The 223,350-nt window shown below is 67.2% G+C and carries 212 protein-coding genes, 3 tRNA genes and 1 pseudogene (2 of these 216 only partly in view); 112 read left to right on the plus strand and 104 right to left on the minus strand.

Features of this window, described 5'->3' with window-relative positions; genetic code table 11:
• The 5 genes in view from EU805_RS08195 to EU805_RS08215 are tightly spaced (each overlapping or abutting the next) and all read left to right on the plus strand, a layout consistent with a single transcriptional unit that may run on beyond the window.
• Positions 1 to 923, plus strand: the 3' portion of a protein-coding gene (locus tag EU805_RS08195) for an ABC transporter permease (RefSeq protein ID WP_129763486.1). Its footprint begins 103 nt before the window's first position; 923 of the gene's 1,026 nt are visible here — the last part of the coding sequence; the start codon falls outside the window, past its left edge; the stop codon is at positions 921 to 923.
• Entirely contained in the window at positions 923 to 1,825 is a 903-nt protein-coding gene (gene nikC, locus EU805_RS08200) for a nickel transporter permease (RefSeq protein WP_129763487.1), read from the plus strand. The genes EU805_RS08195 and nikC overlap by 1 nt, the downstream gene beginning before the upstream one ends.
• On the plus strand, positions 1,822 to 2,664 hold the full coding sequence (locus EU805_RS08205) for an ABC transporter ATP-binding protein (protein ID WP_129763488.1): 843 nt from the start codon (positions 1,822 to 1,824) through the stop codon (positions 2,662 to 2,664). Before nikC ends, EU805_RS08205 begins: the two co-directional genes overlap by 4 nt.
• Positions 2,661 to 3,452, plus strand: coding sequence for an ABC transporter ATP-binding protein (locus tag EU805_RS08210; protein WP_129763489.1), 792 nt, complete (start codon positions 2,661 to 2,663; stop codon positions 3,450 to 3,452). Before EU805_RS08205 ends, EU805_RS08210 begins: the two co-directional genes overlap by 4 nt.
• The gene (locus EU805_RS08215) at positions 3,449 to 3,949 is read left to right on the plus strand and encodes a GAF domain-containing protein (protein WP_129763490.1); all 501 of its coding nucleotides are present in this window, start codon (positions 3,449 to 3,451) and stop codon (positions 3,947 to 3,949) included. Before EU805_RS08210 ends, EU805_RS08215 begins: the two co-directional genes overlap by 4 nt.
• Before the next feature lie 79 nt (positions 3,950 to 4,028).
• On the opposite strand, the gene ccoS is transcribed toward EU805_RS08215, so the two are convergent.
• The 10 genes from ccoS to EU805_RS08265 form a co-directional block, all read right to left on the minus strand.
• Complete coding sequence (ccoS, locus tag EU805_RS08220) at positions 4,029 to 4,226, minus strand: cbb3-type cytochrome oxidase assembly protein CcoS (RefSeq protein WP_129763491.1); 198 nt, start codon at positions 4,224 to 4,226, stop codon at positions 4,029 to 4,031.
• Complete coding sequence (locus tag EU805_RS08225; protein WP_129763492.1) at positions 4,223 to 6,331, minus strand: heavy metal translocating P-type ATPase; 2,109 nt, start codon at positions 6,329 to 6,331, stop codon at positions 4,223 to 4,225. Before EU805_RS08225 ends, ccoS begins: the two co-directional genes overlap by 4 nt.
• Positions 6,328 to 6,804, minus strand: coding sequence for a FixH family protein (locus EU805_RS08230; RefSeq protein WP_129763493.1), 477 nt, complete (start codon positions 6,802 to 6,804; stop codon positions 6,328 to 6,330). Before EU805_RS08230 ends, EU805_RS08225 begins: the two co-directional genes overlap by 4 nt.
• Positions 6,801 to 8,393: a cytochrome c oxidase accessory protein CcoG gene (gene ccoG, locus EU805_RS08235; protein ID WP_129763494.1), complete on the minus strand. Its 1,593-nt coding sequence runs from the start codon at positions 8,391 to 8,393 to the stop codon at positions 6,801 to 6,803. The genes EU805_RS08230 and ccoG overlap by 4 nt, the downstream gene beginning before the upstream one ends.
• Before the next feature lie 86 nt (positions 8,394 to 8,479).
• Complete coding sequence (gene ccoP, locus EU805_RS08240; RefSeq protein WP_129763495.1) at positions 8,480 to 9,478, minus strand: cytochrome-c oxidase, cbb3-type subunit III; 999 nt, start codon at positions 9,476 to 9,478, stop codon at positions 8,480 to 8,482.
• Positions 9,479 to 9,597: 119 nt separating this feature from the next.
• Positions 9,598 to 9,780: a cbb3-type cytochrome c oxidase subunit 3 gene (locus EU805_RS08245; protein WP_129763496.1), complete on the minus strand. Its 183-nt coding sequence runs from the start codon at positions 9,778 to 9,780 to the stop codon at positions 9,598 to 9,600.
• A gap of 10 nt (positions 9,781 to 9,790) precedes the next feature.
• Entirely contained in the window at positions 9,791 to 10,627 is an 837-nt protein-coding gene (gene ccoO, locus EU805_RS08250; protein WP_129763497.1) for a cytochrome-c oxidase, cbb3-type subunit II, read from the minus strand.
• Between the two features lie 4 nt (positions 10,628 to 10,631).
• A complete protein-coding gene (gene ccoN, locus EU805_RS08255; RefSeq protein WP_129763498.1) occupies positions 10,632 to 12,242 on the minus strand; it encodes a cytochrome-c oxidase, cbb3-type subunit I in 1,611 nt (536 codons plus the stop codon).
• A gap of 87 nt (positions 12,243 to 12,329) precedes the next feature.
• The gene (gene fnrL / locus EU805_RS08260) at positions 12,330 to 13,088 is read right to left on the minus strand and encodes a transcriptional regulator FnrL (RefSeq protein ID WP_305000490.1); all 759 of its coding nucleotides are present in this window, start codon (positions 13,086 to 13,088) and stop codon (positions 12,330 to 12,332) included.
• Between the two features lie 260 nt (positions 13,089 to 13,348).
• Positions 13,349 to 13,660, minus strand: a complete 312-nt coding sequence (locus tag EU805_RS08265; protein ID WP_129763499.1) for a DUF2218 domain-containing protein — start codon at positions 13,658 to 13,660, stop codon at positions 13,349 to 13,351.
• A 98-nt stretch (positions 13,661 to 13,758) separates the two neighbouring features.
• Between EU805_RS08265 and EU805_RS08270 the strand changes: the two genes are divergently transcribed.
• The 9 genes from EU805_RS08270 to EU805_RS08310 all read left to right on the plus strand — a co-directional run bounded on the left by EU805_RS08270 (position 13,759) and on the right by EU805_RS08310 (position 23,040).
• Positions 13,759 to 14,661, plus strand: coding sequence for a siderophore ABC transporter substrate-binding protein (locus EU805_RS08270; RefSeq protein WP_129763500.1), 903 nt, complete (start codon positions 13,759 to 13,761; stop codon positions 14,659 to 14,661).
• Positions 14,662 to 14,664: 3 nt separating this feature from the next.
• Positions 14,665 to 15,609, plus strand: a complete 945-nt coding sequence (locus EU805_RS08275; protein WP_129763501.1) for an ABC transporter permease — start codon at positions 14,665 to 14,667, stop codon at positions 15,607 to 15,609.
• The gene (locus EU805_RS08280) at positions 15,602 to 16,546 is read left to right on the plus strand and encodes an iron chelate uptake ABC transporter family permease subunit (protein ID WP_129763502.1); all 945 of its coding nucleotides are present in this window, start codon (positions 15,602 to 15,604) and stop codon (positions 16,544 to 16,546) included. Before EU805_RS08275 ends, EU805_RS08280 begins: the two co-directional genes overlap by 8 nt.
• Positions 16,543 to 17,304 (plus strand): ATP-binding cassette domain-containing protein, encoded by a 762-nt coding sequence (locus tag EU805_RS08285; protein ID WP_129763503.1) that lies wholly within the window; start codon positions 16,543 to 16,545, stop codon positions 17,302 to 17,304. The genes EU805_RS08280 and EU805_RS08285 overlap by 4 nt, the downstream gene beginning before the upstream one ends.
• Before the next feature lie 357 nt (positions 17,305 to 17,661).
• A complete protein-coding gene (locus tag EU805_RS08290) occupies positions 17,662 to 18,132 on the plus strand; it encodes a hypothetical protein (RefSeq protein ID WP_129763504.1) in 471 nt (156 codons plus the stop codon).
• 12 nt (positions 18,133 to 18,144) lie between these two features.
• Positions 18,145 to 19,407: an imelysin family protein gene (locus EU805_RS08295; RefSeq protein ID WP_129763505.1), complete on the plus strand. Its 1,263-nt coding sequence runs from the start codon at positions 18,145 to 18,147 to the stop codon at positions 19,405 to 19,407.
• A 56-nt stretch (positions 19,408 to 19,463) separates the two neighbouring features.
• Positions 19,464 to 21,035, plus strand: coding sequence for a di-heme oxidoredictase family protein (locus tag EU805_RS08300; protein ID WP_129763506.1), 1,572 nt, complete (start codon positions 19,464 to 19,466; stop codon positions 21,033 to 21,035).
• Positions 21,032 to 21,976, plus strand: a complete 945-nt coding sequence (locus EU805_RS08305; protein ID WP_129763507.1) for an imelysin family protein — start codon at positions 21,032 to 21,034, stop codon at positions 21,974 to 21,976. Before EU805_RS08300 ends, EU805_RS08305 begins: the two co-directional genes overlap by 4 nt.
• Entirely contained in the window at positions 21,976 to 23,040 is a 1,065-nt protein-coding gene (locus EU805_RS08310) for a DUF1513 domain-containing protein (RefSeq protein ID WP_129763508.1), read from the plus strand. The genes EU805_RS08305 and EU805_RS08310 overlap by 1 nt, the downstream gene beginning before the upstream one ends.
• A 24-nt stretch (positions 23,041 to 23,064) precedes the next feature.
• Here the strand turns inward: EU805_RS08310 and glgB are convergent, their stop codons facing one another.
• The 6 genes from glgB to EU805_RS08340 form a co-directional block, all read right to left on the minus strand.
• Entirely contained in the window at positions 23,065 to 25,275 is a 2,211-nt protein-coding gene (gene glgB, locus EU805_RS08315) for a 1,4-alpha-glucan branching protein GlgB (protein ID WP_129763509.1), read from the minus strand.
• Positions 25,276 to 25,278: 3 nt separating this feature from the next.
• Entirely contained in the window at positions 25,279 to 28,566 is a 3,288-nt protein-coding gene (treS, locus tag EU805_RS08320; RefSeq protein WP_129763510.1) for a maltose alpha-D-glucosyltransferase, read from the minus strand.
• Positions 28,563 to 30,533, minus strand: coding sequence for an alpha-1,4-glucan--maltose-1-phosphate maltosyltransferase (locus EU805_RS08325; protein WP_129763511.1), 1,971 nt, complete (start codon positions 30,531 to 30,533; stop codon positions 28,563 to 28,565). Before EU805_RS08325 ends, treS begins: the two co-directional genes overlap by 4 nt.
• 188 nt (positions 30,534 to 30,721) lie before the next feature.
• Positions 30,722 to 32,887, minus strand: coding sequence for a xanthine dehydrogenase family protein molybdopterin-binding subunit (locus EU805_RS08330; protein ID WP_129763512.1), 2,166 nt, complete (start codon positions 32,885 to 32,887; stop codon positions 30,722 to 30,724).
• Positions 32,884 to 33,894, minus strand: coding sequence for a xanthine dehydrogenase family protein subunit M (locus tag EU805_RS08335; protein WP_129763513.1), 1,011 nt, complete (start codon positions 33,892 to 33,894; stop codon positions 32,884 to 32,886). The genes EU805_RS08330 and EU805_RS08335 overlap by 4 nt, the downstream gene beginning before the upstream one ends.
• On the minus strand, positions 33,894 to 34,523 hold the full coding sequence (locus EU805_RS08340; protein WP_129763514.1) for a (2Fe-2S)-binding protein: 630 nt from the start codon (positions 34,521 to 34,523) through the stop codon (positions 33,894 to 33,896). The genes EU805_RS08335 and EU805_RS08340 overlap by 1 nt, the downstream gene beginning before the upstream one ends.
• Positions 34,524 to 34,790: 267 nt before the next feature.
• On the opposite strand from EU805_RS08340, the gene EU805_RS08345 reads away from it, so the two are divergent.
• From EU805_RS08345 to EU805_RS08365, 5 genes are all read left to right on the plus strand, one after another.
• The gene (locus EU805_RS08345) at positions 34,791 to 36,221 is read left to right on the plus strand and encodes an amidase (RefSeq protein ID WP_129763515.1); all 1,431 of its coding nucleotides are present in this window, start codon (positions 34,791 to 34,793) and stop codon (positions 36,219 to 36,221) included.
• Between the two features lie 73 nt (positions 36,222 to 36,294).
• On the plus strand, positions 36,295 to 37,374 hold the full coding sequence (locus EU805_RS08350) for an ABC transporter ATP-binding protein (RefSeq protein WP_129763516.1): 1,080 nt from the start codon (positions 36,295 to 36,297) through the stop codon (positions 37,372 to 37,374).
• The gene (locus tag EU805_RS08355; protein WP_129763517.1) at positions 37,371 to 38,276 is read left to right on the plus strand and encodes an ABC transporter permease; all 906 of its coding nucleotides are present in this window, start codon (positions 37,371 to 37,373) and stop codon (positions 38,274 to 38,276) included. Before EU805_RS08350 ends, EU805_RS08355 begins: the two co-directional genes overlap by 4 nt.
• Entirely contained in the window at positions 38,269 to 39,072 is an 804-nt protein-coding gene (locus EU805_RS08360; RefSeq protein ID WP_129763518.1) for an ABC transporter permease, read from the plus strand. Before EU805_RS08355 ends, EU805_RS08360 begins: the two co-directional genes overlap by 8 nt.
• A 29-nt stretch (positions 39,073 to 39,101) precedes the next feature.
• Entirely contained in the window at positions 39,102 to 40,118 is a 1,017-nt protein-coding gene (locus EU805_RS08365) for an extracellular solute-binding protein (RefSeq protein WP_129763519.1), read from the plus strand.
• A gap of 102 nt (positions 40,119 to 40,220) precedes the next feature.
• Here the strand turns inward: EU805_RS08365 and EU805_RS08370 are convergent, their stop codons facing one another.
• Together EU805_RS08370 and EU805_RS08375 are read right to left on the minus strand one after the other, a co-directional pair.
• The gene (locus EU805_RS08370; RefSeq protein WP_129763520.1) at positions 40,221 to 41,573 is read right to left on the minus strand and encodes an aminotransferase class III-fold pyridoxal phosphate-dependent enzyme; all 1,353 of its coding nucleotides are present in this window, start codon (positions 41,571 to 41,573) and stop codon (positions 40,221 to 40,223) included.
• A gap of 1 nt (position 41,574) precedes the next feature.
• Positions 41,575 to 42,384, minus strand: coding sequence for an IclR family transcriptional regulator (locus EU805_RS08375; RefSeq protein ID WP_129763521.1), 810 nt, complete (start codon positions 42,382 to 42,384; stop codon positions 41,575 to 41,577).
• A 131-nt stretch (positions 42,385 to 42,515) separates the two neighbouring features.
• Between EU805_RS08375 and EU805_RS08380 the strand changes: the two genes are divergently transcribed.
• The 6 genes from EU805_RS08380 to EU805_RS08405 are packed head-to-tail and all read left to right on the plus strand — an operon-like array spanning position 42,516 to position 48,950.
• Positions 42,516 to 43,454: a tripartite tricarboxylate transporter substrate-binding protein gene (locus EU805_RS08380; protein WP_129763522.1), complete on the plus strand. Its 939-nt coding sequence runs from the start codon at positions 42,516 to 42,518 to the stop codon at positions 43,452 to 43,454.
• Positions 43,455 to 43,512: 58 nt separating this feature from the next.
• On the plus strand, positions 43,513 to 44,049 hold the full coding sequence (locus EU805_RS08385) for a tripartite tricarboxylate transporter TctB family protein (RefSeq protein ID WP_129763523.1): 537 nt from the start codon (positions 43,513 to 43,515) through the stop codon (positions 44,047 to 44,049).
• Positions 44,050 to 44,061: 12 nt separating this feature from the next.
• Positions 44,062 to 45,585, plus strand: coding sequence for a tripartite tricarboxylate transporter permease (locus tag EU805_RS08390; protein ID WP_129763524.1), 1,524 nt, complete (start codon positions 44,062 to 44,064; stop codon positions 45,583 to 45,585).
• A 4-nt stretch (positions 45,586 to 45,589) separates the two neighbouring features.
• The gene (locus EU805_RS08395) at positions 45,590 to 47,074 is read left to right on the plus strand and encodes an aldehyde dehydrogenase family protein (protein WP_129763525.1); all 1,485 of its coding nucleotides are present in this window, start codon (positions 45,590 to 45,592) and stop codon (positions 47,072 to 47,074) included.
• A complete protein-coding gene (locus EU805_RS08400; RefSeq protein WP_129763526.1) occupies positions 47,071 to 48,309 on the plus strand; it encodes a Tm-1-like ATP-binding domain-containing protein in 1,239 nt (412 codons plus the stop codon). Before EU805_RS08395 ends, EU805_RS08400 begins: the two co-directional genes overlap by 4 nt.
• Positions 48,306 to 48,950, plus strand: a complete 645-nt coding sequence (locus tag EU805_RS08405) for an HAD-IA family hydrolase (protein WP_129763527.1) — start codon at positions 48,306 to 48,308, stop codon at positions 48,948 to 48,950. Before EU805_RS08400 ends, EU805_RS08405 begins: the two co-directional genes overlap by 4 nt.
• A gap of 34 nt (positions 48,951 to 48,984) precedes the next feature.
• Here EU805_RS08405 and EU805_RS08410 read toward each other — a convergent pair whose 3' ends face one another.
• The 4 genes from EU805_RS08410 to hpaR form a co-directional block, all read right to left on the minus strand.
• The gene (locus EU805_RS08410; RefSeq protein WP_129763528.1) at positions 48,985 to 50,175 is read right to left on the minus strand and encodes a cytochrome P450; all 1,191 of its coding nucleotides are present in this window, start codon (positions 50,173 to 50,175) and stop codon (positions 48,985 to 48,987) included.
• Positions 50,176 to 50,239: 64 nt separating this feature from the next.
• Positions 50,240 to 51,184 (minus strand): phosphotransferase enzyme family protein, encoded by a 945-nt coding sequence (locus EU805_RS08415; RefSeq protein ID WP_129763529.1) that lies wholly within the window; start codon positions 51,182 to 51,184, stop codon positions 50,240 to 50,242.
• Positions 51,181 to 52,467, minus strand: coding sequence for an aspartate aminotransferase family protein (locus EU805_RS08420; protein ID WP_129763530.1), 1,287 nt, complete (start codon positions 52,465 to 52,467; stop codon positions 51,181 to 51,183). The genes EU805_RS08415 and EU805_RS08420 overlap by 4 nt, the downstream gene beginning before the upstream one ends.
• 237 nt (positions 52,468 to 52,704) lie before the next feature.
• The gene (gene hpaR / locus EU805_RS08425) at positions 52,705 to 53,181 is read right to left on the minus strand and encodes a homoprotocatechuate degradation operon regulator HpaR (RefSeq protein ID WP_129763531.1); all 477 of its coding nucleotides are present in this window, start codon (positions 53,179 to 53,181) and stop codon (positions 52,705 to 52,707) included.
• Positions 53,182 to 53,279: 98 nt separating this feature from the next.
• Here hpaR and EU805_RS08430 point away from each other — a divergent pair, with 98 nt between their 5' ends.
• The 7 genes from EU805_RS08430 to EU805_RS08460 are packed head-to-tail and all read left to right on the plus strand — an operon-like array spanning position 53,280 to position 60,030.
• Positions 53,280 to 53,669 (plus strand): 5-carboxymethyl-2-hydroxymuconate Delta-isomerase, encoded by a 390-nt coding sequence (locus tag EU805_RS08430; protein WP_129763532.1) that lies wholly within the window; start codon positions 53,280 to 53,282, stop codon positions 53,667 to 53,669.
• An 8-nt stretch (positions 53,670 to 53,677) separates the two neighbouring features.
• Complete coding sequence (gene hpaE / locus EU805_RS08435; protein WP_129763533.1) at positions 53,678 to 55,189, plus strand: 5-carboxymethyl-2-hydroxymuconate semialdehyde dehydrogenase; 1,512 nt, start codon at positions 53,678 to 53,680, stop codon at positions 55,187 to 55,189.
• Positions 55,189 to 56,172: a 3,4-dihydroxyphenylacetate 2,3-dioxygenase gene (gene hpaD / locus EU805_RS08440; RefSeq protein WP_129763534.1), complete on the plus strand. Its 984-nt coding sequence runs from the start codon at positions 55,189 to 55,191 to the stop codon at positions 56,170 to 56,172. Before hpaE ends, hpaD begins: the two co-directional genes overlap by 1 nt.
• A gap of 26 nt (positions 56,173 to 56,198) precedes the next feature.
• A complete protein-coding gene (locus EU805_RS08445; protein WP_129763535.1) occupies positions 56,199 to 57,596 on the plus strand; it encodes a pyridoxal-dependent decarboxylase in 1,398 nt (465 codons plus the stop codon).
• A complete protein-coding gene (locus tag EU805_RS08450; RefSeq protein WP_129763536.1) occupies positions 57,593 to 58,447 on the plus strand; it encodes a fumarylacetoacetate hydrolase family protein in 855 nt (284 codons plus the stop codon). Before EU805_RS08445 ends, EU805_RS08450 begins: the two co-directional genes overlap by 4 nt.
• A complete protein-coding gene (gene hpaH / locus EU805_RS08455) occupies positions 58,444 to 59,244 on the plus strand; it encodes a 2-oxo-hept-4-ene-1,7-dioate hydratase (RefSeq protein ID WP_129763537.1) in 801 nt (266 codons plus the stop codon). Before EU805_RS08450 ends, hpaH begins: the two co-directional genes overlap by 4 nt.
• A gap of 9 nt (positions 59,245 to 59,253) precedes the next feature.
• Positions 59,254 to 60,030, plus strand: coding sequence for an aldolase/citrate lyase family protein (locus tag EU805_RS08460; protein ID WP_129763538.1), 777 nt, complete (start codon positions 59,254 to 59,256; stop codon positions 60,028 to 60,030).
• 82 nt (positions 60,031 to 60,112) lie between these two features.
• On the opposite strand, the gene EU805_RS08465 is transcribed toward EU805_RS08460, so the two are convergent.
• Genes EU805_RS08465 through EU805_RS08500 form a run of 8 tightly spaced genes read right to left on the minus strand, consistent with a single transcriptional unit; the run spans position 60,113 to position 67,698 of the window.
• Positions 60,113 to 61,234, minus strand: a complete 1,122-nt coding sequence (locus EU805_RS08465) for a hypothetical protein (protein ID WP_129763539.1) — start codon at positions 61,232 to 61,234, stop codon at positions 60,113 to 60,115.
• Between the two features lie 39 nt (positions 61,235 to 61,273).
• Positions 61,274 to 61,705: a DUF3237 domain-containing protein gene (locus EU805_RS08470; RefSeq protein WP_129763540.1), complete on the minus strand. Its 432-nt coding sequence runs from the start codon at positions 61,703 to 61,705 to the stop codon at positions 61,274 to 61,276.
• The gene (locus EU805_RS08475; protein ID WP_129763541.1) at positions 61,702 to 63,183 is read right to left on the minus strand and encodes an amidase family protein; all 1,482 of its coding nucleotides are present in this window, start codon (positions 63,181 to 63,183) and stop codon (positions 61,702 to 61,704) included. Before EU805_RS08475 ends, EU805_RS08470 begins: the two co-directional genes overlap by 4 nt.
• A complete protein-coding gene (locus tag EU805_RS08480; RefSeq protein WP_129763542.1) occupies positions 63,180 to 64,136 on the minus strand; it encodes a branched-chain amino acid ABC transporter permease in 957 nt (318 codons plus the stop codon). The genes EU805_RS08475 and EU805_RS08480 overlap by 4 nt, the downstream gene beginning before the upstream one ends.
• Positions 64,133 to 64,996, minus strand: coding sequence for a branched-chain amino acid ABC transporter permease (locus EU805_RS08485; RefSeq protein ID WP_129763543.1), 864 nt, complete (start codon positions 64,994 to 64,996; stop codon positions 64,133 to 64,135). Before EU805_RS08485 ends, EU805_RS08480 begins: the two co-directional genes overlap by 4 nt.
• Entirely contained in the window at positions 64,993 to 65,694 is a 702-nt protein-coding gene (locus EU805_RS08490) for an ABC transporter ATP-binding protein (protein ID WP_129763544.1), read from the minus strand. Before EU805_RS08490 ends, EU805_RS08485 begins: the two co-directional genes overlap by 4 nt.
• Entirely contained in the window at positions 65,681 to 66,412 is a 732-nt protein-coding gene (locus EU805_RS08495; RefSeq protein ID WP_165351915.1) for an ABC transporter ATP-binding protein, read from the minus strand. The genes EU805_RS08490 and EU805_RS08495 overlap by 14 nt, the downstream gene beginning before the upstream one ends.
• Before the next feature lie 5 nt (positions 66,413 to 66,417).
• Entirely contained in the window at positions 66,418 to 67,698 is a 1,281-nt protein-coding gene (locus tag EU805_RS08500; RefSeq protein WP_129763546.1) for an ABC transporter substrate-binding protein, read from the minus strand.
• 163 nt (positions 67,699 to 67,861) lie between these two features.
• On the opposite strand from EU805_RS08500, the gene EU805_RS08505 reads away from it, so the two are divergent.
• On the plus strand, positions 67,862 to 68,572 hold the full coding sequence (locus EU805_RS08505; protein WP_165351916.1) for a TetR/AcrR family transcriptional regulator: 711 nt from the start codon (positions 67,862 to 67,864) through the stop codon (positions 68,570 to 68,572).
• 16 nt (positions 68,573 to 68,588) lie between these two features.
• On the opposite strand, the gene maiA is transcribed toward EU805_RS08505, so the two are convergent.
• From maiA to hmgA, 6 genes are all read right to left on the minus strand, one after another.
• A complete protein-coding gene (maiA, locus tag EU805_RS08510) occupies positions 68,589 to 69,218 on the minus strand; it encodes a maleylacetoacetate isomerase (RefSeq protein WP_129763732.1) in 630 nt (209 codons plus the stop codon).
• Entirely contained in the window at positions 69,208 to 69,411 is a 204-nt protein-coding gene (locus EU805_RS08515) for a DUF2783 domain-containing protein (RefSeq protein ID WP_129763548.1), read from the minus strand. The genes maiA and EU805_RS08515 overlap by 11 nt, the downstream gene beginning before the upstream one ends.
• Entirely contained in the window at positions 69,411 to 71,009 is a 1,599-nt protein-coding gene (locus tag EU805_RS08520) for an FAD-dependent monooxygenase (protein ID WP_129763549.1), read from the minus strand. The genes EU805_RS08515 and EU805_RS08520 overlap by 1 nt, the downstream gene beginning before the upstream one ends.
• A 27-nt stretch (positions 71,010 to 71,036) precedes the next feature.
• Positions 71,037 to 71,987: an MBL fold metallo-hydrolase gene (locus EU805_RS08525; protein ID WP_129763550.1), complete on the minus strand. Its 951-nt coding sequence runs from the start codon at positions 71,985 to 71,987 to the stop codon at positions 71,037 to 71,039.
• Between the two features lie 70 nt (positions 71,988 to 72,057).
• Positions 72,058 to 73,314, minus strand: coding sequence for a fumarylacetoacetase (gene fahA, locus EU805_RS08530; RefSeq protein WP_129763551.1), 1,257 nt, complete (start codon positions 73,312 to 73,314; stop codon positions 72,058 to 72,060).
• On the minus strand, positions 73,311 to 74,678 hold the full coding sequence (gene hmgA, locus EU805_RS08535; RefSeq protein WP_129763552.1) for a homogentisate 1,2-dioxygenase: 1,368 nt from the start codon (positions 74,676 to 74,678) through the stop codon (positions 73,311 to 73,313). The genes fahA and hmgA overlap by 4 nt, the downstream gene beginning before the upstream one ends.
• 125 nt (positions 74,679 to 74,803) lie before the next feature.
• Here hmgA and EU805_RS08540 point away from each other — a divergent pair, with 125 nt between their 5' ends.
• Complete coding sequence (locus EU805_RS08540) at positions 74,804 to 75,268, plus strand: MarR family winged helix-turn-helix transcriptional regulator (protein ID WP_129763553.1); 465 nt, start codon at positions 74,804 to 74,806, stop codon at positions 75,266 to 75,268.
• 30 nt (positions 75,269 to 75,298) lie between these two features.
• On the opposite strand, the gene EU805_RS08545 is transcribed toward EU805_RS08540, so the two are convergent.
• The 8 genes from EU805_RS08545 to EU805_RS08580 form a co-directional block, all read right to left on the minus strand.
• The gene (locus EU805_RS08545) at positions 75,299 to 76,477 is read right to left on the minus strand and encodes an alpha-hydroxy acid oxidase (RefSeq protein WP_129763554.1); all 1,179 of its coding nucleotides are present in this window, start codon (positions 76,475 to 76,477) and stop codon (positions 75,299 to 75,301) included.
• Positions 76,474 to 77,826 (minus strand): FGGY-family carbohydrate kinase, encoded by a 1,353-nt coding sequence (locus EU805_RS08550; protein ID WP_129763555.1) that lies wholly within the window; start codon positions 77,824 to 77,826, stop codon positions 76,474 to 76,476. Before EU805_RS08550 ends, EU805_RS08545 begins: the two co-directional genes overlap by 4 nt.
• Positions 77,823 to 78,137, minus strand: a complete 315-nt coding sequence (gene rhaM / locus EU805_RS08555) for an L-rhamnose mutarotase (RefSeq protein ID WP_129763733.1) — start codon at positions 78,135 to 78,137, stop codon at positions 77,823 to 77,825. The genes EU805_RS08550 and rhaM overlap by 4 nt, the downstream gene beginning before the upstream one ends.
• Positions 78,137 to 79,132, minus strand: a complete 996-nt coding sequence (locus EU805_RS08560; RefSeq protein WP_129763556.1) for an ABC transporter permease — start codon at positions 79,130 to 79,132, stop codon at positions 78,137 to 78,139. The genes rhaM and EU805_RS08560 overlap by 1 nt, the downstream gene beginning before the upstream one ends.
• Positions 79,129 to 80,112 carry an ABC transporter permease gene (locus EU805_RS08565; RefSeq protein ID WP_207208089.1) on the minus strand — a complete coding sequence of 328 codons (984 nt, stop codon included), beginning with the start codon at positions 80,110 to 80,112 and terminating at the stop codon, positions 79,129 to 79,131. The genes EU805_RS08560 and EU805_RS08565 overlap by 4 nt, the downstream gene beginning before the upstream one ends.
• A 2-nt stretch (positions 80,113 to 80,114) precedes the next feature.
• A complete protein-coding gene (locus EU805_RS08570; RefSeq protein WP_129763557.1) occupies positions 80,115 to 81,629 on the minus strand; it encodes a sugar ABC transporter ATP-binding protein in 1,515 nt (504 codons plus the stop codon).
• Between the two features lie 102 nt (positions 81,630 to 81,731).
• Entirely contained in the window at positions 81,732 to 82,733 is a 1,002-nt protein-coding gene (rhaS, locus tag EU805_RS08575) for a rhamnose ABC transporter substrate-binding protein (RefSeq protein WP_129763558.1), read from the minus strand.
• 23 nt (positions 82,734 to 82,756) lie between these two features.
• A complete protein-coding gene (locus EU805_RS08580) occupies positions 82,757 to 83,569 on the minus strand; it encodes a DeoR/GlpR family DNA-binding transcription regulator (RefSeq protein WP_129763559.1) in 813 nt (270 codons plus the stop codon).
• Between the two features lie 186 nt (positions 83,570 to 83,755).
• Here EU805_RS08580 and EU805_RS08585 point away from each other — a divergent pair, with 186 nt between their 5' ends.
• Both EU805_RS08585 and EU805_RS08590 read left to right on the plus strand, forming a co-directional pair.
• Positions 83,756 to 85,855, plus strand: a complete 2,100-nt coding sequence (locus tag EU805_RS08585) for a bifunctional rhamnulose-1-phosphate aldolase/short-chain dehydrogenase (RefSeq protein WP_129763560.1) — start codon at positions 83,756 to 83,758, stop codon at positions 85,853 to 85,855.
• Positions 85,856 to 85,876: 21 nt separating this feature from the next.
• Positions 85,877 to 87,115 carry an L-rhamnose isomerase gene (locus EU805_RS08590; protein WP_129763561.1) on the plus strand — a complete coding sequence of 413 codons (1,239 nt, stop codon included), beginning with the start codon at positions 85,877 to 85,879 and terminating at the stop codon, positions 87,113 to 87,115.
• A gap of 281 nt (positions 87,116 to 87,396) precedes the next feature.
• Here EU805_RS08590 and EU805_RS08595 read toward each other — a convergent pair whose 3' ends face one another.
• On the minus strand, positions 87,397 to 90,840 hold the full coding sequence (locus tag EU805_RS08595) for a pyruvate carboxylase (protein ID WP_129763562.1): 3,444 nt from the start codon (positions 90,838 to 90,840) through the stop codon (positions 87,397 to 87,399).
• Positions 90,841 to 90,904: 64 nt separating this feature from the next.
• Positions 90,905 to 92,038: an alpha-hydroxy acid oxidase gene (locus EU805_RS08600; protein ID WP_129763563.1), complete on the minus strand. Its 1,134-nt coding sequence runs from the start codon at positions 92,036 to 92,038 to the stop codon at positions 90,905 to 90,907.
• A 154-nt stretch (positions 92,039 to 92,192) separates the two neighbouring features.
• Here EU805_RS08600 and EU805_RS08605 point away from each other — a divergent pair, with 154 nt between their 5' ends.
• Entirely contained in the window at positions 92,193 to 94,589 is a 2,397-nt protein-coding gene (locus tag EU805_RS08605) for an ATP-dependent helicase (protein ID WP_129763564.1), read from the plus strand.
• A gap of 598 nt (positions 94,590 to 95,187) precedes the next feature.
• Here the strand turns inward: EU805_RS08605 and EU805_RS08610 are convergent.
• Positions 95,188 to 95,388 (minus strand): DUF1127 domain-containing protein, encoded by a 201-nt coding sequence (locus EU805_RS08610; RefSeq protein WP_129763565.1) that lies wholly within the window; start codon positions 95,386 to 95,388, stop codon positions 95,188 to 95,190.
• Positions 95,389 to 95,653: 265 nt separating this feature from the next.
• On the opposite strand from EU805_RS08610, the gene EU805_RS08615 reads away from it, so the two are divergent.
• The 9 genes from EU805_RS08615 (at position 95,654) to murD (ending at position 106,520) form a co-directional block, all read left to right on the plus strand.
• Positions 95,654 to 96,727, plus strand: a complete 1,074-nt coding sequence (locus tag EU805_RS08615; RefSeq protein WP_129763566.1) for an Mrp/NBP35 family ATP-binding protein — start codon at positions 95,654 to 95,656, stop codon at positions 96,725 to 96,727.
• Positions 96,728 to 97,491: 764 nt separating this feature from the next.
• Positions 97,492 to 97,986 carry a division/cell wall cluster transcriptional repressor MraZ gene (locus EU805_RS08620; protein ID WP_129763567.1) on the plus strand — a complete coding sequence of 165 codons (495 nt, stop codon included), beginning with the start codon at positions 97,492 to 97,494 and terminating at the stop codon, positions 97,984 to 97,986.
• A 4-nt stretch (positions 97,987 to 97,990) separates the two neighbouring features.
• Complete coding sequence (gene rsmH, locus EU805_RS08625) at positions 97,991 to 98,956, plus strand: 16S rRNA (cytosine(1402)-N(4))-methyltransferase RsmH (protein ID WP_129763568.1); 966 nt, start codon at positions 97,991 to 97,993, stop codon at positions 98,954 to 98,956.
• Positions 98,953 to 99,315: a cell division protein FtsL gene (locus tag EU805_RS08630; RefSeq protein ID WP_165351918.1), complete on the plus strand. Its 363-nt coding sequence runs from the start codon at positions 98,953 to 98,955 to the stop codon at positions 99,313 to 99,315. Before rsmH ends, EU805_RS08630 begins: the two co-directional genes overlap by 4 nt.
• Positions 99,312 to 101,090 (plus strand): penicillin-binding protein 2, encoded by a 1,779-nt coding sequence (locus EU805_RS08635; protein ID WP_129763569.1) that lies wholly within the window; start codon positions 99,312 to 99,314, stop codon positions 101,088 to 101,090. Before EU805_RS08630 ends, EU805_RS08635 begins: the two co-directional genes overlap by 4 nt.
• Positions 101,091 to 101,109: 19 nt before the next feature.
• On the plus strand, positions 101,110 to 102,603 hold the full coding sequence (locus EU805_RS08640; protein ID WP_129763570.1) for a UDP-N-acetylmuramoyl-L-alanyl-D-glutamate--2,6-diaminopimelate ligase: 1,494 nt from the start codon (positions 101,110 to 101,112) through the stop codon (positions 102,601 to 102,603).
• A complete protein-coding gene (gene murF, locus EU805_RS08645) occupies positions 102,600 to 104,012 on the plus strand; it encodes a UDP-N-acetylmuramoyl-tripeptide--D-alanyl-D-alanine ligase (RefSeq protein WP_129763571.1) in 1,413 nt (470 codons plus the stop codon). The genes EU805_RS08640 and murF overlap by 4 nt, the downstream gene beginning before the upstream one ends.
• Positions 104,013 to 104,038: 26 nt before the next feature.
• Entirely contained in the window at positions 104,039 to 105,121 is a 1,083-nt protein-coding gene (mraY, locus tag EU805_RS08650) for a phospho-N-acetylmuramoyl-pentapeptide-transferase (RefSeq protein ID WP_129763572.1), read from the plus strand.
• Between the two features lies 1 nt (position 105,122).
• Positions 105,123 to 106,520 (plus strand): UDP-N-acetylmuramoyl-L-alanine--D-glutamate ligase, encoded by a 1,398-nt coding sequence (gene murD / locus EU805_RS08655; RefSeq protein ID WP_129763573.1) that lies wholly within the window; start codon positions 105,123 to 105,125, stop codon positions 106,518 to 106,520.
• Positions 106,521 to 106,633: 113 nt separating this feature from the next.
• Here the strand turns inward: murD and EU805_RS08660 are convergent, their stop codons facing one another.
• On the minus strand, positions 106,634 to 107,806 hold the full coding sequence (locus EU805_RS08660; RefSeq protein WP_129763574.1) for an NAD(P)/FAD-dependent oxidoreductase: 1,173 nt from the start codon (positions 107,804 to 107,806) through the stop codon (positions 106,634 to 106,636).
• A 153-nt stretch (positions 107,807 to 107,959) separates the two neighbouring features.
• Here EU805_RS08660 and ftsW point away from each other — a divergent pair, with 153 nt between their 5' ends.
• The 12 genes from ftsW (at position 107,960) to recN (ending at position 121,590) form a co-directional block, all read left to right on the plus strand.
• Positions 107,960 to 109,129, plus strand: coding sequence for a putative lipid II flippase FtsW (gene ftsW, locus EU805_RS08665; RefSeq protein ID WP_129763575.1), 1,170 nt, complete (start codon positions 107,960 to 107,962; stop codon positions 109,127 to 109,129).
• Positions 109,126 to 110,214, plus strand: a complete 1,089-nt coding sequence (gene murG / locus EU805_RS08670; protein ID WP_129763576.1) for an undecaprenyldiphospho-muramoylpentapeptide beta-N-acetylglucosaminyltransferase — start codon at positions 109,126 to 109,128, stop codon at positions 110,212 to 110,214. Before ftsW ends, murG begins: the two co-directional genes overlap by 4 nt.
• On the plus strand, positions 110,214 to 111,629 hold the full coding sequence (murC, locus tag EU805_RS08675) for a UDP-N-acetylmuramate--L-alanine ligase (protein WP_129763577.1): 1,416 nt from the start codon (positions 110,214 to 110,216) through the stop codon (positions 111,627 to 111,629). Before murG ends, murC begins: the two co-directional genes overlap by 1 nt.
• A gap of 4 nt (positions 111,630 to 111,633) precedes the next feature.
• Complete coding sequence (locus tag EU805_RS08680) at positions 111,634 to 111,894, plus strand: DUF2484 family protein (RefSeq protein ID WP_129763578.1); 261 nt, start codon at positions 111,634 to 111,636, stop codon at positions 111,892 to 111,894.
• On the plus strand, positions 111,891 to 112,832 hold the full coding sequence (murB, locus tag EU805_RS08685) for a UDP-N-acetylmuramate dehydrogenase (protein ID WP_370318187.1): 942 nt from the start codon (positions 111,891 to 111,893) through the stop codon (positions 112,830 to 112,832). Before EU805_RS08680 ends, murB begins: the two co-directional genes overlap by 4 nt.
• A gap of 117 nt (positions 112,833 to 112,949) precedes the next feature.
• On the plus strand, positions 112,950 to 113,828 hold the full coding sequence (locus tag EU805_RS08690; protein WP_242494110.1) for a D-alanine--D-alanine ligase: 879 nt from the start codon (positions 112,950 to 112,952) through the stop codon (positions 113,826 to 113,828).
• The gene (locus tag EU805_RS08695; protein ID WP_129763737.1) at positions 113,825 to 114,697 is read left to right on the plus strand and encodes a cell division protein FtsQ/DivIB; all 873 of its coding nucleotides are present in this window, start codon (positions 113,825 to 113,827) and stop codon (positions 114,695 to 114,697) included. Before EU805_RS08690 ends, EU805_RS08695 begins: the two co-directional genes overlap by 4 nt.
• Complete coding sequence (gene ftsA, locus EU805_RS08700; protein WP_129763580.1) at positions 114,697 to 116,031, plus strand: cell division protein FtsA; 1,335 nt, start codon at positions 114,697 to 114,699, stop codon at positions 116,029 to 116,031. Before EU805_RS08695 ends, ftsA begins: the two co-directional genes overlap by 1 nt.
• Positions 116,032 to 116,208: 177 nt before the next feature.
• Positions 116,209 to 117,846 carry a cell division protein FtsZ gene (ftsZ, locus tag EU805_RS08705; protein ID WP_129763581.1) on the plus strand — a complete coding sequence of 546 codons (1,638 nt, stop codon included), beginning with the start codon at positions 116,209 to 116,211 and terminating at the stop codon, positions 117,844 to 117,846.
• Positions 117,847 to 118,033: 187 nt separating this feature from the next.
• Complete coding sequence (lpxC, locus tag EU805_RS08710) at positions 118,034 to 118,951, plus strand: UDP-3-O-acyl-N-acetylglucosamine deacetylase (RefSeq protein ID WP_129763582.1); 918 nt, start codon at positions 118,034 to 118,036, stop codon at positions 118,949 to 118,951.
• Positions 118,952 to 119,076: 125 nt separating this feature from the next.
• Positions 119,077 to 119,919, plus strand: a complete 843-nt coding sequence (locus EU805_RS08715; RefSeq protein WP_129763583.1) for an outer membrane protein assembly factor BamD — start codon at positions 119,077 to 119,079, stop codon at positions 119,917 to 119,919.
• An 18-nt stretch (positions 119,920 to 119,937) separates the two neighbouring features.
• Positions 119,938 to 121,590, plus strand: a complete 1,653-nt coding sequence (gene recN, locus EU805_RS08720) for a DNA repair protein RecN (RefSeq protein ID WP_129763584.1) — start codon at positions 119,938 to 119,940, stop codon at positions 121,588 to 121,590.
• Between the two features lie 202 nt (positions 121,591 to 121,792).
• Here recN and EU805_RS08725 read toward each other — a convergent pair whose 3' ends face one another.
• Positions 121,793 to 123,172, minus strand: coding sequence for an FAD-binding oxidoreductase (locus tag EU805_RS08725; protein ID WP_129763585.1), 1,380 nt, complete (start codon positions 123,170 to 123,172; stop codon positions 121,793 to 121,795).
• Between the two features lie 89 nt (positions 123,173 to 123,261).
• Between EU805_RS08725 and EU805_RS08730 the strand changes: the two genes are divergently transcribed.
• The gene (locus EU805_RS08730; protein ID WP_129763738.1) at positions 123,262 to 124,941 is read left to right on the plus strand and encodes a chloride channel protein; all 1,680 of its coding nucleotides are present in this window, start codon (positions 123,262 to 123,264) and stop codon (positions 124,939 to 124,941) included.
• 7 nt (positions 124,942 to 124,948) lie between these two features.
• Here the strand turns inward: EU805_RS08730 and EU805_RS08735 are convergent, their stop codons facing one another.
• The 5 genes from EU805_RS08735 to cobS all read right to left on the minus strand — a co-directional run bounded on the left by EU805_RS08735 (position 124,949) and on the right by cobS (position 130,368).
• Positions 124,949 to 125,293, minus strand: coding sequence for a DUF427 domain-containing protein (locus tag EU805_RS08735; RefSeq protein ID WP_129763586.1), 345 nt, complete (start codon positions 125,291 to 125,293; stop codon positions 124,949 to 124,951).
• A 33-nt stretch (positions 125,294 to 125,326) separates the two neighbouring features.
• The gene (locus EU805_RS08740) at positions 125,327 to 127,117 is read right to left on the minus strand and encodes an aminopeptidase P family protein (protein WP_129763587.1); all 1,791 of its coding nucleotides are present in this window, start codon (positions 127,115 to 127,117) and stop codon (positions 125,327 to 125,329) included.
• Positions 127,118 to 127,185: 68 nt separating this feature from the next.
• A complete protein-coding gene (cobT, locus tag EU805_RS08745) occupies positions 127,186 to 129,063 on the minus strand; it encodes a cobaltochelatase subunit CobT (protein WP_129763588.1) in 1,878 nt (625 codons plus the stop codon).
• 13 nt (positions 129,064 to 129,076) lie between these two features.
• Complete coding sequence (locus EU805_RS08750; RefSeq protein ID WP_129763589.1) at positions 129,077 to 129,385, minus strand: hypothetical protein; 309 nt, start codon at positions 129,383 to 129,385, stop codon at positions 129,077 to 129,079.
• The gene (cobS, locus tag EU805_RS08755) at positions 129,382 to 130,368 is read right to left on the minus strand and encodes a cobaltochelatase subunit CobS (protein WP_129763590.1); all 987 of its coding nucleotides are present in this window, start codon (positions 130,366 to 130,368) and stop codon (positions 129,382 to 129,384) included. The genes EU805_RS08750 and cobS overlap by 4 nt, the downstream gene beginning before the upstream one ends.
• 172 nt (positions 130,369 to 130,540) lie before the next feature.
• On the opposite strand from cobS, the gene EU805_RS08760 reads away from it, so the two are divergent.
• The 4 genes from EU805_RS08760 to EU805_RS08775 all read left to right on the plus strand — a co-directional run bounded on the left by EU805_RS08760 (position 130,541) and on the right by EU805_RS08775 (position 133,065).
• Entirely contained in the window at positions 130,541 to 131,092 is a 552-nt protein-coding gene (locus EU805_RS08760) for a sigma-70 family RNA polymerase sigma factor (protein WP_129763591.1), read from the plus strand.
• A complete protein-coding gene (locus tag EU805_RS08765; protein WP_129763592.1) occupies positions 131,082 to 131,807 on the plus strand; it encodes an anti-sigma factor domain-containing protein in 726 nt (241 codons plus the stop codon). Before EU805_RS08760 ends, EU805_RS08765 begins: the two co-directional genes overlap by 11 nt.
• 113 nt (positions 131,808 to 131,920) lie before the next feature.
• Positions 131,921 to 132,379 (plus strand): peptide-methionine (R)-S-oxide reductase MsrB, encoded by a 459-nt coding sequence (msrB, locus tag EU805_RS08770; RefSeq protein WP_129763593.1) that lies wholly within the window; start codon positions 131,921 to 131,923, stop codon positions 132,377 to 132,379.
• 197 nt (positions 132,380 to 132,576) lie between these two features.
• Complete coding sequence (locus EU805_RS08775; protein WP_129763594.1) at positions 132,577 to 133,065, plus strand: hypothetical protein; 489 nt, start codon at positions 132,577 to 132,579, stop codon at positions 133,063 to 133,065.
• Positions 133,066 to 133,152: 87 nt separating this feature from the next.
• Here the strand turns inward: EU805_RS08775 and EU805_RS08780 are convergent, their stop codons facing one another.
• Positions 133,153 to 133,797 carry a J domain-containing protein gene (locus EU805_RS08780; protein WP_129763595.1) on the minus strand — a complete coding sequence of 215 codons (645 nt, stop codon included), beginning with the start codon at positions 133,795 to 133,797 and terminating at the stop codon, positions 133,153 to 133,155.
• Positions 133,798 to 133,869: 72 nt separating this feature from the next.
• Between EU805_RS08780 and EU805_RS08785 the strand changes: the two genes are divergently transcribed.
• On the plus strand, positions 133,870 to 134,124 hold the full coding sequence (locus EU805_RS08785) for a BolA family transcriptional regulator (RefSeq protein ID WP_129763596.1): 255 nt from the start codon (positions 133,870 to 133,872) through the stop codon (positions 134,122 to 134,124).
• Positions 134,125 to 134,157: 33 nt separating this feature from the next.
• On the opposite strand, the gene EU805_RS08790 is transcribed toward EU805_RS08785, so the two are convergent.
• Complete coding sequence (locus EU805_RS08790; protein ID WP_129763597.1) at positions 134,158 to 134,595, minus strand: DUF4177 domain-containing protein; 438 nt, start codon at positions 134,593 to 134,595, stop codon at positions 134,158 to 134,160.
• A gap of 37 nt (positions 134,596 to 134,632) precedes the next feature.
• Positions 134,633 to 136,144, minus strand: coding sequence for an Asp-tRNA(Asn)/Glu-tRNA(Gln) amidotransferase subunit GatB (gene gatB / locus EU805_RS08795; RefSeq protein ID WP_129763598.1), 1,512 nt, complete (start codon positions 136,142 to 136,144; stop codon positions 134,633 to 134,635).
• A 99-nt stretch (positions 136,145 to 136,243) separates the two neighbouring features.
• Here gatB and EU805_RS08800 point away from each other — a divergent pair, with 99 nt between their 5' ends.
• On the plus strand, positions 136,244 to 136,804 hold the full coding sequence (locus EU805_RS08800; protein WP_129763599.1) for a type 1 glutamine amidotransferase domain-containing protein: 561 nt from the start codon (positions 136,244 to 136,246) through the stop codon (positions 136,802 to 136,804).
• A 105-nt stretch (positions 136,805 to 136,909) separates the two neighbouring features.
• Positions 136,910 to 137,800 carry a transglycosylase SLT domain-containing protein gene (locus tag EU805_RS08805; protein ID WP_242494099.1) on the plus strand — a complete coding sequence of 297 codons (891 nt, stop codon included), beginning with the start codon at positions 136,910 to 136,912 and terminating at the stop codon, positions 137,798 to 137,800.
• A gap of 3 nt (positions 137,801 to 137,803) precedes the next feature.
• Here EU805_RS08805 and EU805_RS08810 read toward each other — a convergent pair whose 3' ends face one another.
• A complete protein-coding gene (locus tag EU805_RS08810) occupies positions 137,804 to 138,667 on the minus strand; it encodes a 1-acyl-sn-glycerol-3-phosphate acyltransferase (RefSeq protein WP_129763740.1) in 864 nt (287 codons plus the stop codon).
• Positions 138,668 to 138,735: 68 nt separating this feature from the next.
• Positions 138,736 to 141,285, minus strand: coding sequence for an aminopeptidase N (pepN, locus tag EU805_RS08815; RefSeq protein ID WP_129763600.1), 2,550 nt, complete (start codon positions 141,283 to 141,285; stop codon positions 138,736 to 138,738).
• 109 nt (positions 141,286 to 141,394) lie between these two features.
• Between pepN and EU805_RS08820 the strand changes: the two genes are divergently transcribed.
• From EU805_RS08820 to EU805_RS08845, 6 genes are all read left to right on the plus strand, one after another.
• Positions 141,395 to 141,616 carry a hypothetical protein gene (locus EU805_RS08820; protein ID WP_129763601.1) on the plus strand — a complete coding sequence of 74 codons (222 nt, stop codon included), beginning with the start codon at positions 141,395 to 141,397 and terminating at the stop codon, positions 141,614 to 141,616.
• 11 nt (positions 141,617 to 141,627) lie between these two features.
• Positions 141,628 to 141,783, plus strand: coding sequence for a DUF2256 domain-containing protein (locus EU805_RS08825; protein ID WP_129763741.1), 156 nt, complete (start codon positions 141,628 to 141,630; stop codon positions 141,781 to 141,783).
• Positions 141,780 to 143,912: a malate synthase G gene (locus EU805_RS08830; protein WP_129763602.1), complete on the plus strand. Its 2,133-nt coding sequence runs from the start codon at positions 141,780 to 141,782 to the stop codon at positions 143,910 to 143,912. The genes EU805_RS08825 and EU805_RS08830 overlap by 4 nt, the downstream gene beginning before the upstream one ends.
• Entirely contained in the window at positions 143,909 to 144,751 is an 843-nt protein-coding gene (locus EU805_RS08835) for a GIY-YIG nuclease family protein (RefSeq protein ID WP_129763603.1), read from the plus strand. Before EU805_RS08830 ends, EU805_RS08835 begins: the two co-directional genes overlap by 4 nt.
• Before the next feature lie 15 nt (positions 144,752 to 144,766).
• Complete coding sequence (locus tag EU805_RS08840) at positions 144,767 to 145,192, plus strand: heme-binding protein (protein WP_129763604.1); 426 nt, start codon at positions 144,767 to 144,769, stop codon at positions 145,190 to 145,192.
• Between the two features lie 67 nt (positions 145,193 to 145,259).
• Complete coding sequence (locus EU805_RS08845) at positions 145,260 to 146,036, plus strand: gamma-glutamyl-gamma-aminobutyrate hydrolase family protein (RefSeq protein WP_129763605.1); 777 nt, start codon at positions 145,260 to 145,262, stop codon at positions 146,034 to 146,036.
• A 69-nt stretch (positions 146,037 to 146,105) separates the two neighbouring features.
• Here the strand turns inward: EU805_RS08845 and EU805_RS17885 are convergent, their stop codons facing one another.
• On the minus strand, positions 146,106 to 149,774 hold the full coding sequence (locus EU805_RS17885) for a Hint domain-containing protein (protein WP_305000491.1): 3,669 nt from the start codon (positions 149,772 to 149,774) through the stop codon (positions 146,106 to 146,108).
• 290 nt (positions 149,775 to 150,064) lie between these two features.
• Between EU805_RS17885 and EU805_RS08875 the strand changes: the two genes are divergently transcribed.
• The 5 genes and pseudogenes from EU805_RS08875 to EU805_RS08895 all read left to right on the plus strand — a co-directional run bounded on the left by EU805_RS08875 (position 150,065) and on the right by EU805_RS08895 (position 153,358).
• Positions 150,065 to 150,685 carry an ATP-dependent Clp protease proteolytic subunit gene (locus EU805_RS08875; protein WP_129763606.1) on the plus strand — a complete coding sequence of 207 codons (621 nt, stop codon included), beginning with the start codon at positions 150,065 to 150,067 and terminating at the stop codon, positions 150,683 to 150,685.
• A gap of 156 nt (positions 150,686 to 150,841) precedes the next feature.
• The gene (gene clpX / locus EU805_RS08880; protein WP_129763607.1) at positions 150,842 to 152,107 is read left to right on the plus strand and encodes an ATP-dependent Clp protease ATP-binding subunit ClpX; all 1,266 of its coding nucleotides are present in this window, start codon (positions 150,842 to 150,844) and stop codon (positions 152,105 to 152,107) included.
• 70 nt (positions 152,108 to 152,177) lie between these two features.
• Positions 152,178 to 152,562 (plus strand): annotated as a pseudogene (locus tag EU805_RS08885) (RidA family protein).
• 62 nt (positions 152,563 to 152,624) lie between these two features.
• The gene (locus EU805_RS08890; protein ID WP_129763608.1) at positions 152,625 to 153,008 is read left to right on the plus strand and encodes an NADH:ubiquinone oxidoreductase subunit NDUFA12; all 384 of its coding nucleotides are present in this window, start codon (positions 152,625 to 152,627) and stop codon (positions 153,006 to 153,008) included.
• Positions 153,005 to 153,358 carry a DUF2155 domain-containing protein gene (locus EU805_RS08895; RefSeq protein WP_129763609.1) on the plus strand — a complete coding sequence of 118 codons (354 nt, stop codon included), beginning with the start codon at positions 153,005 to 153,007 and terminating at the stop codon, positions 153,356 to 153,358. The genes EU805_RS08890 and EU805_RS08895 overlap by 4 nt, the downstream gene beginning before the upstream one ends.
• Here EU805_RS08895 and aat read toward each other — a convergent pair.
• The 8 genes from aat to EU805_RS08935 form a co-directional block, all read right to left on the minus strand.
• Positions 153,322 to 153,963 (minus strand): leucyl/phenylalanyl-tRNA--protein transferase, encoded by a 642-nt coding sequence (gene aat / locus EU805_RS08900; RefSeq protein ID WP_129763610.1) that lies wholly within the window; start codon positions 153,961 to 153,963, stop codon positions 153,322 to 153,324. The two genes, EU805_RS08895 and aat, sit on opposite strands and share 37 nt — an antisense overlap.
• 7 nt (positions 153,964 to 153,970) lie before the next feature.
• A complete protein-coding gene (gene accC / locus EU805_RS08905; protein WP_129763611.1) occupies positions 153,971 to 155,317 on the minus strand; it encodes an acetyl-CoA carboxylase biotin carboxylase subunit in 1,347 nt (448 codons plus the stop codon).
• Between the two features lie 12 nt (positions 155,318 to 155,329).
• A complete protein-coding gene (accB, locus tag EU805_RS08910; RefSeq protein WP_129763612.1) occupies positions 155,330 to 155,827 on the minus strand; it encodes an acetyl-CoA carboxylase biotin carboxyl carrier protein in 498 nt (165 codons plus the stop codon).
• Positions 155,828 to 156,142: 315 nt separating this feature from the next.
• Complete coding sequence (locus EU805_RS08915) at positions 156,143 to 156,892, minus strand: ABC transporter ATP-binding protein (protein WP_129763613.1); 750 nt, start codon at positions 156,890 to 156,892, stop codon at positions 156,143 to 156,145.
• A 71-nt stretch (positions 156,893 to 156,963) separates the two neighbouring features.
• Positions 156,964 to 157,722, minus strand: a complete 759-nt coding sequence (locus tag EU805_RS08920; protein ID WP_129763614.1) for an ABC transporter ATP-binding protein — start codon at positions 157,720 to 157,722, stop codon at positions 156,964 to 156,966.
• 4 nt (positions 157,723 to 157,726) lie between these two features.
• Positions 157,727 to 158,938, minus strand: a complete 1,212-nt coding sequence (locus EU805_RS08925; RefSeq protein WP_129763615.1) for a branched-chain amino acid ABC transporter permease — start codon at positions 158,936 to 158,938, stop codon at positions 157,727 to 157,729.
• 4 nt (positions 158,939 to 158,942) lie between these two features.
• Positions 158,943 to 159,974 (minus strand): branched-chain amino acid ABC transporter permease, encoded by a 1,032-nt coding sequence (locus EU805_RS08930; RefSeq protein WP_129763616.1) that lies wholly within the window; start codon positions 159,972 to 159,974, stop codon positions 158,943 to 158,945.
• Between the two features lie 97 nt (positions 159,975 to 160,071).
• A complete protein-coding gene (locus EU805_RS08935; RefSeq protein WP_129763617.1) occupies positions 160,072 to 161,427 on the minus strand; it encodes a substrate-binding protein in 1,356 nt (451 codons plus the stop codon).
• A gap of 187 nt (positions 161,428 to 161,614) precedes the next feature.
• On the opposite strand from EU805_RS08935, the gene EU805_RS08940 reads away from it, so the two are divergent.
• The 5 genes from EU805_RS08940 (at position 161,615) to EU805_RS08960 (ending at position 167,527) form a co-directional block, all read left to right on the plus strand.
• Positions 161,615 to 162,901, plus strand: a complete 1,287-nt coding sequence (locus tag EU805_RS08940; protein ID WP_129763618.1) for a helix-turn-helix domain-containing protein — start codon at positions 161,615 to 161,617, stop codon at positions 162,899 to 162,901.
• A gap of 91 nt (positions 162,902 to 162,992) precedes the next feature.
• Entirely contained in the window at positions 162,993 to 163,361 is a 369-nt protein-coding gene (locus EU805_RS08945; RefSeq protein ID WP_129763619.1) for a response regulator transcription factor, read from the plus strand.
• On the plus strand, positions 163,358 to 163,768 hold the full coding sequence (locus tag EU805_RS08950) for a hypothetical protein (RefSeq protein WP_242494100.1): 411 nt from the start codon (positions 163,358 to 163,360) through the stop codon (positions 163,766 to 163,768). Before EU805_RS08945 ends, EU805_RS08950 begins: the two co-directional genes overlap by 4 nt.
• A complete protein-coding gene (locus tag EU805_RS08955) occupies positions 163,765 to 166,476 on the plus strand; it encodes an ATP-binding protein (RefSeq protein WP_129763620.1) in 2,712 nt (903 codons plus the stop codon). The genes EU805_RS08950 and EU805_RS08955 overlap by 4 nt, the downstream gene beginning before the upstream one ends.
• A 49-nt stretch (positions 166,477 to 166,525) precedes the next feature.
• Entirely contained in the window at positions 166,526 to 167,527 is a 1,002-nt protein-coding gene (locus tag EU805_RS08960; protein WP_129763621.1) for a FliM/FliN family flagellar motor switch protein, read from the plus strand.
• Between the two features lie 64 nt (positions 167,528 to 167,591).
• Here the strand turns inward: EU805_RS08960 and EU805_RS08965 are convergent, their stop codons facing one another.
• Positions 167,592 to 168,005: a TIGR01244 family sulfur transferase gene (locus EU805_RS08965; protein WP_129763622.1), complete on the minus strand. Its 414-nt coding sequence runs from the start codon at positions 168,003 to 168,005 to the stop codon at positions 167,592 to 167,594.
• A gap of 244 nt (positions 168,006 to 168,249) precedes the next feature.
• A complete protein-coding gene (locus EU805_RS08970) occupies positions 168,250 to 169,500 on the minus strand; it encodes a sodium:proton antiporter (RefSeq protein ID WP_129763623.1) in 1,251 nt (416 codons plus the stop codon).
• A gap of 353 nt (positions 169,501 to 169,853) precedes the next feature.
• On the opposite strand from EU805_RS08970, the gene EU805_RS08975 reads away from it, so the two are divergent.
• The 3 genes from EU805_RS08975 to EU805_RS08985 all read left to right on the plus strand — a co-directional run bounded on the left by EU805_RS08975 (position 169,854) and on the right by EU805_RS08985 (position 171,879).
• On the plus strand, positions 169,854 to 170,204 hold the full coding sequence (locus EU805_RS08975; protein WP_129763624.1) for a hypothetical protein: 351 nt from the start codon (positions 169,854 to 169,856) through the stop codon (positions 170,202 to 170,204).
• Between the two features lie 92 nt (positions 170,205 to 170,296).
• Complete coding sequence (locus EU805_RS08980) at positions 170,297 to 171,280, plus strand: DUF1775 domain-containing protein (protein ID WP_129763625.1); 984 nt, start codon at positions 170,297 to 170,299, stop codon at positions 171,278 to 171,280.
• Positions 171,280 to 171,879 (plus strand): SCO family protein, encoded by a 600-nt coding sequence (locus EU805_RS08985; RefSeq protein WP_129763626.1) that lies wholly within the window; start codon positions 171,280 to 171,282, stop codon positions 171,877 to 171,879. Before EU805_RS08980 ends, EU805_RS08985 begins: the two co-directional genes overlap by 1 nt.
• 56 nt (positions 171,880 to 171,935) lie before the next feature.
• Here EU805_RS08985 and EU805_RS08990 read toward each other — a convergent pair whose 3' ends face one another.
• The 3 genes from EU805_RS08990 to EU805_RS09000 all read right to left on the minus strand — a co-directional run bounded on the left by EU805_RS08990 (position 171,936) and on the right by EU805_RS09000 (position 174,080).
• The gene (locus EU805_RS08990; protein ID WP_242494101.1) at positions 171,936 to 173,264 is read right to left on the minus strand and encodes an AarF/ABC1/UbiB kinase family protein; all 1,329 of its coding nucleotides are present in this window, start codon (positions 173,262 to 173,264) and stop codon (positions 171,936 to 171,938) included.
• Positions 173,261 to 173,734: a DUF427 domain-containing protein gene (locus tag EU805_RS08995; RefSeq protein ID WP_129763627.1), complete on the minus strand. Its 474-nt coding sequence runs from the start codon at positions 173,732 to 173,734 to the stop codon at positions 173,261 to 173,263. The genes EU805_RS08990 and EU805_RS08995 overlap by 4 nt, the downstream gene beginning before the upstream one ends.
• Positions 173,735 to 174,005: 271 nt before the next feature.
• Positions 174,006 to 174,080 (minus strand) — tRNA-Thr (locus EU805_RS09000).
• A gap of 85 nt (positions 174,081 to 174,165) precedes the next feature.
• Between EU805_RS09000 and EU805_RS17435 the strand changes: the two genes are divergently transcribed.
• From EU805_RS17435 to EU805_RS09025, 6 genes are all read left to right on the plus strand, one after another.
• Positions 174,166 to 174,312 (plus strand): hypothetical protein, encoded by a 147-nt coding sequence (locus tag EU805_RS17435; RefSeq protein WP_165351920.1) that lies wholly within the window; start codon positions 174,166 to 174,168, stop codon positions 174,310 to 174,312.
• A 72-nt stretch (positions 174,313 to 174,384) separates the two neighbouring features.
• Complete coding sequence (murA, locus tag EU805_RS09005) at positions 174,385 to 175,653, plus strand: UDP-N-acetylglucosamine 1-carboxyvinyltransferase (RefSeq protein ID WP_129763628.1); 1,269 nt, start codon at positions 174,385 to 174,387, stop codon at positions 175,651 to 175,653.
• Positions 175,650 to 176,114: a DUF2948 family protein gene (locus EU805_RS09010; RefSeq protein WP_129763629.1), complete on the plus strand. Its 465-nt coding sequence runs from the start codon at positions 175,650 to 175,652 to the stop codon at positions 176,112 to 176,114. Before murA ends, EU805_RS09010 begins: the two co-directional genes overlap by 4 nt.
• A 72-nt stretch (positions 176,115 to 176,186) precedes the next feature.
• Positions 176,187 to 177,488, plus strand: a complete 1,302-nt coding sequence (gene hisD / locus EU805_RS09015) for a histidinol dehydrogenase (RefSeq protein ID WP_129763630.1) — start codon at positions 176,187 to 176,189, stop codon at positions 177,486 to 177,488.
• Positions 177,485 to 177,964, plus strand: coding sequence for a UPF0262 family protein (locus EU805_RS09020; protein ID WP_129763631.1), 480 nt, complete (start codon positions 177,485 to 177,487; stop codon positions 177,962 to 177,964). Before hisD ends, EU805_RS09020 begins: the two co-directional genes overlap by 4 nt.
• Positions 177,957 to 178,430, plus strand: a complete 474-nt coding sequence (locus tag EU805_RS09025; protein ID WP_255465876.1) for a low molecular weight phosphatase family protein — start codon at positions 177,957 to 177,959, stop codon at positions 178,428 to 178,430. Before EU805_RS09020 ends, EU805_RS09025 begins: the two co-directional genes overlap by 8 nt.
• A gap of 154 nt (positions 178,431 to 178,584) precedes the next feature.
• On the opposite strand, the gene EU805_RS09030 is transcribed toward EU805_RS09025, so the two are convergent.
• Positions 178,585 to 180,189 carry a PRC-barrel domain-containing protein gene (locus EU805_RS09030; protein WP_165351921.1) on the minus strand — a complete coding sequence of 535 codons (1,605 nt, stop codon included), beginning with the start codon at positions 180,187 to 180,189 and terminating at the stop codon, positions 178,585 to 178,587.
• A 256-nt stretch (positions 180,190 to 180,445) separates the two neighbouring features.
• Between EU805_RS09030 and infA the strand changes: the two genes are divergently transcribed.
• From infA to EU805_RS09055, 5 genes are all read left to right on the plus strand, one after another.
• Positions 180,446 to 180,664, plus strand: a complete 219-nt coding sequence (gene infA / locus EU805_RS09035) for a translation initiation factor IF-1 (protein WP_056038395.1) — start codon at positions 180,446 to 180,448, stop codon at positions 180,662 to 180,664.
• 9 nt (positions 180,665 to 180,673) lie between these two features.
• Positions 180,674 to 181,261 (plus strand): nucleoside triphosphate pyrophosphatase, encoded by a 588-nt coding sequence (locus EU805_RS09040; protein ID WP_129763633.1) that lies wholly within the window; start codon positions 180,674 to 180,676, stop codon positions 181,259 to 181,261.
• On the plus strand, positions 181,258 to 182,274 hold the full coding sequence (locus tag EU805_RS09045) for a ribonuclease E/G (RefSeq protein WP_129763634.1): 1,017 nt from the start codon (positions 181,258 to 181,260) through the stop codon (positions 182,272 to 182,274). Before EU805_RS09040 ends, EU805_RS09045 begins: the two co-directional genes overlap by 4 nt.
• Complete coding sequence (locus tag EU805_RS09050) at positions 182,271 to 182,456, plus strand: DNA gyrase inhibitor YacG (protein WP_129763635.1); 186 nt, start codon at positions 182,271 to 182,273, stop codon at positions 182,454 to 182,456. The genes EU805_RS09045 and EU805_RS09050 overlap by 4 nt, the downstream gene beginning before the upstream one ends.
• Before the next feature lie 78 nt (positions 182,457 to 182,534).
• Positions 182,535 to 182,609: transfer RNA gene (locus EU805_RS09055), tRNA-Phe, on the plus strand.
• Positions 182,610 to 182,661: 52 nt separating this feature from the next.
• Here the strand turns inward: EU805_RS09055 and EU805_RS09060 are convergent.
• The 4 genes from EU805_RS09060 to EU805_RS09075 all read right to left on the minus strand — a co-directional run bounded on the left by EU805_RS09060 (position 182,662) and on the right by EU805_RS09075 (position 185,083).
• Entirely contained in the window at positions 182,662 to 183,753 is a 1,092-nt protein-coding gene (locus EU805_RS09060; RefSeq protein WP_129763636.1) for a tyrosine-type recombinase/integrase, read from the minus strand.
• Positions 183,753 to 183,989, minus strand: a complete 237-nt coding sequence (locus EU805_RS09065; RefSeq protein WP_207208091.1) for a hypothetical protein — start codon at positions 183,987 to 183,989, stop codon at positions 183,753 to 183,755. The genes EU805_RS09060 and EU805_RS09065 overlap by 1 nt, the downstream gene beginning before the upstream one ends.
• A 76-nt stretch (positions 183,990 to 184,065) precedes the next feature.
• Positions 184,066 to 184,542 (minus strand): hypothetical protein, encoded by a 477-nt coding sequence (locus EU805_RS09070; protein ID WP_129763637.1) that lies wholly within the window; start codon positions 184,540 to 184,542, stop codon positions 184,066 to 184,068.
• A gap of 109 nt (positions 184,543 to 184,651) precedes the next feature.
• Complete coding sequence (locus EU805_RS09075) at positions 184,652 to 185,083, minus strand: hypothetical protein (RefSeq protein ID WP_129763638.1); 432 nt, start codon at positions 185,081 to 185,083, stop codon at positions 184,652 to 184,654.
• A 367-nt stretch (positions 185,084 to 185,450) separates the two neighbouring features.
• On the opposite strand from EU805_RS09075, the gene EU805_RS09080 reads away from it, so the two are divergent.
• Positions 185,451 to 185,675 (plus strand): hypothetical protein, encoded by a 225-nt coding sequence (locus EU805_RS09080; protein ID WP_129763639.1) that lies wholly within the window; start codon positions 185,451 to 185,453, stop codon positions 185,673 to 185,675.
• A gap of 121 nt (positions 185,676 to 185,796) precedes the next feature.
• On the opposite strand, the gene EU805_RS09085 is transcribed toward EU805_RS09080, so the two are convergent.
• The 8 genes from EU805_RS09085 to EU805_RS09120 form a co-directional block, all read right to left on the minus strand.
• Positions 185,797 to 186,876 (minus strand): phage portal protein, encoded by a 1,080-nt coding sequence (locus tag EU805_RS09085; protein ID WP_129763640.1) that lies wholly within the window; start codon positions 186,874 to 186,876, stop codon positions 185,797 to 185,799.
• Positions 186,877 to 186,880: 4 nt separating this feature from the next.
• Entirely contained in the window at positions 186,881 to 187,432 is a 552-nt protein-coding gene (locus tag EU805_RS09090) for an HK97 family phage prohead protease (protein WP_129763641.1), read from the minus strand.
• Positions 187,432 to 188,667 (minus strand): phage major capsid protein, encoded by a 1,236-nt coding sequence (locus tag EU805_RS09095; protein ID WP_129763642.1) that lies wholly within the window; start codon positions 188,665 to 188,667, stop codon positions 187,432 to 187,434. The genes EU805_RS09090 and EU805_RS09095 overlap by 1 nt, the downstream gene beginning before the upstream one ends.
• A 9-nt stretch (positions 188,668 to 188,676) precedes the next feature.
• On the minus strand, positions 188,677 to 188,937 hold the full coding sequence (locus tag EU805_RS09100) for an HNH endonuclease (RefSeq protein WP_370318188.1): 261 nt from the start codon (positions 188,935 to 188,937) through the stop codon (positions 188,677 to 188,679).
• A gap of 62 nt (positions 188,938 to 188,999) precedes the next feature.
• A complete protein-coding gene (locus EU805_RS09105) occupies positions 189,000 to 190,727 on the minus strand; it encodes a terminase large subunit domain-containing protein (protein WP_242494102.1) in 1,728 nt (575 codons plus the stop codon).
• Between the two features lie 292 nt (positions 190,728 to 191,019).
• Positions 191,020 to 191,247 (minus strand): hypothetical protein, encoded by a 228-nt coding sequence (locus EU805_RS09110; protein ID WP_129763644.1) that lies wholly within the window; start codon positions 191,245 to 191,247, stop codon positions 191,020 to 191,022.
• On the minus strand, positions 191,244 to 191,792 hold the full coding sequence (locus EU805_RS09115; protein ID WP_129763645.1) for a hypothetical protein: 549 nt from the start codon (positions 191,790 to 191,792) through the stop codon (positions 191,244 to 191,246). Before EU805_RS09115 ends, EU805_RS09110 begins: the two co-directional genes overlap by 4 nt.
• Positions 191,789 to 192,022 carry a hypothetical protein gene (locus tag EU805_RS09120; protein WP_129763646.1) on the minus strand — a complete coding sequence of 78 codons (234 nt, stop codon included), beginning with the start codon at positions 192,020 to 192,022 and terminating at the stop codon, positions 191,789 to 191,791. Before EU805_RS09120 ends, EU805_RS09115 begins: the two co-directional genes overlap by 4 nt.
• 560 nt (positions 192,023 to 192,582) lie before the next feature.
• Here EU805_RS09120 and EU805_RS09125 point away from each other — a divergent pair.
• From EU805_RS09125 to EU805_RS17690, 3 genes are read left to right on the plus strand one after another with little or no spacing between them, the layout of a single operon-like run.
• The gene (locus EU805_RS09125; RefSeq protein ID WP_129763647.1) at positions 192,583 to 193,458 is read left to right on the plus strand and encodes an ABC transporter permease; all 876 of its coding nucleotides are present in this window, start codon (positions 192,583 to 192,585) and stop codon (positions 193,456 to 193,458) included.
• Positions 193,455 to 194,255 (plus strand): ABC transporter permease, encoded by an 801-nt coding sequence (locus EU805_RS09130; protein ID WP_129763648.1) that lies wholly within the window; start codon positions 193,455 to 193,457, stop codon positions 194,253 to 194,255. Before EU805_RS09125 ends, EU805_RS09130 begins: the two co-directional genes overlap by 4 nt.
• A complete protein-coding gene (locus EU805_RS17690) occupies positions 194,252 to 195,481 on the plus strand; it encodes an ABC transporter ATP-binding protein (protein ID WP_242494103.1) in 1,230 nt (409 codons plus the stop codon). The genes EU805_RS09130 and EU805_RS17690 overlap by 4 nt, the downstream gene beginning before the upstream one ends.
• A gap of 154 nt (positions 195,482 to 195,635) precedes the next feature.
• Here EU805_RS17690 and EU805_RS09140 read toward each other — a convergent pair whose 3' ends face one another.
• The 7 genes from EU805_RS09140 to mnmA form a co-directional block, all read right to left on the minus strand.
• Positions 195,636 to 196,250, minus strand: coding sequence for a TetR/AcrR family transcriptional regulator (locus tag EU805_RS09140; RefSeq protein ID WP_129763649.1), 615 nt, complete (start codon positions 196,248 to 196,250; stop codon positions 195,636 to 195,638).
• Positions 196,243 to 197,121 (minus strand): polyphosphate kinase 2, encoded by an 879-nt coding sequence (gene ppk2, locus EU805_RS09145; protein ID WP_129763650.1) that lies wholly within the window; start codon positions 197,119 to 197,121, stop codon positions 196,243 to 196,245. Before ppk2 ends, EU805_RS09140 begins: the two co-directional genes overlap by 8 nt.
• A 42-nt stretch (positions 197,122 to 197,163) precedes the next feature.
• Positions 197,164 to 198,165, minus strand: a complete 1,002-nt coding sequence (locus tag EU805_RS09150) for an alpha/beta fold hydrolase (RefSeq protein WP_129763651.1) — start codon at positions 198,163 to 198,165, stop codon at positions 197,164 to 197,166.
• Positions 198,149 to 199,072, minus strand: a complete 924-nt coding sequence (metA, locus tag EU805_RS09155; protein WP_129763652.1) for a homoserine O-succinyltransferase — start codon at positions 199,070 to 199,072, stop codon at positions 198,149 to 198,151. The genes EU805_RS09150 and metA overlap by 17 nt, the downstream gene beginning before the upstream one ends.
• A 30-nt stretch (positions 199,073 to 199,102) precedes the next feature.
• Complete coding sequence (locus tag EU805_RS09160) at positions 199,103 to 199,975, minus strand: ATPase (RefSeq protein ID WP_129763653.1); 873 nt, start codon at positions 199,973 to 199,975, stop codon at positions 199,103 to 199,105.
• A 119-nt stretch (positions 199,976 to 200,094) separates the two neighbouring features.
• Positions 200,095 to 201,705 carry a sorbosone dehydrogenase family protein gene (locus EU805_RS09165; RefSeq protein WP_165351922.1) on the minus strand — a complete coding sequence of 537 codons (1,611 nt, stop codon included), beginning with the start codon at positions 201,703 to 201,705 and terminating at the stop codon, positions 200,095 to 200,097.
• Positions 201,706 to 201,862: 157 nt separating this feature from the next.
• The gene (gene mnmA, locus EU805_RS09170) at positions 201,863 to 203,002 is read right to left on the minus strand and encodes a tRNA 2-thiouridine(34) synthase MnmA (protein WP_129763655.1); all 1,140 of its coding nucleotides are present in this window, start codon (positions 203,000 to 203,002) and stop codon (positions 201,863 to 201,865) included.
• Between the two features lie 116 nt (positions 203,003 to 203,118).
• On the opposite strand from mnmA, the gene EU805_RS09175 reads away from it, so the two are divergent.
• The 5 genes from EU805_RS09175 (at position 203,119) to EU805_RS17845 (ending at position 208,938) form a co-directional block, all read left to right on the plus strand.
• The gene (locus EU805_RS09175) at positions 203,119 to 203,406 is read left to right on the plus strand and encodes a DUF1153 domain-containing protein (RefSeq protein WP_129763656.1); all 288 of its coding nucleotides are present in this window, start codon (positions 203,119 to 203,121) and stop codon (positions 203,404 to 203,406) included.
• Between the two features lie 78 nt (positions 203,407 to 203,484).
• Positions 203,485 to 204,198: a response regulator transcription factor CtrA gene (gene ctrA / locus EU805_RS09180; protein ID WP_129763657.1), complete on the plus strand. Its 714-nt coding sequence runs from the start codon at positions 203,485 to 203,487 to the stop codon at positions 204,196 to 204,198.
• Between the two features lie 156 nt (positions 204,199 to 204,354).
• Complete coding sequence (gene ligA / locus EU805_RS09185; protein WP_129763747.1) at positions 204,355 to 206,625, plus strand: NAD-dependent DNA ligase LigA; 2,271 nt, start codon at positions 204,355 to 204,357, stop codon at positions 206,623 to 206,625.
• Positions 206,622 to 208,712: an ATP-dependent DNA helicase RecG gene (recG, locus tag EU805_RS09190; protein ID WP_129763658.1), complete on the plus strand. Its 2,091-nt coding sequence runs from the start codon at positions 206,622 to 206,624 to the stop codon at positions 208,710 to 208,712. Before ligA ends, recG begins: the two co-directional genes overlap by 4 nt.
• A gap of 103 nt (positions 208,713 to 208,815) precedes the next feature.
• Positions 208,816 to 208,938, plus strand: a complete 123-nt coding sequence (locus tag EU805_RS17845; protein ID WP_255465877.1) for a hypothetical protein — start codon at positions 208,816 to 208,818, stop codon at positions 208,936 to 208,938.
• Positions 208,939 to 209,090: 152 nt separating this feature from the next.
• Here EU805_RS17845 and EU805_RS09195 read toward each other — a convergent pair whose 3' ends face one another.
• Positions 209,091 to 209,540 carry an iron-sulfur cluster assembly scaffold protein gene (locus EU805_RS09195; protein ID WP_129763659.1) on the minus strand — a complete coding sequence of 150 codons (450 nt, stop codon included), beginning with the start codon at positions 209,538 to 209,540 and terminating at the stop codon, positions 209,091 to 209,093.
• 65 nt (positions 209,541 to 209,605) lie between these two features.
• On the opposite strand from EU805_RS09195, the gene hisI reads away from it, so the two are divergent.
• The gene (gene hisI, locus EU805_RS09200; protein ID WP_129763660.1) at positions 209,606 to 209,956 is read left to right on the plus strand and encodes a phosphoribosyl-AMP cyclohydrolase; all 351 of its coding nucleotides are present in this window, start codon (positions 209,606 to 209,608) and stop codon (positions 209,954 to 209,956) included.
• Between the two features lie 77 nt (positions 209,957 to 210,033).
• Here the strand turns inward: hisI and gluQRS are convergent, their stop codons facing one another.
• The 7 genes from gluQRS to EU805_RS09235 all read right to left on the minus strand — a co-directional run bounded on the left by gluQRS (position 210,034) and on the right by EU805_RS09235 (position 217,902).
• Positions 210,034 to 210,819, minus strand: coding sequence for a tRNA glutamyl-Q(34) synthetase GluQRS (gluQRS, locus tag EU805_RS09205; RefSeq protein WP_129763661.1), 786 nt, complete (start codon positions 210,817 to 210,819; stop codon positions 210,034 to 210,036).
• On the minus strand, positions 210,816 to 212,177 hold the full coding sequence (gene trmFO, locus EU805_RS09210) for a methylenetetrahydrofolate--tRNA-(uracil(54)-C(5))-methyltransferase (FADH(2)-oxidizing) TrmFO (RefSeq protein WP_129763748.1): 1,362 nt from the start codon (positions 212,175 to 212,177) through the stop codon (positions 210,816 to 210,818). The genes gluQRS and trmFO overlap by 4 nt, the downstream gene beginning before the upstream one ends.
• Before the next feature lie 39 nt (positions 212,178 to 212,216).
• A complete protein-coding gene (locus EU805_RS09215) occupies positions 212,217 to 212,918 on the minus strand; it encodes a hypothetical protein (protein ID WP_129763662.1) in 702 nt (233 codons plus the stop codon).
• A gap of 98 nt (positions 212,919 to 213,016) precedes the next feature.
• The gene (gene gyrA / locus EU805_RS09220) at positions 213,017 to 215,767 is read right to left on the minus strand and encodes a DNA gyrase subunit A (protein ID WP_129763663.1); all 2,751 of its coding nucleotides are present in this window, start codon (positions 215,765 to 215,767) and stop codon (positions 213,017 to 213,019) included.
• A 169-nt stretch (positions 215,768 to 215,936) separates the two neighbouring features.
• The gene (gene rocF, locus EU805_RS09225) at positions 215,937 to 216,860 is read right to left on the minus strand and encodes an arginase (protein ID WP_129763664.1); all 924 of its coding nucleotides are present in this window, start codon (positions 216,858 to 216,860) and stop codon (positions 215,937 to 215,939) included.
• Positions 216,857 to 217,324: a disulfide bond formation protein B gene (locus tag EU805_RS09230; RefSeq protein ID WP_129763665.1), complete on the minus strand. Its 468-nt coding sequence runs from the start codon at positions 217,322 to 217,324 to the stop codon at positions 216,857 to 216,859. Before EU805_RS09230 ends, rocF begins: the two co-directional genes overlap by 4 nt.
• Positions 217,324 to 217,902 (minus strand): YqaA family protein, encoded by a 579-nt coding sequence (locus EU805_RS09235; RefSeq protein ID WP_129763666.1) that lies wholly within the window; start codon positions 217,900 to 217,902, stop codon positions 217,324 to 217,326. Before EU805_RS09235 ends, EU805_RS09230 begins: the two co-directional genes overlap by 1 nt.
• A 115-nt stretch (positions 217,903 to 218,017) precedes the next feature.
• Between EU805_RS09235 and EU805_RS09240 the strand changes: the two genes are divergently transcribed.
• Both EU805_RS09240 and EU805_RS09245 read left to right on the plus strand, forming a co-directional pair.
• On the plus strand, positions 218,018 to 218,860 hold the full coding sequence (locus tag EU805_RS09240; RefSeq protein WP_129763667.1) for a neutral zinc metallopeptidase: 843 nt from the start codon (positions 218,018 to 218,020) through the stop codon (positions 218,858 to 218,860).
• A 112-nt stretch (positions 218,861 to 218,972) separates the two neighbouring features.
• Positions 218,973 to 219,058 (plus strand) — tRNA-Leu (locus EU805_RS09245).
• A 4-nt stretch (positions 219,059 to 219,062) separates the two neighbouring features.
• On the opposite strand, the gene EU805_RS09250 is transcribed toward EU805_RS09245, so the two are convergent.
• The gene (locus tag EU805_RS09250) at positions 219,063 to 219,644 is read right to left on the minus strand and encodes an NTP transferase domain-containing protein (RefSeq protein ID WP_129763668.1); all 582 of its coding nucleotides are present in this window, start codon (positions 219,642 to 219,644) and stop codon (positions 219,063 to 219,065) included.
• A gap of 76 nt (positions 219,645 to 219,720) precedes the next feature.
• A complete protein-coding gene (locus tag EU805_RS09255; protein ID WP_129763669.1) occupies positions 219,721 to 220,365 on the minus strand; it encodes a YafY family protein in 645 nt (214 codons plus the stop codon).
• Positions 220,366 to 220,542: 177 nt separating this feature from the next.
• On the opposite strand from EU805_RS09255, the gene EU805_RS09260 reads away from it, so the two are divergent.
• Genes EU805_RS09260 through EU805_RS09275 form a run of 4 tightly spaced genes read left to right on the plus strand, consistent with a single transcriptional unit; the run spans position 220,543 to position 223,012 of the window.
• Positions 220,543 to 220,767, plus strand: a complete 225-nt coding sequence (locus tag EU805_RS09260; RefSeq protein ID WP_129763670.1) for a twin-arginine translocase TatA/TatE family subunit — start codon at positions 220,543 to 220,545, stop codon at positions 220,765 to 220,767.
• A 24-nt stretch (positions 220,768 to 220,791) separates the two neighbouring features.
• The gene (locus tag EU805_RS09265) at positions 220,792 to 221,316 is read left to right on the plus strand and encodes a twin-arginine translocase TatA/TatE family subunit (protein WP_129763671.1); all 525 of its coding nucleotides are present in this window, start codon (positions 220,792 to 220,794) and stop codon (positions 221,314 to 221,316) included.
• Entirely contained in the window at positions 221,313 to 222,176 is an 864-nt protein-coding gene (gene tatC / locus EU805_RS09270; RefSeq protein WP_129763672.1) for a twin-arginine translocase subunit TatC, read from the plus strand. The genes EU805_RS09265 and tatC overlap by 4 nt, the downstream gene beginning before the upstream one ends.
• A complete protein-coding gene (locus EU805_RS09275; protein ID WP_129763673.1) occupies positions 222,173 to 223,012 on the plus strand; it encodes an ATP-binding protein in 840 nt (279 codons plus the stop codon). Before tatC ends, EU805_RS09275 begins: the two co-directional genes overlap by 4 nt.
• A gap of 99 nt (positions 223,013 to 223,111) precedes the next feature.
• On the opposite strand, the gene EU805_RS09280 is transcribed toward EU805_RS09275, so the two are convergent.
• On the minus strand, positions 223,112 to 223,350 hold the 3' end of the coding sequence (locus EU805_RS09280) for a peptidoglycan DD-metalloendopeptidase family protein (protein ID WP_129763674.1). 988 nt of this gene lie beyond the right edge of the window; only the last 239 of its 1,227 coding nucleotides appear in the window; the start codon falls outside the window, past its right edge — the gene reads right to left on this strand; its stop codon occupies positions 223,112 to 223,114.

Here is a 223,350-nt window from a genome sequence, read left to right on the forward strand (position 1 = left end):
GCGTGGTGCCCATCGACCCCGTCCTTTCGGTGGTCGGGGATCGCGCGACACAGGCCCAATACGATGCCGCTCGCGTGGCCATGGGGCTCGACCGGCCGCTGATCGTGCAGTTCTTCGACTACGTCTGGTCGGTGATGCAGGGCGACCTGGGCCGCTCGATCTCGACCAATCGCCCCGTGGCCGAGGATCTGTTGCGGGTGTTCCCCGCGACGCTGGAGATGGCCACGCTGGGCATCCTCATCGGGATCGTGCTGGGCGTGCCGGCGGGGGTCTGGGCCGCGACGCGGCGCGGAGAATGGGTAGACCAGGTGATGCGCGTCTTCGCGCTGCTGGGCTATTCGGTGCCGGCCTTCTGGCTGGGCCTCGTGGGCCTTGCCTTCTTCTACGCGGGCCTTGGCTGGGTCGCGGGGCCGGGGCGGCTCGACATCTTCTACCAGGGGCTGGTGCCGGCGCGCACGAACGTCATGCTGATCGACGCCGCCCTGGCGGGTGACTGGGACGTCTTTCGAAACGCGCTGTCGCACCTCGTGCTGCCGGCCACGATCCTGGGCTTCTTCTCGCTCGCCTTCATCGCGCGGATGACACGCAGCTTCATGCTGGATCAGTTGAGCCAGGAGTTCGTCACCACCGCGCGGGTGAAGGGCGTCCCCGAATGGCGGGTGATCTGGGTGCATGCCTTCAAGCCGATCCGCGTGCCGCTGATCACCGTGATCGGCCTGTCCTACGCCGCACTGCTCGAAGGCTCCGTCATGATCGAGACGGTCTTCAGCTGGCCCGGCATCGGCAACTACCTCACCGTCGCTTTGCTCAACGCCGACATGAACGCCGTGCTGGGGGCCACGCTGGTCATCGGCGCGGTCTTCATCCTGATCAACAAGATATCCGACGTGCTCTACCGCGTCCTCGACCCCAGGAGCCGCTGATGCTGACCCGAGACTGGCTTCTGGACGACAGCCCCGCCACGCTCATGCAGGCCAACCTGGGCCGCGCCTGGCGGATGACGACGGCGCTGCTGCGCAATCCGCTGGCGGTGGCGGGGCTGCTGATCGTGCTGCTGCTGCTCGCGACCGCGCTCTTCGCGCCTTGGATCGCACCGGAAAGCCCCGTGGGACAGAACCTGTCCGCGCGCCTGCTGCCGCCATCCGCCGCGCATTGGATGGGCACCGACGAGCTGGGACGCGACATCTTCAGCCGCGTCGTCTATGGCGCACGCATCACGCTGCTGATCGTGGCACTGGTGGCCGTGATCTCGGCCCCGCTGGGTCTGATCATCGGGGCGGTGGCCGGCTATTTCGGCGGCTGGATCGACCGGATCCTCATGGGATTGACGGACGTCTTTCTCTCGCTGCCCAAGCTCATCCTGGCGCTGGCCTTCGTCGCCGCACTCGGCCCGGGGATCGAGAATGCGATCATCGCCATCGCGATCACCGCCTGGCCCGCCTATGCGCGCATTGCCCGGGCCGAGACGCTGACCTTCCGCAATTCGGAATACATCCAGGCCGTCCGCCTCGTCGGCGGCTCGCACGGGCGGATCATCTTCCGCCACGTGCTGCCGCTGTGCACGTCGTCGATGATCGTCCGGGTCACGCTGGACATGGCGGGCATCATCCTGACCGCCGCGGGACTGGGCTTTCTGGGCCTGGGCGCGCAACCGCCGCTGCCCGAATGGGGGGCGATGATCTCCCGCGGGCGGACGTTCATCCTCGACCAATGGTGGGTCGCGACGATGCCGGGCTTTGCGATCATCCTCGTTTCCCTGGGATTCTGTTTCCTGGGCGACGGCTTGCGCGACGTGCTGGACCCCAAGCAGGGAGGCGAGAAATGACCCGCGCACCGCTTCTGGAGATCGAGGACCTGCGCGTCAGCTTCGCCACCCCCACGGGGCCGGTGGAGGTCGTGAAGGGCCTGTCCCTGACGCTGGGACGCGAGGAACGGCTGGGCATCGTGGGCGAAAGCGGATCCGGCAAGTCGATGACCGGCCGTTCGATCCTGCGCCTGATCCGCGCGCCCGGACGTCAGACAGCGAAGACCCTGCGCTTCGACGGTCTCGACCTCATGGCACAGGGGAACCGCCAGATGCGCGCGATCCGCGGGGCGCGGATCTCGATGATCATGCAGGATCCGAAGTTCTCGCTCCACCCGGTGATGACCATCGGCCAGCAGATCGCCGAGGCGCTTCGGGTGCACGAGAAACTGCCCCGGCGCGACCTGAACGCCCGGGTAATCGAGATGCTGACGAGCGTGCGCATCAACGACCCCGAGCGGGTGGCGAAGATGTATCCGCACGAGGTTTCGGGCGGCATGGGCCAGCGGGTGATGATCGCCATGATGCTGATCCCGCGGCCGCAGCTTCTGATCGCGGACGAGCCGACCTCGGCACTGGACGTCTCGGTGCAGGCGCAGGTTCTGGACCTGATCCAGGAACTGGTGACCGGCAACGGCATGGGCCTGATCCTGATCAGCCACGACCTGAACCTCGTGTCGCGCTACTGCGACCGCATCGTGGTGATGAACGGCGGCGAGGTGGTCGAGACCTGCGCGGCGCGCGATCTGCACGAGGCGACCCATCCCTACACCCGCGGACTGCTGGCGGCGCAGCCCCGGATGCAGGAAACCCGCGCGACGCTGCCGGTGCTGGACCGGACCGAAGGAGCGGGCACATGAGCACACCGGCCATCTCTTTGCAGGATCTCGACATCTCCTACGGCGACACGAAGGTGGTGCGGGGCGCGACCTTCGACGTCGCCCGCGGCGAGAGCTTCGCCTTGGTCGGCGAAAGCGGGTCCGGCAAATCGACCGTCCTGAAGGCGATCGCGGGGCTCGCGCCCGAGTGGACCGGGGAGATCTCCGTGCTGGGCAAACCGCGTGGGCATGGAACCGACCGGGCCTTTTCGGAGGTCTGCCAGATGGTCTTCCAGGATCCCTATGCCTCCTTGCACCCGCGCAAGACCGTCGACACCGTCCTGAGCGAGCCGCTGGCGATCCACGGGATCGGCAACCGCGGCGCGCGGGTGGTCGAGATGCTGGGGGCCGTGGGCCTCGACCGCCGGTTCCGCTTCCGCTTTCCGCACCAGCTCTCCGGCGGACAGCGCCAGCGCGTCGCCATCGCCCGCGCCCTGATGCTGGAGCCGCAGGTGATGCTGCTGGACGAGCCCACCTCGGCACTCGACGTGTCGGTTCAGGCCGAGATCCTGAACCTGCTGAAACGATTGCGCCGCGAGCAGGGGCTGACCTACCTGATGGTCACCCACAACCTGCCGGTGGTCAGCTTCATGTGCGACCGCATGGCGGTGATGAACAAGGGCCGCATCGTCGAGATCGCCCCGAAGACAGCCCTCTATGACGGCAGTTTCGCCGATCCCTACACACGCGACCTCTACGCCGCCTCCGGCGGGAACCCCGATGCCGATCCCGCCGTGGCGGCTGCACTGAAGACCAAGGACACTGCATGACCGATAGAACCGCCACGCTCGCCGATTTCAACGCGGCCCTGTCCTCCGCCACGACCGAGAAGGGTGCCTTCGACGCGCTGTGCGCTCTGGTGAAAGCCACGGTTGGCGCGAAGCTGTTCACCGTGATGACAGCCGATACCCATGCCATGGTGGCCCGCCGCGCCTATACCGACGACGCCGAGCACTACCCGACGTCCGGCGAGAAGCCGATCGAACCGAACCGCTGGTTCGAGCAGGTGCTGACACGGCAGGAACCTTTCGTATCCAACACCTTGGCCGACATCGACACGGTCTTTCCCGACGCCGAACTCATCGGCAAGCTGGGCTGTGGATCGGTCGTGAACCTGCCGCTCATCCTGGGCGGGCGCGTGATCGCCACCATGAACATCCTGCACGAGGAGGGGTACTACACCCCCGCACGCGTGGCCCTTATCCACGATCATTTGCGCCTGCCGGCCACGGCTGCCTGCGCCGTGGCCATGGTCCTGCGCGGCTGATCTCTATCGCAGCGCAATTCGTGCGCTGGGGAACGAGCGGAGGACCGGTCTTGCTCGCGACAAGTCGGTGGGCAGACGCTCAGATGCGGGGCCGGTGCGTTTCGTCTTCGTCCTCCGGGCCCGGATCGGGGGGCGGCGCCTCGTCATCCAGCAGGATGCGGGCCGCGTCCCCTTCGAGGTCCTCGTACTGGCCGTGCCGCAGGGTCCACAGGCAGGCCGCAAGGCCTGCCGCGCCCAGGGCGATCGACACGGGGATGAGGACGACCAGCACGTTCATCGCCGCACCGCGTTCAGCACGACCACGATGGACGACGACGACATGATCACCGCGGCCATGAGCGGCGTGGCCAGCCCCGCGATGGCGACGGGGATCGCGATCGCGTTGTAGGCGGCTGCGAACCACAGGTTCTGGTAGATCCGCCGCCGCGCGCGGCGCGCCAGCCGCAGCGAGTCCGACACGGCCCCCAGATCGGCGCCCAGCATCACGCCGTCTGCCGCCACCCGTGCGGCGTCGAGCGCGGTCGATGGCGCGAGCGAGGCATGGGCACCCGCCAGCGCCGCGACGTCGTTCAGGCCGTCGCCCACCATCAGGATGCGCGCGCCTCGTTCCGACAGGGCGCGCACGAGCTTCGTCTTCCCGTCGGGCCGGATCCCGGAATGAACCCTTTCGATGCCCAGGCGCGCCGCGAGGTCGGCGGCCCGCGCGGGCGTGTCGCCGGTCACCATCTCGACGGTGATCCCGCGCCGCTTGAGTTCGGTGATGACCGCGGCCGCCCCCGGTCGCACGGTTTCGTCGAAGGTCAATGGAAAGCGCTCGGCGCCGATGTCCAGAACCGCCCCGTCCGGCCCACGTCCCAACCGCACGGGCGCCCCGTTCCAAAGCGCGCGAACCCCGTCACCGGCCTTGTCCCGCACCTGCGTCAGCCGCGCGGGACGGTGGTCCGACAGGGCCGCCGCCAACGCGCGGGAGGTCGGGTGATCCGATGCCAGCGCCAGCGCCAGCGCGACGGACGCCGCCGCAGGATCCAGCGGGGGCAGGCGGGCGACACCATCGGTCAGCGTCCCGGTCTTGTCGAAGAGCACCGTGTCGACTTCGGCCAGACGCTCCAAGGCTGTCGGCGACTTCAGCAGCACGCCCTGCCGGAACAGGCGCCCGGTCATCGCGGCGGTCACCGCCGGGATTGCAAGCGCCAGGGCGCAGGGACAGGTGATGATCAGCGTCGCTGTCGCCACGGCGATCGCCTGGTGCAGGTCCTGCGTCGCGATCCACCAACCCGCAAAAGCGATTGCGGCCAGACCATGCACGACCGGCGCGTAAAGTCGCGCGGCCCGGTCCGCGATCCCGCTGTAGCGATGACGCCCGGTCTCGGCGATTTCCACCAGGGCGGCGAGGCGGCGCAGGGTGCTGTCCTCGGCACGCGCGGTGACCTGCAGCCGCAGTGGCGCGCCCATTACAAGCTCGCCCGCGCAGAGGGGATCGCCCGCCGCGATCTCCACCGGGGTGGATTCCCCGGTCAGGGCGGAGCGATCGAGCGTGGCGGGGCCTTCGGCGATTCCGTCCACGGGCAGGCGCGCGCCTGCCGCCAGGGCAATCCGGTCGCCCGCGTTCAAACGCGCCACGTCGACGGTCTCGCGCCCCTCCGCCGTCAGCCGCGTGGCGCGCGGCAGTTCCAGCGCCGTCAGTTCCGCGGCGGCGGAGCGGGCAGAGGCCCGCGCGCGGTGATCGAGGTAACGTCCGACCAGCAAAAAGAAGGTCAGCGACAGGGCCGCGTCGAACCAGGTGTGCGCGCCTTGCGAGAAGGCGGTCTCGACCAGAGAGGTGCCGGCCGCCAGCGTGATCGCCAGCGCGATGGGCACGTCCATGTTCAGCCGCCCCGCCCGCAAGGCGTTGGCGGCGGAGGCAAAGAAGGGCACCGCCGAGAAGGCGAGGGCGGGCAGGGCGATGCTCGCCGCGATCCAGTGGAACAAGCCGCGCGTGGCATCCCCCGCGCCGGACCAGACCGCCACCGAAAGCGCCATGACGTTCATCATCGCGAAACCCGCGATCGCCGCACGGGCCAGCAACTGCCGCCCTTCCGCGTCGCCCGCGGGGCCGAGCGCCGTGGTGTCGAGTTCCTGCGCGTCGTAACCGGCACCGGCCAGCGCATCGAGTGCCGCGCCGATGTCGTGGCCGGGGGCGAGCACGACGCGCACCCGTTTGGCGCCGAGGTTGACCCGCGCCGAGACGACGGAGGGCAGGGCCGCCAGGGTGCGCTCGACGCCCGCGATGCAATGCGCGCAGTGGATGCCGGGCAGGGCGAGGTGAACCGGCTCTCCGGCGGCGGGGGCACCGCTGGCGATCGGGGCCGCGCCGACGCAGCCCGGGCAGGCCGCGACACTCATCCCGGCGCCCTCAAAGCGATGCGGCGCCGGAAGATGGTCCCGTCGTCGCTGCGCAGCGTGATCCGCAGGTTCCAGTTGCCCGGGCCGATCGAGACGGGGGCGACCCAGGCGGTTCCGTCCCAGTGGAAGGCGGGCGTGGTGTCATCCGCCACCGTGGTCGCCCGTCCGAGCGTGGCCTTCAGGATCTCGGGGCGCACCGGCTCGCCCTGCGGCCCGGTCACGGCCAGGTGCAGCGCGTCCACCCAAAGCGTCGTGTCCACGTCCCACCCCAGCGCGTCCTGTGCGGCGCGGTCGACATCGAAGGTCTGCGAGGCGACGTAGCTCGACTCGGTCTCCTTGCCGGGGAAGGTGCGCACGGCGCCCACGGCCAGCACCATGTTGACGGTGATGATGATCGAGAAGCCGCCGACGAACATGGCCGCCACGTGCCATCCCTTGAGCGGCCGCCCCGTCTGCGTGTCCATGGCGCTCATTTCGGCTCTCCCGTTCCATTGAAGATCGTGTCGTCGTGGGCCCGTTCGCCCGAGATCGTGTCGCGGACCCAGATGCGCAGGTCGGTATGGGCGGCACCGGCGGCGACCGCGCCTGGGGCCGCGGTCACGTAGACCCGTTGCAGGCGCGTGCTGTCGGCCGGCACGGTCACGCGCGCGTCGTCAGCGCCTTCCAGCGCGAGCCGAAGCGGGGTGCCCTGCGCCAGCGACAGGGCGAAGGGACGCGCGTCCCCGTGTTTGTTGCGCAGGCGAATGTCGTAGGCGTTGCGGGTCGACCCGTCCGACAGCGTCACGAAGGTCGGGTTGCGCACCGGGGCCACGGTCATGTCGATCTCGGGCCGGATGAAGAGGGCCACGACGAGTGCGACGCCGATGGCGGCCCAAGCGGCCGTATAGACCAGCGTGCGGGGGCGGAAGACGTGCCGCCACAGGGGCTTGGGCTGCCAGTGGGGACGCGCGGCGCCCGCGACCTCTCCCGCCGGGTGTTCGGCCAGGCCTGCGACCTCTGCGGTGGCGCCGGGCACCACGGGGGGCTCGTCGTCCAGGGCAAGGTAGTCGATCAGCCCGCGGGGGCGGCCAAGCTTGGCCATCACGTCGTCGCATGCGTCGATGCATAGGGCACAGGTGATGCACTCCATCTGCTGGCCTTCGCGGATGTCGATGCCCATGGGGCAGACGGCGACGCAGGCGTGACAGTCGACGCAATCGCCCAAGGTCGCGCCGTCGCGCGACAGGCGCGGGGCGGCCAGATCCTTGCCCGCGGCGGCCCCGTATCGCGCCACGGCGTCGCCGCCGCCAACCGCCTGTGCTGCGGCCTGGCGGCGTTTCACGCCGCCCTTGCCCCGCGGTTCGCCGCGCCAGTCGCGGTAGCCGACGGTCAAGGTGCCGGGGTCGATCATCGCGCCCTGGATGCGTGGCCAGGGGCACATGTAAATGCAGATCTGTTCGCGCAGGAAGCCGCCGAAGAGGAAAGTCGTGGCAGTGAGGATGCCGATGGTCGCGTAGGCCACCGGGGCCGCCTGCAAGTGGACCAGATCACGCAACAGCGTCGGCGCATCTGCGAAGTAGAACACCCAGGCCCCGCCGGTCGCGACCGAGATCAGCAGCCAGACCGCCCATTTCGTCAGGCGCAGTCGCGCCTTGCGCAGGCTCATGGGGGCGCGGTGCAGGCGCAGGCGCGCGTTCCGGTCGCCCTCGATCCAGCGCTCGACGGTCAGGAAGAGGTCGGTCCAGACGGTCTGCGGGCAGGCGTAGCCGCACCAGACGCGACCCAGCGCCGAGGTGAAGAGGAACAACCCCAGTCCCGCCATGATCAGAAGGCCCGCGACGAAGTAGAATTCGTGCGGCCAGATCTCGATCCAGAAGAAATGGAAGCGGCGGTTGGCAAGATCCACCAGAACCGCCTGATCGGGCAGGGCGGGGCCACGGTCCCAGCGGATCCACGGCACGATGTAGTAGATCCCCAACGTCAGGATCAGGATCGCCCATTTCAGACGCCGGAAGAAGCCGCTCACCCGTCGCGGAAAGATCGGTTCGCGCGCGGCGAAGAGCGGAGTGGCATCACTTGGCATGGAAGGCGTTCTGCTTTGGAAACCGATGCCCCCGCCCTAGACGGATCGGGCGGGGGGCGCCTTGATCTGCATCAACGCGGCGCCGATCACTCGACCGGCTGAACGTCCGGCTCACCGGTTTGCGAGGGCGTCTCCTCGGCCCCGGCGGGAAAGCTCGCGTCGGGCACCGTGGCCGCCTCGGTGGCCTGGGCGTCGGTCACCTCCTCCGCGACCTGGCGTTCGCCGCCGCCCAGGCCGTGGACATAGGCCGCCACCGCACGCACTTCGGCCTCGCCTAGGCGGTCGCCCCAGGGGGGCATCACGCCGTGGCGTGGGGCCCGCATCTGGCGCACGATGTCCTCGTGCAGGCCGCCCCGCAGCCAGATCGCGTCGGCGAGGTTGGGCGCCCCCAAGGTCCGATCGCCGCGCCCGTCGCCGCCGTGGCAGGCCGCGCAGTTGTCCGCGAAGATCCGGGCCCCCGCCTGTGCCGCCTCGGCGTCGTGATCGAGGCCCGACAGGCTGCGCACGTAATCCGCGGTGGCCGAAATCTCTTCCCGTTCGAGCCAGTCGAAGGACGGCATCATCGAGAAACGCGCCTCCGCATCCTCTTCGTTGCGGATGCCGTGGCGCACGGTATGGGCGATATCCTCCAGCGTGCCGCCCCAGAGCCAGTCATCGTCCAGCAGGTTCGGATAGCCCGAGGCGACAACCCCCGCGGCCCCCGCGCCGTGGCACTGGGAGCAGTTCGCGGCAAAGACCGACCGGCCCGCCTGTATCGCGAAACGGTGCAGGTCCTCGTTCGCCTCGAGCACGCCCAGATCGACCGTCGCCAGGCTTTCGGTCAGTTTCGCGTTGGACAGATCGACCCGGTCGATCTCGGCCTGCACCTCGCCGCGCGTGGAATAACCCAGAAGCCCCGCCGTCGCCCCAGACAGAAGCGGCCAGGCGGGGAACAGGATCGTGTAGATCACGCCCCAGACGATGGTGGCGTAGAAGGTCCAGAGCCACCAGCGCGGAAGGGGGGTGTTCAACTCCTCGATGCCATCCCAGGAATGGCCGGTCGTCTCGGTCCCGGTCTCTGTATCGATGCGTCGGTCGTCACTCATGGCGGTGGCTTTCAGAAAAATCGGGAAGGCGGCAACAGGTGCAGCCGGGGCAAGCCTTGGCGCAGTCGGCAGCGGTCTTCGCATCCGGCGCCGGGGCCGCGGGCTGCGGGCGAGACGCTTCAACGGTCATGGCGTGTCTCCTCTTCGGGGGTGTCGTGGCGGAAGGGGATCTCCGCCGCGTCGTCGTGCAGGCGGCGGGAGCCGGGACGGAACGCCCACAGGATCACGCCCAGAAAGATCAGCGTCAGCACGAGCAGCACCCAGCTGTCGGCCAGGTGTCGCAACAGGGAATAGGTATCCATGCGGACCTCCTCAGCGGGTGTCGTCGGGGACGAAGGTCGAGAAATCGACCAGCGTGCCCAGCATCTGCAGGTAGGCGATCAGGGCATCCATCTCGCTGATCCCCGGCAGCCCGTCGAAGCTGCGGACCTGCGCGCCGGGGTAACGCTCCAGCAGGCCGTCCCAGTCGCCGTCGGGATCGACCTGCACGCGCAGGTCGGCCACCGCGTTGTCGATCATCTCGTCGGTGTAGGGGACGCCCACGAAGCGGTGGGTCTCCAGCAGGTCAGTGATGTGATCCTCGTCGACCCGCACCTCCGACAGGAAGGCGTATTTCGGCATCACGCTCTCCGGCACGACCGATTGCGGATCCGACATGTGATCCACGTGCCATTCGTCCGAGTAGCGCCCGCCCACGCGGGCCAGGTCCGGCCCCGTGCGTTTCGAGCCCCACTGGAACGGGTGGTCGTACATCGATTCCGCGGCGAGGCTGTAGTGGCCGTAGCGCTCTGTCTCGTCGCGCATGGGGCGGATCATCTGGCTGTGGCAGTTGTAGCAGCCCTCGCGCACGTAGATGTCGCGCCCCACCAGTTCGAGCGGCGAATAGGGGCGCATGCCCTCGACGCTCTCGATGGTGTTTTCCAGCCAGAAGAGGGGGGCGATCTCGACTGCGCCGCCCACGGTCACCACCGCGAAGGAGGCGGCCAGCAACAGCGTGGCGTTGCGTTCCAGTCGCTGGTGAAAGGAGATCGTCGCCGTCTCGGGCGGCAATTCGTTGGGCACTTCGCCGGTGTCCAGCGCATCCCGCGCGGTGACGACCTTGGGGTCGTCCTGCGGATCGTAGCTCGGGTCCTTGGGGTTCTTGCTCATGAGTTCACTCCGCAGGTGTCGCGACGGTGACGGGGTGCGCGCCGGGGGCGCGGATCGTCATCCAGATGTTCCAGCTCATGACCAGCGCGCCGGACAGGTAGAGGACGCCGCCCAGGGCGCGGACCACGTACATCGGGAACTTGGCGTCGACCGTGTCGGCGAAGCTATTGACCAGGAAACCGTTCTGGTCGACCTCGCGCCACATCAGACCTTCCATGATCCCCGAGACCCACATCGAGGCCGCGTAGAGGACGATCCCCACGGTCGCGAGCCAGAAGTGCGTGTTGATGGCGGCCACCGAATGCATCCGGTCGCGCCCCCAGAGCCGCGGCACGAGGAAGTAGAGCGCGCCGAAGGTGATCAGCCCGTTCCAGCCGAGCGCGCCGGAGTGCACGTGGCCGATGGTCCAGTCGGTGTAGTGCGACAGCGAGTTCACCGCGCGGATCGACATCATCGGCCCCTCGAAGGTCGACATGCCGTAAAAGGCGAGGCTGCCCACGAACATGCGGATGATCGGATCGGTGCGGATCTTGTCCCAGGCGCCCTGCAGCGTCATCAGCCCGTTGATCATGCCGCCCCAGCTGGGCATCCACAGGATGATCGAGAACACCATCCCCAGCGTGGAGGCCCAGTCGGGCAGGGCGGTGTAATGCAGGTGGTGCGGACCCGCCCAGATATAAAGAAAAATAAGCGCCCAGAAGTGAATGATACTCAGCTTATAGCTGTAAACCGGGCGCCCCGCCTGTTTCGGAACGAAGTAATACATCATCCCCAAGAAACCGGCGGTCAGAAAGAAGCCGACCGCGTTGTGGCCGTACCACCATTGGGTCATCGCGTCCTGCACGCCCGAGAAGACCTGCACCGACTTGCTGCCCCAGATGCTCACCGGCACCGAGAGGTTGTTGACCACGTGCAGCATCGCCACGGTCACGATGAAGGCCAAAAAGAACCAGTTGGCGACGTAGATGTGGCGCTCACGGCGGTTCAGGATCGTGCCCAGGAAGACGGCGAGGTAGACCAGCCAGACGAGGGTCAGCCAGATGTCGACGTACCATTCGGGCTCGGCGTATTCCTTGGATTGCGTGGCCCCCAGAAGGTAGCCGGTAGCGGCCAGCACGATGAAGAGATTGTAGCCCCAGAAGACGAACCAGGCGGCCCGTCCGCCCCAGAGCCGCGCACCGCAGGTGCGTTGCACGACGTAGAAGGACGTGGCGATCAGCGCGTTGCCGCCGAAGGCGAAGATCACGGCGGAGGTGTGCAGCGGCCGCAGCCGGCCGAAGTTGGTGAAGGGCTGGCCCCATTCGAAATTCAGCACCGGGAAGGCCAGCTGGAACGCGATGAAGGTGCCGGCCAGCAGGCCCACGACACCCCAGAACAACGTGGCGATGACGCCGTAGCGGATCGGTCCGTCCATGTATCCCGTGGGCACCACCCGGGGCGGTGCCGGATCGCCGGGCGGGGGCATCGTGCGCAGCTTCCACAGCAGCAATCCCGACGCGATCCCCATGACAATCAATGCGTGCAGCATGTAGGCCGCATCGCGCGCCCAGTCCGCGGCAAGCGCCGCAAGCACCGCGATCAGCGCCAGACCGGCCACCTTGACTGTGTCGAACATGTTCCGATTCCCCTTTGCTTCGGGGTCGGATCGCATGGGAAAACGGCGCGCGCCTTGACCTGGATCAAATCCGCGGCCCGATCGGGCCTAGTCAGGAAAAATCTGCTCGGCGTTGTCGTTGTCGCCCGCCGCCAGCCGCAGCGTCGCGAAATCGGGGCAGAGGATCGTGCGCCCGCCCGCCGCGACCTCGATCACGCCGTCGCGGCGCAGGGCCGAGATCTGGCGGCTCACCGTCTCGATCGTCAGGCCAAGGAAGGAGGCCATCGCCTCGCGCCCCAGCGGCAGTTCGGCGCGCAGGGGGGCTGTCTGGGTGGCGGCGCGGCGCAGCACCAGCCCCAGCAGGGTCGCGACCCGCTCGCGCGCGGTCTTGCGGCCCAGAAGCAGCATCCAGTCGCGCGCCGCATCGAGTTCGTTCAGCGACATCTCGAGCAGCCGGGTCGAGACATGCGGCGTATCGGCGATCAGCCGCTCGAAGCCCTGCCGCTCGAACAGGCAGAGCGTCGTGTCGGTGACGGCGGTGACCTCGTAGGGGGCGGCGGAGCGTCCGGGGCGGCCCACGAAATCCGACGGCATCAGCATGCCGACCATCTGAACGCGGCCATCCTCCAGCGATTTCGTCAAGGTGGCGCAGCCCCGGACCAGGGTGCCGACGAAGGGCAGGGTGTCGCCTTCCAGCGCGATCGTCTCGCCCGGGGCCCATGTCCGGTAGCTCTTCATCTGCTGCAGGCGATCCAGCTCGTCGCCGTCGCACTTGGCGCAGACCGCGCGATGCCGGATCGGGCAGGCGCCGCAATCCTGCGTGGCGAGCGTGCCGGGCATGGCGGCGGAACCGGGCTGCTGTTTCATGGCAAAACGACCTCCTGACGGTGGCCTATTCAATCGCCTGAGAAGGTTCAACGCGCGGTTGCAGCATGGCCGCTATGCAGTCGGAAGGGGCCCCGATGCGCGAACCCGGGGTCCCGTCAGAGACGGCGCGGCGGTTTAATTGGTGGAGCGACGCGCGGATCTCCTGCCGCGTATCGGTGCGGACCTCGCTCACAAAGACCTTGACTGCAACAAGCGCGGCGTTTCGCCATCTGCGTGCGCAGGAACCGCGTCGATGCCGCTCACCCCTGCGTGCTGCTCGCCCCGTCCCAGGTCATCCCGTCGAAATTCTCACGGAACGCGAAGCGCACCAGGTGATCGTCGATCACGCGGCGGACCCGGGCGAGCTCCTCGGCGGTGGGTGCCTCGGCGCGGATGGTCAGGTCCTGTTCCGTCGCGACCAGCGTGACCTTGCCGAAGGCGAAGATGACCCGGCCTTCGCGGGTGTCGAAATCGGTTTCTGTCTTGTGGGCGAAGTGTTTGCAAAGCTGTTGCAGGTAGCGGCTGGCATGTTCCGTCCGGAAGGTGCCGCGGTCGAAAAGGAAGTCTTGCATAACGTAAAATCCTGAGTCATTTGCTTTGTAAAATCTGATGGAAATGCTCGGATTTTACAACCGGGGTTCGACCTCGTCCGCAACCTGAAGGAACCGACATGAAACGCGTATCCCTCCTCCTGGCCTCGCTGGCATTGCCGACCGCGGCACTGGCCCAAACGGTCGACGTGCAGACTGCCACCGGTGAAACCACCGCCCCGACCGAGCCGCAGACGGTCGTCGCCTTCGACCTGGCCGCGATCGACGCGCTCGACGCGCTGGGCGTGACGCTCGCCGGTGTGCCCGATATTGCGCCGCCCGCGTCCCTGGCCGATGCCATGGACGGCGTGCCCACGGTCGGCACCCTGTTCGAGCCGGACTTCGAGGAACTGGCCGTCATGGCCCCCGATCTGATCATCGCGGGCGGCCGGTCGCAGACGCAGGTGGAACCGCTTTCGGCCGTCGCGCCCACGTTGGACATGACCATCGACGGTACCGACCTCATCGGCCAGGCCAAGGACCGCGTCACGGCCTACGGCGCGATCTTCGGCCAAGAAGAGGAAGCAGAGGCGCTCAACACCGAGCTGACCGAGGCGCTGGCGCAGGGGCGTGAGGTGACCGCAGAGGCAGGTGGCGCGCTCATCGTGATGACGAACGGCGGCAAGATCTCGGCCTACGGGGACGATTCGCGTTTCGGCTGGCTGCACACCGACCTTGGCCTGACGGAGGCCTACCCGGATCTCACCGCCGAGGATCACGGCGAGTCGATCTCCTTCGAGTTCATCGCCGAGGTGAACCCCGACTGGATCCTCGTCGTCGACCGGGGGGCCGCCATCGGGCGCGACGGTGAAGCGGCCGCCGTGACGCTGGACAACCCGCTGGTCGCCGGCACCACCGCCGGCGAGAACGACCAGATCGTCTACCTCGACTCCGCGCCGCTCTACCTTGCCGGAGGCGGCCCCCGGTCGCTGATGGGCACCATCCAGACGGTTGTGGATGCGATGGACCAGTCCGGCGACTAAGCCGTGACGCGCACGGCTCTCGGCGCCGGTCTGGTGCTTGCCCTGCTGGCCGGGGTGAGCTGCCTGATCGGCGCGGCCAGCCTGACCGGTGATCTGGACGCCAGCCTGCTGATCGCCGTGAGCCGCCTGCCGCGCACGCTGGCTGCCATCTTGGCCGGGGCCGGCCTGGCCCTGGCGGGGGTGGTGGTCCAGCAGGCGGTGCAGAACCGGCTGGTGGAACCCGGGCTGGTCGGCACGCCGGAATCGGCGATGCTGGGGCTACTGGCGGTGACGTTGCTCGCCCCCGGCGCGCCGCTTCTCGTGAAGATGTCCGTGGCCGCCGTAGCGGCCTTGGCGGGCACGTTGGGCTTCCTTGCCCTTGCGCGGCGCGTTCCGCGACAGGACCCGGTTCTGCTGCCCTTGGTCGGGCTGATCTACGGCGGGATCCTCGGCGCGCTCGTCCTTTGGATCGCCTGGACCACGGATCTGGTGCAATACATCGGGGTCTGGCAGTCGGGCGAGTTCTCCGGCGTGCTGCGGGGCCGCTACGAGCTTTTGTGGATCGTCGCCGCCGTCGCCGTCGCGCTGTGGTTCGCCGCCGACCGGATCACCCTTCTGGGACTGGGCGAGGACGCGGCTCGCAGCCTCGGCCTCGATTACCGTCAGACGCTGCTGGGCGGCCTCGTGCTGGTGGCCGTGACCGTCGCGGTGGTGGTCGTGAGCGTGGGGTCCATTCCCTTCGTGGGGCTGGTCGTGCCGAACGTCGTCTCGCGCTGGCGCGGTGACAACCTGCGCCGCAACCTCGGTCTGGTCGCCTGGATGGGTGGCGTTCTGGTGCTGGGCTGCGACATCCTGGGCCGCGTCGTGCGCTGGCCCTACGAGATTCCCGCCGGCACGATCTTCGCGGTCCTAGGCGCGGGGTTGTTCCTGTGGCTCCTTCACGCGGCCCCCCGGCGGTCCCATGGCTGAGCGGCGCCTGCTTCTGCTGGGCGGCACGGTCGTGCTGCTGGCCGCGCTCTTCGCACTTTGGGGGCTGCGCGCGCCCTACGGGTTCATCCTGTCGCTGCGGCTGACCAAGCTCGCGTCGCTGGCCGTGGTCGGTGCCTCGATCGGGGCGGCGACGGTGCTGTTCCAGACGGTCTCGGCCAACCGGCTTCTGACGCCGGGGATCGTAGGCTTCGACGCGCTCTACGTCTTCATCCAGACCGCACTCGTCCTGTCGCTTGGCGGCGTGGGCTACGCGGGCCTGCCGGCGATGGCGCAATTCCTGACCGAAGCCGGCCTGCTGGTGCTGGCGGGCGTGGTCCTTTTCGGGGTCATCCTGCGGCGCGGGGCGGAGGACGTGCTGCGGATGATCCTGACGGGCGTGATCCTCGGCGTGCTGCTGCGGGGGCTGTCGAGCTTCGCGCAACGACTGCTCGATCCGTCGGATTTCGCCATCGTCCAGCAGGCAAGTTTCGCGACCTTCGGGGCGGTGGACCAGACGCAGCTTGCCATCGCGGCGGCCCTTCTCGTCGCGGCCTTCGGCATGGCCCTGCGCATCGCGCCCGCGCTCGACGTGGCGGGCTTGGGTCGGACGACGGCGCGGTCACTGGGGGTCGATCACGACCGGCTGGTGTTGACGTCGCTGTCCCTGGTCGCCTTGCTGGTCGCGATCTCCACCGCGCTGGTGGGGCCCATCACCTTCCTCGGCCTGCTGGCGGCGAGCCTCGCGCACAGCCTGGCGGCCACCCACCGCCACGTGATCCTGATCCCGGCGGCGGCGCTGATCGGGGCGGCGATCCTGATCGCGGGCCAGTTCGTCTTCGAGCGCCTGCTGGGCCTGCAATCGACCCTCGCCGTCGTGGTCGAGTTCGCGGGCGGCCTTCTGTTCCTAATCCTTTTGCTGCGAAAGCCGCGTCGATGATCGAAATCCAGAACCTGACCATCCAGCGGGGCGAGACGACCACGCTCGCCGACGTGACCCTGCGGTTCGGGCAGGGCGGCATCACCGCGCTGATCGGCCCCAATGGTGCGGGCAAGTCGACCCTGCTGCACGCGATGACCGGCCTTCTGCCGCCCGCGCGCGGCACGGTCACGATCGAAGGGCACGACATGGCACGTGCCCGCGCCGCCGACCGGGCCCGCACCGTGGCGCTTCTGACGCAAAGCGAGAACGTCACCGCCCGGCTGAGCGTGCGCGACCTCGTGAGCTTCGGCCGCTGGCCGCACCACCAGGGCCGCCCGGGGGACGCGGACCGCGCCATGATCGAGACGGCGCTCGACCTCTTCGATCTGTCCGATCTGGCGGAGCGTCCGATCGACACGCTTTCCGGCGGGCAGCGCCAACGCGCCTTCGTGGCGATGGCCTACGCGCAGGAGACGCCCTGGATGCTGCTGGACGAGCCGCTGGCGGCGCTCGACCCGCGGCACGCGCGCGACCTGATGGAGCGTCTGCACGCCATGTCCCGTCCCGGCGCACACGCGCGCAGCATCGTGGTGGTGCTTCACGATCTGGGCATGGCGGCGCGCTACGCCGACCGGATCGTGGCGCTGAAGGACGGGCGTCTCGTCACCTCCGGGCCACGGCCCATCGCGTTGACGGGGCGCGTGCTGACGGACCTGTTCGACACCGGCCTCGAGGTCCGGCGCGTGGGCGGGACCGACATCGTGGTGCCGGTCTGACCGATGACCGCCCGTTCGATGTTCGGGGGAGGGGTGGCCATGGTTTCCAGGATTTGCCCTCGCCGCGTCGTCGACGGGCCGCGAAGACCGTCGCAAGATTTAATGGATGCCCCTAAAACACCGTCTTGCCTAATCCGATAGATTTTGTCAGGTTTCGGGCATGACGCAAGCCGCCGCCACGCAGTACTCGAATCATCGCGACCCTGACCGGGGATATGCGCCGCGATCGCCGGTCTGCGGGCAGGGCCTCTTGCAATGCCTCTGCGACGGGTCCGCGGATGGCGAATGGGTGGTGGAGGCGGCCCTCGACCTCGCGAAGGATCGAGGCCGCTCCGATTGGACCTTGGAGGACGACAGATGAGCTTCATGGGCAATATGCCGAACCCCGGCGGCGCCACCGTCGGCGACTTGCGCGGCATGAGTGGCGACGGCGCGCTTGCGATCCTGATGTACCGCGACTGGTTCGACGGAGAGATGGGCCGCGCCCGCGTGGCCGATGTCTTCGTCCAGGCGATCCCGCGGGAGGCTTCGGCGGCGATGTCCAACTGGACCACCCTGATGTCCGAGCTGGTGACCCACGCCCGCCGCCCCCTCGTGCGGCACGGGCTTCAATGCCACTGCGTCGGCGCGGACGAGGCGGTCTTCGCCCAACTTCTGAACCTCGCCTCCCACGGAGAGCGCGAGGAAGCGATGCTGATGCTGTCCCTCTTGATGCCCGCCGACCGCACCCTGTGCGCGCTGCAGGCGGCCGAAAGTTGCGGCTGCACCCTTAGGCGCTGTGCCCTGCGCATGGCCAACACCCCACCCCCCAACGCGAAGATCCACTAGGAGGAATTGACGATGCGATTTTTCACGGCAACCGCGCTTTGTGCGCTCACGGCCACGGCCGCCCACGCGGTCGAGACGGAGGCGGTGCTCGAAACCTACGCCGATATCGCGGCGGCGGCCTACGGTGACAGCCTGAGCACGGCGCAGACGCTGCAGACGGCCGTCAGCGATTTCCTGGCATCCCCTTCGGCGGAAGGTCTGCAAGCGGCGCGCGCCGCCTGGCTTGCCGCACGGGTGCCCTACCAGCAGACCGAGGCCTTCCGTTTCGGCAACGCGATCGTTGACGACTGGGAAGGCCGGGTGAACGCCTGGCCGCTGGACGAGGGTCTGATCGACTACGTCGACGCAAGCGGCACCGCGCCGCTCGAGGCCACGGACGAGAACCCCTCCGCCGGGCTGAACGTGATCGCCAACCCGACCTTCACGCTCTCGGGCGAGGAGATCGACGCGAGCGAGATCACCCCCGCGCTTCTGCAGGACACCCTGCACGAGGCCGGCGGGGCGGAAGCGAACGTCGCCACCGGCTACCACGCCATCGAATTCCTGCTCTGGGGTCAGGATCTTGGCCCGTATGACGCCACCGCCGGCCAGCGTCCCTGGACGGATTACGCAACCGGCGAGGCGTGCACGAACGACAATTGCGACCGGCGTGGGCAGTACCTGCAGGCCGCGACCGACCTGCTGGTGACCGACCTCGAAGAGATGGTGCAGGCGTGGGAGCAGGGTGGCGCGGCACGGACGGCCGTGATGGAGGACGAGGCCGGGGTCGACCGGATCCTGACCGGCATGGGCTCGCTCAGCTACGGCGAACAGGCGGGCGAACGGATGCAGCTTGGCCTGCTTCTCAACGATCCCGAGGAAGAGCATTCGTGCTTCTCAGACAACACCCACTGGGATCACTTCTACGACGCGCTGGGCATCCGGAACGTCTACAACGGCTCCTACGTTGGCGTGGACGGCACCGTGACCTCGGGTGCATCGCTGCACGAACTGCTGACGGAGCAGGATCCGGACGTGGCAGAGGCGCTTTCCGCGGCGCTCGATCACACCCAGTTCGAGATGATGGAACTGGTCGTCACCGCCGAGGCTGGCATGCCCTACGACATGATGCTCGACCCCTCGAACGAGGCGGGCGGGCAGCTGGTGCAGGACGCGATCGACGGCCTCGTGGCCCAGACCCGCGAAATCGAACGCGCCGTGACCGCGCTGGGCGGGTCCCAGATCGCCTTCGAAGGCTCCGACAGCCTCGACAATCCGGACGCCGTGTTCGAATAAGGACCTACGCGCGCCGGGCCCCGCGGTCCGGCGCGAATCCCGCTGGAGCAATCCACATGCGCCACCTTCCTGATGCCCGAACCGGGGCACACGCCTGGCCCCTGGGGGCGGGCGCATTTGCCGTTTTCATGCTCGGCCTCGGCGCCGCCGTGGCGGAGGTCCAGCCGGACGGGCTGGAGCCGCACCTTGCACCGCAGCCCTGGGGCCCGGCTGCTGCCGCGCGCGCCGCCGCCGCCGTGAAGACGCCGGACACCTTCGACGCCCCCCGCGCCTTCGAAGCCAACCCCGCGGGGGCCGCGACCGTGCGCAGGCGCGACAGTCTGCAAGCGTTCAGCCTTCCGCAGGCGAACCTGACTTTCGAGCAGCAGGCCGATTTCGCCGTGGGCAACGGGCTATTCGAGCGGCTTTGGGTCTCGGCCCCCGCCTCGACCATCGCATCCGACGGGTTGGGGCCGATGTTCAACGCGCGCTCCTGCCAGGATTGCCACATCAAGGACGGGCGCGGTCATCCACCCGCGGGACGCGAGGACGATGCCGTCAGCCTTGTCGTGCGGATGGGGCGGCCCCTGTCGGAAGACGCCGACCTGACAGAGCTCGAACGCTACGTAGGCTTTCAGCCGGACCCCGTCTACGGCACGCAATTCTCGGACCTGTCGCTGCCGGGCGTGCCCGCCGAGGGCCGCGTGCGGGTCGACTGGCAGGAGCTTGACCCCGTCACGCTGCCCGGCGATGAAGTCGTCCGCCTGCGGCACCCCCGCTGGTCTCTGGACGATCTGGCCTACGGTCCGCTGCACCCCGATACGGCGATCAGCGCCCGCGTGGCGCCGCAGATGATCGGCCTCGGCCTGGTCGAGGCGATCCGGGCGGAGGACATCCTCGCCCGCGCCGATCCGCAGGACCGCGACGGCGACGGTATCAGCGGGCGGGCGCATATCGTCTGGTCGCCGGAGTACGAGCAGCCGATGCTTGGCCGCTTCGGCGTGCGTGCCACGACACCTACCCTGCGTCAGCAGGCGGCGGACGCCTTTCACAACGACATCGGCATCGCCTCTCCGCTGCATCCCGAAGGGTGGGGCAATTGCACAGAGGCGCAGACCGCCTGCCGCGATGCGCCGCACGGCACCGACGCCGCACAGGGCGGGGCAGAGATCACGGGCGCGGGGCTCGACCTCGTCACGTTCTACAGCGGCACCCTGGCCGTGCCCGCGCGCGAGAACACCGACGATCCGCAGATCGTGCGGGGTCAGGCCCTGTTCCACGAGACGGGCTGCGTGGCCTGTCACACCCCCTCTTACGTGACCCACGACCTGCCGGAGCGCCCGGAGCATGCGTTTCAGCTCATCTGGCCCTACAGTGATTTCCTGCTGCACGACATGGGGCCGGACCTGGCGGACGGGTTGCCCGCCGGGGATGCCAGCGGCGCGGAATGGCGTACGCCGCCGCTGTGGGGGCTGGGTCTGGTGCAGCAGGTTTCCCCCGAGGCGGGGTTCCTGCATGATGGCCGCGCGCGCACCGTGACGGAGGCGATCCTCTGGCACGGGGGCGAGGGGACGCGCGCGCGCGAGGCTTTCGTCACCCTCTCCGCCGATGACCGCGCGGCCCTCACGGCCTTTCTGGAGTCCCTATGATCCGCCTTCTTGCCTTCACCCTCTTCGCGACACCGGCCTTGGCCGATGTCGACGCCATCCTTGATCAGCACGTCCTGCCGCGGGTGGACAGTTTCGCCGCGGCGACCGATCGGCTGGCCGAGGCGCCTTGTGATCCGGCCGCATTGAAGCCGGCCTTCGCCGAGGCGTCTGTCGCCTGGGCCGGCATGTCCCACCTGACGCTCGGCCCGGTCGAGGAGGCTGGACGGGGACGTTCGATCCTCTTCTGGCCCGATCGGCGCGACGCCACGGACCGGGGCCTGCGGCTTCTGACTGCACAAGGGGAGGAGGCATGGACGCCGGAAGCCATCGCCCGCGCTTCCGTCGCCGCCCGGGGCTTGGGCGCGCTGGAACGGCTGATCTTCGAGCGCGCAGCCGAGCCCTGCGCGCTGACCCTCGCCCTGGCCGGCGATCTGGCCTCTACCGCGGCGGCAGTGCAGGCCGGTTGGGACGGAGACTTCGCGGAGCTGATGCGCACTGCAGGTGCGCCCGGGAACACGCGGTTCCTGGCGCCCGAGGAGGTCGAGAGGGCCTTCTATACCGCGCTCGTCTCGGGGCTGGAATTCCTGACCGACCAACGGCTTGGTGCACCGCTCAATACCTTCGACGATCCGCGCCCCGCACGGGCCGAGCTGCGCCGCGCGGGCCTCGCCGCGCCGATGATCGCGACCCAGATCGCCGCGCTTCAAGAGCTGGCGGCGCTGCTTGCACCCGCGCCGGAGACGCAAGCCAGTCTGGCGCGGGCGTTGGAGCAGGCGCGCGGGATCGAGGATCCGACTCTCGCAGGCGTGGCCGATCCGTCGCAACGCGCCTCGATCGAGGCGCTGCAGACGACGCTGGGCGCAGCAAGGCGGCAGGTCGACGCGGAAATCGGTGGCATCCTGGGCATCTCGGCCGGTTTCAACGCACTGGACGGCGATTGATGCGCAACCGGCGGGATTTTCTGCGCACGATGGGTGCCGCGCTCACCACCTGTGCCGTGCCGACGCTCAGCTGGGCCGAGGTCGGCGGACCCGTGCTGCTCTCCGCCGCCCGCGACGGGGACGGGCAGTTCGCGCTTTACGGTCTGGATGCGGGGATGGAGACGACTTTCCGCATCGCGTTGCCGGGGCGCGGCCACGCGGCGGCGGCCCATCCGACGCTGGCCCATGCCGTGGCATTCGCCCGCAGACCGGGAACCTTCGCCCTGGTGCTCGATTGCGGCACCGGCGTCGTCCGCCACCGGCTGGAGTCGCCGGAGGGCCGCCATTTCTACGGCCACGGTGCCTTTCTCGAAGACGGCGCGGTTCTGGTGACGACCGAAAACAGCATCGAGGACGGCGAAGGCCGGTTGGGCTTCTGGGACGCGGGCGACGGCTATCGCCGGATGGGCGATGTCGCGTCCGGCGGGATCGGCCCGCACGAGGTGGTGCGCCTGCCCGGAACGCAGATCCTCGCCGTGGCCAACGGCGGCATCCGGACGCATCCCGACCGGGGCCGCGAGAAGCTGAACCTCGACACCATGCGCCCGAACCTCAGCTACGTCGACGGCGGCGAGATCGTCGCACAGGCCGAAATGCCGACAGAGCTGCGGCAGGCTTCGTTACGGCACCTGTCGGCGCGAACCGACGGCACCGTGGCCGCGGCATTGCAATGGCAGGGGGCGCCAGAACGCGTGGTGCCGTTGCTGGCGATACACATTCGGGGAGAGGCGTTGCAATTCCGATCGGCGGACGATGCCGCGCAGCGCAGCATGGAGGGCTACGCGGGCTCTGTGGCCTGGTCGGGGGACGGCAGCCGCGTTGCCATCACCTCGCCCCGCGGCGGGGTGGCGCATATCTACGGCGGCGACGCGGATCCGGAGATCCTGCACCGGGCCGACATCTGCGGCGTGGCCCCGTTCGGCAAAGGGTTCGCCTTCACCGACGGCCTGGGCGGCGCGCTGACGCCCAAGGGCGCGCGCCGCCATCCCGTTGCCTGGGACAACCATTTGGTTCCGATCGGCTGAAGGCGCGCCCGGGGCGCGCGCACCTCAGTCTTCGGGAACCAGGAAGATCGTGCCCAAGGGTGGCAGGGTCAGCGACACGGAGGCCGGGAAGCCGTGCAAGCTGTCGTCCGAGGCCGTGACCGATCCGCCATTGCCCGCGCCCGAACCGCCGTAGTCGGCGGCGTCGGTGTTCAGACGCTCGCGCCACTTACCAGCTTGCGGCACGCCGATGCGGTAGCCTTCCCGCACGACCGGGGCCATATTGCTGACGACGACGACGGGTTTCGAGCCGTCCTCGCCCTTGCGGACGAAGGAGAAGACGTTGTTCTCCGTATCGCCGCCTTCGATCCAGTCGAAGCCTTCGGGGCTGCAGTCGCGCTGGTAGAGACCCGGTTCGGCCCGGTAGAGCGCGTTGAGATCGCGCACCAGCTTGCGCACGCCGTCGTGCATGGGATCGTCCAGCAGGTGCCAGTCGAGGGAACGGTCGTGGTTCCACTCGCGGTCCTGTCCGAACTCCTGGCCCATGAACAGAAGTTTCTTGCCGGGATGACCCCACATGAACCCGTAGTAGGCGCGCAGGTTCGCGAACTGCTGCCAGCGGTCGCCGGGCATCTTGTTCAGCATCGACCCCTTGCCGTGCACGACCTCGTCGTGGCTGATCGGGAGGACGAAATTCTCGGAGAAGGCATAGACCAGACCGAAGGTCATCTGGTGATGGTGATACTTCCGGTGGATCGGATCCTCGCTCATGTAGCGAAGCGTGTCGTTCATCCAGCCCATGTTCCACTTGAAGTCGAACCCCAGGCCACCTTCGTCCACCGGGCGGGACACGCCCGGCCAGGCCGTGCTTTCCTCGGCGATGGTCATGGACTGGGGGGCGTAGGCGCTGGTCGTTTCGTTCACGCCCTTGAGGAACTCGATGGCGTCCAGGTTCTCTCGCCCGCCGTAGCGGTTCGGGACCCATTCACCGTCCTTGCGCGAGTAATCGAGATAGAGCATTGAGGCCACCGCATCCACGCGCAGGGCGTCGACGTGCAACTCTTTCAGCCAATAGGTCGCCGAGGCACGCAGGAAGTTCGCGACCTCGCGTCGGCCGAAGTTGTAGATCAGCGTGTTCCAATCCTGGTGGAAGCCCTGCCGCGGGTCGGCGTGTTCGTAAAGGGCGGTGCCGTCGAACTGGCCCAGCCCGTGGGCATCGGTGGGAAAATGCGCGGGCACCCAGTCGACGATCACGCCGATGCCCGCGTTGTGCAAGCGGTCGACCATGCCCGCGAACTCCTCGGGCGTGCCGAAGCGCGAGGTGGGCGCGAACAGCCCCACCGGCTGGTAGCCCCAGGAGCCGGAGAACGGATGCTCCCCGATGGGCAGGAACTCAACGTGGGTGAACCCCATCTCGATGACGTAGGCGATCAGCGCTTCGGCCATCTCGGCATAGCCCAGCATGGTGTCGCCGTCACCGCGCCGCCAGCTGCCGGGATGGACCTCGTAAATCGCGATCGGCTCGACGCGCTGGTCCCGGGCCTGGGCCTCGAACCAGCCGTCGTCGGACCATTCGTAGCGCAGCATGCCGTGCACGATCGAGGCGGTCTCGGGCGGCACTTCCGCGCGGAACCCGACCGGGTCGGTCTTGAGCGGTTGCAGATGGCCGTAGGCGCCGACGATCTCGTACTTGTAGACTTCGCCGCGCGCGATGCCGGGCAGGAAGATCTCCCAAACGCCGGAGGCCCCGCGCCGGCGCATCGGGTAGCGCCGCCCGTCCCAGGCATTGAACGGACCCACCACCGAGACGCGGCGCGCGTTGGGGGCCCAGACGGCGAAAGCCGTGCCTTCGACGCCTTCGTGGATGACGGTATGCGCGCCCAGCTTGGTATAAAGCTCCTCGTGGCGGCCTTCACCCAAAAGGTATTCGTCCATCTCGCCCAGCCAGGGGCCGAAGGCGTAGGGATCGATCTGCTCCCAGTCGTGGCCCATCGCGTTGCGTAGTTTCAGCCGGTAGGCGAAGGGCTTGCGCTTGGATGGCAGGGCCGCGTGGAAGAAGCCCTCGTCGTCGATCCGGTCCAGATCCGCCACCGCCTTTCCCTTGGCGTCGCAGAGCGTCACCTCGGTGGCGTCGGGGGCGAAGACGTTGATGCAAAGCGGATGACCGTCGGCCTGCCGCAGGCCCAGGATGCGGAACGGATCACCGTTCTGTCCGCGCAGGATAGCCTCTATCTCGGAGGCGGGCGGGGCCGTGTCGGGGTATGTTACAGCACTCATGGCTCAGCTCTCCTCTACCAGCGACAGAAGTCCGCGCAGGGGTATTTCGATCCAGTCCGGGCGCATCGACATCTCGTAGCCCACTTCGTAGGCGGCTTTCTGGATCACGAAGAGATCCAGCAGGGCTGTCTCGAACGCGGCATCCGACGGATGCACGGATGCCCCTTCCATCGTCGCGCGATAGGATGCGAGGAAACTGCCCGCGGTCGCCTCGCGCCAGCCGTCAATCCCGTCGAGGGTCTGCTGCGGATCGGCGCCTAGGTCGATCCGGCGGCGTGCCACGGTCCACAGCGCATAGTCGAAGCTGCGCAGCATCCCCGCGATGTCGCGCAGGGGCGAGGTCTTCGCGGTCCGCTCCGACAGGCTGCGCGTGGGCTCTCCCTCGAAGTCGATGATGCGCACGTCGGTCTGCACCACAAGGACCTGGCCCAGGTGATAATCGCCGTGGATCCGCGCAAGCCCGCCCGAAGGTGTCGCGGACTTCAGGCCAGACACACGATCAAGCAGCGCCTGACGCCGTTCCAGCAACCGGTCGGCCAGCGCGCGACCCGTCTCACCAAGCCCGTCGCGCTGCCCTTGCAGGCGGTCGAGCACGCCGGTCACTTCGCCCATCACCTCGTCGACCATGCGGTCGAGGTCGGACTTTTCGAGCGCCCGGGTTCCGAAGGCACCGTCGTCCGCACCGCTCGACAGGGCACGGTGCAACTCGGCCGTGCGCCGACCAAGCACCTCGCCCAGGTCGAGCGGGCCGCCCATGACGGTCTCGGCCTCGCCTTCGCTGGTGTCGGCGCTCGTCTCCAGCCGTTCCATGTCGCGGTCGAGCGCATCGATCACGTAGGTCCAGGCATCGCCTTGGTTGCGCACGAATTCGGACGCGGCCCCCAAAGTGGTGACCTCACCTTCCGCATCGACCCAGTCGATGGTGCCCAAAAGGGGCGGCGTCGCCTCGAAATCGGTCTGTTCGGTCAGGAACCGCGCGACTTCGATATCGGGTTGAACACCCTTCTGCAGACGGCGGTAAAGCTTAAGGATCAACTTGTCAGAAAACGCGATGGAGGCGTTGGACTGCTCCGACGACAAAAGCCGGGGCTCGTCCGCTTCCGCCGCGGTCTCGTCCAGCCGGTCGGTGCGGGTGAAGACGATACGGCCCTCGGGGCCTGCGTCCATCTCCGCGCCGTCGCGCAGGCGCGTCAGAAGCGCGTTGGCCAGATCCTCGTCCACGACGCCGTCGAGGATCGCACCGACGCGGTTCGCCTGGCGCAGCTTGGCCAGCGTGGCCGGCAGGCGCGGGCCCATGGTCAGGTTGTCCTCGCCCCAGGCGGCGGAGAGCGGCAGGAAATACTGTTGGTCGGCCTTGTCGGTGGTCACGTCGACGACCGACAAAAGATGCGTGCCGTCGATTTCGGCCAGGCGGCGCAGTTTCGTGCCGGTGATCCGGTCTTCCTTGGCGGCGAACCAGCGTTGCAGCGGCAGGTAGTCGCGCAGCGTCTGGGTTTCGAAGTCGCTCGCGGACTTGTCGTCCATCGCCCCGGAGATGGTCCCCGAACGGGTGGTCAGCGTGATGAAGTCCGGCAGCATCTGCGCGTAGGGCGAATGCCAGCCGGGGGCTTCCTGCGCGTCGGCCAGAAGGAACCAGTAGAAACCATAGGCGGGCATCGTCAGAAGGTAAGGCAACTCTCCCACGGGGGGGAACGGAGACTGGCCCATGAGTTCGATCGGCACGCGGCCTTCGTAGGCGGACAGGTCCAGTTCGGCCGCCTGCGCCTGACGCGACAGGTTCGCCACGCAAAGGACGACCTGGTCGCCGTGACGGCGGATGTAGGCCAGCACCTTGCGGTTGCGGGGGTAGAGCAGGTCGACCTCGCCGCGGCCGAAGACGTCGTGGCGCTGGCGCACCGCGATCATCCGCTTCATCCAGTTCAACTGCGAGGACGGCGCGCTTTGCTGCGCTTCGACGTTGACCGCGTCATACCCGTAGACGGGGTCCTGGATCGTCGGCAGGTAGAGCCGCTGCGGATCGGCGCGGCTGAAGCCCGCGTTGCGGTCGCCCGACCATTGCATCGGCGTGCGCACGCCGTCGCGGTCGCCCAGGTAGTAGTTGTCGCCCATGCCGATGTCGTCGCCGTAGTAGACCACCGGCGTGCCGGGCATCGTGAACAGCAACGAGTTCAACAGTTCGATCTTGCGCCGGTCGTTCTGCAACAGCGGCGCCAGGCGTCGACGGATGCCCATGTTGATCCGCGCCCGCCGGTCGGAGGCGTAAAAGTCCCACAGGTAATCGCGCTCGCGGTCGGTGACCATTTCCAGCGTCAGCTCGTCGTGGTTGCGCAGGAAGATCGCCCATTGGCAGCCCTCGGGGATCTCGGGCGTCTGGCGGATGATGTCGGTGATCGGGTAGCGATCCTCCTGCGCCACGGCCATGTACATCCGCGGCATCAGCGGGAAGTGGAAGCCCATGTGGCACTCGTCGCCATCGCCGAAGTAGGGGCGGGTGTCCTCGGGCCACTGGTTCGCCTCGGCCAAAAGCATTTTGCCTTCGTAATGCGCGTCGAGGTCGGCGCGGATCTTCTTGAGGATGTCGTGGGTCTCGGGGAGGTTCTCGTTGTTGGTCCCGTCGCGCTCCACGAGGTAGGGGATCGCATCGAGCCGCAGCCCGTCCACCCCGGTGTCGAGCCAGAAGTGCATCACGTCCAGCACCTCGCGCAGCACTTCGGGATTGTCGAAGTTCAGATCCGGCTGGTGGTCGAAGAACCGGTGCCAGTAGAATTGTTCGGCCACCGGGTCCCAGGACCAGTTGCTGTCGTGGGTGTCGTTGAAGATCACCCGCGTCTTGTCCATCCACTTGGCCGGATCGTCGGACCAGACGTAGTAGTCGCGCTCGGGGCTCCCTTTCGGCGCGCGGCGGGCCGCCTGGAACCAGTCGTGCTGATCGCTGGTATGGTTGATCACCAGTTCGGTGATGACCTTGAGCCCGCGGCGGTGCGCCTCGTCCACGAAACCCTGGAAGTCCTCCATCGTCCCGTAGTTGGGGTTGATCGCCTTGTATTCCGCGATGTCATAGCCGTCGTCGCGTTGCGGTGACGGATAGAACGGCAGAAGCCAGATCGCCGTGGCGCCCAGTTCCTGCACGTGGTCGAGCCGTTGCATGAGGCCCGCGAAATCGCCGATCCCGTCGCCGTTGCTGTCCTGGAAGGCCTTCACGTGGATCTGGTAGATCACCGCGTCCTTGTACCAATCGGGCTGCTCCTCGGCCGGGTTGGCAGCGAGAAGGTCCTTGTCAACGATGGTCATGCAGCGCCTCCCGGCGGAAAGAGTTTCCAGATTGCGTATGGACGGCTTTGCGGATCGAGCGTCAAGCCGTGGTTCTTGCCGTGCCATGTGAAGCGGTTGCCGTGAATCGCGTCCTCGACCTCGATCGAGCCTTCGTCGGGCAGGCCGAACCGCCAGAGCGGCACCTCGAACTGCACGTCCGCTCCGCCGAACGGGTCCAGAAGGACATGGAACAACAGGTAGTTGCGGTTCACCTCGTCGAAACGGCCGTAGTAGAGCACCCGGTCATCGTAGGCGGGGAAGAACTCCAGGTTCAGGAAATCCTTCATCGCCGGGTTCTCGCGGCGGATACGGTTGATGAGGCGCACGTCGTCCTTGATGTGGCCGGGCGCGTCCAGATCGCGCGACTTTATCTCGTACTTCTCGCTGTCGAGGTATTCGTCCTTCGGCGGCAGCCGGTCGGCCTCGCAGAACTCGAACCCCTGGTAGAGACCCCAGTTGCCCGAAAGCGACGCCGCCAGCACCGCGCGGGTGCGAAAGCCGGGCCGTCCGCTGTCGTGGTTGAAGTAGGGATTGATGTCGGGCGTGTTGGTAAAGAAGTTCGGCCGCATGAAGTGACGGCATTCCTCGGTCGTGAGTTCCGTCAGGTACTCGGTCAACTCTTCCTTGGTGTTGCGCCAGGTGTAGTAGGTATAGCTCTGGTTATAGCCCAGTTTGCCCAGGCGCTTCATCAGCTTGGGCCGGGTGAAGGCCTCCGACAGGAAGATCGCCTCCGGGCAGGTGCGGCGCACCTCTGCGATGATCCACTCCCAGAACGGAAAAGGCTTCGTGTGCGGGTTGTCTACGCGGAAGATGGTCACGCCGTGGTCGATCCAGAACAGGAACAAGTCGCGGATCGCGGCCCAGAACGGCGCGTTGGGCGTGCCGTCGGCGTTGTAGTACTTGAAATTGACGATGTCCTCGTACTTCTTCGGCGGGTTCTCGGCGAACTTGATGGTGCCGTCGGGGCGCCGTTCGAACCAGTCGGGATGTTGCTTGATCCACGGATGGTCGGGGGAGGAATTGAGCGCGATGTCGAGCGCGATCTCCAGCCCCTTGTCCCCGGCGGCCGCGACCAATGCGTCGAAGTCGTCCAGCGTGCCCAGTTCGGGATGCACCGCATCCATGCCGCCCTCGGGAGAGCCGATGGCATAAGGTGAGCCGACATCCCCCGGTCCGGCGGTCAGGGAGTTGTTCTTGCCCTTGCGGTTGGTCGTGCCGATGGGGTGGATCGGAGGAAAGTAGAGCACGTCGAAACCGAGGTCGGCCACGTAATCGAGCTTGCCGATCACGTCGCGGAACGTGCCGTGCTGGCCGTCCGCGCCCTGCGAGCGGGGGAAGAGTTCGTACCAGGCAGAGAAAGCGGCGCGCTCGCGGTCGACCCAGACGGGCACCTGTTCCGACCGGGTCAGGTTCGCGCGCGGACCATGGAGCGCCATGAATCCCGCCGTCTCCTCGGACAGAAGCGTGGCCGCGTCACCGGACTTCGCGGCCTTCACCAGCGCCTTGTGGGTCTTGGCCTGGCCGCGGGGCGGGGTCATCTCGCCCAGGATCTGCTGGGCCTCCTGCATTTCGACGCCGACATCCTGGCCTGCGTCGATCTTCTTGCCGGTGTCGCGTGCCCAGGTCCCCCAGACGTCACGCCATCCCAGGACGGTGAAGAACGCAGGCCCGGTGTCGGAGAAGACGATCTCGGTCCCCCAGCGGTCGTTGGTGATCTTGCGCATCGCGACGATCTCGCCGCTGGGCAGTCCCACGCCGGCCGCATACATCTCGTGACCGTCGCCGAAGACGTCCGCCGTCAGGGTAAGAGGCCAACCGACCACGGCCTTGGCGGCGAAACGTCCACCGTCGATCTGGGGATCGATCGCCTCGATCGCAACGCGGCGGCTTGCCAGCTCTTCCAGCCCGGGCGCGCCCGTGGCGCCGGTCTTGCGTTCCAAGTTCATGAAATGCCCCCAGTTCGATACGTTTCTGCCGCCGCATGCGGCATATCTTGCAGCTCAAACGCTCAGAGGGCGGGGCAGTTCCGAGCCGGCTGCGTCATTGTGTCAAGTATTCGGCGACGAGACCGATTTCCGGCGGGCGCGATGAAAAACGGGGCACCGCGCAAACCGGTGCCCCGCATGCTGCGTCCTCAGGCCTGCGGCAGCAGGTCCTCGACGTGGATCGGGGTATGGCGCACCCGCGTTCCGGTCGCGTGGTAAACCGCGTTGGCAATGGCCGCGGCGGTGCCGACGATGCCGATCTCGCCGATACCCTTCACGCCGGCGGGGTTCACCTTCGTGTCGGTTTCGGGCACCAGGATCGCCTCCAGTTCCTGGACGTCGGCGTTCGTGGGCACGAGGTATTCCGCGATGTTGGCGTTCACGATCTTGCCGTTGCGCGGATCGACCTCCGTCTTTTCGAGCAGCGCATGCCCGATCCCCCAGATCATCCCGCCCAGGTACTGCGACCGGGCGGTCTGTTCGTTCATGATTCGACCCGCCGCGAAGGCCCCGATCAGGCGGGGCACGCGGATCTCGCGGGTGTACTTGTGCACCCGGACTTCCGCGAACTGTGCGCCGAAGGCAAAGGCGGTGTAGTCCTCTTCCGCTCCGCCCACGATGGCGACCTTGCCGTTGTAGAGCGTCTTGGCCTGCTGTCGGCTGGCGGCCGGCGGGATCCATTCTGCGTATTCCTCGATCGCGCGCTGGCCGAAGGCTTCGAAAGCCGCGGTGGGATCCATGGTCTCGGCGGTGGTGCCCATCCGGTCGTGGATCTGCGCCACGGCCATTTCGATCGCGCTGACGTTGGACGCGGTCGAGATCGACCCGCCCGCGATGGTGCCGGGCGGCAGGCGCGAGTCGCCCAGCTCGACCTTAACGGAGTCGACCGGGATGCCCAGCGCCAGGGCCGTGGCCTGGGCGATGACGGTATAGGCGCCCGTGCCGACGTCGTGGCTGGCCACCCAGACGCGGGCCTGGCCGGTCGCATCGAAATGGATGCGCACGGCGCAGGGGCCCATCTGCGTGGGGTAGGTGGCCGTCGCACAGCCCCAGCCGACCAGCCAGTCGCCTTCGGTGCGCGCGCCCACGGTCTGCTCGTAGTCCGACCAGCCGAAGCGTTCGGCGGCGGCGTCGTAGCACTCCATCAACGACCGGGAGGTGAAGGGCACGCCGTTCACCGGCTCCGCGTCGATGTCGTTGATCCGGCGCAGTTCCACCGGGTCCATGCTCAGCTTCCATGCCAACTCGTCGACGCCGGATTCCAGCGCGAAGAAGTAAGGCGCCTCCGGCGGGGCGCGCATGAAGCCGGGGGTCTGGCGGTCGGCGTGAATGCAGGTGACCCCGGTGCGCACCGCGTCGGCATGATACATCCGGGCGGTGTTCTCGCCCCCGTTCACCACGTAGGTGTCCGCGCGCGAGCTGATCTCGCGGCCCTGGTGCTCGAACCCGGTGAAGCGCCCGTCGGCCGTGGCGCCCAGGCGAAAGTCCTGCTCGGTCTCGGCCCGGTAGGAGGCCGTGGTGAACCCCTGTTCGCGGGTGACGTAGAGTTTCACGGGACGTCCCTGGTCGCGCGCCGCGGCGGCGACCATCGCGGTCCAGGTGAAGAGCGAGCCCTTGCCGCCGAACCCGCCGCCCACGTAAGGCGAGACGACGCGCACCCGGGCCGCGTCGATGCCAAGCTCCTCCGCGATGCCGGCGGCGAAGCCTTCGACCCACTGGCTGGGCACGTAGACCGTCAACTCGTCGCCCGCCCATTGCGCGGTGGTGGAGAACAGTTCCATCGCGTTGTGGGTGTTGGCGTAAGTGGTGTAGGTCTCCTCGACCCTTTGCGAGGAAGCCTCCATGGCCTGCTCGATGTCCCCCATGGAAAGACCGCGATCGGGCAGGTCCTCGGGCTCCAGCCCGCTGGCCCCGAAGACGGCCGCCGGGTCCTGCTCTTCGTATTGCACCCGCATGGAGCGGGCCGCCTCGCGCGCGCCGATCAGCGTGTCGGCGACCACGAGGCCCACGATCTCTCCGTTGAAGCGCACGTCGGCACTCTCGAAGGGACGCCAGCTTTGCTGTGCGCGACCGCCCGCGCCGAAGAAGTCGGCGGCGTCGACGGGCAGGGGATTGGCGTGGGAATAGACTGCCCGGACGCCGGGCACGGCGCGCGCGGCACTGTCGTCGATGGACGTGACGCGTCCCAGGCCCACGGTCGAGGTGACGAGTTCGGCGTAAAGCGGCGTGCCCACCGAAAAGTCGGCGGCGTAGTTCGCGGACCCGGTGACCTTCAGCTTGCCGTCGATGCGGTGAACGGGGTTTCCGATGCTCATTGCGTGCCCTCCCGGGTCAAGGCGGCGGCCTCCATGAGGCCCCGAAGAATGGTTTGCTGGCCGAGCGGGATCTTGAAGTCGTTGTGACCCCAGCCGCGGGCATCCGCGAAGGCGATGCGGCCGGCCTCGAGGCCGGTTTCCTCGGTCAGGGTCTTGCCGGCGAGGTAGTCCTCCGCCGCGCGGGCGCGCCAGGGCACCGTTGCCACGCCGCCCAGACCGATGCGCGCCTCGCGGATCGTGTCCTCCTCCATATCGAGTGCCACGGCGGCCGAGGCCACGGCGAAGGCGTAGCTCTCGCGGTCGCGGACCTTGGTGTAGACCGACCGCCAGGCCCAGTCGGGAAGGTCAATGAGGTATCCCGTGATGAGATCGGCGTCACCCAGCGTCGTCTCGACCGCGGGGGTGTCGCCGGGCAGGGTGTGCAGATCCTCGAAGGCGATGGTGCGGTCCCCCTCGGGGCCGGTGACCTCGACCTGCGTGTCGAAGAGGATGAGCGCGTTGGCCCAGTCGCCCGCGTAGGTCGCGATGCAGTCCTCCGACGTGCCCAGCACCGCAAGCAAGCGGTTTACGCCTTCGGTCGCGGCACAACCGGAGCCGGGCTCGCGCTTGTTGCAGGCGCTCGCCACGTCGCGGAAGTAGGGGCAGCGGGTGCGTTGCAGCACGTTGCCGCCCAATGTGGCCACGTTGCGCAACTGCGGCGAGGCCGCTTTCCACAGCGCGTCCGACAGGGCCGGCGCGCGGTCGCGGAAGGCGGGGTGTTCGGCGGCGGCTGCCATCGTGGTGCCTGCGCCGACGTAGAGCGCGCCATCGCGCTCCTCGATCCCCGCGGGCAGCAGGGTCTTCACGTCCGTCAGGCTGTCGGGGGTCAGCACGTGCAGTTTCATCAGGTCGAGCACGGTGGTGCCACCGGCGAGGAAGGCACCGCCCTGGCCGGCGGCGCTCATGGGGTCGACCATTCCGACCGCGGCTTGGGCGCTGGCGGGTTTTTGATAGGCGAAGGATTTCATCAGCCGGCCTCCTCGACCTGGTCGCGGGCCTGTTCGACGGCGGCAACGATACCCTTGTAGGCCCCGCAGCGGCACAGGTTGCCGCTCATGTACTCGCGGATCTCGGGGGCGCTGCCCGCGTGGCCTTCGCGCACGCAGCCGATGGCCGACATGATCTGGCCGGGGGTGCAATAGCCGCACTGGAACCCGTCGTTGTCGATGAAGGCCTGCTGCATCGGGTGCAACTCGCCTTCGTCCGAGATGCCCTCGATCGTGGTGACCTCCGACCCCTCCAGCGTCGCCATCAGCGTGAGGCAGGAGTTCACCCGCGCGCCGTCGATCAGAACGGTGCAGGCGCCGCACTGGGCGTGGTTGCAACCGACCTTGGTGCCCGTCAGGTCCAGATCCTCGCGCAGGTAGTCGAGCAGGGTGGTCCGCGCATCGAGCGTCGCCGTCTGCGTCTTGCCGTTGATCGAGAAGGACACGGTCGGCGTCGTGCTGCCGGTCGCCTGTGCGTCCGCCTGCGCCTGGGCCGCGCCTCCGGCGAAGTTGCCCAAAGCCGCCGCGCCGGAGGCCACGGAGCCTTGCAGCAGGCCGCGTCGGGACACGCGCGGTCCCTCTCGGTTGGTTCCGCCCGGTGTCTTGGCCATGCCGCTATCCCCTAAATTGTCACGTGAAAGTCGGGGTGTAATTTCATTGCGCGCAATCGGGTTCCGAGCTTTTTCGCATGTGAATCGGTCGAAGTCCGATGTTTTGCAGGTCCGGGGCCTGCAGGGGTGGCGGTTCGCCCGCGCGAAGCGACAAACCGTCGCAACCGGGCCGAGGCGGGAGGGGGGCGGTCCCGGCGCGCGGCGAACTTCGGCTTGGCAATCGCGCCCCTCGCCCCCAATGATCGCCCCGACATGAAGGAGACGCCCATGATCGACACCTTTCGGGATCACGATGCCATCGGCCTTGCGGAACTGGTGGCCGGCGGTCAGGTGAGCCCCACGGAACTGCTCGACACGGCACTCGCGCGCGCCCGGGCGGTGAACCCCGCGGTCAACGCGGTGGTGAACGACGCGACCTCAGTCGCCCGCGCCCGCATCAGCGCAGGTCTGCCGGATGGACCGTTGAGGGGCGTGCCGTTCCTGCTGAAGGACTTGGGCTGCGAGGCGGTAGACTACCCCTGTCACATCGGCTCCCGGCTGTTTCGCGACACGCGGTTCGCGCGGAATTCCGCGATCTTCGACCGGTTGTCGGGGGCCGGGCTGGTGCCGTTTGCGCGCACCACCGCGCCCGAGATGGGGATCGGCACCGCGACCGAGGCGGCCGTCTACGGCGGGCCGACCCGCAACCCATGGAGCCTGGATCACACGCCTGGCGGCTCCTCGGGCGGGGCGGCGGCGGCGGTCGCGGCGGGGATCGTGCCGGCGGCCCATGGCTCCGACGGGGGCGGGTCGGTCCGGGTGCCGGCCTCGAACTGCGGGCTGTTCGGGTTCAAGGCAACGCGGGCGCGCTTGCCGGACGGTCCTTACGCGGGCGAAGGTTGGGCGGGCATGGCGATCGAAGGGTTCCTGACCCGCAGCGTGCGGGACACGGCACTTCTGACGGATATCTGCGCAGGGGCCGACCTTGGCGCGCCCTACGCGGCCCCGCCTATGCCGTCGAGCTTCATGCAGGCCATCGACACCCCTGTCGCGCCGCTCAGGATCGCGCTGTGCGATACGACCTTCACCGGAGAGGACATCGACCCTGTCTGCCGGGCCGCGGTGCAGGACGCGGCCCGCCTGCTGGAAGACATGGGTCATCACGTTGTCCCCGCGCGGCCTGCAAAGGCCGATACGCAGGCCATGATGTCCGCCTGGACCGACATCGTCGCCTGCGGCACCGCAGAGGCGGTTCTGCGCAAGCTGGGCAGTCTGGGCCGCGGGCTTTTGCCGGACGACGTGGAGGGCGTCACCCGTGGTGCGCTGGCGCACGCCGCCACGATCAGTGGGGCGGATTACATCGCCTGTATCGACACGATCCATGCCTACGGTCGGCAGATGGCGGATTTCTTCCAGGATTACGACATCCTGCTGACGCCCACGCTGGCGGAACCGCCTGCCCGGATCGGGCGCCTCGATCACGCGACGGAGGATTACGTGGGCTACCGGATGGAACAGGTCTTCCCCTATTCGCCCTTCGCCGCCGCCTTCAACGCCAGCGGGCAGCCTGCCGCCTCGGTCCCGCTCTACTGGAGCGAGGCCGGCCTTCCCATCGGCATCCACCTCGCCGCGCGGTTCGGCGAGGATACGCGACTGATGGCGCTTTGCGCAGATCTCGAACGGGCTCGCCCATGGTTTCATCGCACGCCCCGGATCTAGGGGCGCGAACACGGTATCCCTTGCAATCGCCACGATTTCTCGCTCTCCTCGACGGGCAATCGAGAGGTACGCGATGAGCGACGAAAACGCCGTCGAAGCGCGCGCGGCGCGCAAGATCTACGGTCAGGGGGCAGGGGCCGTCACCGCGCTCGACGGGGTCTCGCTTCTGATCCGGAAGGGCGAGTTCTTTACCTTGCTGGGCCCGTCGGGCTGCGGCAAGACCACGCTGCTCAAGCTGATTGCGGGGTTCGAAAGCCCGACCGAAGGGCAGATCCTGCTCGACGGAACCGACATCACCTACGACCCGCCCAACCGGCGTCCCGTGAACACGGTCTTTCAGTCCTACGCGCTGTTTCCGCACCTCACCGTCGCCGATAACATCGGTTTCGGCCTGCGGATGCAGGGCCGGCCCAAGCGGGAGGTGGCGGACACGGTCGCGCGGATGTTGGCGCTGGTGCGGCTCGAGGCGATGGCCGATCGCAAGCCGGGGCAACTCTCGGGCGGGCAGCAGCAGCGCGTGGCGCTGGCCCGGGCGCTGGCGCCCAGCCCCAAGGTGCTGCTGCTGGACGAGCCGCTGTCCGCGCTGGATCTACAGTTGCGCAAGGAGATGCAGGTCGAGCTGAAGCGCCTGCAGGTCGAAACCGGGATCACCTTCGTCTTCGTGACCCACGACCAGGAAGAGGCGCTGACCATGTCCGACCGGATCGGCGTGATGCAGGCGGGACGGCTCCTGCAGGTGGGCGATCCGCGCGCGATCTACACCCGGCCCGCGAACCGCTTCGTCGCCTCCTTCATCGGGGAGTCGAACTTCCTGACCGGAACGCGCGACGGGGACACGCTGGCGCTGGGCGCCGGGCCCCGCCTGACCGCCACGGCGATGGACGGCGCGCCAGCCTCCGGCCCCGTCACCGCGGCGATCAGGCCCGAACAGGTGCGCATCGTGCAAGGCGGCGGCGAGGGGATTCCGGCCACCGTCGTACGCTCGGTCTATTTCGGAACCGACACCCATGCCGTCGTGGCGCTGACCGACGGGACGGAGATCACGGTGCGGATGCAAAGCCCCGCCTCGGGCGATGCCGGCCTCGCACCGGGGCAGGAGGTTCGACTGACCTTCGAGCCGGGCGCGCTCATCGTCCTGCCGGAGGTCGCATGAGCGGCGATCCCCAGCAGGCTGCCGCCGCCCGCCGTGGCTGGCTTTTGTCCGCCCCGGCGCTGCTGCTTCTGGCGGTGGGAGCCACGGGGCCGCTTGCGATCATGCTGGTCTATTCCTTCCTGGAGCCCGGCGATTACGGCAACGTCGAATGGGCGCTGTCGTTCGAGGCCTGGTTCAACGTCATCCTGAACCGCGATATCTTCGACGGCACGCTCAGCTTTGCGGATGCGCATCTGTCGATCTTCTGGCGTTCCGCCAAGCTCGCGCTGCTGACGACGCTGTTTGCCTTCGTCGTGGGCTTTCCCACCGCCTGGTTCATCGCGACCCGCAACGCGGGCGCGCGGACGGCGCTGCTGTTCCTGATCACGATCCCCTTCTGGACCAACCTGCTGATCCGCACCTTCGCGATCAACCAGATCATCCGCAACGAGGGGTTCCTGAACACCTTCCTTTTGTGGATCGGCGCGATCGATCAGCCGATCGTGATGCTCTACACGGATTTCGCGGTCTTTCTGGGCATGACCTACGTCTACCTGCCGCTGATGGTGCTGCCGCTCTTTGCCGCCATCGACCGGTTCGACATGGCGCTGCTGCAGGCAGGCTACGATCTTTACGCCAGCCGCTGGCAGATCCTGCGCCACGTGATCGTCCCGGTGGTCAAGCCGGGGATCATCGCGGGCTCGATCCTGGTGTTCATCCCCGCGCTCGGCGCCTACGTGACGCCGCGCATCCTGGGCGGGGGACGCAACATGATGATCGGCAACTTCATCGAGCTGCAGTTCGGCCAAGGGCGCAACTGGCCCCTGGGCGCTGCTTTGTCCGTGGTGCTGCTGGTGCTGGTGAGTGCCGCATTGATCGTCTACACGCGGTTCGCCACCGGCGGGGACAAACCCCATGGCTGATCGCAGCTTCTCGATCTCGCGCCTGCCTGGGTTCGGCACGATCGCCGTGGCGGTCTTCGTCATGCTCTACGCACCCATCGCCATGCTGGTGATCTTCTCGTTCAACGCGGGCGACAGCGTGGCGATCTGGGAGGGTTTCTCCCTGCGCTGGTATCCGGAGGCCTGGGCCAACGAGGCGGTCAAGGATGCCACCTGGCGGTCGCTGCAAATCGCGACCTGCGCCTCGATCCTGGCGACGACCGTGGCCACGATGGCGGCCCTGGGCACCACGCGCCGGCGTGCGACGCGCGGGCAAAGCTTCGTCTATCTGATGATCAACCAGCCCCTGATGGTGCCGGAGATCGTGACCGCCGTGGCTTTGCTCATCTTCTTTTCCTCGATCAAGGTGGCAACGGGCTACCAGGGGCTGGGGTATCTCATCGTGGCGCACGCGGCCTTCTGCACGCCCTTCGCCTACCTGCCGATCCGCGCCCGTCTGGAGGGCATGGACCTTAGCCTCGAGACGGCGAGTGCCGATCTCTATGCCAGCCGCTGGCAGACCTTCCGCCACGTGACACTGCCGCTCGTCCTGCCGGGTGCCGTGGCGGGGCTGATGCTGGCCTTCGTGACCTCTCTCGATGACGTGGTCATCACGCTCTTTGTGAAATCCGCCGGGCAGGATACGCTGCCGACCTACATGCTGGCCCAGATCCGCCGGTCCGTCAGCGCCGAGGTCAACGCGATCTCGACCCTGCTGCTGTTGCTGACCGTGGTCCTGCTGACCGCCTTCTTTCTGCTCACCCGCAAGCGCACCTGATCCAACCAGATACAACAAGGGAGACGACCATGAAAACGCTACTGAGCACGACCTTCATCCTGACGGCCGGCGCACTGTCCGCGCAGGAGCTGCAGCTTTACAACTGGGGCGACTACACCAGCCCCGAGCTGATCGAGAAGTTCGAGGCCGAGACCGGCATCGAGGTCACGCTGACCGACTACGATTCCAACGACACGGCCCTGGCCAAGGTCGAAGCGGGCGGTCACGGCTTCGACCTCGTGGTGCCGTCGGCCAACTACATCCCGATCTGGCGCGAGAAGGGCCTGATTCAGGAATTCGACCTCTCGCGCCTGCCCAGCCACGACAACATCGCCGACGAATGGGTGGACGTGCCCTTCGATCCCGGCCGGCTCTACTCGATCCCCTGGCAGATCGGCGCGACCGGAATCGCCGTGAACTCCGACGCCTACGAAGGCGACATCAACACCAGCGCGATCTTCCTAGACCCGCCCGAGGAACTGGTCGGCAAGCTCAACGTCACGCCGGAGATGAACGACATCATGTCGCTCGCCCTGTGGTATGTCGGCGGCGAGCCCTGCACCGAGGACACCGAGATGCTGCGCGCCGCCCGTGACGTGCTGATCGCGGCCAAGCCCGCCTGGCAGTCGATGGACTACGGCATGTCCGAAAAGCTGGCGGCCAACGACACGATGGCTTCGGTCTACTGGAACGGCGCGGTCTTCCGCGCGGCACTGGAAAACGACAAAGTGCAGTTCGGTTATCCGCAGGAAGGCTTCCCGTTGTTCATGGATTCGATCGCGCTGCTGTCGGATGCCCAGAACATGAACGAGGCCTATACCTTCCTCGAGTTCATCCTGCAGCCCGAGAACGCCGCGCTGATTTCGCAGTACGCCCGCTATGCCAACGGCATCGAAGGGTCCGAGGAGTTCATGGACGAGGTCATGAAGAACTCCCCCATGGTCAACATCCCCGCCGAATATGCCGAGGCCGGTGAATTCCTGCCGACCTGCTCGGCGGAATCGCTGTCCTATTACACGGCGATCTGGACGGAACTTCAAAAGTGATGAAAACGGCCACCGGGGCAGGGTGCCCCGGTGGCCGCATCTGGGCCGGCTCTGGTGATGGCCGGGACCGCTATTGGTCTTGCGGCCTCCGGGCCCCGCCGATCAGATCGCCCGCAGGCCGGTGTCGATGGCCGCGAGGATCGTGTCGATGTGGTGATCCTCGACGATGAGCGAGGGCGACAGGATGACATTGTTGCCCGACACGCGCAGCATGACGCCTTCGGCGTAGGCGGTCTCGTACATCGTCTTGATCTCGGGCTTGCCGAGCGGACTTTTCTTCGACCGGTCCGAGACGAGTTCCAGCGCACACATCAGGCCGTGGCCGCCCCGGACGTCGCCGATGACATCGTGGCGCGCCATGAGGTCCAGAAGCCCGTCGTGCAGGCGGGTGCCCTGGGTCGCGGCATTGGAGGGCACGTCGAGGCGCAGCGTTTCCGTCAGGCAGGCGATGGCGGCGGCGGCCCCCACGGGATGGCCCGAGTAGGTGTAGCCCGACCCGATCGAGGCCTTGCCGGTCTTGTCGCTCTCGAAGGTTTCGGCGATCCGGTCGGACAACATCACGGCTCCGATCGGGAAGAACCCGTTGGACAGCGCCTTGGCCGTGCACATCATGTCGGGCTTCACGCCCCAAAGGCGCGAGCCGGACCAGGCCCCCGTGCGCCCGAAGGCGGTCACGACCTCGTCGGCGATCAGCAAAATGCCGTGCTTGTCGCAGATCGCCCGCACGCCCGGCATGAAGCTTTCGTGCGGCGGGATCACGCCGCCCGCGCCCAGGATCGGCTCCATGATGAAGGCGGCGATGGTGTCGGCGCCCTGGAAGGCGATCTCGTCCTCGATCGCGGCCAGGCACAGTTGCGCCAGCCGCGCGGGGTCGCTTTCGTCGAAGGGGTTGCGGTAGGCATAGGGCGCTGGCGTGTGGAAGCAGCCGGGCATGAGCGGCTCGTAGGCCGCGCGGAAGTTGGCATTCCCGTTGACCGAGGCGCCCAGCGTATGCGTCCCGTGGTAGCCTTTCTTGAGGCTAAGGAACTTGGACCGGCCGCCTTCGCCGCGCAGGCGATGGTATTGACGGGCAAGCCGCAGGGCGACCTCGACGCTGTCGGACCCGCCCGAGGTGTAGAAGGCACGGGTCAGCCCGTCGGGGGCGAAGAACTCTGACAGCATGTGGGACAGCTCGATCGCGACATCCGTCGTCGTCCCGCGGAAGATCGTGTAGTAGGGCAGGCGGTCGAGCTGGTCCTTCATCGCCTGTTTCACCGGCTCGCAGGAATAGCCCAAGTTCACGTTCCAAAGCCCGCCCGCGGAATCCAGCATCCGGTGGCCGTCCACGTCGGTGATGTGCACGCCCTCGGCCTCGGCGATGATCGCGGGGGCGTTGGCCTGCATGTCGCCGGGATGGGCCATCGGGTGCCACAGGTGGCGGGCGTTCTGCGCGTGCAGGAAATTCGAATCTTTCATGTCAGGCCCTTTTGGTGTCACGGGGATCGGAAACGGCAGCCCAAAGGGCCGCGAGGTCGGGCGGCACGGTGCCGCCTAGCGAAACGGTTGCGCGGGCGGCTCCGGCGCACAGACGCGCGCGAAACGACTCGAGCCGGTCGTCGGTGCCGCGCCCGCTGGGCATCGCGACCGACAGCGCGCCGATGACGGCCCCGGAGGCGCCGAAGAGCGGGGCGGCCTGGCTTGCAACCTCGGTGTCGAAGCCACCCGCCGCCCGCGCGAGCCCCGCCGCGCGGATCTCGACCAGCCGGGCGCGCAGGGCCTCGGGATCGGTGATCGTGCGGTCGGTATGGGCCGCGAGCGGGCCGGCGAGCACCGCCTCGCGCAGGGCGTCGTCGGCGAAGGCCAGCACCACGAGGCCGGACGCCGTCGCGTGCAACGGCTGCATCTCGGCCTCGTCGAAGGACACTTGCGTCCCGTGGCGCTTGGGATCGGCATGGAAGATCGGCGACAGGATCCGCCCCTGCAGCATCGAGGCGTGGACCAGCTCGTCCAGGTCTTCCGAGAGTTCCGTGACAAGCGGACGAAGAACCGCGCGCGTCGGAAAGGTCGATTCGCGCACGCTGGTCAGGCGCAGGATCGCGGGTCCCAGCCGGTAGGCGCGGGTCACGGAATCCTGCTCCAGAAAGCCATTCTGTTCGAGTTCGACCAGGTGCCGATGCACGGTGGCCTTGTCGCGCCCGGTCAGGCGCACGAATTCCCCCAACCCGATCGAGGGGCGGGTTCGGCTGAAGTAGCCCAGCAAATCCAGTGCCTTGGTGATCGTGCCCATGATGCGGGGGGCCCTCGTATCAAGAAATCAGCGGTTGGCTGCGGGGAATGATTGACAGACTCGGACCCGGGGTGCAAGTATATTTGCAACCAATGGTTCAAATAATGAACTACCTGTCCAACGGAGAGACCATGAAACATCTTGCCTTGCCTGTTGCCGCCCTGATGGCGTCCTTGCCTGTCGCGGCTTTGGCCGAATACCCCGAGCAGCCCGTCGAATTCGTAGTGCCCTTCCCGCCGGGCGACCTCGAGGACATCCTGACCCGCATGATCGCCGACGAGTTTCAGGCCGAGTACGGCGTCGCCGCGGCGGTGGTGAACAAGCCGGGCGGCGGCGGTGGCCCGTTCCCAGGCGCGGCGGAAGTGGCCGCGGCCCCGGCGGACGGCTACACGGTGGGATCCTTCGTGATCGACATCCCGCTGGTCGGCCCCGACATCGGCATCCCGGCCCTGTCGCCCAACCCGTTCGAGCCGATCGGCATCTTCCTGACCTATCCCTTCGTCATCGCGGCCGCGGGCGACGCGCCGTTCTCCACCATGGAGGAATTGGCGACCTACGCGAACGAGAACGACGTCTTCCTCGGCCACTTCGGCACCTTCGCAGTGCCCACACAGGTGACCTTCGCCATGGCCGCCGAGATGGGCTTCGAATGGGGGGCGGAAGCCGCCTTCGACGCGCTCGATTGCAACGCGCTGGCCTCCGGCGACGTGGATGTGATGAACACCACCCTGCAGCAGATCCGGCCCTGCCTCGACGATCTGACGATCCTGGCCTCGGTCGGCAACGAACGGACCGAGCTTACCCCGGATGTCCCGACCGTGGCCGAGATCACCCCCGATCTGAACATCGCCCTGTGGAACGGTTTGTTTGTCCACGCGGATACCCCGCAGGACGTGCGCGACAAGATCGCCGTGGTGGCCGAACGGGTGATGAACTCCGACGAGGTTCAGGACCTGCGCGAACAGACCGGCGCGCTGATCTACTGGCAGGATGCCGAAGAGGCGACGCAGCAGATCGAACAGGACGCCGAAACGCTGGTACGCGTGATGGAATACGTCCCCGCCGAGTAAGTCTCAGTCCCCCCGGCCGACCGCGGCCGGGGGGCAAGACCAAGGATGCCCTGGTGCCATGACCCAGACCCTTCAGGATCTCTTCAAACGCTACCGCAGGCCGGGCGATCTTCTGTTCGCGATGCTGTTCTTCGCGTTCAGCCTGTTCCTGCTGGCCAGCCTGCCGTTCCAGACGACCTGGGTCGCGCGCACGGGGCTGGTGGCGCAGCCCGCGTTCTGGCCCACCGTTTCGATCGCGGTGATGGTGCTCTTCGGCGGGCTGCACCTTTTGGGCGGCCTTTTGTCGGCCCGCATCCCGGGGCGCCTGGCCGAGGTCATGTACTGGGTGAAATCGGCGGAATACGCGCTATGGTTCCTGGCCTACGTGCTGATCCTGCCTGTGGTGGGGTATCTGCCGACCACCGTGGCGCTCTCGGTGATCCTGACCTTGCGGCTGGGCTATCGCGGGCCGCGCTGGATCGTGATCGCGGCGGTCTTCGGTGCGGCGGTCGTGCTGGTCTTCAAGGGGCTTCTGGGGGTGCGCATCCCCGGCGGCACGCTCTACCGCCTGATCGAGAACGACGCCCTGCGCAGCTTCGCGCTGTCCTATCTTTAAGGAATAACCCTCGTGGACGTTTTCCTGTCCGGCCTGGAGATGCTCGCGCGTTTCGACATCGCCCTGGCCTTGCTCATAGGCTCCATCGGAGGCGTCATCATCGGTGCGATCCCCGGCGTGGGACCGCCCGTGGCGATCGCCATCCTGCTGCCCGCGACCTTTGCGCTGCCGCCTCTGGTGGGGCTGACGCTGCTTCTGGGGATCTACGGATCCTCGATGTTCGGCGGCGCACTTCCGGCCATCCTGATCAACACGCCCGGCACGGCGGTCAATGCGCTGACCACCTACGATGGTCACCCGATGGCCCGCGACGGAAACCCGCTGCGCGCGCTGGGGCTTGCCTACGGCGCCTCCTTCGTCTCGGCGGTGCTGTCGATCCTGGCCCTCATCCTGCTGTCGCCGCTCCTGGCCAGGATCGCGCCGATGTTCGGCAGCCGGGAGATCTTTCTCGCGGCCCTTCTGGGCATCGTCCTGGTGGTGCTGGCGCACCGGGGGCAGACCTTTCCCGCGGGCATGCTCGCGGCACTCGGCATCTTCCTGGCCACCGTGGGGCTGGAGCCCGTGAAGTATACCCAGCGCTTCACTTTCGGGACCGACACGCTGGCCTCCGGCTTCGATCTGATCGTGGTGGTCATGGGACTCTTCGCGCTCAGCCAGGCCTTCACGCTGATGGCCGACCCCGAGGCCGCACCGGACACCAAGCCGATCAAGGGCAGCCTCTTTCGCGCGATGCTGGAGGTGTTCCGCTTCAAGCGCATCGCCGCCGCCGGGTCCGGGTTCGGCGTGCTGATGGGGATGATCCCGGGCGTGGGCGAGTTCACGGCCCAGTTCCTGTCCTACACTTATGCGCAGAAAAGCTCGAAGACGCCCGAGCAGTTCGGCAAGGGCAGCCCCGAGGGGCTGGTGGCCTCCGAATCCGCCAACAACGCCGTGCCCGCGGCGGCGATGATCCCGCTGCTGGCACTTGGCATCCCGGGCGAGGCGCTGACGGCGATGATGCTTTCGGTCTTCTACGTGCACAACGTCGTGCCGGGGCCGGGACTGTTTCAGAACCAGCTGGACCTTGTCTACGCGCTCTACGCGGCCTTGCTGATCCTGAACGTGATCGTTGTGATCTTCCTGATTTTCGCTTCGAACTGGCTCTTGCAGATCATCCGCGTGCCGACCCGGTTCCTGGGCCTCGCGATCCTGATCCTGTCCTTCGTCGGCGTCTACACGTTGCGCAACTCGGTCAGCGACTGCGTCATCGCGGCGGGCTTCGGGCTCTTCGGGGTGATCCTCAAGCGCCAGAACCTGCCGGTGGTGCCGATCATCCTCGGGATGGTTCTGGGCGGGATCATGGAGACGAAGCTGCGCTCCGCCATGGGGCGGGTGCGCAGCCCTCTGGATTTCGTCGACCGTCCCATCGCGGGCTTCCTTGCCGCGGTCATCGTGCTTTTGATCGTGGGCCACATCTGGGGCGTGATCCGAGAGCGCCGCCGCGGCCTGCCCGAGGACGCGCACGACCACGACATGCACCACACCCAGCAAAGGTAGACCGATGCTCGACCACACGACACTCGACCGGCTGCGCGCGACCCCCGTCGCGGAAGGCCGTCACCTGATCGACGGCCAATGGGTCGGCGCCTCCGACGGCGCACGGATGGAGGTGATCTCGCCGCTCGACGGTCAGGTCCTGACCACCATCGCCGCCGGCACGGACGCTGATGCGCAGGCCGCCTGTGCCGCCGCGCGACGCGCCTTCGACGACGGACGCTGGTCGGGTCTGGCCCCCGCCGCGCGCAAGGCGGTCCTGCTGCGCTGGGCCGCGCTGATCGAGGCGGAGGCCGAGGCGCTTGCCGTGCTGGGCGTACGCGACAACGGGACCGAGATCGGGATGGCGCTGAAGGCCGAACCACTCTCCGCCGCCGCGACGATCCGCTATTACGCGGAAGCCGCCGACAAGCATTACGGCCAGATCGCACCGACCGCCCCCGGCACGCTGGGACTTGTCCACGCGGAGCCCGTGGGCGTGGTCGCCGCGATCGTGCCCTGGAACTTTCCGCTGATGATCGGCGCCTGGAAACTGGGTCCGGCGCTGGCCGCAGGCTGCACCGTCGTCGTCAAGCCACCCGAGACCGCGTCGCTGACGCTGTTGCGGATCGCCGAACTGGCGCAGACGGCGGGCCTGCCGGACGGGGTGCTGAACGTGGTCACCGGCGCGGGATCGGTGGTGGGCGAGGCGCTGTCGCTGTCGCAAAAGGTCGACGTGGTCACTTTCACCGGCTCCGGTCCCGTGGGGCGGCGGCTGATGCAGAATGCGGGCGCCTCGAACCTCAAGCGGGTCTATCTGGAACTGGGGGGCAAGTCGCCCAACATCGTCTTTGCCGATGCGCCGGACCTGGACGAGGCGGCCAAGGTCTCCGCGGCGGGAATCTTCCGCAACTCCGGCCAGGTCTGCGTCGCGGGTAGCCGGATCCTGGTGGAACGCGGCATCCACGACGCCTTCGTCGAAAAACTGGCGGCTCAGGCCCGTGCCACGGTCGTGGGCGATCCGCTCGATCCCGCGACACAGGCCGGTGCGGTCAACAGCGCGCGGCAGCTGCAGCAGAACCTCACCTTCGTGGAGGAGGCCCGCGAACAGGGCCGCACCGTGATCGGCGGAAACCGCATCCGCGAGGAAACCGGCGGCTACTTCATGGAGCCCACCATCGTCACCGGCGTCGACCCCGCCGACCGCTTGGCACAGGAAGAGGTCTTCGGCCCCGTCGTGGCCGTGATCCCCTTCGACACCGAGGACGAGGCCATCGCGATCGCCAACGGCACCGACTACGGCTTGGCGGCTGCGGTCTGGACCTCTGATCTGTCCCGCGCGCACCGCATGGTGGCGCGGATCCGCGCGGGCGTGGTTCATGTGAACACCTACGGCGGGGCGGATCTGACCGTGCCGCTGGGGGGTGTCGGCCAATCCGGCAACGGGCACGACAAGTCTCTGCACGCGCTCGACAAGTTCCTCAACCTCAAGACCGCGTGGATCAAGCTATGAGCGGGCCCGAGCGCACCATCCTCCTCGTCGGCACCTTCGACACCAAGAACGACGAGCTCGACTACGTGGCCGGTATCATCCGCGGGCAGGGCGGGGCGGTCCTGACGATGGACGTGAGCGTGCTGGGTGATCCGCAGGCGCCCACGGACGTCTCAAAGCACGACGTGGCGCGGGCCGCGGACAACGACATCGACGCGGTCATCGCCGCGGGTGACGAGAATGCGGCGATGCAGATCATGGCGCGCGGCGCGGCGCAGCTGACCGCGCAGTTGCACCAGGATGCCCGGATCGACGGGGTGCTCGTCATGGGCGGCACCATGGGGACGGACCTGGCGCTCGACGTCTGTTCGGCCCTGCCGCTGGGAGTGCCGAAATACATCGTCTCGACCGTGTCGTTCTCGTCGATGATCCCGGCGGAGCGTCTGCCGGCGGATATCCAGATGATCCTCTGGGCGGGGGGGCTTTACGGGTTGAACTCGGTCTGCCGCGCCTCGCTGAGCCAGGCGGCGGGGGCCGTGCTGGGCGCGGCCCGCGCGGTCGAACCGCCGGACCGTACGCGCCCGTTGATCGGTATGACCTCCTTCGGGAAGACCGCCCTGCGCTACATGGTGCCCCTGAAGCCCGCGCTGGAAGACCGCGGTTTCGACGTGGCCGTCTTCCACGCCACCGGCATGGGCGGGCGCGCCTTCGAAAGCCTGGCCGCACAGGGCGCCTTCGCCTGCGTCTTCGATTTCGCCACGCAGGAGGTCGGCAACCACCTGTTCGGTTCCAGCGTCACGGCGGGCGAATGCCGCCTGACCGCTGCGGGACGTGCGGGCACGCCGCAGTTGGTGGCGCCGGGGTGCTACGACCTCGTCGACCTGATCGGCTGGCAACCGGTGCCGGAGGCGCTTTCGGACCTGCCGTCCCATGCGCACAACCGGTTGCTGACCTCGGTCGTGCTGGACGCGGATCGGCGCAGGGCCGTGGCACGTGCCTTGTGCGATAAACTGTCCGAGGCCGACGGGCCGACCATGATGCTTCTGCCGACGGGCGGCTGCGGCGAATGGGACCGCCCCGGCAACGATCTGCACGACGCGGCGGGCCTTTCGGTCTTCCTGGACGAGATGCGCGCCTGCCTCCCCGAGGGCAAGGTCCGAGAGGTCGAAGCGCATATCAACGACCAGGCCTTCGCCGATGCGGCACTGGCGGTCTTCGACGCCTGGCTGGCGGACGGCACGGTGGCCCGGCCATGAGCAAGGCACTCGTCCTCGACTTCGGTGGCGTGATTTCCCGCACGCTGTTCGAGACCCACGATCTGACCGAGGCGGCGCTGGACCTCGCACCGGGCACGCTGACCTGGCGCGGTCCGTTCGATCCCGTAAGCGATCCCCTGTGGCAACGCATGCAGGCGCAGGAGATCACCGAGCGGGACTACTGGCAGCATCGCATGGCCGAGACGGGTGCCCTGGTCGGTGAGACCTGGACCGAGTTTCCCCAGTTCGTGGGCCGTGTCAGGGGCGCGGACCCCGCCGCCGTCATCCGGCCCGAGGCGCTCGATGCCATCGCTGCCGCGAAGGCGGGCGGGTGCAGGCTGGCGGTCCTGTCGAACGAGCTCGACCTTTTCTACGGGATCGACTTTCGCGACAAGTTGCCGTTTCTGAAGGATTTCGACGCGGTGATCGACGCGACCTACACGAAGATCCTCAAGCCCGACCCCCGCGCCTACGGGTTCGTGACGGAGGCGTTGAACCTCGCGGCCGCGGATTGCGTCTTCGTCGACGACCAGTTGAAGAACGTGAAGGGCGCGCAGGCGGTGGGCATGGACACCGTCGCCTTCGACGTGACGGCCCCCGCCGAAAGCTACGCCGCGGCCTTGTCGAAACTGGGTCTCTAGGCCCGTCCGGTGTCAGACGTTGCGGCGTCGCGCTTCACCCTTTGGGGGTGAAGCGCACGTTCAGCTTGCGCGGCGCGCGGAACTCCCAACCGTTGAAGACCACCGCGTCGTCGCCGTCGAGCCGGATGTCGGTGAGCGCGTCGAGCAGGACCCTCAGGGCGATCTCGATCTGGGCCGCGGCGAACCAGCGACCCGCGCAGAAATGATGGCCGAACCCGAAGGTGGCAGCCCCCGCCGCCGCGCGGTTGATGTCGAACCGGTCGGGATCGTCGAAACGACTTTCGTCGCGGTTGGCCGAGGCCAGCACCGCTGTGACCGGCGCGCCTTTCGGCAGCGTGACGCCCCCCAGCTCGGTATCCTCGAGCGGGATGCGGAACTGTGTCGCGATGGGCGCGACCCAACGGATGCCTTCGGTGACGGCGCGCGGGATCAGCGCCTCTGGATCGGCCATGACCTGCGCCATCTGGTCGGGGTTCTGCAGCAACCCCACCAGCGTGGTGCCCGCCCCGTGCCCCGGTTCCTGCATGCCGCCCAGCAGCGTGACCTTCAGGGTGGGAAGGATGAAGTCGTCCGGCCGGGTTTCACCCTCCGGCATGTCGTGATGCAGCATCTGCGACAACGCAGTCGTGTCGGGCTGCGTCCGCAGCCGCGCCAGCAGGGGGGCCACCACGGCCTCGATCTCGGTGGCGACCGCGTCGTTCAGCGCGGTCTTGGCGGGATCGTTCTCGAAGTTGGTGGCGCCGGCGGACATGCCGTGGAACCAGCGGCGCAGCGTCTCCGCGTCGATATCCTCGATCCCCAGCGACCGGGCGAGCGCCAGGGTCGAGATCGGCTCGAAGTATTCCGACATCAACTCCGCCTGGCCCTTCGCCTGGATCTTCGACAGGTAGTCCCGGGCGATGGGGGTCACGAGCGCGTCGATGAAGTCGGCGACCTTCTTGGGCCGGTAATGCGGCTCGAGCCCACCGCGCAACGCCTTGTGGGTCGGGCCTTCGGCGCTGAGGATGTTCGGCCGGCCGAAGGCGCGGTCCACCGGGGAGGCGTCGGCGTCGGCGGTGAAGAGATCGGGTGACTTCGTCACCGTCTGCACGTCGTCCCAGCGCGTCACGAACCAGACGTTGGCGGCCGGAACGTAGGCCACGGGAAACTCCTCGCGCAGGCGGGCGTAGATCGGGAACGGATCGCGGTCGAGCTCTTCGATGGTGATCGTCTCGGGGAACGTCATGGCGTGATCTCTCCTGTCGTTTCGGTCCGGCGTCCGGTTGGGTCCGCCGCGCGATGGCATCTGTCTATGGGCGTCGGTGGTCGATCCAGTGCTGGAGGAGGGGCCGCGCCTGGTCGATGAACCGACGGTTGCGCGCGCCCGTGGGATCCTCGGCCCTGCGGGTGATGTTCCAGCCGACGTAGGTCGCGGCCCTCAGGGCGAGGAACAGGTCGAGGCGGGACAGGTCGACGCCGCGCAGATCCGTGTAGCTTTCCAGCAGGGCGGCCTTCAGGGCAGGGTAGTCGGGTGCGGTCATGTGCTTGAACAGCGCGGTGGCGATGTCGAACAGCCGGTAACCGTAGCCGCCGTCGTCGAAGTCGATCAGCGCAAGCCCCTCGCGTCCGACCAGCACGTTCGCCGCGACCAGATCGGCGTGGATCAACCCCGTATCGGCCTCCGCTCCGTCTTCGCCCAGCGCGTCATGCGCCTGCGTGCGGAACGCCTCGAACAGGGCGCGGTCCTCGGTCGTCAGGCCGGGATTGCGCCAGAACCTGTCCCAAAGCGGCATCTCGCCCAGCAGGCCGTCACGGTCCCACCTACAGCGCCGAAACCCCGGCGGCGGGGTCCAGGCGTCAGAGGCAGCGTGAAGGCGCGCCATCTCGGCACCCAGCGCGGCGAAGAGCTGCCGGCGGGTATCGGGGGAGGCGGCATCGAGCGCCTCGGCGAGTGTCTCGCCCTCCAGCCAGGTGAGCACATCGACCTGGACCCCGTCCACCACGTGCAGGAGAGCCCCGTCGGAGGCAGGCACCGGGGCGGGGACACCGATCCCGGCTGCGGCCACGGCGGCCATCCAGTCCAGTTCCGAGGCGAGTTCGGCGTCGCTGCGATAGCCCGTGCGATGCAACCGCAGTGCCAGCGACGTGCCACCCCGCGTAACCCGGTAGACCGCGTTTTCGCGGGCGGCGATCAGTCGGGCCTCCGCCCCCGAAAGGCCCCAGAGCGAAAGCGCACGGTCGAGCGTGCCGCTCATCCGGTGACCTCTTTCAGAACCTCGTCGAGCGTATCCATGAGCAGGTCGACATGCGCGATCGAGAAGGTCATCGGCGGCCGGATCTTCAGCGTGTTCTTGTGCCGGCCCAGCTTGGAGTGGATGATTCCACGGTGGCGCATGGCGTTGATGACGCGGTCGGTGAAACCGGTCGCGGGTGTCTTGTTGCCGTGATCCTCCACCATCTCGGCGCCGAAGATCAGGCCGGAGCCGCGGACGTTGCCGATCACGTCGTGTTTCTTCGCAAGCGCATCCAGACGGGCACGGGCGTGATCGCCAGAGGCGCGCGCGTTGGCCAGCAGGTCGCGATCCGCGATCTCCTCCAGGACCGCCATGGCCGCAGCACAGGAAACGGGGTTGCCGCCGAAGGTGTTGAAGTAGCGATAGCCCTTGCGGAACGTGGCCAGCAGGTCGCGGTTCGCCACGACGCCGCCCACGGGATGCCCGTTTGCCATAGGCTTGCCCAAGGTCAGGATGTCTGGCACGACGCCCATCTTCTCGTGCGCCCACATGTGCGTACCGGTGCGTCCGAAGCCCGATTGCACCTCGTCGCAGATCAGCAGGCCGCCGGCCTTGCGGACCACCTCGGCCACGGGTTTCAGCCAGCCATCGGCGAGGTCCGGGAAGCCTTCGTTCACGAAGTAGGGGCAGATGACGAGGGCGGCGAAGCCGGTGCCGTCCTCCTCGAGTTCCACGATGCGTTCCGCCACCTGGGCTGCGAAGATCGTGCCGTCGAGGTCGGGGGTGCGGTAGCTGTCGGGCGCGTCCACGAAGCGGAAATACTGCTCCAGCCCGAAGCCCACCGTGGGCACGTTCGACTTGCTGAGTTGGCTGACCAGCGCCGTGTTGCCGTGATAGGTCGCGTCGGTCGCGATGATCCCGCGGTTCCCGGTCGCGGCTTCCGCCATGCGCAAGGCGATATCGTTCGCCTCGGACCCGGTGCAGGTCAGGATCGCCGTGTCGAGCGAGGCATCCATGGTCGCCGTCAGCGCCTCGATATAATCCAGGATCCCGTCGTGCAGATAACGCGTATGCGTGTTCAGCGTCCCGGCCTGGCGGCAGATCGCCTCCACCACGCGCGGGTTGCAATGACCGACATGGGGGACGTTGTTGTAACAGTCGAGGTACTTGCGGCCCTCGGCGTCCCACAGCCAGACGTCTTCGCCTTTCACGAAATGCACCGGGTCGTCGTAGAAGGTCGAGACGTTCGGCCCCATCAACCGGGATCGGTCGGCGATCAGTTGTTCGAGACTGCGGGCCGTCATGCGAAACTCCTCTCAGGTCACTCCGGCACGCGGTGGCTGCAGCACCGCACCGGCGCCCGTCGGATCAGACCCGCAGGAGCGGACCGACGGACGTCAGACCGGCGCGCCGGGGTGGCCTCGCCGATCGGACAGCCGGACCGTGGCAGGTTCCATTTAACATGGCAACAATAATTTGAACCGATGGTTTGTTATTTGAACCTGCGGCACGGAAGTAAACATGTGTCGCCCCGTGGCTTGTCATGGCTTCTTGGCATCCTCGTCATCGAGGTCGCTCAGGATCGCATCCAGTTCATCCAGCAGCGCCATGATTCTCTCGGACCCGATACGGGCCTCGATGCGATCGCGGATCGCCGCACTTTCCGGAGCGATCGCGCGAATCAGGGCCGTGCCGTCCGCAGTCAGGCGCAGACTCGCGCGTCGTGCATCGCCGGGGGTGCGGCTGATCTCGATCAGGCCGCGGTCCTGCATGGTCTTGGTCATCCGCGACAGGGACGGGGCAAGGATGTTCGCGGCTTCCGCCAATGCGCCCATGTCGAGCCCGGGCGTCTCGTCCAGAACGCGGATCACGCGCCACTGTTGCTCGGTCAGCCCGTGCTGGTGCAGCATAGGGCGGAAATGCTCCATGACCTTTTCGCGGACACGGAGCAGGGCGATGGGGAGAGACCGCCGCGTGCTGTCCAATGCGTTGTCCCGGGGTGGGAAGTAATCAATCATGACGTGTCCTCGAAAATTCGGCACACGTTGCTTGGTGTGAATGATATTGACAAGGGTCGTGATGTTTAACATGTTATGTTTGAGTTGGGAGGAAACGGATGCCGCATCTGTCCATCGAATATTCGCAAGGGCTCGAGGCGCGCGCCGACGTGGCCGACCTGTGCCGGTCGCTGCATGCCGTGATGGTCGCCTCGCCGGTCTTCCCCACGGCGGGCCTCCGGGTGCGGGCCTACAGGGCCGACCATGCCATCGTCGCGGATGCGCAAGCCGACAATGACTTTCTTGCCATGACGCTTTCGGTGGGGGCCGGCCGGGACACCCAGGTCCTGCGCACCGCGGGCGACGCCCTGTTCGCCGCGGCGCAGGCGGCACTCGCCGAACCGCTCTCGACCCCACATTTCGCCCTCTCGCTCGAGATCCGCGTCATCGACCCGGAGTTGAGCTGGAAGGACACGCCAATCCACGCCCGCCTGTCGGGGACCACATGAGGACCACCATGACGTCATTGGATGAGAACCTGAAGAAACTGGACGGATACCTCGCGCGCTTTCGCGAAACCGGTATCCGCAACCGCATCGCGGGCGAAGACGCGGACGGCAGCGGCGGTGTGTTCGAGACGATTTCCCCCGTCGACCGCAGCGTCATCTGCAAGGTGGCCCATGGTACCGCGGGGGACATCGACAGGGCGGCGAACGCGGCCCATGCGGCTTTCGCCGAATGGCGCGACATGCCCGCACTGGAGCGCAAGAAGATCCTGATCCGCGTGGCCGAAGGGATCGAGGCACGGGCCGAGGAGATCGCTCTTTGCGAATGCTGGGACACCGGGCAGGCGCTGAAGTTCATGTCCAAGGCCGCCCTGCGCGGGGCCGAGAACTTTCGCTATTTCGCCGACCAGGTGGTGCAGGCCCGCGACGGGCAGCACCTGAAATCGCCGACGCTGATGAACGTCACGACCCGCGTGCCGATCGGCCCGGTCGGTGTCATCACGCCGTGGAACACGCCCTTCATGCTGTCCACCTGGAAGATCGCCCCGGCGCTGGCCGCGGGATGCACGGTGGTGCACAAGCCCGCCGAAGCCTCGCCCCTGACCGCGCGGCTGCTGGTCGAGATCGCCGAGGAGGCGGGCCTGCCGCCCGGTGTGCTCAACACCGTGAACGGCTTCGGCGAGGACGCGGGCAAGGCCCTGTGCGAGCATCCCAAGATCAAGGCCATCGCCTTCGTGGGGGAATCGCGCACCGGCAGCCTGATCGTCAAGCAAGGGGCCGACACGCTCAAGCGCAACCACCTGGAACTCGGCGGCAAGAACCCCGTCATCGTCTTCGAGGATGCGGACCTGGACCGGGCGCTCGATGCCGCGATCTTCATGATCTACTCGATCAACGGCGAACGCTGCACCTCCTCGTCGCGGCTGTTGATACAGGAAAGTGTCCGCGACGCGTTCCAGGAAAAGCTGATCGCGCGGGTCAACGCGATCAAGGTCGGCCACCCGCTCGACCCCGCGACCGAGGTGGGGCCGCTGGTCACGCAGGAACATTTCGACAAGGTCACGAGCTACTTCGACATCGCCCGACAGGACGGCGCGACCGTCGCCGCCGGCGGCGAGACGGTGGGCGACGCGGGCTTCTTCGTCAAACCCACGCTCTTCACCGATGCCACCAACGACATGCGCATCGCACAGGAGGAGATCTTCGGCCCGGTCCTGACCTCGATCCCGTTCACGACGGAGGAGGAGGCGCTCCGGATCGCCAACGACACGCCCTACGGGCTGACGGGCTACGTCTGGACCAACGATCTGACCCGCGCCCTGCGGTTCACCGACAAGCTGGAGGCGGGGATGATCTGGGTCAACTCCGAGAACGTCCGCCACCTGCCCACGCCTTTCGGCGGCGTGAAGGCCAGCGGGATCGGGCGCGACGGCGGCGATTTCTCGTTCGATTTCTACATGGAGCAAAAGCACATCGGCTTTGCGCTCGGACAGCACAAGATCACCAAACTCGGAGCGCTGTGATGCCTGTACCCGCCCCCAACCTCTACCCCGATTTCAATACCATCCGTCTGAGCCACGTCTGCCTGAACGTGAAGGACCTGGCGGCGTCGCGGACCTTCTACACCGAGATCCTGGGCCTTCAGGTCACCGACGAGGACGACACCCGCGTCTACCTGCGCGCGATGGAGGAACGCGGTCATCACTGCATCATCCTGCAGCAGTCCGACCAGCCCGGCACGGTCGAGGTCATGGGGTTCAAGACCTTCGACGAGGACGACCTGACGAAGGCGGAGGCCTACTTCAAGGCCAAGGGGCGTCCCACCGAATGGGTCGAGCGCGCCTACCAGGGCAAGACGCTGCTGACCTCCGACGGTTTCGGCATTCCGCTGGAATTCTATCACAAGATGGACCGCCTGCCGCCGATCCACCAGCAATACGCGCTCTACCGCGGGGTGAAGCCGCTGCGGATCGACCATTTCAACTGCTTCGTGCCGGACGTGGACGAGGCGGTGGCCTTCTACTCCGACTTCGGCTTCCGCGTGACCGAATACACCGAGGACGAGGAGAGCAAGAAGCTTTGGGCGGCTTGGCTGCACCGCAAAGGCGGCGTGCACGACATGGCCTTCACCAACGGCACCGGACCGCGGATGCACCACGTCGCCTTCTGGGTGCCGACGCCGCTGAACATCATCGACCTGCTCGATTTGATGGCAAGTTCCGGCTACGTGAAGAACATCGAACGGGGCCCCGGACGGCACGGGATCTCGAACGCATTCTTTCTCTACATCCTCGACCCCGACGGCCACCGGATCGAGATCTACTGCTCGGATTACCAGACGGTCGACCCCGACCTGGAGCCGATCAAATGGGACCTCAAGGATCCGCAGCGCCAGACCCTCTGGGGCGCGCCCGCCCCCGAAAGCTGGTTCAAGCACGGCACCACCTTCGTGGGGGTCGAGACCGCGGACTCGCAGTTGAAGGCCACGCCGATCGTCGCGCCGTGAGGCCGGGCGGGGAAGGGAGCGCTAGGATGGATTGGACCGAATTCGCGCAATGGGGCCGGCACATCGCCGACTGGGGTGCGGAGTATCACCGCACCCTCCGGGATCGTCCGGTGCGCGCACAGACCCGACCGGGAGAGATCGCCGCGCGCCTCCCCGCAAGTCCGCCTGCCGGACCGGAGGAGATGCAGACGATCCTGCAGGACTTCGAGGACATCGTGATGCCGGGCATGACGCATTGGCAGCACCCGCGTTTCTTCGCCTACTTCCCCGCCAACGCGGCACCGCCGTCGATCCTGGCCGAGCAACTCGTCAACACCATGGCCGCGCAATGCATGCTGTGGCAGACCTCCCCCGCCGCGACGGAACTCGAAGGGGTAATGATCGACTGGCTGCGACAGGCCCTGGGCCTGCCCCAGGGCATGACCGGCGTGATCCAGGACAGCGCATCCTCGGCCACGCTCTCGGCGGTGCTGACGATGCGCGAGCGGGCGACCGGCTACACCGGCAACCGCGAAGGGCTTTCGGGGAAAGGGCCGCTGCGCATCTACTGCTCGGACCAGGTGCATTCCTCCATCGACCGGGCCTGCTGGGTGGCGGGGATCGGCCAGGACAACCTGGTCAAGCTGCCCGGCACCGGCCCGCGCCACGGGATCGATGCGGATGCGCTGGCCCGGGCGATCGAAGCCGACATCGCCGCCGGTTTCACCCCTGCGGGCATCATCGCGATCACGGGCGGCACCGGTATCGGCGCGTCCGACGATCTGGCCCCCGTCTTGCAGGTCGCGCGGGCGCACGATCTCTATACCCATCTCGACGCGGCCTGGGCGGGGTCGGCGATGATCTGCGCCGAGTTCCGCGACGATTTCTGGCGCGGTGTGGAGGGGTTCGACAGCATCGTCTTCAACCCGCACAAGTGGCTGGGCGCGCAGTTCGACTGTGCGGTTCAGTTCCTGCGGGACCCGACACCGCAGCTGAACACCCTCAAGATTGAACCGGAATACCTCAAGACCACCGGTGCCGCGGTCACGAATTATTCGGAATGGACGATCCCGCTCGGTCGCCGGTTCCGGGCGCTCAAGCTGTGGTTCCTGATCCGGGCCTACGGTCTGGAGGGTTTGCAAGGGCGCATCCGCGACCACGTCGCCTGGGCCGGCGAGCTGTGCGAGGCCATCCGGGCGCTCGACGGGTTCGAGATCACCTCGGAACCGATCCTCAGCCTGTTCTCGTTCCGGTGTCCGGGCGACGATGTGGCTCAACAGCGGCTCGTGGATGCGATCAACGCCGACGGGCGTATCTATCTGACGCAAGGCGCCCTCGGCGGACGCCGGATCATCCGCGTGCAGGTCGGCCAGTTCGACACCACGCGCGCGGACGTGATGACGGTGCTGCCGGTGGTGCAGGAAATCTGGAAGGACATGGCATGAAGTTCGCGACATACACCAGCGAAGGGCAGACGCACTTTGGTGCGATTACCGACGGCGGGGCCATCGCCCTGGATACGGCATTCCCGCAGTGGCCGTCGCTTTTCGACGCGGTCTGCGCGGGCGGCCTGGCGCAACTGGCGGAGCATGCGCAGGATCAGCCCGTCACCCATACCGACATCCGCTACGAGATGGTCCTGCCGCAGGCGCGCCGCATCCTGTGCGTCGGCGTGAACTTTCCCGACCGCAATGCCGAGTACAAGGACGGCTCGGACCAGCCCAAGTACATGTCCCTCTTTCCGCGGTTCGCCAGCGGGTTCACCGGCCACGACCGGCCGATGATCCGCCCGCCCGAAAGCCCGCAACTGGACTACGAGGGCGAGGTGGCCATCGTGATCGGCAAGGGCGGGCGGCGTATCTCGCAGGACGACGCCTATGACCATATCGCCGCTCTGACGCTGTGCAACGAAGGCACCATCCGCGACTGGGTGCGCCACGCGAAGTTCAACGTCACGCAAGGCAAGAACTGGGACAACTCCGGTGCGATCGGCCCGTGGCTAGTGCCTTTCACCGATGCCGCGCAACTGGACGAGGCCCGGATCGTCACCCGCGTCAACGGCGAGGTGCGCCAGGACGACGTGCTGTCGCGTATGATGCACCCGATCCGGCGCGAGATCGAATACATCTCGACCTTCATGACGCTGGCGCCCGGCGACATCATCGTCACCGGCACGCCCACCGGGTCCGGCGCGCGGCTCGATCCGCCGCAGTACCTCGCCCCCGGCGACGTGGTGGAGGTCGAGGTCGCGGGCATCGGCACCTTGCGCAACACGGTCGAGGACGAGGTCGTATGACGCCCGAGGATCACGCCCGCGCCGCCCGGGACCTTCTGAGGGCGGAAGAGACGGGCGAACAGATCGGTCTTCTCTCGCGGCGCCACCCGGAGATGGACCTCGACGACGCCTATGCCGTGCAGACCGCCATCTCGAAGGCCAAGCACGCGCAGGGACGAAGCGTCATCGGCTGGAAGATCGGGCTGACCTCGAAGGCGATGCAATCGGCGCTGGGTATCGACATACCCGACAGCGGGATCCTGTTCGACGACATGGCGTTCGCCCATGGCGCAACCGTGCCCGCGGGCCGTTTCATCGCCCCCCGCATCGAGGCGGAGATCGCTTTCGTCATGAAATCGGCCCTGGGCGGGGCAGGTGTCACGCGCGAGGAGGTCATCGCGGCAACCGACTACGTGGCGCCCTCGATCGAGATCCTGGACACGCGGATCCTGCGCAAGGATCCCGAAAGCGGCCAGCCGCGCAGGATCGTCGACACGATCAGCGACAATGCCGCCAACGCGGGCGTCGTCCTGGGTCCCCAGCGCCACGCGATCGACGCCTTCGACCTGCGCTGGGTCGGCGCGATCACCACGCTGAACGGCACGGTCGAGGAGACCGGCCTCGGCGCGGGGGTGCTGAACGATCCGGTCGAAAGCGTGGTCTGGCTGGCCCGCCGCATGGCGCTTTACGGCCAAAGCATCGCGCCCGGCCAGATCATCCTGTCGGGCAGTTTCATCCGCCCGGTCGAATGTCCGCCCGGCAGTGTCATCGCAGCCGACTTCGGCGCGTTCGGTGACGTCTCCATCTCTTTCGACTGAGGATTTCTCATGCCCGCACCCCATAACCCCTTCAAGCAGGCCATCGCCCGCGGCGAGTTGCAGATCGGCTGCTGGCTTGGCCTGGCAGAGGCGTATCCCGCCCAGATCAGCGCAGGCGCGGGTTTCGACTGGCTGCTTGTCGACGGGGAGCACGCCCCCAATGACCTCCGCTCGATCCTGGCGCAGCTTCAGGTGATCGCCTCGGGCGGCAGCCACGCCGTCGTGCGCCCCCCGATGGGAGAGGCGTGGATGATCAAGCAATTGCTCGACGCCGGCGCACAGACCTTGCTGGTGCCGATGGTGGAAAGCGCAGCCCAGGCCCGCGCGCTGGTCGATGCGGTGACCTATCCGCCGCATGGGGTGCGCGGGGTCGGCTCCGCGCTGGCCCGCGCGTCGGACTTCAGCGCGATCCCCGACTACCTGACGACCGCGCGGGACGAGATCTGCCTTCTGGTGCAGGTGGAGAACCGCAAGGGGCTGGCCGCGCTGGACGAGATCCTGGGCGTGGAGGGGGTGGACGGTGTCTTCATCGGGCCGTCCGATCTGGCCGCCGACATGGGCTTCATCGGCCAGGCCGGGCACGCCGAGGTCAAGGATGCCGTGACGGACGCGCTGCGCCGGATTGTGGCGGCGGGCAAGGCGGGCGGGATCCTGACCCTGGACGCGGAGCTTCAGACGGAATGCCGCAAGATCGGCGCAAGCTTCATCGCCACCGAGATCGACGTCACGCTTTTCGCCCGCCAGATGCGCGCGGCGGCGGCGGGCGCGCGCGACCGCCTGTCCTGACGGGCGGCGCTCTCCCCGCCTTACGGGTTTAACGAGTGCGGGCCGCCCTGAGAGGGGCGGCCCGTTTTGACATTGCCGGCGATCAGAAGGTGAAATTGGTCGCCAAGGCCAGCGTGTCACTGGAGCGGTTGCCCGAAAGGCCCTGGTGGCGGGTGTAGTCCACCTCGAGCCGGGCCACCGGCGACATCTGGTAGCCGAAGCCCACCGAGATCACGGCATAGGTGTCTTCGTCCACCAGACCGTTCAGGTCGTTCGCGAACTCGTATTCGAAGCCGATCGCGCCGTTGGGGCTGAGGGTGCCCGGGCGCGGATCGAAGCTTTCCATCCGCAGCCGGGCATAGGCCAGGCCGTAGTCCTCCTCGTCGCCCAGGATACCCGACACGGTCGCCCCGAGCGAGTTCTGGACTTCTTCGATGAAGTTGCGCTGGTAGGCCAGGCCGACCGTGGGATGCAGCACCCACGTGGCGGGCAGGGACGGCACGTCCTCGGGGCCGTAGGTGCCGACCAGCTCTGCTTGGACGTAGAGCCGGTCGTCGTCCTGCTCCTGCTCCAGCGTGACGCCAGGGGCAAGCGGGACCGAGAGCGACTGGTCGCCCAGCGAATACTCGAGCCGTCCTACGAAACCCAGCCGATCGCTGATCTTCGCCATGACATCGCCGCGCACCCCGAAGGCCTCGCGGTTGACGACGCTGCGCCCAAGCGTTTCGGAAAAGTCGGCGTCGTTGTAGAAGACGCCGATGCCGTACATCAGGTCGGGCGACGGCGCGCGGAAATACTGCACGTCCGCCCGTAGCGCGTCGCCCGGCACCGTCTGCAGGTTGTCGTCCGGATCGACGTTGGCGTAGGCGCCCGAAAACCGCAGGAAGGACGCGCCCGTCGCGGCGGGCAACTCCTTGAGCACCGACACCGGCAACACGTAGGTCAGCGATCCGTCGCGGAACCCCTCCTGCGGCCCACCGGGGGCCAGCGAGGCCGAGAGGGCCGAACGGGATTCGCCGATGCGGGTCTGGATCGTGGCGTAGATGTCGTTGCTGAAGGCGGGATAGAGCAGGCCGGCCGTGTTGAGGTTGCCCAGCGTCAGCAATCCCGGCGACAGGTTCGGCGGCGGGCCGGCCATCGGATCGGCGGTCTGGGCCAGTACGGGGCCGGCAAGCGCGGTTGCAAGCAGCGCAGCCGCCATGGGTCTGCCAAGGCAGTGTTTCATCGTCTTCTCCTCCAGTTGGTTTGCGGGTGGTCTTGGGTCTTACTCGGCCTTGAAAAGCTCCAGGTTCACATGGCCATCGGCCATCCGGGATACGAAGCTGCACACGAAGGTGCCGTGGTTCAGCCAGTCGTGGGCGGGATCTCCGGTCTCGAAGACGGGGACGCTGTGGCCGGCGAAGGTGTCCGGATCGCCCGCGACGGGGGCACAGGTGCCGCGGTTGACGATCGTGGCGAAGGCACCGCCCCCGAGGTCGAGCACGTAGCGCGCCTCGACCTCGGCGCGGCCGTCCTCCGACAGCCAGGCCCAGTCGTAGCCGCCGGGCAGGATCGTGCCGTCGAGGTCCGGGCCGGTCAGCGTGCCGCCGGTGATCGGCACGCAGGCCCGCATGCGGCCGTGCATTGGTCCGACCATGACGGGCGGTGCGATCAGGACGTGAAAGGTGCCGATGGGGCGGTAAACGGGGGCGGTCATGCGGTTCCCCCCCCGCGGAAATCGGGGGCCAGAGGCGCCGTGCCCCAGACCCGGTCGCACTGGGCGGCAAACCCCAGCGTGGTGCGATCGGCGTAGAGGTCGCCGATGATCTGCACGCCAGCGGGCAACCCGTTGGGTGTCTGTGGCAGCGGCCGCACGGTGGAGGGCAGGTGCGACAGGGTCGCGACGCCGGGCCAGCAGAGGTTCTCGATGTAGGGCTCCGCCACGCCGCCGATCTGCAAGCTGCGCCGCATCTGCGGGGTCACGCCGTAGCCGTCGCCGGTCTGGTGCGCAAAGGCCTGCCCCATCGCAACCGGTGCGAGCAGCACGTCGTAATCCTTGAAGAACCGGTGCCACCGCTGGATCTGAGCGGCCTGCTGTTCCTGCAACTGTCCCATGCGGGGAACGTCGGTCCGCAGGGCCTCGGCGATGGTGGCGGCGTGGGGATGATCGTCGAGATCCGCGATGGCCTCCTTGAAGGCCGCCACGTCGTCGTCGGACATGCCCGATCCGATGACCGCGAAGAGCAGGCGGAAGTACAGGTCGCTGTCGAGATCGACCGGCGCGGGCGGGCCGCTCAGCCGGTCGACCGGCACGCCTGCCCGTTCCAGTTCGTCGGCGAAATCCTCGAGCGCCGCGCGGTAGTCGGGATCCAGCGGGAAGCCGTCGAGCCAGAGCGCCACGCGTGTCTCGTCGAGGCGCGCGGTGCGGGCGGGCGGCAGGTCCAGCCGCCAGCCGCGCGCCTGGGCGCCCTCCGCACCGGCCAGAACCTCCAGCGCGAGTTCGAGGTCCGCCGCACTGCGCGCCAGCGGTCCGCAAACGGAAAGCGGGGCGGGCGTCAGCGCGCCTGGCCCGGGCGGCACGTGACCGCGGGACGAAACGATCCCGTAGCTGGGCTTGTGACCGTGGACGCCGCAGTAATGCGCGGGCACCCGGATCGAGCCGCCGATGTCGCTGCCGATCTCGAGCGACGTCAGCCCGGCGGCCAGCGCCGCGGCGGACCCGCCGGAGGAGCCCCCGGCGCTGCGATCGGTGTCCCAGGGATTGCGGGTCAGCCCGAAGATCGGGTTGTCCGACTGGTGGTCGGAGGCGGCCAGCGGCACGTTGGTCTTGCCGAAGATCACCGCCCCCGCGGCCTTGAGCCGCGCCACCGCGTCCGCATCGCGTTCCGGCCTGTTGTGTTCCAAATCCGGGATGCCGGCGGTGGTGGCGAACCCGGTCGCGTCGTAGCAATCCTTGATCGTCATCGGCAAACCGGCAAGTGGCCCGGGCACCTGGCCCTTGTCGGCGGCGCGGGCCGACTTTCGGGCCCCGTCCTCGTCGAGTTGCACGATCGCATTGACCGGCCCCCCTGCGGCCGCGTTGCGGGCAAGGTGCGCGTCGAGCAGTTCTTCCGCACCGATCTGGCGGGCGCGCAACGCGCCGAGGGTCTGGGTCGCCGTCCAGCTGTGGACATCGCCCGTCGGGGTCTGGGTCATCGGAACGCCTTTCGCTTGGTGTAATCGGTGAGATCTTGGATCGCGGGCCACAGCCCGCGCGGGGCCACCAGCAGGACGACGACGGCCAGCGCGCCGATCACGATCCAGTAGGTGCCGCCGGAATAGCCCGCGTTGGTCATCACTTCGCGGATCGCGATGAACAGGACCGTGCCGAGGATCGGCCCCGTCAACGTGCCCAGCCCGCCGATCACGGTGACGAACATCATGGCGATCAACCAGTTCATCTGGAACGCGTCGCTGGGCGAGATGTAGAGCGCGTTGACGTAGTAGGCCGCCCCCGCCGCCGCACAGCCCATCGCGCTGATCACGAAGACCAGCAGGTGCATGCGCCGCACGTTCACGCCCGATGCCTCGGCCGCCTGCGGGTTGTCGCGCATGCCCAGCAGGGCCAGCCCGGTGTCCGAGGCCAGGAAGGCGCGCAGCGCGACGACCAGCGCCACGAGCCCGAAGGCCAGACCGAAGAAGATCACGCGCTCGGGGTTGCTGGTCATGCTCTCGCCGCCGGGACGCAGGATCAGCCCCGCCGACCCCCCCGTCCAGGACCATTTCAGCACGAGGGCCGCGACGATCTCGGCGGCGACCCACATGCCGACGGCGAAATAGGCGTGCTTGAGGTGGAAGACGACCATCCCCAGCGGGATCGCCAAGGCCCCCGCGAGCACCGGCGCCAGCGCAAGCCAGATCCAGATCGGCACGCCGGTGTTGTTCGCGGCCAGAAACAGCGCGTAGCCGCCAAGCCCCACGAAAAGCTGGTGGCCCAGCGAAATCTGGCCCGCGTAACCGGCGAGCAGGTTCCACATCTGCGCCAGGATCATGATCACCACGACCTCGCTCAGCAGATAGAGCGAACCGGGATCGAGGCGCATCGCCGACCACGCGGCGAGCGCGCCGCCCAGGATCAGCAGTCCGGCGGAAAAGGCACGCGGGGTCATGAAAGCCTCCCGGTCATGGCGCGCAGCACGAGGATCGAGAAGAAGACGAGGTGCACGTAAAGAAGGCCCGCGTTGCTGTCCCACCACGCGCTCAGCACCTGCGTGACGCCCAGCAGGACGCCCGCGGCAAAGGCCCCCCGGGTGGAGCCGAGGCCGCCGAGGACGACCACCTCGAAGGCGATCAGCAGATAGGACACCCCGGAGTAGGGCGACACGCTGGCGCGCATCGCCAGAAGCACCCCGGCGAGGGCCGCCAGCCCCGCGGCGAGGGCCGCGACCTTCACGTGCACGCGGGCCACGCGGATGCCCATGAGCGCCGCGATATCGGGACGGTCCGACAGGGCCCGCACCTCGCGTCCGAAGCGGGTGTGCCGGATCACTGCGGCAAGGCCTGCGAAGACGACCACGGCGATGCCCAGCGTGACCACCGGCAAGGCCCCGATGATCACCGGGCCAAGCTGCAGGCTCGCCTGGGCCAGGCCGCCGACGTTCAGGCCGCGCAGATCGGCGCCCGCGGTCTCCACCAGCAGGTTGCGCAGGATCACGGCGATCCCGAAGGTCACCAGCATCGGCACCATGGGATCGCGGAAGTGCATCGCCCGCTCGACGAAGGCCACCTGAAGCAGCCCGCCGAGGGCGGCACAAAGCGCGCAGGCCAGCACCAGCACGGCCAGCACCGGCACGGTGGGGGCCAGTGCCGTTACACCCACCGCGATAAAGGCCCCGATGGTGATCAGTTCCCCGTGCGAGAGGTTCACGACCCGCAGCACCCCGAAGGTGAGCGCCAGCCCCGCACCGATCACGCCGTAGAGCCCGCCCAAGGTCACGCCCTGCAGGAGAAGTTCGAAAAGGGCGGTCATGCGGCGTCTCCGAAGAAGGCGGCCTTCATGGCTTGGGGCGTGGTGGTGGCGGCGGGGCCGGTCAGCGTCAGGCGGCCCTGGAACATGCAGGCCACGCGGTCCGAGATTGCCTGCGCGCGGCTGACATCCTGATCGACGACGATCAGCGCGATGCCTTCGCGTTGCACCGACTTCAGCGCCTCGTAGACCTCGCGCGTGACCAGCGGTGACAGGCCCAGCGAGATCTCGTCGCAAAGCAGGATGGCGGGGTTCGCCGCGAGCGCACGGCCAATGGCGACCATCTGCTGCTGTCCGCCGGACAGCGATCCGGGCGGTTGCGTCCGCTTGTCCCTGAGCACGGGAAAGAGGTCGTAGATCGCCTTGAGGGACCAGCGACCTGCGCGCGCGCCCGCGCCGATCATCAGGTTTTCCTCCACCGAGAGGCTGTCGAACAGAAGCCGCCCCTCGGGCACCAGTGCCAGACCGGCGGCGGCGGCGGCCCGCGGATCGCCGGGGGGCAGGCAGATGCCAGCCACGCGGACCTCGCCCCGCGAAGGGGGCATCAGCCCGCAGAGAAGCCGCATCAGCGTGGTCTTGCCCGCACCGTTCGCCCCGGCGAGCGCCAGGGTCTCGCCTTCCGAAAGGTCGAGGTCCACGCCCTGCAGTGCTGCCATCTCTCCATAGCGGGCGTGGATTCCCGAAAGTTCAAGCAGCGGCATGATCGGCGACCCCCATGTAAACGGACTGCAGGCGTTCGTCCTCCCAGACGGTGGCGAAGGCGCCGTCGAGGATCTTCTCGCCCTTGTCGAGTACCACGAGCCGTTCGCAGGTCTCGCGCAGGGCGAAGGGAATATGCTCGACCCAGACGATCGCCCGATCCGAGCGGAGGGATTTCACGAGGCCGATCATCGTCTCGATCTCGTGCTGGGTCAGGCCCGCGGCGATCTCGTCCAGAAGCAGCAGGCGCGGGCGCGCGGCGACTGCCTTGGCCAGTTCCAGCCGCTTGCGGCTCAGCAGGCCCAACTCGCCCGCGACCGCACCGGCGTGGTCGGTCAGACCGGTGAGCGTCAGGACCTCGTCCACCCAGTCGGAGGCTTCCGCCCCGTGCAGGCGCGCGCCGAAGACAGCGGGGAGCCGCAGGTTCTCGCGCACGGTGAGCCGGGCGAAGGTCTGAGGGATCTGGGCCGCGCGCGCGATGCCGCCCTGCACCCTGTCCGGCAGGGAAAGACGCGACATGTCGCGCCCCTCCAGCTCCAGCGTTCCGGCATCGGCCCGCAGCGAGCCCACGATGAGGCCCAGAAGCGTGCTCTTGCCCGCGCCGTTGGGTCCGATGACGCCGACGCTTTCGCCGGTTCCGAGGGTCAGATCGACCCCCGAAACCGCCGTGAAGCCGCCGAACCGCTTCGTGACCCCGTTTGCCTGAAAGAGCGGCCCCACGGGGGTCACAGCGACAGCGGGATGATATCGGCGTCGGTGGGGATCTGCGGCATCGTCGCGTTATTGACGATCTTCAGATCATAGGCGTGTTTGCCGGTGCCCCGACGCCACTGGCCCCCGACCAGATCGGTGATCGCCACGCTCTTGACCGGGCTTCCCGCGAAGTCGACCGGGCCCACGATTGTATCGACGTTGAGGCTGCCGATGGCCGGGGCCAGGCTGTCGGGATCAAGCGGGTCGTCCGCGCGGGCGAGGGCGGCCAGGCCCACCTCCCACAGCGCGTGGCCGTAACCCAGCGGCTGGGTCCATTGCGCGCCGGTGTCCTCTTCCCAGGCCGCGGCCAGCGCCTGCGCGCTTTGCCCCGTGACAGAGCTTTCGAAGGGAAAGTCGGGCGTCCACCAGACTTCGGTCAGCAGGCCGTCGCCCCTGTCCCCCAACGCCTCGACCGCGCTGGAGAACAGGAACGCCGCCGCCATGCCGCAGGCCTTGGGAGAGAGGCCGGACTGGGCGACTTGGTTCCAGAACGGAACGAAATGGCTGTCGTACATGAAGCCCGACAGGATATCCGCCTCCGCCGCGCGGAACTGCGCGATCTGGTTCGAGAAATCGTTCGTGGCGATCTGGAAGGGACCGGTGGGGACATGGGTGTAGCCCTTTGCCTCCAGCAGCGCGGGCATGCCCATCTGCGGATCCATCAGACCCTGGCCCGCAGGGTTGTCGAGGAACAGGGTGCCCACGGTCTTGTTCGTCTCGACCATGTCGAACATGTTGACGAAGTTCGTCAGCACCGCGTCCGACCCGGCGAAGAAGTGGAACGTGTAGGGAAAGCCCACGTCGGGCCGGCCTCCGCGGGGGAAGAACATGCCCTGCCAAGGCACCATGGTGGAGATCGTGGGCACGCCGCGGGTGTCGGCGAGTTCACCCACCGCCATCGCCGCATCGCCGTCCTGTACCAGGATCAGGTTGCAGCGTTCGCGCAGCACCAGGTCGCTGGCCACGTTGGCCGAGGCCGAAGCTTCGGAAAGGTTGTCGCGGATCACCAGCTCGACGTCGTATGTCGTCCCGTTCAGGGTCAAGCCATCCGCCAAGTGCTCGCGCATCCGCTCGATGGTCCAGCTTTCGGTCGCACCGAAGTTCGCACGCACGCCGGAAAGCGAGCCTGCGTAGCCGATCTTGATCGTCTTCGTGGCCGCCGTGGCAAGGCTCGGGGCGCAAAGCGCCACCCCGGTGGCGGCGGTGCCTGCAAAAAAGCCGCGGCGCGTGGGCTGTGCCAATTTCGATGTCATGTGTTTCCTCCCTCGGACGATCGCTCTCTCCCTTGAGCGAATTATGTGACCATTGGTAACAATGTGACCAGTGGTCATTTTTCTGTCAAGATATTTGATGCAAGGTCTCGTCATGGTTGCGCTTGCGGGATATGTCGAAGGGGACAGGTTTGGGAAAAGACACATGGCGACGGCATCTAGGAAACCGGAAAACCGAGAAGGCAGAAAGACTTATCATCATGCGCAGCTCAAGGACGCGCTGATCGATACGGCCATTCGCCTGACCGCGGAACGCGATGGTCCCGTCTTCTCGTTGCGCGAACTGGCGACCGCCCTGGGTGTCAGCCACACCGCCGTCTACCGTCATTTCGCCGACAAGGACGCGCTGCTGGGGCAGATGACCCGCATGGGATTCGACAAGCTCGTCGCGCTGCAGAAGACGTGCCAAGACAGGGCCGGCGCCGGTTCGGTGCGGCGCTTGCGGGCCTTGTGCGCGTCCTATGTGCGTTTCGCCACGGAGGATCCCGGCTTCTTTGCGCTGATGTTCCACTCTCGCCCCACCTCGAACCGGGCTGCGGGGGAGCGCGACCGGCATAACGTGGAGGCCTTGCGCGTGTTGATCGACACGATCCGCCACTGCCAGGACGAGGGCAAGGTCATCGCGGGCGACCCCGAGCGGATCGCCTCCTACCTCGTGCTGGCACCGCATGGGCTGTCGAGCTACGTCGCCTGGGGCCATACGCCCGGCTTCATCGCGCGCCAGCACGACGGCATGGCCGATCCCGCCGACTGGATCGCCCGCGTGGGGCTGGAGCCGTTCCTGACCGAGCGGATGCCGCCGGAGGCCTTCTCGAAGCTGTTCTTCGCTGCGGACGGCAAGCCGCCCTTCGCCTGAGCGGGTCGCCGTCGGGTCAGCCCTTGACCCGGTCGGGGTGCGCGGCGGCGAAGGCGGGATGATCGGCGCAGGCGCGGGAGGCCCGGGTGATGCGGGGCAGGTCGGCTGTCTCCACTTCCCAGCGGTCGGCATTGTAGAGCTGCGGGATCAGGACGAGGTCGGCCTGGCTGAGCGCTGCGCCGCAGGCATAGGGGCCGGTGGGATGCAGCTGCGCCTCGACCGCTTCCAATCCGGGCCGGATCCAGTGCCGCATCCAGGGCGCGCGCGCCTCCGGATCGCCGGTCAGTTCGGCGACGCGGTTCACCACCCGCAGGTTGCAGACCGGGTGGATGTCGGCCGCCATCGCTTGGCAGATCGCACGTATGGACGCCGCCTCGGCGGGGTCATCCGGGCGCAACGACAGGCGCCCCGTGTCTTCGAGGTAGTCGAGGATCGCCATGGATTGCGTGAGCCTCGACCCGTCGATGTCCAGCACCGGGACAAGTCCCTGCGGGTTGCGCGCGCGGTGCGCCTCGGAGCGCTGGTCCCCGGCGACAAGGTCCACCGGCACCGCCCGGTAGGCGAGGCCCGCGAGGTTCAGCGCGATCCGCACGCGGTAGCTGGCCGTGCTGCGCCAATAGTCGTAGAGCGTGATCTCAACCGGCATAGACACGCGCCGTCCGGCAAAGGGTCGCGACTTCATCTGCGTCACCGAGCGCATTGGCCATCAGCAGCACCAGCCGCGCGTTGAGCGCGTGGCTCTGCGCGTCCGTCAGCCCGTCGTGGGCTGCCATGATCGCGGCATAGACATCGTCGGTCGCGGCGGGATCGAGGCGACTGTCGTGAGTCGGCTTGGACATCAGGCGTCCTCCAGCATGCGGCCCAATGCGCGGTCGCGCGCCCGTTCGACGGCTTGCGCGGTGGGGGTGTCGAAGACGGCGGCGACGTGACCGTCGGGCCGGATCAGGTAGGCCCTGTCGCGCCCGTACCGGTCCAGCGCGTAGCCGTCCCGATCCGGGTAGCAGGGGTAGTCGGCGTTTTGATCGATCCCCATCCGGGCGATACCGGCCACGTCGGGCAGGACCACCGTACCGATCCCCAGCAGCACGAATCCATCGGGCATCACGCGCACCAGCCAGTCGTCCCCGAGCGGCGCATCAAGGAGGGCACGGCCAGGTTCCAAGGGCGCCGTTCCGGGGGTCTGCAACGCCTCTCCCGTCAGCGCGCAGGGCGTCGAGAGGCGGCCCGAGTTGATGATCCGGCGGGCGAAGGGCTGATCGTGGGCCATGCGCAGCGTCTCTGCCCGGAACAGCGCCTCGATGGGCGTCTTGGGGGTCATGAAGTTGGTCGCCCGGGCGGAGTTCACGATGTTCTCCCGTGCGGCGCGGCGGCGTTCGGTGTCGTATGTGTCGATCAGGGCGCGAGGTGCCTCGCCGGCGATTACCGCGGCCAGTTTCCAGCCCAGGTTGTCGATATCCTGGATCCCACCGTTGCCCCCGCGGGCGCCGAAGGGCGAGACGACATGCGCGCTGTCGCCGGCAAAGATCACGGGGCCGTGGACGTATCGGTCGAGCGTGATGCAGCGGAAGGTGTAGATGCTCATCCAGTCGAGCCGGAACGGCCGGTCGCCCACGATGGCACGGATCCGGGGCAGGACGGTCTCCTCGTCGGCCACGCTTTCGGCATCGGTGTCGCGATCGAGTTGCAGGTCGATGCGGTAGATGTTGTCGGGCTGCTGGTGCAGCAGGGCCGATTTGCCGGGATGGAAGGTCGGGTCGAACCAGAACCAGCGCTCGGGTGGACCGTCGAAGAATTCGCCTTCCATCTCGATGTCGGCGATCAGGAACTGCTCGGTGAAGGTCTGGCCTTCGAAGGCGAGGTCCATCCGCTTGCGGGTGGGCGAGCCTGCGCCGTCGCAGGCCACCATCCAGTCCGCATCGAGGGTGTAGCGCCCCTCCGGCGTCTCGACCGTCAAGGCGACGCCCGTCTCGGTCGGGGTGTGATCCGTTACCTTCGACAGGAAGCGCAGGTCGATGAGGTCGGGAAATTCCTTGGCCCGGTCGAGCAGGTATTCCTCGACGTAGTATTGCTGCAGGTTGATGAAGGCAGGGTAGGCGTGACCTTCCTCGGGCAGCAGGTCGAAGTCGTAGACCGGGTCGTCCCCGTGGAAGAGACGTCCGACCTTCCAGGTCACCCCCTTGTCCAGCATCCGTTGTCCCACGCCCAGCCGGTCGAAGATCTCGAGCGTGCGCTTGGCCCAGCAGATCGCCCGGCTGCCCACCGAGACGACGTTGTTGTCGTCGAGCACGGTACAGGCCACCCCGCGCTGGGCAAGGTCCACCGCCAGGGCCAGGCCCACGGGACCGGCGCCCACGATCGCGACGGGAGCGTTCGAGCGGCCGCCGTCGAGTTCCGGCGGGCGCTTGAAGGGTTCTGGCGTATGTTCGTAGGCCGGCATGGCAGGTCTCCTCCCCCGGGGCGCGGCTCAGCCTTGCAGCTGGGCCCACATCTCCTTGTCGCGCTGGGCGGTCCAGACGCGCGGCGTGTCGATGCCGCGGGCCTCGTCGTAGGCGCGGGCCACGTTGAACGGCAGGCAATGTTCGTAGATCGCGTAATCGGCGAACTTGTCGTCGCAGGAGGCGCGCACGGCGTCCCAGGCATCCTTCAGCGATCCGCCGCGGCCCACGACGCGTTCCACGGGCTTGTAGGTCGAGCGGACGAAATCCTCCGTCGCGGCAAGCGCCTTGGCGACCATCTCCTCGCCGACGAGCGCGTCGCCGCGGCCCGGCGCGATCGACTTCGGCTCGAAGGCCGCGATGTTGGCCAGCGTGTCGGACCAGTCGGCGAAATGCCCGTCGCCGCAGTAGCAGGCCGAGTGGTATTCGACGATATCGCCGGTGAACATGACCTCCTGGTCGGGGACCCAGACCACCGCGTCACCCGCCGTATGGGCGCGGCCCAAGTGCATGATGTCGACCCGGCGGTTGCCCAGGTAGACGGTCATCGAGTCGCTGAAGGTCGTGGTGGGCCAGGTCAGGCCGGGGATCTCCTCGTGGCCCTGGAAGAGACGGGGGAAGCGTTCGAACTCGCTGTCCCAGTCCTCCTGCCCACGTTCGGCGACCATGGCGCGGGCGGTGTCGGTCATGATGATCTCGCGCGCGCCGTAGGCCTCGGCCCCCAGCACGCGCACGGCGTGGTAATGGGTCAGCACGAGGTGGGTGATCGGCTTGTCGGTCACCTCGCGGACCTTCTCGATCACCATGCGGGCCAGGCGCGGGGTGGCCTGCGCCTCGACGATCATCACGCTGTCGTCGCCGATGATGACACCGGTGTTGGGATCGCCCTCGGCGGTGAAGGCGTAGAGCCCTTCGCCCACTTTCGTGAAGCTGATCTTCTTGTCGGCCATGTCGCCGGCGGATGCGAAGGCTTTTGCCATGTTGTCTAACCTTTGGTCTGAAGGCCGGTGGCGGACGCCTCCGGCGGGAGTATTTCGAAAAAAGCGAGGATCAGCGCGCGTAAGGATCGGGCAGGGCGGGCTGAACGCGGTTGGTGCAGGCCCCGAAGCCCACGCGGTAGCCGTCGCCCTTCGCGGCACCGCGCAGGGTCAGCGTGTCCCCGTCCTCGACGAAGCTGCGGGTCTGATCGCCCACGGCGAAGGGTTCCTTGCCGCCCCAGCTGAGTTCCAGCAGGCTGCCGCGCTGGTCCTTCTCGGGGCCCGAGATCGTGCCGGATCCAAGCAGGTCGCCCGTTCGCATGGGGCAGCCGCTGGTGGTATGATGCGCCAGCTGCTGGGCCGCGGAGTAATACATCTGGTCGTAATTCGTCCGCGCGATGGTCACGGGGTCCGCGCCATCGGGGGCGAGGTCCACCGCGAGGTCGATCTCGTAGAGCATCGGGCCAGGCTCCTTAAGGTAGTCCAGAAGGTCGCGCTGCCGCTCGGGCGTGCCGGTGCGGAAGGGCTCGAGTGCCGCGCGGGTGACGATCCAGGGGCTGAGGCTGGTGGCCGTCGCCTTGGCCTGGAACGGACCCAACGGCTGGTATTCCCACGCCTGGATGTCCCGCGCGGACCAGTCGTTCAACAGCACGTAGCCGAAGATCATCTCGTCGGCCTGTGCGACGGTCACCGGCCCGGTAGAGGACGTGCCCACGATGGCGCCAAGTTCGAGCTCGATGTCGAAGCGGTTGCAGGGGGCGAAGCGCGGGGCGTCGTCGTTCGGCCCCTTGAGCTGACCCCAGGGGCGGCGGATGTCGGTGCCGGAGATGCAGACCGAGGAGGCCCGCCCGTTATAGCCGATGGGGATCGACAACCAGTTGGGTGGCAACGCGTTCTCCGCCCCGCGGAACATGGTGCCGACGTTCGTGGCGTGGTGGTAGCTTGCGTAGAAGTCGGTGTACTCGGCCACGTCGAAGGGCAGGTGCATCACCGCATCCGCCTGGGCTACGAGGTGGGGACGCAGGTCGCCTTCTTCCGCGGCGCCTTCGGCCAGCAGGTCGGTCAACCGGTTGCGCAGGGCGGCCCAAACCTCTTGCCCCGCGGCCATCACGGGATTCCAGCGGCCAAGGTCCATGAGGGGGCCGCCGGGCAGGTCGATCAGGCCCGCCGCCTCCACCGCCGCCAGGTCGAGGATCGTGTCGCCGATCGCCACGCCGCAGCGGGGCTGGGTGTCTTGTGCGGTCGAGAACACGCCATAGGGCAGGTTGTTCAGCGGGAAGTCGGTATCGGCGCTGTTGGCGCTGTCCACCCAGCTGCGGCGCAGACTCATGACCAGTCTCCTTCCGGGGTGCCGTCGAAGCGTTTCTTCAGGCTGTCCCAGCAGTCGATGTAATCGTCCTGCAGCGGCGCCTCGTGGGCGGCGAAGGCGGTCAGGTGCTGGGGAAAGCGCGTCTCGAACATGAAGGACATCGTGTCCTCGAGTTTCTGCGGTTTGAGATCGGCGAAGGTCGCCGCCTCGAAGGCCTCGTTGTCGGGGCCGTGGGGCAGCATCATGTTGTGCAGGCTCATGCCGCCCGGCGCGAAGCCGTTGGGCTTGGCGTCGTACTGGCCGTAGATGTTGCCCATCAGCTCGGACATGACGTTCTTGTGGTACCACGGCGGGCGGAACGTATCCTCGGCCACGCCCCAGCGTTCGCGGAACAGGACGAAGTCGATGTTGGCGGTGCCCTCGACGCCAGAGGCCGCGGTCAGCACGGTAAAGATCGACGGATCGGGGTGGTCGAAGAGCACGGCCCCCACCGGGCAATAGGTGCGCAGGTCGTATTTCACCGGCGCGTAGTTGCCGTGCCAGGCGACCACGTCCAGGGGGCTGTGATCGATATGCGTCTCGTGGAACTGACCCTGCCATTTCACCACGACGCGGGAGGGCGCGTCGCGATCCTCGAAGGCGGCGACGGGCGACTTGAAATCGCGCCGGTTGGCCATGCAGTTCGCGCCGATCGGGCCGCGGCTGGGCAGCTCGAACTTCTGACCGTAGTTCTCGCAGACGAAGCCGCGGGCGGGACCTTCGACCAGTTCGACCCGGTAGACGAGACCGCGGGGCAGGATCGCGATTTCCTTGGGTTCGAGATCGATGACGCCCAGTTCGGTGCAGATCCGCAACCGGCCTTCCTGCGGGACAATCAGCAGCTCGCTGTCGGCAGAGAAGAAATACTCGTCCTCCATCGAGGCCGTGACGAGGTAGATATGCGCGGCCATCCCCACCTGGGTGTGGACGTCGCCCGCGGTGGTCATCGTGCGCATGCCGGTCAGCCAGGTCAGGCTTTCGTCCGAATGCGGCACCGGATCCCAGCGGTATTGCCCGAGCGAAGTCACCTCCGGATCCACGTGGGGGGCGGATTTCCAGTACGGCATCTCGATCTGCGCGAAGCGGCCGACGTGTTTCACCGAAGGCCGGATGCGGTAGCACCAGGTCCGCTCGTTCTGGTGGCTGGGGGCGGTGAAGGCGGTGCCGGAAAGCTGCTCGCCGTAAAGGCCGTAGGCGCATTTCTGCGGGCTGTTTCGTCCGTCGGGCAGGGCGCCCGGCAGGGCCTCGGTCTCGAAATCGTTGCCGAAGCCGGGCATGTAGCCGTCGTGCAACGCGGTCGGTGTGGCGGCGCGGGTCAGGCCGGTCTGGGGGGCTTGGTCTTTCATGGCAAGGGCTCCTCCATTGCGTTGCGGAAACGGTAGCAAGACATCATTGCATATGCAACGAATTTTCCCGGCCTTGCAAAACCCCGCCGTGTTGCCTTTGCATGAGGTGACCGAAAGGACCCGCGATGACCGATGACCCGCCGACCGAATTCGACCTGATGGCCTTCACGCCCTACCGGCTTGCGGTCGTGGCGCAGCGGCTGAGCGAGCTTCTGGCGCGGCAGTACCGGGACCGGTTCGGGATCTCGATTCCTGACTGGCGGGTGCTGGTGCATCTCGCCCATTCGGGCGGCGCCTCGGTCCGGGATATCGAGGCGCGCGTGGCGATGGAGAAATCCAAGGTCAGCCGCACCTGCAAGCGGCTGGAGACGCGCGGCCTGATCGCCAAGCGCGCCCACGACACGGACAGGCGGCTGGTGCACCTGACGCTGACCGACGAAGGCCGGCAGATGATGCGGGATCTGTTGCCGCTGGCCGCGGCTTTTCAGGGGGAAGTCGAAGCGCGGCTCGGGGCGGATTTCGCCAGGCTGGAGCAGGGGATCGACGGCGTGCTTTCACGCTTCGATCCGGCGGTGACGGAAACCGACTGACCGGACAGCGGGTGCTGCCCGATCGGAAGGTCAGCGGCCCGCCAAGGCGCGCGGTTCGGCGCCGTCCCGGAAGCGCAGGTTGTCGCGGGTCAGCTGGTCGATGCGGGTGCGGCCCATCAGGCGCATGTCGCGGATCAATTCGTCGCGCATCAGGCCCAGCGCGCGTTCGACCCCCGGTTGGCCGGCGGCGGCCAGCGGGAAGAGGTAGTAGCGCCCCAACCCGACGGCCTTGGCCCCCAGAGAAAGCGCCTTGAGCACGTGGCTGCCGCGGGTCACGCCCGAGTCCAGCATGACGTCCAGTCGGTCGCCCGCGGCCTGCACGATCTCGTCCAACTGGTCGAAGGGCGAGCGCGATCCGTCGAGCTGCCGCCCCCCGTGGTTCGAGATCACGACCCCGGCGCAGCCGATGTCGGCCGCGCGCACGGCATCCTCGGCGGCCATCACGCCCTTCAGGCAGAACGGACCGCCCCACATCTCGACCATTTCGGCCACGTCGTCCCAGTTCATCGCGGGATCCAGCATCTCGGTGAAGTATTGCCCGATGGAGGCGGTGCCGCCGCCCATGTCCACATGCGCGTCCAGTTGCGGCAACGCGAAGGTGTCGTGACTGATGTAGTTGATCCCCCAGGCGGGCTTCATGACGAACTGCGCAAGGCCGCGCGCGTTCAGGCGGAACGGGATCGAGAAGCCCGTGCGCTTGTCGCGCTCGCGGTTGCCGCCGGTGATGCTGTCGACGGTCAGCATCATGACCTCGACGCCGGCTTCCTTGGCGCGCTGCATCATGGCGCGGTTCAGCCCACGGTCCTTATGGAAGTAGAACTGGTAGACCTGCGGGTTGGAATGTTTCTTCCGCAGCTCTTCCAGGCTGACGGTGCCCAGCGAGGATACGCCGAACATGGTCCCGAACTTCGCGGCGGCGGCGCCGGTGGCGCGTTCGCCGTCGTGGTGGAACAGGCGTTGCAGGGCCGTGGGCGAGCAATAGACCGGCAGGTCGAGCTTTTGCCCCATGACGGTAACCGAAAGGTCCACCTCTTCCACCCCGCGCAGCACGTTGGGGATCAGGTCGACCTCTCCGAAGCTCGCCGCGTTGCGCGCGAGGGTAGATTCATCGTCCGCGCCGCCGTCGATGTAGTCGAAGATGGGCGAGGGCAGTCGGCGTTTGGCCAGGCGCCTGAAATCAGCGTGATTGTGGCAGTCGGTCAGTCTCATGAGGTCTCCATCATGCGGCGCCAGGTTTCGGCGTAGGTACGCAGCGGCTTCGCGTCGCCCCGTGCGATACGCCGGCCCGCCGGACGCTTCGGCCCCGGTGCCACCAGCAGCGCGCTGCCGACCGAGGTTCCGGTGGCCGAGGCGCTGGCCTCGACCTCGCCGCGCAGGGCGCCGAGCATGGCAAGGTAGTCATCGTTGCGTGCGAAGGGGCCTTCGACGATCACGGGGCCCTGTGCGCCGATGAGCGACAGGCAGGTATCCGTCATCAAGGCGAGGTACCACGACAACGCCAGCATCCGCGCGCCTTCGGTCACGGGCTCTTTCGTGAACCCCCCTTCGTGGTCGGGAAAGGGACCGGTGCCCGGAACGGTGCCCGGGCGGATGAAGAGACCTGACAGCACCTCGTCGCGGTCGGCCTGCGTGATCGCGGGCGCGGTCCCGGGGCGCAGAAGCTCGAACTCGCGGCCCCCCATGAACCGGGCGGAGGGGACGGGATCGCCCTTGGCGTTCACGTTCACCAGCGTGTCGCGCGCGGGGTCGAGCGTCGTCTCTGCGCCTCCCACGGCCATCGCGATGACCCAGGTCCCGGTCGAGACGACCGAGAAGGGGGCCGCACGTCCCGCCAGGTGCGGATAGAGTGAGGCGTTGCTGTCGTGGATGCCGCAGGTGACGGGCGTGCCCGCGGGCAGGCCGGTGCGGGCGGCGATCTCGCGTGTGATCGGGCCCAGCACCTCGGAGGAGATGCGCGCCGGGGCCAGGCGTCCGGCCAGGCCCAGCCGATCGACCAGCGTGGAAGCCCGGCCCGCGAATGGTGCCCAAAGGTCGGTGTGACAGCCCAGCGAGGTCACGTCGCTGGCAAGCTGGCCGGTCAGCCGGTAGCCCCAGTATTGCGGGTAGGTCACGACGTGGGCGACGCGCGCGTTAAGCTCCGGATCCTGCAACTGCCAATGCAACTGCGCGCCCAGGTTCAGGCCGGCGGGCAGGCGGGGCGAGCCGGTCTCTGCGAAGGGCGGACGGATCGCCTCGTAGTCGAAGGCCGTCGCTTCGGGGCCGTCGTGTTCGTAATCCAGCATCGGTGCGGCGAGCGCGCCCTTCGCATCCAGCAGCACCGCCGCCGCGCCATGGGTCGTGACCGAGATCGCGTCGATGCCCTGCGCCGCGTGAAATTGGCCGAGCGCGTCCAGCAGAAAATCCCAATGTCCGTCGAGGTCGAAGTGCGGCCAGGGTGGTCCAGGGCGCACGGCATTGGGGCGCGTGACGACGGCAATCTCGGCCAGATCGGACAGATCGACGAGCGCCAGCTTCGCGTTGGTCTTGCCGATGTCGATGACGGCGACGCGGGTGGTCATGGCAGGTGGAACATCGGGGTAAGCGGGGTGGCCACGGGTGAATTGTCGGGCTGCGTGTGCATCAGGTCGGCCATATGCGCCCACCAACGCTGCATCACGTCCGTCTGCGGCAAGGCGTCCATCCCGTGATCATCGGTCCGCCAAAGCACCGCGAAGAGGATGTCCGTCTCCTCGTCGAGGTGGATCGAGTAATCCGACACGCCGGCGTCCTTCAGCAGGGCGACCAGCTCGGGCCAGATCTCGTCGTGGCGACGTTTGTACGCGTCCCGGCAACCGGGGTTGAGGTGCATCTTGAAGGCGTGTTTCTCCATCATCTTCTCCGCATGGCCCAGAGGCGGGGCAGGGCGATGACCCCGATCAGAAGCGCGCCGATGACGATCGACATCACGATGCCCGGCACGTTCAGCAGGCCGAGGCCGAAGGTGACCAGACCCATGACGAAGGCCGCGATGACGACGCCCGGGATCGTGCCCGACCCGCCGAGGATGTTGATCCCGCCCAGGACGACCATGGTGACGATCTCGAGCTCCCACCCCATCGCGATGGAGGGCCGGGTCGAGCCCAGCCGCGAGGTCAGGCAGACCGCGGCAAGGCCCGACATCAGGCCGGTCAGCAGGAAGAGGATGAACTTCACCCGCGCCACCCGGATGCCCGAGAAGAGCGCCCCCGTCGGGTTGTTGCCGATGGCATAGACCGCGCGGCCGAAGTTCGTCGTATGCAGCACGATCCCGTAGATCACGGCGATCAGCGCAAAGAGCACGAATTCGAACGAGATCACCCAGAAGACGTAGCCGCGCCCGAAATAGGAGAAATCGGAAGGGTAGCCGCCGTAGGCCTGGTCGCCCAGGACGATGTAGGACAGCCCCCGGAACAGGCTCATGGTCCCGATGGTCACCACGATCGAGGGCAGGCCCAGCCGGGTCACCAGAACCCCGTTGAAGGCGCCGCACAGCACCCCCGTGCCCAGGCCCACCGCGATCAGCACCGGCGTGCCCGCCCCCGCCTGCACGGCCGCCCCCATCGCGGTGGAGGCCAGCGCGATGATCGCGGCGACGGACAGGTCGATCTCTCCTGCTATGATGAGCAGCGCCATGGCGAAGGCGATCATCGCCTTCTCGGTAAAGTTGAAGGTGGCGTCCGACAGGTTCCAGGCGTTCAGGAAGTAGGGCGAGGCGAAGCTGTTGGCGATGAAGATCGCGACGGCCACGATCAGCAGCAGCGTCTCCCAGCTCTTGATCCGCTTGTCGAGCGGGGTCCGCAGGCGGTCGGGGATCGCGCGCCCGGTGGCGTGGTCGGTCAGGCTCATGCCGGTTTCTCCGCGGATTTCAGGATGATGCGGCCTTTTTCTCGTGTCGCGCGGGCGTTCAGCGCCACGGCGATGATGATCGCGGCCCCCGAGATGGCCATCTGCCAGAACGGAGAGATGTTCACGACCGGCAGCGCGTTCTTGATCACGCCCAGGAACAGCGCGCCCAGCACCGCCCCGCCCACCGTTCCGATGCCCCCCGCGATGGAGACGCCACCGATCACGCAGGCCGCGACAACGTCGAGCTCGAATCCGCCGGCGATATCGACATAGGCCACCGCATAGCGCGACACCCAAAGATACCCGGTAAGCCCCGCCAGCGCGCCGCTGATGGTGAAGGCCCAGAACTGGCTGCGACCGACGTTCAGGCCGGTGTAGGTCGCGGCATGGGGGTTGCCCCCCACCGCGTAGAAGGCCCGGCCCAGCGTCGTGCGCGTCATCACGAGGCCGAAGACGACGATCGCCAGGATCGCGGTCCAGCCCAGCACCGGAAGGCCCAGGACTTCGGCCCGCGGGAAAGCCTTGAAGGCGGCCGACATCTCGTGGCTGTTCACCCAGTTGCCGTCCGAGACGAGGAAGATAATGCCGCGGTAGATGGTCAGCGTGCCCAGAGTCACGACGATGGGCGGGATCGCCAGTTTCCACACGAGAATGCCGTTGAACATTCCCATCAGCGTGCCGAGACCCACCGCCACGGCGATGATCACCGGGATCGGCAGATCGGGATAGGCCACGTTGAGCATCGCCACGCACATGCCCGAAAGCGCCAGGTTGGCCGCCACCGACAGGTCGATGCAGCGGGTCAGGATCACGATCATCTGGCCGATCGCCAGCAGGATCAGCGGCGAGGTATCGTTGAACACGCGCAGCAGGTTGCCGGGTGCGACGAACCCCGGAAAGCGGGTCGCGATCAGCGCGCACAAGGCCGCCACCGCCCCGAAGAGCAGCATTTCGCGCGAGGTGAGAAGACGTTTCAGCATGATCAGATTCCGGCCGCGTGGCGCACGAGGGTTTCGGGGGTCATCTTCGCGCCCGAAAGCTCGGCCGCCATCCGGCCCTCGCGCATCACGATGACGCGGTCGGACATGCCAAGCACTTCCGGGATTTCCGAGCTGACCATGATGACGGCGAGCCCCTGCGCCGCGAGTTCCGCCATGAAGGCATGCACCGCGGCCTTGGAGCCGATGTCGATACCCTTGGTGGGCTCGTCGAGGATGATGATCTTGGGCTGCGTCGCCAGCCACTTGGCGATGACGACCTTCTGCTGATTGCCGCCCGACAGCGTGCCAAGCTCGGTGTCGAGCGAGGCCGCGCGCAGATCGAGGCGCCGGGTGTACTCGCGCGCAAGGTCGAACTCTCTTGCCATGCGCAGGAAGCCGCCCCGCGACGTGCGACCCAGCGAGGGCAGCGTGACGTTCTGGAAGATCGGCAGGGCGGTGATCGCACCTTGCTTGCCGCGGTCCTCGGGGACGTAGACCAGCCCCGCCGCGATCGCATCGGCGGGCGAGTTGAGCGTGACCGGCTGGCCGTCGATGTGGATCTGGCCCGCGCTCGGTTTCGTGATGCCGAAGAGCGCCTGCATGACCTCCGACCGGCCGGCGCCGACGAGGCCGTAAAACCCAAGGATTTCACCTTGGTGCAGGTCGAAGTTGATGTCGGCGAACTCGGTCGGATGGGCGTAGTCCGTGACCCGCAGGACCTCCTCCCCGATCCGGGCCTCGCGGTCCGGGAACACGGCGGAGACGTCGCGGCCCACCATCATCGTGACCAATGCGGCCTCGTCGATTTCCGAGACATGGCCCTCGCCCACGAACTGGCCATCGCGGAACACGGTGTAATGGTCGGCGATGCGGAAGATCTCGTCGAACTTGTGGCTGATGAACAGGATCGCCTTGCCCTGTGCCTTGAGTTTTTCGACCAGCTCGTAGAGCTCGTGGATCTCGGTATGCGACAATGCGGCGGTGGGCTCGTCCATGATGACGACGCGGGCGTCGACCGAGAGGGCGCGGGCGATCGCCACGAGGTGCTTGCTGGCGATGCCAAGTTCGCGCAGCTTCGTGCGCGGATCGAGTTTCGCGCCGATGCTCTCCAGGATCTCGCGGGCGCGGGTTTCCATCACGGTCCAGTCGATCAGGCCGAAGGTGCGGCGCGGGGCGTGCCCGAGGAAGATGTTCTCGGCCACCGACAATTCGTCGAAAAGCACGGTTTCCTGGTGGATCGCGGTGATGCCCGCCGCGGTGGCGTCGCGGGGCGTGGGAAACCGCGTGGCTTCGCCGTCGATGCGGATCTCTCCGCCGTCGGGCTGATAGATGCCGGTCAGGATCTTGACGACCGTGGACTTGCCGGCCCCGTTCTCTCCGACGAGTGCCGTCACCTCGCCGGGGTAGAGGCCCAGCTTCACCTCGTCGAGCGCGGTGACACCGGGAAAGGTCTTGGTGACGCGGTCGAGGGCGAGGACGGGCGTGGCGTCCGCCGGTGTCGTGGCGAGAGCGGGCATCGAGGATCCTGCGGCGAAAGGGCGGGGAAGGCACCGCCCCGGCCCGTGGCCGGAGCGGTAAGGATCGCGTAGCCCCGGTGAGAGGACCGGGACCGTTCGGGATCAGAAGATCGACTTGAACTCGTCGATGTTCGAGCTGTCGTAGACGAAGGGATCGGCCATCGCGCCGGAGGTCGTCTCGTCCAGCGTCACTTCGCCCATGCGGCCCATCGGGATGCTGGCGCCGGGTTGAGCGGTCGCTTCGTCGGTGGCCAGCGCGTGGGCAATCATGACGGCGGAATAGCCCAGGTCGATCGGGTTCCAGATCGCGAAGGACCGGGAGGCGCCGGACTCGATCGCGCCGGCCATCTCGGAGGGCAGGCCAAGGCCCGTGACGTTGATCTCTCCGGCCTTGCCCGCATCCTCGACCGCTTGGGCGGCGGCCACGATGCCGACGGACGTGGGTGCTATGATCGCGTCGAGGTCGGGGTAGGACTGCATCAGGCCCTGTGCCTCGCGGTAGGACTTGTCGGCCAGGTCGTCACCGTAGACGGTCGCCACGACCTCGATCCCGGGGTAGTCTCCCATGACCTTGTTCATCTCCTCGATCCAGATGTTCTGGTTCGTGGCCGTCGCACTGGCCGACAGGATCGCGACCTGCCCGCCGTCGGGCAGGTTGTCGGCGGCGAGCTTGATGATCATGTTGCCGATCAGCTCGTTCGAGGAGGGGTTGAGGTGCATCTCGCGCCCGCTTTCGGCGACGCCCGAATCCCAGCTGATGACCGTGATGCCACGCTGCATCGCGCGTTCCAGCGCGGGCGCCACGGCGTCGGGATCGTTGGCCGAGATCGCGATGGCGTCGACGTTCTGGGCGATCAGGCTGTTGATGACCTCGATCTGGCCTTCGGCGGTGGTGTCGGTGGGGCCGGTATAGATGATCTCGGTGTCGCCAAGCTCGGCGGCTGCTTCCTCAGCGCCTTCGGCGGCGGCCTCGAAGAAGCCGATGCCCAGCGCCTTGACGACCAGCGCGATGCGCATGTTGTCCTGCGCCATGGCCGAGGTGCCCATCAGGCTGGCGGTCAAGCCGAGGCCCGCGACGAGGGTGGTGAAGGTACGACGTTTCATTTCAGGTTTCCTCCCATGGAAAGTTACGATCCGGACTGGCTGTCCGTCTCGCCGCGAGCGCCGCCCGACTGGGCGACGATCAAGGTGATGTCCGCGCCCTCGAGCATGGCGGCGGTCTTGTCCGAGATCCGGTCGTCGGTGATGACCGTATCGATCCGCTCCAGCGGGCAGAGCACGAGGCTGGAGCGGTTCTCGAATTTCGATGAATCCACCAGCACGACCAGTTCGTCGGCCTGGTTGATCAGTTTCTGTTCGGCCTGGATCAGCAGGGGGTCGGCCTCCATCAGGCCGATGGGGCCCAGGCCTTGCGCGCCCATGAACATGCGCCGGGCGTAGAAATTGCGCGTCACGTCGTTGTCGAAGGGCGACAGGATGATGTTCTGTTCGCGGTAGATCGCGCCTCCGGAAAGCATGATCGTGTTCTTGGAATGCTTGAGCAGATGCTCGGCGATGGGGAAGGAGTTGGTGAAGATCTGGCACCGGCGCGAAGCCAGCGGATGGACCATCTGGAACGTCGTGGTGCCGCCGTTGATGATGATCGACTCGCCATCCTTGCACAGATCCACAGCGGCGCGGGCGATGGCCTGTTTCTCGGCGGCGTGCAGGGTCTCGTTGATCGCGAAGGGCCGTCCGGCGAGGCCCACGAAGGTGGGCGGGCTGATCGCCTCGGCTCCGCCGCGGACGCGCCGCAGCTTCTTTTGCAGATGAAGCGCGGCGATGTCCCGCCGGATCGTGGCTTCGGAGGCTTCGGTCAAGGCACATAGATCGGCCACCGTCACGACAGGTCGATCCTGGATCGCGGACAGAATGATGCCGTGCCGTTCTTTTTCGTGCATGTGATCCTCCCTGGTCCCGAGACTGATCGATCAAGACGCGCCCTGTCAATCACTTTCGATCACGAGCACTCATTCTGCGGTGCAGCATGAACGGTTGTGAGCGTTTATGATTGACTTCGATCCCGGATCGCCGCACCAAAGTCGGGACTGACATCGGGGCGACGGCAGCCCCCAAGGGAGGACCGCATGACCAAGACCGCCACCGATCTGCTCGAGAACCGCTGGGACGAGGACAAGGCCCGCGGCATGAGCGAGCCCGAACTGCTGCTCTACCGCTCGAACATCCTGGGACAGGACAAGCGCGTGACGAACTACGGCGGGGGCAACACCTCGGCCAAGGTCATGCAGAAGGACCCGCTGACCGGCGAAGAGGTCGAGGTGCTTTGGGTGAAGGGGTCGGGCGGCGACATCGGCTCGATCGAGATGTCGGGCTTCTCGACGCTCTACATGGACAAGTTGCGGGCGCTGAAGGGCCTCTACCGCGGGGTGGAGTTCGAGGACGAGATGGTGGGCTACCTGCCGCATTGCACCTTCAACCTGAACCCGCGGGCGGCCTCCATCGACACGCCGCTGCATGCCTACGTGCCCCGCACGCACGTCGATCACGTCCACGCCGACGCGATCATCGCCATCGCCGCGGCCAAGGACGGCGAACGGCTGACGCGCGAGATCTTCGGCGATCGCGTCGGCTGGCTGCCCTGGAAGAAGCCCGGCTACGAGCTTGGTTTGTGGCTGGAAGATTTCTGCACCAAGAACCCGCAGGCGGAAGGCGTGGTCCTGGGTTCGCACGGGTTGTTCACATGGGGCGACACCGCCAAGGCGTGCTACGACAAGACCATCGAGGTCATCAACGAGGCGACCGCCTGGCTGGGCGCACGGATGGAAGGCCAGACGATCTTCGGCGGTGCCGCGCACGAAAGCCTGGACCCGGCCGCCCGCCGCGCGGTGGCCGCCCGCCTGATGCCCGCGATCCGAGGCTTCGTGTCGGGCAACCAGCACATGGTGGGCCATTTCAACGACGAGGACGCGGTGCTGGAGTTCGTGAACGCCAAGGGCATGCCGCCGCTTGCCGCGCTGGGCACGTCCTGCCCGGATCACTTCCTGCGCACCAAGATCCGGCCGCTTGTGATCGACTTCGATCCCGCCAAGGGCAACGTGGACGACGTGCTGGCCGGTCTTTCCGACCAGATCGCCGCCTACCGCGCCGACTACGCCGCCTATTACGACCGCTGCAAGCGGCCCGACAGTCCCGACATGCGCGATCCGAACGCGGTGGTCTATCTCGTGCCCGGCGTGGGAATGATCACCTTCGCCAAGGACAAGGCCACGGCGCGCATCTCGGGCGAGTTCTACGTCAACGCGATCAACGTGATGCGCGGAGCCGACACGGTGGACGAATACACCGGCCTGCCCGAACAGGAAGCCTTCGACATCGAGTACTGGCTTCTGGAAGAGGCCAAGTTGCAGCGCATGCCCAAGCCCAAGTCGCTCGCCGGTCGCGTGGCGCTGGTCACCGGCGGGGCAGGCGGGATCGGGGCCGCGACGGCGGCGCGCTACCTGTCCGAAGGAGCCTGCGTGATGCTGGCCGACATCGACGAGTCAGCACTCGCCTCCACGGCCGAGACCCTCGCCGGGCGCTTCGGCCCCGATGTCGTGCGCACGGTGCAGATGAACGTCACCCAGGAGGAGGCCGTTCAGGCCGCCTACGCCGAGATCGCCGTGGAACTGGGCGGCGTCGATATCCTGGTGTCCAACGCGGGCATCGCATCCTCCGCGCCGGTGGAGGAGACCTCGCTTGCGCTGTGGAACAAGAACATGGACATCCTGTCCACGGGCTATTTCCTGGTCAGCCGCGAGGCGTTCAAGCTGTTCCGGGTGCAGGACATCGGGGGAGCTGTCGTCTTCGTCGCCTCCAAGAACGGGCTCGCCGCATCGCCCAACGCCAGCGCCTATTGCACCGCCAAGGCGGCAGAGATCCACCTGGCGCGCTGCCTGGCGCTGGAAGGGGCAGAGGCGGGCATCCGTGTGAACGTGGTGAATCCCGACGCCGTGCTGCGCGGGTCGAAGATTTGGGAGGGCGACTGGCTCGACCAGCGGGCCAGCACCTACGGCACCGACAAGGAGGGGCTGGAGGAGATGTATCGCAAACGCTCGATGCTCAAGCGCTCCGTCCTGCCCGAGGACATCGCGGAGGCCGCCTATTTCCTGGCCGCCGATACCTCTGCCAAGTCGACGGGCAACATCATCAACGTGGATGCGGGCAACGTGCAGGCGTTCACGCGGTAAGGCGCGGCAAGGGAGGATACCATGACGAGAGCTTACGATCTGGCGAAGGCCATGTATGCCGACTGGGGCGTCGACACCGAGGCCGCCATCGACCGGCTGAAGACGATCCCCATTTCGATGCACTGCTGGCAGGGCGACGACGTGGTGGGGTTCGAGACCCGCACAGGCTCCTCTGGCGGCGGCATCCAGGCGACCGGCAACCATCCCGGCCGCGCGCGGACCCCGGACGAGCTGCGCGCCGACCTGGACTTCGCCTACGGGCTGATCCCGGGGCAGCACCGGCTGAATTTGCACGCGATGTACATGGACACCGACCGGACGCCCGACCGGGACGAGATCGAGTATGCCCACTTCGCCCCCTGGGTCGACTGGGCGAAAGGGGCGGGGGTGAAGCTCGACTTCAATCCGACGTTCTTTGCCCATGCGAAGGCCGACGACAACCTGACCCTGTCGCACCCCGATCAAGGCATCCGCGACTTCTGGATCGAGCATGGCCGCCGCAGCCGCGAGATCGCCGCGCGCTTCGGGCAGGAGCTGGACAGTCCTTCCATCAACAACGTCTGGGTGCCCGACGGCTACAAGGACGTGCCCGTCGACCGGATGGCCGCCCGGCGCAGGCTGGATGCGGCACTCGATGCGATGTTCGACACGCCGCTGGACGGGATGAAGGACGCGGTGGAAAGCAAGCTTTTCGGGATCGGGGTCGAGGCCTGCACCGTCGGCAGCCACGAATTCTACATGGGATACGCGATCCGAAACGGCACGGTCCTGTGCCTCGACATGGGTCATTTCCATCCGACAGAGAGCGTGGCCGACAAGCTCTCCGCTGTGGCGTTGTCGGTGGACGAGCTCCTGCTGCACGTCTCGCGGCCCATGCGGTGGGACAGCGACCACGTGATCCTGCTGGACGATTCCATCCAGATCATGGCGCAGGAGCTGATCGCGGGCGATCTGCTGGACCGGACCCACATCGGTCTCGATTTCTTCGATGCTACGATCAGCCGGACCGCGGCCTGGGTCATCGGCACGCGCAACATGCAAAAGGCGCTGTTGCAGGCTTTGCTGCGTCCGCTGGACCGGTTGCGCAAGGCCGAGGACGAGATGGACTTCACCACCCGCTTCACGATGACCGAGGAGCTCAAGGACCTGCCTTTCGGCGCGGTCTGGGCCGAGTTCTGCGACCGCATGGACGCTCCCACGGGGCAGGCGCTGATCGGCAAGCTGGACGACTACCAGTCGAAGGTGGCGTCCCGCGGCTAACGCGGAACTCTGACAGGAAAACGGGGGCGGCGGGACGAGGTCGTGCCGCCTCTGTCTCGAAAGCCCGCAACCAGCGTGATCCTGGCCGAGCGTGAAGGGCGCCCCTGGCGCGATCCTTCGCATGTGGCCGGATCTTCGGGGCGGTGATCCAGCCGCAGGCTGATCGGTCCCGGCATCGGGCGCCTTCCCGAAGAGCGACAGATCCACTCCGCGCCCGCGGGCGACCGGCGGACGATGGAACGCCCCTGCCGCGGATCGGCTCCGCAGCAGGGGCGACGGGCTCAGCTTTCGAATTCCACCAGCAGGTCCTTGGCGTCGATCTGCGATCCCGCGCCGACATGGACGGCCTTGATGGTGGCGTCGCGTTCGGCGTGCAGGCCCGTCTCCATCTTCATCGCCTCGATGGTCAGCAGAAGATCGCCCTTCTTCACCTTGGCACCGACCTGGGCCGCGACAGTGGCCACGACTCCGGGCATCGGTGCGCCCACGTGATCGGGGTTGCCGAGCTCCGCCTTGGCATGGCTGACCTTGTCGGCCGCGGCAAGACGGTTCAGCACCCGGATCGTGCGGGGCTGTCCGTTGAGTTCGAAGAAGACCTTCACCTCGCCATCCTCGTTGATCTCCGAGGCGGCCTGCATGCGGATTTCCAGCGTCTTGCCGGGGTCGATCTCGGCGCTGATCTCCTCTCCGGGCTCCATGCCGTAGAAGAAGGTCCGCGTCGGCAGGGTCCGCACGGGACCGTAGAGGTCGTGCCGCGCCGCGTAGTCGGTGAAGACCTTGGGATACATCAAGTAGCCCATCAGGTCCTCGTCGTCGATGTCGCCGGGGACCTTGGCCGAAAGCTCCGCGCGGGCCGCATCCAGGTCGACCGGCTTCAGATGTTTGCCGGGCCGGTCGGTCAGGGGCTTTTCGCCCTTCAGGACCTTCTTCTGGATCCCCTCCGGCCAGCCGCCCGGGGGTTGGCCCAGGCTGCCCTTCATCATGTCCACGACCGAGTCGGGGAAGGAGACGTCGACCGCAGGGTCCTCGACCTCCTCGCGGGTCAGGCCCTGGCTGACCATCATCAGGGCCATGTCGCCCACGACCTTCGACGACGGCGTCACCTTCACGATGTCGCCGAACATCCGGTTCACGTCGGCGTAGGTCTGCGCGACTTCGTGCCAGCGATCCTCGATCCCCAGGGAGCGGGCCTGCGCCTTGAGGTTGGTGAACTGGCCGCCGGGCATCTCGTGCAGGTAGACTTCCGACGCAGGCGCCTGAAGGCCGCTCTCGAAGGCGGCGTAATGCGCACGCACCTGTTCCCAGTAGTTCGAAATCTCGCGGATCGCGGCGATGTCGAGGCCGGTGTCGCGGGGATCGTGCTTGAGCGCCTCGACGATGGAGCCCAGCGTCGGCTGGCTGGTGTTGCCCGACAGGGCGTCCATCGCGGCATCCACGCAATCCACCCCGGCGGCGGAGGCGGCGAGCACGGTGCCGATGGCCGCGCCCGAGGTGTCGTGGGTGTGGAAGTGGATCGGCAGGCCGACCTCTTCCTTGAGCGCGGTCACGAGCTGGCGCGCGGCGGGCGCCTTCAGAAGCCCCGCCATGTCCTTGAGGCCCAGGACGTGCGCGCCCGCGGCTTCCAGGTCCTTGGCCATGCCGACGTAGTACTTGAGATCGTACTTCGACCGGTCGGGGTCGAGCATGTCGCCGGTGTAGCAGATCGTGCCTTCGCAGACCTTGTCCGCCGCGATCACCGCGTCCATCGCGACGCGCATGTTCTCTACCCAGTTCAGGCTGTCGAAGACGCGGAAGACGTCCACGCCCGAGGTCGCGGCCTGCTTCACAAAGGCCTGCACCACGTTGTCGGGATAGTTCGTGTAGCCCACGCCGTTCGAGGCGCGCAGCAGCATCTGCGTCATGATGTTGGGCATCTTCGCGCGGATGTCGCGCAGGCGCTGCCAGGGGCATTCCTGCAGGAAGCGGTAGGCCACGTCGAAGGTTGCACCGCCCCAGCATTCGACGCTGAAGAGCTGGCTCATCTTCGTGGCGTAGGCGGGGGCTACGGTGATCATGTCGATCGAGCGCATGCGCGTCGCCAGCAGGGACTGATGCCCGTCGCGCATGGTGGTGTCGGTGATCAGCAGGTGCGGCTGGTCCTTCATCCACTGCGCCACGGCGGCGGGGCCGTCCCGGTCGAGAATCTGGCGCGTACCTTCGGGAACGTCCGTCGTCGTCTTGACCGGCGCGCGGGGCAGCTTGGCCTCGGCGGGGGGCTGTGTGCGACCCGCGGTCTCGGGGTGCCCGTTCACGGTGATGTCGGCGATGTAGGTCAGGATCTTCGTCGCACGGTCACGGCGGGCCTTGAACTCGAAGAGCTCGGGCGTCTCGTCGATGAACTTCGTGTGGTACTCGTTGCTGAGGAACGTCGGGTGCTTGAGCAGGTTCTCGACGAAAGCGATGTTGGTGCTGACGCCGCGGATGCGGAACTCGCGCAGCGCCCTATCCATGCGGGCGATCGCCATCTCGGGCGTGGGCGCGCGGGCGGTCACCTTGGTCAGCAGGCTGTCGTAATAGCGCGTGATGACCGCACCCGAATATGCCGTGCCGCCGTCCAGGCGGATGCCCGGTCCGGTCGCCGTGCGGTACATCTGGATCCGGCCGTAGTCGGGGATGAAGTTGTTCTGCGGATCCTCGGTCGTGACGCGGCATTGCAGCGCGTGGCCGTCGAGCTGCACGTCGTACTGGCTGGCGCAGCCCGTCGCCTCGACGATGGACTTGCCTTCGGCGATCAGGATCTGGGCGCGAACGATGTCGATGCCGGTGACTTCCTCGGTCACGGTGTGTTCGACCTGCACGCGGGGGTTCACCTCGATGAAGTAGAACTCGCCCGAGTCCATATCCATGAGGAACTCGACGGTACCCGCGCATTCGTAGTTCACATGGGCGCAGATCTTCTTGCCGAGGTTGCAGATCCGCTCGCGCTGGGTCTCGCTCAGGTAGGGGGCGGGAGCGCGTTCGACGACTTTCTGGTTACGCCGCTGGACCGAGCAGTCGCGCTCCCACAGGTGATAGATCTGGCCGTGGCTGTCGCCCAGGATCTGCACCTCCACGTGGCGGGCCTTGAGGATCATCTTTTCCAGATAGCCCTCGCCGTTGCCGAAGGCGGCCTCGGCTTCACGCCTGCCTTCGCGGACCTTGTCCTCCAGCTCCGCCTCGGACTGGATCGGGCGCATGCCGCGCCCGCCACCGCCCCAGGAGGCTTTCAGCATCAGCGGGTAGCCGACCTCGTCCGCCTGGCTGCGGATGACCTTCATGTCCTCGCCCAGCACCTCGGTGGCGGGGATGACCGGCACGCCCGCCTCGATGGCGACGCGACGCGCGCTGGCCTTGTCGCCCAGCTTGCGCATGGTTTCGGCCTTGGGGCCGATGAAGGTGATCCCCGCTTCGGCGCAGGCGTCGACGAAATCCGGGTTCTCGGACAGAAGACCGTAGCCGGGGTGGATCGCGTCCGCGCCCGACATCTTGGCCACGCGGATGATTTCCTCGATCGAGAGGTAGGCCGCCACCGGACCCAAGCTCTCACCGATCCGGTAGGCCTCGTCGGCCTTGAAGCGATGCAGGCTCAACTTGTCCTCTTCGGCGAAGACGGCGACCGTGCGTTTGCCCATCTCGTTGCAGGCGCGCATGACGCGGATCGCGATTTCTCCGCGGTTGGCGATGAGGATTTTCTGGAAGTCGGCCATGTCTGCGATCCTTATGCGGTTGCAGCATTGTGTAAGCACCCCAAGGCGATGTCCAGTGGGGCGCCTAGCGGATCAGGCGGTCGCGCACATCGACAAGCCGGCGGGTGCCCAGCTGCCCCATGTTGGCGATCAGGTCCTGTCGCAGGATGTCGACGGCATGGGCGGCACCCGCCTCTCCAAGGGCGCCGAGACCGTAGTGGAACGCCCGCCCCAGCATCACGAAATCCGCCCCGAGGGCGATCATCCGCAGGATATCCAGCCCGCCCTCGACCCCGGAATCGGCGATGATCGGCAGGGACGTTTCGGCGCGGATCGCGGGCAGGACGGTCGCGGTCGCAGGCGCCGCGGCGAACTGGCGGCCCGCGTGATTGCTGACCCAGATCGCATCGACCCCGGCCTGTTCCAGCATCGGGGCATCTTCCGCGTCCATCGCGCCCTTCACAACCAGCGGGCCGTCCCAGGCGGCACGCAGCCGGGCAAGATAGTCCCGGTTCGGCGAGGTGCGCAGCAGGTAGCCGATATGCGCATTCGACGGCAGGGCGCCGCGATGGGTGGAATAGCCTTCCATCAGCTTCGGGCGGGGCATGCCACGGCGTGCGATCCCCGCGACCCAGGCCGGGCGGCGGGCGAGGTCGGCCAGCATCGACGGCTTGATCTTCGGCGGATTGGTCAAACCCCCGCGGGTCTGCCGTTCGCGGCGCGAGGCGACGGGGACGTCCGCCGTCAGGACCAGCACGCGGAACCCCGCCGCCCGCGCCCGATCCAGCATGTCTCGCAGGATCTCCGGATCGCGGGGCGGGTAAAGCTGGAACCAGCCGTCGGCCCCGAGGTGCGGGGCGACGTCCTCGGGCGTCTGCGTCGCCATGGTGGACAGACCGTAGGGCAGGGATTCGGCCGCGGCGAGACGGGCAAGAGAAGCCTCCGCCCCCGGCCAGATCAGCCCGGACATGCCGACGGGCGCGATCCCGAAGGGCAGGGGATGGGTCCGGCCCAAAAGCCTTGCGGAGAGGTCGGGGTCGAACTCGCCGTGCAGGATCGAGGGCCGCAGCAGCACCGCGTCGAGGGCGGCGCGGTTTCGGTGCAGCGTCGATTCGTCGCCCGTGGCACTGTCGAGATACTCCCAGACGAAATGCGGGATCCGGGCGCGGGCGCGGGATTTCAGGTCGGAGAGGGCCGGGTAACTTGCGTGCAAGGACATGGATGCGACGCTAGGCGTTCGATCGGGCGGTGGGAAGAGGAGGGTAACGACGGAGCCTCCGGCGGGCGTTTATTTTGCCAGATGAAGTCGGGGTCGCGAACGAAAGGGGAACGGGGGGTTTATTCGGGCGCCGTGGAAGAGTATTAACGCGGGCATGACCGATTATTCCGAAGACGACGCCTTCGAGCGTGCCGTGCCCTTGTCGCAACGTGCCATGGCGCGCCCCGCGGCGGCGGCCGATTACCTTGACGGGTTGAACCCCGCGCAGCGTGCGGCGGTCGAGGCGCTGGAAGGGCCCGTCCTGATGCTGGCGGGGGCCGGCACCGGCAAGACGCGGGCGCTGACCGCAAGAATCGCGCATCTGCTGACGACCGGCACGGCGCAGCCGCGCGAGATCCTGGCCGTGACCTTCACCAACAAGGCCGCGCGCGAGATGAAGGAGCGCGTGGGACGGCTTTTGGGGCAGACGGTGGAGGGGATGCCCTGGCTCGGCACCTTCCACGCAATCTGCGTCAAGCAATTGCGCCGTCATGCGGAGCTGGTGGGGCTGAAGTCGAACTTCACCATCCTGGACACAGACGATCAGTTGCGGCTGATGAAGCAGCTCATCATCGCCGAAGGCATCGACGAGAAGCGCTGGCCGCCGCGGATGCTGGCGGGGATCATCGACGGCTGGAAGAACAAGGCCTACGGGCCCGACAAGGTGCCGCTTTCGGACGCGGGCGCCTTCGACCACAAGGGGGTGGAGCTTTATGCCGCCTACCAGGCGCGGCTGCGCGATCTGAACGCCTGCGATTTCGGCGATCTGCTGCTGCATATGGTGACGATCTTCCAGACCCACGAGGACGTGCTGGCGCAGTACCAGCGCTGGTTCCGATACATCCTCGTGGACGAGTACCAGGACACCAACGTGGCCCAGTACCTGTGGCTGCGGCTTCTGGCGCAGTGCCACAAGAACATCTGCTGCGTGGGCGACGACGACCAGTCGATCTACGGTTGGCGCGGGGCGGAGGTCGGCAACATCCTGCGGTTCGAAACCGATTTCCCCGGCGCCACGGTCGTGAAGCTGGAACAGAACTACCGCTCGACGCCGCATATCCTGGCCGCGGCCTCCGGCGTGATCGCCTCGAACAAGGGGCGGCTGGGCAAGACGCTCTTCACCGACGCCGAAGAGGGCGAGAAGGTCCGCCTGATCGGCCATTGGGACGGCGAGGAGGAAGCGCGCTGGATCGGCGAGGAGGTCGAGGCGCTGCAACGCGGCACCCGGGGGCTGGAACCTGTCGGGCTGGACAACCAGGCGATCCTGGTGCGCGCGAGCCACCAGATGCGCGCCTTCGAGGACCGGTTCCTGACCATCGGGTTGCCCTACCGGGTGATCGGGGGGCCGCGCTTCTACGAGCGACTCGAGGTGCGCGACGCCATGGCCTATTTCCGCCTCGCGGTGAGCCTCGACGACGATCTGGCCTTCGAGCGGATCGTGAACACGCCCAAGCGTGGCCTGGGCGACAAGGCGGTTCAGACGATCCAGCGCACCGCGCGCAGCAATGGTGTGAGCCTCGTCGAAGGGGCGCGGCTCGTGGTGCAGGCGAAACTCCTGGGCGGCAAGGGCCTGCGCGAACTGGGCGTTCTGGTCGACGGCCTCGACCGCTGGCATGCGCAGGTGCGGGCCGAGGCGGATACCCACGTCGAACTGGCCGAGATGATCCTCGACGAATCGGGCTACACGGGGATGTGGCAGAACGACAAGACGCCGGAGGCGCCGGGCCGTCTGGAGAACCTGAAGGAACTGGTAAAGGCGCTGGAGAATTTCGACAACCTTCAGGGCTTCCTCGAACACGTGGCGCTTATCATGGACAACGAGACCGAGGTCGAAGGCGAGAAGGTCAGCATCATGACCCTGCACGCCGCCAAGGGGCTCGAGTTTCCCGCCGTTTTCCTGCCGGGGTGGGAAGACGGGCTGTTCCCGTCGCAACGCTCGATGGATGAAAGCGGTCTGAAGGGCCTCGAAGAGGAACGCCGCCTGGCTTACGTCGGGATCACCCGGGCGGAGGAGATCTGCACGATCTCCTTCGCGGCGAACCGCCGGGTCTACGGCCAGTGGCAGTCGGCCTTGCCGTCGCGTTTCGTGGACGAGCTGCCGGAGGATCACGTGGAGGTCCTGACACCGCCCGGCCTATATGGCGGCGGTTACGGGGCGGCGGGGATGGCGGCAACCGCCAGTCCGAAGCTGCGCGAGGAATCCATGTCCGACCTGCACCAGAAGGCGCATGACGCGAACGTCTACAACTCTCCGGGTTGGCGGCGGTTGCAAGCGCGCGGCCAGCAGCGCGGCGTGAAGCAGCCGGCGGAGGCGCGGAACATGGTCATCGATCTCGACGCGGTCAGCAGCTACACCACCGGCGACCGCGTGTTCCACACCAAGTTCGGCTACGGCGAGGTGATGGGGATCGAAGGCGACAAGCTGGCGATCGAGTTCGACAAGGCGGGATCGAAGAACGTCGTCGCCAAGTTCGTCGTGCCGGCCGATACCGCGAGCGACGTGCCGTTCTGAGAAGGTCGTCCAGGTCGCGCGTACGGCCCCATGCCATCGCCGGCGGAACCACCTGCGCGACGGCCCGGGGGGACGTCCGTGTGATCAGGAGCGTCACCAAGAGGATGGGCGCGATGCCTCGAACCGACATACGAAAAAAGGCGATGCGCGGGAGGAGGTGCGCATCGCCTTTTCGTTTGCGGCACAAACCTCGGGGAGGAGGTCGGGTCTGCGCCGGGACCGGGGCTTATGGGAGGAGAGCGCCCGGTCAACGGGCCGCCGCGGGAGGAGGTGCAGCGCCCGTATCCGTATGAGGTGCGGTGATCGCCGGGAGGAGGTGGCGATCACCGCGGTGTGGACCAACCGCAGGGAGGAGGACGCGGCGGATCCGGGTCTTTGTCCCGAGGGCATCGGCGGGGAGGAGGTCGCCTGAACCCTGGAACCAACGCATGCCGCGGGAGGAGGTGCGACATCCGTATCTTTTGTCAAAACGGCGGCCCCTGGCCGGGAGGAGGTGGCCGGAGCCGCCGTCTTGAAGGTGCACATCGCCTCTATGGGAGGAGGGGGCGACGCGCTACAGATCCGGGCGGGGAGGAGGTCGCCGGGATCCGATGGAAATTCAGTTGCCGTAGGCGGCTTCGGCCGCGATGCTCTTGACCATCGAGCGGGAGATGCCAAGATCGTCCAGTTCGCGGTTGCTGAGCGCGGACAGCTCACGGACGGTTGCGCTGTAGACGCGGCGGCGGTTCGCGGCGTCGATGAGCCGGGCGCGAAGACCGGCCAGGCCGTTCGGTGCGGTGTTGGTGCTGAAAAGTGCCATTTGGTCGGGCCTTTCGGCTATCGGGTTTGTCTGGCGTTCGGGGCCGGATTGCCCTGCTGCCTTGCTTGTGACCTTTATATGAGTTGATGCTGCAATTGCACAATCGCCGTCTCGGCAATGCTGCTATGCAGCAAATGCAAGGTTACCCAAGGTCGCTTGCGAATCCGTGAATCGCTACGGGCGCAGACCTTGCATCCGGGCGGCCTTGCACCTTCGCCCCGGGCGGCAGAGGGTGCAGCCGTTAGACAAGGAAGGACCCGGTCGCATGGCGCTTGATCGACGAACCCTCATGGACACGCTGTCGCGGGTCGGATTGCCCGATGGCGGCGACATCGTCTCGCGCGACATGGTGCGGGCCGTGACAATAGAAGGGGACACCGTCCGCTTTGTCATCGAAGCGCCCGATGCCGCGACCGCCGCCCGGATGGAGCCGGTGCGCGCCGCCGCGGTGCAACTGGTGCAGGAACTTCGACCGAACCTGTCCGTCTCTGCGGTGCTGACGGCCCACGGTCCCGCCAAGCCCGCGCCCGAACCCCCCAGCCTCAAGGTCGGTCGTCATCCCACGCCGCAGGACGGGCCGCAGCGCGTGGCCGGTGTCGATCGGATCCTGGCCGTGGGCTCGGGCAAGGGGGGCGTCGGAAAATCGACGGTGTCCTCGAACCTTGCGGTGGCACTGGCGAAGGCGGGGCGGCGGGTCGGCCTGCTGGATGCGGATATCTACGGGCCCAGTCAGCCGCGCATGATGGGGGTAAGCCAGCGCCCCGGCAGTCCCGACGGCAAGAAGATCATTCCGCTCAAGGCGCATGGTGTCACGATGATGTCGATCGGCTTGATGGTGGATCCCGCGAAGGCCGTGGTCTGGCGCGGGCCGATGCTGATGGGCGCGCTTCAACAGATGCTGGGACAGGTGGAATGGGGCAACCTCGACGTTCTTATAATAGACCTGCCGCCCGGCACCGGCGACGTGCAGCTGACGCTGGCGCAGAAGACCGACCTGACGGGGGCCGTCATCGTCAGCACGCCTCAGGACGTGGCGCTTCTGGACGCACGCAAGGCAATGGACATGTTCAACACCCTCAAGACCCCTGTGCTGGGCCTGATCGAGAACATGTCGACCTTCCACTGTCCGCATTGCGGTGAGGAAACCCAGATCTTCGGCCACGGCGGCGTCGGGCGCGAGGCGGAGGCGTTGGGCCTTCCGCTGCTGGGCGCCTTGCCCATCGACCTCGACACGCGGCTGGCGGGGGATGCGGGCACACCCGTTGCGGCAGGAGACGGCCCCGCGGCCCAGGCCTATGCCGCGCTCGCCAGAGGATTGATCGACGGCGGCATGGCCTGAGAGACAGCGGCGGGCCAAGCTTTCGACGCCTTTTCCGAGAATCACGCCGGATGCGGTCGAAACCGAGGTATTCCCGGCGTCGAACCCGCGAAATGCCTCGGTTTCGGCATGCGCGGAATCCCCTGGAACTTCAGTGAACCGATCCCCGACGCGCCGTTCCGATTCTGAACCGCTGTGAATCGACCGGGCGAGACGTCGGAATCGGGTCGCGCGGCGTCTCGGATTCGCGCAATTTTTCCCCCGAAATGAGCGCTAATATATATTGACTGCGGCGGGCCGGGCACGACCCTCGCCCGAATCGGACGGCGGCTAGAACTTTTTTCGCGCGTCACTGAACTTCTCTGAACCCGCCCAAAATCGTCAAGATATGGTAAAATTCATCCACAGGCATACCAAATATGCGCCGATCACTGGGGATAACAGACCGGTAACGGGCCCGTGATCACCCGGTCTGTCCCATGAAGTTCACAGAATTCCCAAATAAACCGTTGCCGGTCCCGCCCCCTCATGGCACAAACATCTCCAAGGAAAGACGGGCAGACAAACAAGGGGCGCCAAAGACCCCACCGGCGAAAAGTCAGGTTTCATACAGGCCTCGTTTTATCCTTGAACGATCCGGCGCGCGGGCGAGCAGACATCCCCCACGATGGCGCGTGTAGCTGGTCAGGCCCTCTCCAGGGGGCAGAAAACGGCGGATCGAGCAGTGGCAGCTGGCTCGGTTCGCCGTTTTCACATTCTAGAACCGTGGGGACGGAAAGGGCAACGTGGAAGAGGACGGCTTCACGGGCACGTTTCAGTCGAAGGTCGACCGGAAAGGGCGCATGTCCATTCCGGCGAAGTTTCGACGCGTGATCGAGGAAGGCGACCCCGCGTGGTCCTCCGGCAAGCCGATGCAGGCCAAGATACTCTACGGCAAGCACCTGGGCGAAAGCCTGCAGATCCTGACCGTGAACGAGTTCCGCGCAAAGATGGCCCGGATCCTCGCCATGCCCGATTCCGATCCCAACAAGCAGTACATCAAACGCCTGTTCCTGGGCTATTCCGACGAGCTGACCATCGACAAGGACGGCCGCGTCGTGCTCGCCCAGCGGTATCGCGAGAAGCTGGGCATCGTCGAAGGCGAGCTGTCCTTCATGGGTCTCGGCGATTTCATCCAGGTCTGGAAGGACGAGAACTTCGAGGAAGCCGTGGACGCACCCATGGACGACTGGCTGGAGGGGCGCGGCGACCATTTCGACCCCATGAGCCTGGTGGGCTAGCAAGATGGCCGATGCCGCACCCCATGTTCCGGTCCTCATCGACGCCATCATCGACGCCTGCGCGCCGGTGGAGGGGACCTGGCTCGACGGGACCTTCGGGGCAGGGGGCTACACCCGCCGCCTGCTGGAAGCGGGGGCCCGGCGCGTGATCGCCGTCGACCGCGATCCGCTCGCCTTCGAGATGGCGCGCGGCTGGATCGACGGCTACGGCGATCGCATCGAATGCGTGGCCGGTGAATTCTCGAAGCTGGACACCTATGCCGGTGAGCTCGACGGGGTAGTGCTGGATCTGGGCGTGTCCTCGATGCAGCTCGACCGGCCGGAGCGGGGCTTTTCCTTCATGCGCGACGGTCCGCTCGACATGCGCATGTCGCAAAGCGGTCCCTCTGCCGCGGACCTCGTGAACACGGCGGACGAGGGCGCGCTGGCCGACATCATCTACCTTTACGGCGAGGAGCGCGCCAGCCGACGGATCGCCCGCGCCATCGTCGCTGCGCGCCCCGTCAGCACGACGCTGGAGCTGGCCGGGCTGGTCGAATCCTGCCTGCCGCGCGCCAAGCCGAACCAGTCCCATCCCGCGACCCGAACCTTCCAGGCGCTGCGGATCGCGGTGAACGACGAATACGGCGAGCTGGCCGAGGGGCTCATGGCCGCCGAACGCGCCTTGCGCCCCGGCGGGCAGTTGGCGGTCGTGACCTTCCACTCGGTCGAGGACCGCATGGTCAAGCGGTTCCTGCAGGCCCGCTCGGGGAACACCGCAAACGCGAACCGTTTCGCGCCCGCGCTCGAAGAGGTGACACCCGCCTTCACTCAAGCCTCCCGCAAGGCCATCGCGCCGAACGAGGCCGAAGTCGCGGCCAATCCGCGCGCGCGATCGGCCAAGTTGCGGGTGGCCCGCCGCACCGATGCCCCGTCACAGCCCATCGACCGCAAGACGCTGGGCATGCCGCTGAGGAAGGACGACCGATGACCCGTTTCCTGATCAACCTGTGCATCGCACTTGCCGTCATGGGGCTTGGCACCTGGGCCTACCAGGAACACTATCGCACCCAGGCGGTGATGAAGGACGTCCGCGGCCTGCAGGCCCGGATCGGCGACGCGCACGAGCGCCTGGCGATCCTGCGCGCCGAATGGGCCTACCTCAACCGGCCCGACCGGCTGCGTGACCTCGCGGATCTGAACTTCGACCGGCTGGGCCTTCTGCCGATGGAGCCCGACAGCTTCGGCTCGGCGCGCTACATCGTCTACCCGATCCCCGACATCTTGCCGATCACCGACCCCATCGACGTGCAATCCTACCTCGCGACCCAAGGAGAGGACCCGCTGTGATCCGGACCCCGCTGCGCCCGCTCGCCCGTATCCTCAAGGCCCGTGAAACCGGCGAGGATCCCGGCGCCATCGAAGCCGAGAACCTGCGCCTGCGCAACGAGGCGCAGGCCGACCGCGCCCGCAAGCGCGCCGAACAGCGGCTGGTGCTGCTGGGACTGGCCTTCGCGGTGGCCTTCGGGGCGGTGGGTCTGCGGATGGGTGCCCTTGCCGCAACCGTTCCCGACGAGGCGCGCGTCGCCACCACCGGCAACCCCATCGTCGGCCGCCGCGCGGATATCGTGGACCGCAATGGCCGGATCCTCGCCACGAACTTCGCGACCCATGCGCTCTACGCGCAGACCCGCGACATGATCGACCCCGAGCGGGCCGCGCGCGAACTGGCCGAGATCTTCCCCGACCTCGACGAGGAGCGGCTGGTCAAGGATTTCACCGGTTCGCGCAGCTTCGTATGGGTGCGGCGCCGGATTTCGCCCGAGCAGATGCAACAGGTGCACGACATCGGCTCGCCCGGTCTGCTCTTCGGCCCGCGCGAGATGCGGCTCTACCCCAACGGTCCCATCGCCGCGCATGTGCTGGGCGGCGCCTCCTACGGGCGCGAGGGGGTCAGCAGCGCCGAGGTGATCGGCGTCGCCGGCATCGAGCGTACCATGGACGAACGCCTGCGCGACCCGGCCAACGACGGCGCGCCGCTGAAGCTTTCGCTCGACCTGTCCGTCCAGGCCGCGACAGAGGAGGTTCTGGCCGGCGGCATGGCCTTGATGAACGCCAAGGGTGCGGCCTCGGTCCTGATGGACGTGCACACCGGAGAGGTGATCGCGCTGGCCTCGCTGCCGGACTTCGATCCGAACTCCCGCCCGCGTGCGCTGCTGGAAGGCGACCAGTCCGACGATCCGCTTTTCAACCGCGCGGTGCTGGGGGTCTACGAGCTGGGTTCGACCTTCAAGATCTTCGCCGCGGCCCAGGCGATGGAGCTGGGGCTGGTAAACCCCCAGACGATGATCGACACGAAAGGCCCGCTTAGCTTCGGACGCCAGCGAATCCGCGATTTCCACCGGATGGACCCCATGATGACGGTGACCGATGTCATCGCCGAATCCTCGAACGTGGGCACGGCCCGGATCGCGCTGCAGATCGGCGGAGAGCGGCAAAAGGATTTCCTGGGGGAGCTTGGCCTGACGGAGCCCACGCAGATCGAACTGACGGAGGCGCCGACGGGCCGTCCGCTTCTGCCGCCGCGCTGGGGCGAGGTCACGACCGCCACGATCAGCTTCGGCCACGGGATGTCCGTCTCGCCGCTGCACCTGGCCCAGGCCTATGCCACCATCGCCAACGGCGGCACCCGCGTGACACCCACGCTGCTTGCACGCGACGCCGTGCCCGGGCCGCGCGTGATGCGGCCCGAGGTCGCGAGAGACGCGATCGACATGCTGCGCGGTGTGGTGACCGAAGGTACCGCGTCGATGGGCGATGTCGACGGCTACCAGATCGCGGGCAAGACCGGCACCGCCGACAAGCCCAAGCCCACGGGCGGCTACTACGACGACAAGACGATCACGACCTTCGCCACGGTCTTCCCCGCCTCCGATCCCCAGTACGTCCTGATCGTCACCCTCGACGAGCCGGTCGAGACCAGCGGCGATCAGCCCAAGCGGACCGCGGGCTGGACGGCCGTGCCGGTCGCCGCCGAGATGATCCGCCGCGTGGGTCCCCTGCTGGGTCTGCGACCGCAGATTGAACCCCAGGCGCAGGCTGGTGTAACACTGACCTCGAACTGATTTGGCGCCGGGGGCCCGCATGTCCGACATCAAGACCCTGCTGGACCTCGGGCTGCACGCCCGGGGCGGGCGCAACCCGCGTATCCTGGGGCTGGAGACCGACAGCGCCCGCGTGCGCGACGGCACGCTCTTCGCCGCGATGCCCGGCACGCGCGTACACGGTGCGAAATACGCGGCCCAGGCTGTCGAGGCGGGGGCCGCGGCGATCCTGACGGACGCCGAAGGGGCGCGATTGATCGGCGACGCGCTGGACGGCAGGGACGTGGCGCTCGTCGTCGCACAGGATGCGCGGCAGGCCCTGGCGCAGACCGCCTCGCTGTGGTTCGGCGCCCACCCCGAGATCGTCGTCGCCGTCACCGGCACCAACGGCAAGACCAGCGTCACCACCTTCACCCGCCAGATCTGGGAGGCGCTGGGCTTTGCGGGCATCAACCTCGGCACCACCGGCGTGGAAGGGGCCTGGACCGCGCCCCTTGCGCATACGACCCCCGATCCGCTGACCCTGCACCGCGTGCTGGCCGAGGCGGACGAGGACGGCGTCACCCATGCCGCGATGGAAGCCTCCAGCCACGGGCTCGATCAGCGACGGCTGGACGGTGTCGTGGTCGCCGCGGCAGGCTTCACAAATTTTACGCAGGATCACCTGGACTACCACGAGACCTTCGAGGCCTACTTCGACGCCAAGATGGGGCTCTTCACCCGCGTGCTGGCCGACGACGGGGTCGCGGTCGTGAACCTCGACGATCCGCGCGGGCAGGAGGTCGCGTCCCTGTGCACCCTGCGCGGGATCGAGGTCATCGGCTGCGGCCGTCACGCCGACGCGCGGCTGCGGATCACCGGGCAGCGCTTCGACGACACCGGGCAGGACATCCAGTTCACCTGGCAGGACCGTCCCTTCCGCGCACGGCTGAACCTGATCGGCGGGTTCCAGGCGGAAAACGTGGTTCTGGCCTGCGGGCTTGCGATCGCCGCCGGCGCCCTGCCGGGCGACGTCTTCCGCACCCTGCCGGAGCTCACAACCGTGCGCGGCCGGATGCAGCTCGTGGCCCAGCGCGAGAACGGCGCCACGATCTTCGTCGACTATGCCCACACCCCCGACGCGGTCGAGACGGCGCTCGAGGCGCTGCGCCCGCACGTGATGGGCCGCATCGTCGTGGTCCTCGGCGCGGGCGGCGACCGGGATTCCGGCAAGCGCCCCCTTATGGGACGCGCCGCCGCCGAGAACGCGGACATGGTCGTGGTCACCGATGACAATCCCCGCAGCGAACGCCCCGCCGACATCCGCGCCGCGGTGCTTTCGGGCGCTATCGCCGCGCACGCCGCCGAGGTCACAGAGGTAGGCGATCGGGCCGAGGCGATCCTGCGCGGCATCGACGCACTGGGCCCCGGTGACGCCCTGCTGATCGCGGGCAAGGGGCACGAGACGGGCCAGATCGTGGGCGATACGGTGCTGCCCTTCGATGACGCCGAACAGGCCAGCGTCGCGGTCGCGGCGCTGGAGGGGCGGATATGACCCTCTGGACCGCCGCCGAGGCGCGGGACGCCACGGGTGGGGAAACGACGGGCGACTGGACCGCGACCGGCGTTTCCATCGACACGCGCAGCCTGCAGCCCGGCGATATGTTCGTGGCCCTGAAGGCGGAGCGGGACGGCCACGACTTCGTTGCGCAAGCGTTTGAAAAGGGCGCATCTTCCGCACTTGTGACCCACCGGCCCGAGGGGGTCGCGGAAGACGCGCCGCTTCTGGTCGTGGGCAATGTCCTGACAGGCCTCGCGGATCTCGCGCGGGCCGCCCGCGCGCGCACCGCGGCCCGCGTGGTGGCGGTGACCGGTTCGGTCGGCAAAACTTCGACCAAGGAGATGCTGCGCGCCGCCCTGACCCCGCAGGGCCTCACCCATGTGGCGGAGGCCTCCTACAACAACCATTGGGGCGTGCCGTTGACCCTCGCGCGGATGCCGCGGGATGCGGCCTTCGCGGTGATCGAGATCGGCATGAATCACCCCGGAGAGATCGCTCCGCTCGCGCGTCTGGCGCGGCCGCACGTGGCAATGGTCACCACCGTCGCCCCCGCGCACCTGGAAGCCTTCGACGACCTCGACGGGATCGCACGCGAGAAGGCCTCCATCGTGGAGGGGTTGGAGCCGGGCGGGATCGCCGTGCTCAACGCGGATTTGTCCACCTCGCAGATCCTGCGCCAGATCGCGACGGATGCGGGGGCGAACCTCGTCACCTTCGGTCAGGACGCCGATTGGCGGCTCGACGACGTCCGGATCACGGACGTCGCCACGGTGATCGCCGCCGCCCATGCGGGAACCGACTACCTCGTGAAACTGTCCGTCCCGGGTCGGCACTTCGCCGCCAACGCCGTCGCGGTCCTTGCCGCTTGTGAGGCCCTGGGCGCGGACGCAGGCGACGCGGCGCGTCACCTGTCGGATTGGCAGCCGCCCGCCGGGCGCGGCACCCGCGAGACGGTCACGCTGGACCCCCACAACGAGGGCGAGAGCCTCGCGCTGATCGACGATGCTTTCAACGCCAACCCCGCCTCGATGGAGGCCGCTCTCGAAGTGCTGGCCGCGAGCGCACCGCGCGCGGGCGGGAGCGCCGAGGCGCGGGGCCGGAGGATCGCGATCCTGGGCGACATGCTCGAACTGGGACCGGAGGAGGTCGAGATGCACGCAAGTCTCGCCGCAAGCCCGCACCTCAAGAGCCTGGACGCGGTTCATTGCACAGGCCCGCGGATGCGCGCGCTCTTCGATGCGCTGCCGGCCGAACTTCGGGGGCAGTGGTCCCCCGATGCCGACGACCTTGCCGCCATGGCGGGACGGCTTGTCGGACCCGGCGATGTCGTGCTGGTGAAGGGGTCCAAGGGCAGCCACGTCAGCCGCGTCGTTGACGCCATCCGCAAACTCGGGCATCGCTGACCCGCAGTCCAGCAAGGAAGACATACATGCTCTATTGGCTTACCGGTTTGTCGGACGGCGGCGATTTCTTCAACCTTTTCCGCTACATCACCTTCCGCGCGGGGGGCGCGTTCCTGACCGCGCTGACGTTCGGCTTCCTTTTCGGCCTGCCGCTCATCAACGTGCTGCGTCGCACGCAAGGGAAAGGCCAGCCGATCCGGACCGACGGCCCCGAAGGTCACCTGGCCAAGGCCGGCACGCCGACGATGGGGGGGCTGCTGATCGTCGGGGCCTCGACCACCGCGACGCTTCTTTGGGCCCGGTGGGATACGCCCTACATCTGGATGATCCTCTTCGTGACGCTCGGCTTCGCGGCCATCGGCTTCGCCGACGATTACGCCAAGGTGCGCGCCCAGGCGTCCGACGGGGTGTCCGGCAAGGTGCGGCTGGCGATCGGTTTCGCGATCGCGGGGCTGGCGGCATTCTTCGCCACGTTCTTCCACCCCGAGCAGTTGCAGTTCCAGCTGGCCGTGCCGGTCTTCAAGGACGTGCTGCTGAACCTCGGGGTCTTCTTCGTGCCCTTCGCGATGGTCGTGATCGTGGGGGCGGCCAACGCGGTGAACCTGACCGACGGGCTCGACGGGCTTGCGATCATGCCCGCGATGATCGCCGCGGCGACCTTCGGGATCATCGCCTATTTCGTGGGTCGCGTGGACTTCGCCGACAGCCTTGGGCTGCACTACGTGCCCGACTCGGGCGAGATCCTGATCTTCTGCGCGGGCCTCGTCGGTGGCGGCCTGGGCTTTCTGTGGTACAACGCGCCCCCCGCCGCGGTCTTCATGGGCGACACCGGGTCGCTGGCCCTCGGCGGTGCCCTGGGCGCCATAGCGGTGGCCACCAAGCACGAGGTGGTGCTGGCCATCGTCGGCGGGCTCTTCGTGGTCGAGGCGCTTTCGGTCATCATCCAGGTGCTCTACTTCAAGCGCACCGGCAAGCGCGTCTTCCTGATGGCCCCGATTCACCATCACTACGAGAAGAAGGGCTGGGCCGAGCCGCAGATCGTCATCCGGTTCTGGATCATCGCCCTGATCCTCGCGATGATCGGCCTCGCCACCTTGAAGGTGCGCTGAGGTGATCCCCGTCCGCGGATACCAGGGCCAGGCCGTCGGGGTCCTGGGGTTGGGCCGTTCGGGTCTGGCCGCGGCCCGGGCCTTGCGCGAAGGCGGGGCCCGCCCGGTGGTCTGGGATGACGGCCAGAGGGGCCGCGAGGTGGCGCAGGATGACGGGTTCGAAGTGCGCGATTTCACCGGTTTCGGTGCGTTCGACGGCATCTCGGCCCTGATCGTCAGCCCCGGCATTCCGCACCTCTACCCCGCGCCGAACCCGGCCATCGCGGCGGCCTGGGACGCGGGCGTGCCGGTGGACAACGACATCGGCCTGTTCTTTCGCTCCTTCGCGACGGAGGATTGGCACGGCTTCGACACGGCCCCGCGCGTCATCGCGGTGACGGGAAGCAACGGGAAGTCCACGACGTCCGCACTCATTCACCACATCCTGGTGGAGAATGGACGTCCCACGCAACTTGCCGGCAACATCGGCCGTGGCGTGCTGGACATCGACCCCGCCCATGATGGCGAGGTCGTCGTGCTGGAACTGTCCTCCTACCAGACCGAGCTTGCGCGCCACATGACGCCGGACGTTGCGGTGCTGACCAACATCTCTCCAGATCACCTGGACCGCCACGCGGGGCCGGGGGGGTATTTCGCCGCGAAGCGCCGCCTGTTCTCGGAAGGGGGGCCCGATCGGGCCGTCGTCGGCGTGGACGAGGCGGAAGGGCGCTACCTTGCCAACCAGTTGGTCGACGCCCCCGGAGACGACCGCCTTATCCGGGTGTCGGTCGAGCGCAAGCTCTCGGACGGCTGGGCCGTCTGCGCGCGCAAGGGGTTCCTGACCGAGACGCGGCGCGGCAAGCAGGTGGCCTCCATCGATCTGCGCGAGATCGCGGGTCTGCCAGGTACGCACAATCACCAGAACGCCTGCTGCGCCTACGCGGCGGTGCGGACGCTGGGCCTTGGTCCGCGCGGGATCGAGGCCGCGATGCGCAGCTATCCCGGCCTGCCGCACCGCAGCCAGGTCATCGCGGAACAAGATGGTGTGCGTTACGTCAACGATTCCAAGGCCACGAACGTGGACGCCGCCGCCAAGGCGCTGCAGGCCTTCCCCAGGATTCGCTGGATCTGCGGGGGCTTGCAGAAGGACGGCGGTCTGGACGGACTGATGCCGCACCTTGGTTCGGTCGTGCGGGCCTATGTGATCGGACGCGAGGCGGAGGCCTTCGCCCGACAGTTGGGCGGGCTCGACGCGGCGGTCTGTGGCACCATGACCGAGGCGGTCCGCCAGGCCATGGCCGAGGCGCAACCGGGCGAGGTGGTCCTGCTGGCCCCGGCCTGCGCCTCGTTCGACCAGTACGACAGCTTTGCCGCCCGCGGGGATGACTTCGCGGAACGGGTGAAGGCCGGGCTGGTCTGAGAGGGTGAAGGGGGCGCTGCCCCCGCGGCTGCGCCGCTCCCCCGGAGTTTATCTGGCCAGATGAAGTGGCGGGGGTTTCTCGGGCTGTTCAGGTTTTTGGACCGGGCGGGCGTTCAGTCGGTCGCGGCGATCGCGGTGCCGGCGGCCCAGCCCGAGGACCAGGCCCATTGGAAGTTGTAGCCGCCCAGCCAGCCGGTGACGTCGACGGCCTCGCCGATGGCGTAGAGGCCCGGGACGGCCTTCGCTTCCATCGTTCGGGCGTCCACGGCGTCGGTGTCGATGCCACCCAGCGTGACCTCGGCGGTGCGGTAGCCTTCCGATCCGGCGGGGGTGAGCTGCCAGCGGTGCAGGTGCTGTGCGATCTCGGCGAGGGCCGCGTCTGAGAGGTCCGCGAGGTTCGACTTCGGCAGCTCGTCGCGCAGGAATGTCACCAGCTTGGCGGGCAGGTGGTGAGAGAGGACCGTGCCCAGGGCGCGGCGCCCGGCCGTCTGGCGGGCCTGCTTCAGGACGGCGAAGAGGTCCTGGGAGGGGGAGAGGTCGAGCGTGATGCTCTCTCCCTCGGTCCAGTAGCTCGACGCCTGAAGGATCGCGGGACCGGACAGGCCGCGGTGGGTGAAGAGCGTCGCCTCGTCGAAGGTGGGGCCGTTCGCCTGCGCCCGGGTCGGCAGGGCGGTGCCGGCGAGCGGCTTGAACGTCTCGCCGAAGGTCAGCGGCACAAGGCCGGGGCGGGGCGTGATCACCCCCAGGCCGAACTGCTCGGCCAACTGGTAGGCAAGGCCCGTGGCACCCATCTTGGGGATCGATTTGCCCCCGGTGGCGATGACGAGATTGCGCGCCCGCACAGTCATCGGCGTGCCTGCCCGGGTCAGCGAGACCGCGAACTCACCATCGTGCCGCACGGCCTCCACCGACGTCTCGAGCCACAATCGGACACCGGCGCGGTCCATCTCCGCCCGCAGGAGGGCCACAATCTGTCGGGCGCTGTCGTCGCAGAAGAGCTGCCCCAGCGTCTTTTCGTGCCAGCCGATGCCGTGGCGGTCGACGAGCGCGATGAAGTCCCATTGCGTGTAGCGGGCCAGCGCGGATTTCACGAAATGCGGGTTGCGCGAGATGAAGGCCTGAGGGTCGGTATGCAGATTGGTGAAGTTGCACCGACCACCGCCCGAGATGCGGATCTTCTCTCCGGGTGCGCGGGCGTGATCGACCACGAGCGTGTCGGGACCGGCGTGGGCGGCGGCCATCATGCCGGCGGCTCCGGCGCCAAGGACGAGGGTTGTGACCTGCATGGACCCGACCTGACGCGAAACGCCGTGCGAGGCAAGCGCGCGACGATCCGCGGGGTGGGGAATAAAGTGTGGCGGCTGCGAATCATTCGCGTTACACTCGTGTTCAGATCCGGGGTAAACCGGACGACTTGAGGCATATTCGGGCGGACATCTATGACCGAGATGGTATACGGCGCGCCGCGCGTGGCGACGGGAGACCCCGTTCTGCCGCGCTGGTGGCGCACGGTCGACAAGTGGACACTTGGCTGCGTCGTGGCGCTTTTCGGGATCGGGCTGATGCTGGGTCTCGCCGCCTCGCCGCCGCTGGCCGCGCGCAACGGGCTGTCGCCGTTCTACTATGTCTCGCGACAGGCGTTCTTCGGCATCATGGCGCTTCTGGCGATGGCCGGGTTCTCGATCCTGTCGCCGGCCAACGTCCGAAGGCTGGGCGTGATCGGCTTTGCCTTCTCCTTCGTGGCCCTGATGTTCCTGCCGGTCTTCGGCACGGATTTCGGCAAGGGGGCGATGCGGTGGTATTCGCTGGGCTTCGCCTCGGTGCAGCCGTCGGAGTTCCTCAAGCCCGGGCTGGTGATCATGTGTGCCTGGCTGATGGCGGCCGGGATGACCGTCGGCGGTCCCCCGGGGCGGCGGTTGAGCTTCGTCATCGTCTCGATCGTGGTGGCCTTCCTGGCATTTCAGCCGGACTTCGGGCAGGCCTGCCTGGTGCTCTTCGCCTGGGGCGTGATGTACTTCGTGGCCGGGGCGCCGATGCTGCTTCTTCTGATCCTCGCCGGGGTCATCGTGAGCATGGGCGTGCTGGCCTATTCCAACTCGGAGCACTTCGCCCGCCGCATCGACGGCTTCCTGTCGCCCGACATCGACCCGCGCACGCAGCTAGGCTACGCCACGAATGCGATCCAGGAGGGCGGGTTCTTCGGCGTGGGCGTGGGCGAGGGGCAGGTGAAATGGTCGCTGCCCGACGCGCATACCGACTTCATCATCGCCGTCGCGGCCGAGGAATACGGGCTGGTCTGCGTGTTGGCGATCATCCTTCTCTACGCCGTGATCGTCCTGCGCAGCTTCGCGCGGCTGATGCGCGAGCGTGATCCCTTCATCCGCCTCGCGGGCACGGGACTGACCTGCGCCTTCGGCGTGCAGGCCTTCATCAACATGGGCGTGGCGGTGCGGCTTCTGCCGGCCAAGGGCATGACCTTGCCCTTCGTCAGCTACGGCGGATCGTCCCTGATCGCGACGGGGATCGCGGTGGGGATGCTTCTTGCGTTCACCCGCACCCGCCCGCAAGGCGAAATCGGGGACATCCTGCTGCGCCGGGCCGGCCGATGAGCAAGCTCGTGATGATCGCCGCGGGCGGCACCGGCGGGCACATGTTCCCCGCCCAGTCGCTGGCCGAGGCGATGCTGGACCGCGGCTGGCGCGTAAAACTCTCGACCGACGCGCGCGGCGCGCGCTACACCGGCGGCTTCCCTAAGGATGTGCAGATCGACACCGTCGCCTCGGCGACCTTCGCGCGCGGCGGCGCGCTGGCGAAGCTGATGGTGCCTGCCCGGATCGCGGGCGGGGCGTTGCAGGCCATCGTGAAGATGCGAAAGGACCGGCCGGACGTGGTCGTGGGGTTCGGCGGCTATCCCGCGATCCCCGCGATGACGGCGGCCACGTCCTTGCGCATCCCGCGCATGATCCATGAACAAAACGGCGTGCTGGGCCGGGTCAACCAGCTCTTCGCCAAGCGCGTCCATACCGTGGCCTGCGGCACCTGGCCGACGGAGCTGCCCGAGGGGGTCGAGGCCTTCCACACCGGCAACCCGGTGCGTGCCAGCGTGCTCGACCGGGCGGGCGCGGGCTACATCCCGCCGGGCGATTACCCGATGTCGGTGCTGGTGATCGGCGGCAGCCAGGGTGCGCGGATCCTCTCGGACGTGGTCCCGCCCGCCATCGCGGCTTTGCCCGAACCGGTGAAACGCTATATCCGCGTGCACCAACAGGCCCGCGAAGAGGATGTCGCCCGGGTGGAAGAGGCCTATGCGCAGGCGGGGATCGACGCCGAGGTCCGGACATTCTTCGACGACATCCCCACGCTGATGGCAGAGGCGCAACTGGTCATCGCCCGCTCGGGCGCCAGCACCGTGGCGGACATCAGCGCGATCGGGCGGCCCGCGATCTTCGTGCCGCTCGCCTCGGCGATCCGGGACGAGCAGACCGCCAACGCCCGACAGATGGTCGACGCGGGCGCCGCCGTCCTGATGCCGGAGCGCAAGTTCACCCCCGAGGCGCTGGCGGAGCACATGGAAACCGTCCTGTGCCATCCCACCGGGGCCGGACAAATGGCCCGGGCGGCCTTGTCCTGCGGGATGCCGGACGCTACGGAGCGCCTCGTCGCTCTGGTCGAAACACTAGGAGGACGCCCCTGATGGACGGAAATCTGCAGCTTATGGCACCGACGAAACTGCCCCTGGACGTGGGCGCTATTCACTTCGTGGGCATCGGCGGAATCGGCATGTCCGGCATTGCCGAGGTGCTGATCAGCCACGGCTACACCGTGCAGGGGTCGGATCTCAAATCCACCAAGATCACCGACCGGCTGGAAAGCCTCGGTGCGCGGATCACGATCGGTCAGCGGGCCGAGAACCTGGGCGATGCGCAGGTCGTCGTGATCTCGACCGCGATCAAGCCGGGGAACGCGGAACTCGACGCCGCCCGCGCCCGTGGCTTGCCGATTGTGCGCCGGGCCGAAATGCTGGCCGAACTGATGCGCCTCAAGTCCAACGTCGCCGTCGCGGGCACGCATGGCAAGACCACCACCACCACCATGGTCGCGGCGCTGCTGGACGAAGGCGGCATCGATCCTACGGTCATCAACGGCGGGATCATCCACGCCTACGGCTCCAACGCGCGGATGGGGCAAGGCGAGTGGATGGTGGTCGAAGCGGATGAATCCGACGGCACCTTCAATCGGCTGCCCGCCACCATCGCCATCGTCACCAACATCGACCCCGAGCACATGGACCACTGGGGCACGATCGAGAACCTCCGGCGGGGCTTTCTGGAATTCGTCTCGAACATCCCGTTCTACGGGCTGGCCGTCTGCTGCACCGACGACCCGGAGGTCCAGGCCCTCGTCGGGCGGATCAACGACCGCCGCGTCGTGAAGTTCGGGTTCAACGCCCAGGCGGACGTGCGCGCGACGAACCTGACCTACGAGAACGGCCAGGCGCATTTCGACATCGTCCTGCGCGCCGAAGGCGAAACCATCTCGGGCTGCGTCCTGCCGATGCCGGGCAATCACAACGTCTCGAACGCGTTGTCGGCGGTGGCGGTGGCCCGGCATCTTGGCATGACCAAGGACGAGATCCGCACCGCGCTGAAGAAATTCGGTGGCGTCAACCGCCGCTTCACCCGCGTGGGCGAAGTGGATGGCGTGACGATCATCGACGATTACGGCCACCACCCGGTGGAGATCGCGGCGGTCCTGAAGGCCGCGCGGCACGCAAGCACCGGCCGCGTGATCGCCGTCCACCAGCCGCACCGTTTCAGCCGCCTGTCGCATCATTTCGACGAGTTCTGCGCCTGTTTCAACGATGCGGACGTGGTCGGCATCTCTCCCGTATATGCCGCGGGCGAAACCCCGATCGAGGGTGCCAATCGCGACGCGCTGGTGGCGGGCCTGGTCCGGCACGGGCATCGCAACGTGCACGCGCTGGAAGACGAGGCGGACCTCGTCCAGCTGGTGCGCGACGAAGCGCGCCCCGGCGACATGGTCGTCTGCTTAGGGGCTGGCACGATCAGCGCCTGGGCCTATGTGCTGCACGACAAGCTCAAGGGTTGACCCCGTGCCCTGGTCGGTCATCTGCGCGGGTCTCTGGCTGGTCGCGGCGAATGTGCGCGCGATATTTCCTTCGCGCGACCGGCACTGGCGCTTCGCCTACGTCATGATCGCGATCGGCATACCGCTTCTGGGATGGGTCACGCTGGAGGCAGGCCCGATCGTGGCATTGCTCTTCATGGCGGGCGGGGCCTCGGTCCTGCGCTGGCCCATCTTCCACGCCTGGCGCCGCCTGCGTGGCCGCCGGGACGGGGAGCCTGCGGAATGATCGCGGACCTGCCCAAGGTGCGCGGCACACTGACCCCGGACCGGCCGCTCGACAGCCTGACCTGGCTTCGCGTCGGTGGCCCGGCGGAGGTGTTGTTCCAGCCCGCCGACGCCGAGGACCTGTCGGATTTCCTGAAAGCGCTGCCTGCGGATGTGCCGGTCTTCCCGATGGGCGTGGGGTCTAACCTGATCGTGCGCGACGGCGGCGTGCCGGGCGTGGTGATCCGGCTGGGACGCGGTTTCAATGCGATTCAAACCGAGGGGACCCGCGTTACCGCCGGGGCCGCCGCTCTCGACGCCCACGTGGCGCGCCGGGCGGCGGAAGCGGGGCTCGATCTGACCTTTCTGCGCACCATCCCCGGCAGCATCGGCGGAGCCGTTCGCATGAACGCGGGCTGCTACGGCGCCTACGTGGCAGACGTGTTGCACAGCGCCGAGGCGATCCTGCGCGACGGCAGCCGCGTGACGCTGACCCCGGCGGAGCTTGCCTTCGCCTACCGCTCCAGCAACCTGCCCGATGGTGCCGTAATCGTCTCGGCCACGTTCGATGCACCTCGCGGCGACCCGGACGCGCTGTCCCGGCGTATGGAAGAGCAACTCGCCAAGCGCGATGCGAGCCAGCCCACGAAGGACCGCACGGCGGGGAGCACCTTCCGCAACCCGGTCGGGCATTCCTCCACCGGGCGGGCCGACGACAGCCACGATCTGAAGGCCTGGAAGGTGATCGAGGACGCGGGCCTGCGCGGCGCGACCCTTGGCGGGGCGGTGATGAACGAGATGCATGCCAACTTCCTGACCAACGCCGGTGGCGCAACTGCCGCGGATCTCGAAGATTTGGGCGAAAAAGTCAGAAAAGAGGTTTACGCCGATTCCGGCCTGACTCTAGAGTGGGAAATCATGCGGGTGGGCATGCGGACTCCGTTCGACACCACGCGATGACCCCGGAAACCGGGGTGGCCCAAGGGGCCAACCAAGAATTGACGGGTCGCCAAAAGGCCCGCGAGCAAGGCGGTACAGGGCATGTCGGCAGTGACACCCTCCAAGGTCGTCGTCCTCATGGGCGGCCCATCGGCAGAGCGTGAAGTCTCTTTGTCGTCGGGGCGCGAATGTGCGGCGGCGCTGCGAGAGGCAGGATTCGAGACCATCGAGCTGGACGCGGGCCGCGATCTGGCCGCGCGGCTTGCCGAACTGTCCCCCGACGTCGTCTTCAACGCGCTGCATGGCCGCTGGGGCGAGGACGGTTGCGTCCAAGGTCTGCTGGAGTGGATGCGGATCCCCTACACCCACTCGGGCGTGCTGGCCTCGGCGCTTACGCTGGACAAGCAGCGCACCAAGGCGGTCTACCAGGATGCGGGCCTGCCGGTGGTGCCGAGCCTGCTGGCCAAGGCCTCCGACGTGCGGGCGGGCCACGTGATGACGCCGCCTTACGTCGTCAAGCCCAACGACGAAGGGTCGAGCGTCGGGATCTATCTGGTGCACGATGGGGCGACCGCGCCGCCGCAGCTGGCCGACAGCATGCCCGAGGAAGTGCTGGTCGAAGCCTACGCGCCCGGCCGCGAGCTGACCGTGACGGTGCTGGGCAACCGGGCGCTGACCGTGACCGATATCCTGACCGACGGCTGGTACGACTACGACGCGAAATACGTCGAAGGCGGCTCGCGCCATGTACTGCCCGCTGACCTGCCGCCCGAGGTCTTCGACGCCTGCATGGATCACGCCTTGCGCGCGCATCTGCTGCTGGGCTGCCGCGGCATCAGCCGCACCGATTTCCGCTGGGACGAGGGCAAGGGCGCGGCCGGCCTGATCCTGCTGGAAACGAACACCCAGCCCGGCATGACGCCGACGTCGTTGGCGCCGGAACAGGCGGCGCATGTCGGCATCCCGTTCCCGGAGCTGTGCCGGATGCTGGTGGAGGACGCCTCTTGCGATCGATGACCCGCCCGATCCGCGACCCCGCGCCGTCGAAGTGGGGCTACCGCTGGCAACGCTGGATGCTGACGCCGGGCGTGCGCACCGGCCTGCGGGTGGGCGTTCCGCTGGCGCTCGTGCTGGCCGTGGGCGGCATCTGGGCCGCGCAGGACGGCAATCGCGCGCTGGTGGCCGAAACCTTCGCCTCCGCGACCGAGGCCTTCCGCAACCGCCCCGAGTTCATCATGCGCAGCCTGTCGGTCAGCGGGGCGGACGAACCGCTGGCCGACCGCATCACCAAGATCGCGCAGATCGATTTCCCGGTCTCTTCCTTCGACATCGACCTCGAGGCGCTGCGGCGCGAGATCTCGGACCTCGAGGCCATCGCCGGGGCTCGGGTCTGGATCGGCGAGGCCGGCACTGTGCGCATCGACGTGGTCCCACGCGATCCGGTGGCGCTGTGGCGCACGGTCGAAGGCCTGCGGCTGATCGACGGACAGGGTGTCTTCTCGGGCCGGGTCGAGACCCGGGCCGAGCGTCGCGACCTGCCGCTGATCGCGGGGCAGGGGGCGGAGAGCTACATCGACGAGGCGCTGACGCTGTTCCGCCGGGCGGGCCCGATTTCGGACCGGGTGCGTGGACTGGTGCGCCGCGGTGACCGGCGCTGGGACATGGTGCTGGACCGCGGCGTGCGCATCGCCCTGCCTTCGGTCGATCCTGCCGCGGCCCTCGACCGGGTGATCGCGATGCACACGGCGACCGCCCTGCTGGACCGCGACGTCTCGATCGTGGACATGCGCATGAAGACCCGCCCGACCGTCCGGGTAAGCAAGGACGCGGTGACCGCCAGCCGGAACGCCGCGCGTGACCTAAGACCAATAGAGGCAATGCAGTGATGAAAGATCTCTACGATACGCAGCGCGCGATGCGGAACGTGCGCCAGGCCGCGATGCAGCGCGGCGTGATCGCGCTTCTCGACATCGGCACCTCCAAGATCGCCTGCCTGGTGCTGCGCTTCGACGGGCCCGACATCCTGGCAGCCAACGACGGGATCGGCGCGATGGCGGGCCAGTCGCGCTTCCGGGTCATCGGGGCCGCCACGACCCGGTCCCGCGGTGTCCGCTTCGGCGAGATCGACGCGATGCAGGAAACCGAATGCGCGATCCGCACCGCGGTGCAGGCGGCCCAGAAGATGGCCGAGGTCCGTGTCGATCACGTCATCGCCTGCTTCTCGGGCGCGCGGCCGCGGTCCTACGGATTGGACGGGTCGGTCGAGATCGAGGAGGGACTGGTCACCGAGAACGACATCGGCCGCGTCCTGGCCTCCTGCGAGATGCCGGACCTGGGCCCCGACCGCGAGGTCCTGCACGCCCAGCCGGTGAACTTCGCCCTCGATCACCGCAGCGGCCTGGCCGATCCGCGCGGGCAAGCGGGCAACACGCTCGCCACCGACCTGCACCTGCTCAGCGTCGACGCCACCGCGATCCGCAACCTCTTCTTCTGCATCAAGCGCTGCGACCTCGAACTGGCGGGAATCGCCTCTTCCGCCTATGCCTCGGGCATCTCCAGCATGGTGGAGGACGAGCTCGAACTGGGCGGGGCCTGCATCGACCTGGGCGGCGGCTCGACCGGCATTTCCGTCTTCATGAAGAAGCACATGATCTTCGCGGATTCGGTGCGCATGGGCGGCGATCACGTCACCGGCGACATCTCGATGGGCCTGCAGGTGCCGCTGGCCGTGGCCGAACGGGTCAAGACCTTCTACGGCGGCGTCGTGGCCACCGGCATGGACGACCGCGAGATGATCGAGGTCGGCGGAAACACCGGCGACTGGGAGCGCGACCGCCGCACCGTCAGCCGCGCCGAGCTGATCGGCATCATGCGCCCGCGGATCGAGGAGATCCTGGAAGAGACGCGGGCCCGCCTCGATGCCGCCGGGTTCGAGCATCTGCCGGGCCAGCAGATCGTGCTGACCGGCGGCAGCAGCCAGATCCCCGGTCTCGACGGGCTCGCGGCCAAGATCCTCGGCAGCCAGGTCCGGCTGGGACGGCCCATGCGCGTTCAGGGCCTGCCGCAAGCGGCGACGGGGCCCGCGTTTTCCTCTTCGGTGGGGCTTGCGCTCTTCGCCGCGAATCCGCAGGACGAATGGTGGGATTTCGATGTTCCCGCGGAAACCTACCCCGCCCGGTCGCTCAAGCGCGCCGTCAAGTGGTTCAAGGACAATTGGTGATACCCCAGATTTGGCGCATCACGCCAGATCGTGAAAATTTGCGCGGAATCGCGCCACATTTTGTAGGCAAACCGTGCTTTTGAGGTGACGGACTGGGGTTGAATCGTTAACGTCACCCCAATAAGCGGATTCTGCCCGGTGGGACGGGTGCCAAACACATCAACAGGCGGACTGGTCATGACACTCAATCTCTCTCTTCCCGGGCATGAAGAGCTTAAACCCCGCATTACCGTGTTCGGTGTCGGCGGGGCCGGCGGCAACGCCGTCAACAACATGATCGAGAAGGAGCTCGACGGCGTCGAGTTCGTCGTGGCCAACACCGATGCGCAGGCGCTGCAGCAATCGAAGTCCGACCAGCGCATCCAGATGGGCCTGAAGGTGACCGAAGGTCTGGGCGCGGGCGCGCGCGCGACCGTGGGTGCGGCCGCCGCCGAGGAAAGCATCGAACAGATCGTCGACCAGCTGGCCGGCGCGCACATGTGCTTCATCACCGCCGGCATGGGCGGCGGCACCGGCACCGGGGCCGCTCCGATCATCGCGCAGGCCGCGCGCGAGCTGGGCGTGCTGACCGTCGGCGTCGTGACCAAGCCCTTCCAGTTCGAAGGCGGGCGCCGCATGCGCCAGGCCGAGGAAGGCGTGGAGGCCCTCCAGAAGGTCGTCGACACGCTCATCATCATTCCCAACCAGAACCTCTTCCGCCTCGCGACAGAGAACACGACCTTTACCGAAGCCTTCGCGCTGGCCGACGACGTGCTCTACCAGGGCGTGAAGGGCGTGACCGACCTGATGGTGCGTCCGGGCCTCATCAACCTCGACTTCGCCGACGTGCGCTCCGTGATGGACGAGATGGGCAAGGCGATGATGGGCACCGGCGAGGCCGAGGGCGAGGATCGTGCCAAGCAGGCCGCGCAGAAGGCCATTGCCAACCCGCTCCTGGACGAGATCAGCCTGCACGGTGCCAAGGGCGTGCTGATCAACATCACCGGCGGCTACGACCTGACCCTGTTCGAACTGGACGAGGCCGCAAACGAGATCCGTGACAAGGTTCACGAGGATGCCAACATCATTGTAGGCTCCACCCTGGATACCGAGATGGAAGGCCGGATGCGCGTCTCCGTCGTGGCGACCGGCATCGACGCCGCCGCCCGGGAAGAAGCCGCGCCTCAGCCGCGTCGGTCCGTGGCGGAGCCGATCCGCGAACCGCGCCGCGAGGAGCCGCGCCAGGAAGAGGTGCGCCGCGAGGAGCCGCGCCGCCGCGAAGTTCCCGCGGCCCGCGCGCCTGAACCGGCCCCCCAGCCGCATCGCGAAGAGCCTCGCCGCGAGGCGCCCGCAGCACGCGCGCCGGAGCCCGAGGCCCCGCGCGAACGGTCGCTGCTGGACGACATGGATGACCGTCACCAGGCACCCGCCGCGCGCGACGAGGATGACGATCTGCCGCCGCCCGCCTATCAGCCCCGCCAGGAGCCCGAGCCCCGCGCCTCGGAAAGCTTCACGGCCCCCCGTGCCGCCCGCCCGGGCGAGCCGACCCCGGAAGCGCTCGCGCGTCTTCAGGCGGCCGTGCAGCGCCAGCCCAAGGGTGCGACCGAGGCACGCCGTGCCCCCGAGCCCGAGGCCGAGAAGGGCCGGTTCGGGATCAACTCCCTCATCGGGCGGATGACCGGCGAACAGAAGCCCGCACCTGCGGCACCCCGCCAGCAGCCGCAGGTCAGCGCGCAGCGCGACCAGGCCTCCGCGCGGCCCCGGGTCGAGGACGACGTCGATCCCGACCAGGAACGGATCGAGATCCCCGCCTTCCTGCGGCGTCAGGCAAACTAAGCGGGCTCTCTCAAGCGAAAAAGAGCCACCCTTCGGGGTGGCTTTTTTTGTTTTGTTTTAGGAGGTTGGAGGGTCCGGCTTGCTTTGTTTCAGACGGTTGCAATGTGTGAATTGCGGCAGTGGGGCTGACTGACCTATCTGCACGTTACGATTTTATGAACGCCCCCGAACGACGCTAGGCAGACCCATGCAGACGACCCTCAAGAGCGACGTGACCTTCGATGGTATCGGCCTGCACTCGGGCCGCGCCGCGCGGCTGACCTTGCGTCCCGCTCCGGCGGACCACGGCATCGTCTTCCGCCGCGTCGACCAGGCGGGGCAGGGGATCGATCTGCCCGCGCTGTGGGATCACGTGGAAATCTCTCCGCTGAATACCCGGCTGCGGGTCGGGAATACCACTGTCTCTACGATCGAGCATCTCATGGCGGCACTTGCAGGCTGCGGCGTGCACAACGCGCTGGTGGAGATCGACGGACCGGAAGTTCCGATCATGGACGGCTCCTCGGTCGATTTCGTGCGCGGGATCGTGGGGGCGGGCCTGCGCCGGATGCTGCCCGCGATGCAGGCGATCAAGATCCTCGACGAGGTGCGCGTGACCCAAGGCGACGCCTGGGCCAGTCTGCGCCCGGCCACGTCGCTGCAGATCGACTTCGACATCGACTTCGCGGATGCCGCCATCGGCCGGCAAAGCAAGACGCTGAACATGGCCAACGGCAGCTTCGTGCACGAGTTGTGCGACAGCCGGACCTTCTGCCGCAACGCCGACGTGGAGGCGATGCGCGCGCAAGGCCTCGCACTCGGCGGCACGATCGAGAATGCCGTCGTCGTGGACAAGGACCGGGTGCTGACCCCCGGCGGCCTGCGCCACGCCGACGAGGCGGTGCGCCACAAGATGCTGGATGCGCTGGGGGATCTCTACACCGCCGGGGCGCCGATCCTGGGCCGCTACACGGGCCACAAGGCCGGTCACAACCTGACGAACGCCTTGCTGCGCGCGCTCTTCGACCGGCCAGAGGCCTGGCGCATGGTCACCTGCTCCGATCAGATCGCCGCCCGTCTGCCGGGGCATGGCGTGACCCGGCACGACCTTTTCGCCGTCGCCTGAGCGGGCCGTCACATCTTGGCCGAGTGGCGCGATAAGGCGTTTTGCACCCCGGTCTTTTCTGTTAAACCCTCGACCAATGGGACCCGCCCGACGGGTCCGGCAAGACTTTGACGCGGGGGCGTGCGATGCAGCTTTCATCGAACCGGTTCACCCTTGGGGCCGCTGTGCTGGTGCTGGGGCTGCTTGCAGGCTGCGGGGATCGCACCGCGGCACTGCCCGGTTCCGTCGACGGCCAGACCGCGATGCAGATCTTCCAGCAGGGCGAACAGCGGCTGGCCGCGGGCAACCCCGAGGACGCCGCCTTCTTCTTCGGAGAGATCGAGCGGCTCTACCCCTATTCCGAGTGGGCCGAACGCGCGCTGATCATGCAGGCCTATGCCTACCACATGGACAGCGACTACCCCAACAGTCGCGCCTCCGCGCAGCGGTTCCTCGATTTCTATCCGGCGCAACCGGATGCGGCTTACGCGCAATACCTGTTGGCCCTGTCCTACTACGACCAGATCGACGAGGTTGGCCGCGACCAGGGCTTGACCTTCCAGGCCGCCCAGGCGCTGCGCACGGTGATCGAACAGTATCCCGACAGCGAATACGCCAGCCCTGCGGTCCTGAAGTTCGACCTGGCCTTCGATCACCTCGCCTCGAAGGAGATGGAGGTCGGACGCTACTACCTCAAGCGGCGCAATTATGCGTCCGCCGTGAACCGGTTCCGGGTCGTCGTCGAAGACTTCCAGACGACCACCCATACGCCCGAGGCGCTGCACCGTCTTGTGGAAAGCTACCTTTCGCTGGGCCTCACGAACGAGGCGCAGACCGCCGGGGCCATCCTGGGTGCAAACTATCCCGCGACCGAATGGTACCAGGACAGCTATGCCCTGCTGACCGGCCAAGGGCTCGAGGCGCGCGCGCAAGGCGACAGCTGGCTGGCCTCGATCTACCGGCAGGTGCTCAAGGGCGAATGGCTCTGACCGCGACACACCCCTGACATGCTCCGCACGCTCGACATCCGTGACATGCTCATCATCGACCGGCTGGAGCTTGGCTTTCAGCCCGGTCTGAACGTGCTCACCGGCGAGACGGGGGCGGGCAAGTCGATCCTGCTCGACTCCCTGGGCTTCGTGCTTGGCTGGCGTGGCCGGGCCGAGTTGGTGCGGCAGGGCGCCGACCAGGGGGAGGTGACGGCAAGCTTCGATCTGCCCGCCGAACATGCCGCCCACGCGGTCCTGCAGGAGGCCGGACTTCCCGACGGGCCGGAGCTAATCCTGCGCCGCGTGAACACCCGGGACGGGCGCAAGACCGCCTGGGTCAACGACCGCCGCGCCAGCGGGGAAGTCCTGCGCGCACTCTCCGACACGCTGGTCGAACTTCACGGCCAGCACGATGACCGCGGCCTGCTGAACCCGCGCGGCCACCGGGTGATGCTGGACACCTACGCGGGCCTCGACGCCGAACTCGATGCCACCCGCGCCGCCTGGTCCGCACTTGCGCGGGCCGCGAAGGAGCGCGAGGCCGCCGAGGCGCGCATCACAGAGATCCGCGCCGAAGAGGAGTACCTGCGTCACGCCGTGGGCGAACTCGACGCGCTCGACCCGCAGCCGGGAGAGGAGGCGACGCTCGACGTCGCGCGCCGTACCATGCAGGCCGCCGAACGGATCAAGACCGACGTGGCGCGCGCGGGCGAGGCGCTCGGCCTGCAAGGAGCCGAGGGCCTGATGTCGGATGCCAACCGCTGGCTGATCGGCGCCGCCGACAAGGCCGAAGGCCGGCTCGACGATCCGCTCGCCGCGATCGAACGCGCGATGCTGGAACTCGACGCGGCGCAACGCGGCGTGCAGGATGCGCTCGACGCGCTGACCTTCGACCCCGCCGAGCTGGAAGCGACGGAGGAGCGTCTGTTCGCAATCCGCGGCCTGGCGCGCAAGCATGGCGTTCTGGCCGACGATCTGGGCGGTTTCGCCGCGGACCTGCGGGACCGGCTGGCCCTGCTGGACGGAAGCGAGCGCGATCTGGGCGATCTGCAGAAGGCCGGACGCGCGGCGCAGGTAAGCTACGATGCAGCGGCGGAGGCGTTGCACGCGGCGCGGGCCTCCGCGGCCGGCGGGTTGGACGCCGCCATGGCCGCCGAACTGGCGCCCCTGAAGATGGAGCGCGCGGTCTTCCGCACCGAGATCGCCGCAGCGCCCGCCGGTCCCGAAGGGCGCGACGCGGTGGCCTTCACGGTCGCCACGAACCCCGGCGCGCCGCCCGGACCGCTCAACAAGATCGCATCGGGCGGGGAACTGTCGCGCTTCCTATTGGCCCTGAAGGTCTGCCTCAGCCAGGCGGGCCAGGGCGGTGTGACGATGATCTTCGACGAGATCGACCGCGGTGTCGGTGGGGCCACCGCCGACGCGGTCGGCCGTCGTCTGGCCGCGCTCGCGGGCGAAGGTCAGGTGCTGGTCGTCACCCACTCGCCACAGGTCGCGGCCTTGGGCGGACACCACTGGCGCGTGGAAAAGCGGCAAGGCGCGGAGGAGACGACCTCCACCGTCGTCCCCCTCGACGCAGACGACCGCATTACCGAGATCGCGCGCATGTTGTCCGGCGACACGATCACCGACGCCGCCCGCGCCGCCGCCCGCGCGCTGATGGCGCCCTGATCGTCGTGCCGGTGCGCATCGTATCGACCTCGCGTCGCCGCGACCGGCAGAGCATTCCCAGCTTCGGAACGCGTCAGCCCCTTCATCTGGCCAGATAAACTCCGGGGGAGCCCCGCAGGGGCGGGGGCAGAGCCCCCTCCGACCTGGCCGATCGCGCGCCGCAGGATAGCCCGACCGCCGCGGCGATCGCCTTGCGCGCGTTTCAGCCGCCGGGTTGTCGCAGCATCTTGCCCGGGTTCATCAAGCCGTCTGGGTCCAGCGCCCGCTTGATCTGGGCCATCACGTCCCAGCCCTCTCCATGCTCGCGGTCCATGTAGGCAAGCTTGCCCATGCCGATGCCGTGCTCGCCGGTCACGGTTCCGCCAAGGCGCAGCGCGCGCTCGGCCATCTGCGCCGACAGCGCCATCGCGGCGGCCCGATCCTCGGCGCTGTCGTCGTCGATCAGAAGGGCCGCGTGGAAATTGCCATCGCCCACGTGCCCCAGGATCGGCCCGGGGACCCGGCTTGCGGCGATATCGGCCTGCGTTTCGGCGATGGCCTGCGCCAGAGCGCTGACGGGCACGCAGACGTCCGTCACGATCGCCCGCTTGCCGGGATGGTGGGCGAGGATCGACCAGAATGCGCGGTGACGCATCTCCCACAGCTTGGTGCGCTCCTCGGGCCGGGTCGCGACTTGCGGATCGTCGCCGCCGCAGTCGCGCGCGATCTCCGCGAAGGTGGCGGCGTCCTCTGCGACCGAAGTCTCGCTGCCGTGGAACTCGACGAAAAGATGCGGCCGGTCCGCGAAATCCGTCTTGCTGGCCGCGGCGACCACCGCGACGCAGGTCCGGTCCAGGAATTCCATCCGGGCCACGGCGAGCCCCATCAGCGTCACTTGCGTCGCGGCCTCGACCGCCGCGGGCACGTCCCTGAAGGCGCAGACCGCGGAAGAGATCGCCTGCGGCTGTCCGTGCAGCCTCAGCGTCAGTTCCGTGATGATCCCCAAGGTTCCCTCGGCCCCCACGAAGAGGCCGGTCAGATCGTAGCCCGCGCTCGATTTCGCCGCGCGATTGCCGGTGCGGATGATGCGGCCATCCGCCAGCACGACTTCGAGGGCGGCCACGTTGTCGTGCATGGTCCCGTACCGCACGGTCGTCGTCCCCGACGCCCGGGTCGCGGCCATGCCGCCCAGGCTTGCGTTGGCACCGGGATCGACGGGAAAGAACAGGCCCGTGTCCCGAAGGTGGGTGTTCAGATCCTCCCGCGTGACGCCGGGCTGCACGACGGCGTCCCGATCCTCGGCATGGACGCAGAGGATCCGGTTCATCTTCGTTAAGTTCAGCGTCAGCCCGCCGTGCGGGGCCAAGGTGTGCCCCTCGAGCGACGTGCCCGCGCCGAAGGGAATGACCGGGCAGCCGTGATCGGCACAGATCCGGACGATGGCGCTGACCTCCTCGGTGTCGCGCGGCCAGGCGACGGCATCGGGCGGGGTCGGTGCGAAGTGACTTTCGGACTGGCCGTGCGCGTCCCGGTCGGCGGCGCGCAAGGACAACCGGTCGCCCAACAAGGGGGCAAGGGCATCAAGGGCCGAGGAAATCGTCATCGCGGGCTCCAAAAAGGGCGGTTGCACTGCTTTTGCGCAAGCTCCGAATACCCTAAACGGAGATGGATACGCAAAAAAGGGGTGCCGCGATGCACGGCGAGCGGAGGAGCCTGACGGGCCACGCGAAACTGGCGGGCGATCTGCGGAGGGCCTGGCTTGCGATGAAGCTGCGCGGGCCGGGACAGGTTCAGTTCTGGTTCATCGCGCTGGTCCTGGGCATCGCCGCGGGGGGCGCCGCGGTCCTGTTCCGTATCGCCATCGACCTCGTCCAGCGCGTGGCCTACGGGACGGAGGACCCCACGCACCTCCACAGTTTCGTCACCGGCCTGCACTGGTCGCAGATCCTGATCGTGCCGATCCTGGGCGGGCTGATCGTCGGCCTGATCCTCGATCGCTTCATCGAGGACAGCCGCGTCCGCTCGGTCGCGGACGTGATCGAAGGAGCGGCCTTGCGCGAAGGCCGCGTGTCCTTTCGCGAAGGGCTCGCCTCCGGGGCGGCGAGCCTGCTGACGCTGGGCATGGGCGGCTCCTCCGGGCGCGAGGGGCCTGTGGTGCACCTCGCGGCCGTGATCTCGACCTGGATCTGCACCCGGATCCGGGCGGATGGCGTCACCGGGCGTGATCTTCTGGGCTGCGCGGTCGCCGCGGCCGTCTCGGCCAGTTTCAACGCGCCCATCGCAGGCGCGCTCTTCGCGCTGGAGGTCGTGCTGCGCCACTTCGCGGTCCATGCCTTCGCCCCCATCGTCATCGCCAGCGTCGCGGGCACGGTCGTCAGCCGGCTGGCGCTGGGGGACGTCACGCAGTTCATCATCGACCGCGACAACGTGCTTGCTTTCTATGTCGAGCTTCCGGCCTTTCTGATCCTCGGTCTGCTTTGCGGTCTGGTCGCCGTTGTCCTGATGCGGGCGATTTTCTGGACCGACAACCTCGGCAGTCAGCTGCAATACCGGTTGCGTATTCCCGCCTTCCTGCGGCCCACGCTGGCAGGGGCGATGCTGGGCCTCATGGCGATCTGGTATCCCCACATCATCGGCGTGGGCTACGAGACGACGATCACCGCACTGGCCGGAGGTCTTCTGCTGCACGAGGCGGTCATCTTCGTCATCCTGAAGGTGGCCGCCGTGGCGATCACCATGGGCGGGCGCATGGGCGGCGGGGTGTTTTCGCCATCCCTGATGATCGGGGCGCTGACGGGGCTGGCCTTCGGCCTCGTGGCGACCGGGTTGATGCCGGACCTGTCGGGCGACGGCACGCTCTACGCGCTGGCGGGGATGGGCGCCGTGGCGGCCGCCGTCCTGGGGGCGCCGATTTCGACCACGCTGATCGTGTTCGAGTTGACGGGGGACTGGCAGACCGGGCTTGCGGTCATGGTGGCGGTGTCGATGTCGACGGCACTGGCCTCGCGACTGGTGGAGCATTCCTTCTTCCTGCACCAGCTCGAACGGCGCGGCGTGCATCTCGCGGCCGGGCCGCAGGTCTACCTGCTGGGGACCTTCGTGGTGGGCAACGTCATGCGGCCGCTGTCCGATCCGCGTGCCGCCGCCGAAAGCGCCTGCCAGGAGTTGATCGCGGCGGGCACCTACGTCTCGGCCAGCGCCACGCTGGACCTCGCGATGCCGATCTTCGAACGGACCGGGGATCGCTTCATCCCCGTGGTCACCGTCAAGAAAGGCGAACCGCCCGTCCTGCAGGGCGCGCTGTTCCACGTGGATGCGCTGCGCGCCTTCAACCGCGCCCTTTCGGCGCGGTCCGCGGAAGAGCATTCCTGAGGTCGGATCAGACCTCTTCGACGGTCACGTGCTCGGTGTCGAAGGCGAGGCGCCCCGCGATCCGGGCCACGTCCGATTTCGGGTCTTCGTAACACCACACCACGTTCTCCAACGTGGTGCTCTTGGTCACGATCGAGAAATAGCTCGCCTCGCCCTTGTAGGGGCAGGTGGTCGTCCGGTCGGTGCGGTCGAGGAAGGTGATCGCGATGTCCTCCCGCGGGAAGTAGGCCACCGGATCGTAACCCGTCTCCCTCAGCATGAGCACGTCGGAGCTTTCCCCCAGCACGGCCCCGCCGGCGCGGACGACCCAATGGCCGCTGGCCTGTTCAATCGTGATACGGTCGGTGCTCATCAAGTCGTCCTTCAGGTCTGCGGGCGGCAAATGTCACAACGGCGCGCAGGCCCGGACCAGCCAGTCCCGCGCCATCCCGTCCACCTGTGGCCCAATCAGCTTGAGTGTATCGGCATGATAGGCGTCTATCCAGCGCAATTCCGCCCCTGTCAGTTGGGACCTGTCGATCAGACGGCGATCCAGCGGGACATGGGTGAGCGTCTCGAAACACAATTGCGGACGATCGTCGCCGCCCGGCACCGCCGGCGCCTCCCGGGTGACGATCAGGTTCTCGATCCGGATCCCGTAGGCGCCCTCGCGGTAGTAGCCCGGTTCGTTCGACAGGATCATCCCCGGTTCCAGCGCCACCTTCGAGCGGCGGGAGATGCCTTGCGGCCCTTCGTGCACGCTGAGGTAGGAGCCCACGCCATGCCCGGTCCCGTGATCGAAATCGAGCCCCGCTTCCCACAGCGGCATCCGCGCCAGCGCGTCGAGGTGTTGGCCCCCCACACCGCGGGCGAACCGCGCCCGGCTGACGGCGATCATGCCGCGCAGCACGCGGGTGTAGCGGTCGCGGTGCACGTCCTTTGGCGCGCCCACGATCACCGTGCGGGTGATGTCGGTGGTCCCGTCGAGGTACTGTCCGCCGCTGTCGATCAACAGAAGCTCGCCGGGGGTCACCGGGCGGTCGGTGGCTTCCGTCACCCGGTAATGCACGATGGCTCCGTGCGCGCCCGCGCCGCAGATCGTCTCGAAGCTGATGTCGCGCAAGAGCCCGGTGTCGCGGCGGAATTCCTCGAGCGCCTCAACCACGCGGATCTCCGTCAATTGACCAGACGGCGCCTCGGCGTCCAGCCAGGCCAGGAAACGCACCATCGCGGCCCCGTCGCGCAGGTGGGCGGCCTGCGCGCCGGCGATCTCGACCTCGGTCTTGCGCGCCTTGGGCAGGATGCAGGGATCGTCGGCCTCGATCACCTCCGCTTCGCCCTCGGCCAGGTGGCGGGCGATGGCGTCGGGGCAGGATCGCGGATCGATCCGCACGGGACCATCGAGCGTGGCAAGCGCATCCTCGAAGGCGTCGGGGTCCTGCACGGTGACCTGATCGCCCAGGTGACCCGACAGCCCTGCCACCTTGGCCGCCGGAGCGAAGAGATCGACCGTGCCGTCGGCATGGAGGATCGCCGTGCATTGCGGCACCGGGTTGCGCGGAATATCCGCGCCCCGGATGTTCAGCAGCCAGGCGATGCTGTCGGGCAAGGTCAGGATCCAGCTGCCCTTGGGCGTGTCCGCCGTCAGACGCGCGCGCTTCGCGGCATGGGTCTCGCCCGTGAACTCGACGGGGTGGGCGAAATAGGGGGCGTCGGGTCGTGCGGGGCGATCGGTCCAGAGCGGATCGATCTGGTTGGGCAGCGGGCAGAGGTCGATGGACTTGCCCGATAGCTTCTCGGTCAGATCCTCGATCTCGGCGGCGGTGTGCAGCCAGGGATCGTATGCGATCGCGCCACCTTCGGGAAGCTGCTCGATCAGCCAGTCGGACAGCTTCGTCTCGGGCCAGTTCACCGGTGTGAAATCGCGCGCGGTCTGGTCGCGGACCTGCAGCCGGTAGCGCCCGTCGACGAAGATGCCCGCGACGTCGTGCAGAATGACCGCGAAGCCCGCCGAGCCGGTGAAGCCCGTCAGCCAGGCAAGCCGCTCGTCGCAGGGGGCCACGTATTCGCCTTGCCAGCGATCGGTCCTCGGGACCAGCACACCGTCGAGGTGCTGCTCCGCCAGCCGCGCACGAAGGGCGGCCAACCGCGCGGGCCCCTGGTCCGGTTCACTGCTTTGCGTGAAGGTCTGAAACATGGCGCAGCGGCCCCCGTTCTCTGTTCCATAAATATCCCCGCCGGAGGCACGGCCTCGGCACGAGGCCGTCACCCGACGCGGCGCATTCCCAACACGCGCGCGCGCTTGCGCGGATCGCTGTCGAAGAGGCTGGCAAGCTGTTCGGTCATCGCCCCGGCCAGTTGTTCGACGTCGGTGATCGTCACGGCGCGGTCGTAGTAGCGGGTCACGTCGTGGCCGATGCCGATGGCGGCCAGTTCGACGGCCTTGCGCTTCTCGATCATGGCGATCACGTCGCGCAGGTGCTTTTCGAGGTAATTCGCCGGGTTCACCGACAGGGTGCTGTCGTCGACCGGCGCCCCGTCCGAGATGACCATCAGCACCTTGCGCTGCTCGGGCCGCCCGGCAAGTCGCCGGTGCGCCCATTCCAGCGCCTCGCCGTCGATGTTTTCCTTCAGCAGGCCTTCCTTCATCATCAGCCCGAGGTTCGGCCGGGTCCGCCGCCAGGGCGCATCGGCGGACTTGTAGACGATGTGACGCAGGTCGTTGAGCCGTCCGGGGGCCGGTTCGCGCCCTTCCTTCAACCAGGCCTCGCGCGACTGGCCGCCTTTCCACGCCTTGGTGGTAAAGCCCAGGATCTCGACCTTGACGTTGCAGCGCTCCAGCGTCCGGGCCATGACGTCGGCGCAGATCGCCGCGATCGAGATCGGGCGCCCGCGCATCGAGCCGGAGTTGTCGAGCAAAAGCGTGACGACCGTGTCGCGAAACTCCATGTCCTTCTCGACCTTGAACGACAACGGCGTCGTGGGACTGGCCACGATGCGGGCAAGCCGTCCGGCGTCGAGGATCCCTTCCTCGAGGTCGAATTCCCACGTGCGGCTCTGCTTGGCCTGGAGGCGCCGTTGCAGCTTGTTGGCCAGTCGCGCCACGGCCCCCTTCAGCGGATCGAGCTGCTGGTCGAGGTAGGCGCGCAGGCGTTCCAGTTCTGCCGGTTCGGCCAAGTCCGCGGCGCCGATCTCCTCGTCGTATGCGGTGGTGAAAACGCGGTAATCGGGATCCGCATCAGAGACCGGACCAGGCTGCGGCGGCTCCATCGGGGCCTCGCCCTCGGGCATCTCGGTCTCTTCGCCCAGGTCGTCGTCGGCCTGGTCATCCATGCTGACCTCGGCCTGGGAGCTGTCCTGCTGCTGCTCCTGGGATTGCTCGGGACTGGCGTCCGCCTCGTCGCCGTCGCTGTCGTCCTCGCCGGTGGAATCGGGATCCTGCTCCTCGTCGGCGCCTTCCTCGGCCTCGTCCTCCTGGTCCTCGTCCGGCGCATCGGGGTCGTCGCCCAGCTGGTCACCGTAGCCCAGGTCCGAGATCACCTGCCGCGCGAACTTGGCGAAGGCCCGCTGGTCGGACAGCGTGTCGCCCAAGTTATCGAGCGTACCGCCGGCCTGGTTCTCGATGAAGCCGCGCCACAGGTCCATGACGTTGGCGGCGGCGGGGGGCAGATCACGGCCCGTGGCGAGGTGGCGCACGAGGTATCCCGCGGCGACCGCGAGCGGTGCTTCCTCCGTCGAACGCACGCTGTCGTAGCCCCGACGCTGCGCCTCCGTCGCGATGCGGGCGTCGATGTTGCCCGCGGTTCCCGGCATGGTGCGGGCGCCCACGGCCTCGACCCGGGCGGTTTCCATCGCGTCGTAGATGTCGCGCGCCATCTGGCCTTGCGGCGCGTAGCGGTTGTTGGTGGCGGCATCGTGGTACTTGTGGCGCAGCGCGTAGGCGTCCGCCGTGCCGCGCGCCAGAAGCACCTCGTCGCGGGTCATGCGGCGGCTGACCTGCGGCAGGCGGATGCTGTCGTTGGTCTGGCCCGCGGGATCGACCGAGTAGCTGACGGTCAACTCGGCGTCGTCGGCCAGCACCTTGGTGGCCTCGGCCAGCGCCTTCTTGAACGGATCGGCGGGATTGTCGCTGGGTTTGCGCATGGGTGGCTCCGGGTCAGCCGCAGGTCAGGGTGGCGGGCAGGCGGCCCGCGAACCGCAGCCGGGCCGAGGCGGGCAGGGGCGCTTCGCGGTCACCGCTCACCAGGTCGTAGAGGACCGGGGCCGCCTGCGCCGTGCAGCCGCGCGGGGCGGCGTCGCGGGCGGCCCGCTCGATACCTGCGATCGTCGCCTCCTCGGACTGCGGCCGGACGAGCGCCAGCGCGCCGCTGTCCGACAGCGTGACGTCATAGGCGTTGCCGTCACCCATCGGCGTACAGGCGCCAAGGATCAGGGCCGCGCCGAGCTTTCCGCGCAGACGCTTCACCGAATGCTCTGGCTGGCTGCACTCTCGGGCAGTTCCTCGTCGAAGCAGCGCTGGTAGAACTCCGCTACCGTCTGACGTTCGAGCTCGTCGCACTTGTTGAGGAAGGACAGCCGGAAGGCGTAGCCCACGTCGCCGAAGATGCGCGCGTTCTCGGCCCAGGCCAGCACCGTCCGCGGCGACATGACGGTGGAAAGATCCCCGTTCATGAAAGCGGTGCGGGTGAGGTCGGCGACCGTGACCATCTGGCTCACGGTCTGGCGGCCCGCCCCGTCCTGATAATGCGGCGACTTGGCGACGACGATGTCGGTCTCCGTGTCGTGCGGCAGGTAGTTCAGCGTGGCCACGAGGCTCCAGCGGTCCATCTGCGCCTGGTTGATCTGCTGCGTGCCGTGATAGAGGCCGGTCGTGTCGCCCAGACCCACGGTGTTCGCGGTGGCGAAGAGGCGGAAATAGGGATGCGGCGTCAGGATCTTGTTCTGGTCCATCAACGTGAGCTTCCCGTCCGCTTCCAGCACGCGCTGGATCACGAACATCACGTCCGCACGGCCCGCGTCGTATTCGTCGAAGACGATGGCCACGGGATTGCGCAGCGCCCAGGGCAGGATGCCCTCGTGGAATTCGGTCACCTGCACGCCGTCGCGCAGCTTGATCGCATCCTTGCCGATCAGGTCGATCCGGCTGATGTGACTATCGAGGTTCACGCGCACCGCGGGCCAGTTCAGCCGCGCCGCGACCTGTTCGATGTGGGTCGATTTGCCGGTGCCGTGATAGCCTTGGACCATCACCCTGCGGTTGTGACCGAAGCCCGCGAGGATCGCCAGCGTGGTGTCGGGGTCGAAGGTATAGGTGGGGTCGATCTCGGGCACCCGCTCGGAGCCTTCCGCGAAACCCTTGACGGTCATGTCGGTGTCGATTCCGAAGACCTCGCGGACCGAGATGTCCTGCGTCGGTGTCGCTTTGATGTCGATCGTGCCGTCGGGCATGCGGTCAGCCTTTCCAGAAGTCGTGCGGTCGGTTCGGTCCAATCCGGGATGCAATATATTGTTCCCTTTGCCAAGGGGCCGCGGGGCGGCCGTGCCGGGCAGTCGGGGGCGGTAAAACATTGCCCTTTGACCCTCGAGCGGCCATTGTGACGCCGAGACAGGGGATGACTGCATGACTACGACCTCCGACATAGAGGATATGATCGCGCGCGTGGCGTCCGGCGACCGGGCGGCCTTCGAGACCCTCTATTCCGCGACCTCGGCGAAACTGTTCGGCGTCTGCCTGCGTGTCTTGGGCAATCGGGCGGAAGCCGAGGACGCGCTTCAGGAAATCTTTGTGAAGATCTGGCGCAATGCGGATCGGTACAAGGCGAACGGGCTCAGTCCGATGACCTGGCTGATCACGGTGGCGCGTAATCACGCGGTGGACAAGATCCGTGCCCGCAAGACCCGCGCCTCGGGGACGATGGACGACGTTGCCGAAATGCCGGACGCCAGCCCCGGCCCCGAAGCACTGGCGATGGCGACCTCGGACCGGACCCGGATCGTCGATTGCATGGACCAGTTGGATCCCGACAAGGCGGGAGCGGTCCGACGCGCCTACCTGGAGGGCAATACCTACCAGGAACTGGCGGACCACTACGCGGTGCCGCTGAACACGGTAAGGACCTGGCTGCGACGCAGCCTGTTGAAGTTGAGAGAGTGCCTGTCGGATGACAGATGAGTTTGACCACGAAGAAGAGCAGGCGCTGACGGGCGAATACGTCCTTGGCCTGCTGACGGACGAGGAGGCAGCCGCCTACGAGGAGGTGCTGGCCGTCGATCCCGGCCTGCGCGCCGAATACGCCTTCTGGGCCGAACGGATCGCGGCATTGGCCGACCAACTGCCCCAGGTGATTCCGCCGGAACGGGTGTTTGCCGCGATCAAGGCCGATCTATTCGGACCGGAAACGAAAGGCGACACCACGGCCCGGCGCGGCTGGCTGGAGCGGTTGGGGCTGATTCCGGCGATGCTGGGCGGCGTCGCGGCGGCAGCCCTGGTCCTGTGGGTGCTGAACGTCTACATCCCCCCGACCTCGAGCGACCTCGACCCCCAGGCACCCGCGCTGCAGGCGCAGATCGCGGCAGAGGACGATAGCCTGATCGTGCAGGCCGCTTTTGATGCCACCGCCGGCACCTTGCGGCTGACCCGGACCGCGGGGACCCCGCCACCCGAAGACCGCGTGCGCGAGCTGTGGCTGATCGCCGACGACACCCCGCCCGTGTCGCTGGGTCTTTTGTCTGACACGGCCGAAAGCACTCTGCCCGTCGAGCCAGCCCTTGCCACGGCCCTGCCGGGCGGAACGCTCGCGATTTCGGACGAACCCGCCGGTGGTTCACCCACGGGCAGTCCCACGGGCGACGTCCTGGCGCTGGGCGAGGTTGCCTCCACCGGCTGAGGCCGCTCCTCCTCACGCGGGCTTCACAACCGCGTAAGACGCCCCGCTTGCCCCATCGGGATGGGACAGGCGCGTGGTATGTCACGCGCGAGGACAAGAGGGAGGAGACGATCATGAATCGCAGAACGTTCGTCGCGGCTATGCTGGCATCGACCGCGCTGCCCGGCGCCCTTCGCGCGCAAGGCTTCGAGGTGACACGCACGGAACGCCAGTGGCGCGCGATGCTGACCCCGCTGGAATACCGCGTCATGCGCGAGGAGGCGACCGAGCCTGCCTACAGCAGCCCACTCGACAAGACCTTCGCGGACGGCACCTATTTCTGCCGCGGCTGCGGGTTGGCACTCTATCCGTCCCGGACGAAGTTCGACAGCGGCACGGGCTGGCCCAGTTTCTACGCAAGCTACGACAACGCCATCGGCACGAAGGAAGACCGCAAGCTGTGGACCGTGCGCATGGAATGCCATTGCCGACGCTGCGGCAGCCACCTGGGCCATATCTTCGCGGATGGCCCCGCCCCGACGGGTCAGCGGCATTGCCTGAACGGCGTCTCGCTGATGTTCCGCGCCGCTTGAGCGGTCGGGACGGCGTTCGGTCGAACCCCGGGGATAGGCGTCGATGCGTAAAACCGTCTGTTCGGCAGCGCCAAACCGATCGCGAGGCGTCCGGGGAGGCAATCGAAGACGGGCCCGCGAAACAGTCTGTCGCCGCCTGCGTGCTGGGACCGCGCCACGGTCCGGGGTAAGAGGGATCGACCGTAAGGACCCACCCGATGCGCCAGCGTATCCTGCACCCCTTTCGTCCCTCGCCGGGCGAGTGTCGCTTGCTGATCGCAGGCGTATTGCTGGGCGGGCTGGGGGCGGTGCTGGCCTTCGTCGTCGTCAGCCAGGTCGCCGACCGCGGTGATCTGTTGCGGGGCTGGAGCCTGAGCGATGCCTGGTGCGCGGCCTCAGGCGCGATCGGCGGGATCCTGTCCTTCTACATTGGCCGCCGATGGCTGGGACGTTCCGGCGCGGTCGGCGCGATCCGGGCGCTCTGTGCCGTCGTCTGGATCGGTTGTCTAACGGCCCTGATCGCGGGCACGCTGATCCTGCCGGGCTACGGCACGATGTTCGGCCCCATGCTTTTCGGAACGGTGATCCTGGCCCGTCCGGCGCTGTTCCTGGCCTGGAGCTGCGGACTGATTCTGTCGCATCTTCTGGTGCGCGAATGGCGGATGGAACGTCTGCGGTTCGCCGAGCGGGCGGCGAACTGGCACTGATCCGTCCAGGCGCGCCGGTTCGCGGCGGTCAGTGCACGAACCGACGTCGGGACGACCGCGTGGCGGGGCAGGCCCCCCGCGCCCGCGTCAGTCCTTCTCGCGGAAATTGCGGCTGGCCTTGAGCTGGTCCCAGGCCCAGACGACCTCTGCCAACTGCTCTTCCTGACTGCGGTCGCCACCGTTCATATCGGGGTGCAGCACCTTGATGAGCGCCTTGTAGCACTTGCGGATCTCGGCCTTGGACATGCTGTCGCGGGCGTCGAGAATCTCGATCGCGCGGCGTTCGGTCGGCGGCAGACGGCGGGTCGCGCCGGTGGAATCGGCGTTGCGGCCGGGATTGCGGGTCGCGTTCTCGCCCAGCACCTCGTGCGGGTCCTTCACGCCGAGACGGGCCCAGGCCCGTTCCTCCGCCGATCGCTTGAACGGCCGGGTCGGGCGCTCCCAGGTCCGATCCCGGTCCATCTGGGCCATCAACTCGGCCTCCGAGGTGCTGTCGAAGAAGTTCCACTTGAGGTTGTATTCGCGGATGTGTTCCTTGCAGAACCAGATGTAATCGTCGAGCGTATCGGGCGATTTCGGCGCGCGATACTTGCCCGGCTCGTTGCAGCCTTCGTGTTCGCACACGCGCGTCGAGGTTTCCGACGCGCCTGACATGCCACGCCGCCCGCGGGGGTTCTTCTTCTTGCTGTTCGACACGGACATGTCGAATCCGAAGGGATCTTTTCTGTTCATGGCCACTCTTTCCTCGTCGGAGACAGCACTCTAAACCAATGGGCGGGCAGGTGAAGAGCACAGGAGAAAATAATGGCACTTGACGAAGAAATTCGAAAGGCGCTCGAAACCGGACTGGCGCCGGAGCGGCTGGAGGTCGTGAACGAAAGCGCGCAGCACGCAGGCCACGCGGGCGACGACGGGTCCGGCGAAAGCCATTGGCGCGTGGTGATCGGGGCAAGCACGCTCGACGGCAAGAGCCGGATCGCCAAGCACCGCGCGGTTCACGCGGCATTGGGCCCGGACATCATCACGCGCATTCACGCTCTCGCGATCGAGATGGTCTGACCACAATCGGTGAAGTGGCCCCTGAACCGACGTTCAGGTGTGGCGGTCGGCGGACTTGGCCGCTTCGGTCGATTCACCGGTTGTGCCGGAGGTTTCCGGTGCCGTCGGAGCGTCGGACACAGTCGATGCGGGTTCCTGCACGGGTGCCTGCTCGCCTCTGGCGCCGTCCGCGTCGCGCGCGTCGCTGTGGTCCTCGATCAGCGCGGGGGCGGTTTCCGGTGTATGGGCCTCCGTCGTCTTTGGGCGGCGGAACACCAGCAGGTTCTGGAACACGGTCACCCGGTTCATCATCAGGCCGTCACGTTCCTCCGCCGGAAGGGTGTCGGTGCGGAGGTATTCCCAGCCGTCGCTGGCGTAGCGGTTCAGGACGGTCGACATGGCCGCGGCGAACCGCAGCTCTACCCCCTTCATGCCCTTTTCCTTCAGCCCCTTACGCGGGGCCGGGACGACGAGGTATTCGTAAAGGGCCATCGGGCGCTCCTTGAGGCGGCGGAGAGGGGATCAGACGTCAGGCAAGCTTTCTCGCGACGATCTCGTTTACGGCCTTGGGATTGGCCTTGCCGCCGGTGGCCTTCATGGTCTGGCCCACGAACCAGCCTGCCAGCTTGGGGTTCTGCTTGGCCTTCTCGACCTGCGCGGGGTTCTCGGCGATGATGCGGTCGACGGCGTCCTCGATGGCGCCGGTGTCGGTCACCTGCTCGAGGCCTTCGGTCTCGACGATCTCGTCGGGGTCGCGGCCTTGCGTGTAGGCGATGTCGAAGACGTCCTTGGCGATCTTGCCGCTGATGACGTCGGACTTGATCAGCGCCACGATCTGGCCCAGCCGGGCGGCGCTGATCGGGCTGTCCGCAATCGCACGATCGCCGTCCTTCCTCAGGCGCCCGAAGAGTTCGTTGATGACCCAGTTCGCGGCCAGCTTTCCGTCGCGGCCTTGCGCCACTTCCTCAAAGTAGGCGGCGTTGGCAACGTCCGCCGTGAGCACGCTCGCGTCGTAGTCCGACAGGCCGAAGGTCTCGATGAACCGCGCCTTCTTGGCGTCGGGCAGTTCGGGCAGGGCGGCGGCGATATCGTCGACCCAGGCCTGCTCAATCTCCAGCGGCAGAAGGTCGGGGTCGGGGAAGTAGCGGTAGTCATGCGCCTCTTCCTTGGAGCGCATGGACCGCGTCTCGTTCCGGTCGGGATCGTAGAGGCGGGTTTCCTGCACGACCTCGCGGCCGTCCTCGATGAGCGCGATCTGGCGGCGGGCCTCGACCTCGATCGCGGCCTGGATGAAGCGCATCGAGTTCATGTTCTTGATCTCGCACCGCGTGCCCAGATGGCCGAAGTCGCCGGTCTCGGAGAACCGCTCGTAATCGCCCGGGCGGCAGACGGAGACGTTCACGTCCGCGCGCAGGTTGCCGTTTTGCATGTTGCCATCGCAGGTGCCGAGGTAGCGCATGATCTGGCGCAGCTTGGCGACATAGGCCGCCGCTTCCTCGGGCGAGCGGATGTCGGGGCGGGAAACGATCTCCATCAAGGCGACGCCCGAGCGGTTGAGGTCCACGAAGGACATGTTGGGGTCCATGTCGTGGATCGACTTGCCTGCGTCCTGTTCGAGGTGGATCCGCTCGATCCGGACGCGGCGGGCGGTGCCGTCGCCCAGTTCGACCAGCACTTCGCCTTCGCCCACGATGGGGTGGTAGAGCTGGCTGATCTGGTAGCCCGAGGGTTGATCGGGGTAGAAGTAGTTCTTGCGATCGAAGGCCGAGCGCAGGTTGATCTGCGCCTTCAGCCCCAGCCCGGTGCGCACGGCCTGCGCGACGCAGCCTTCGTTGATGACCGGCAGCATCCCGGGCATGCCCGCGTCCACGAAGGCCACGTTCGAATTCGGCTGCGCCCCGAAGAGGGTCGAGGCGCCCGAGAACAGCTTGGCCGAGGTCGCGACCTGGGCGTGGACCTCCAACCCGATCACCAGTTCCCAGTCGTGTTGCGCACCCGCGATCACCTTCGGGGCCGGGGCGTCATAATCCAGATCAAGCATTGGCAACCTCTTTCGTTCCGGCGGTTCTATGCCACAGCCGCGAGTGGAACAAGAGGCGGGGACGGACCGTTGTCAGGCACATCCAATAGGAGACACGACATGACCGATATCGCATCCGCCAAAGTCCTCATCCTTGCCACCGACGGCTTCGAGCAGTCCGAACTCGAGTTTCCCCGCGACCAGCTGCGCGCCAAGGGCGCAACGGTGCACGTGGCCACGCTCGACGGCGAAAGCATCAAGGGCTGGGAAGGCTCCGACTGGGGCAAGGACGCAGAGGCCGACCTGAAGATCGCCGACGCCAAGCTCGAGGATTATGACGCCCTGGTCCTGCCGGGCGGCCAGATCAACCCCGACGTCCTGCGCGTCGAAGAAGACGTGATCACGCTGATCCAGGGGTTCGTGAAGTCCGGCAAGATCGTCGGCGCCATCTGCCACGCGCCCTGGTTGCTGATTGAGGCCGGCGTCGTCGAGGGCCGCGAGATGACCTGCTACAAGTCGATCCGCACGGACCTCAAGAACGCGGGCGCCGACGTGGTCGACCAACAGGTCGCGACCTCGCGCGGGATCGTCACCAGCCGCAATCCAAACGATCTGGAGGCCTTCGTGTCCAAGCTGGTCGAGGAGATCGAGGAAGGCAAGCACGCGCGTCCCGCCGCCTGATCTTTCGATTTACGAAAGGTGTGGGGCGTCCCTCCGGGGTCGCCCTTCGCCTATGGGGGATTCAATTCTTGCCCTCGAGACGCGGTTCGGGCGATGTATCGGGCCATGCCGAATCCAGCCTTTCTGATTGCCGTGCTGCTGATACTGGCGCCTCCCGCGACAGCCGCGCCGATGGAGCCGGTCGACAGTCCCGCCCCGAGGGTGGCCACGGTGCCGGCCCTGACGCCGGAGCAGGCCCGGCCCTTCGCCCGGGAAGACCTCGCCGTTCAGAGGCAGGACGCCAAGCGTAGGCGGTTGCAATCCGCGCGACCTTACGCACGACCGTTGCACATGATCCGCTATCCCGTTCAGGTCATCGCCGGGCCGCCGCCGCTGCGTCCGGTGCTGCGGCCGAATTTCGTCCCCGAAACGCGCTGGGGCGGATCGAACCGTGCGCGGATGTGGACCCGCGCCACGATGTCCGCGATCGCGCAGCACGGTCTGGACGACATCGTCCCCCGCGATATCGAGGACTGGTGCCCCGCTTACGCGCAGAACTCGCCGGTGATGCGCCGGGCCTTCTGGGTCGGCATGATGTCCGCGCTGACCAAGCACGAAAGCAGGCACAACCCCGATGCCGTTGGCGGGGGCGGTCTGTGGTACGGGCTCTTGCAGATCCTGCCCGCGACCGCGCGCGGCTACGGTTGCCGGGCCACGACCGGCGGGGCGCTGAAGGATCCGATCCTGAACCTGTCCTGTGCCGCGCGGATCATGGCGCGCACCGTGTCGCGCGACCGGGCCGTGGCCTTGCGCGACGGGCGCTGGCGCGGCGTCGCCGCCGACTGGGGCCCGATGACCAGGCCCGCGAAACGGGCCGAGATGTCGGCCTGGACCCGCGCGCAGGATTACTGCGTGATCCCCGAGAGGCCGCGCCCGCGCCTGCGCCCCGCCGGGCTCGTGCCGGTCACGACCGCCACGGCGGACGACACGCGGCCCCGGCCGCGGCCCGCCGATTGAGGCTTAGTCCGCCGGCCTGGACAGGAAGGGCGACCGCGTCATCCGGACCAGGCTGACCGCCGGTGCATCGGCCCCGCCCAACGCCAGCGTCTTGCGCTTGAGATAGGCGATCCCGTCGTCCTTGGGGATCTGTGCCGCCTGAATCGGCGGTCCGACGGTGATCCGGTAGGGTTGACGGTCCTTGTTCAGGGTCTCGTGGAACAGGGTCACGTCGCGCAGGGTCGGGTGCAGCTTGTCGAAGAGGTAGAACAGCGCCGAGTTGCGCGCCTGCACGTTCACGGGAATGACCGGCAGGTCGAACTTGCGTGCCAGCATCGCGGCCGACGGCATCCAGTCGCGCTCGTGCAGCTTGAGCTTGCGACGCTTGGCCAGCCGTCCGGAGGGGAAGATGATCCCCAGGCGGCCTTGCACGGTCGCCTCCTTCACGTAGGCCAGCGTCTCGCGCGTCTTCACGCGGCTGCGCTTGTCCTCGCGCCACTCGACCGGGCAGATCGTGTCGGACATCTGCGGCATGATCCGCAGGATGTCGCTGTTGGCGAAGAAATACATGTCCGGGCGGATGCTGCGGATCACGTGCCACATCATGATCCCGTCGGCGATGCCGGTCGGATGGTTAACCACGATCAGGGCCGGACCTTCCTTCGGGATGTGACGCAGCCCCTCGGATACGACCAGCTTGGCAAGCCTGTCGGCCATCTCGTCCATGATCTGCGGCGAGGGCGCGTCCTTCAGCCGTTCCGCGATCTCCACCGTGCGGTCGTAGCCCAGCGCGAGGTGCAGGAGACCGCGCAGCAGCCGGACCCCGGGAATGCTGCTGTAAAGCCAGGGCGCGCGCTCGGTGATCAACGGATCGATCCGGTCTCTCATCTCGCTCATGGCCTGATCCTCGCTTCCCGGTCATGACGTAGCGGAGAATTGATCTACGTCCAAGCGCGTTAACCCAGGATACGGCTGACCATCTCGGCGCTGTCGCGGGACAGGTCGGGCCGCGCGCGCAACCGTTCGAGCGCGTGCCGCATGGCGGCCTGCCGGTCCGCGTCGTAGCGGGCCCAGGTCTCGAAGGCCGTGACCATGCGCGCGGCGGTCTGCGGGTTCACCGGGTCGAGTCGAATGAGCCAGTCCACCAGCAGGTCGTAGGCCGCGCCGCCAGGGGCGTGGAAGCCCGCCGGATGACCTGCGAGCGCGCCGAAGACGCTGCGGAACCGATTCGGATTCTTCCAATCAAAGGCCGGGTCCTGCGCAAGCTTTGCCGCGAGGGGGGCGGCCTCGGCGGGGGTGGCGCGCGCAATCTGCAGCGAGAACCACTTGTTCATCACCAGCCGGTCGTCCTGCCAGCGGTCCCGGAACCGGGCAAGCTCGGCGCCCCCGTCGCGGATGTCGAGCAAGGAGGAAAGCGCGCCCAGCTGCTGCGTCATGTCGCGGGCGGCCTCGAATTGCGACCGCGCCCGGGAGGGTCCTTCAAGGTGCGTAAGGTAGGACAACGCGAGATTGCCCAGCGTGCGCATGCCCGCCTGCTCCGCGCCGGGATCATAGGGCGCTGCGATCTGCATGGCCGCAAAGGTCTCTGCCAATGCGTCGTGCAGGTGCGCGCCGACGATGTCGCGCAGGTCCGCGCGGGTTTCGTGGATCTGCATCGGATCGGGGGTCCGCCCTGCGGCCGCGACCGCCTCGGTCAGCTCCTCCTCGCTCGGCAGGGTCAGGACGCGGGCGCGGAAGGCGGGATCGAGCGTGTCGTTCGTCAAGGTTGCCTTCAAACCGTCGAGGAACGCCGGGTCGGGGTCCGCCCCATGCTGCAACCGGTCGAGCAGTGCTGCGCGCGCGAGCGCACGGCCCGCCTGCCAGCGGTTGAACGGATCGGTGTCGTTCGCCAGCAGCAAGGCGCGCTCCGCCGGGCTTTGGTCGTGTCGCAGGATCACGGGGGCCGAGAAATCCCGCAAGAGGGAGGCTATGGGCCGTTCGGGCAGGTCGGGGAAGGTGAAGGTCTGCTCTGCTTCGGTCAGTTCGAGCACGCGGGTGGGCAGCACTTCGGTCCCGTCCGGCGCCAGCAGGCCGACGGCCACGGGGATGTGCACCGGTGCCTTGTCGGGCTGGCCTGGGGTGGGCGGAGTCTCTTGTCGCAACGTCAGCGCGAAGGTGCCGTCCGCGTGGCTTTCGGTGGCGGTGACGACCGGGGTACCGGCCTGTTCGTACCAGCGCGCGAACTGCGTCAGGTCCCGGCCCGTGGCATCCGCGAAACAGGCCAGCCAATCCTCGATCGTGACGGCCTGCCCATCGTGGCGGTCGAAATAGAGCGCGAGTGCGGCGTCGTACCCTTCCGCGCCGACGAGCCGCTTGAGCATGCCGACCAGCTCTGCCCCTTTTTCGTAGACGGTGACGGTGTAGAAGTTGTTGATCTCGACGAAGCTTGCGGGCCGGACCGGGTGGGCGAGGGGACCTGCATCCTCGCGGAACTGGCGCGCCCGCAGAAGCTGGGCGTCGTCGATGCGCTTGACCGCGTGACCGCGCAGATCGCCGGTGAAGCTTTGATCGCGAAAGACGGTCAGGCCTTCCTTGAGGCATAGCTGGAACCAGTCGCGGCAGGTGATGCGGTTGCCGGTCCAGTTGTGGAAATATTCGTGGGCGATGATTGCCTCGATCCGCTCGAAGTCGGCATCGGTCGAGGTTTCGGGATTGGCCAGCACGCAGGACGAGTTGAAGATGTTCAACCCCTTGTTCTCCATCGCGCCCATGTTGAAATCGTCGACGGCCACGATGTTGAACACGTCGAGGTCGTAGGCGCGCCCGTAGGTCGCCTCGTCCCAGGCCATGGACGACTTGAGCGCGCGCATCCCGAAGGCGCATTTGTCCAGATCGCCCGGGCGCACCCAGATGTTGAGCGCCACGTCGCGCCCTTCAAGGGTCGTGAATCGATCGGCGTGGGCCACGAGTTCGCCCGCGACCAGCGCGAAGAGGTAGGCAGGCTTGGGCCAGGGGTCGTGCCACTCGGCCCAGCCGTTGCCCTGGTCCGTGGCGTTTCCGTTCGACAAGAGCACCGGCAGGTCGCTTTCGATCCGCACGGTGAAGATGCCCATGACGTCGGGACGGTCGGGGTAGTAGGTGATCTTGCGAAAGCCCTCGGCCTCGCATTGGGTGCAATACATGCCGTTCGACATGTAGAGCCCTTCAAGCGCGGTGTTGCGCGCCGGCGCGATCTCGACCTCCGCCTCCCAGACGAACGGGGCGTCGGGAACGGCGCAGGTCAGACCCTTTTCGCTGATTACGGGCTCTGCCGGCATCCCGTCGATGCGCGCCCATTTCAGGTCAAGCTCTTCCCCGTGCAGGAAAAAGTCGCGCGTGACCGCATCCGGGTTGGGGCGGAACGCGATGCGCGACGTCACGCGCGTGGCATTGGGGTCCAGCCGGAAGATGAGCGAGACCGTGTCCACCAGGTAGGCCGGCGGCGTGTAGTCGGCCAGGCGGATGGTTTGCGGGGCGCTGTCTTTCATCGGGCATCCAGTGCTTTCGGTCGCGTTCGATCCGGTGTTAAGCTTGCCGTTGATAACCTTCAAGGCGCGCTAGATTCTGCCTTGACTACGCATTCAGGGAGATCCGCGCATGTCCGCACCGAAGACCAACCTCGACAAGCAGAAAAGCCGCCACCGCGGGGCGATGACCGGAATCATCACGGTCGTGGTCTTCGCGCTGATCCTGCTGGCGGGTCTGATCTTTTTCATCTCGGCCAACGGCAACACGCCCGAAGGTGCGGAGACGCAGATCGAAGGCACCACCGGGGCCGAAGTTCCGGCCGATGGCGACGAAGACGGCGCCGTAGACTGATCGTGCCGCGGATGCGCAAGAAGGCCGATCTTCCGGTCAAGACTTGTGCCGTCTGCGGGCGCCCGTTCACCTGGCGCAAGTCCTGGGCCAAGGTCTGGGACGAGGTGAAGTATTGCTCCGACCGCTGCCGGTCGGAGCGTCACAAGACATCTGGGGATATTTCATGACGCAACGCACGCAAAAGGCCAATTTGCACGTGGCCGATCCCTTGGTTCGCTTCATCGAGGATGACGTTCTTCCCGGCACCGGTATCGCGCCGCAGACGTTCTGGAACGGGCTGTCGGATCTTGTCGCCACCTACGGCCCGCGCAATGCCGAGGCGCTGCAGCGGCGCGAGGATCTGCAGGGGCAGATCGACACTTGGCACCAGGACCACCGGGGCGACGCCTTCGAGGCCGAAGCCTACCGCGCCTTCCTGCGCGAGATCGGCTACCTCGTCGACGAAGGCCCGGCCTTCGAGATCGGAACCACCGGCGTCGATCCAGAGATTGCGTCGATCCCCGGTCCGCAGCTGGTCGTGCCGATCATGAACGCCCGCTTCGCGCTCAATGCCGCGAACGCGCGCTGGGGCAGCCTTTACGATGCGCTTTACGGCACCGACGCGCTGGGTGATCTGCCGCAAGGCAAGGGCTACGACGCCGAACGTGGCGCGCGGGCCATCGCCTGGGGCCGCCAGCACCTCGACGCCGTGGCCCCCCTCGCCAGCATGTCCTGGGCGGAGGTCGACCGGCTTTCGGTCGAGGGCGGCATCTTGACCCCGCAGCTTGCCGATCAGGGGCAATTCGCGGGCTACAGCGGGTCGGGTGACAGCCTGACCGTGCTCTTGCGTGTCAACGGTCTGCTGATCGAGATCGAGGTCGATCCCCGCGGCGAAATCGGCCAGCAGGACCGCGCGGGCATCAGCGATATCCGTCTGGAATCCGCCGTCTCGACCATCATGGACTGCGAGGATTCCGTCGCCGCCGTGGATGCCGAAGACAAGGTCCTTGGCTATTCCAATTGGCTTGGACTGATGCGCGGTGACCTGACCGAAGAGGTCACCAAGAACGGCGAGACGTTTACCCGCGCGCTGAAGGGCGACCGCAGCTTCACCACCCCCGACGGGGGGGAGATGACGGTGAAAGGCCGCTCGCTCATGCTGGTGCGCAACGTGGGTCACCTGATGACCACGCCTGCCGTGTTGGACGACGATGGGAACGAGATCGGTGAAGGGCTGGTCGATGCGATGTGCACCGTCACCATCGCCCTGCACGATCTGCAGAAGACCGATGGGGCGCGCAATTCGACCACCGGATCGGTCTACGTGGTCAAACCCAAGATGCACGGCCCCGAGGAAGTGAAGCTCACCGACGACATCTTCGCTCACGTGGAAAAGGTGCTGGGGCTGCAGCCCAATACCGTGAAGCTGGGCATCATGGACGAGGAACGGCGCACCAGCGTGAACCTGGCCGAATGCATCCGGGCGGCGAAAGACCGGGTCGCCTTCATCAATACGGGCTTCCTCGACCGGACGGGGGACGAGATCCACACCTCGATGGAAGCGGGTCCGATGATCCCCAAGGGCGAGATGAAGAACGCCCCCTGGATCAAGGCCTACGAGGATCGCAACGTGGACATCGGTCTGGCCTGCGGGCTGCGGGGGCGCGCGCAGATCGGCAAGGGCATGTGGGCCATGCCCGACCGCATGGAAGAGATGCTGGAGGCCAAGATCGGCCACCCCAGGGCCGGGGCCACCTGCGCCTGGGTTCCGTCGCCCACCGCCGCCACGTTGCACGCGACGCATTACCACCACGTCGACGTGCTGGACCTTCAGGAGAAGCTCGCCGAAGGCGGCCCGCGCGGCGCGCTGGACGATCTGCTGACGATCCCCGTGGCCAAAGGGCGCAACTGGTCCGAGGACGAGATCACCCGCGAGATCGAGAACAACGCGCAGGGCATCCTGGGCTACGTGGTGCGCTGGGTCGACCAGGGGATCGGCTGCTCTAAGGTGCCGGACATCAACGACGTGGGCCTTATGGAGGACCGCGCGACCTGCCGCATCAGCTCTCAGGCGCTGGCGAACTGGCTGCTTCACGACGTCGTGGACGAGGCGCGCATGATGGACACGATGCAGAAGATGGCCGCCGTCGTGGACCGCCAGAACGAAGGTGATCCCGCCTACACGCCGATGGCCCCCGATTTCGACGGCGCCGCGTTCCAGGCGGCCTGCGACCTTGTCTTCAAGGGGCGCGTGCAGCCCTCCGGCTACACCGAACCCGTCCTCCACCGCTGGCGGCAGAAAGCGAAAGGCGATTGACCAAAGTCAAAGCGAGACAGGGTTTCGTTTACGTCATGTCGGCTCCTGGTTACTCGGGTGTAAAGATCGGCCGAAGTGACCGCGCCCCTCACTTCAGGGCGAAGGAATTGTCGGCTGATCCGGTATACCGTCAGCACGGAAAATGGACTGTCGTCGATTACAGGCAGGTCGAGGACATGTTTGCGACGGAGTCGGCGTTGCACCGCCGTTTTAGGTCCGTAAACGAAATCCAATACGAACCCGCGCGAGAACTCTTCAGACTTTCAAAAAGTGAAGCGGTCGAAGCCTTGCTTGAGACAGCAGAGGCAGGATTGCTTGGCGCGGCTCCGCTCGGGCGGCTTCGGCTCGACCGGGATTTGGTGGATTATCTTTTGCGACTTTTCCGCGAAACCGGCTTGTCTCAATTCATGGATTTGCAGGAGATGTGGACGATGTCGCTGTACCCTTCGACAGCCAGCGGGCGCTATTTTACTCTCAATATTGATCGCCACGAGGTTGCCTTTTCCGCGCCGCTTAGAGGGACAGGAAAGTCGGTCCATATGATCTATCTTGATCCTCGGATTCTGGATAATGAAATGACCTATGAGTGGTTCGACGCGCGCGATGGTCAAGTAAGTACAGGCGATTATCTCAGCGCTGCAGATGCAGGGTGCTCTGTTTCCTGGATAGGCACACTGTCTGATGCAGTGACGTTTTTCGATCTTCCGATGGCTCGCCGTGCCGTTATCGCTTATTGGTATGACAGCCTGCTTAACCTCCGGGATCGCGGAAAGCGAAGTTTTTTTGCAAGATTCCATAACCATAATGCGGTGCAAGAGCTTTCGCGCCTTGCATCCTAAAAGGATTGTGACCCCATGACCCAGATCACGAGCGCGCAGGCGCAGACCATCATCGACACCTGCATGGCGAAGGGGGCCGAGATGGGCTTGCGGCCGCTTGCGGTCGTGGTGCTGGACGCGGGCGGTCACGTGAAGGCCTTCGCCCGGGCCGACGGGGCTTCGCCGGGTCGGTTCAAGATCGCGCACGGCAAGGCCTACGGGTCGGTCATGCTGGGCATGCCCGGAAGCGCGCAGATGAAGCGGGCCGAGGAGCAGGCCTATTTCATGGCCGCGGTGAACGGCGTCTACGACGGCCAGGTGATCCCGGTCCCCGGCGGCGTTCTGGTCAAGGACGGTGAAGAGGTCATCGGCGCCGTCGGCGTGACCGGCGACACCTCGGAGAACGACGCGGATTGCGCTCTTGCGGGACTTGCCGCGGCAGGGCTCCACGGGGTGGCCTGAGGCGCCCTTTGCAGCTGCGGCATGAATCCGTTACACTTCCGTCGATCCCCTCGACCGGAGAACTTCCTTGCCCCGTCCCCTCATCGGCATCGTCTCGAATTCGCACATGATCAACGACACCTATGCCGTACAGGCGGTGGGTGACATGAACATCGAGGCGGTGGCCGAAGTCTGCGACGCGCTGCCGGTGCTGGTACCGGCCTTGCCGAAGGCCGCCGGGATCGAGGACCTGGTCGACAGTTTCGACGGTTTCATCTTCCCCGGCGGGCGGCCCAACGTGCATCCGGCCGAATACGGGGAGGAGCCGACGCCCGCGCACGGCGACTTCGACACCAACCGCGACGCGGTCGCCCTTCCGCTGATCCGGGCCTGCGTCGACGTGGGCCTGCCGGTCCTCGGGATCTGCCGCGGCTTTCAGGAGATGAACGTAGCCTTCGGCGGATCCCTCTACCCGGAGATCCGGGACCTGCCGGGCCGCGACAACCACCGGATGCCCCCCGACGGCACCATCGAGGAAAAATTCGCCATGCGTCACGAGATTTCGCTGACGCCGGGCGGAGTGTTCTCGCGGATCTTCGGGTCCGACACCGTGATGACCAATTCGTTGCACGGGCAGGGGATCAAGGTCGCGGGCAAGCGTGTCGTCATCGAAGGCCATGCCCCCGACGGCACGCCGGAGGCGATCCACATCGCCGGCGCCACGGGTTTCGCGCTGGGCGTCCAGTGGCACCCGGAGTACCGCGCCGGAGAGGACATGGTCTCTCGCCCGCTCTTTGCTGCCTTCGGGGCGGCCGCGGCCGCCTGGTCGCAAGGCCGTCGCCAGCCCGCGCGCGAGATCGCCTGAACGCAGGTCCCGAGGCCGCAAGGCTTTCGATCGGGCGCGAACGACATGGCGTCGGCGCGTTGTCCCCGCCTAGAGCAGCAGCCGGGCCTCGTGCCGCTTGAGGCAACGCCGGGCCGTCTTGCCGTAGGCGTTCACATCCGCCCTCAGTTCGGGGAAGATCGCGAAAAGCTCATCGCGCGCCGCCTCGCTGACGGCGGTCAGACCGATCGAGCCGGGGTGGAAGCTTTCCGACGGGGCGCCGTTGGCGAAGACCACCTCGTGCTGGTCGAACATCATGTGGATGTAGGTGACGGTCTCTCCCTCGTCCTGGGTGACGAGCTTGCCGTCGATCAGGTGCTTGGCCGGGACGAGCACCTCGGATTCTCCGAAGAGCAGTTCGGCCCGGTAGCCCTGGAACAGCATCCGGTGTTGCGGCGAAACGAGCAGGTCGCCGTCCTGCCCGGACAGCACGCCGGGACGGATTCGCACCGGGGCGAAGCGGCCGCGGGCGGGCACGCTGCGCGCGCGGATCCAGCGGATCGGCTGCAAACCGTGGTCGCGGGTCAGCACGAGGTCGCCCTTGCGCAGGTCCGCGATGTCCCGCGTCCCCGTCGGCGTCACGATCTGGGTGCCGGGGGTGAAGCAAATGATGTTCTCGATCTCGTCGAAGGCGATGACGGTGCCGTCGTCCAGCGTCGCGGTGCCCGAAAAACTGCCGGTGCCGTCGTCGTTCGCATTCTCCAACACCTCGCGCAGGTTGCCGCGGGTGCCGAGCTTCAGGGTATCGCCCACCGTCTCGTCGCCGGCCCCGCCCGAGATCGTGCGCCCCGGCTCTCCCGTGGTGTCGTCCAGGGTGAAGACGTCGTCTCCCGCACCGCCAAAGGCGCTGTCGCCTGCGCCGACGGTCAGCTGGTCGTCGCCCGCGCCACCGAAGAGCGTGTCGCGACCGGCCCCGCCTTGCAGGATGTCGTCACCTGCGCCGCCGAAGAGCGTATCGTCGCCGGCCCCCCCGAAGAGGGTGTCGTTCCCGGTGCCGCCGTAGACCTCGTCATCGCCGTCGCCCGCGCGCACGGTGTCGTCGCCCGCGCCGGCTTCGATCAGATCGTCAGCGCCGCTGTCGCCCGGAAGGATCGCGTCGTCGCCGTCCACCCGGTCGCCGTCCTGGTCGACGTAGCCCGGTGCGATCACGTCGTCGCCCGCGGTGCCCGAAACGGTGCCGTCCGTCAGGGGAATGCCCATCGCGTTCAGGTAAAAGGGATTGCCGGCCTCGGCCGCGCCGATCCCGTTCAGCGTGATGCTTTCGCCGCCCGGAAACGTCAGGACCGCGTGGCCATCGGCCTCGCTGACCGTGACGTCTGCCACGTTGACCGGATCGCCATTGCCGTCGAAGAGGTTCGTCACGTCCAACTGGTCGCGGCCGGTGAAGGTGCCGTCGCCGTTGTCGACCGGTGCCTCGAACCCCAGGATCGTGTCCTGGCCGCTGCCGTTCTCCAGCACCACCGTGTCGATGGCCCCGTCGTCCGTGCCGAGGTCGATCGTATCGTCACCGGCCCCGCCCTGAACCCGGTCCGCACCGGCCCCGGCCGAGACGTAGTCGTCACCCGCGCCGCCGACGAAGCTGTCGTCGCCGTCGCGCAGGAATACGCTGACCCCATCGGCGGTCGCGCTTGCATCGACGGTGTCGTCGTAGTCGGTCAGCATGACCTGCTCGATTTCCGAGAAGGCGACATGCGCGTCGGTGCCGTCGAAGCTGGCGGTCCCCGTTTCCGCATCGGAATAGACCAGCGTGGCCCCCTCCGTGCTGGTGAAATTGTAGAGGCCCAGCGTATCGACGTCGGTATCGCCTTCGTCCTCGCCACCCACGACGGTGTTGCTGCCGTGATCGTCGGTCACCGCGATGTAGTCGCTGCCCGCGCCGCCGTAGATCGTGTCGGTGCCGGTGCCTCCGGTCAGCAGGTCGTCGCCGTCGCCACCGTAGACCGTGTCGTTGCCTGCGCCGCCAAGGATGCGGTCGTTCCCCGCGCCGCCGTAGAGGACGTCGTTGCCGCCCTCGTCGTCGAAACCGCCGATGACGTCATCACCCGCGCCGCCATAGATCGTGTCGTCCCCGGCGCCGCCCACGAGGGTGTCGTTTTCGGACCCGCCGTAGAGGTGATCGTTGCCGGTCCCGCCGTGCAGCGAATCCTCGCCCGCGCCGCCGTAGAGCGTGTCGTTGCCCGCACCGCCTTCCAGCCTGTCGCGACCTTCGCCGCCCGAAAGTGTATCGTTACCCGCGCCGCCGAAGAGGCGGTCGTCCCCGTCGCCGCCGTCGATCGTGTCGTCGCCGCCGGTCGGCACGACCGTGGTGAAAGCGATGTCGCTGACGAAGACGGCGTGGTTCGTCGTGCCGCCGTCGGCATTCCTGAACCCGATGACGATGGAACTCACGGGACCGGGGATCTGCACGTAGGCAGCCCCGTCGGCCTCGTTCGCCTCGTCGTTGTTGAGCGAGCCGGTGACGGTCTGACCGGAGCGTGTATCGTTGCTGCCCGCGGGCAGGGTGATCGTGACGGGAACTTCGTTGCCGTCGGAATCGAATGCGGTGACCGTGACCTGGTCGACAAAGTTGTTGGCCTGGTCCCGGACGCCGTCGATGTCGGTGATCCAGAAGCCCACGTCGCGCACGGCATCGGTGACGCCGCTCTCGGGATCGGCGGCGAAATCGATGGTGGTGGTGCCGGTCTCTCCGCCACCGCCTCGGATGAAGAGCGAGGAATTGGGCGCCGTCGCGGTGTTGCCGGTGTAGATCGCCGTGTTCGAACTCGTGGTTTCGGCGAGGCTGCCGTCGTCGCGGAAGCTGACGGAGACGTTGACCGACCCGGTGTCCTGCGTGAAGCCCTGCCGCAGGTCCGTGCCGGAGGCGCCTTGCGTCGTCCAGCGAAGCGTTTCGGTCGTGGCGGCGGCGGGGGCGGGGTCGTCGCCGTAGAGCGTGTCGTTTCCCGCACCGCCGAAGATCACGTCGGATCCGGCCTCGCCGTAGACGGTGTCGTTCCCGGCGCCGGCCTCGATGGTGTCCGCGCTGTCACCGCCATAGATGGTATCGTCGCCATCGCCGGCCCGGATGCTGTCGCGACCGGCATTGCCAAAGAGGGTATCCGCGCCCGATCCAGCCGTGATGCTGTCGTTGCCGGTACCGCCCGCGACCCGGTTCGCCCCGGGGCCTGCGTCGATGACATCGTTGCCCGCGCCGCCGTCGATGCGGTCGGCCCCCTCGCCACCGAAGATCGAGTCGGCCCCCATTCCGCCCGAAAGGGAGTCGTTCCCCGAACCGCCATAGAGGACGTCGCGCCCGGCGCCGCCGAAGACCGTATCGGCACCGTCGCCGGCAAAGACGGTATCGTTGCCGGATCCGGCGTCGATGGTGTCCGACCCGGTGCCCGTCTCCCGCGCGGTGCTGCCACCGTAGATGTAATCGTCGGTCGAAGCCCCGGACAATGCGGTGTCGTTCGCGTCGGTGCCGCGGTAGATGCTGACCTCGGGGGCCGTGCGAACCGTGACGGTCTGCTGACCCGGCGGGAAGGCCGTGTCGGCCACGAAATAGACGTTGCCGTCCGTGCCGATCTGGTAATTCCCGGTGAGCGTTCTCTCGCCGCCGGAGTAGGAGACACGGACGGTGCCGGGGCCGATGACCTGCGCCGTCTCGAACGAGGCGAAGGCGGTCGCCGGGTCGCCGCTGTTCAGGCGGTTCCCACGCAGGTCCAGGAGTACTCCGTTTGGCATGACGATATCCCACCCAATCTCTTTACGCGGCCGGAAGGACGACCGGATTAATCACTAGGCAGGGTGAAGGCCCGAATTCGGGCTGGTGTTGGGAAATTTCTTGGCAAATCGCTAGAATGAGGCGAAAACTGCGCAGATCGTGGCGTAGCGCTTTGAGCCCTTCGATATCCGAACCGGATCGGGACAGACCGGCGGGTCGGTCTGCTCTTGAAGACGCACCGCACCCTGCATACTGTCATCGGGACTTTGAAAGACGCCGACGACAGGTGTCCCCCAAGAGAGGCGCTCCGATGCAAGACCCCACTGAGACCTACATGAACCTCGTCCCCATGGTGGTCGAACAGACCGCGCGGGGCGAGCGCGCCTACGACATCTTCAGCCGCCTGCTGAAGGAGCGCATCATCTTCGTGAACGGCCCCGTCCACGACGGCATGAGCCAGCTGATCGTGGCCCAGCTTCTTCACCTGGAGGCCGAGAACCCCAAGAAGGAAATCTCGATGTACATCAACTCGCCCGGCGGCAGCGTCGTGGCGGGGATGAGCATCTACGACACCATGCAGTACATCCGGCCCAAGGTCTCGACCCTGGTGTGCGGCCTGGCGGCGTCCATGGGATCGGTGATCTCGATCGGGGGCGAGGCGGGCATGCGCTTCGCGCTGCCCAACGCGGAGTTCCTGGTCCACCAGCCCTCGGGCGGCGCGCGCGGCACGGCGGAGGACATCCTGATCTCGGCCAAGAGCATCGAGGCCACCCGCGAGCGGATGTACAAGCTTTACCAAAAGCACACCGGCCAGTCCTACAAGGAAGTGCAGAAGGCGCTGGACCGCGACAAGTGGATGACCCCCGAGGAAGCGCTGGAATGGGGCCACATCGACGAGATCGTGACCAGCCGCGACAAGGCCGAAGACTGATCCCCGCGTGATCGCCGCGCTTATGAGGCGATCACGCATACCTGATTTGGGTCGCTTTAACGCCGATTTGGCGTTGTGACCCCAAACGCGCTGTCCTAGTCTTCATGCCCAAGACAGCGCGACCTCAAACCGGCGCCCGGCGCGATAGGACAAGACATGGCAAGCACGACCGGCAGCGACAGCAAGAACACCCTGTACTGTAGCTTCTGCGGAAAAAGTCAGCACGAGGTGCGCAAGCTGATCGCGGGGCCCACCGTGTTCATCTGCGACGAATGCGTCGAGCTGTGCATGGACATCATCCGTGAGGAGACGAAGAGCGCCTCGCTCAAGTCCGGTGACGGCGTGCCGACCCCGCGCGAGATTTGCCAGGTCCTCGACGATTACGTGATCGGCCAGATGCATGCCAAGCGCGTGCTCTCGGTCGCCGTGCACAACCACTACAAGCGCCTGAACAATTCCGACAAGTCGGAGATCGAGCTGGCGAAGTCCAACATCATGCTGATCGGTCCCACGGGTTGCGGCAAGACGCTGCTGGCGCAGACGCTCGCCCGCATCCTCGACGTGCCCTTCACGATGGCCGATGCCACGACCCTGACGGAAGCAGGCTACGTTGGTGAGGATGTCGAAAACATCATCCTCAAGCTGCTGCAGGCCAGCGAGTACAACGTCGAACGCGCGCAGCGCGGCATCGTCTACATCGACGAGGTCGACAAGATCACCCGCAAGTCCGACAACCCCTCGATCACCCGCGACGTCAGCGGCGAGGGCGTGCAGCAGGCGCTTTTGAAGATCATGGAAGGCACCGTCGCGAGCGTCCCCCCGCAGGGCGGGCGCAAGCATCCCCAGCAGGAGTTCCTGCAGGTGGACACGACCAACATCCTGTTCATCTGCGGCGGCGCCTTCGCGGGCCTCGACAAGATCATCGCGCAGCGTGGCAAGGGGTCCGCCATGGGCTTCGGCGCCGACGTGAAGGACAACGACGACCGCGGCGTGGGAGAGACCTTCATGGACCTCGAACCCGAGGATCTGCTGAAATACGGTCTGATCCCCGAATTCGTGGGTCGCCTGCCGGTGATCGCCACGCTGACCGACCTCGACGAGGAAGCCCTGATCACCATTCTGACCGGGCCCAAGAACGCCCTCGTCAAGCAGTACCAGCGCCTGTTCGAACTGGAGGACACCAAGCTGTCCTTCACCGAAGACGCGCTGACCGCCATCGCCAAGCGCGCGATCGAACGCAAGACCGGTGCGCGCGGGCTGCGCTCCATCATGGAGGACATCCTGCTGGACACGATGTTCGACCTGCCCGGCATGGATACGGTGACCGAGGTGGTCGTCAATGAAGAGGCTGTCGGTCCCGACGCGTCCCCGCTGATGATCCACGACGAGAAGAAGAAAGAGAAAGAGACCGCGAGCGCCTGATGGCGCGCCGGTCGGAACGCAAGGGCCGCCCCGGCAGGGGGCGGCCTTTCGCATGTGAAGGGGTCCGCGCATGAGCGTCCGCCATATCTCGACCGGAAGCCCCTTCGAGGCGCGTATCGGGTATTCCCGCGCGGTGGTGGCGGACGGCTGGGTCTTCGTCGCGGGCACGACGGGCTACGATTACGCGACGATGACCATGCCCGAAGGCATCGTCGATCAATGCCGCAATACACTGGCCACCATCGACCGCGTCTTGCAGGAGGCCGGCAGCGGCCTGGATCACGTCGTGCGGGCCCACCTACATCCTGCCCGACGCCAGCCTCTGGGAGGCCTGCTGGCCCATCCTGTCGGAGGCCTTCCGCACCGCGCGTCCGGCCGCCACCATGATGGTCGCGGGCCTGCAGGCGCCCGAAATGAAGATAGAGATAGAGGTCACGGCACGACTCGCCCCGTGATGCCGCTGGACCTTTGCGTCCGTCTGCGGCATGACGGACCCACCCTCAGACCGGAGAAGATCATGGGAGCCCTTCGCAAAATCGCACGCCTGTTCAACTGGTGGGACGGTCAGACCCTGGCCACGCAGTTCTGGACTTGGCGCAAGGGTGAACGGGTCGGCGAGGACGGGCAGGGCAACGTCTTCTACCGCAACGCCGACGACAGCCGTCGCTGGGTGATCTACAACGGCGAGGCCGAGGCCTCCCGCGTGGCACCCGAATGGCACGGCTGGCTGCACCGGACCTGGGACGAACCGCCGACCGAGGCGAACCTGATCCACCAGCCGTGGGAACAGCCGCATCTGCCCAACCGGACCGGCACGGACGCGGCCTATGCGCCGACCGGATCGCTGCGGCGCGCGGATCCCCAGCCGGTCAGCGACTACGAGGCCTGGAGCCCCGAATGATCCGCGCGCTCGCCTTTCTGGCGCTGCTGCCGGGCGCTGCATCGGCCCAAGAGGCCCTGTCGCAGCCGGGCGGCGAATTGCGCGTGCTCGACAAGGTCACGGGGCAGGTGAGCGACGTGACGATCGCAAGCGGCCGGGCCGAGGCCTTGGGCCGCCTCGTGATCCAGCTGAACGAATGCCGCGTGCCCGCCGATAATCCCAGCGGCGACGCCTTCGCGGAACTCACCGTGACCTACGCCAATGGTGAAACCCCGGTGTTTTCGGGCTGGATGATCGCCTCCTCGCCCGCGCTGAACGCGATGGATCACCCGCGCTACGACGTCTGGGTCATGCGCTGCACCAACGCCTGATCGACCGGCACCGGACCCGGCCCGCCGAAGGCCGCCTGATTTGTCAGGGCTTCGGCGAGCAGCACCTCGTAGCGGGCGCGCGGGATCTCGATCCCGCCGAGCGAGGCCAGATGCGCCGTCAGGAACTGCGTGTCGAAAAGTGTGAAGCCTGCGCGCCGCAACCGGTCCACGGCGCACAGAAGTGCGACCTTCGAGGCATCGGTGCGGGTCGAGAACATGCTTTCCCCGAAGAACGCGGCCCCGATGGCCACACCATAGACCCCGCCGACCAGCGTTTTCTCCGCCCAGATCTCGACCGAATGGGCGTGACCTTCTGCGTGCAACTTTCGGTAGACGTCGAAGATGGGGCCGTTGATCCAGGTCTCCTCCCGGTCGGCGCAACCTTCGACGACGGCCTCGAAGGCCATGTCGGCGGTGGCGGTGAACCCGCCGCGCCGCACCGTCTTCGCCAGCGAGCGGGAGACGTGGAAACCGTTCAGCGGCAGGATTCCGCGAAACCGGGGGCGCACCCAGAAGACCTCGGTCGCGTTGCGGTCCTCGGCCATCGGAAAGACACCTTTCCGGTAGGCTTCGAGCAGCAGGTCGGATGTCAGCAGGTCGCTCACGGGCGCGCTAGCCCAGGTTCGTTTCCAGCCAGTGTTCCAACCAGTGGATGTTGTAGGTCCCGGCCTGGATGTCCTCTTCGGCCAGCAGCGCGTCGAAGAGCGGCACGGTCGTCTCCACCCCGTCGACGATCAGCTCTCCCAGCGCGCGGCTGAGGCGCGCCAGTGCTTCGGGCCGGTCCGCGCCGTGCACGATCAGCTTGGCGATCAGGCTGTCGTAATAGGGCGGAATCCGGTAACCTTGGTAAAGTGCGCTGTCCATCCGCACGCCCAGGCCGCCCGGCGCGTGGTACTGGCTGATCGTTCCGGGCGATGGCTGGAAGTTTGGCAGCTTCTCGGCGTTGATCCGAACCTCGATGCTGTGGCCGTTGATCTTGAGGTTGTCCTGTTCCAGCGTCATGGGCAGACCGGCGGCGACGTTGATCTGCTCGCGCACGAGATCGACGTTGAAGATCGCCTCGGTCACCGGGTGTTCGACCTGCAGGCGGGTGTTCATCTCGATGAAGTAGAATTCGTCGTTCTCGAAGAGGAACTCGATGGTGCCGGCGCCGATGTAGTTGATCTGGGCCACGGCATCCGCGCAGACCTTGCCGATGCGGGCGCGCAACTCGGGCGTGATCGCGGGGCCGGGGGCCTCTTCCAGCACCTTCTGGTGGCGGCGCTGTAGGCTGCAATCCCGTTCGCCCAGGTGCACCGCACGTCCCTTGCCGTCGCCGAAGACCTGAATCTCGACGTGGCGCGGGGTGGTCAGGTACTTCTCGATGTAGACTTCGTCGTTGCCGAAGGCGGCCTTCGCCTCCGCACGGGCGGAGTGGAATGCCTTTTCCATGTCGGCGGCGGTCTGAGCCACCTTCATGCCGCGTCCGCCGCCGCCGGCGGTGGCCTTGATGATGACCGGGTAGCCGATCTCCTCGCCGATGCGGCGGGCGTCATCGAGCGTCGGCACGCCGCCGTCGGAGCCGGGCACGCAAGGCACGCCGAGGGCCTTCATCGTGTCCTTGGCGGTGATCTTGTCGCCCATGACGCGGATGTGCTCGGCGGTGGGGCCGATGAAGGTCAGGCCGTGATCCTCGACCACCTGCACGAAGCTCGCGTTTTCCGACAGGAATCCGTAGCCCGGGTGGATCGCCTGGGCGCCCGTGATCTCGCAGGCGGAGATGATTGCGGGAAAGTTCAGGTAGGATTGCGCCGAGGAGGGCGGGCCGATGCAGACCGCCTCGTCGGCCATGCGCACGTGCATGGCGTCCGAATCGGCGGTGGAATGCACGGCCACGCTCTGGATGCCCATCTCGCGGCAGGCGCGGATGACCCGTAGCGCGATCTCGCCCCGGTTGGCGATGAGGATTTTGTCGAACATGGGACCGGCGCCTTATTCGATGATCATCAAGGGCGCGCCGAATTCCACCGGCCCGCCGTCTTCGGCGAGGATGCGCTTGACGGTGCCGGAGCGCGGGGCGGGGATGTGGTTCATCGTCTTCATCGCCTCGATGATCAGCAGCGTGTCGCCTTCGTTGACCGTCTGGCCGGTCGTGGCGAAGGGTTTGCCACCCGGTTCGGGCGCCATGTAGACGGTGCCGACCATGGGCGAGGTCACGGCACCGGGATGGGATGCGGGATCCTCGACCGCGGCCGGGGCGGCAGCCTGGGGCGCGGGCGACGGGGCGGCGGCCGCGGCCGGCAGGGGGGCCGGGGCGGGGGCCGAAGACGCAGGTGCGGGATGGGTCAGGCGGCTGACACGGACGTTCAGGCTGTCGTTCTCGCCGTAGTCGCGCTTGACCTGAAGTTCGGTCAGATCGTTGGCGTGCAGAAGTTCGGCAAGAGCCTGGATGAAGCTGACGTCGCTGTCCTGCGGGGTCTGGTTACCCATATTTGGCCGTGTCCTTGCGTAATGATCCATATGCGCGACGCCGAGTGACGCAGCGTCTCTTTCGCGGACCGTATAGAACAAGGGGCGACCGGGCGAAAGTGCCGCAGCGATCCCCGACCTACCTTTGGGGCCAAGCTGTTGCATCCGGGTGCGCGAGGGCCTGGAACATCCCCTTGGTCGCTCACGGACCCCGGTGCAGGTCGGCCAGGTTCGGAAGGAGACGATGACGCGCGCACCCAGCGACAAGTGCTCATGCCGCCTGTCTTGCCGGGCACTCCTGCCCAAGCGCTCGGCCGACCCCCTTATCCCCGCGCGTCAGATCGCGAGGTACTGGGCGCGCAGCTTTTCGTCCTCGAGCACTTCCCTGGCGGAGCCGTCGAAGACCACCGTGCCGGTGTCGAGGATCACCGCGCGGTCCGCCAGCTTCAGCGCGGCCACCGCGTTTTGCTCGACGATGATCGTCGTGATCCCCTGGTCGCGGATGATGTTCAGCGTCTTGGCGATTTCTTGCACGATGACGGGGGCGAGTCCCTCGTAGGGTTCGTCGAGCAGCAGCACCTTGATGTCACGGGCCAGCGCGCGGGCGATGGCCAGCATCTGCTGCTCGCCGCCCGAAAGCGTGACACCCTCCTGCTTGCGCCGTTCCTTCAGGCGCGGAAAGAGGTCGTAGATCCGCTCCAGCGACCAGCCGACGGGCGGCGCGATCTGCGCCAGCTGCAGGTTCTCTTCGACTGTCAGGCCCGAGATGATGCAGCGATCCTCCGGCACGAGGGCGATGCCGTTGGCCGCGGCCTCGTGGCTCTTCATCTTGTGCAGCGGCTGGTGGTCGAGCCAGATCTCGCCACGGCGCAGCTCCGGCGTGCCGAGCCGGGCGATGGTCCGCAAGGTCGAGGTCTTGCCCGCGCCGTTGCGGCCCAGCAAGGCCAGGATCTCGCCTTCGTGGATGTCGAAGCTGACGTTCTGGACGATGTAGCTTTCGCCGTAATAGGCCTCGATCTCCCAGACGCTGAGAAATTTCGGGTGGGTGGCGGCGTTGTTCACGTTCTTGTCGAAGGGTACGTTCATCAAATCATCCTGCGTGTTCGACGGATCTTCGCGCGAAGACCGATCGGGGAATGGTGCCAGTGACAGTCTGCTCAGACCTGCGCCTCGCCCAGGTAGGCTTCGCGGACCTTGGGGTGACCCTTGATGTTCTCGGGCGTCTCCTCGACCAGCGGCGTGCCCTGGGCCAGGACGGTGATCCGCTCGGCCAGGCTGAAGACCACGTGCATGTCGTGCTCGATGATACACATGGTGATGTCGCGCTTGGCCTTGATTTCCTTGAGAAGCTCGATCGTGTTGTTGGTATCCGCCCGCGCCATTCCGGCGGTGGGTTCGTCCAGCAGCAGAAGCCGCGGCTCCTGCACCAGGCACATCGCCATTTCCAGCCGCCGCTTGTCGCCGCGCGACAGCGACGAGGCGATCATCTCGCTCTTCTCCAGCATCGACACGTCCGACAGGATCGCCTTCGCCTGTGCTATGATATCGCCCTCGTGCCGGGTGCTTTCGATCGCGTGCATCCGGAAAGCCCCGTCGCGCTTGGCGAAACAGGGGATCATCACGTTCTCCAGCACGGTGAGATCGGCGAAGATCTCGGGCGTCTGGAACACGCGGCTGATGCCCATCTGGTTGATCTCGTGCGGCTTGCGGCCCAGCACCGACTGCCCGTCGAACATGACGGAACCGGAATCCGGGATCAGCTTGCCCACCAGGCAGTTGAGCAGCGTGGACTTGCCGGCCCCGTTCGGTCCGATGATGGCGTGGACGGTGTTTTCCTTCACGCTGAGGTTCACGTCCCCCAGCGCCTGCAGACCGCCGAAGCGCTTGTTGACGCCTTTGACTTCGAGAATGCCCATGCGCTTACTCCGCCGGTGTGTTGGGGTTCTGTGCGGCAGCGTCGGCTTCGACACCGCTCGCGTTGCGGGACTTGCGGCTGAACATCGCGCCGACCCGCTGGCCGCCCTCGACCAGCCCGCCGGGCAGGAAGATGACGACGACCATGAACAACAGGCCCAGCGTCAGGTGCCAGCCTTCGCCGACGAAGGGATGCACGACGCCGATCAGGACGTTCTCCAGCCCGTCGGGAAGGGCGGCGAACCACTGGTGGAGGATGTTCTCGTTGATCTTCGAGACGATGTTCTCGAGGTACTTGATGATCCCCGATCCGACGACCGGCCCGATCAGAGTGCCGACGCCGCCCAGGATCGCCATGACGACGATTTCGCCCGACGCGGTCCAGTACATCCGCTCGGCCCCCGTCAGCGGGTCCATCGCGGCCAGAAGGCCACCGGCGAGGCCCGCATACATGCCAGAGATGATGAAGGCCGCGAGCGTGTAGGGGCGCGAGTTCAGGCCGGTGTAGTTCATCCGGGTCTGGTTCGACTTGATCGCCCGCAGCATCATCCCGAACGGCGAGCGGAAGATGCGGATCGACAGGTAGAACGCCGCGATCAGCATGATTGCGCAAAGGTAGTAGCCGACCTCGAAGGTCCAGGTCCAGGGACCCACGCGCACCACCTCGGCGGTGTTCATCTGCAGCCCGAAGAGGTGCGGCACCACCGGATCGCCCGGCGACATCAGGACCTGCGGGTCGGAGGTATAGACCTGCAGGCCCGTCTCTCCGTTTGTGAGCGGCGTGAACACCGAATAGGCCAGCGCGTAGCACATCTGCGCGAAGGCCAGTGTCAGGATCGAGAAGTAGATGCCCGAGCGCCGCAGCGAGACGTATCCGATCACGACCGAGAAGAGGCCTGCAACGATGATGCTGAGCACGATGGCGGGGACGATGTTGTAGCTCAGCAGCTTGAACATCCAGACCGCGGCATAGGAGCCCACGCCGAGGAAGGCCGCGTGACCGAAGGACAGGTAGCCCGTCAGGCCGAAGAGGATATTGAAGCCCACCACCAGGATGCCGAAGATCGCGAACCGCTGCATCAGCGCGGGGTAGCCCGCGTTGAAGCTGGCCCCGAGCGCGCTGCCGGTGGGGAAGGGGTTCAGGATGATCGGTGCGAGCAGCGTCAGCGCGCAGACGATCGCGAAGAGCGTGAAGTCTCTGGATGTCAGTCCCAGCATGGGATTAGTCCTCCATCACGCCGCGGCGGCCCATCAGGCCACGGGGACGTGTCAGCAGAATGATGATGGCGACGAGGTAGATGACGATCTGGTCGATCCCCGGCAGGACGGCCTTGACCTCGTTCATCGAGGCGAACCCCTGCAGGATGCCCAGCAGGAAACCCGCGGCGACGGCGCCGGGCAGGCTGCCCATGCCGCCCACCACGACCACGACGAAGGACAGCACCAGGAAGTCCATGCCCATGTGGTAGTTGGGGCTGAGGATCGGCGCGTACATCGCCCCCGCCATGCCGGCGACGACGGCCGCGAGGCCGAACATGAAGGTGAAGCGCTTGTCGATGTCGATGCCCAGCATGCCCACCGTCTCGCGGTCGGCCATGCCCGCGCGCACGACCATCCCGAAGGTGGTGAACTGCAGGAAGGCGAAGACGGCGGCGATGATGATCGCCGAGAAGAAGAAGTAGACCAGCCGCCAGATCGGGTAGACGATCGCGTTGGCCTGAAAGCCCAGGTAGGTGCCCAGATCGACCGAGCCCGAGAAGAGGGGCGGGGCGGGCGACTGAATCGGGTTGGCACCGTACATGGCGCGGATGATCTCCTGCAGCACGATGGCCAGGCCGAAGGTCACGAGGATCTGGTCCGCGTGGGGGCGCTTGTAGAAATGCTTGATCAACCCGCGCTCGATGGCCCAGCCGACCAGCAGCATCACCGGGATGACCAGCAGGACCGACAGCGGCACCGACCAGTTGATGAGGGCCTGGCCCAGTTCCTCTCCGAAGATGGAGTTCACGTAAGGGACGTTGACCGCCAGCGGGTTGCCAAGGAAATCGGTCTGGCTCTCGTCCACGACGACGTGGCTGAGCGTCAGCAGCCGTTGCATGGTGACGGCGCAGAAGGCGCCGATCATGAACAGCGCGCCATGGGCGAAGTTCACGACGCCCAGCGTGCCGAAGATCAGTGTCAGCCCTAGCGCGATCAGGGCATAAGCCGATCCCTTGTCGAGGCCATTGAGAATTTGGAGGATGATCGCATCCATCGGTCCGCTCCTGTCAGGGGTCCGGCATCAAGTCGTGGGGCAGGGAAGCTGCGTGCGGAAGGCGGCCCCGCGCGGGGGCCGCCCTTGTAGGGCGCGCTCAGGCGCCCGGGTTGCACTCGCCCAGGCTGCCGCCGGCGAACATCGGGTGATCGGGCTCGTACTCGACCTGCGCGCGCGGGGTCTGCTCGACCAGTTCGAGCGTGTCGTATCCGACCATGTTGGCGTTGCCGGAACCCGCGACGCCGCGCATGACCAGCACGTCCTTGAAGCACTGGTGGTCCGCCCCGCGGTAGAGCGTCGGGCCGTTGCCCATGCCGTCGAACTCGAAGTCCTCCAGCGCCTCGACCACGGCGCAGGGGTTGAACGACCCCGCGCGGGTCACGGCATCCGCGTAGAGCAGCGTCTGCACGTAGCAGGTGTGCGCGGCGTTGGACGGCGGGAAGCCGTATTTCTCGCCGAAGGACCGCACGAAGGCCTGCGTGCCCTCGTCCTGCAATTGCCAGTTCCAGTTCATCGAGCCGAAGACGCCCTCGATGTTGGAGCCTGCACCCTTGGCCATCAGCTCGGAATAGAGCGGCACGATGATCTCGAAGTTCTTGCCGTTGACCTGCTTGTCCTTGAGGCCGAACTGAACCGCCTGCGTCAGCGAGTTCACCATGTCCCCGCCGTAGTGGTTCAGGACCAGGACGTCGGCGCCCGAGTTCAGGACCGGCGCGATGTAGGAGCTGAAGTCGCCCGCACCGACGGGCGTGCGCACGTCCTGCACGGTCTCCCAGCCCAGTGCCTCGGTCGCGGCGGCGATGGATTCCTGCTGCGTCCAGCCCCAGGTGTAGTCGGCCGTCAGGTGATAGGCGCGCCGGTCGGAGCCGTAGGCGTTCTGCAGCACGGGGGCCAGCGCCGCGCCGGACATGTAGCCGTTGAAGAAGTGACGGAAGCCGTTGGCCTTGCGGTCCTTGCCGGTCGTGTCGTTGGAGTGGGTGAGACCCGCCATGAAGATGACGCCGGCCTCCTGGCACAGGCCCTGCACGGCCACGGCGACGCCCGAGGACGACCCGCCGTTGATCATGATGCAGCCGTCCTTCTGGATCATCGACTGCGCCGAGGCGCGGGCGACGTCGGACTTTGTCTGGGTGTCGCCGGTCACGAACTCCACCCGCTTGCCCATGATCCCCGTGCCGTCGAGGTTCTTCTGGCTGAAGGTGTTCAGCATGCCGCCGTCACCGCCGCCGTTCAGGTGCTCGACCGCGAGTTCCTGCGCGCGCAGCTCGTCGAGACCTTCCTCGGCGTAGGGTCCGGTCTGCGGCACGTTGAAGCCGATGGTCACGGTGTCGCCCTGGGGGGCGTTGGTGAAGCCCGATTCCTGGGCGCGCAGATAGGTCGGCAGCATCAGGCCCGTGCCCGCCACGGCACTGGTCTTGAGCACCCGACGGCGCGAATACGTCGTCTTTGTCATGGTTTCCTCCCATTATGTCGGCTGCGGCGGGCCCTCCAGCCCGGCAGCGGCACGTGACGTGCTGGACGAAGCATGGCGGGCGGTCTTGCATGCGACAACACGGGGGTTGCGCCGCGATTGACGTTTGGTCAATAAATCGACAGGCGTCGTGCGGTGGTTGTAAATCGCTTTGCCAGGGGGGAGGGGAATGGACCGGATCGGAGAGCGGATCAGGGCGCGTCGCATGGACGTCGGGCTGTCGCAACGGGACCTCGCCGAGGCGGTGGGGGTCTCGCCGAGTTACCTCAACCTGATCGAACACGGCAAACGTGCGGCGGGCGGATCGCTGGTCCGCAAGCTGGCGCTGGCGATGCAACTCGATGTGCAGCTCTTGTCCGCGCGCGAGGACGAGGCGCTGGTGGAACGAGTCCGTACCGCCGCCGCGCGCCTGTCAGAGATCGCGACGGAGACCGCGCGGACCGAGGCCTTCGTCAGCCGTTATCCGGGCTTCGCACGGCTGGTGGCGGAACAGGCCGCGCGGATCGAGGCGCTGGACACGCGCCTGCGGATGCTCAGCGACCGGATCACCTACGACCCGGAATTGGCGCGGGCTTTGCACGGCGTGATCTCCTCGGTGACGGCGATCCAGAGTGCGGCCGGGATCCTGACCAGCGACGACAGCCTCGACGCGGATTGGCAGGCGCGCTTTCACCGCAACATCCACGACGACGCCCGGCGCCTGGCCGAGACGAGCCGCGCGCTGATCGCCTATCTCGACGTGCCGCATGATGCCGACCGGGGGCTGATGACGCCGCTCGAAGCCCGCAGCGCGGCGTTGGCGCGCACCGGTTTCCATCGCGCACATCTGGAAACCGGGGGATCGAGGCGAAGCGGCGCTCCCGTGGACCAGGCGGAGGATCCGCTGCTCGCCCGCCACGATGCGCAATACGCGAAAGACGCCGCGGCATTGCCGCTGGACACGTTCCGGCGCACCGCCGACCGGCTGGACTACGATCCGTTGCGGCTGTCGGCGGAACTGGGGGCACCGCTTGCGCGCATCATGCGCCGCCTGGCCAGCCTGCCGTCCCGTCCCGGGACGCCGGATCACGGGTTGATGGTGATCGACGGGGCGGGGGCGGTGACGCTTGCGAAGCCTGTCGAGGGGTTCAACCCGTCGCAGGGGCGCGGTTGTTCGATGTGGCCGATCTTCGGCGCCCTGGGCCAGCCGGGGCGGGCTGCCACGGGGACGGTGGTGTTGCCGGGGGAGACCGCGCGCCACTTCGCCGTGCACGCGCTGGCCGAGGCTGCCCCGCATCCGGGCGGCGCGCATCTGGCGCCCCTGATCCAGGCCACGATGCTCCTGCGAGCAGTGCCCGGCGACGCGGGACCGCTTGCTATCCCTGCCGGGCTGGACTGCCGCATCTGCCAGCGCAGCACCTGTGCCGCGCGCCGCGAACCCTCGACCGTGACGCCGCCGCGACGCCAGGACCTTTGACAGATGCCCCCGCCTGGGCAATAAATTGCCTACACCGCATCCGGGAGGGGGGCGGCGATCCAATCGTGACATCGCCTGGAAAGGGACGCCGGTGGCCAAGCGCATCCTGCTGATCGAGGACGAGCCCAATATCGTCGAGGCGCTCAGCTTCATTCTGTCGCGCGACGGGTTCACCGTGCACATCCACGAGGACGGTGAGACCGCGCTGGGCCGGATCACGGCCGGGGCACCGGACATGATCATCCTCGATGCGATGCTGCCCGGTCGGTCGGGCTTCGACATCCTGCGCGACCTGCGCGCCGACAGTGCCACGCGCGATCTGCCGGTGATGATGCTGACCGCGCGCGGCCAGGCCAAGGACCGGCAGATGGCCGAGGATCTGGGCGTCGATCACTTCATGACGAAGCCCTTCGCCAACGAGGAGGTCCTGGCCCAGGTGCACGCGCTGATCGGCTCATGACGCCTGCAGATCGCCCCTCAGGACTCGATCCGGCCCGCGCGGTCGAAAACGACGGGGCAGCCGCGCGGGGGGAGAGGCCCTCTTTCGACCATCTCGGCCTGCGTGATCCGAACGATGGACCCCGGCCGCGCGGTCCGGGCGCCGCGGCACCGCTGTTTCTGGCCCGCAACCGCTACCGCGCCCGCCGCCTGCGGGACGTGGCGCGGCTCATGCCGGTGCTGGCCGCCCTTGTCTGGCTCTTTCCGCTGCTCTGGCGCGGGGATCTGCCCGGGATGGGCGGCACCGCGCGTTCGGCGGTCTTCCTCTTCGCCGGCTGGGCCGTGTTGATCGTGGGGACGGTCCTGCTGTCGCGGCGGATCGAGCTTTCCGATCCGGCAGAGGCCACGCCCACGGACCCGCCCGCCTGATGTCGTTCAACGCGCTGATCCTGGCGGCGCTGGTCTATGTCGCGTTCCTGTTCAGCATCGCCTTCCTGGCCGAGCGACAGGCGCGGCGCGGGCGGGACCGCTGGCTGCGGCTGCCGCTGGTCTATACGCTGTCGCTGTCGATCTACTGCACGGCCTGGACGTTCTACGGGGCCGTGGGCTACGCGGCCCGGTCGGGGCTTGAGTACGTGACGATCTACCTTGGCCCGACGCTGGTGATGGTTGGCTGGTGGACCATCCTGCGCAAGCTGGTGCGGATCGGCAGGACGCAGGGGATCACCTCGATCGCGGACCTGATTTCCTCCCGGTTCGGCAAGTCGACGACGCTGGGCATGATCGTCACCGTGATGGCCGTGGTGGCGGCCACACCCTATATCGCCCTGCAGTTGCAGTCGGTGGTGCTGAGCGTCGAGGTCTTCGCCCGCGTCGGCGGCTCCGACTGGGGGCCGCAGGACCTGCGGATCGCGGCGATCTTCGTGGCGGTGGGATTGGCCGTCTTCACGATTCTCTTCGGCACCCGACACGTCGACGCGGGCGAGCGCCACAACGGGATCGTCATCGCCATCGCGGTCGAGGCGGTCGTGAAACTGGTGGCGCTGCTGGCCGTGGGCCTCTTCGTGGTCTGGGGGCTTTCCGACGGCCCGACCGCCATCCTGCAAGAGATCGACGCCTCCCGCATCGGGACCTGGTCCCAGCCGGGGGGGCGCTGGGTGGGGCTGATCTTCCTCTCCGCCGCGGCCTTCCTGTGCCTGCCGCGCATGTTCCAGGTGCTGGTGGTCGAGAACGCGGACGAGGCGCATCTGAAGACCGCATCCTGGGCCTTTCCGCTCTACATGCTGCTGATGAGCCTGTTCGTCCTGCCCATCGCGGTGGTCGGGTTGCGGCTGATGCCGGAGGGCGCCAACCCCGATCTCTTCGTCCTTACGCTGCCGCTCGCGCAGGACCGGCAGGGGCTGGCGGTGCTGGCGTTCCTCGGGGGGTTTTCCTCTGCCACGTCGATGGTGATCGTGGCGACCATCGCACTGGCCACGATGGTCTCGAACCACGTGGTCCTGCCGGTCTGGATGCGCAGCCGCGGGCCCGAGCGGGCGACTATGTCGGGCGACGTGCGCTGGGTCGCGGTCCTGACGCGGCGTCTGGCCATCGTCGGGACGCTGGCGCTGGGGTGGCTCTACTACAGCCTTTCCGGGGGTGGGGCCGCGCTTGCGGCGATCGGGTTGGTGTCGTTCTCCGGCGTGGTGCAGGTGCTGCCGGTGCTGCTCGGCGGGATCTTCTGGCGCGGGGCGACCCGGACCGGCGCGATCCTGGGGCTGACCCTGGGCGGGGCGCTTTGGGTCTGGACGCTGTTCCTGCCCAGTTTCGGCGAGGGGGCCATCCTGTCCGCCCGGATTTTGGCCGAAGGCCCATGGGGCATCGGGGCGCTCAGACCGCAGGCCTTGCTGGGTATCGAGGGGATCGATCCGCTGCTGCACGGGCTGCTGTGGTCGCTGCTGGTCAATACCGGCGCGTTCATCGCAGGCTCGGTGCTGAGCTTTCCCGCCCCGCTGGAACGCTTGCAGGGGGCGCAGTTCGTCAACGTCTTCGAAGGGGCGACCTCCGGTCAGGCATGGAAGCGCTCGGTCGCCACGGCCGAGGATCTGTTGATCCTGTCGCAGCGCATCATCGGGGCGCAGCAGTCGCAGGCCATGTTCCAGCGCGCGGCCCGGGCGCAGGGCAAGACCGATCTTCTGCCGGACGTCACCCCCGCCTTCCTCGAAGGGCTGGAACGCACGCTCGCGGGCTCCGTCGGGGCGGCGACGGCCCATGCGATGATCGCGCAGCTGGCACAGGGCACCAGCGTCACGGTGGACGATTTGTTTGCGCTGGCCGACGAGACGGCGCAAATCCTCGAATACTCGGGCCGGCTGGAGGCGAAGAGCGCCGAACAGGAACGCACGGCACTCGCCCTGCGCGAGGCGAACGAAAAACTGGTTGCCCTGTCCGCCCAGAAGGATGCCTTCCTCAGCCAGGTCAGCCACGAGTTGCGCACGCCGATGACCTCGATCCGGGCGTTCTCGGGGATCCTGACGCAGCACGGGCTGAACCCGGAGGAGACCGCGCGCATGGCCGGCATCATCAACGCCGAGGCGCTGCGGCTCACGCGCCTGCTGGACGATCTGCTCGATCTGTCGGTGCTGGAGGCGGGACAGGTCAGCCTGCAGGTCCAGGACGGGCAGCTGGGTGCCGTGCTCGACCGGGCGATCGCGGCGGCGGGCGCGGGGGCGCAGGCCCTCGACCTCGACCGTGTGCCCGAGGAGGAGGCGATTGCCGTCTCGACGGACCTCGACCGCCTGGCGCAGGTGTTCATCAACCTCGTGTCGAATGCCGCGAAGTATTGCGATGCCACGCGTCCCCGGCTGACGATCCGGGTCACCCGCTCCGGCGATTGGGTCCAGGTCGATTTCACGGACAACGGCTCCGGCATCGCGCGGCAGGACGCGGCGGTCATCTTCGAGAAGTTCTCGCGCCTGACCGATTCCGCGCGGGCCGGGGGGGCCGGGCTGGGACTCGCGATCTGCCGCGAGTTGATGACCCGCATGGGCGGACAGATCGACTATGTCGATGCCGGACCGGGGGCGACGTTCCGCGTGAAACTGCCGCAAAGGTCACCTCTCGCGGGCACGACATCTCGCGTCTTCACCGCGCGCTAACGTATTTGCGCGACTGTCCGCGCATCACAGGCCGAAATCAGGACAGCAGATGACACCCCAGGTTATCGACCGCTTGGTGCGGCGTCCCGCAAAGGACCCGCAGGACCCACCGTTGAGCGCGCCCCGTGCGGTCGGCATTTCCGTCGCGCGCGCGGCCCAGCAGGCGCTGGGCCTGAGCGTGCGAGTCGGCGCCATCGCCGAGGAGGACGGCGATCTCGACGCGCTCGTGGACGGGCTCGATGACGCGCTTCTGATCCTGTCCATCGCGCGGGCCGACGGCGGGACCGGCATGATGGCCTGCAATGCCGACCTGGTCGCCGCGGCGCTGGAGGCGCTGACGACCGGCCGCATCGGGGCCGCGCCGCAGCCGGCGCGGGCGGTGACCAACACGGATGCCCTGCTGATCCGGCCCTGGTTCACGCAGATCCTGGAGGACCTCGCGCAGACCTGCGACGGTTCGGAGATGGAAGGATGGTCGGCGGCCTGCACGGTCGGCGCACGCTACGAGACGGTCCGTGCGGTGGAGTTCGCATTGCAGGATTGTACCTACCGCATCCTGCGGATCGAGATCTCGGACGGGACGGAAAGCCGCCGGCCGGAGCTGATCGTCGCCCTGCCGCGCAAGGATGCCACGGTCCGCGACACGCCTCAGGACGACACGGACAACTGGGCGACGTGCCTGTCGGACTGCGTCATGGGTGCACCGCTCGCCCTGGACGCGGTGCTGGGGCAGGTAAGGATGAGTCTTGCGCAATTGACCGGCCTGGAGGTGGGGGACAGTGTCCCGCTGACGGTGAAAGGTCTCGACGGGATCGCTCTGACGGCCTCCGACGGATTCGTGGTCGCACGCGGGCGCCTGGGTCAGCTCGACGGGCGCATCGCGGTGCGGGTGGATCTGGAAGAAGAACACCTAGAGCGGGACATGGACGCCTATCCGCGACCCGGCGCCCATCGGATCACGACGGTGGAACAAGAGTTGCAGAGCGAGGCCGAAGCGCCTTCCCTCGCGGAAGAAGAGTTCGTACCTCAGGCGTTCGCGCAAGAGGCGTGAGACGGATCATCCTCCATCGGTCACATGACCCGAGGCCCGGGTCACGCCCGCGCCGCAGGCTTGGTCAGGACAGGGTTTCCAGTTGCGGCCGCATACCGGACAGATCGTAGCCCGCCTTGGCCGCGGTCTCGATGATCTCGTCCACCGGCATCCGTCCAGCCTGGCCCATCGCCCAGACGATGGTCGATCGTGTGCCGGAAGCGCAGTAGGCCAACGTCTTGCCGTTCTGCGCCGCGGCGCTTTGCGCGTCGACCATGTCCATGTTCAGACCCTGGTGCGTGACCGGGTTGTCGACGAAGGTCAGCCCTTCCGCCTCGACCGCCGCGCGCATGGCGTCGGACCGGACGGCGGGCGGCACTTCGGCGTCGGGGCGGTTGCAGATCACGGTCTCGAACCCCTGCGCCTTGATCTCCGCCGCGTCGGCAGGGTCGATCTGGGGGGAGACGGAATAGGCGGGGGTGAGGGTGCGAATGTCCATGATGCAGGCGTAGCGCGCGCCGCGCTTCGGGTCCAGAGTGCAGTTACAGCGAAAGGGAGCGCGACCGGAGCCGCAAACGCCGGGCTTTCAGACGCCGCGATCCTTTAGCGGTGGCCCTTCGTTCGATCACGGGACCACCGTGCCTCTTGTCACACGGATTGCGGAAGGCAGAGCTTCGAACCCGTTTCCATGCTCCATGCGAAATCCATCCGGCGCATCGGGATCCCTGTTCCCCGCCTTGCCGTCATTCCGCCCGGTCCTTTCGGCCGGTCATCGCGATACCGGCGGTGAACCCGTGTCCGATCGTCGACAGCAGGATCGTGAACCCCACCAGCGCCCAAAGCGCCTCGACATCCCAGAAGTCGACGTGGCCCACGGCGTAGGCCAGATAGTAGATCGAGCCTACGCCGCGCACGCCGTAGAAGGCGACCACCCAGCGGTCCTGCCTTCCCAGGTCGGACCTGGCCAGGGACAGCCACCCCACCAAGGGCCGCAGGACGAGGATGAGCACCAGTGCGATCGCGGCATTGGCGAGCGTGAGCCCCTCCAGCAGTTGCGGCATGACCGCGCCCAGCGCGAAGAGGAGGCCTGCGGTCAGCGCGTGCTCGATCGATTCGGTGAAATCGTGAAGCTGGCGGTGGAAGTCGTGGTCCGCTTCGACACGGCGCAGCGTGATCCCGGCGACAGCCACGGCGATGAAACCGTAGCCCTCGACCAGTTCCGTCGACCCGTAGCACAACAAGACCCCCGCCACGGCCACCACGCCCGAGGCGGTGTCGGCCAACACGGCCTTGCGCGGCACGTAGAACAGCACCTGTCCCATGATCCAGCCGCCCGCGGCCCCCATCGCGGCACCGACGGCGATGCGCCAGGCGACGTCGCGGGCCAGCCACTCGAGCGCCCAACTGCCCGGCGACAGCCCCTCCACCGCGACAAGCAGGCCGAGGTAGACGAAGGGAAAGGCAAGCCCGTCGTTCAGGGCCGCCTCGGTGGTGAGCGCGAAGCGGACCGGGTGTTCCCCGCCTTCGAGCGGCGGGCCCACCTGCACGTCGCCTGCCAGAACGGGATCGGTCGGTGACATGACCGCGCCAAGCAGGATCGCCCCCGCGGCGGTCATCCCCGCCAGCGTGTACCCCAAGAGGGCGACGACGATGATCGTGAGCGGCATGGCGACAGCAAGAAGGCGGATCGTCGGCCCCCAGCGCGCCATGCGCGACAGGTTGTCGATCCGCAACCCGGTCGCGAAGAGGGCGATGATGACCGTCAGTTCGGCGACGACCTCCCACATGTAGGGGTTTTCACGCGGGTCCGGTATCGCCGGCAGACCCGGCACGATTGCGAAAATGGCCATCCCCAGCAGGATCAGCAGGCCCGAAGCAGCCGGTTCGTGGCGGCTGACGAAGCGGGGCAGCCAATAGGCCAGGATCACGGCCGCCCCGATCGCGGTCAGTCCCACGTGATAAGGGTAGAGGCCGAAAAAGGGCGCGTCGTTCATGTCGAATCGTCTTTCCGCGAAGTCAAAGTGCGCCCGGGTGGTCCCGACGATAGCTGCCCTGCACCGAACCAGTACCAAGGGGCCTGTGCCAATGGTTGGGTGCGTGAAGGCTCGAGCTTTTCGGCAATCGCGACAGGACGCCGGCAAGCCTGGATCGTGATGAAGGTCTTGTCGGTTCCTGCATGCAAACCAAAATGCCGTGACAGCCGTTTCGGTTCCGCGCGCGATCACGGTGCACTTCCAATCAAGGCCGCAGCCGAACGCAGAAACAGCACGGGTGGGATTGATCCGCCTCGAACGGTTTTCCTCGGATCGACCATTCCGCGTGATCCTAAGTTCAATTATGGAACGGCATGCTTGCGCCTTTGGCCCGTTTCCTGATCATGTCCCTCGCCGCCGCCTGTCTCGTGGCGCTCAGCGTGGTGTCGGCGTCCGGCATGGCGCCCGATCGCGAAACGATTCAGCAGCAGAACCTGGCGCGCGCGCTCGGGGTCGGCTTCGAGGATTTCTGCGGGGGCGGTCAATCGAACGGAACCGATTGTCCGTTCTGTCACAAGCTGCCGGAACCGCCGGCCCCGTCGGCCCCGCTGGTCGAACGCCAGCTTGCCTACCGGATTCCGCCAAACTTCCGGGACGATCTGATCATCGGCCCGCGGCAGCTCCAGTTCGACGCGCCGCCGCGCGCACCACCAGTCACCGTCTGATCTTCCAAAGTCGACGCCTGTCCGGACGACCGGACCGGCCCCTGCAGGCGCCCGAATCCCGGGACGTCCTGAGATTCCTCACGGAGACAGACATGCTTATCAAGACCAACCTGACCGCTCTGGCGGCCGTTCTCGCGCTGACCGGAGCCGCCAGCGCCCATGCAACGCTCGAGCAGGACACCGCCGTCGTCGGTGCCAGCACGAAGATCACCCTGCGCGTGCCGCACGGCTGCGATGGTGAAGCCACCAACACCGTCCGGATCGAGATCCCCGACGGCTTCTACGCCGTGAAACCCATGCCGAAGGCCGGATGGGACCTGACCACCGAAACCGGTCCCTACGCGGAACCCTTCGACAACCACGGCAGGGAAATGACCGAATGTGTCCGTGCCGTGATCTGGTCGAATGGCGATCTGGCCGACGATCATTACGACGAGTTCACCCTGCGCGGCTCGGTCGGACCGGACATGACAGCGGGAGAGGCCATGTTCTTCCCCGCCGTCCAGACCTGCGCCAACGGCACCGCGGATTGGACCGATACCAGCGGATCCAACGATGTCCCGAACCCCGCGCCCAAGCTCGACCTGGTGGCGGGCAATGCCGCTCAGGATCACGCGCATGGTCACGGTCACGGATCCCATGGTGAAGCCGCCGCGGAGGTCACGACACTTGGCGATCTGGAAATCGCGACACCTTTCGCGCGCGCGACATTGCCGAACCAGCCCGTGGCCGGCAGCTTCATGACGATCACCAACACCGGTGCTGCGGACGACGTGCTGATCGCCGTCAGCTCCCCTGCGGCGGGTCGGATGGAGGTCCACGAGATGGCGATGGACGGCGACGTGATGCGCATGCGCGAACTCGACGGCGGGCTTCCGATTCCGGCCGGTGAGACCGTCACGCTGGCGCCGGGCGGCTTTCACGTCATGTTCATGGATCTTGCCGGACCGCTCGTCGAAGGCGACAGCGTCGAGGTCACGCTGACGTTCGAGACGTCGGGCGACGTCAGCCTGACGGTCCCGGTCACGGGGATCGACGACGGCGCCATGGATCATTCCGGTCACGGAGGGCACTGATGACACCGATCCGCAAGATCGCACTTGCAGCTTGGGGAGGAGTCGCCGTCATGGCGCTCCTCTTGCTGGGCTGGATTTACGTGCTCGAACCACGGCTCAACCCGTCGGTGGCGGACACGTTCGGGCAGGGGGGCTACGACCTCGTCACGACGGACGGTGGCCGGTTCACGCAGGAGACGCTGAAGGGCGCACCCTCCGCCGTGTTCTTCGGCTTCACCCACTGCCCGGAGGTGTGCCCCACCACGCTCGGCGACATTGCCGGCTGGCAGGATGCGCTTTCACGGGACGGGACACCGCCCTTGCGCACCTTCTTCGTCACAGTCGATCCAGAGCGCGACACGTCGGAGCTGCTGGACGACTATGTCTCCTGGGTGCCGGGTGTCACGGGCGTGACCGGCGCACCGGATGAGATCGGCGAGGCAATCGAGGCGTTCCGCGTCTATGCGCGCAAGGTGCCGCTCGACGGGGGAGGATACACGATGGATCACTCGGCGATGGTCCTCCTCTTCGATGCCGAGGGCCGGCTCTTCGAACCGATCGGTTATCAGGAGGGGACCGACCGGGCGATCGGCAAGATCCGTCGTCTGCTGTCCAGCTAGGCGGGACCATATACCGCCGGGACGGTATCTGCGATCTGGCGCGTGGTTGGGGCAGATCACCCGAGGCTCTCACGGGCGTATCTCTCCACCACCGTCGCAAGGTCGACCCGTGCCCTCAGACGCGCGGCCAGAAGGTACATCCCGGCCACCTTGCGCTGGATGAGAAGCGCCGTCACCGGCGGGACGTGGGTGGCGGTGCGCTCGTCCCCCATCTCGAGCCCCATGTCGCGCAGGCGCCGTGGCAGATCGGAGGCGCCGAAATCGAAGGCGCCGGGGGTGCGGAGGGGCGTCATGGCAAGGTCGAACATCGACAGCACGGTCTCGCGCTGACGCGTGGAGAGACCGGGACCGATGAGGCCCGTCTCCTCCAGCGCGGCTTCGGCGGCGGTGCGGTCGCGGGACAGCCCGGCGTGCATCAAGCGGCGGAAGGCGGTCTGGACCTCTGGCGGAATATCCCGGACCGCGCCGAAATCGAGCAGCACGATCCGCCCGCCGTCCTCCACGAGGTAATTCGCGAAGTTCGGGTCGGTCTGCATCCGGCCCAGCACGAAGAGTTCGCGCAGCGTCAGATCGACGAGCCTACGGGCGGTCTCATCGCGCAGGTCCTGCGGCGCTGTGGTGCGCCGTTCGACAGGCGTGCCGGGGGCGAAGTCCATTGCAAGGACATTCGGGGTACACAGATCCGGGTGACGCGCGGGCACGCGGAACGCCGGATCGTCGCCCAGCATGGCGGCGAAGGCATCGAGGTTCCGCCCTTCGCGCGCGTAATCGGCCTCCTCGTGCAGTTGCGCGCGGGCGTCTGCCATCAAGGGCGCCAGGTCCATCCCCTTCGGTGCGGCGCCCGACCATTTGATCAGCCCCGCGATATTGGCGATATCGCTGTCGATACTCGCGCGCACGCCCGGATACTGGACCTTCAGCGCCAGGTCCCGTCCGTCCTTCGTGACGGCGCGGTGGACCTGCCCGATGGAGGCCGCCGCGATCGGTCGCACGTCGAACCGCCGGAAGCGTTGCAGCCAGTCGCGCCCCCATTCGGCGTTCAGCACCTCCCGCAGCTGGCGGGGCGGCATGGGATCGGCATCGCTGCGCAGCCGGTCGAGGAGGGTCGCGATCTCGGGCGGCAAGACCTCGCCCGCATCCATCGAGAGAAGCTGGCCGACCTTCATCGCGGCCCCGCGCATCTTGGCGAGCTCCCCCGCGATGCGCTGCGCGTTGGCCGGGGTGAGCAGAAGATCACGCGGATCCAACCCCTTGCCACCTGCGATCTGCTTCAGGCCGCCGTAGGCCGCGCGCCCCGCGATGCCGCCGGCGAGCCCCCCCAGCCGGGCCATGCGCGACAGGCGCCCCGCGGGCACCCGCACGCCGGGGCGGTCGGGATCCGTCACCACCCTTCGGTCCCCGGTGCGCCCTTGATCCGTCCGCGCAGGTTGGACGTGACCCAGCCGCCGTAGAAGTCCCCGGGTTGCGGAATGACGCGCGCGTCGCCCACGAAACAGGCCTCCATCCGGCCCGCGTAGAAGGCAAGGGTTCCGGCGATGTCCGCGAACGCGGGCGAGGGGGCGTCGTAGCTCCAGGCGGCACGGCGCGCGGACGTGCCGCCCGAGGTCACGTCGAAGTAGCGCGCGCGGCCTTTCCATTCGCAGAAACTGCCCCCCGCAACCGGGGTCAGCCGGGCCGCGACATCCTCGCGCGGAATATAGTAGGTCGGCGCGTGATGGGTTTCGAGCACGCGCAGCCCCCGGGTCGTGTCGGCCACGACGGCCCCGCCGAGGCGCACGAGGAGCCGCTGCGGCACCTGCTCGAGCCGCGGTGGGCGAGGGTAATCCTGGACGGTTTCGACGGGAAGTTCGCGCATGGCCTTCAGATAGGTCCCCGGCCGCCTCCGACAAAGGGACGGATGCGCGCAGGGGCGGGGAGATCCAAGGGGGCGGTCGCCGCTCGAGCACGCAACTCGATCCCGTTCGCCCGGAAGGTCGAGAAACGCGACGAGGATCGTCGTTCGAGTGAAGTTCGGCCCGATCCCTAGGGCGATGCACCTGCCGGCCCAAACCCGCATCATGACACCGTCAAAGCGAAGGTGAACCGCACGGGGCGGATGACGTACAAACCAAGCTGGGGAGGGCGGATGGTGCTGTGAGAGAGGATTGAACTCTCGACCTCACCCTTACCAAGGGTGTGCTCTACCACTGAGCTACCACAGCATCCGTGGGCGGGGAATTAGCGAAAGCTGCGACGGCGTGCAAGCCCCGACTGGACGGTTTTTCGCAAGCGCGGTAGAACCGGTCCGTGAGCGACAGAACCGACAAACCGAAGCGTCCCGCAGCCCCCGAAAGACGGGAGGACCGCCTGAAGGCGGCGCTGAAGGCCAACATGGCCAAGCGCAAGGCCCAGGCGCGGGCGCGGGCGGAAAAGCCACGGGACGACGATCGGTAGGGACGCTTGCTGGACGAAGGGCGCGCGGCGGGCTAGCAGGGTATCCGCAGGCAGCAAGAATAGGGCAGCACCATGGATTCCATCATCGTGTCGGGCGGCACGCCGTTGAACGGGGATATTCCGATCGCGGGTGCCAAGAACGCGGCACTTGCCCTGATGCCCGCGACCCTGCTCTCGGGCGCGCCGCTGACGCTGACCAACGTGCCGCGCCTGTCGGACATCAAGACGATGACGGCCTTGCTGGAATCGCTTGGGGTCGAGGTGACCTCGATGCAGGGCGGCAAGGTGCAGGTGCTGTCGAGCCACGCGATGACCTCGACCCGCGCCGACTACGAGATCGTGCGCAAGATGCGCGCCTCGAACCTGGTACTGGGACCGCTTCTGGCGCGGCACCACGAGGCGATCGTCTCTTTGCCCGGTGGCTGCGCCATCGGGGCGCGGCCGATGGATATCCATATCGATGCGCTGGAACTGATGGGCGCGCAGATCGAATTGCGCGACGGCTATTTGCACGCTGTGGCGCCGGGCGGCCTGAAGGGCGCGCGGGTGCCGCTGCGCTTCGCCTCCGTCGGTGCGACCGAGAACGTGGCTATGGCCGCCACGCTGGCGAAGGGCACCACCGTGATCGAGAACGCCGCCCGCGAGCCGGAGATCGTGGACCTCGTCCGTTGCCTGCGCGCGATGGGGGCGCAGATCGAGGGGGAGGGGACCTCGACCATCGAGATCCAGGGCGTCGAGGCGCTGGGCGCTGCAACCCATCCCGTGGTGACCGACCGAATCGAGTTGGGCACCTACATGCTGGCCCCCGTCTTCTGCGGCGGAGAGGTGACCTGTCTGGGCGGCACGCTGGATCTCGTCACCTCCTTCGTCGAGAAGCTGGACGCCGCCGGCGTCGACGTCTCGGAAAGCGATCGCGGATTGACGGTGAAGCTGCGCGGCGACCGGCCCCGGGCGGTCGATGTCGTGACCGAACCGTTTCCGGGATTTCCCACCGATCTGCAGGCGCAGATGATGGCGATGCTCTGCCTCGCCGACGGGACCAGCAAGCTGGAGGAACGGATCTTCGAGAACCGCTTCATGCACGCTCCGGAACTCGTGCGCATGGGTGCAAACATCGAGGTTCAGGGCGGCCAGGCGACGGTGCACGGGGTGGCGCGTCTGAAAGGCGCGCCGGTGATGGCCACGGACCTGCGCGCGAGTGTGTCGCTGATACTTGCAGGCCTCGCCGCCGAGGGGGAAACGCGGGTGAACCGGGTCTACCACCTTGATCGCGGGTATGAGCACGTGGAAGACAAGTTGAGCGCCGTGGGCGCACGGATCGAACGGGTACAGGAACGATGACGGACGCGCGGTTCGAAGACGGGGTCGACAAGCCCCTTCGCCTGATGGCTTGGGACGCGGAGGATCTGCAGGTGCTGGCCTCTTTGGCGCAGGACGCGGTCTTCCTGGCCTCCGACACCCGGTGGAACGCGAGCGACCGGCATTTCGCGGTCCTCCTCAACCGGGTCCGCTGGGAAGAGACGGCACCGCAGGGCACGCCCGAACGGGTGCGCGCCGTGCTGCTGATCGAGGACGTGACGGGCGTGCGGTCCCAGGGCGTGCAGAAGGGCGATCCCGACACCGTCCTATCGCTCCTGGACATCACCTTCGAGCCCGGCCCCGACGGGACCGGCGAGGTGGTGCTGACCCTGGCGGGCGACGGCCTGATCTCCTGCGCGGTGGAGACGCTGGGCGTGCGGCTGAAGGACGTGACGCAGCCCTATGGCGCGGTCTCGGGCCGGCGTCCCTCGCACCCGGACTGAACCAGCGGAGCGACTGCGCCGCGCGACATTTTTCGTCCGCCCCTGGCTGGCGGCAAGGCGATGGAGGGCGCGATGCCCGTTTTTCTGAACTACGATGACGCGGATTTCGAAGCGCGCTTCGCGGACCTGCTGGCCGCCAAGCGCGAGGATGCGCCGGACGTGGACGACGCCGCAGCCGCGATCATCGCGCGGGTCAGGGCCGAGGGCGATGCGGCGCTCATCGCGCTGACCCAGCAATACGACCGGCTTGCCCTCACCCCCGACACCTTGCGGATCGCTGTGGAAGAGATCGACGCGGCCTGTGCGCAGATCGACGCGGAGGACCGTGCGGCGCTCGAACTGGCCGCGAGCCGTATCTGGGCCTATCACGAACGGCAACTGCCGGGCGATGCCCGGTGGGAGGACGACACCGGGGCAACCTTGGGCTGGCGCTGGACGCCGGTGTCCTCGGCGGGTCTCTACGTGCCGGGGGGGACGGCGAGCTATCCGTCCTCGGTCCTGATGAACGCCGTGCCCGCAAAGGTGGCGGGGGTCGGGCGGCTGGCGATGGTCGTGCCCACGCCCGACGGCGTGCTCAACCCGTTGGTCCTGGCCGCCGCGCGGATCGCGGGCGTGGACGAGATCTACCGGATCGGTGGCGCCCAGGCCATCGCGGCCCTGGCCTACGGGACCGAAAGCATCGCCCCGGTCGACAAGATCACCGGCCCGGGCAACGCCTATGTCGCGGCCGCCAAGCGGCGCGTCTTCGGCAAGGTGGGCATCGACATGATCGCAGGCCCGTCCGAGATCCTGGTGATCGCCGATGCCGACAACGATCCGGACTGGATCGCGCTGGACCTGATGTCCCAGGCCGAGCACGACCGCAGCGCTCAGTCGATCCTGATCACCACCGACGCGGCCTTCGGTCAGGCGGTCGCGAAAGCCGTCGATGCGCGCCTCGAAACGCTGGACCGGCGGGACATCGCGGGCGACAGCTGGCGCGATTTCGGTGCGGTCATCACGGTGCCCGACCTTGACGTGGCGGTGGCGCTGTCGGACCGGATCGCGCCGGAGCACCTGGAGCTTTGCGTGGCAAAGGCTGAGTCGCTGTCGGACCGTATCACCCATGCCGGTGCCATCTTCATCGGCGGCTGGACGCCGGAGGCGATCGGCGATTACGTTGGTGGCCCTAACCATGTGCTGCCGACCGCGCGGTCGGCGCGCTTTTCCAGCGGGCTGTCGGTCATGGATTTCCTCAAGCGCACGACGCTCGCCCGGATGACGCCCGCCGCCTTGCGCGCGGTGGGCCCTGCCGCGGCGCGCCTCGCGGCGTCCGAAAGCCTCGAGGCGCATGGGCTGAGCGTTCTGGCGCGTCTCGATCGGTTGAACGAATGAGCCGCATCGCGGACATCAAGCTCGACGACCGGGGCCTTCCGCCGCCCACGGCGGAGATCGAGCAGGAGCGCCGCGTCGCGATCTTCGATCTGCTGGAGGACAACAGTTTCACGCTGCCCCCCCGCGACGGGCGCGACGTGCCGCCCGGTCCTTATGCGCTGGCGCTGTCGATCCGCGAGCGTCGCCTCGTCTTCGACGTGACCGACCCCGAACAGGGGGAGGCCGCGTCGTTCCATTTGTCGCTGGGGCCGTTCAGGCAGGTCGTGAAGGACTACTTCCAGATCTGCGAAAGCTACTTCACCGCCGTGAAGACCGCCGCACCTAGTCAGATCGAGACCATCGACATGGCCCGGCGCGGGATCCACAACGAAGGCGCGCGTGTGCTGCGCGAACGCCTGGACGGCAAGGCGGAGGTCGATATCGACACCGCCCGGCGGCTCTTTACCCTGATCTGCGTGCTGCATTTTGGTGGATGAGCCGACCCCGGCGGCCTTGCCGCAGTCGGTTCTGTTCTGCTGCGATCACAACGCGGTGCGCTCCCCGATGGCCGAGGGGATCATGAAGAAGCTCTACGGCACGCGAACTTACGTCCAGTCGGTCGGTGTCAACAACGACATGGAGATCGACGGCTTCGCCATCGCGGTCTGCGCGGAAATCGGGGTCGAGTTGCACCGCCACCGGTCCCGCAGTTTCGACGAGATGGAACAATGGGGCGACGACCTGTCGTCCTTCGATCTGGTGCTTGCGCTGTCGCCGGCCAGTCAGCGCCGGGCGCTGGACCTGACGCAGTTCTATCACCTCGATGTCGAGTACTGGCCACTTCTGGATCCGACCGGCATGGCGGACGCGCGCGAGACCAAGTTGCAGCTCTACCGCCAGACCCGCGACCAGATCGTGGCCCGCCTGACAGAGCGGTTCGGCCCTCCGAAAGATGCGCAGTAGGCCGCAATCAAGCTTCGCAGGAACCTGAAGGGCAGGCCTCTTCCCCTCATGCGGTTCGCATCTGCCTAAACTCGCACGCGCTTTTGCGACCGGACGCGCAAAGAAAAACGGCCGCCCCGAGGGGCGGCCGTCCTGTCCGAAACAAGGTCAGGAATTATTCCTGGTATTCGGGCATGTTCTGCAGGCGATCTTCGGTCTCGTCGACGAAGACGCGGATGCTGTCGTTCTCATCCGCAAGGATGGTCAGCTGGTCCATCGGAACTTCGACCGCGTGCTCGCCCAAGCCGAGGAAACCACCGACGCGCAGCACCAGGCTGCTGACGCGGGCGTCGTCACCGATCAGGACGGAGCCGACTTCGCCGATCTCGTCACCGCTGGTACCGTAGATCGGAGCGTTTTCCAGCATCTCGGCGCTCAGCATGTTCATCGGAGCGGGGGAGTAGCCTTCCATCTCGATGGCCGGGCCGTTGAGGCCGGCACCGTCCGTCGCCATGGCGGTCTCGGCTTCGTTCATCTCCTGATCGACTTCGGCAGCGGCTTCATCCGTTGCGGCGTCGACTTCGGCAGCAGCCTCGTCCGTGGCGGCATCGACTTCGGCAGCCGTTTCTTCGGCTTCCTGCTCGACTTCGTCACCGGCGTTCTCAAGTGCCGTTTCGGCATCCGTCTCGGTGTCGGCCATCGCCTCGTCACCTTCGGCCATCGCGCCGTCTTCCATCATGGCCTCGTCGTCCATCATGGCTTCGTCGCTCTCGTCCATCGCGGGCTGAGCGGTGTCGTCACCCTCGGCTTCGCTGTCGGAGGCTGCGTTGATCGTCACGGTGGGCTCACCGGTCTGGACCATCTCGACGGTGGCTTCGCCCGACTGCTCGACCATGACCTGGGGCTCGGCGGCCTCGAACGTCACGGTGGGCTCGGAACGGTTGATGACCGGCTCGCGTGCTTCGCCGTCCTGGATGACGACATTCGGCTCGGAGCTCGTCACGTTGACCGTGGTGTCGCTCAGCTCGGCGGCTTCACCGGTTTCGCCCGCGGCAATGGTCTCGCCGGTCGCGCGGTCGGTCACCTGCGTCGTGGTGTCGGCGCCTTCCTCGACTTCCTGCAGTTCAAGCGCCACGATGGGAGCGGCCTGCATGACCGACACGGTGGGCTCGGCCTGGCGAACTTCGACGGTCGGCTGGCTGGAGGCCACGTCGACACCCGGCTCGGGCATGGTGATGATGATCTCGGGGGCCGGCTGCTCGATGCGGATCGTGGGCTGCGTCATCATGACGGTCACGTTCGCGGGCTGCTGGCGGACGACGATCTCGGCCTGGCCTTCGTTCACGGTCACTTCGGGCTGGTCGTTGGAAACGGTCACTTCCGTCTCGCCTTCCTGCAGGTCGACTTCGGCCGGCTGGCGGTCGAGGTATACGAGACCTTGCACGGTGATCTGGTCTTCAAGATCGACGGTCAGGCTTTCGGTGTCTTCAAGCGTCGCTTCTTCGGTTTCGCTTTCGACGGCCGTTCCGTTGTCGGTTTCGGTCTCGCTCTCGCTCTCGACAGCTTCGACGGCAACCAGCTCGACGTCACAGGCGGCGGCATCGTCGGCGTCGATGACGGCCTGGATGCGCTCGGGATCGTCGAACATCTCGGTGTCGCCGCTTTCGATCAGGGCTTCGAGCTGCTGGCAGGATTCGGTGGTGGCCTGCGCGGAAGCGGCGGTGGCCATCGGGACACAAAGGGCTGTGGTCAGCATCAGCCGGGTCAGGGTCGGTGTCATGTGGTCGTCTCCTTGGGTGTCGGTTACGACAAGAGAACGAGGCCGCGGTGACAGCGTTCCACGTAAAATCGCGTTTCCGTGATTAACTAAAACCACTTTAAGTTGCGACACCTCGACGCGACCGGGAACCGATTGCCGCACCATCGCGGAACGCCTCCCTTGCGCTTGCGGGCATTGCCCCTTGAAAACCGTGGCGTTCGGGCGCATTTAGACGCCGGTGCCGCAACGGGGCATCTGACAGTATACAGGAGACCACATGGCCAAGGATGAACTTCTCGAATTTCCGGGCGTCGTGAAGGAACTGCTGCCGAATGCGACATTCCGGGTCGAGTTGGAAAACGGCCATGAGATCATCGCGCATACGGCAGGCAAGATGCGCAAGAACCGCATCCGGGTCCTCGCGGGCGACAAGGTACAGGTCGAGATGACCCCCTACGATCTGACCAAGGGCCGGATCAATTACCGCTTCAAGTAAGGTCTGCGCATGACCGCGCGGCCCAGGCTGATCCTCGGCTCCGGTTCGCCCCGGCGGTTGAAGCTTTTGGCGCAGATCGGCGTCGTTCCGGATGACGTGGCCCCTCCCGACATCGACGAAAGCCCCGCGAAGGGCGAGCTTCCGCGCGACTACGTCAAGCGGATCGCGCGCGCCAAGGCGCAGGCTGTCGCGGGCGGCGACGCGGTGGTGCTGTGCGCCGACACCACGGTGGCCGCCGGTCGCCGGATCTTGGGCAAACCCGAAAACGAGGAGGAGGCGCGCGCCTTCCTCGCGCTCCTGTCGGGGCGCAGGCATTCGGTCATCACCGCCGTCGCCGTGACACGGGGCGAAAGGATCTGGACCCGCGACGTGCTGACGGCCGTGAAGCTCAAGCGCCTCACCGAGGCCGAGGTCGACGCCTATATCGCCAGCGACGATTGGCGCGGCAAGGCCGGCGGCTACGCGATCCAGGGCCCCGCCGCCGCCTTCGTGCCCTGGATCAACGGAAGCTACACCGCCGTGGTCGGATTGCCGCTCGCCGAAACCGCGACCTTGTTGCAGGCGGCAGGCTATCCCCTGACGGGAGGTTCGGCATGAAGGGGCGCACCATCGTCCTCGATCACCTGAACGGGATCGAAGCCGCTGCCTTCCTGGTGGACGGGCATCTCGACGATCTTCTGGTGGACACCGATGCGCCGCGTCCCGGTGCCATCTTTCGCGGGATCTGCGATCGCCCCTTGAAAGGGCAGGGCGGGATGATGCTGCGTCTGCCCGAGGGCGAGACGGCGTTCCTGCGGCAAGGGCGCGGCCTGCGCCCCGGTCAGCCGCTTCTCGTGCAGGTGACCGGCTATGCCGAGGACGGCAAGGCGATCCCGGTCACCGACCGCGTGTTGTTCAAAAGCCGCTACGCCATCGTCACGCCGGGCAAACCCGGCGTGAACGTCAGCCGCCAGATCGCCGACGACGAAGAACGGGATCGGCTGAAGGTTCTGGCCTTGGAGACCTTCGACAGCGACATGGGCCTCATCCTGCGCTCCGCCTGCGAAGGCGCCCCAGAGGAAGAGGTTGCGGAGGATATCACCGCGATGCTGGACCTTGCGCTGGCGGTGCTGGCCGATGCCGAGGGCCGCGAACCCGAAGCCCTGACCGAGGGCGACGGACCCCATGCGCTCGCCTGGCGGGACTGGACCGTCCCGGCTGAGGTCGTCACGCGCCCGGGCGCCTTCGCGGATCTGGGCGTGATCGACCAGATCGAGGGGCTCGCTTCCCCCCGCGTGGCGCTCGATGGCGGTTCCATGTTCGTCGAACCGACACGTGCGCTGGTGGCGGTCGACGTGAATACTGGCGGCGACACCTCTCCGGCGGCCGCGCTGAAGGCAAACCTAGCCGCCGCACGGCTTTTGCCGCGGGCCTTGCGCCTGCGCGGCCTCGGCGGTCAGATCGCCGTCGATTTCGCGCCCATGTCCAAGGCCCACCGCCGTCAGGTGGAGCAATCCCTGCGCGCGGCCTTCCGGGCCGACTCGGTCGAGACCTCTCTCGTGGGCTGGACCACCATGGGCCTGTTCGAATTGCAAAGAAAACGCGAGCGGCTGCCGCTGGGGGTGTCATGAGCTGTCCGATTTGCGACCGCGAGACCGACCCGAAGTTCCGCCCCTTCTGTTCCAAGCGCTGTGCGGACATCGACCTTGCCCGCTGGCTGAGCGGGTCCTACGCGATCCCCGCGGGCGTCGAGGAACAGGGCGACGACGATCCCGTGGAAGGGTTTGGCGAAGGGTCGGAAAAACCTCACTGATCGGGTCGGAATGGCTCTGGACACCCCTGGTGTCATTGCCTAGAACGCCGCTACCCGACGGATGCGTCCGTCCCCGGTGCCTGGGTAGCTCAGGGGTAGAGCAGTGGATTGAAAATCCTCGTGTCGGCAGTTCGATTCTGCCCCCGGGCACCATTCAAGCGATTGTTATTGCTAGAGCTTTCCATATCTCTACTGGATAGTCTCCTTAAGGTTTGACGCTTTTGGTGAAGGGTTTGACAACCTGTGATCGCCGTTCGTTCTCTTCCTCGAGCGTTTCCATCGTTTGCCGGTTGCGCTCTGCGAGGTTGGCAGATCGGGAATAGTGCCGCGCCATCGCCGGGGTCTTCTGCCCCAACAGGTCGGCTATCTGTCGCTCTTCAAGCCCCGCCTCGCGCAGCGTCGTGGCGACGGTATGGCGAAGGCCCTTAAGGGTCAGTCCCGGTTGCACGACACCCTCGGCTTCCAGCTTCTTCTTGAAGCGGTGCCAGACCGTCGAGAACCCGTCATAGGTCCAGGGCTTCCCCTTGGAGTTTGCGAGGATCGTCACCGCGTCGTGGCGCGGCGCAGCGTCCAGCGCCCTCTGCAATGTCGGGCCAATCGGGATTGCGATCTCTTCGCCGGTCTTGCCGCGAACGCCCCAGATCGTGCTGCCGTCAATCTGGCTGCGCATGAGCTTGAGGGCGTCGGATGGATCGAGGCCCGTGTTCATGATCAGCGCGACCGTCACGCGCACGTGCGGAGCGGTGCGTTCCAGCACCGCGGCGCGCTCTTCCGGTGTCCAGGGGCGGTTTGCGTAGGGGCGATCCTTCGGCCTGGGTTTTGGAATGACGCCTGCCGAATAGTCACGGTCGATCAGCCCTTTCGGAATGGCGAACCGGAACACCTGGCCAAGGAACGTGCGGACCATGTTGGCCCGCCGCCAGCCGATTTTCTGCGCAGCCTTGTCGTGAATACCGGCGATCAGCGGCGTGTTGATCGCGGAAACCGGGGTATCCCTGATCGGGTGAAGGAAGTCTGCGCACTTGCGGTAATCGCGTTGCGTCGCGGCTGCGCGGTTCTTGAAGTGCTCGGTTCCGAAATAGACCAGGATCAGCCCGCCAAGTGTCCCCGGCTTCGGTTCTTGATTCTTTCGCGCCTCCGCGATTGCCTGGATCCGTGCGCACTCCGCAAAGAAAACGGCCGAGCCGAGCGGGGCCTTATCCAGGTCAATCTTGTGGCCGGTCGAGCGGTGGTAGCAGCGCGGTTTCCCGTGCCGATCTTCGAAGATCTTGAAGCCCCTCACCTTGATCCGTGTCATCAGAGCTTGCCGAGAATTGCGTCTCGCGTCGTCATCTCGGCCCCTCCCTTCATGTCATCAATCCAGCGGTCCAGGTCGCGCTTGTCCCATGACCTCGCACCGGGCCGAATTTCGAGCGGCTGGACCGGACACGTCGCCTTGAAGTGTTTCTGGGGCAGTCCGGTGTATGCAGCGGCTTCGGTCAGGCTCAGCATCCGTTTGTCGATGACGCTGATATTCAGGTTCGCATTGCCCATTTCTCGTCAACCTCGACTCGGTTCTTGATCCTTGGGAGAGGGCCGGGCGGACGAACCCGAACGACCTTCGCTCTCGTTACTCTTCACCAGCCCATTGCTTGTAGCGCGCGCGCACCTGCTGACGGATACCGTCGATGGAAAAGCAGATAGTCGCGACTTCGGAGCCGGTGTCGTTCGGCCCCCAAAAGCTCGGGGCGTCCCCTTCGGCGCGGGCAACGCATCCATCGTTGAACCCATCCAGCGGGAAGTCGAAGCGGCCGGTCGCGTCGGGGTCCGCCCGCAGCGCGGCCAGGACAGCTTCGGCATACATGCCCGCCACCCGCTTGCTGATCGCGGGCTTTCGGGTCGCCTGTTCGACGCCGTAGACGTTCATCATAAACGAATAAACGCGCAGGGCGCACATATCCGCCTCATCCCAAAACCTGCCGGTGCGGGCATGTGCCCGCGGGGCGCAGGGATATGCGCCAGACGCGATATCTTCATTGAGCCGCTGCCGGTCGATGTTCAAAACGTCGCAGACTGCGAGGGTCGGAAGTTTCTGGTTCGGTTTCATGGCTGAGCTTCCCTGTGCCGTGTGACGCCATAGCTAGAGCGGGAGTTTGTGTAACGCAATACAAAATTTTGTATTCGACTGGCAAACTCCCGCCTATTAGCTCTTGGCGTCAAGAATATGCACAAGGCCGCCCAGGCTTGCCGCTCGCAGCGCGCCAGAGCGCGGCAATCATCTTGATATCGGGAAAGTCGCATTGCCGTTGGTAGTCCGGACTATTCACGATAGCGGTTGGCCCGAAGGACTCCCAAACCATATGGGCAAGAGCTGCCATGCCGTCCGAGCTACAGGGCGTTAGCTCGGCCGCGGCGTTGAAGGCGGCATCCTCCCGGGCGGCAGCTTCCAAAGATCGCGGATCATCAAAGTCCGCATTGCTTGGAAGCTTGGCCAGCTCGTACCATTCCGCGCGGGCCGCAAGCCATTGGTGGTAGAGCGGCACGACGGGATCGAGGACTTGCGCTTGGATGGGGAATGGGGTCGCAAGGGCTATCCCGGAAACGGGAAGCGCGGTCAGCACCGCACGGCGGGTCAGTTGGTTGGTCATGGTGGTTCTCTCGGTTGGCGGCTTTCTAGGGCCTTGCCAGCGACGGACTGGCGCCGGGGTGCTAGAAACTTGCCGAGAGACAAGCGTGACGTTTTTCCCGCGAGGGTCTTGTATGACGCCACCACCCCGACATAAGTTATCGGAGAGCGAACGCCGCCAAGCGTCATCGCAGTTCGACCGGCTCCCGCGCCAACGGGGGTAATCCTGCACAGGATATCGGTCTATCTCGGTCCGGGTTTCTAGGCCCGCGGACACCTTTGCGCAGATCAGCAGCACAATCAAGCCCGCCATTGGCGGAGCTGATGCCATGTTGACTTTTCAGGCGGCAATACTCAATTCGATGGGAACGATTTGAAAGGAATGATTCATGATCAAACATTTAGACGCTTTAGCACTGGGCGGTATTGCACTAAAGGGCGGCAGCTTGGAGGTTGATGGATCGCAGTTCGACGCTCTCGCACTCGGCGGCATTGCGCAAAAGCTCCAACCTGGCGCTCACTTAAAAATTCACAATTCGGCTAGACTCAACGCCTTGGCGATGGGCGGCATTGCTTCGAAAGCTGGCACGGGTGCTACGGTCATCTTTTGCTGAAAAGAAGCTGCGCGCCACGCCGACCAAGGAAGTCGGCCGCGCGCTCTCGGGGTTTTCCCACTCACCGAGTAACGGGGTCGCTTGGTGGAACCGGACGACCACCCGCCGCGACCTGGCTATCTCATGCCGCGTTGTCGCCCTCTCCCCAGTTGACCAGCGTCATGACCGCGCCCAGCTCGTCGCTGGTCAGGCCACCGGCCTTGGCTTCCGCGATCGTCTTGACCAGGGCCGATGCAGCGCGGGCGCGGCCGCCCACGTCATAGGCCTGCACCGGGCGCATAAGGTCGATCATCACTTCCCCGCCCAGCTTGGCCGTCGCCTCCTCTGCCAGGAGCATCGCGATCGGTTGCAAGGTCCACCCGGCAAGGTGGCGCTGCGCCTCCCGCACCACAGGGCCGGTCGCAGCATGGTTCGCCAGCGCGGGCAGAACGCCGAAGGCCATGAAGATCCCCGCGCGCGCCGCCTGCAACGTCTCGGCCGTCATCGACTTTGACAGGTCAGGCGACAGCTGGTCAGGCTTCTGACCGATCTGGGGGTTCATCCCGGCCGCGGTTGCCTGGGCCACGCCCCCGATCACAAGCGATGCCCCCCGGTTCCCCTTCAGCGCGGCCCGGATCGTCTCCATGTCCTCTTCGCCGGTGTCCGGCATGGGCACGATCTGCGAACCGAGCGGGGCGTTCTCGAATGTCTCGGCAAGCGCGGATTCCACCGCGTGAAGCATCCCGCCGGTCAGACTGGACCGCCGCAGCGGCGCGGTGCCGACCCACGGCGTCACCGGGTCCGATGCGATCCGCAGGTGCAGGACCTCGCCCGCCAGGGCGGTGACCATCCGCCCGCCGTTCGCTTCGGGGATCGTCATGCGGTAGGCGCGGGGTTCGCCGTCGCGTGTCGTCACGTCCCAGTCGATCGCGGGGACCAGGCCACGGCTACCGATCAGGAAGACCGCATCGCCATTCAGCGCCACCGACCGCGCCGCCAGTGCCAGAACGCGGCGGGTCAGCAGATCGGTGCCTTGCACGTCGCCCAGGGCGAACGCGCCTTCCCACAGGCTGACGCAGGTCTGCGCGGTCGAGGTCAGCTCTGCCACGCCGCGACGGCCCGAGATGAAGGTTTCCCGCGTCGCCATGAGCTGCGCGGTGTAGCTCGAACCGCTCGCGCGGGTCTCAGTCGGTTGCAGCATGGTCTGAAGCCACTTAAGCATGGCGTCACCTCCATCGGGTCGCGTGAGAGAATGCAAGCGCGCGGCGGGCCACGTCACCGATCGGTTGCCAGTTGCGGGCTTCGATCTGCGCTTCGGAATAGGCGGGGCGTGTCACGGCCGAGACTTCGAACAGCTCGGCCGAGGCGATCGTGCGCAGGATGCCGTTGCCGCGCCGTTCGATCCACTCGCCACCTTTCGACACACGGAACCCGGGCGAGAGACCCCGGACCAGTCCGCCGCCGTGCGCCGCAAGAAAGTCGCGGGCCCAGCTCGTGCCGGTGTCGATGGTTGCCGTGATCATCAGGGCGTCGTCGCCATCGGTCAGCGTCAGGGTGCCGGCAGACCTGGACGCCAGCGGTCGATTGAAGTCGTGTCCTGCCAGCAGGTGAATTTCCGCGCCGCTGTCGATCCGGGCGCGGAATGCGCGGGGGGCGATCACCTCGTGCCGCCCCGCCGCGATCTCGGTTTCCCGACCGTATGGGAACCGGGCCGTCAGGCGGGTTGCCCCGCCGTCCGATCGCAGCTCGAGGCTGCCGTTATGACCGCCCCAGAGCATCAGACTGCGCCGATGCCGGTAAGGATGCGGGTTTGCAGCCCGCGCGGCACGGTGAAGTCCGCCGTCACCAGGCCGGTCAGGATCAGCGCGCCGCTTCCCGCCTTCGTGTAGGGATCGCGGATCAGATCAACGGCCCCGTAGATACCCAGATAGCCGGGTGCGACGCCTTGGACTGTGGCGGTCATGATCGCCGTCTGGTCGGGGATCACGTTGCTGACGGCGGGCGTCCCGACATGCTTGGTCAGGCGATCCCACTCGGACACCGCAGTGCCTGCGATCAGCGCGGCGTCGAGGTCAGCCCAGATCGCGGGGTCGAACCCGAGATTGACCTGCGACGCGGACGTGATCGCGTTCGCCTGCATGAACGCCACGACCTCGGCGCGGAAAGCGGCCCAACTGGCGGCCGCGCCCACGGCCGTCGCCGCGATCCCGTAGGTCGCCGCGCCGGGGATGATGCCCAGGGGCTGACCGTCCGCGCCGCTGCCGTTGACCACGACGCGATCCAGCTCGGCACCGACCACCGCGTTCAGGTCGCGCCGGATCGCGCTTTCCAGTCCGTCGCCCGCCTGCTTCAACGCCTTGCGGCTGATGACCATCTGTGCGCCGCCGGTGTGATCCGGGTTCAGGTTGCGCTCGGAGGTTGCGAACTTCTGCGCCGCGCCGACATTGCCCAGCTCGTCCGTCTGCCAGCCGAAGACTGCGCCAGAGGTCGCAACCGGGAAGGCCAGCTCACCAGACGTGATGTTGATGTTCTGGACGCCCAGCTGCGCGGCAACGCTGCCGGGGAACAGCCGGTCGATGATCGGACGGATCTGGCGCGGGTTGATCTGATCGCCCGCGACTGTCTCGCCAGCGCGGGTTTCCAGCGCCGCCAGTGGGATCGGGACGCCCTGATAGCCGCCAGCCTGCCGCAGCTCGTCCACAATCTCTTTCGTGGCACCAGACAGGTCGCGGCCTTCGTCCAGGTTGAACGCGACCTGGCGCAGCTCGAACCGCCCGACCAGCTCCTGCCAGTCGCGATCGGACCGGGTTTCCAGCTCGTCGCCCGCTTCGCGGCGCTCGGTGTCCTCGGCAATGAGGGCCGCACGATACCGGGTTTCGTTGGAACGGTATTCCCGATCCAGCGTGTCCATCTGACGGACTTCGTCCTCGGACGGGGTTTCCTTGCCCGCCAGCTCCGCCAGCGATTGGCGGATTTCGCTCTGGCGGCGAGCGATCTTCACAGATTCCAGCATGATTTATCCTTACATGGCCGGGTTGGGTTTTGTTGCCAGATCGGCAACGGCGTCCGCCCAAGCGTCACGCTCGGGCGATTGGATCGGTGCGGGATGCCCGCATTCGATCCGGGTCTTTCGTGTGTGGCAGGGACCGCAAAGCGCTTGCAGGTTGCCGGGGTCATAGGACAGCGCCGGGTGCGTTCGGACGGGCTTGATGTGATCGACCTCGAGCCGCCCACCGCAGCCGCAGGATCGACACCGGAACCTGTCGCGCTCGAGGATCTGCATTCGCAGCACCTTCCAGCGCTTCGAGCTGGTGACTTTCCGGGAATGCCGCCGGTGTTGCTTGCTCATAGCCATTGGACACGTCGCTTCTGTTGGGGCGCCGCCTTCATCCGAGCGCCCTGGGCCACGGCCAGCACCGTCGCCGCAGCCGCGTCGATCCGGCCCAGAGAACGGCCCTTGCCCAGCTTGGCATTCCCGGCCGGGTCGATCAGGGTCACGGCGTCCGCGAAGGCGAACCGCAGCAACAGCGACGGCACCGCCTTCACCTCGCCATCGAAGAGCGCGCGGCGGAACCGCTCGATATCCTCACTGCCGTCCTTCCAGCCGAACCCGCGCCAGATCAGGGGGACGCGGGCCAGCCCGGCGTTGTTCAGCGCCTCGGTGAATTCAGCGTGACGGAAGCGGTCCCCCACGATGCAGGCGGGCTGGATGCCGTCGAGCTGGCGGACGATTGCGGCCATCCAAGGCCCCGGCGGGACTGTGTTCTCGCCCATGACGGACAATTCGCCGCGCTCGAGCATCTCGGTGTAGCGCCCCGCCACGCCATCGGATGCGCCGCGATCTGCGAGCGACGGCGATGCCGGGAAGGTGCCCAGGGACTCGAGGCGACCCGTGTTCGGCCAGTAGAACGATGCGGCGGACATGCTGCGCGAGCCGCCCAGATCCACGCCCAAAACGCAGGGGCCGTCGCGCGGCGGCAGTTCGGCTGGTGACACCTCGGCCGACAGCCATTCATCGACTGTGACCAGGACACTGCGGTTCTCGATCGAGACGCGCTCATTGCGGTTGAGGTTGCGGAAGCTGGTCAAGGCCGATCCGCCCCGCGCAATCGCGCTGCGCGCCTGCGACACCAGCCAGTCAGGCGTCGAACCAATGCCTTCGGACGCGCCGGGGTTCGCCTCGAGGAGCGACGGCAGATCGTCCGCAGGCAGTCCGAAGGCGGGCCGATGTTCCTGGACGTAGGCACCGGGCGGCGGTTCATCCAGCCATCGGGAAAAGGTGTTGGTGTCGTCGGCCGCTGACGTCGAGATGATCAGCGCGCGGCCGTCACGTTTGCCCAGGCCGGACAGGATCGCGTTCTCGAGGTTGTCGCCCTTCTCGCGTTCCCACGCCGCCCGTTCGTCCAGGATAGCCAGCGTAGGGGCACCGCCCAGGACCGACTTGCCATCGGCCGCGATGCAGCGCGCCAGACCGCCGCCGTTGCCCGCGAATTCGACCTCGAGCTTCGACCCGCGCCGGATGGTGAACATGGCCTGATCTTCGACGGGCAGACCAGCGATGTAGCCCAGCACGAAGTTGAAGGCGATGCGCGCCTGGTCACGGTTGCGGGCTGCGAAGATGATCTCTCGGTTCGGCTGGGGGGCTTCATCGAGAGCGCCCACCAGGTCCGCGAGGGCAAGCCCTGCCGAAAGTGCCGTCTTCGCGTTGCCGCGCCCGATGGACAGAACGCCGACCGTGACCTTCTTGCCGAATGCGCCTTTCACGAAACTGCGCTGGAAATTCGCCAGTTTCAGAGGTTTTCCGGCCTTTTTGCCCTCGGGAATGCGAAGAAGGCCCAGAAACTGAATTGCGCGGACGCCGGGCGATTTTCCCCGGATTTTTTCCAGAAGAGAGAAATGAACACTCCCACCCCGGTAGCCAAGGTTAACTGAAGTCGCGGCATTGGGACCAGTTCCGAACAGATCAGCCGTCGCGCGGTCGGTGTGTTTTGTCATCGTCGTCTCCCTCGCGTGTGTTGCGCGCTGTCTGTTCTGTCTCACCTGCTCAATGGTGAGGTTCGGAGCGAAGGGCATAGGACGACTGCCCACGCTAGGAAGCGCGGCAGTCCCTATGCCCTCTGCGTGAAGTCCTGCTCAACGGAGCCGGTCCATCGCTTTAGGCCCAACTGGTCGTGCGTTTCCGCCAGTCGGTTGGCCGCTACTTTCGACGCGTAAACGCTGCGCCGGGGATCGGGCTTCGGCCTTTCGGACTGCCCTTTGCCTGTGATCCCGCCCGTGGTAGACAGAGACACGCGTGGTGCCACCGTTGTGACCCGAACCACCACTCGTGGCCCTGCATGAGGTGGCGTGCAGGGTCGCCCTTCGCTTACTCCTCGATCAGATCGAATTCGGGTTCCGGCGCGGCCGTCAGCTCTTCCACCATTCGGCGCATGACTTGGGCCTGCCGATAAGTCGGACGCCAGTTCTTCCGCTTGCCGTGGCGCGCGATCGACTTGGCGAAGCCAGCCTCCCATTCGTTGCCGACCGCGACGGCGCGCCGCACGACCATCGGCCAGCGGAACGTCAGCAGCTCGTCCAGCTCACGCTCGGTCATAGCTGCACCCCGCGATACCTGGCCCCGATCACCGCAAGGTGTGGCGAGGTGCCGAAAAGCTTATCGGTCCAGTTTGACCGGCCGTCGTAAAGCAACGCGGCCTGATCCATGAGAGCTTGTGAGAGGTCCGCTGGCACGTCCGACGCCGCGATCCCGAACCCCGCCTGATACTCGACTTCGACCTGGCGCGGTGTCAGCGCGTGGTAGCTGTCGCGCCAACGGATGTAAGGCCGGTTGCCACCCACAAAGTCGAACGCGCTGAAAGCCGCGCTGTCGATTGTGACGGCCGGGGCGTCCCCATCCGCGACCGGGCCGATGGGCAGGCGCAAACCGCTTTGCGGTGCAGGATCAAAGATCGTCACGTGGATCGTCTGCGTCAGCAGCGCGATCTGTGCGAAGTGCTCGAGCTGCGCCGCCGCAGTCCGCCCCATCGTCTTGATCGCTTCGTTTTCCTCGTCAGCGTCAACCCGTATCTGTGCCTTGAGGTCGGCCAGCTCGAAAGGATCTGCGGCCGCGATAGGGGTTCGGGTTACAAGCATTTTCATGCTGCGGCCTCCCGCTCCTGGACGAAGGACAGAAAAGCCGTCTGGTCACGCGCCGGCATTGCCCGGAACGATGCCAGCGCGAAGGCCTTAAGTTCCTGCCTGGATGCGCGGGCGGCCCACCAGCGGGCGTCTTCCATCGCGTCGACCTCGGGCGGCAGAGGATACCCCGCACCTTTCAGGGCGCAGCTGGCAACGTCCTGTGCAGTCTCGCAGTCGAGCGATGCCAGCAAAGCGAACGCAAGCATCCCCCGTTCAAGCTCGGTGAGCCGCGCCCGAAAGATGACAGGAAGCCCGGCAAAGTCATCCGGCCCGCCCAGCGTCAGCGCGTAGGCGATCGACCGGGAAGCGGACTTGTGTCGGGAAAGGCCAAGTTTGCCGAATGTGGTCTTCGATTTACCACTGGACGAACCGAGTCTTTTACACGTCCGTTCGGTTTGTTTGGGTTTGACAATTACCGCGTAAGGGCTTGACGCATCGACGTGGGTTTGACGCGCAGGATCGCCGTAAGTGACTGATCTTTCACCGGATAGCGCCGGATTGAAAATCCTCGTGTCGGCAGTTCGATTCTGCCCCCGGGCACCATTTCAGCTCAAGTCGAGATTTGCGTGCCGCCTCCCGCCGTGCAGCATTGGAGCATTCGCCAAGCGAAGGGCGTTTCCCCTGGCGAGCATCGCAAAGCGACCGGACGAGCGGCGTGATCCAACGACAGCCTCCGCGCCGCCGCGCGTCCCCGCAAGCTCTTCATTTTGCCCATTGATCTTTGCCTTTGGGCGTTGGACGATGCCGCTCCATGAGCAGTGGCAGCCCTCTTACCCAAGACCAGTCCCGGGCGATTCGCCTGATGGGTTTGCCCTTTGCCTATGCCCTGGCGTTGCTTGCGATCCCCCTGGGGGCGGTGCTGTTGTTCAGCTTCTGGACGCAGGACTTCATGACGGTCGACACGACCTTCACGCTCGACAACTATCGCGAAGTGGCGGAAAGCCCGATCTACGGCCTGCTGCTGCGACGCTCTCTGATGGTCTCGGGTCTGGTGACTTTGGTGACGGTCGTGCTGGCCTACCCGGTCGCCTATTTCGTCAGCTTCCACGTGGCGCCGTCGAAGAAGTCGCTCTGGCTCTTTTTGATCACGATTCCCTTCTGGACCAGCTACCTGATCCGCGTGTTCCTGTGGAAGGTCATCCTGGGCTACAACGGCGTCATCAACTCCGGTCTGACGCAGCTGGGCCTGATCGACGAGCCGCTGACCTTCATCCTCTACAATGTGAACGCGGTCATCATCACGCTCGCCCACGCCTTCGCCCCCTTCGCGATCCTGCCGATCTTCGTGGTGCTGGAAAAGATCGACCGCTCCTTGCTGGAGGCGAGCCGTGATCTGGGCGAGACGAAGGTCTCCACCTTCTTCTGGGTGACCTTGCCGCTGTCGATGCCCGGCGTGGTGGGGGCGGCGCTGATCGTCTTCATCCCGACGATCGGGGATTACGTGACACCAGAGCTGATGGGCGGGGCCGGTGGCAAGCTCATCGCCAACATGATCCAGACCCAGTTCCTGCAGCTCAACAACGCGCCCCTCGGTGCGGCCCTGGCCATCGTGGCGATGGTCTGCGTGGCGGGCATCTCGATCCTGTTCGTGCTGCTGAACCGCCGCTGGTTGAGGCGCCAGACATGAGCCTGCGCGTCTACGCCATCGCCTACCTGATCTTTCTCTATGCGCCGATCGTGCTCTTGCCGATCTTCGCCTTCAACGACGCGACGATCATCGCCTTCCCGTTGTCGGGGGTGACGACCGAATGGTTCGGCGCCCTGGTGGGGAACCGGTCGCTGCAGTCCGCGCTGGTAAACTCGCTGATCATCGCAGGCTGCACGGCGGTGTTCGCGACGCTTCTGGGGATCTGCGCCGCGCGCGCGGGCGCCATGGCGGATTATCCGGGCAAGCGGGGCATCACGGGCTTCGTCATGCTGCCGCTGGTGCTGCCGGAAATCATCGTCGCCGTCTCCTTGCTGGTCATCCTGCGGCAGGTGCTGGGACTGGATCTCGGCAACTGGACGATCATCCTGGCGCATGTGCTGATCTGCACGCCGTTCTCCATCGCGATCCTGAACGGGGCCTTCGGCAACCTCGACCCTTCGATGGAGGAAGCGGCCCTCGATCTGGGATGTTCGCGGTGGGAGGCGTTCCGCCTCGTGACCCTGCCGCTGGTCATGCCGGGGATCATCTCCAGCCTGCTGATCTCCTTCACGATCTCGCTCGACGAGTTCATCATCGCCTTCTTCCTGACGGGGGCGAACCCCACGCTGCCGGTCTACATCTGGGGGCTGCTGCGGTTCCCCGCGCAGCTGCCCATCGTCATGGCGCTGGGAACGATCCTGGTCGGCCTGTCGATCATCCTTTTGACCATCGCCGAAATCTTTCGCCGCCGCGGCATCACCCGGTCCGGCGGCCAGGACACCGGAGGGTTCTTGTGACGGACCTCATCTCGCTCAAGGGCGTGCAGAAGTACTACGGCGACTACCACGCCCTGCGCGACATCGACCTGACCATCCGGGGCGGAGAGTTCTTTTCGCTGCTGGGCCCCTCGGGCTGCGGCAAGACCACGCTTCTGCGGGTCATCGCGGGGTTCGAGGAGGTCTCGGACGGCACGGTCGTCCTGTCGGGGCGCGACATGAAGGGCGTGCCGCCCAACGAGCGGCCGACGAACATGGTGTTCCAGTCCTACGCGATCTTCCCGCATCTGAGCGTGGCGCAGAACGTGGCCTTCGGGTTGCGCAAGCGCAAGGACATCGACAAGGCGTCCCGCAAGAGCCTTGTGGAAGAGGCGCTCAAGATGGTGGGGCTCGCGGGCTATGGCGACAGGCGGGCGCACGCCCTGTCGGGCGGGCAGCGGCAACGGGTGGCGCTGGCGCGCGCCCTGGTGCTGAAACCCAAGGTGCTGCTGCTCGACGAGCCGATGTCCGCGCTGGACCGCAAGATGCGCGAGCACATGCAGGTGGAACTGATCCGCCTGCAGCGACACGTCGGCATCACCTTCGTGCTCGTGACCCACGACCAGGAAGAGGCGCTGGTGATGTCCGACCGGATCGCCGTCATGTTCGAGGGCGAGATCGGCCAGGTCGACGAGCCGGAAGCGCTCTACCGCCGCCCCAAGAGCCGCCGGGTCGCCGAGTTCATCGGCAAGATGAACTTCCTTCCGGCGCGCGTGACGGGGATCGGACCGGGGGCGACGCCCGTTGCCCGGCCCGCGGCACAGGATGAGGTCGTGCCCGGCCGTATCCCGCAAAGCCGGGCCGCCGTGAAGCTCTCGGGCCTCATGCGGCGAGGGGGTGAGCCGGCGGCGGACACGCCCGCCACGCCGGGCGAGGCGATGATCTCTCTCGATATCGCGGGTCTGGGACAGGCGCAGGTCCCGATGCACCAGGCGCCCGAAGGCGCGCGCGAAGGCGAGGTCGCCGTCGGCGTAAGGCCGGAAACCCTGGCGATCCTGTTCGAAGGCGACCAGGCCCCGCGCCACGAATGCCCCGGCACCGTGGACGAGGTCGTCTACTACGGCGACATGACCTACTACGACGTGCGCGTGAAGGACGTCCCGCAACCCCTGACGATCGCGATGAAGAACCTGATGGGCCGCCCCGTGCTTGAGGTCGGGCAGAGCTGCCGCATCGGTTGGGACGACCGCGCGCTGGTGGTGTTCTAGGACGGCGCGGACGGCAGGTTTCGCTCCTGACCCTCGAGCGATGGTGGCGGCTGAGCCTGCGGGACGCCTCGCCGGCGGGGCGGATATTTTCAGAACAGAGATTCTCAGGCCGACGCCCGGTGGGGCCGCGGCGGTGCCAGGGGGGCTGACGAAGTCACTCGGGCGGCAGGAGGCCCAGACCGCGCAAATAGACGCCGATGCCGGTTTCGAGCAGGTCCTCGGGCGGGTAGGGGCACTGGCTGCCGGGCGCGCCGCGGGCGAAGAGCTCGACCACGCCATGCGACAGGGCGCGGATGTGGGCCGCGAACATCTGCGGCGGCGGTCGCCTGTCCTGCGGAATGTGCTCCGACAGGTCGCGCGCCGCCTTCTCCAGTACGCCCAGGGCACGGGTCGCCGTGGTGTAGAGATCCGTGCTGCGATTGACCGAGATCCCGCTCTCGAACATCGCGATGTAGTGCCCGGGACGGTCCCGCGCGAAGGTAAGGTAGGTCTCGCCCGTGTTCAGGAAGGCCTTCAGGGCGGAGGGCTGTCCGTTGGCGTAGGCATCCTCCATCCGGTCGGCGAAGATGGCGTAGCCTTGCAGGGCGGCCTCTGCGATGAGGTCCTCGCGGCCTTCGAAGTGGCGGTAGACGGCCGCGGGGGTGACGCCCGCTTCGCGCGCGGCCTCGGACAAGGTGAAGCCCGTCGGGCCCTTCGCCTCGATCAGCTTCAGGCAGGCCTCGACCAGGGCCTGGGCCAGGTTGCCGTGGTGGTAGCCGCGTTTAGGCATGACCGCGGGCGTGCCAGAGCTGCGGCGACCCGACCACCTGGTCGTCGATCTCGCCCAGGGCGGCCGGCTCCTTGCGGTCGTAGTCGATGCCACGCAGCACGGCCCGAATCGCGTTCACCCGCGCGCGGCGCTTGTCGTCGGTCAGGATCACCGTCCAGGGGGCCGCATCGGTGTGGGTGCGGTCCAGCGTCTCTCCGATGGCGCGGGTATAGTCGTCCCAGAGCGCCAGGCCCTTCACGTCGATGGAGCTGAGCTTCCATTGCTTGAGCGGATCGCGTTCGCGTTCGAGGAACCGGCGCAGCTGCTCCGCCCGTCCGACGGTCAGCCAGATCTTGAACAGCTGGATGCCGTCGTCGACCAGCATCCGCTCGAAGGGATTGACCTGCTCGAAGAATTGCGCGCGCTGAGCGGGGGTGCAGAAGCCGAAGACGTCCTCGACCACGCCGCGGTTGTACCAGCTGCGGTCGAAGAAGGCGATCTCGCCGCCCGCAGGCAGATGGCGGATGTAGCGCTGGAAATACCACTGGCTGCGCTCGTCCTCGTTCGGGGTCGAAAGCGCCACGACCTGCGCCGAGCGCGGGTTGAGGTGCTCGCGAAAGCGCGCGATCGTCCCGCCCTTGCCCGCCGCGTCGCGGCCTTCGAAGATGACGGCGATGCGCGCGCCGGTCTCGTTCGCCCAGGTCTGCATCTTGACCAGTTCGATCTGCAGCGCGTGCAGCTCGGATTCGTAGGTCTTCTTCTTCATGCGGTGTTCGTAGGGGTAGCCCGGGGCGAGGATCGGATCCTCGCCGCCCGCGATGCGGTCACGGACCGGCTTCGGGGCTTCGGTGTCGTGAAAGGCGCTGATCGCACCGCCGAATGGCAGGGTCATGACGGATCCTCTTTTGCCCGGCAGTCTGGACCGCGCGGGACGTCAGCGCAATCCGGCGCGCGCGGCGGCGCGGTCGATGGCTGCGGTGGCGACATCGGGGGCGACATGGTGCGGCATGTGCCCCACGCCTTCGAGCCGCGTGAGGTTGGCGGTCGGGACCAGCTTCACGATCTCGTCCGAGTGAATGTCGATGGGCACGGTGGTGTCGGCGGTGCCGTGGACGATCTCGATCGGCAAGGTCAGTTGGGGATAGCGTCGTTCCATCTCGACCACGTGGGGGCGCAGGGTGTTCACCTGACGGACGTTGGCGCGGAAGCTGTCCAGCCGCAGCGTCAGCGGCGCGCCGATGAAGTCGGCGTAACCCTCCGGTGCGGGCTGGGGGGAGAAGGTGTTCTCGATGATCTCCTCGACCGTCGAGGCCGGCACGAAGGCCGACAGGATCGGCACCGTGACGGCCCCCCCGAAGGCGCTGCCGTTCACCTGGTAGTAGGGGCCGAGTTCTCCGGGCCAAGGCATCGCCACGCCTGCGAAACTGACCACGGCCGCGGCATCGACGGCACTGTTCGCGTCCAGACCCATCAGCGCCCATTGGTAGGCCGCGATCCCGCCGAAGCTGTGGCCCGCAACGATTGGGCGCTCGATCCCCAGCTGGGCACTGGCCTCCCGCAGCATTTGGGCCTGTTGCAGGGGGCTTTCGCCCTCGGTCGCGAAGGCGCCGGTCGGAAGGCCGGGAAAACGGTCGGTGTAGCCCAGGCCCGGCCGGTCGAAGGCGGTGACGCGGTAGTCCTGCGCCAGGATATCGAAGAGGTCGAATGTCCAGTCCCGCAGGTTGCCCCCCGCGCCGTGGATCAGCACGAGGTCCGGACCGGAGCCTGCCTGCAGGTAATGCACCCGTGCGCCGCTTTCCAGCGTGACGAACTGGCCCAGGGGCGGGAACGCCTCTTCCGCGCGGTCGGCGCGGTAGCTCGCGGTGCAGCCGGTGACGAGGGATCCAAGGCCGAGAGCCAGGGCGGTGAAGGTCAGTGCTCTAGCGGCCAATCGCATTCAGGTCATATTCCGTGGTCTGGTATATCTCGTTGATCCAGTTGCCATATAGAAGATGGGCGTGGGATCTCCACCGGTTCTGCGGGGGATTGGCGGGATCGTTACCGGGGTAGTAGTTCATCGGCACGTTGATCGGCGTGCCCTGAGCCACGTCGCGGTCGTACTCGTGCTTGAGCGTGTCGGTGTCGTATTCAAAGTGGTTGAACACGTAGAGCGCGCGGTGGGCGGTATCCTCGACCAGCGCGGGTCCCGCCTCGGCCGAGGTGATCAGCGTCGTCAGGCCGCCCGCCGCGTCGATGTCGGCCTGCCGCATCTCGGTCCAGCGGCTGACGGGGATCACGCAATCGTCCGAGAAACCCCGCAGGTAGGGCGAGGCCGGCTGCGTCACCACGTGACGGAAACAGCCGAACTTCTTGGTCTCCAGCAGGTGCTTGGGCACGTCGTGGAAATGGTTGATCATCGCCATTCCGCCCCAGCAGACGCCGAAGGTGGAATGGACGTGGCTTTGCGTCCAGTCGAAGACCTGTTTCAGCTCGTCCCAGTAGGTCACGTCGTCGAAAGGCAGATGCTCGATCGGGGCGCCGGTGATGATGAGGCCGTCGAACTTCTCGCCGCTGGCCGCGACCTCGGCGAAGGGGCGGTAGAAGGTTTCCATGTGATCGGCGGCGGTGTTGCGGGTCTGGTGTTCCGTCATGCGGATCAGGCTAAGCTCGATCTGCAGCGGGGTCGCACCGATCAGGCGGGCGAACTGGTTCTCCGTCGCGATCTTGCGCGGCATCAGGTTCAGCAGGGCCACCCGGAGGGGGCGGATGTCCTGCCGGTCGGCGGCATCCTCGGCCAGCACCATGACGCCTTCGCGGTCGAGGACGGCATAGGCGGGCAGGTTGGCGGGCAGTTTGATCGGCATGGGTCGGGGTCCTCTTCGCGGACGAATGATCTAGACCCGTTGGCCACGCGCCTCAAGGGCGGCCTCGATCATCGCGTCAAAACCGGCTTCGTCGTGCACGCCCATGACGTCCGACATGCCGACGGTCAGACCCCAGCCGTCGGCCATTGCCCGGTAGCGCGGTTGGCGGTGCGCCAGCGCCTGGGAGAATGCCCAGCGGATGAAATGATCCGGATCGACCTTGTCGGGCGAGACGTCGAATTCGGCCAGGTAGGCCGTCCAGGTGTCCAGCAGGAAGACCGGATCGTAGGACATCGGCTTCGGCTCGCGGTCGAAACGGCGGATGAGCTCGGCCATGTGCTCCTCGGTGCCTTCGATCCAGACCATGAGCGTGCGTTCTGACAGGTGGGTCAGGATCGGATCGGCGGGGTCTTCGGCGTCGACCCATTCGCAGATCGATCCGCCGGTGTCGCAGACGAAATGCGGATACTGGTAGAGGTCATGGCTGCGGTCGATGAAATGCCCGGTGTCCAGTAGCGCCGACACCTCAGAGCGTTGGAACTGGTCCTGCCGCCGGGTGTATTCGCCCCATTCCAGCCCGCCCTTGTCCGGATCGCCCGGCTTGCCGAGGTAGGAGGACACCGGCTTGAGATCGTTGAACGAGATGTTCGATCCGATGTAGATGCTGTCCGAGCGCAGAAGGTCGCGCAGGAAGGGCACCTTCATCGCCTCGCGCTTGGCGTTGTCGGCGATCAGCTCGCCCATGTAGCGGGTGCCGATCCGGTAATCGATCGAGTAGTGGAACCAGTCACCCGTCTGACGCAGCATCGAGGCGAGGTAGGTCTTGCCCAGCCCCGACATGCCGAAGAACAGGATGCGTTTCTGCGGAGCGTTCCGCCAGTCGGATGCGGTCTTGTAGATCATCCCGCATGGGTAGGGCGGGGGGACGGGTCGCACAAGGGCAAACGGGTCCTCACGCCCCATGGGGCAGGTGGCGAGACCCGTCGTCCGGATCGGTCCCGCCACCCGCGGATCATTGGTGATCAGCTGTCGCTGTCGTCCGATGCCGCGTCGTCCGTCTCGGTCGGCATGTTCAACTCGGCATCGGTGTCGGCCGGGTCGACCTCCATTGCAGCGTCGCCATCCGCTTCGCCCTGCATCCCGGCGTCGGACGACGCCGCGTCGTCCGTTTCGGTCGGCATGTTCAGCTCGGCGTCCGTCTCGGCCGGGTCGACCTCCATCTCGGCCGCGTCGGACCCGATGGCGGCATCCGTGGCGTCGGCGTCGTCCATGGCGCCCGCCTCGGCGTTGCCGTCATAGGTCACGCGCCAGATCGTGTTGCCGGTATCGTCCGCGATGAAAAGCGCACCGTCGGGGGCGAATTCAACATCCACGGGGCGACCCCAGACCTCGGCACGGTCGTCGTTCTCGACCCAGAAGCCGGTGGCGAAGTTCTCGTAGGTGCCGGTCGGCATGCCGTCCTCGAAGGGGGCGAAGACCACCTTGTATCCCGTGGGCTGGGTGCGGTTCCACGACCCCTTGAAGGCCATGAACACGCCTTCGCGATAGGCTTCGGGCAGCATTTCGGGGTCTTCGGGGAATTCGAGGTCCATGATCGCGGAGTGCGGCTGCACCAGCATGTCGGGCTCGATCGTCTGCTCCACCAGCTCCGGCTCCAGGTCGGCGAATCCGGGCTGCGGGTTCTGCCCGATGTAGGAATAGGGCCAGCCGTAGAAGCCGTCCTGCTGCACCCGGATCAGGTAGTCGGGCACCAGGTCGTCGCCCACGCCGTCACGCTCCTGCACGATGGCGAAGAGCTCCCCGGTTTCGGGCTGGATCGCGAGGCCCGCGGGATTGCGCACGCCGGTGGCGACGGTGCCGATGGCGGTGCCGTCCGCCTCGAAGGACTGGATCGTCGCGGGCACCCCCGGCTCGACCGAGATGTTCCCGTTCGAGCCGATGCCGACGTAGAGCGTCCCGTCGTCGCCGATGGCGATGTCGCGGTTCACGTGGCCGAAGGGCCCGTCACCGAACGCCCCTTCCGGCGTGATCATCCGCTGGCCCGAGAAGTCGTGCTGCGGGACGCGTTCGCCTTCGGGTACCTCGTCCACGGGCTTGCTCTCGGAACCCACGATGCGGATCCGGCCTTCCGTGTAGGGCATCGCCCAGATGCCTTCCACATCGGCCACGAGGATCTGCGGGCCGTCGTCGCCGTCACGGTAGTGCACGCCGTAAGGCTGCGTGAAGGGTTCGGCGTAGCGCGAGATCGTGTCGGTCTGACCGTCGCCGTCGGTGTCGCGCAGCAGGCCGATGTAGCCCGCCGACTGGAAGGCCACCAGCACGTCACCGTTGGGCAGGATGTCGACCTGGCGCGGCGTGTCCTCGAGCTGCGCGAAGAGCGTGGCGCTGAAGCCGTCCGGCAGGTTCAAATCCGGCGGGGTCTCGGTCAGCGTCAGGGCGGTGTTGTTGACGTTGGGGCCGGTGTAGGGTTCCGGCGCCTGGTCCATCGTGTACACGAAGGACAGTCCGACCGTGCGCTCCTGTTCCGGCGTGGCGGAGGCGGAGGGGATCGGCTCCTGCGTTTCCTGTGCGGCAAGAGGGAAGGCGAGGGCCGTCGCGGCGACCCCGCTGAGAAGGATGTGGCGTTTGGTCATGAGGCGCTCCCGTGCGTTGGACGTGCAAGTCATTGCAGACCGAACGAGGGCGGGGCGGCACGGGTTCCGCCCAAGCTTGCACTGCGCGTTTGGGTCGCGGTGGGGCGCCCGGGCCGTTCCCCCGCCGCAGGTCGCAAAGGTGCCCTTGCAGGCGCGGTCAGGCGCCGCGCCAGATCCAGCCGCCGCCCAGCACCCGGGTGCTGTCGGGGGCATAGAAGACGCAGGCCTGGCCCGGACTGATGCCTTCCTCCGCGACCAGCAGTTCGACCTCGGCCCGCGTGTCCGAGATCGGGTGCAGCACGGCTTCCGTCGGCGGCTTGGTCGAGCGGCATTTCACCTCGATCCGGCGGGGACCGCCGGCCAGGAAGTCGCCGTCGCCCAGCCAGTTGATCTCGCGCAGGGGGACGCGGCGGGTGGCCAGCATGTCCTTGGGACCGACGATGACGCGGCGCGCTTCCACGTCCAGGCGGACGACGTAGAGCGGATCGGCCAATCCGCCGATCCCCAGCCCCCGGCGCTGGCCGATCGTGTAGTGGATCACGCCGTCGTGGCGGCCCAGCACGGTGCCGTCGACCGAGACGATCTCCCCCGGCTCCGCCGCACCGGGGCGCAGCTTCTCGATCACCTTGGCGTAATTGCCGTCGGGCACGAAGCAGATGTCCTGGCTGTCGGGCTTGTCGGCAACCGGCAGGCCGTGCCGCAGCGCCAACGCGCGGGTCTCGGCCTTGCTTTCCAGGTGACCCAGCGGGAAGCGCAGGTAGTCCAGTTGCTCGGGCGTGGTCGAGAACAGGAAATAGCTCTGGTCGCGGGTCCGGTCGGCGGCCGCATGCAACTCCGGCCCGCGCGCGCCCATCTTGCGCTGGATGTAGTGACCCGTCGCCATGCAATCGGCGTCGAGGTCCTTGGCGGTTTCCAGCAGGTCCTTGAACTTCACCCGCTCGTTGCAGCGGATGCAGGGAACCGGCGTGGCACCGGCGAGGTAGCTGTCTGCGAATTCGTCGATCACCGCCTCGCGAAAGGTATTCTCGTAGTCCAGCACGTAATGCGGGAAGCCCATCGTCTCGGCCACGCGGCGCGCGTCGTGGATGTCCCGGCCCGCGCAGCAGGCGCCCTTCTTGGCAAGCGCGGCCCCGTGGTCATAAAGCTGCAAGGTCACGCCGACCACGTCGTAGCCTTCGCCCGCCAGCTCCGCCGCCACGACGGAACTGTCGACACCGCCCGACATGGCGACGACGACCCGCGTCTGCGCGGGGGGCTTTGCGAACCCAAGGCTGTTGATCGGATGGTCCAAGGCCATGACGACACCTGTTTTGCTGTCCAACGGGGCCGCCACCTACACCCGCGGGCGACGGCTTACCAGTCTTTAAACGTTTTCACCCATGGTCCGGTCCACGCGAAGAGAGGGAGCGTTCCATGTATCTCAGAAAGGTCGATGGACCCCGGTCCGTGACGCTGCCGGATGGCTCGATCATGACCCGCGCCGACCTTCCGCCGCTGACCACGCGCCGCTGGGTCGCGTCGCGCAAGGCCGCGGTGGTCGCCGCGGTCGCCCACGGTCTGATCGCCCGCGATGTCGCGCTGGAGTCCTACGACCTGTCGGACGAGGAATTCACGGAATGGGAAAGGGGCCTGAGAGAGCATGGTCACAATGCGTTGAAGACGACGCGTTTGCAGAGATTCAGACAACCCAAGGTAGACTGAAAACAATTTTCTCTATACCGATAACGGGTCATTAACAAATCAACGGCAGATTGAATTTACCTTTTGATGGAGATTTGAATGCGTGTTCTGCTTGTCGAAGACGACCCCACGACCGCCAAGAGCATCGAGTTGATGCTGAGCCACGCGAACCTGATCGTCTATACCACCGACATGGGCGAAGAAGGGATCGATCTGGCCAAGATCTACGATTACGACCTCATCCTTCTCGATCTGAACCTGCCCGACATGACCGGACACGAGGTGCTGCGCCAGTTGCGCCTCGCGCGGATCGAAACGCCGATCCTGATCCTGTCGGGCGAAGACGACACCGCCAGCAAGCTCAAGGGGTTCGGCTTCGGCGCGGACGACTACCTGACCAAGCCGTTCCACCGCGAGGAACTGATCGCCCGGATCCACGCCATCATACGCCGCTCGAAGGGGCATGCCCAATCGATCATCCGCACCGGCAACATCGAGGTGAACCTCGATGCCAAGACGGTCGAGGTGGACGGCACGACGGTGAACCTCACCGGCAAGGAATATCAGATGATGGAGCTTCTCTCGCTGCGCAAGGGCACCACGCTCACGAAGGAGATGTTCCTCAACCATCTCTACGGCGGCATGGACGAGCCGGAGCTGAAGATCATCGACGTCTTCATCTGCAAGCTGCGCAAGAAGCTCTCCGTCGCCACGGGCGGCGACAACTTCATCGAGACCGTCTGGGGGCGCGGCTACGTCCTGCGGGATCCCGAAGGTCGCAGCGCGAAGCCCGCCGTCGCCGTGGGCGCCTGACCGGCGTGCGATACGACCTCCGGGGCACCTCCGATCTGGACGATGCCCCAGACCCCGCCTAGTTTCACCGCAGGTCCAATGTGGCCCGCGGTCGATGAAGCAGGGAATGGCATGGCGCGACGGAATGACGAAAAGACCGGCACCGCGGATGCGTCCATGCCCGCCGCGGTCGCCGATCTTCTGGACGGGCCCGAGATCTCGACCCTGACGCTTGAGGCGGCGACGGCGGAACTCGAAGCGCTGGCGCAACACCTGAATGACGCGAATACCGCCTACCACGGGCAGGATGCACCGGTTCTGGACGATGCGACCTACGACGCGCTCAAGCGACGCAACGCGGCAATCGAGGCGGCCTTTCCCGATGCCAAGCGCACCGACAGCCCCTCCGACCAGGTCGGCGCGGCCCCGGCAGAGGGGTTCGGCAAGGTGCGCCACCGCCTGCGGATGCTCTCGCTGGGCAATGCCTTCAGCGACGACGACCTGCGCGACTTCGACGCCGGGATCCGCCGCTACCTGGGCCTGACCCGGGACGCCACGCTCGCCTACACGGCGGAGCCCAAGATCGACGGGTTGTCGCTGTCCCTGCGGTACGAGGACGGAACCCTGGTCCAGGCGGCGACCCGCGGCGACGGGACGGTGGGCGAGGACGTCACCGCGAACGCTCGCACGATCGACACGATCCCGCAGTCCCTCGAGGATGCGCCCGCCGTGCTGGAAGTGCGTGGCGAAGTCTACATGCGCCATGACGATTTCGTCGCCCTCAACGACCGGCAGGCGAAAGCCGGGGCGAAGATCTTCGCAAACCCGCGCAACGCGGCAGCAGGATCCTTGCGACAACTCGATCCGAACATCACCGCGAGCAGACCGCTGGCCTTCTTCGCCTACGCCTGGGGTGAGGTCTCGGACCCGCTTGCGCAGACCCAATCGGGGGCCATAGACCGTCTGGCCGCGCTGGGCTTTCAGACCAACCCGCTGACGCGACGCTGCGACGGGCCCGAGGCGCTCTTGTCCCATTACCACGAGATCGAAGCCGCCCGTGCCACTCTCGGCTACGATATCGACGGCGTCGTCTACAAGGTCGACGACCTCGACTACCAGCATCGGCTGGGGTTCCGGTCGACCACCCCGCGCTGGGCCATCGCGCACAAGTTCCCGGCAGAGCTTGCCTGGACCGTGCTCGAAGGTATCGACATCCAGGTCGGGCGCACGGGCGCATTGTCCCCCGTCGCGCGGCTCACACCCGTCACCGTGGGCGGCGTGGTCGTGTCGAATGCGACGCTCCACAACGAGGATTACATCGCCGGCCGCAGCGCCGACGGGACGCCGATCCGCGACGGGACCGACATCCGGGTGGGCGATCATGTGCAGGTCTACCGCGCCGGCGACGTGATCCCCAAGATCGCCGATGTCGACCTCGCCCGGCGGCCGTCGGACGCGACGCCGTTCGACTTTCCCACGCAGTGTCCCGACTGCGGCTCTGACGCGGTCCGCGAGGAAGGCGATGCCGTCCGGCGCTGCACCGGGGGGTTGATCTGCCCCGCGCAGGCGGTGGAAAAACTGCGCCATTTCGTCAGCCGGGCCGCCTTCGACATCGAAGGCCTCGGCGCGAAACAGGTGGAGTATTTCTTCGACGACACGGCACTGCCCGTGCGCGAGCCTGCCGATATCTTCACGCTGGAGGCACGCAATGCCGACAGTCTCGCCAAGCTGGAAAACCGCGACGGGTTCGGCGCGACCAGCGTTCGGAATCTCTTTGCCGCCATCGATGCGCGGCGGACGATCCCGCTGGACCGGCTGCTCTTCGCGCTGGGCATCCGTCATGTGGGCGAGGTGGCGGCCCGCGATATCGCGCGCCATTTCCACGGGTGGGATGCGCTGACCGCGGCGCTCGATCAGGCCGCGCCAGCGGCACTCGCCTACCTGGCCGCCGACGAGGCAGAGGCCCAGGAACGCGCCGCCGCGGCCGAGGACGGGCGGCGCGCACGCATCAAACCGGTGCGCGATGCGGCCTTCGGAGAGGTCGCGGCCGACGCGCGCGTCGCCTGGGACGATCTTGTGGGCATCGACGGCATCGGGGCCACGGTCGCGGTCTCGCTGGTCACGACCTTCGCGCAGGACTCCGAGCGCGCCTCGATCCGCCGGCTGACCGATCAGTTGAAGATCGCACCGGTCGAGGCCCCTGCAACCGCTTCGAGCCCCGTCGCGGGCAAGACGGTCGTCTTCACCGGATCGCTCGAACGCATGACCCGGGCGGAGGCGAAGTCCCGGGCGGAGGCGTTGGGCGCCAAGGTCGCGGGGTCCGTCAGCGCCAAGACCGACCTCCTCGTGGCGGGCCCGGGGGCGGGGTCCAAGGCGGACAAGGCGGCCTCCCTGGGCATCGAGACGCTGGACGAGGATGCCTGGCTCACCCTGATCGGCGACGCGTGAGCCAGCGGCCCGAGGTCCTGTTTCCGCTTTTCGCGGAGGCGCAGACCCTTGCTGGGGTCGGTCCCAAGTCCGCCAAGGCACTCGCCCAGATCGGGATCGAGACACCGCGTGATCTTCTGATGACGCTGCCGGCCTCGGGCATCGACCGGCATCGCCGGGCGAGCATCCGCGACGTGGTCCCGCCCGCCGTCGCCACCGTCGAGGTCACCGTCGTCGCGCATCACGCGCCCACCGCCAAGGGCCGCCCGACGCGCATCGCGGTCCGTGACGAGGCGGCGGATTTCACGCTGGTCTACTTTCACGCGCGCGGCGACTACCTGCAAAAGCTCTTGCCGGTGGGCGCGCGCCGCGTCGTCTCGGGCCGGGTCGAGACGTTCGACGGGATCGCCCAGATGGCCCATCCCGATCACGTCGTCCCCCCGGAAGAGGCGCAGGACCTGCCGGAGTTCGAGCCGGTCTACCCGCTCACCTCCGGCGTGACGCAAAAGCTGATGTTCAAGGCCAGCCGCGATGCCCTGGGCCGCGCGCCGGACCTGCCCGAGTGGATCGACGGCCCGCTTCTTGCGCGCGAGGGCTGGCCCGGCTGGCGGGACGCGCTGGCGGCGGCACATGCGCCGCGGGCCATGACCGATCTGTCCCCGCTCGCGAAACCGCGCATTCGTCTGGCCTACGACGAATTGCTGGCGCATCAGCTCACCCTGGCGCTGGCCCGCGCGACGCGGCGCGCGAAGCCCGGACGCGAGACGCGCGGCGACGGCGATCTGCGCGACCGCGTGCTGGCCGCCTTGCCCTACACCCCCACCGGCGCGCAGACCCGCGCCATCGGCGAGATCGCCGCCGATCTGGCCGCCCCCCGACGCATGAACCGCCTGCTGCAGGGGGACGTGGGCGCGGGCAAGACGCTGGTTGCGCTGATGACGCTGCTGACGGCGGTGGAAGCGGGCGGGCAGGGGGTCATGATGGCCCCGACGGAGATTCTCGCGCGCCAGCACCTGTCCGGTCTGCGCCCGCTGGCCGAGGCGGCGGGCGTGCGGTTGGAGCTCTTGACCGGTCGCGACAAGGGCAGCCTGCGGCAGGAGAAACTGGCCGCGCTCGCCGATGGCGACATCGGGATCCTCGTGGGCACCCATGCGGTGTTCCAGCCCGACGTGCAGTTCAATGATCTGCGGCTTGCGGTGGTGGACGAACAACACCGCTTCGGCGTGGCCCAGCGGATGCAGCTTGGCGCAAAGGGACGCGCCGTCGACGTGCTGGTCATGACCGCGACGCCGATTCCGCGCTCTTTGTCGCTGACGCAATTCGGCGACATGGACCTGAGCGTTCTGGACGAAAAGCCCCCGGGACGGACGCCGGTGACCACGGCCCTCTTGCCGGCTGACCGGATGGAGGAGGTCGTCGCGCGCCTGGGCCGCGCCGTCGCCGAAGGTCGGCAGGCCTATTGGGTCTGCCCCCTGGTCGAGGAATCCGAGGTCAGCGACATGACCGCCGCCGAGGAACGCTTCAAGCACCTGCGCGCCGCCTTGGGCGAAGGCGTCGTCGGTCTGGTCCACGGGCAGTTGCCACCGGCCGAAAAGGATGCCGCCATGGCGCGCTTCGCGGCCGGGGAGACCAAGGTGCTGGTCGCCACCACGGTCATCGAGGTGGGCGTCGACGTGCCCAATGCCTCGATCATGGTGATCGAACGGGCGGAGAGCTTCGGCCTTGCGCAGCTGCACCAGTTGCGCGGCCGCGTCGGGCGGGGGGCGGCGGCCTCGACCTGCCTGCTGCTCTACCAGGCCCCCCTGTCCGAGACCGGCCAGCGTCGCCTGTCGATCCTGCGCGAGACCGAGGACGGCTTCCGCATCGCCGAGGAAGACCTCGCGATCCGCGGGGCGGGCGACATGATCGGCACCGCGCAGTCGGGCCTGCCGCGGTTTCGCATCGCCGATCTGGAGCGCCAGGGCGCGTTGCTGGAGCTTGCCCGCTCCGACGCCCGTCGGCTGTTGCACGACGACCCCGACCTGACATCACCCCGCGGCAAGGCCGCCCGCACGCTCTTGTGGCTGATGCAGCAGGACCGCGCGATACGCCTGATTTCAGTGGGTTGACCCGGTTCGTTCCATTTTGTTCCCCTTTGTTCTCATAAAGTTCTTTACAGGTCGTTAACCTTATGGAACAAACAGGCAACGCAAGACGGAACAGGAGGCCGCCATGAGCAAGCAGATCACCGCAGCACTCGTCAGAGACCGCAGCACGATCCTGTCGGATGCCCTTGGCCTCGCCTCGCTGGCCGTCATGTTGTTCGTCGGATTGTCCTTGCCCGGACTGGTCTGACTGCCTCGCATCCGCAAGGTTCGCGATGCCCGTCCCACCGGGCTCGCCTGACCTGCCTGTCCTGATGCGCCGCGCGGGTTGCCCGCCCCGCGGCCGCCTTGCGGATGCACCACTTCGCCGCCGCCGCTGTCCTCAGCGTGCGGCGGTTTTTTCTATGAAGAGGTCGCCGCGGCGTCGTCGAGGGCGGCCAATGTCGCCTCGAAGGCCAGCAGAATTGAGGCGTGGCGGTTCTTGTAGTCGCGCGCGGGCTCCAGCACCTCGAGTTCCGCGAAGGGGGGCTGCGGCACCGGGCCGCCGTCCTTGAGCATCGCGTGAAGCGCGTCCCGGCCGGCCTGGATCGTGGCCCGGTCGAGGCCGACCACCGATTGCCCGACGACGGAGGCCGCGGCCTGACCCAGCGCGCAGGCTTTCACGTCCTGCGCGAAGCGCGTCACGGTCCGACCGTCGGTGCCCACGTCCACCGTGACGGTGGACCCGCACAGCGGCGAGCGCTTTCGGGCGGTGCCGTCGGGTGCCTCGAGCCGGCCGGCGTGCGGAAGCTCTGCCGCCAGCGCGAGGATACGGCTGGAGTAGAGTTTCATCATGTCGGTTTCGGCGGTCATGCGTTGCCCTTTCGCGAGGTCCGCCATAGGTAAGGCCGCGATCCCGCGAAGAAAAGGCATGCCGCATGACATTCGATCCCGCGACCCTGCGCTACAACGACGCCGGGCTGATCCCCGCCATTGCTCAGGATGCCACCAGCGGCGAGGTCCTGATGATGGCCTGGATGAACCAGGATGCCGTGGAGCGGACCTTGCAAACGCGCGAGGTCACCTACTGGTCCCGCTCGCGCGGGGAGCTCTGGATCAAGGGCAGGACCTCCGGCCATACGCAGGAACTGGTGGAATTCCGCCTGGACTGCGACCGCGATTGCCTCCTGGTCGCCGTGAACCAGACGGGTGCGGCCTGCCACACGGGCCGCCGGTCGTGTTTCTACACAACCGTCGAGGCGGGCGAAGAGGTCATCGACGACTCCTGACCATCGGCGCCTGCGGCGGGTGCGGGACGCCTCGCCGGCGGGGCGGATATTTCTGGAACAGAGCAGGCCCCTGCGCGTCAGAGGCCGACCATGGCGCGGATGTCCCGCGGCGTCGCCCCCTGTGCCCGGTAGAGCGAGAGGGCGCGGGCGTCGTCGCGCTTGGCCAGCCGCTTGCCGCTGTCGTCGCGGATCAGGCGATGATGGTGGTAGGCGGGCGACGGCAGGTCGAGCAACTCCTGCAGGAAGAGGTGGATCGGGGTCGCCTCGGCCAGATCCTTACCACGGACCACATCCGTAACGCCTTGCGCGGCATCGTCGATTACGACCGACAGATGGTAGGAGGTGCCCATGTCGCGCCGCGCGAGGACGACGTCGCCCACCTTATCGGCGGATAAGGGTGTCTTGACAAAGGGTTGACAGGCGGCAAGGTCGAGGCGGAGGGCCGTGTCGCCGGGGCGCGGCCCGGTGCGCGGCTTGGTGCGGCAGATGCCGGGATAGACCACGCCATCGGGTCCCATCGGCGCGCCTTCCTGCGGGGCGCTTGCGGCCTCGAGGATATCGCGGCGGTTGCAGGTACAGGGATAGAGCAGCCCGCGATCCCACAGCGCATCGAGGGCCGCGTCATAGGCGGGCTGGCGATCCGATTGGCGCATCACCGGTGTGGGCCAGCGCAGACCGAGCCAGGCGAGGTCGTCAAGGATCTGCGCCTCCCACTCGGGGCGGGCACGGCTGCGGTCGATATCCTCGATCCGAAGCAGGAACGTGCCGCCCGCCGCCTGGGCGAGGTCCCATGCGGTGAGCGCCGAAAAGGCGTGGCCCAGATGCAGCGGCCCGGTGGGGGACGGTGCGAAGCGGGTGATCACGCGGGCACGGGCTCGGTCTGCGCGAGCCAGGCGGACCAGTCGGCCTTGGCGCGGTCGGTATAGGCCTTGTAGCGGTCCTTGCGATTGCGCCGGCCGCCCTTGATGCCGGTACCTTCGAGCGGCGGGAAGAGCCCGAAGTTCACGTTCATAGGCTGGAACGTCTTGGCGTCCGCACCCCCCGTGATGTGGGTGACGAGCGCCCCCATGGCCGTGGTGTCGGGCACGGGCGGAAGCGCGAGGCCCCGCGCCTCGGCCACGGCGAGGCGGGCGGCAAGCAGGCCCATGGCGGCGGATTCCACGTAGCCCTCGACCCCGGTGATCTGGCCCGCGAACCGGATGTTGGGCTGCGACTTCAGCCGCATCTGCCCGTCGAGCAGGGTCGGCGAGTTGATGAAGGTGTTGCGGTGGATCCCGCCGAGGCGGGCGAACTCGGCATTCTCGAGCCCGGGAATCGTTTTGAAAACAGACTTTTGCGCGCCGTACTTCATCTTGGTCTGGAAGCCCACGATGTTGAACAGGGTCCCCAGCGCGTTGTCGCGACGCAGTTGCACCACGGCGTAGGGCTTGGTCGCGGGGTCATGGGCGTTGGTCAGGCCCACCGGCTTCATGGGGCCGAAGCGCAGGGTCTCGCGGCCGCGCTCTGCCATGACCTCGATCGGCAGGCAGCCGTCGAAGTATTTCGCTGTCTCGCCCTCGTGGAACTCGGTCTTCTCGGCCGAGAGGAGCGCGTCGATGAAGGCCTCGTACTGGTCCTTGGTCATCGGACAGTTGAGGTAGGCGGTCCGCTCGTCCTTGGTCTCTCCCTTGTCGTAGCGGGACTGCATCCAGGCGGTTCCCATGTCGATGGTGTCGGCATGGACGATGGGGGCGATGGCGTCGAAGAAGGCGAGTTGGTCAGCGCCGGTCTGCGCGCGGATCGCCTCGGCCAGCGCACCGGAGGTCAGCGGGCCGGTCGCGATGATCCATTGCCCATCGGTGGGAAGCGACGTGATTTCAGCGTCTTGCACCGTGATGTTCGTGTGCGCGCGCAAGGCGGCGGTGACGCTTTCCGCGAAGGGATCGCGGTCCACGGCCAAGGCGCCGCCGGCGGGCAGGCGATGCTTGGCCGCCATCTGCATGATGAGCCCGTCCGCCTGGCGCATTTCCCAGTGCAGAAGACCGACGGCGTTCTGCTCGTGATCGTCGGAGCGGAAGGAGTTGGAGCATACCATCTCGCCCAGGTTACCGGTGCGGTGGGCGAAGGTGCCGACCTGGGGGCGCATCTCGTGGATCACCACGCGCAACCCTGCGTTCGCGGCCTGCCAGGCGGCTTCGGACCCGGCCATGCCGCCGCCCACGATATTGAGTGTCTGTGTCATCCCCGCGATGTAGGCCATCGCGGGGCATTGTGCAAAGGGTCAGAAGCCCGGGACGACGTCCAGCAGGCTGCGGGTGTCGAAGGTGGTGCCGCGGGCCGCGCCGAAGGCCACCTCGACCCCGAGCGAGACGAAGCCGTAGCTGTCGTCGCCCGCCGCGGTGTCACGGCTGGCCTGGCCCAGCTTGGCGTAGACGGAAGGGCCCCGAAGCATCCGGTATTCCGCGCCGATGGCGATCTGGCCGAACTCCGCGTCGTCGGTATCGGCGTAATCGACGTTCCCGATGGCCGAGATGGCGGGCGTGATCCCGTAGCCGCCGTCGACGCCCACGATCGTGCCGTCCGCGTCACCGGTGACGGTGCCGAGGTAGCCGCCGACCTTGCCGTCCAGCAGGTCCGCGCCGCCTTCCAGGCCCACGAGCGTCGCCTCGAAGTCGTCGACGCCGTCGCGGGCCACGAAGAGACCGAAGGAGGTCAGGTCGTTCAGGTGATAGGTGCCGTGCAGGGTGACGTTGGTCCCGGTGTCGTCGGCGTTGTCCGAGTTGACGCCGCGTGCGTTGATGGAGGCGCTGGCGAAGGGGGCGAAGCCATACTCCAGCCCGCCGCTGTAGGAGACGTCGCCGAAATCGCTGCCATCGAGCGGGACGTTGTAGTCGATGCCAAGCTGGCCGCCGGTGACGCCCTGCGCCAATGCGGGGGAGGCTGCCGTCAGGAGGACGGCAGCGAAAGCTGCTTTATGGGTCATGTTTACTCGCCTCTGGTCGTGGGGGTTCGGTCCCCCTTGGGCCAGAGGCTAACGCGCGGGCGCGCGCCCGGCAAGTTCCACCGGGCGCGCCGCGCGGATTACGAAGCGGGTGCCTCTCCCTCTGTGGCATCCTCGCCACCCTGGTCGGCGATCCAGGCGACGGAGGCGACCACTTCGCCCTTGGCGGTGTTGAACACCTTCACCCCCCCGGCGCCGCGCGAGCGGAAGGAGATCCCCTCCACCGGCACCCGGATCGACTGGCCGGTGGAGGTTACCAGCATGATCTGGTCCGACAGATCGACCGGGAAGGAGGTGACCAAGGGGCCACCGCGCATCGCCTTGTCGGTGGCCATGACGCCCATGCCGCCACGCCCGCGCACGGGGTAGTCGTGGCTGGACGACAGTTTGCCCATGCCGTTCGCGGTGATCGTCAGGATCAGCGTCTCGGCCGCCGACATCTCGGCGTAGCGTTCCTGGGTGATCGCGCCGGGGGCCACGTCGTCCTCGTCGTCTGAGCCTTCGGCCTCGTCGGTGAGGCCCGCCATGGCGCGGCGCATTTTGAGGTAGGCGGCCCGTTCAGAAGCCTCGGCCTCGAAGTGGGGAATGATCGACATCGAGACGACCTCGTCGTCGCCGTTCAGCCGCACGCCCCGCACGCCGGTCGAGGCGCGGGAGTTGAAGACGCGCACATCCGTCGCGGGGAAGCGGATCGCCCGGCCGGAATTGGTGACCAGCATGACGTCGTCGCTTTCGCTCGCGATGCGGGCGTTGATCAGGCGGATGTCCTCGCCCTCCTCGAACTTCATCGCGATTTTGCCGGCGCGGTTCACGTTGGTGAAATCCGACAGCCGGTTGCGCCGCACGGTGCCCGCGGAGGTGGCGAAGACCACCTGCAGATCGTCCCATTCCGCCTCGTCGCGGTCCACGGGCATGATCGCGGCGATGGAGACGCCCGCCTCGATCGGCAGGATGTTCACGATCGCCTTGCCCTTGGCGGTGCGGCTGCCCAGCGGCAACTGCCAGCATTTCAGCTTGTAGACCATGCCGGAGGTCGTGAAGAACAGAAGCTGGGTATGCGTATTGGCCACGAAGAGGGTGGTGACCACATCCTCTTCCTTGGTCTGCATCGACGACAGCCCCTTGCCGCCACGCCGCTGCGCGCGGAAGTCGGCCAGCGCCGTGCGCTTGATGTAGCCGCCGGAGGTGACGGTCACGACCATGTCCTCGCGCTCGATCAGGTCCTCGTCCATCATGTCCCCGGCCCAGTCGACGATTTCTGTCCGGCGGGGGACGGCGTGATTGTCGCGCACCTCGGTCAGCTCGTCGCGGATGATCTGCAGGATGCGCTCGCGCGACCCCAGGATCTCGAGGTAGTCCCGGATTTTCTTGGCGAGCTCCTGCAGCTCGTCGGTGACCTCCTTGACGCCGATCTGCGTGAGCCGCTGCAGGCGGAGTTCCAGGATCGCGCGGGCCTGCGCCTCCGAGAGGTTGTAGGTGCCATCATCGTTGGCCGTATGCGTGGGATCGTCGATCAGCGCGATGTATTCCAGGATCTCTTCGGCGGGCCAGCGGCGGGTCATCAACGCCTCGCGTGCCTCGGCCGCGTCGGTCGAACGGCGGATCGTGGCCACGACCTCGTCGATGTTGGTGACGGCCACGGCCAGACCGCAAAGGATATGACTGCGCTCGCGTGCCTTGCGCAACTCGAAGGCGGTGCGGCGGGCGACGACATCCTCGCGGAAGTCGACGAAGGATGTAAGGAACCGGCGCAGGGTCAGCGTTTCGGGCTTGCCGCCGTTGAGCGCCAGCATGTTGCAGGCGAAGTTCGTCTGCATCGGCGTGAAGCGGAAGAGCTGGTTCAGCACCACTTCCGCGGTGGCATCGCGCTTGAGCTCGACCACCACCCGCACGCCGTTACGGTCGGATTCGTCCTGCACGTGGGCGATCCCCTCGATCCGTTTTTCACGGGCGGCCTCGGCGATGCGGTCGATCATGACCGACTTGTTCACCTGGTAGGGCACGTCGTCGATGACGATCGCGTAGCGGTCCTTGCGCAACTCTTCGACATGGGTGCGCGAGCGCATGACCACGCTGCCGCGCCCCTCGAGGTAGGCCTTGCGCGCGCCGGACCGGCCCAGCATGATCCCGCCCGTGGGGAAATCGGGGCCGGGGATGTAGTCGATCAACGCCTCGGTCGACAGGTCCGGATCGTCGATCAGCGCCAGCGTGGCGTCGATGACTTCGCCGAGGTTGTGCGGCGGGATATTGGTCGCCATGCCCACGGCAATGCCACCGGCCCCGTTGACCAGCATGTTGGGGAACCGCGCGGGCAGAACCGAAGGTTCGCGGTCCTTGCCGTCGTAGTTCAGCTGGAAATCGACGGTGTCCTTGTCGATGTCGTCCAGAAGGTAGCCCGCGACCTTCTGCATGCGGACTTCCGTGTAGCGGTAGGCGGCGGCCTTGTCGCCGTCCATCGAACCGAAGTTGCCCTGACCGTCGAGCAGAACGAGGCTCATCGAGAAATCCTGCGCCATCCGCACCAGCGCGTCGTAGATCGCCGAGTCCCCGTGGGGGTGGTACTTCCCCATCGTCTCGGCAACGGGGCGCGAGGACTTCCGGTACGGCTTGTCGTAGGTGTTGTTGGTGTCGTGCATCGCGTAGAGGATCCGCCGGTGCACCGGCTTCAACCCGTCGCGCAGATCGGGGATCGCGCGGGAGACGATGACGGACATCGCGTAGTCGAGATAGGCGGTCCTGAGCTCGTCCTCGATGCTGACGGAGGGGCCGTCGTACTCGGGACGCGCGGGGCCGTCGTCGTCGCTTTCGGGGGTGTCCGGGATGTCGGTCATCGGGTCTGCTTCTACGCCAGTTCTGGGTTGGGGCAACCTAGCCCGTACCGCATGTTGTGTGCAACTGCGGAAGGCCGTGGATCGCGCCTTTCAGGCGCGATCCCTGGGGCTCTGCCCCAGGTCCCGGGATATTTTCGGCCAGAAGAAGGGGGCGCGCGCGCGCTTTGCGTCAGCCGTGGCTGCGAGTGGGGCGGTCGAAGACGCGGCGGCCCAGAAGCGAGGCGGTGAGATCCACCATCAGCGAGGCGGTCTTGCCCCGGTCGTCGAGGAAGGGATTGAGTTCCACAAGGTCGAGCGATGTGACGCACCCTGCGTCGCAGAGCATCTCCATCACCAGGTGCCCTTCGCGCACCGTGGCACCGCCCGGGACGGTGGTGCCCACGGCAGGGGCCACGGCGGGGTCGAGGAAATCGACGTCGAGCGAGACGTGCAGCATGCCGTCCGCCTCCGCAACGCGCTGGAGGAAGGCGGCGAGCGGCGTGCGGATGCCGTCCTCGTCGATGCGGCGCATGTCGACCACGTCGACGTCCATGTCCAGCAGGGCCGCATGTTCCGCGCCGTCGACGCTGCGCAGGCCGAGCATGCAGATGTTGGCGGGATCGACCTGCGCGGGGACGGGCGGAAAGCCCTCGAACCCGTCGCGCCCGATGACGTAACCCACCGGCGTGCCGTGCAGGTTGCCGCTGGTGCTGGTGGCGGGCGTGTGGATGTCGCTGTGCGCGTCGAGCCAGAGCGCGAAGAACGGCCGGCCCTGCGCCTTGGCATGGGCGGCCATGCCGGACACGGTTCCGAGCGCCAGCGCGTGATCGCCGCCTAGGAAGATCGGCAGGCCGCGCGGGGCGGCCTCCTGCGCGGCCTGCGCCAGGGTCCGGGTCCAGCCGACCGTTTCCGAAAGCGCGTGGACGGCCGGGTTGGGGTGATCCGGGACGGTGACATCGGCGGGGGAGAGGTTGCCCAGATCTTCCACCGTGTGGCCCAGGGTGGTGATCGCCTCCGCCAGGCCCGCGGTGCGGTAGGAATCGGGACCCATCAGGCAGCCGCGGCGGCGCTTGCCGCAGTCCACGGGGGCGCCGATCAGGATGCAGTGGGTCACAACGGGGTCTCCTCGGGGTCGGGGGCGCGGGCGGCGGCGATCCACAGGACCATCAGCCCGAGCGAGAACAGCGCGTTCCAGCTGGGCATCGACAGGCCGAGGAACGCCCAGCTCACCTGGTCGCACATGATCAGGCGCGGGCCGTCCAGCGACAAAAGATCCCCGCTCAGCGCGCCACCGCCGCCGCCGGTGCAGGAGGCGGGACCGTCCCACAAGGCCCGCTCCACCCCGGTGTGCCAGATGCCGATGCCGGCGGTGAGCGCGGTGGCCAGGGCGCCCGCCCAGGCCCAGGCCCGGTGCGGCACGGTGAAGGCAAGCACGCCCAGCGCGATCGCCGCCATGTGCGGCCAGCGCTGCCACAGGCACATCTGGCAGGGCAGGTAGCCCAGGAACTGGAACAGGTAGGCCCCGGCCAGCAGCAGGGTCGACCCGGCGGCCGCGAGAAAGATCAGGGTGCGGGCCATCAGAAGACTCCCAGCAAGAGGAACCCGCCCAGCAGAAGGACGCAGAACAGGGTGAAGACGAGGCCCAGGCGACGCTCGATGAAGTCGCGGATCGGGGCGCCGAACTTCCACAGCAAGGCGGCGACGAGGAAGAACCGCAGCGCCCGGGCGATGAGCGAGGCCAAGACGAAGACCGGCAGCGACAGGCCCGTGACGCCGCTGGCGATGGTGATGACCTTGAAGGGGAACGGCGTCACCCCCGCGATCAGCACCGCCCAGGCGCCCCAGTCGTTGTAGGTCAGCGCGAAGGCGTCGAAATCCTCGAGCTTGTGGTAGAAGTCGAGCACCGGCGCGCCCACGGTGTCGAAGAGGAACGCGCCGATGAAATAGCCCAGAAGCGCGCCCGCGACGGACGCCAGCGTGGCCACCGCCGCGATCAGGAAGGCGAGGCGGGGCCTTGCGATGATCATCGGGATCATCAGAACGTCCGGCGGGATCGGGAAGACGCTGCTTTCCACGAAGGCCACCGCCGCCAGCGCCCAGAGCGCATGGGGCGAACGCGACAGCGTCATGGTCCAGTCGTAGAGCCTGCGCAGCATGGGGTGCCTTTCGGTTTCACCCCATAGGCCACGGGTCGCGCATGGGGTCAAGTCGCGGGATGGACGGGGTCTGCGGTCGCGCTATCGTGAAGATCCGAACATGTAGGAGATCGTCATGCAGTGGAGAGGTCGGCGCAGCAGCCGCAATATCGAACGGCGCGGGCGGGGCGGCGGTCGTGCCGTCGGAGGAATCGGCGGCATCGGTGCCGTGATCGTCCTGCTTCTGGGGTGGTACTTCGGGATCGACACCTCGGCACTGGTGGGCGGCACCGGATCGCCCTCGACGCAGACGGCCGACCGCAGCGCCATCGACGGCGAGGACCCGGAGATGGAGCAGTTCGTGGCCGCCGTCTTGGGGCTGACCGAGGACGTCTGGGCGCAGACCTTCCAGCAGCAGGTGGGGGAGCCCTACAGCCCGCCCACATTGGTGCTTTTCGACGGGGTCACGCAATCGGCCTGCGGCACCGCGAACGCGGCAACGGGGCCGTTCTATTGCCCGTCGGAGGACCGGATCTTCCTCGACACGCAGTTCTTCCGCACCCTGTCGGACCGGCTGGGGGCCGGTGGCGACTTCGCCCAGGCCTACGTGATCGCCCATGAGGTGGCCCACCACATCCAGAACGAGCTGGGGATCCTGGGCCAGGTGAACCGGATGCGCGCGCAGGCCTCGCCCGCGGACGGCAACGCGCTGTCCGTCCGCACCGAGCTTCAGGCGGATTGCTACTCCGGCATCTGGGCGCGGGGCGCGGAAGAGGCCTTCGGCGTGCTGGAGCCGGGAGATATCGAGGAGGCGATGAACGCCGCCGCCGCGATCGGCGACGACCGGCTGCAAGGGGCCGCTGCACGGCCCGACAGCTTCACCCACGGCACCAGTGCGCAGCGCCAGCGCTGGTTCGCGCGGGGCTTCGACAGCGGCAACATGACCGATTGCGACACCTTCTCGGCGACGCAACTGTGACGGCGTCTTTCACGCCTGGCGCCGGCCTGCGCGCGGAGGGCGAATTTCGGTGGGGTCGGGGTGTCGTGTCGGATTGACGGGACGCGGCGTTGGGGTTACCTCGCGATCACCGGCCGGTGTGGCGGAATGGTAGACGCAGGGGATTCAAAATCCCCCGCCCGCAAGGGCTTGTCGGTTCGAGTCCGACCACCGGTACCAGGTTTCACTCAGCGTTGAAGGCGGCCCAATCCTCGGGCGTGTCGAGATCCAGCCGCGCGCGGTCGTCCGCAAAGGGGATCAGCACCGTGCGGTCCGCATGACGCGCGATAAGCGGCGCGGCACCGGTATCCCCATGCAAGGTCGCAAAGGCAGGTCGCAGGGCCGCATCGAACAGCGTCGGATGACCCGGCGCGTTCGAAGCCGTGGCACCACGCCAGATCAACGCGTCGGGATGCGCCGACCGCGCCGCGATCACCGCCTGCATCTCGGGGGCGGCGATGCGGGGCAGGTCCGCCAGCACCACCAGGAACGCGTCGCAGGCGGGCAGGGCCGCCACCGCATCCCGCAGGCTCCCCGACAGACCCTCCGCCCCGGAGGGCACCGCGATCGGCGTGACGGGCAAACCCGCCAACACGGCGCGTCGTGCCTCCGCGTGATGATGCAGCGCGACAAAGGTTTCGCCGACGGCCACGGCGTCCTGTGCGATGCGGCGCAGAAGCGGTTGGCCCGAAACAACTTCGAGGCACTTGTCCGACCCGCGCATCCGCGAAGATGCTCCGGCGGCAAGAATCAGAATCGGAATCATGCGTGTCTCCGCGTGAGGTGGTCCGGCGCCCTGAATGTGCGACGGGCTGCGCCGCGCCGGTTGCGCAGCGTCCGGGTCATGGGCGGTCCGCGAGGGTCTTGCCCGGTTCGTCCACGAAGAGACCCGGAAGCGGGCGCAACTGCGTGATGCGGTCCAGCCGCAAATCCTCGAAGCGGCGGGCGGTCTCGTTCCAGGCGGCCAGCGTCCAGAGCCGACCCCAGTAATCCAGCCGCAACGGCCGCAGCGTCGCCGTACGATCACCGAGCGTGACCTGAACGCGCTGACGGGCGCGCACGGCCTTGCGCAGGGCGGGCAGGTGCTGAAAACCGCGTGCGGCCTGCGCGAAGGGATAGATCGCGAGCGCCCGGGCGGACGCCTCGCCAGTCTGTTCGGGCAGCACGGCGGTCAGCTTCGCGTTCAGCGACCGGGCGGCGGCGGCGAGCTCCGCCTCCCGGCTTTCGGCCACGACCGCAAGGCCGATCGTCAGCGCCTCCACCTCTGCCGTGGTCAGATTGAGCGGCGGCAGGGTTACGTCGGCGGTGATCCGGTAGCCTATGCCCCGCGCGCCTTCGACCGGAACGCCGGACGCGGCCAGTGTTTCCATGTCGCGATAGATGGTGCGGACGTGCACGCCCGTCCGCCGGGCCAGCGCCTCCGCCTGGTGCAGGCCGCCGGTGCGCAGAGTCTGGATCAAGGTCATCAGGCGGTCGGTGCGTTTCATGGACAAACTCCTCCTGACAGTTTTTTGTCACGAGATCGGCGAAGTCCAGTAAAAATAGGTCGATCACAATCGCCAGATCGGTCGAATCGGGCTTCCCACGGGGCCCGCGCGCGCTTATGTCTGTGGCGTCATTCCGGCGCGGATCGCATCGCGTCAAACCTGATGGGGGATAATTCCATGCTCAACAACATCGGCCTGCCGGGCCTTCTGCTGATCGCCGTCGTCGTCCTCGTGCTCTTCGGCCGTGGCAAGATCTCCAGCCTGATGGGTGAAGTCGGCAAGGGCATCACGGCCTTCAAGCGCGGCGTCGACGACGGCAAGAAGGAACTCGACGACAGCTTTGCCGACGCGCGCGACGTCTCTCCGGACGCGACCGTGAAGACCGACAAGGACAAGGTCTGAATCAAGATATAGGGGGCTCTGCCCATGTTCGGCCTTGGCGCGAGCGAGATGATCCTCCTGGGGGTCGTGGCCTTGATCGTAATCGGGCCGAAGGATCTGCCCAACCTGTTCCGCACGCTGGGTCAGTTCACGGGCAAGGCGCGGGCGATGGCGTCCGAATTCTCGCGCGCGATGGAAGCGGCGGCCGACGACAGCGGCGTGAAGGACATCTCGAAGTCGATCAAGGCCGCGGCGAACCCGACGAAATTCGGCCTCGACAGCGCGCGTGACGCGATGAGCGGCAAGAAGGGTCCCGCCACCCAATCGCTCAGCGCGGATCGGCAGGCGGCCAAGGACAAGATCAGCGCCAACGCCGCCCGCGTGGCCGAGGAACGCCGCGCCCGTGAGGCTGCACTGGCCGAGGAAGACGAGGACATGGCCGACATGATGGACGACGCGCCCGCCATTCCGCCCTCCTCGGACGCGCCGCCCCGCGTGACTGAGAACGAAGCGGTCAAACCCGCGCCTGCACCCGCGCCCGAGACGACCGACGAGAAGACCTCCACATGAGTGCCGCCGACGAGCTGGAAGACAGCGCCGCCCCGCTGATCGAGCACCTGACGGAACTGCGCAACCGGCTGATCCGGTCACTCATCGCCTTCATCATCGGGATGGTGATCTGCTTCACGGTCTGGAACCCGATCTTCAACTTCCTGACCCAGCCGCTGTGCCGCGCGCTGGAACTGGAAGGCCAGGATTGCGGGCTGATCTTCATCGCGCTGGAAGAAGGGTTCTTCGTCGCGATCCAGATCTCCCTTCTGGGCGGGCTGGCGCTGTCGTTCCCGGTGATCTCCTACCAGATGTGGCGTTTCGTGGCGCCAGGCCTCTACAAGTCCGAGAAGGGGGCCTTCCTGCCGTTCCTCGTGGCCTCGCCCTTCATGTTCTTCCTTGGTGCGGCCTTCGCCTACTACGTGATCACGCCGCTGGCCTTCGACTTCTTCCTGGGCTTCCAGCAAGGCGAGATCGCGGCCGAAGGCGATGTCACGACCGAGGCCGCGGGCCTGCTGTTTCAGGGGTCGGCCAAGGCCTACCTGAACCTGACCATCAAGTTCATCGTGGCCTTCGGGTTGTGCTTCCAGCTTCCCGTGCTGCTGACGCTGATGGGCAAGGCCGGGCTGGTCAGCGCCGCGGGCCTGCGCAACACGCGCAAGTATGCGGTGGTCGGCATCCTGCTGATGGCGGCGCTCGCCACGCCACCGGACGTCGTCAGCCAGGTGATCCTCTTCGTGGTGGTCTACGGCCTTTACGAGATCTCGATCCAACTGGTCGCCCGGGTCGAGGCGAAACGCCTGGCGCAGCTCCGGGCCGAGGGCGTGGTGGGCGAGGATGAGGATATCCACGGCAACCCGCTGGACGAGGACCCCCGTTGAGCGACGCGGACCTGACGCGGATCGCGGACGCGTTGGAGCGTCTGCGGCCGGGGCCCGCGACGCCGCCCGATTTCGACGCGGCCTCCGCCTTCGTCTGGCACGCGGACCCCGACCGGCTGGAGCCGGTGACGTCCGTGAACCGCGTCGATCTGGAGCTGCTGGTGGGCATCGACCGCGCCCGCGATACGCTCTTGCAGAATACCGAACGGTTCGCGCGCGGCCTAGCGGCGAACAACGCGCTTCTGTGGGGCGCGCGTGGCATGGGAAAATCAAGCCTCGTCAAGGCGGTACACGGCAAACTTGAGGCGGATTACCCCGATCTGAAGCTGGTCGAGATCCAGCGCGAGGATCTCGCCTCCATCGGGCGGTGCCTGTCGCTCCTGCGCGGATCGGACAAGCGGTTCGTGCTCTATTGCGACGATCTGTCGTTCGGCCATGACGATGCGCACTACAAGTCGCTCAAGGCGGTGCTGGATGGCGGTATCGAAGGCCGGCCTGCCAACGTGGTGCTCTATGCGACCTCCAACCGGCGGCACCTGATGCCCCGCGACATGATCGAGAACGAGGCCTCCACCGCGATCACCGCCGGGGAGGCGGTGGAGGAAAAGGTCTCGCTCTCGGACCGGTTCGGGCTCTGGCTGGGCTTCCACGCCTGCGATCAGGACGCATACCTGGCCATGATCCGGGGCTATTGCGACGCCTACGGGATCGAGATCACGGACGCCGAGCTGCGCGCGCAGGCCATCGAATGGCAGGCGACCCGCGGGTCCCGCTCGGGCCGGGTGGCCTGGCAATTCTTCGTGGACCTGGCCGGGCGCCGCGGCGTCGCGGTCTGAGCCACCGCGTCATGCGGGGGTCGGCGCGGGCGGCGTGCCGCGCGTCTTGAGTTTATCTTGCCAGATGAAGGGGCGGGCGGCTGCGCCCCGTCCTGAAGGTCAGCCGGGCAGGTAGTCGTTGGGGTCGACGGCGCTCATCCCTTCACGAACTTCGAAGTGCAGGAAGGTGGGCGAGCCCGCCGCGACCGTGCCGATCCGGCCCCCGCGGCTGACGCTGTCGCCCTTGGCGACTTCGAGGTCGTCGAGGTTCGTGTAGACCGTCATCAGGTTGTCGGGGTGGCGGATGACCACGATTGACACGCCAGAGGTATCCTCGGTCACCGCGGCCACGGTGCCCC

Source organism: Salipiger sp. IMCC34102, from assembly GCF_004145405.1.
Classification (GTDB): domain Bacteria; phylum Pseudomonadota; class Alphaproteobacteria; order Rhodobacterales; family Rhodobacteraceae; genus Loktanella.

Excerpts from the sequence above, each read along its gene's own strand:
- EU805_RS09045 (WP_129763634.1), top strand. The coding sequence starts at position 181,258 with ATGAAGGGGCGCACCATCGTCCTCGATCACCTGAACGGGATCGAAGCC.
- accC (WP_129763611.1), bottom strand. The coding sequence starts at position 155,317 with ATGTTCGACAAAATCCTCATCGCCAACCGGGGCGAGATCGCGCTACGG.
- EU805_RS08565 (WP_207208089.1), bottom strand. The coding sequence starts at position 80,112 with ATGCTGAAACGTCTTCTCACCTCGCGCGAAATGCTGCTCTTCGGGGCG.
- EU805_RS08560 (WP_129763556.1), bottom strand. The coding sequence starts at position 79,132 with ATGAGCCTGACCGACCACGCCACCGGGCGCGCGATCCCCGACCGCCTG.
- EU805_RS08810 (WP_129763740.1), bottom strand. The coding sequence starts at position 138,667 with ATGAGAGACCGGATCGATCCGTTGATCACCGAGCGCGCGCCCTGGCTT.
- EU805_RS08830 (WP_129763602.1), top strand. The coding sequence starts at position 141,780 with ATGACGCAACGCACGCAAAAGGCCAATTTGCACGTGGCCGATCCCTTG.
- EU805_RS08210 (WP_129763489.1), top strand. The coding sequence starts at position 2,661 with ATGAGCACACCGGCCATCTCTTTGCAGGATCTCGACATCTCCTACGGC.
- rsmH (WP_129763568.1), top strand. The coding sequence starts at position 97,991 with ATGGCCGATGCCGCACCCCATGTTCCGGTCCTCATCGACGCCATCATC.
- ccoO (WP_129763497.1), bottom strand. The coding sequence starts at position 10,627 with ATGAGCAAGAACCCCAAGGACCCGAGCTACGATCCGCAGGACGACCCC.
- EU805_RS08355 (WP_129763517.1), top strand. The coding sequence starts at position 37,371 with ATGAGCGGCGATCCCCAGCAGGCTGCCGCCGCCCGCCGTGGCTGGCTT.
- EU805_RS08365 (WP_129763519.1), top strand. The coding sequence starts at position 39,102 with ATGAAAACGCTACTGAGCACGACCTTCATCCTGACGGCCGGCGCACTG.
- nikC (WP_129763487.1), top strand. The coding sequence starts at position 923 with ATGCTGACCCGAGACTGGCTTCTGGACGACAGCCCCGCCACGCTCATG.
- EU805_RS08545 (WP_129763554.1), bottom strand. The coding sequence starts at position 76,477 with ATGAGACTGACCGACTGCCACAATCACGCTGATTTCAGGCGCCTGGCC.
- EU805_RS09020 (WP_129763631.1), top strand. The coding sequence starts at position 177,485 with ATGAGCCGCATCGCGGACATCAAGCTCGACGACCGGGGCCTTCCGCCG.
- EU805_RS08840 (WP_129763604.1), top strand. The coding sequence starts at position 144,767 with ATGACCCAGATCACGAGCGCGCAGGCGCAGACCATCATCGACACCTGC.
- gatB (WP_129763598.1), bottom strand. The coding sequence starts at position 136,144 with ATGCTTGATCTGGATTATGACGCCCCGGCCCCGAAGGTGATCGCGGGT.
- EU805_RS08950 (WP_242494100.1), top strand. The coding sequence starts at position 163,358 with ATGACGCCTGCAGATCGCCCCTCAGGACTCGATCCGGCCCGCGCGGTC.
- EU805_RS09070 (WP_129763637.1), bottom strand. The coding sequence starts at position 184,542 with ATGAAACCGAACCAGAAACTTCCGACCCTCGCAGTCTGCGACGTTTTG.
- EU805_RS08225 (WP_129763492.1), bottom strand. The coding sequence starts at position 6,331 with ATGAGTGTCGCGGCCTGCCCGGGCTGCGTCGGCGCGGCCCCGATCGCC.
- ccoN (WP_129763498.1), bottom strand. The coding sequence starts at position 12,242 with ATGTTCGACACAGTCAAGGTGGCCGGTCTGGCGCTGATCGCGGTGCTT.
- rhaS (WP_129763558.1), bottom strand. The coding sequence starts at position 82,733 with ATGAAACGTCGTACCTTCACCACCCTCGTCGCGGGCCTCGGCTTGACC.
- EU805_RS08385 (WP_129763523.1), top strand. The coding sequence starts at position 43,513 with ATGACCCAGACCCTTCAGGATCTCTTCAAACGCTACCGCAGGCCGGGC.
- EU805_RS08345 (WP_129763515.1), top strand. The coding sequence starts at position 34,791 with ATGATCGACACCTTTCGGGATCACGATGCCATCGGCCTTGCGGAACTG.
- EU805_RS09255 (WP_129763669.1), bottom strand. The coding sequence starts at position 220,365 with ATGAAACGCACCGACCGCCTGATGACCTTGATCCAGACTCTGCGCACC.
- murF (WP_129763571.1), top strand. The coding sequence starts at position 102,600 with ATGACCCTCTGGACCGCCGCCGAGGCGCGGGACGCCACGGGTGGGGAA.
- EU805_RS08995 (WP_129763627.1), bottom strand. The coding sequence starts at position 173,734 with ATGCGCGAACTTCCCGTCGAAACCGTCCAGGATTACCCTCGCCCACCG.
- ccoS (WP_129763491.1), bottom strand. The coding sequence starts at position 4,226 with ATGAACGTGCTGGTCGTCCTCATCCCCGTGTCGATCGCCCTGGGCGCG.
- EU805_RS08915 (WP_129763613.1), bottom strand. The coding sequence starts at position 156,892 with ATGAACGTACCCTTCGACAAGAACGTGAACAACGCCGCCACCCACCCG.
- EU805_RS08725 (WP_129763585.1), bottom strand. The coding sequence starts at position 123,172 with ATGACGATTTCCTCGGCCCTTGATGCCCTTGCCCCCTTGTTGGGCGAC.
- EU805_RS09080 (WP_129763639.1), top strand. The coding sequence starts at position 185,451 with ATGATCAAACATTTAGACGCTTTAGCACTGGGCGGTATTGCACTAAAG.
- EU805_RS08540 (WP_129763553.1), top strand. The coding sequence starts at position 74,804 with ATGACCGATGACCCGCCGACCGAATTCGACCTGATGGCCTTCACGCCC.
- EU805_RS08500 (WP_129763546.1), bottom strand. The coding sequence starts at position 67,698 with ATGACATCGAAATTGGCACAGCCCACGCGCCGCGGCTTTTTTGCAGGC.
- EU805_RS08935 (WP_129763617.1), bottom strand. The coding sequence starts at position 161,427 with ATGACAAAGACGACGTATTCGCGCCGTCGGGTGCTCAAGACCAGTGCC.
- EU805_RS08420 (WP_129763530.1), bottom strand. The coding sequence starts at position 52,467 with ATGACGGCCCGCAGTCTCGAACAACTGATCGCCGACCGATCCCGGTTG.
- EU805_RS08505 (WP_165351916.1), top strand. The coding sequence starts at position 67,862 with ATGGCGACGGCATCTAGGAAACCGGAAAACCGAGAAGGCAGAAAGACT.
- EU805_RS08490 (WP_129763544.1), bottom strand. The coding sequence starts at position 65,694 with ATGCCGCTGCTTGAACTTTCGGGAATCCACGCCCGCTATGGAGAGATG.
- EU805_RS09195 (WP_129763659.1), bottom strand. The coding sequence starts at position 209,540 with ATGACCGCCGAAACCGACATGATGAAACTCTACTCCAGCCGTATCCTC.
- EU805_RS09215 (WP_129763662.1), bottom strand. The coding sequence starts at position 212,918 with ATGACCCATAAAGCAGCTTTCGCTGCCGTCCTCCTGACGGCAGCCTCC.
- cobT (WP_129763588.1), bottom strand. The coding sequence starts at position 129,063 with ATGCGCAAACCCAGCGACAATCCCGCCGATCCGTTCAAGAAGGCGCTG.
- EU805_RS08295 (WP_129763505.1), top strand. The coding sequence starts at position 18,145 with ATGCGATTTTTCACGGCAACCGCGCTTTGTGCGCTCACGGCCACGGCC.
- accB (WP_129763612.1), bottom strand. The coding sequence starts at position 155,827 with ATGGGTAACCAGACCCCGCAGGACAGCGACGTCAGCTTCATCCAGGCT.
- EU805_RS08550 (WP_129763555.1), bottom strand. The coding sequence starts at position 77,826 with ATGACCACCCGCGTCGCCGTCATCGACATCGGCAAGACCAACGCGAAG.
- EU805_RS08595 (WP_129763562.1), bottom strand. The coding sequence starts at position 90,840 with ATGGCCGACTTCCAGAAAATCCTCATCGCCAACCGCGGAGAAATCGCG.
- EU805_RS08515 (WP_129763548.1), bottom strand. The coding sequence starts at position 69,411 with ATGTCCAAGCCGACTCACGACAGTCGCCTCGATCCCGCCGCGACCGAC.
- EU805_RS08735 (WP_129763586.1), bottom strand. The coding sequence starts at position 125,293 with ATGAGCACCGACCGTATCACGATTGAACAGGCCAGCGGCCATTGGGTC.
- EU805_RS08975 (WP_129763624.1), top strand. The coding sequence starts at position 169,854 with ATGCTTGCGCCTTTGGCCCGTTTCCTGATCATGTCCCTCGCCGCCGCC.
- EU805_RS08740 (WP_129763587.1), bottom strand. The coding sequence starts at position 127,117 with ATGTTTCAGACCTTCACGCAAAGCAGTGAACCGGACCAGGGGCCCGCG.
- EU805_RS08230 (WP_129763493.1), bottom strand. The coding sequence starts at position 6,804 with ATGAGCGCCATGGACACGCAGACGGGGCGGCCGCTCAAGGGATGGCAC.
- tatC (WP_129763672.1), top strand. The coding sequence starts at position 221,313 with ATGAGTGCCGCCGACGAGCTGGAAGACAGCGCCGCCCCGCTGATCGAG.
- mraY (WP_129763572.1), top strand. The coding sequence starts at position 104,039 with ATGCTCTATTGGCTTACCGGTTTGTCGGACGGCGGCGATTTCTTCAAC.
- EU805_RS08330 (WP_129763512.1), bottom strand. The coding sequence starts at position 32,887 with ATGAGCATCGGAAACCCCGTTCACCGCATCGACGGCAAGCTGAAGGTC.
- EU805_RS17885 (WP_305000491.1), bottom strand. The coding sequence starts at position 149,774 with ATGCCAAACGGAGTACTCCTGGACCTGCGTGGGAACCGCCTGAACAGC.
- EU805_RS08605 (WP_129763564.1), top strand. The coding sequence starts at position 92,193 with ATGACCGATTATTCCGAAGACGACGCCTTCGAGCGTGCCGTGCCCTTG.
- EU805_RS09265 (WP_129763671.1), top strand. The coding sequence starts at position 220,792 with ATGTTCGGCCTTGGCGCGAGCGAGATGATCCTCCTGGGGGTCGTGGCC.
- EU805_RS09130 (WP_129763648.1), top strand. The coding sequence starts at position 193,455 with ATGAGCCTGCGCGTCTACGCCATCGCCTACCTGATCTTTCTCTATGCG.
- infA (WP_056038395.1), top strand. The coding sequence starts at position 180,446 with ATGGCCAAGGATGAACTTCTCGAATTTCCGGGCGTCGTGAAGGAACTG.
- EU805_RS08410 (WP_129763528.1), bottom strand. The coding sequence starts at position 50,175 with ATGACGTTCCCCGAGACGATCACCATCGAAGAGCTCGACCGCGATCCG.
- EU805_RS08960 (WP_129763621.1), top strand. The coding sequence starts at position 166,526 with ATGACACCCCAGGTTATCGACCGCTTGGTGCGGCGTCCCGCAAAGGAC.
- EU805_RS08335 (WP_129763513.1), bottom strand. The coding sequence starts at position 33,894 with ATGAAATCCTTCGCCTATCAAAAACCCGCCAGCGCCCAAGCCGCGGTC.
- EU805_RS08660 (WP_129763574.1), bottom strand. The coding sequence starts at position 107,806 with ATGCAGGTCACAACCCTCGTCCTTGGCGCCGGAGCCGCCGGCATGATG.
- EU805_RS08485 (WP_129763543.1), bottom strand. The coding sequence starts at position 64,996 with ATGACCGCCCTTTTCGAACTTCTCCTGCAGGGCGTGACCTTGGGCGGG.
- EU805_RS08965 (WP_129763622.1), bottom strand. The coding sequence starts at position 168,005 with ATGGACATTCGCACCCTCACCCCCGCCTATTCCGTCTCCCCCCAGATC.
- EU805_RS09030 (WP_165351921.1), bottom strand. The coding sequence starts at position 180,189 with ATGACACCGACCCTGACCCGGCTGATGCTGACCACAGCCCTTTGTGTC.
- EU805_RS09230 (WP_129763665.1), bottom strand. The coding sequence starts at position 217,324 with ATGGCCCGCACCCTGATCTTTCTCGCGGCCGCCGGGTCGACCCTGCTG.
- EU805_RS09175 (WP_129763656.1), top strand. The coding sequence starts at position 203,119 with ATGTATCTCAGAAAGGTCGATGGACCCCGGTCCGTGACGCTGCCGGAT.
- EU805_RS08415 (WP_129763529.1), bottom strand. The coding sequence starts at position 51,184 with ATGAGCGGCACGCTCGACCGTGCGCTTTCGCTCTGGGGCCTTTCGGGG.
- clpX (WP_129763607.1), top strand. The coding sequence starts at position 150,842 with ATGGCAAGCACGACCGGCAGCGACAGCAAGAACACCCTGTACTGTAGC.
- EU805_RS08475 (WP_129763541.1), bottom strand. The coding sequence starts at position 63,183 with ATGACCCAGACCCCGACGGGCGATGTCCACAGCTGGACGGCGACCCAG.
- hisI (WP_129763660.1), top strand. The coding sequence starts at position 209,606 with ATGACATTCGATCCCGCGACCCTGCGCTACAACGACGCCGGGCTGATC.
- EU805_RS08245 (WP_129763496.1), bottom strand. The coding sequence starts at position 9,780 with ATGGATACCTATTCCCTGTTGCGACACCTGGCCGACAGCTGGGTGCTG.
- EU805_RS08695 (WP_129763737.1), top strand. The coding sequence starts at position 113,825 with ATGACCCGCCCGATCCGCGACCCCGCGCCGTCGAAGTGGGGCTACCGC.
- EU805_RS09160 (WP_129763653.1), bottom strand. The coding sequence starts at position 199,975 with ATGATCTACAAGACCGCATCCGACTGGCGGAACGCTCCGCAGAAACGC.
- EU805_RS08450 (WP_129763536.1), top strand. The coding sequence starts at position 57,593 with ATGAAGTTCGCGACATACACCAGCGAAGGGCAGACGCACTTTGGTGCG.
- EU805_RS08525 (WP_129763550.1), bottom strand. The coding sequence starts at position 71,987 with ATGGCAAAAGCCTTCGCATCCGCCGGCGACATGGCCGACAAGAAGATC.
- hpaD (WP_129763534.1), top strand. The coding sequence starts at position 55,189 with ATGCCTGTACCCGCCCCCAACCTCTACCCCGATTTCAATACCATCCGT.
- EU805_RS08470 (WP_129763540.1), bottom strand. The coding sequence starts at position 61,705 with ATGACCGCCCCCGTTTACCGCCCCATCGGCACCTTTCACGTCCTGATC.
- ccoG (WP_129763494.1), bottom strand. The coding sequence starts at position 8,393 with ATGCCAAGTGATGCCACTCCGCTCTTCGCCGCGCGCGAACCGATCTTT.
- EU805_RS09140 (WP_129763649.1), bottom strand. The coding sequence starts at position 196,250 with ATGCCTAAACGCGGCTACCACCACGGCAACCTGGCCCAGGCCCTGGTC.
- EU805_RS08825 (WP_129763741.1), top strand. The coding sequence starts at position 141,628 with ATGCGCAAGAAGGCCGATCTTCCGGTCAAGACTTGTGCCGTCTGCGGG.
- EU805_RS08360 (WP_129763518.1), top strand. The coding sequence starts at position 38,269 with ATGGCTGATCGCAGCTTCTCGATCTCGCGCCTGCCTGGGTTCGGCACG.
- fnrL (WP_305000490.1), bottom strand. The coding sequence starts at position 13,088 with ATGAAACAGCAGCCCGGTTCCGCCGCCATGCCCGGCACGCTCGCCACG.
- glgB (WP_129763509.1), bottom strand. The coding sequence starts at position 25,275 with ATGAGTGCTGTAACATACCCCGACACGGCCCCGCCCGCCTCCGAGATA.
- EU805_RS08285 (WP_129763503.1), top strand. The coding sequence starts at position 16,543 with ATGATCGAAATCCAGAACCTGACCATCCAGCGGGGCGAGACGACCACG.
- EU805_RS08280 (WP_129763502.1), top strand. The coding sequence starts at position 15,602 with ATGGCTGAGCGGCGCCTGCTTCTGCTGGGCGGCACGGTCGTGCTGCTG.
- EU805_RS08585 (WP_129763560.1), top strand. The coding sequence starts at position 83,756 with ATGACCAAGACCGCCACCGATCTGCTCGAGAACCGCTGGGACGAGGAC.
- EU805_RS08395 (WP_129763525.1), top strand. The coding sequence starts at position 45,590 with ATGCTCGACCACACGACACTCGACCGGCTGCGCGCGACCCCCGTCGCG.
- EU805_RS08715 (WP_129763583.1), top strand. The coding sequence starts at position 119,077 with ATGCAGCTTTCATCGAACCGGTTCACCCTTGGGGCCGCTGTGCTGGTG.
- EU805_RS08940 (WP_129763618.1), top strand. The coding sequence starts at position 161,615 with ATGGACCGGATCGGAGAGCGGATCAGGGCGCGTCGCATGGACGTCGGG.
- pepN (WP_129763600.1), bottom strand. The coding sequence starts at position 141,285 with ATGAAAGACAGCGCCCCGCAAACCATCCGCCTGGCCGACTACACGCCG.
- recN (WP_129763584.1), top strand. The coding sequence starts at position 119,938 with ATGCTCCGCACGCTCGACATCCGTGACATGCTCATCATCGACCGGCTG.
- EU805_RS08265 (WP_129763499.1), bottom strand. The coding sequence starts at position 13,660 with ATGCAAGACTTCCTTTTCGACCGCGGCACCTTCCGGACGGAACATGCC.
- EU805_RS08370 (WP_129763520.1), bottom strand. The coding sequence starts at position 41,573 with ATGAAAGATTCGAATTTCCTGCACGCGCAGAACGCCCGCCACCTGTGG.
- EU805_RS09095 (WP_129763642.1), bottom strand. The coding sequence starts at position 188,667 with ATGCTGGAATCTGTGAAGATCGCTCGCCGCCAGAGCGAAATCCGCCAA.
- EU805_RS09010 (WP_129763629.1), top strand. The coding sequence starts at position 175,650 with ATGACGGACGCGCGGTTCGAAGACGGGGTCGACAAGCCCCTTCGCCTG.
- EU805_RS08785 (WP_129763596.1), top strand. The coding sequence starts at position 133,870 with ATGGCACTTGACGAAGAAATTCGAAAGGCGCTCGAAACCGGACTGGCG.
- EU805_RS08310 (WP_129763508.1), top strand. The coding sequence starts at position 21,976 with ATGCGCAACCGGCGGGATTTTCTGCGCACGATGGGTGCCGCGCTCACC.
- EU805_RS08775 (WP_129763594.1), top strand. The coding sequence starts at position 132,577 with ATGCGCCAGCGTATCCTGCACCCCTTTCGTCCCTCGCCGGGCGAGTGT.
- EU805_RS08780 (WP_129763595.1), bottom strand. The coding sequence starts at position 133,797 with ATGAACAGAAAAGATCCCTTCGGATTCGACATGTCCGTGTCGAACAGC.
- EU805_RS08730 (WP_129763738.1), top strand. The coding sequence starts at position 123,262 with ATGCACGGCGAGCGGAGGAGCCTGACGGGCCACGCGAAACTGGCGGGC.
- maiA (WP_129763732.1), bottom strand. The coding sequence starts at position 69,218 with ATGCCGGTTGAGATCACGCTCTACGACTATTGGCGCAGCACGGCCAGC.
- EU805_RS08405 (WP_129763527.1), top strand. The coding sequence starts at position 48,306 with ATGAGCAAGGCACTCGTCCTCGACTTCGGTGGCGTGATTTCCCGCACG.
- EU805_RS08980 (WP_129763625.1), top strand. The coding sequence starts at position 170,297 with ATGCTTATCAAGACCAACCTGACCGCTCTGGCGGCCGTTCTCGCGCTG.
- metA (WP_129763652.1), bottom strand. The coding sequence starts at position 199,072 with ATGCCGATCAAACTGCCCGCCAACCTGCCCGCCTATGCCGTCCTCGAC.
- EU805_RS08590 (WP_129763561.1), top strand. The coding sequence starts at position 85,877 with ATGACGAGAGCTTACGATCTGGCGAAGGCCATGTATGCCGACTGGGGC.
- trmFO (WP_129763748.1), bottom strand. The coding sequence starts at position 212,177 with ATGACACAGACACTCAATATCGTGGGCGGCGGCATGGCCGGGTCCGAA.
- EU805_RS08600 (WP_129763563.1), bottom strand. The coding sequence starts at position 92,038 with ATGTCCTTGCACGCAAGTTACCCGGCCCTCTCCGACCTGAAATCCCGC.
- EU805_RS08305 (WP_129763507.1), top strand. The coding sequence starts at position 21,032 with ATGATCCGCCTTCTTGCCTTCACCCTCTTCGCGACACCGGCCTTGGCC.
- ftsA (WP_129763580.1), top strand. The coding sequence starts at position 114,697 with ATGAAAGATCTCTACGATACGCAGCGCGCGATGCGGAACGTGCGCCAG.
- EU805_RS08930 (WP_129763616.1), bottom strand. The coding sequence starts at position 159,974 with ATGGATGCGATCATCCTCCAAATTCTCAATGGCCTCGACAAGGGATCG.
- EU805_RS08820 (WP_129763601.1), top strand. The coding sequence starts at position 141,395 with ATGTCCGCACCGAAGACCAACCTCGACAAGCAGAAAAGCCGCCACCGC.
- hpaH (WP_129763537.1), top strand. The coding sequence starts at position 58,444 with ATGACGCCCGAGGATCACGCCCGCGCCGCCCGGGACCTTCTGAGGGCG.
- EU805_RS09090 (WP_129763641.1), bottom strand. The coding sequence starts at position 187,432 with ATGCTCTGGGGCGGTCATAACGGCAGCCTCGAGCTGCGATCGGACGGC.
- EU805_RS08970 (WP_129763623.1), bottom strand. The coding sequence starts at position 169,500 with ATGAACGACGCGCCCTTTTTCGGCCTCTACCCTTATCACGTGGGACTG.
- EU805_RS08480 (WP_129763542.1), bottom strand. The coding sequence starts at position 64,136 with ATGACCCCGCGTGCCTTTTCCGCCGGACTGCTGATCCTGGGCGGCGCG.
- rhaM (WP_129763733.1), bottom strand. The coding sequence starts at position 78,137 with ATGGAGAAACACGCCTTCAAGATGCACCTCAACCCCGGTTGCCGGGAC.
- EU805_RS08690 (WP_242494110.1), top strand. The coding sequence starts at position 112,950 with ATGGGCGGCCCATCGGCAGAGCGTGAAGTCTCTTTGTCGTCGGGGCGC.
- EU805_RS09085 (WP_129763640.1), bottom strand. The coding sequence starts at position 186,876 with ATGCTTAAGTGGCTTCAGACCATGCTGCAACCGACTGAGACCCGCGCG.
- ctrA (WP_129763657.1), top strand. The coding sequence starts at position 203,485 with ATGCGTGTTCTGCTTGTCGAAGACGACCCCACGACCGCCAAGAGCATC.
- EU805_RS09110 (WP_129763644.1), bottom strand. The coding sequence starts at position 191,247 with ATGACCGAGCGTGAGCTGGACGAGCTGCTGACGTTCCGCTGGCCGATG.
- EU805_RS08445 (WP_129763535.1), top strand. The coding sequence starts at position 56,199 with ATGGATTGGACCGAATTCGCGCAATGGGGCCGGCACATCGCCGACTGG.
- EU805_RS08380 (WP_129763522.1), top strand. The coding sequence starts at position 42,516 with ATGAAACATCTTGCCTTGCCTGTTGCCGCCCTGATGGCGTCCTTGCCT.
- EU805_RS08895 (WP_129763609.1), top strand. The coding sequence starts at position 153,005 with ATGATCCGCGCGCTCGCCTTTCTGGCGCTGCTGCCGGGCGCTGCATCG.
- EU805_RS09065 (WP_207208091.1), bottom strand. The coding sequence starts at position 183,989 with ATGGGCAATGCGAACCTGAATATCAGCGTCATCGACAAACGGATGCTG.
- EU805_RS09250 (WP_129763668.1), bottom strand. The coding sequence starts at position 219,644 with ATGATTCCGATTCTGATTCTTGCCGCCGGAGCATCTTCGCGGATGCGC.
- mnmA (WP_129763655.1), bottom strand. The coding sequence starts at position 203,002 with ATGGCCTTGGACCATCCGATCAACAGCCTTGGGTTCGCAAAGCCCCCC.
- hpaE (WP_129763533.1), top strand. The coding sequence starts at position 53,678 with ATGACGTCATTGGATGAGAACCTGAAGAAACTGGACGGATACCTCGCG.
- EU805_RS08290 (WP_129763504.1), top strand. The coding sequence starts at position 17,662 with ATGAGCTTCATGGGCAATATGCCGAACCCCGGCGGCGCCACCGTCGGC.
- EU805_RS08765 (WP_129763592.1), top strand. The coding sequence starts at position 131,082 with ATGACAGATGAGTTTGACCACGAAGAAGAGCAGGCGCTGACGGGCGAA.
- EU805_RS08340 (WP_129763514.1), bottom strand. The coding sequence starts at position 34,523 with ATGGCCAAGACACCGGGCGGAACCAACCGAGAGGGACCGCGCGTGTCC.
- EU805_RS09260 (WP_129763670.1), top strand. The coding sequence starts at position 220,543 with ATGCTCAACAACATCGGCCTGCCGGGCCTTCTGCTGATCGCCGTCGTC.
- hmgA (WP_129763552.1), bottom strand. The coding sequence starts at position 74,678 with ATGAAAGACCAAGCCCCCCAGACCGGCCTGACCCGCGCCGCCACACCG.
- gyrA (WP_129763663.1), bottom strand. The coding sequence starts at position 215,767 with ATGACCGACATCCCGGACACCCCCGAAAGCGACGACGACGGCCCCGCG.
- EU805_RS09115 (WP_129763645.1), bottom strand. The coding sequence starts at position 191,792 with ATGAAAATGCTTGTAACCCGAACCCCTATCGCGGCCGCAGATCCTTTC.
- EU805_RS08790 (WP_129763597.1), bottom strand. The coding sequence starts at position 134,595 with ATGGCCCTTTACGAATACCTCGTCGTCCCGGCCCCGCGTAAGGGGCTG.
- murC (WP_129763577.1), top strand. The coding sequence starts at position 110,214 with ATGGACGGAAATCTGCAGCTTATGGCACCGACGAAACTGCCCCTGGAC.
- EU805_RS08920 (WP_129763614.1), bottom strand. The coding sequence starts at position 157,722 with ATGGGCATTCTCGAAGTCAAAGGCGTCAACAAGCGCTTCGGCGGTCTG.
- murB (WP_370318187.1), top strand. The coding sequence starts at position 111,891 with ATGATCGCGGACCTGCCCAAGGTGCGCGGCACACTGACCCCGGACCGG.
- EU805_RS08350 (WP_129763516.1), top strand. The coding sequence starts at position 36,295 with ATGAGCGACGAAAACGCCGTCGAAGCGCGCGCGGCGCGCAAGATCTAC.
- EU805_RS08875 (WP_129763606.1), top strand. The coding sequence starts at position 150,065 with ATGCAAGACCCCACTGAGACCTACATGAACCTCGTCCCCATGGTGGTC.
- EU805_RS09105 (WP_242494102.1), bottom strand. The coding sequence starts at position 190,727 with ATGCCCTTCGCTCCGAACCTCACCATTGAGCAGGTGAGACAGAACAGA.
- murG (WP_129763576.1), top strand. The coding sequence starts at position 109,126 with ATGAGCAAGCTCGTGATGATCGCCGCGGGCGGCACCGGCGGGCACATG.
- EU805_RS08325 (WP_129763511.1), bottom strand. The coding sequence starts at position 30,533 with ATGAACTTGGAACGCAAGACCGGCGCCACGGGCGCGCCCGGGCTGGAA.
- ftsZ (WP_129763581.1), top strand. The coding sequence starts at position 116,209 with ATGACACTCAATCTCTCTCTTCCCGGGCATGAAGAGCTTAAACCCCGC.
- fahA (WP_129763551.1), bottom strand. The coding sequence starts at position 73,314 with ATGAGTCTGCGCCGCAGCTGGGTGGACAGCGCCAACAGCGCCGATACC.
- EU805_RS09125 (WP_129763647.1), top strand. The coding sequence starts at position 192,583 with ATGAGCAGTGGCAGCCCTCTTACCCAAGACCAGTCCCGGGCGATTCGC.
- EU805_RS08215 (WP_129763490.1), top strand. The coding sequence starts at position 3,449 with ATGACCGATAGAACCGCCACGCTCGCCGATTTCAACGCGGCCCTGTCC.
- EU805_RS08465 (WP_129763539.1), bottom strand. The coding sequence starts at position 61,234 with ATGAAACACTGCCTTGGCAGACCCATGGCGGCTGCGCTGCTTGCAACC.
- EU805_RS08925 (WP_129763615.1), bottom strand. The coding sequence starts at position 158,938 with ATGCTGGGACTGACATCCAGAGACTTCACGCTCTTCGCGATCGTCTGC.
- EU805_RS08615 (WP_129763566.1), top strand. The coding sequence starts at position 95,654 with ATGGCGCTTGATCGACGAACCCTCATGGACACGCTGTCGCGGGTCGGA.
- EU805_RS08270 (WP_129763500.1), top strand. The coding sequence starts at position 13,759 with ATGAAACGCGTATCCCTCCTCCTGGCCTCGCTGGCATTGCCGACCGCG.
- EU805_RS09060 (WP_129763636.1), bottom strand. The coding sequence starts at position 183,753 with ATGACACGGATCAAGGTGAGGGGCTTCAAGATCTTCGAAGATCGGCAC.
- EU805_RS08570 (WP_129763557.1), bottom strand. The coding sequence starts at position 81,629 with ATGCCCGCTCTCGCCACGACACCGGCGGACGCCACGCCCGTCCTCGCC.
- ligA (WP_129763747.1), top strand. The coding sequence starts at position 204,355 with ATGCCCGCCGCGGTCGCCGATCTTCTGGACGGGCCCGAGATCTCGACC.
- EU805_RS08300 (WP_129763506.1), top strand. The coding sequence starts at position 19,464 with ATGCGCCACCTTCCTGATGCCCGAACCGGGGCACACGCCTGGCCCCTG.
- EU805_RS08760 (WP_129763591.1), top strand. The coding sequence starts at position 130,541 with ATGACTACGACCTCCGACATAGAGGATATGATCGCGCGCGTGGCGTCC.
- EU805_RS08520 (WP_129763549.1), bottom strand. The coding sequence starts at position 71,009 with ATGCCGGCCTACGAACATACGCCAGAACCCTTCAAGCGCCCGCCGGAA.
- treS (WP_129763510.1), bottom strand. The coding sequence starts at position 28,566 with ATGACCATCGTTGACAAGGACCTTCTCGCTGCCAACCCGGCCGAGGAG.
- ftsW (WP_129763575.1), top strand. The coding sequence starts at position 107,960 with ATGACCGAGATGGTATACGGCGCGCCGCGCGTGGCGACGGGAGACCCC.
- EU805_RS17845 (WP_255465877.1), top strand. The coding sequence starts at position 208,816 with ATGAGCAAGCAGATCACCGCAGCACTCGTCAGAGACCGCAGCACGATC.
- EU805_RS09040 (WP_129763633.1), top strand. The coding sequence starts at position 180,674 with ATGACCGCGCGGCCCAGGCTGATCCTCGGCTCCGGTTCGCCCCGGCGG.
- EU805_RS08460 (WP_129763538.1), top strand. The coding sequence starts at position 59,254 with ATGCCCGCACCCCATAACCCCTTCAAGCAGGCCATCGCCCGCGGCGAG.
- EU805_RS08630 (WP_165351918.1), top strand. The coding sequence starts at position 98,953 with ATGACCCGTTTCCTGATCAACCTGTGCATCGCACTTGCCGTCATGGGG.
- EU805_RS08430 (WP_129763532.1), top strand. The coding sequence starts at position 53,280 with ATGCCGCATCTGTCCATCGAATATTCGCAAGGGCTCGAGGCGCGCGCC.
- EU805_RS09235 (WP_129763666.1), bottom strand. The coding sequence starts at position 217,902 with ATGCTGCGCAGGCTCTACGACTGGACCATGACGCTGTCGCGTTCGCCC.
- EU805_RS08205 (WP_129763488.1), top strand. The coding sequence starts at position 1,822 with ATGACCCGCGCACCGCTTCTGGAGATCGAGGACCTGCGCGTCAGCTTC.
- murA (WP_129763628.1), top strand. The coding sequence starts at position 174,385 with ATGGATTCCATCATCGTGTCGGGCGGCACGCCGTTGAACGGGGATATT.
- EU805_RS09100 (WP_370318188.1), bottom strand. The coding sequence starts at position 188,937 with ATGCAGATCCTCGAGCGCGACAGGTTCCGGTGTCGATCCTGCGGCTGC.
- cobS (WP_129763590.1), bottom strand. The coding sequence starts at position 130,368 with ATGCCCGACGGCACGATCGACATCAAAGCGACACCGACGCAGGACATC.
- EU805_RS08580 (WP_129763559.1), bottom strand. The coding sequence starts at position 83,569 with ATGCACGAAAAAGAACGGCACGGCATCATTCTGTCCGCGATCCAGGAT.
- hpaR (WP_129763531.1), bottom strand. The coding sequence starts at position 53,181 with ATGATTGATTACTTCCCACCCCGGGACAACGCATTGGACAGCACGCGG.
- EU805_RS08400 (WP_129763526.1), top strand. The coding sequence starts at position 47,071 with ATGAGCGGGCCCGAGCGCACCATCCTCCTCGTCGGCACCTTCGACACC.
- EU805_RS08375 (WP_129763521.1), bottom strand. The coding sequence starts at position 42,384 with ATGGGCACGATCACCAAGGCACTGGATTTGCTGGGCTACTTCAGCCGA.
- EU805_RS09150 (WP_129763651.1), bottom strand. The coding sequence starts at position 198,165 with ATGCGATTGGCCGCTAGAGCACTGACCTTCACCGCCCTGGCTCTCGGC.
- EU805_RS08640 (WP_129763570.1), top strand. The coding sequence starts at position 101,110 with ATGTCCGACATCAAGACCCTGCTGGACCTCGGGCTGCACGCCCGGGGC.
- EU805_RS09075 (WP_129763638.1), bottom strand. The coding sequence starts at position 185,083 with ATGACCAACCAACTGACCCGCCGTGCGGTGCTGACCGCGCTTCCCGTT.
- EU805_RS08800 (WP_129763599.1), top strand. The coding sequence starts at position 136,244 with ATGACCGATATCGCATCCGCCAAAGTCCTCATCCTTGCCACCGACGGC.
- hisD (WP_129763630.1), top strand. The coding sequence starts at position 176,187 with ATGCCCGTTTTTCTGAACTACGATGACGCGGATTTCGAAGCGCGCTTC.
- msrB (WP_129763593.1), top strand. The coding sequence starts at position 131,921 with ATGAATCGCAGAACGTTCGTCGCGGCTATGCTGGCATCGACCGCGCTG.
- ppk2 (WP_129763650.1), bottom strand. The coding sequence starts at position 197,121 with ATGACCCTGCCATTCGGCGGTGCGATCAGCGCCTTTCACGACACCGAA.
- ccoP (WP_129763495.1), bottom strand. The coding sequence starts at position 9,478 with ATGAGTGACGACCGACGCATCGATACAGAGACCGGGACCGAGACGACC.
- lpxC (WP_129763582.1), top strand. The coding sequence starts at position 118,034 with ATGCAGACGACCCTCAAGAGCGACGTGACCTTCGATGGTATCGGCCTG.
- EU805_RS09240 (WP_129763667.1), top strand. The coding sequence starts at position 218,018 with ATGCAGTGGAGAGGTCGGCGCAGCAGCCGCAATATCGAACGGCGCGGG.
- EU805_RS09165 (WP_165351922.1), bottom strand. The coding sequence starts at position 201,705 with ATGACCAAACGCCACATCCTTCTCAGCGGGGTCGCCGCGACGGCCCTC.
- EU805_RS09050 (WP_129763635.1), top strand. The coding sequence starts at position 182,271 with ATGAGCTGTCCGATTTGCGACCGCGAGACCGACCCGAAGTTCCGCCCC.
- EU805_RS08985 (WP_129763626.1), top strand. The coding sequence starts at position 171,280 with ATGACACCGATCCGCAAGATCGCACTTGCAGCTTGGGGAGGAGTCGCC.
- EU805_RS08610 (WP_129763565.1), bottom strand. The coding sequence starts at position 95,388 with ATGGCACTTTTCAGCACCAACACCGCACCGAACGGCCTGGCCGGTCTT.
- EU805_RS08890 (WP_129763608.1), top strand. The coding sequence starts at position 152,625 with ATGGGAGCCCTTCGCAAAATCGCACGCCTGTTCAACTGGTGGGACGGT.
- EU805_RS08805 (WP_242494099.1), top strand. The coding sequence starts at position 136,910 with ATGCCGAATCCAGCCTTTCTGATTGCCGTGCTGCTGATACTGGCGCCT.